Annotated in this window: 195 protein-coding genes, 2 tRNA genes and 2 pseudogenes (2 of these 199 running past the window's edge); 93 read left to right on the top strand and 106 right to left on the bottom strand. The window is 64.3% G+C overall.

Translation table 11 applies throughout. The features are described 5' to 3' along the window. The 3 genes from A5785_RS08655 to A5785_RS08665 form a co-directional block, all read left to right on the top strand. Positions 1-81 carry the 3' portion of a copper resistance CopC/CopD family protein gene (locus tag A5785_RS08655; RefSeq protein ID WP_005203628.1) on the top strand. Its footprint begins 1620 nt before the window's first position, so 81 of the gene's 1701 nt are visible here — the last part of the coding sequence; its start codon lies beyond the left edge, outside the window; it ends in the stop codon at positions 79-81. Between the two features lie 31 nt (positions 82-112). Then, positions 113-937 carry a YcnI family copper-binding membrane protein gene (locus tag A5785_RS08660; RefSeq protein WP_005203632.1) on the top strand — a complete coding sequence of 275 codons (825 nt, stop codon included), beginning with the start codon at positions 113-115 and terminating at the stop codon, positions 935-937. A gap of 141 nt (positions 938-1078) precedes the next feature. Continuing rightward, positions 1079-2644 carry an HNH endonuclease signature motif containing protein gene (locus A5785_RS08665; protein WP_005203634.1) on the top strand — a complete coding sequence of 522 codons (1566 nt, stop codon included), beginning with the start codon at positions 1079-1081 and terminating at the stop codon, positions 2642-2644. 92 nt (positions 2645-2736) lie between these two features. Here A5785_RS08665 and A5785_RS08670 read toward each other — a convergent pair. The 3 genes from A5785_RS08670 to A5785_RS08680 all read right to left on the bottom strand — a co-directional run bounded on the left by A5785_RS08670 (position 2737) and on the right by A5785_RS08680 (position 7395). Then, positions 2737-2810: transfer RNA gene (locus A5785_RS08670), tRNA-Met, on the bottom strand. Between the two features lie 117 nt (positions 2811-2927). Beyond that, on the bottom strand, positions 2928-4175 hold the full coding sequence (locus tag A5785_RS08675; RefSeq protein ID WP_005203636.1) for an MCE family protein: 1248 nt from the start codon (positions 4173-4175) through the stop codon (positions 2928-2930). Between the two features lie 244 nt (positions 4176-4419). Then, positions 4420-7395 (bottom strand): UPF0182 family protein, encoded by a 2976-nt coding sequence (locus tag A5785_RS08680; RefSeq protein WP_064865880.1) that lies wholly within the window; start codon positions 7393-7395, stop codon positions 4420-4422. A 213-nt stretch (positions 7396-7608) separates the two neighbouring features. On the opposite strand from A5785_RS08680, the gene A5785_RS08685 reads away from it, so the two are divergent. Further along, positions 7609-8205 (top strand): PPA1309 family protein, encoded by a 597-nt coding sequence (locus tag A5785_RS08685; protein ID WP_039854808.1) that lies wholly within the window; start codon positions 7609-7611, stop codon positions 8203-8205. Between the two features lie 3 nt (positions 8206-8208). On the opposite strand, the gene A5785_RS08690 is transcribed toward A5785_RS08685, so the two are convergent. Continuing rightward, complete coding sequence (locus tag A5785_RS08690; RefSeq protein ID WP_005203639.1) at positions 8209-9246, bottom strand: YlbL family protein; 1038 nt, start codon at positions 9244-9246, stop codon at positions 8209-8211. 179 nt (positions 9247-9425) lie between these two features. Between A5785_RS08690 and A5785_RS08695 the strand changes: the two genes are divergently transcribed. The 4 genes from A5785_RS08695 to A5785_RS08710 all read left to right on the top strand — a co-directional run bounded on the left by A5785_RS08695 (position 9426) and on the right by A5785_RS08710 (position 15016). Beyond that, positions 9426-10913 carry a zinc-dependent metalloprotease gene (locus tag A5785_RS08695; protein WP_039854809.1) on the top strand — a complete coding sequence of 496 codons (1488 nt, stop codon included), beginning with the start codon at positions 9426-9428 and terminating at the stop codon, positions 10911-10913. Positions 10914-11010: 97 nt separating this feature from the next. Continuing rightward, a complete protein-coding gene (locus A5785_RS08700; protein ID WP_005203641.1) occupies positions 11011-11937 on the top strand; it encodes a hypothetical protein in 927 nt (308 codons plus the stop codon). A gap of 67 nt (positions 11938-12004) precedes the next feature. Next, positions 12005-13321, top strand: a complete 1317-nt coding sequence (locus A5785_RS08705) for an ABC1 kinase family protein (RefSeq protein ID WP_005203642.1) — start codon at positions 12005-12007, stop codon at positions 13319-13321. A gap of 99 nt (positions 13322-13420) precedes the next feature. After that, positions 13421-15016, top strand: coding sequence for an HNH endonuclease signature motif containing protein (locus A5785_RS08710; protein ID WP_064865882.1), 1596 nt, complete (start codon positions 13421-13423; stop codon positions 15014-15016). Positions 15017-15196: 180 nt separating this feature from the next. On the opposite strand, the gene A5785_RS08715 is transcribed toward A5785_RS08710, so the two are convergent. Both A5785_RS08715 and A5785_RS08720 read right to left on the bottom strand, forming a co-directional pair. Next, positions 15197-15559 carry a WhiB family transcriptional regulator gene (locus A5785_RS08715; protein ID WP_269449573.1) on the bottom strand — a complete coding sequence of 121 codons (363 nt, stop codon included), beginning with the start codon at positions 15557-15559 and terminating at the stop codon, positions 15197-15199. A gap of 41 nt (positions 15560-15600) precedes the next feature. Continuing rightward, positions 15601-16200: a DNA-3-methyladenine glycosylase I gene (locus A5785_RS08720; protein WP_049700011.1), complete on the bottom strand. Its 600-nt coding sequence runs from the start codon at positions 16198-16200 to the stop codon at positions 15601-15603. Between the two features lie 92 nt (positions 16201-16292). Here A5785_RS08720 and A5785_RS08725 point away from each other — a divergent pair, with 92 nt between their 5' ends. Further along, entirely contained in the window at positions 16293-17918 is a 1626-nt protein-coding gene (locus tag A5785_RS08725) for a dihydroxyacetone kinase family protein (protein WP_064865884.1), read from the top strand. A gap of 187 nt (positions 17919-18105) precedes the next feature. Then, the gene (sigK, locus tag A5785_RS08730) at positions 18106-18675 is read left to right on the top strand and encodes an ECF RNA polymerase sigma factor SigK (protein WP_049700012.1); all 570 of its coding nucleotides are present in this window, start codon (positions 18106-18108) and stop codon (positions 18673-18675) included. Positions 18676-18807: 132 nt separating this feature from the next. On the opposite strand, the gene clpB is transcribed toward sigK, so the two are convergent. Next, on the bottom strand, positions 18808-21360 hold the full coding sequence (clpB, locus tag A5785_RS08735; protein WP_064865887.1) for an ATP-dependent chaperone ClpB: 2553 nt from the start codon (positions 21358-21360) through the stop codon (positions 18808-18810). A gap of 322 nt (positions 21361-21682) precedes the next feature. Here clpB and A5785_RS08740 point away from each other — a divergent pair, with 322 nt between their 5' ends. After that, a complete protein-coding gene (locus A5785_RS08740; protein WP_064866184.1) occupies positions 21683-22363 on the top strand; it encodes a response regulator transcription factor in 681 nt (226 codons plus the stop codon). 11 nt (positions 22364-22374) lie between these two features. Here the strand turns inward: A5785_RS08740 and A5785_RS08745 are convergent, their stop codons facing one another. Beyond that, on the bottom strand, positions 22375-23718 hold the full coding sequence (locus A5785_RS08745; protein ID WP_064865889.1) for an ATP-binding protein: 1344 nt from the start codon (positions 23716-23718) through the stop codon (positions 22375-22377). 182 nt (positions 23719-23900) lie between these two features. Here A5785_RS08745 and A5785_RS08750 point away from each other — a divergent pair, with 182 nt between their 5' ends. After that, complete coding sequence (locus A5785_RS08750; protein WP_064865891.1) at positions 23901-24656, top strand: ABC transporter permease; 756 nt, start codon at positions 23901-23903, stop codon at positions 24654-24656. A gap of 35 nt (positions 24657-24691) precedes the next feature. Here the strand turns inward: A5785_RS08750 and A5785_RS08755 are convergent, their stop codons facing one another. Further along, on the bottom strand, positions 24692-25501 hold the full coding sequence (locus A5785_RS08755; RefSeq protein WP_064865893.1) for a phosphatase PAP2 family protein: 810 nt from the start codon (positions 25499-25501) through the stop codon (positions 24692-24694). Between the two features lie 269 nt (positions 25502-25770). Between A5785_RS08755 and A5785_RS08760 the strand changes: the two genes are divergently transcribed. From A5785_RS08760 to A5785_RS08770, 3 genes are all read left to right on the top strand, one after another. Then, a complete protein-coding gene (locus A5785_RS08760; protein WP_082937981.1) occupies positions 25771-26631 on the top strand; it encodes a COG4705 family protein in 861 nt (286 codons plus the stop codon). A gap of 26 nt (positions 26632-26657) precedes the next feature. Next, entirely contained in the window at positions 26658-27371 is a 714-nt protein-coding gene (locus A5785_RS08765; RefSeq protein ID WP_064865897.1) for a metal-dependent transcriptional regulator, read from the top strand. Positions 27372-27581: 210 nt separating this feature from the next. Next, positions 27582-28070 (top strand): hypothetical protein, encoded by a 489-nt coding sequence (locus A5785_RS08770; protein ID WP_064865899.1) that lies wholly within the window; start codon positions 27582-27584, stop codon positions 28068-28070. A gap of 80 nt (positions 28071-28150) precedes the next feature. Here A5785_RS08770 and A5785_RS08775 read toward each other — a convergent pair whose 3' ends face one another. Further along, positions 28151-28852, bottom strand: a complete 702-nt coding sequence (locus A5785_RS08775) for an IclR family transcriptional regulator (RefSeq protein WP_064865901.1) — start codon at positions 28850-28852, stop codon at positions 28151-28153. Between the two features lie 64 nt (positions 28853-28916). Here A5785_RS08775 and A5785_RS08780 point away from each other — a divergent pair, with 64 nt between their 5' ends. Further along, positions 28917-30287, top strand: coding sequence for a CoA transferase (locus tag A5785_RS08780; RefSeq protein ID WP_064865904.1), 1371 nt, complete (start codon positions 28917-28919; stop codon positions 30285-30287). A gap of 10 nt (positions 30288-30297) precedes the next feature. On the opposite strand, the gene A5785_RS08785 is transcribed toward A5785_RS08780, so the two are convergent. Further along, positions 30298-30729 carry a MarR family winged helix-turn-helix transcriptional regulator gene (locus tag A5785_RS08785; RefSeq protein WP_064865906.1) on the bottom strand — a complete coding sequence of 144 codons (432 nt, stop codon included), beginning with the start codon at positions 30727-30729 and terminating at the stop codon, positions 30298-30300. Between the two features lie 62 nt (positions 30730-30791). Between A5785_RS08785 and A5785_RS08790 the strand changes: the two genes are divergently transcribed. Both A5785_RS08790 and A5785_RS08795 read left to right on the top strand, forming a co-directional pair. Beyond that, positions 30792-31190, top strand: a complete 399-nt coding sequence (locus tag A5785_RS08790) for a hypothetical protein (RefSeq protein WP_064865908.1) — start codon at positions 30792-30794, stop codon at positions 31188-31190. A gap of 60 nt (positions 31191-31250) precedes the next feature. Continuing rightward, complete coding sequence (locus A5785_RS08795) at positions 31251-31934, top strand: type 1 glutamine amidotransferase domain-containing protein (protein ID WP_064865910.1); 684 nt, start codon at positions 31251-31253, stop codon at positions 31932-31934. A 457-nt stretch (positions 31935-32391) separates the two neighbouring features. Here the strand turns inward: A5785_RS08795 and A5785_RS08800 are convergent, their stop codons facing one another. Continuing rightward, positions 32392-33855: an MFS transporter gene (locus A5785_RS08800; protein ID WP_064865912.1), complete on the bottom strand. Its 1464-nt coding sequence runs from the start codon at positions 33853-33855 to the stop codon at positions 32392-32394. A 173-nt stretch (positions 33856-34028) separates the two neighbouring features. Between A5785_RS08800 and A5785_RS08805 the strand changes: the two genes are divergently transcribed. From A5785_RS08805 to A5785_RS08820, 4 genes are all read left to right on the top strand, one after another. After that, positions 34029-34997 carry a serine hydrolase gene (locus A5785_RS08805; protein ID WP_064865914.1) on the top strand — a complete coding sequence of 323 codons (969 nt, stop codon included), beginning with the start codon at positions 34029-34031 and terminating at the stop codon, positions 34995-34997. Beyond that, positions 34994-35473: an ArsR/SmtB family transcription factor gene (locus A5785_RS08810; RefSeq protein ID WP_064865916.1), complete on the top strand. Its 480-nt coding sequence runs from the start codon at positions 34994-34996 to the stop codon at positions 35471-35473. Before A5785_RS08805 ends, A5785_RS08810 begins: the two co-directional genes overlap by 4 nt. Before the next feature lie 43 nt (positions 35474-35516). Further along, the gene (locus tag A5785_RS08815; protein WP_064865918.1) at positions 35517-36527 is read left to right on the top strand and encodes an acrylyl-CoA reductase family protein; all 1011 of its coding nucleotides are present in this window, start codon (positions 35517-35519) and stop codon (positions 36525-36527) included. 89 nt (positions 36528-36616) lie between these two features. After that, on the top strand, positions 36617-37861 hold the full coding sequence (locus A5785_RS08820) for an APC family permease (RefSeq protein WP_064865920.1): 1245 nt from the start codon (positions 36617-36619) through the stop codon (positions 37859-37861). Here the strand turns inward: A5785_RS08820 and A5785_RS08825 are convergent. After that, positions 37824-39131, bottom strand: a complete 1308-nt coding sequence (locus tag A5785_RS08825; protein ID WP_231894202.1) for a cytochrome P450 — start codon at positions 39129-39131, stop codon at positions 37824-37826. The genes A5785_RS08820 and A5785_RS08825 overlap by 38 nt on opposite strands. A 112-nt stretch (positions 39132-39243) precedes the next feature. On the opposite strand from A5785_RS08825, the gene A5785_RS08830 reads away from it, so the two are divergent. Continuing rightward, on the top strand, positions 39244-39924 hold the full coding sequence (locus tag A5785_RS08830; RefSeq protein ID WP_049700032.1) for a response regulator transcription factor: 681 nt from the start codon (positions 39244-39246) through the stop codon (positions 39922-39924). On the opposite strand, the gene A5785_RS08835 is transcribed toward A5785_RS08830, so the two are convergent. Further along, positions 39841-41346: a sensor histidine kinase gene (locus A5785_RS08835; protein ID WP_064865924.1), complete on the bottom strand. Its 1506-nt coding sequence runs from the start codon at positions 41344-41346 to the stop codon at positions 39841-39843. The genes A5785_RS08830 and A5785_RS08835 overlap by 84 nt on opposite strands. A 154-nt stretch (positions 41347-41500) precedes the next feature. On the opposite strand from A5785_RS08835, the gene A5785_RS08840 reads away from it, so the two are divergent. Genes A5785_RS08840 through A5785_RS08855 form a run of 4 tightly spaced genes read left to right on the top strand, consistent with a single transcriptional unit; the run spans position 41501 to position 45880 of the window. Further along, the gene (locus tag A5785_RS08840; RefSeq protein WP_064865926.1) at positions 41501-43174 is read left to right on the top strand and encodes a thiamine pyrophosphate-binding protein; all 1674 of its coding nucleotides are present in this window, start codon (positions 41501-41503) and stop codon (positions 43172-43174) included. Positions 43175-43176: 2 nt separating this feature from the next. Then, a complete protein-coding gene (locus tag A5785_RS08845; protein WP_064865928.1) occupies positions 43177-43842 on the top strand; it encodes a hypothetical protein in 666 nt (221 codons plus the stop codon). Beyond that, entirely contained in the window at positions 43839-44873 is a 1035-nt protein-coding gene (locus A5785_RS08850) for a 3-oxoacyl-ACP synthase III family protein (protein WP_064865930.1), read from the top strand. Before A5785_RS08845 ends, A5785_RS08850 begins: the two co-directional genes overlap by 4 nt. Positions 44874-44887: 14 nt before the next feature. Continuing rightward, positions 44888-45880, top strand: coding sequence for a pyridoxal phosphate-dependent aminotransferase (locus A5785_RS08855; RefSeq protein WP_064866187.1), 993 nt, complete (start codon positions 44888-44890; stop codon positions 45878-45880). Between the two features lie 22 nt (positions 45881-45902). On the opposite strand, the gene A5785_RS08860 is transcribed toward A5785_RS08855, so the two are convergent. The 3 genes from A5785_RS08860 to A5785_RS08870 form a co-directional block, all read right to left on the bottom strand. Continuing rightward, positions 45903-46427 (bottom strand): DsbA family protein, encoded by a 525-nt coding sequence (locus A5785_RS08860; protein WP_064865932.1) that lies wholly within the window; start codon positions 46425-46427, stop codon positions 45903-45905. A 10-nt stretch (positions 46428-46437) separates the two neighbouring features. After that, on the bottom strand, positions 46438-46935 hold the full coding sequence (locus A5785_RS08865; protein ID WP_064865934.1) for a redoxin domain-containing protein: 498 nt from the start codon (positions 46933-46935) through the stop codon (positions 46438-46440). Between the two features lie 202 nt (positions 46936-47137). Further along, positions 47138-48940, bottom strand: coding sequence for an N-acyl-D-amino-acid deacylase family protein (locus A5785_RS08870; protein ID WP_064866189.1), 1803 nt, complete (start codon positions 48938-48940; stop codon positions 47138-47140). A gap of 80 nt (positions 48941-49020) precedes the next feature. On the opposite strand from A5785_RS08870, the gene A5785_RS08875 reads away from it, so the two are divergent. Beyond that, on the top strand, positions 49021-49908 hold the full coding sequence (locus A5785_RS08875; protein ID WP_064865936.1) for an alpha/beta hydrolase: 888 nt from the start codon (positions 49021-49023) through the stop codon (positions 49906-49908). 2 nt (positions 49909-49910) lie between these two features. On the opposite strand, the gene A5785_RS08880 is transcribed toward A5785_RS08875, so the two are convergent. After that, positions 49911-50684: a glucose 1-dehydrogenase gene (locus tag A5785_RS08880; RefSeq protein WP_064865938.1), complete on the bottom strand. Its 774-nt coding sequence runs from the start codon at positions 50682-50684 to the stop codon at positions 49911-49913. A gap of 132 nt (positions 50685-50816) precedes the next feature. On the opposite strand from A5785_RS08880, the gene A5785_RS08885 reads away from it, so the two are divergent. Then, positions 50817-51119, top strand: a complete 303-nt coding sequence (locus tag A5785_RS08885; protein ID WP_064865940.1) for a DUF2316 family protein — start codon at positions 50817-50819, stop codon at positions 51117-51119. 71 nt (positions 51120-51190) lie between these two features. Then, a complete protein-coding gene (locus A5785_RS08890) occupies positions 51191-51664 on the top strand; it encodes a DUF2231 domain-containing protein (protein WP_064865942.1) in 474 nt (157 codons plus the stop codon). 46 nt (positions 51665-51710) lie between these two features. Here A5785_RS08890 and A5785_RS08895 read toward each other — a convergent pair whose 3' ends face one another. After that, entirely contained in the window at positions 51711-52187 is a 477-nt protein-coding gene (locus A5785_RS08895) for a glutathione peroxidase (protein ID WP_064865944.1), read from the bottom strand. A gap of 68 nt (positions 52188-52255) precedes the next feature. On the opposite strand from A5785_RS08895, the gene A5785_RS08900 reads away from it, so the two are divergent. Beyond that, positions 52256-53299: a DUF3533 domain-containing protein gene (locus tag A5785_RS08900; protein ID WP_064865946.1), complete on the top strand. Its 1044-nt coding sequence runs from the start codon at positions 52256-52258 to the stop codon at positions 53297-53299. Positions 53300-53338: 39 nt separating this feature from the next. Here the strand turns inward: A5785_RS08900 and A5785_RS08905 are convergent, their stop codons facing one another. Both A5785_RS08905 and A5785_RS08910 read right to left on the bottom strand, forming a co-directional pair. Continuing rightward, a complete protein-coding gene (locus A5785_RS08905; protein ID WP_156525516.1) occupies positions 53339-56716 on the bottom strand; it encodes an arabinosyltransferase domain-containing protein in 3378 nt (1125 codons plus the stop codon). After that, positions 56706-60035, bottom strand: a complete 3330-nt coding sequence (locus A5785_RS08910) for an arabinosyltransferase domain-containing protein (RefSeq protein WP_064865948.1) — start codon at positions 60033-60035, stop codon at positions 56706-56708. Before A5785_RS08910 ends, A5785_RS08905 begins: the two co-directional genes overlap by 11 nt. Before the next feature lie 176 nt (positions 60036-60211). On the opposite strand from A5785_RS08910, the gene A5785_RS08915 reads away from it, so the two are divergent. From A5785_RS08915 to A5785_RS08935, 5 genes are all read left to right on the top strand, one after another. Next, positions 60212-61261 carry an NAD(P)-dependent alcohol dehydrogenase gene (locus tag A5785_RS08915; RefSeq protein ID WP_064865950.1) on the top strand — a complete coding sequence of 350 codons (1050 nt, stop codon included), beginning with the start codon at positions 60212-60214 and terminating at the stop codon, positions 61259-61261. 137 nt (positions 61262-61398) lie between these two features. After that, positions 61399-62271, top strand: a complete 873-nt coding sequence (locus A5785_RS08920) for a formate/nitrite transporter family protein (RefSeq protein WP_049700049.1) — start codon at positions 61399-61401, stop codon at positions 62269-62271. Positions 62272-62499: 228 nt separating this feature from the next. Further along, a complete protein-coding gene (locus tag A5785_RS08925) occupies positions 62500-62772 on the top strand; it encodes a GlsB/YeaQ/YmgE family stress response membrane protein (RefSeq protein WP_049700050.1) in 273 nt (90 codons plus the stop codon). Positions 62773-62933: 161 nt separating this feature from the next. Beyond that, positions 62934-63758, top strand: a complete 825-nt coding sequence (locus A5785_RS08930) for a TIGR03619 family F420-dependent LLM class oxidoreductase (RefSeq protein WP_197494525.1) — start codon at positions 62934-62936, stop codon at positions 63756-63758. Between the two features lie 46 nt (positions 63759-63804). Beyond that, entirely contained in the window at positions 63805-64290 is a 486-nt protein-coding gene (locus A5785_RS08935) for a GAF domain-containing protein (RefSeq protein ID WP_064865954.1), read from the top strand. Here A5785_RS08935 and A5785_RS08940 read toward each other — a convergent pair. The 12 genes from A5785_RS08940 to A5785_RS08995 all read right to left on the bottom strand — a co-directional run bounded on the left by A5785_RS08940 (position 64287) and on the right by A5785_RS08995 (position 75401). Further along, positions 64287-64805 (bottom strand): flavin reductase family protein, encoded by a 519-nt coding sequence (locus A5785_RS08940; protein ID WP_064865956.1) that lies wholly within the window; start codon positions 64803-64805, stop codon positions 64287-64289. The two genes, A5785_RS08935 and A5785_RS08940, sit on opposite strands and share 4 nt — an antisense overlap. Next, entirely contained in the window at positions 64802-65299 is a 498-nt protein-coding gene (locus tag A5785_RS08945) for an NAD(P)H-dependent oxidoreductase (RefSeq protein ID WP_064865958.1), read from the bottom strand. Before A5785_RS08945 ends, A5785_RS08940 begins: the two co-directional genes overlap by 4 nt. Next, on the bottom strand, positions 65296-66507 hold the full coding sequence (locus A5785_RS08950) for an LLM class flavin-dependent oxidoreductase (RefSeq protein WP_064866194.1): 1212 nt from the start codon (positions 66505-66507) through the stop codon (positions 65296-65298). The genes A5785_RS08945 and A5785_RS08950 overlap by 4 nt, the downstream gene beginning before the upstream one ends. Before the next feature lie 139 nt (positions 66508-66646). Then, positions 66647-67756: an LLM class flavin-dependent oxidoreductase gene (locus tag A5785_RS08955; protein WP_064865960.1), complete on the bottom strand. Its 1110-nt coding sequence runs from the start codon at positions 67754-67756 to the stop codon at positions 66647-66649. A 19-nt stretch (positions 67757-67775) separates the two neighbouring features. Further along, positions 67776-68804 (bottom strand): ABC transporter substrate-binding protein, encoded by a 1029-nt coding sequence (locus tag A5785_RS08960; RefSeq protein WP_064866196.1) that lies wholly within the window; start codon positions 68802-68804, stop codon positions 67776-67778. Positions 68805-68815: 11 nt separating this feature from the next. Further along, positions 68816-69193 carry a 4Fe-4S dicluster domain-containing protein gene (locus A5785_RS08965; protein WP_064865962.1) on the bottom strand — a complete coding sequence of 126 codons (378 nt, stop codon included), beginning with the start codon at positions 69191-69193 and terminating at the stop codon, positions 68816-68818. After that, the gene (locus tag A5785_RS08970) at positions 69190-70797 is read right to left on the bottom strand and encodes an FAD-dependent oxidoreductase (protein ID WP_064865964.1); all 1608 of its coding nucleotides are present in this window, start codon (positions 70795-70797) and stop codon (positions 69190-69192) included. Before A5785_RS08970 ends, A5785_RS08965 begins: the two co-directional genes overlap by 4 nt. Continuing rightward, positions 70790-71584, bottom strand: coding sequence for an ABC transporter ATP-binding protein (locus A5785_RS08975; RefSeq protein ID WP_064865966.1), 795 nt, complete (start codon positions 71582-71584; stop codon positions 70790-70792). The genes A5785_RS08970 and A5785_RS08975 overlap by 8 nt, the downstream gene beginning before the upstream one ends. Next, entirely contained in the window at positions 71581-72462 is an 882-nt protein-coding gene (locus A5785_RS08980) for an ABC transporter permease (protein WP_005201833.1), read from the bottom strand. The genes A5785_RS08975 and A5785_RS08980 overlap by 4 nt, the downstream gene beginning before the upstream one ends. An 83-nt stretch (positions 72463-72545) precedes the next feature. After that, positions 72546-73346 carry a crotonase/enoyl-CoA hydratase family protein gene (locus A5785_RS08985; protein WP_064865968.1) on the bottom strand — a complete coding sequence of 267 codons (801 nt, stop codon included), beginning with the start codon at positions 73344-73346 and terminating at the stop codon, positions 72546-72548. 2 nt (positions 73347-73348) lie between these two features. Next, entirely contained in the window at positions 73349-74377 is a 1029-nt protein-coding gene (locus A5785_RS08990; RefSeq protein WP_064865970.1) for a zinc-binding metallopeptidase family protein, read from the bottom strand. Between the two features lie 187 nt (positions 74378-74564). Next, positions 74565-75401 (bottom strand): sulfurtransferase, encoded by an 837-nt coding sequence (locus tag A5785_RS08995; RefSeq protein WP_197494524.1) that lies wholly within the window; start codon positions 75399-75401, stop codon positions 74565-74567. 184 nt (positions 75402-75585) lie between these two features. On the opposite strand from A5785_RS08995, the gene A5785_RS09000 reads away from it, so the two are divergent. Continuing rightward, the gene (locus tag A5785_RS09000; RefSeq protein ID WP_049700058.1) at positions 75586-75879 is read left to right on the top strand and encodes a hypothetical protein; all 294 of its coding nucleotides are present in this window, start codon (positions 75586-75588) and stop codon (positions 75877-75879) included. A gap of 22 nt (positions 75880-75901) precedes the next feature. Here the strand turns inward: A5785_RS09000 and A5785_RS09005 are convergent, their stop codons facing one another. From A5785_RS09005 to A5785_RS09015, 3 genes are read right to left on the bottom strand one after another with little or no spacing between them, the layout of a single operon-like run. Continuing rightward, positions 75902-77053: a CaiB/BaiF CoA transferase family protein gene (locus tag A5785_RS09005; protein WP_064865972.1), complete on the bottom strand. Its 1152-nt coding sequence runs from the start codon at positions 77051-77053 to the stop codon at positions 75902-75904. After that, on the bottom strand, positions 77040-77915 hold the full coding sequence (locus tag A5785_RS09010; protein WP_064865973.1) for an SDR family oxidoreductase: 876 nt from the start codon (positions 77913-77915) through the stop codon (positions 77040-77042). The genes A5785_RS09005 and A5785_RS09010 overlap by 14 nt, the downstream gene beginning before the upstream one ends. 8 nt (positions 77916-77923) lie before the next feature. Further along, positions 77924-78430, bottom strand: coding sequence for a MarR family winged helix-turn-helix transcriptional regulator (locus tag A5785_RS09015; protein ID WP_064865975.1), 507 nt, complete (start codon positions 78428-78430; stop codon positions 77924-77926). 105 nt (positions 78431-78535) lie between these two features. On the opposite strand from A5785_RS09015, the gene A5785_RS09020 reads away from it, so the two are divergent. Beyond that, positions 78536-80029 (top strand): MFS transporter, encoded by a 1494-nt coding sequence (locus A5785_RS09020; RefSeq protein ID WP_064866200.1) that lies wholly within the window; start codon positions 78536-78538, stop codon positions 80027-80029. Positions 80030-80104: 75 nt separating this feature from the next. On the opposite strand, the gene thpD is transcribed toward A5785_RS09020, so the two are convergent. From thpD to A5785_RS09050, 6 genes are all read right to left on the bottom strand, one after another. Beyond that, complete coding sequence (thpD, locus tag A5785_RS09025) at positions 80105-80995, bottom strand: ectoine hydroxylase (protein ID WP_231895456.1); 891 nt, start codon at positions 80993-80995, stop codon at positions 80105-80107. 220 nt (positions 80996-81215) lie between these two features. Continuing rightward, a complete protein-coding gene (locus A5785_RS09030) occupies positions 81216-82325 on the bottom strand; it encodes an ABC transporter ATP-binding protein (protein WP_049700063.1) in 1110 nt (369 codons plus the stop codon). Positions 82326-82369: 44 nt separating this feature from the next. Beyond that, positions 82370-83248, bottom strand: a complete 879-nt coding sequence (locus A5785_RS09035) for a carbohydrate ABC transporter permease (RefSeq protein ID WP_064865979.1) — start codon at positions 83246-83248, stop codon at positions 82370-82372. Further along, on the bottom strand, positions 83248-84192 hold the full coding sequence (locus tag A5785_RS09040; protein ID WP_231894201.1) for a carbohydrate ABC transporter permease: 945 nt from the start codon (positions 84190-84192) through the stop codon (positions 83248-83250). The genes A5785_RS09035 and A5785_RS09040 overlap by 1 nt, the downstream gene beginning before the upstream one ends. Positions 84193-84210: 18 nt before the next feature. Continuing rightward, positions 84211-85440, bottom strand: coding sequence for an ABC transporter substrate-binding protein (locus A5785_RS09045; protein WP_431817067.1), 1230 nt, complete (start codon positions 85438-85440; stop codon positions 84211-84213). A 149-nt stretch (positions 85441-85589) separates the two neighbouring features. Continuing rightward, positions 85590-86654, bottom strand: coding sequence for a sugar-binding transcriptional regulator (locus A5785_RS09050; protein WP_156525519.1), 1065 nt, complete (start codon positions 86652-86654; stop codon positions 85590-85592). A gap of 125 nt (positions 86655-86779) precedes the next feature. Between A5785_RS09050 and A5785_RS09055 the strand changes: the two genes are divergently transcribed. Genes A5785_RS09055 through A5785_RS09065 form a run of 3 tightly spaced genes read left to right on the top strand, consistent with a single transcriptional unit; the run spans position 86780 to position 90599 of the window. Next, entirely contained in the window at positions 86780-87820 is a 1041-nt protein-coding gene (locus A5785_RS09055; RefSeq protein ID WP_064865984.1) for an NAD(P)-dependent alcohol dehydrogenase, read from the top strand. After that, positions 87817-89289, top strand: coding sequence for a mannitol dehydrogenase family protein (locus A5785_RS09060; RefSeq protein WP_064865986.1), 1473 nt, complete (start codon positions 87817-87819; stop codon positions 89287-89289). Before A5785_RS09055 ends, A5785_RS09060 begins: the two co-directional genes overlap by 4 nt. Continuing rightward, positions 89286-90599 carry a xylulokinase gene (locus A5785_RS09065; protein WP_082937974.1) on the top strand — a complete coding sequence of 438 codons (1314 nt, stop codon included), beginning with the start codon at positions 89286-89288 and terminating at the stop codon, positions 90597-90599. The genes A5785_RS09060 and A5785_RS09065 overlap by 4 nt, the downstream gene beginning before the upstream one ends. Positions 90600-90628: 29 nt before the next feature. On the opposite strand, the gene A5785_RS09070 is transcribed toward A5785_RS09065, so the two are convergent. Together A5785_RS09070 and A5785_RS09075 are read right to left on the bottom strand one after the other, a co-directional pair. Next, positions 90629-91318 carry a helix-turn-helix domain-containing protein gene (locus A5785_RS09070; protein WP_064865988.1) on the bottom strand — a complete coding sequence of 230 codons (690 nt, stop codon included), beginning with the start codon at positions 91316-91318 and terminating at the stop codon, positions 90629-90631. Beyond that, positions 91315-92811: an APC family permease gene (locus A5785_RS09075; RefSeq protein ID WP_064865990.1), complete on the bottom strand. Its 1497-nt coding sequence runs from the start codon at positions 92809-92811 to the stop codon at positions 91315-91317. Before A5785_RS09075 ends, A5785_RS09070 begins: the two co-directional genes overlap by 4 nt. 245 nt (positions 92812-93056) lie before the next feature. Here A5785_RS09075 and A5785_RS09080 point away from each other — a divergent pair, with 245 nt between their 5' ends. The 3 genes from A5785_RS09080 to solA are packed head-to-tail and all read left to right on the top strand — an operon-like array spanning position 93057 to position 96829. Beyond that, positions 93057-94517: an APC family permease gene (locus A5785_RS09080; RefSeq protein WP_064866206.1), complete on the top strand. Its 1461-nt coding sequence runs from the start codon at positions 93057-93059 to the stop codon at positions 94515-94517. Positions 94518-94550: 33 nt separating this feature from the next. Then, the gene (locus A5785_RS09085) at positions 94551-95678 is read left to right on the top strand and encodes a tyramine oxidase subunit B (protein ID WP_064865992.1); all 1128 of its coding nucleotides are present in this window, start codon (positions 94551-94553) and stop codon (positions 95676-95678) included. Then, the gene (gene solA, locus A5785_RS09090) at positions 95675-96829 is read left to right on the top strand and encodes an N-methyl-L-tryptophan oxidase (RefSeq protein ID WP_064865994.1); all 1155 of its coding nucleotides are present in this window, start codon (positions 95675-95677) and stop codon (positions 96827-96829) included. The genes A5785_RS09085 and solA overlap by 4 nt, the downstream gene beginning before the upstream one ends. A gap of 1281 nt (positions 96830-98110) precedes the next feature. On the opposite strand, the gene A5785_RS09095 is transcribed toward solA, so the two are convergent. Genes A5785_RS09095 through A5785_RS09115 form a run of 5 tightly spaced genes read right to left on the bottom strand, consistent with a single transcriptional unit; the run spans position 98111 to position 101964 of the window. Next, positions 98111-98680, bottom strand: a complete 570-nt coding sequence (locus A5785_RS09095; RefSeq protein ID WP_064865996.1) for a 3,4-dihydroxy-2-butanone-4-phosphate synthase — start codon at positions 98678-98680, stop codon at positions 98111-98113. Continuing rightward, entirely contained in the window at positions 98677-99363 is a 687-nt protein-coding gene (locus A5785_RS09100) for a GntR family transcriptional regulator (RefSeq protein WP_231894199.1), read from the bottom strand. The genes A5785_RS09095 and A5785_RS09100 overlap by 4 nt, the downstream gene beginning before the upstream one ends. 32 nt (positions 99364-99395) lie before the next feature. Continuing rightward, positions 99396-99863 (bottom strand): flavin reductase family protein, encoded by a 468-nt coding sequence (locus A5785_RS09105; RefSeq protein WP_231895457.1) that lies wholly within the window; start codon positions 99861-99863, stop codon positions 99396-99398. A gap of 47 nt (positions 99864-99910) precedes the next feature. Further along, complete coding sequence (locus A5785_RS09110) at positions 99911-100339, bottom strand: ester cyclase (RefSeq protein ID WP_064865998.1); 429 nt, start codon at positions 100337-100339, stop codon at positions 99911-99913. 14 nt (positions 100340-100353) lie between these two features. Beyond that, on the bottom strand, positions 100354-101964 hold the full coding sequence (locus A5785_RS09115) for a BCCT family transporter (protein WP_197494523.1): 1611 nt from the start codon (positions 101962-101964) through the stop codon (positions 100354-100356). A 328-nt stretch (positions 101965-102292) separates the two neighbouring features. On the opposite strand from A5785_RS09115, the gene A5785_RS09120 reads away from it, so the two are divergent. Genes A5785_RS09120 through A5785_RS09145 form a run of 6 tightly spaced genes read left to right on the top strand, consistent with a single transcriptional unit; the run spans position 102293 to position 106981 of the window. After that, positions 102293-102913, top strand: a complete 621-nt coding sequence (locus tag A5785_RS09120; protein WP_064866000.1) for an amino acid synthesis family protein — start codon at positions 102293-102295, stop codon at positions 102911-102913. Then, a complete protein-coding gene (locus A5785_RS09125) occupies positions 102907-103461 on the top strand; it encodes an amino acid synthesis family protein (protein ID WP_231894198.1) in 555 nt (184 codons plus the stop codon). The genes A5785_RS09120 and A5785_RS09125 overlap by 7 nt, the downstream gene beginning before the upstream one ends. 27 nt (positions 103462-103488) lie before the next feature. Then, positions 103489-104220 carry an alpha/beta fold hydrolase gene (locus tag A5785_RS09130; RefSeq protein ID WP_064866002.1) on the top strand — a complete coding sequence of 244 codons (732 nt, stop codon included), beginning with the start codon at positions 103489-103491 and terminating at the stop codon, positions 104218-104220. Next, positions 104213-105709, top strand: coding sequence for an aldehyde dehydrogenase (locus tag A5785_RS09135; RefSeq protein ID WP_064866003.1), 1497 nt, complete (start codon positions 104213-104215; stop codon positions 105707-105709). Before A5785_RS09130 ends, A5785_RS09135 begins: the two co-directional genes overlap by 8 nt. Before the next feature lies 1 nt (position 105710). Continuing rightward, positions 105711-105941, top strand: a complete 231-nt coding sequence (locus A5785_RS09140) for a tautomerase family protein (RefSeq protein ID WP_064866006.1) — start codon at positions 105711-105713, stop codon at positions 105939-105941. Further along, complete coding sequence (locus A5785_RS09145) at positions 105938-106981, top strand: LLM class flavin-dependent oxidoreductase (RefSeq protein ID WP_064866008.1); 1044 nt, start codon at positions 105938-105940, stop codon at positions 106979-106981. Before A5785_RS09140 ends, A5785_RS09145 begins: the two co-directional genes overlap by 4 nt. Positions 106982-107073: 92 nt before the next feature. Here A5785_RS09145 and A5785_RS23680 read toward each other — a convergent pair. Then, positions 107074-107831, bottom strand: a pseudogene (locus tag A5785_RS23680) (acyl-CoA dehydrogenase family protein); the annotation flags it as partial. Positions 107832-108094: 263 nt separating this feature from the next. Here A5785_RS23680 and A5785_RS09155 point away from each other — a divergent pair. Continuing rightward, positions 108095-108718: pseudogene (locus tag A5785_RS09155) on the top strand (TetR/AcrR family transcriptional regulator C-terminal domain-containing protein); the annotation flags it as partial. Between the two features lie 236 nt (positions 108719-108954). Beyond that, complete coding sequence (locus A5785_RS09160; protein WP_064866014.1) at positions 108955-110637, top strand: acyl-CoA dehydrogenase family protein; 1683 nt, start codon at positions 108955-108957, stop codon at positions 110635-110637. Here the strand turns inward: A5785_RS09160 and A5785_RS09165 are convergent. After that, on the bottom strand, positions 110612-111523 hold the full coding sequence (locus A5785_RS09165; protein WP_269449591.1) for a LysR family transcriptional regulator: 912 nt from the start codon (positions 111521-111523) through the stop codon (positions 110612-110614). The two genes, A5785_RS09160 and A5785_RS09165, sit on opposite strands and share 26 nt — an antisense overlap. Positions 111524-111723: 200 nt before the next feature. Then, on the bottom strand, positions 111724-113091 hold the full coding sequence (locus A5785_RS09170; RefSeq protein WP_064866017.1) for an FAD-binding oxidoreductase: 1368 nt from the start codon (positions 113089-113091) through the stop codon (positions 111724-111726). A 126-nt stretch (positions 113092-113217) separates the two neighbouring features. On the opposite strand from A5785_RS09170, the gene A5785_RS09175 reads away from it, so the two are divergent. Both A5785_RS09175 and A5785_RS09180 read left to right on the top strand, forming a co-directional pair. Continuing rightward, positions 113218-114162, top strand: a complete 945-nt coding sequence (locus tag A5785_RS09175; protein ID WP_049700459.1) for a serine/threonine-protein kinase — start codon at positions 113218-113220, stop codon at positions 114160-114162. Between the two features lie 266 nt (positions 114163-114428). Then, the gene (locus tag A5785_RS09180) at positions 114429-115910 is read left to right on the top strand and encodes an amino acid permease (protein WP_064866019.1); all 1482 of its coding nucleotides are present in this window, start codon (positions 114429-114431) and stop codon (positions 115908-115910) included. A gap of 23 nt (positions 115911-115933) precedes the next feature. Here the strand turns inward: A5785_RS09180 and A5785_RS09185 are convergent, their stop codons facing one another. Further along, a complete protein-coding gene (locus A5785_RS09185) occupies positions 115934-117097 on the bottom strand; it encodes an amidohydrolase family protein (RefSeq protein ID WP_082937971.1) in 1164 nt (387 codons plus the stop codon). 142 nt (positions 117098-117239) lie between these two features. Between A5785_RS09185 and A5785_RS09190 the strand changes: the two genes are divergently transcribed. Then, positions 117240-118391, top strand: a complete 1152-nt coding sequence (locus A5785_RS09190; protein WP_064866022.1) for an FAD-binding oxidoreductase — start codon at positions 117240-117242, stop codon at positions 118389-118391. A 16-nt stretch (positions 118392-118407) separates the two neighbouring features. Here the strand turns inward: A5785_RS09190 and A5785_RS09195 are convergent, their stop codons facing one another. From A5785_RS09195 to A5785_RS23480, 6 genes are all read right to left on the bottom strand, one after another. Next, positions 118408-119592, bottom strand: coding sequence for a hypothetical protein (locus A5785_RS09195; protein ID WP_064866025.1), 1185 nt, complete (start codon positions 119590-119592; stop codon positions 118408-118410). A 96-nt stretch (positions 119593-119688) separates the two neighbouring features. After that, the gene (locus A5785_RS09200) at positions 119689-120081 is read right to left on the bottom strand and encodes a heat shock protein transcriptional repressor HspR (RefSeq protein ID WP_049700454.1); all 393 of its coding nucleotides are present in this window, start codon (positions 120079-120081) and stop codon (positions 119689-119691) included. Between the two features lie 3 nt (positions 120082-120084). Then, on the bottom strand, positions 120085-121290 hold the full coding sequence (gene dnaJ / locus A5785_RS09205) for a molecular chaperone DnaJ (protein WP_064866027.1): 1206 nt from the start codon (positions 121288-121290) through the stop codon (positions 120085-120087). Between the two features lie 137 nt (positions 121291-121427). Next, positions 121428-122015, bottom strand: a complete 588-nt coding sequence (gene grpE / locus A5785_RS09210) for a nucleotide exchange factor GrpE (protein WP_049700452.1) — start codon at positions 122013-122015, stop codon at positions 121428-121430. Further along, entirely contained in the window at positions 122012-123865 is a 1854-nt protein-coding gene (dnaK, locus tag A5785_RS09215) for a molecular chaperone DnaK (RefSeq protein ID WP_064866029.1), read from the bottom strand. Before dnaK ends, grpE begins: the two co-directional genes overlap by 4 nt. A gap of 921 nt (positions 123866-124786) precedes the next feature. Beyond that, positions 124787-124930, bottom strand: a complete 144-nt coding sequence (locus tag A5785_RS23480) for a hypothetical protein (protein ID WP_156525520.1) — start codon at positions 124928-124930, stop codon at positions 124787-124789. A 100-nt stretch (positions 124931-125030) separates the two neighbouring features. Between A5785_RS23480 and A5785_RS09220 the strand changes: the two genes are divergently transcribed. Next, on the top strand, positions 125031-128711 hold the full coding sequence (locus A5785_RS09220; protein WP_064870659.1) for a sulfite exporter TauE/SafE family protein: 3681 nt from the start codon (positions 125031-125033) through the stop codon (positions 128709-128711). 535 nt (positions 128712-129246) lie between these two features. Here A5785_RS09220 and A5785_RS09225 read toward each other — a convergent pair. Further along, positions 129247-129624 carry a hypothetical protein gene (locus A5785_RS09225; RefSeq protein WP_064866033.1) on the bottom strand — a complete coding sequence of 126 codons (378 nt, stop codon included), beginning with the start codon at positions 129622-129624 and terminating at the stop codon, positions 129247-129249. A 212-nt stretch (positions 129625-129836) separates the two neighbouring features. Between A5785_RS09225 and A5785_RS09230 the strand changes: the two genes are divergently transcribed. Then, positions 129837-130364, top strand: a complete 528-nt coding sequence (locus tag A5785_RS09230; protein WP_049700450.1) for a DoxX family protein — start codon at positions 129837-129839, stop codon at positions 130362-130364. A 66-nt stretch (positions 130365-130430) separates the two neighbouring features. Here the strand turns inward: A5785_RS09230 and A5785_RS09235 are convergent, their stop codons facing one another. Beyond that, positions 130431-131993, bottom strand: coding sequence for a molybdopterin-dependent oxidoreductase (locus A5785_RS09235; protein WP_064866035.1), 1563 nt, complete (start codon positions 131991-131993; stop codon positions 130431-130433). 218 nt (positions 131994-132211) lie between these two features. On the opposite strand from A5785_RS09235, the gene A5785_RS09240 reads away from it, so the two are divergent. Beyond that, a complete protein-coding gene (locus A5785_RS09240) occupies positions 132212-132880 on the top strand; it encodes a fasciclin domain-containing protein (protein WP_049700497.1) in 669 nt (222 codons plus the stop codon). A gap of 95 nt (positions 132881-132975) precedes the next feature. Here the strand turns inward: A5785_RS09240 and lon are convergent, their stop codons facing one another. Then, positions 132976-135312 carry an endopeptidase La gene (gene lon, locus A5785_RS09245; protein WP_064866038.1) on the bottom strand — a complete coding sequence of 779 codons (2337 nt, stop codon included), beginning with the start codon at positions 135310-135312 and terminating at the stop codon, positions 132976-132978. A 431-nt stretch (positions 135313-135743) separates the two neighbouring features. Here lon and A5785_RS23895 point away from each other — a divergent pair, with 431 nt between their 5' ends. From A5785_RS23895 to A5785_RS09260, 3 genes are all read left to right on the top strand, one after another. Next, positions 135744-137120, top strand: coding sequence for a hypothetical protein (locus A5785_RS23895; RefSeq protein WP_156528024.1), 1377 nt, complete (start codon positions 135744-135746; stop codon positions 137118-137120). Positions 137121-137129: 9 nt separating this feature from the next. Then, positions 137130-137999, top strand: coding sequence for an immunity 49 family protein (locus A5785_RS09255; RefSeq protein WP_082938022.1), 870 nt, complete (start codon positions 137130-137132; stop codon positions 137997-137999). Between the two features lie 221 nt (positions 138000-138220). Further along, the gene (locus A5785_RS09260) at positions 138221-140311 is read left to right on the top strand and encodes an MMPL family transporter (protein ID WP_064866044.1); all 2091 of its coding nucleotides are present in this window, start codon (positions 138221-138223) and stop codon (positions 140309-140311) included. Positions 140312-140327: 16 nt separating this feature from the next. On the opposite strand, the gene A5785_RS09265 is transcribed toward A5785_RS09260, so the two are convergent. Next, on the bottom strand, positions 140328-141158 hold the full coding sequence (locus A5785_RS09265; protein WP_064866046.1) for an SDR family NAD(P)-dependent oxidoreductase: 831 nt from the start codon (positions 141156-141158) through the stop codon (positions 140328-140330). 49 nt (positions 141159-141207) lie between these two features. Beyond that, positions 141208-141693 (bottom strand): MarR family winged helix-turn-helix transcriptional regulator, encoded by a 486-nt coding sequence (locus A5785_RS09270; protein ID WP_231894247.1) that lies wholly within the window; start codon positions 141691-141693, stop codon positions 141208-141210. Between the two features lie 104 nt (positions 141694-141797). Between A5785_RS09270 and A5785_RS09275 the strand changes: the two genes are divergently transcribed. Beyond that, positions 141798-142145: a DoxX family protein gene (locus A5785_RS09275; protein WP_064866050.1), complete on the top strand. Its 348-nt coding sequence runs from the start codon at positions 141798-141800 to the stop codon at positions 142143-142145. Between the two features lie 45 nt (positions 142146-142190). On the opposite strand, the gene A5785_RS09280 is transcribed toward A5785_RS09275, so the two are convergent. Next, positions 142191-143030, bottom strand: coding sequence for a hypothetical protein (locus A5785_RS09280; RefSeq protein WP_064866052.1), 840 nt, complete (start codon positions 143028-143030; stop codon positions 142191-142193). Beyond that, positions 143027-143638, bottom strand: a complete 612-nt coding sequence (locus tag A5785_RS09285; RefSeq protein ID WP_331710820.1) for a TetR/AcrR family transcriptional regulator — start codon at positions 143636-143638, stop codon at positions 143027-143029. The genes A5785_RS09280 and A5785_RS09285 overlap by 4 nt, the downstream gene beginning before the upstream one ends. 89 nt (positions 143639-143727) lie before the next feature. Here A5785_RS09285 and A5785_RS09290 point away from each other — a divergent pair, with 89 nt between their 5' ends. Beyond that, positions 143728-144606, top strand: coding sequence for an alpha/beta fold hydrolase (locus tag A5785_RS09290; RefSeq protein WP_064866054.1), 879 nt, complete (start codon positions 143728-143730; stop codon positions 144604-144606). On the opposite strand, the gene A5785_RS09295 is transcribed toward A5785_RS09290, so the two are convergent. Further along, positions 144564-146048: an MFS transporter gene (locus tag A5785_RS09295; RefSeq protein ID WP_064866056.1), complete on the bottom strand. Its 1485-nt coding sequence runs from the start codon at positions 146046-146048 to the stop codon at positions 144564-144566. The two genes, A5785_RS09290 and A5785_RS09295, sit on opposite strands and share 43 nt — an antisense overlap. A gap of 140 nt (positions 146049-146188) precedes the next feature. Here A5785_RS09295 and A5785_RS09300 point away from each other — a divergent pair, with 140 nt between their 5' ends. Beyond that, complete coding sequence (locus tag A5785_RS09300; protein WP_064866058.1) at positions 146189-146731, top strand: hypothetical protein; 543 nt, start codon at positions 146189-146191, stop codon at positions 146729-146731. Here the strand turns inward: A5785_RS09300 and A5785_RS09305 are convergent. Both A5785_RS09305 and A5785_RS09310 read right to left on the bottom strand, forming a co-directional pair. After that, entirely contained in the window at positions 146719-147207 is a 489-nt protein-coding gene (locus A5785_RS09305; RefSeq protein WP_064866060.1) for an SRPBCC family protein, read from the bottom strand. The genes A5785_RS09300 and A5785_RS09305 overlap by 13 nt on opposite strands. 12 nt (positions 147208-147219) lie before the next feature. Beyond that, positions 147220-148638: a glucose-6-phosphate dehydrogenase gene (locus A5785_RS09310; RefSeq protein ID WP_082938023.1), complete on the bottom strand. Its 1419-nt coding sequence runs from the start codon at positions 148636-148638 to the stop codon at positions 147220-147222. 103 nt (positions 148639-148741) lie between these two features. Between A5785_RS09310 and A5785_RS09315 the strand changes: the two genes are divergently transcribed. Then, positions 148742-150520, top strand: coding sequence for a glycoside hydrolase family 15 protein (locus A5785_RS09315; protein ID WP_064866062.1), 1779 nt, complete (start codon positions 148742-148744; stop codon positions 150518-150520). 22 nt (positions 150521-150542) lie between these two features. On the opposite strand, the gene A5785_RS09320 is transcribed toward A5785_RS09315, so the two are convergent. From A5785_RS09320 to A5785_RS09330, 3 genes are read right to left on the bottom strand one after another with little or no spacing between them, the layout of a single operon-like run. Further along, a complete protein-coding gene (locus tag A5785_RS09320) occupies positions 150543-150977 on the bottom strand; it encodes a nuclear transport factor 2 family protein (protein ID WP_064866064.1) in 435 nt (144 codons plus the stop codon). Positions 150978-150994: 17 nt separating this feature from the next. Beyond that, entirely contained in the window at positions 150995-151375 is a 381-nt protein-coding gene (locus tag A5785_RS09325; RefSeq protein WP_064866066.1) for a DUF427 domain-containing protein, read from the bottom strand. 12 nt (positions 151376-151387) lie between these two features. After that, a complete protein-coding gene (locus A5785_RS09330) occupies positions 151388-152044 on the bottom strand; it encodes a nitroreductase family protein (RefSeq protein WP_064866223.1) in 657 nt (218 codons plus the stop codon). 124 nt (positions 152045-152168) lie between these two features. Here A5785_RS09330 and A5785_RS09335 point away from each other — a divergent pair, with 124 nt between their 5' ends. Next, on the top strand, positions 152169-153275 hold the full coding sequence (locus A5785_RS09335) for an alpha/beta fold hydrolase (RefSeq protein ID WP_231894246.1): 1107 nt from the start codon (positions 152169-152171) through the stop codon (positions 153273-153275). A gap of 271 nt (positions 153276-153546) precedes the next feature. Here A5785_RS09335 and A5785_RS09340 read toward each other — a convergent pair whose 3' ends face one another. The 3 genes from A5785_RS09340 to A5785_RS09350 all read right to left on the bottom strand — a co-directional run bounded on the left by A5785_RS09340 (position 153547) and on the right by A5785_RS09350 (position 157474). Continuing rightward, positions 153547-155067, bottom strand: a complete 1521-nt coding sequence (locus A5785_RS09340; protein WP_064866068.1) for a catalase — start codon at positions 155065-155067, stop codon at positions 153547-153549. A 186-nt stretch (positions 155068-155253) separates the two neighbouring features. Then, positions 155254-155991, bottom strand: coding sequence for an IclR family transcriptional regulator (locus A5785_RS09345; RefSeq protein ID WP_049700435.1), 738 nt, complete (start codon positions 155989-155991; stop codon positions 155254-155256). 13 nt (positions 155992-156004) lie between these two features. Further along, on the bottom strand, positions 156005-157474 hold the full coding sequence (locus tag A5785_RS09350; protein WP_231895458.1) for an APC family permease: 1470 nt from the start codon (positions 157472-157474) through the stop codon (positions 156005-156007). Positions 157475-157960: 486 nt separating this feature from the next. Here A5785_RS09350 and A5785_RS09355 point away from each other — a divergent pair, with 486 nt between their 5' ends. Together A5785_RS09355 and A5785_RS09360 are read left to right on the top strand one after the other, a co-directional pair. Further along, on the top strand, positions 157961-159466 hold the full coding sequence (locus A5785_RS09355) for an amidase (RefSeq protein ID WP_082938021.1): 1506 nt from the start codon (positions 157961-157963) through the stop codon (positions 159464-159466). Positions 159467-159482: 16 nt separating this feature from the next. Next, positions 159483-160508, top strand: coding sequence for an esterase/lipase family protein (locus A5785_RS09360; RefSeq protein ID WP_049700434.1), 1026 nt, complete (start codon positions 159483-159485; stop codon positions 160506-160508). On the opposite strand, the gene A5785_RS09365 is transcribed toward A5785_RS09360, so the two are convergent. Beyond that, positions 160484-161485 (bottom strand): oxidoreductase, encoded by a 1002-nt coding sequence (locus A5785_RS09365; protein WP_064866071.1) that lies wholly within the window; start codon positions 161483-161485, stop codon positions 160484-160486. The two genes, A5785_RS09360 and A5785_RS09365, sit on opposite strands and share 25 nt — an antisense overlap. A gap of 156 nt (positions 161486-161641) precedes the next feature. Here A5785_RS09365 and A5785_RS09370 point away from each other — a divergent pair, with 156 nt between their 5' ends. Continuing rightward, on the top strand, positions 161642-162670 hold the full coding sequence (locus A5785_RS09370; protein ID WP_082938020.1) for an alpha/beta hydrolase family protein: 1029 nt from the start codon (positions 161642-161644) through the stop codon (positions 162668-162670). A gap of 130 nt (positions 162671-162800) precedes the next feature. Here A5785_RS09370 and A5785_RS09375 read toward each other — a convergent pair whose 3' ends face one another. Then, positions 162801-164165 (bottom strand): styrene monooxygenase/indole monooxygenase family protein, encoded by a 1365-nt coding sequence (locus A5785_RS09375; RefSeq protein ID WP_064866075.1) that lies wholly within the window; start codon positions 164163-164165, stop codon positions 162801-162803. Between the two features lie 150 nt (positions 164166-164315). On the opposite strand from A5785_RS09375, the gene A5785_RS09380 reads away from it, so the two are divergent. Beyond that, positions 164316-166484 (top strand): acyltransferase family protein, encoded by a 2169-nt coding sequence (locus tag A5785_RS09380; RefSeq protein ID WP_064866076.1) that lies wholly within the window; start codon positions 164316-164318, stop codon positions 166482-166484. Positions 166485-166704: 220 nt separating this feature from the next. After that, a complete protein-coding gene (locus tag A5785_RS09385; protein WP_064866078.1) occupies positions 166705-167964 on the top strand; it encodes an acyltransferase in 1260 nt (419 codons plus the stop codon). On the opposite strand, the gene A5785_RS09390 is transcribed toward A5785_RS09385, so the two are convergent. From A5785_RS09390 to A5785_RS09400, 3 genes are all read right to left on the bottom strand, one after another. Beyond that, positions 167957-168817, bottom strand: coding sequence for a transporter substrate-binding domain-containing protein (locus A5785_RS09390; RefSeq protein WP_231894245.1), 861 nt, complete (start codon positions 168815-168817; stop codon positions 167957-167959). The two genes, A5785_RS09385 and A5785_RS09390, sit on opposite strands and share 8 nt — an antisense overlap. 94 nt (positions 168818-168911) lie before the next feature. After that, positions 168912-169859, bottom strand: coding sequence for an alpha/beta hydrolase family protein (locus A5785_RS09395; RefSeq protein WP_231894244.1), 948 nt, complete (start codon positions 169857-169859; stop codon positions 168912-168914). Positions 169860-170077: 218 nt separating this feature from the next. Further along, positions 170078-170698, bottom strand: coding sequence for a SanA/YdcF family protein (locus tag A5785_RS09400; RefSeq protein WP_331710819.1), 621 nt, complete (start codon positions 170696-170698; stop codon positions 170078-170080). 119 nt (positions 170699-170817) lie between these two features. Between A5785_RS09400 and A5785_RS09405 the strand changes: the two genes are divergently transcribed. Next, the gene (locus tag A5785_RS09405; protein ID WP_064866084.1) at positions 170818-172212 is read left to right on the top strand and encodes a WS/DGAT/MGAT family O-acyltransferase; all 1395 of its coding nucleotides are present in this window, start codon (positions 170818-170820) and stop codon (positions 172210-172212) included. Positions 172213-172246: 34 nt separating this feature from the next. Here the strand turns inward: A5785_RS09405 and A5785_RS09410 are convergent, their stop codons facing one another. Beyond that, positions 172247-173506, bottom strand: coding sequence for a glycoside hydrolase family 26 protein (locus tag A5785_RS09410; RefSeq protein WP_231894243.1), 1260 nt, complete (start codon positions 173504-173506; stop codon positions 172247-172249). A gap of 49 nt (positions 173507-173555) precedes the next feature. Here A5785_RS09410 and A5785_RS09415 point away from each other — a divergent pair, with 49 nt between their 5' ends. Then, entirely contained in the window at positions 173556-174545 is a 990-nt protein-coding gene (locus A5785_RS09415) for a glycoside hydrolase family 26 protein (protein ID WP_231894242.1), read from the top strand. On the opposite strand, the gene A5785_RS09420 is transcribed toward A5785_RS09415, so the two are convergent. After that, positions 174481-175419 (bottom strand): STAS domain-containing protein, encoded by a 939-nt coding sequence (locus A5785_RS09420; RefSeq protein ID WP_064866088.1) that lies wholly within the window; start codon positions 175417-175419, stop codon positions 174481-174483. The two genes, A5785_RS09415 and A5785_RS09420, sit on opposite strands and share 65 nt — an antisense overlap. A 38-nt stretch (positions 175420-175457) precedes the next feature. Beyond that, positions 175458-177119 carry a glycosyltransferase family 2 protein gene (locus A5785_RS09425; RefSeq protein ID WP_064866090.1) on the bottom strand — a complete coding sequence of 554 codons (1662 nt, stop codon included), beginning with the start codon at positions 177117-177119 and terminating at the stop codon, positions 175458-175460. Between the two features lie 758 nt (positions 177120-177877). Between A5785_RS09425 and A5785_RS09430 the strand changes: the two genes are divergently transcribed. The 5 genes from A5785_RS09430 (at position 177878) to A5785_RS09450 (ending at position 186172) form a co-directional block, all read left to right on the top strand. Then, positions 177878-181450 carry a (Fe-S)-binding protein gene (locus A5785_RS09430; RefSeq protein WP_064866091.1) on the top strand — a complete coding sequence of 1191 codons (3573 nt, stop codon included), beginning with the start codon at positions 177878-177880 and terminating at the stop codon, positions 181448-181450. 151 nt (positions 181451-181601) lie between these two features. Further along, a complete protein-coding gene (locus A5785_RS09435; RefSeq protein ID WP_064866093.1) occupies positions 181602-182855 on the top strand; it encodes a pyridoxal phosphate-dependent aminotransferase in 1254 nt (417 codons plus the stop codon). Between the two features lie 163 nt (positions 182856-183018). Continuing rightward, the gene (locus tag A5785_RS09440) at positions 183019-184020 is read left to right on the top strand and encodes an alpha/beta fold hydrolase (RefSeq protein WP_064866095.1); all 1002 of its coding nucleotides are present in this window, start codon (positions 183019-183021) and stop codon (positions 184018-184020) included. 26 nt (positions 184021-184046) lie between these two features. Next, entirely contained in the window at positions 184047-185009 is a 963-nt protein-coding gene (locus tag A5785_RS09445) for a metal-dependent hydrolase (protein ID WP_064866097.1), read from the top strand. A 23-nt stretch (positions 185010-185032) separates the two neighbouring features. Beyond that, the gene (locus A5785_RS09450; protein ID WP_064866099.1) at positions 185033-186172 is read left to right on the top strand and encodes a PDR/VanB family oxidoreductase; all 1140 of its coding nucleotides are present in this window, start codon (positions 185033-185035) and stop codon (positions 186170-186172) included. On the opposite strand, the gene A5785_RS09455 is transcribed toward A5785_RS09450, so the two are convergent. Beyond that, positions 186134-187699, bottom strand: a complete 1566-nt coding sequence (locus A5785_RS09455; protein WP_064866101.1) for a DHA2 family efflux MFS transporter permease subunit — start codon at positions 187697-187699, stop codon at positions 186134-186136. The two genes, A5785_RS09450 and A5785_RS09455, sit on opposite strands and share 39 nt — an antisense overlap. Before the next feature lie 86 nt (positions 187700-187785). Here A5785_RS09455 and A5785_RS09460 point away from each other — a divergent pair, with 86 nt between their 5' ends. Together A5785_RS09460 and A5785_RS09465 are read left to right on the top strand one after the other, a co-directional pair. Further along, entirely contained in the window at positions 187786-188364 is a 579-nt protein-coding gene (locus tag A5785_RS09460) for a TetR/AcrR family transcriptional regulator (RefSeq protein WP_064866103.1), read from the top strand. Positions 188365-188380: 16 nt separating this feature from the next. Further along, positions 188381-189235, top strand: coding sequence for a MerR family transcriptional regulator (locus tag A5785_RS09465; protein ID WP_049700486.1), 855 nt, complete (start codon positions 188381-188383; stop codon positions 189233-189235). On the opposite strand, the gene A5785_RS09470 is transcribed toward A5785_RS09465, so the two are convergent. Further along, positions 189212-190603 (bottom strand): hypothetical protein, encoded by a 1392-nt coding sequence (locus A5785_RS09470; protein WP_231895459.1) that lies wholly within the window; start codon positions 190601-190603, stop codon positions 189212-189214. The genes A5785_RS09465 and A5785_RS09470 overlap by 24 nt on opposite strands. Positions 190604-190739: 136 nt before the next feature. Then, positions 190740-192161 carry a UDP-glucose dehydrogenase family protein gene (locus A5785_RS09475; protein WP_064866104.1) on the bottom strand — a complete coding sequence of 474 codons (1422 nt, stop codon included), beginning with the start codon at positions 192159-192161 and terminating at the stop codon, positions 190740-190742. 222 nt (positions 192162-192383) lie between these two features. On the opposite strand from A5785_RS09475, the gene A5785_RS09480 reads away from it, so the two are divergent. Then, positions 192384-193670, top strand: a complete 1287-nt coding sequence (locus tag A5785_RS09480) for a M20 metallopeptidase family protein (RefSeq protein WP_064866106.1) — start codon at positions 192384-192386, stop codon at positions 193668-193670. A gap of 3 nt (positions 193671-193673) precedes the next feature. On the opposite strand, the gene dcd is transcribed toward A5785_RS09480, so the two are convergent. From dcd to A5785_RS09495, 3 genes are all read right to left on the bottom strand, one after another. Next, entirely contained in the window at positions 193674-194252 is a 579-nt protein-coding gene (gene dcd / locus A5785_RS09485; RefSeq protein WP_049700414.1) for a dCTP deaminase, read from the bottom strand. A 100-nt stretch (positions 194253-194352) separates the two neighbouring features. Beyond that, on the bottom strand, positions 194353-194922 hold the full coding sequence (locus A5785_RS23255; protein WP_156525501.1) for a hypothetical protein: 570 nt from the start codon (positions 194920-194922) through the stop codon (positions 194353-194355). A gap of 54 nt (positions 194923-194976) precedes the next feature. Beyond that, positions 194977-195747: an SDR family NAD(P)-dependent oxidoreductase gene (locus A5785_RS09495; protein ID WP_064866108.1), complete on the bottom strand. Its 771-nt coding sequence runs from the start codon at positions 195745-195747 to the stop codon at positions 194977-194979. 168 nt (positions 195748-195915) lie between these two features. Between A5785_RS09495 and A5785_RS09500 the strand changes: the two genes are divergently transcribed. The 3 genes from A5785_RS09500 (at position 195916) to A5785_RS09510 (ending at position 198081) form a co-directional block, all read left to right on the top strand. Then, positions 195916-195986 (top strand) — tRNA-Gly (locus tag A5785_RS09500). Between the two features lie 176 nt (positions 195987-196162). Continuing rightward, entirely contained in the window at positions 196163-196921 is a 759-nt protein-coding gene (locus A5785_RS24005) for an FRG domain-containing protein (protein ID WP_442902844.1), read from the top strand. Beyond that, complete coding sequence (locus tag A5785_RS09510) at positions 196912-198081, top strand: DUF262 domain-containing protein (RefSeq protein WP_156525580.1); 1170 nt, start codon at positions 196912-196914, stop codon at positions 198079-198081. Before A5785_RS24005 ends, A5785_RS09510 begins: the two co-directional genes overlap by 10 nt. 644 nt (positions 198082-198725) lie before the next feature. Here the strand turns inward: A5785_RS09510 and A5785_RS09515 are convergent. From A5785_RS09515 to A5785_RS09535, 5 genes are all read right to left on the bottom strand, one after another. Further along, positions 198726-199625 carry a restriction endonuclease gene (locus tag A5785_RS09515; protein WP_064866114.1) on the bottom strand — a complete coding sequence of 300 codons (900 nt, stop codon included), beginning with the start codon at positions 199623-199625 and terminating at the stop codon, positions 198726-198728. A gap of 470 nt (positions 199626-200095) precedes the next feature. Beyond that, positions 200096-200449 (bottom strand): VOC family protein, encoded by a 354-nt coding sequence (locus A5785_RS09520; protein ID WP_064866116.1) that lies wholly within the window; start codon positions 200447-200449, stop codon positions 200096-200098. A 78-nt stretch (positions 200450-200527) separates the two neighbouring features. Then, positions 200528-202669, bottom strand: coding sequence for an FUSC family protein (locus A5785_RS09525; protein ID WP_064866119.1), 2142 nt, complete (start codon positions 202667-202669; stop codon positions 200528-200530). A gap of 160 nt (positions 202670-202829) precedes the next feature. Further along, positions 202830-205454, bottom strand: a complete 2625-nt coding sequence (gene mgtA, locus A5785_RS09530) for a magnesium-translocating P-type ATPase (protein ID WP_064866121.1) — start codon at positions 205452-205454, stop codon at positions 202830-202832. Between the two features lie 120 nt (positions 205455-205574). Then, positions 205575-206969 (bottom strand): carotenoid oxygenase family protein, encoded by a 1395-nt coding sequence (locus A5785_RS09535; protein WP_064866237.1) that lies wholly within the window; start codon positions 206967-206969, stop codon positions 205575-205577. Positions 206970-207206: 237 nt separating this feature from the next. Here A5785_RS09535 and A5785_RS09540 point away from each other — a divergent pair, with 237 nt between their 5' ends. Further along, positions 207207-207887 carry a YoaK family protein gene (locus A5785_RS09540; protein ID WP_049700409.1) on the top strand — a complete coding sequence of 227 codons (681 nt, stop codon included), beginning with the start codon at positions 207207-207209 and terminating at the stop codon, positions 207885-207887. Positions 207888-207917: 30 nt separating this feature from the next. Here the strand turns inward: A5785_RS09540 and A5785_RS09545 are convergent, their stop codons facing one another. After that, on the bottom strand, positions 207918-208583 hold the full coding sequence (locus tag A5785_RS09545; RefSeq protein ID WP_064866122.1) for a phosphoribosyltransferase: 666 nt from the start codon (positions 208581-208583) through the stop codon (positions 207918-207920). A 17-nt stretch (positions 208584-208600) separates the two neighbouring features. Next, on the bottom strand, positions 208601-209062 hold the full coding sequence (locus A5785_RS09550; protein ID WP_064866124.1) for a nuclear transport factor 2 family protein: 462 nt from the start codon (positions 209060-209062) through the stop codon (positions 208601-208603). 100 nt (positions 209063-209162) lie between these two features. Here A5785_RS09550 and A5785_RS09555 point away from each other — a divergent pair, with 100 nt between their 5' ends. Beyond that, positions 209163-210188, top strand: coding sequence for an ABC transporter substrate-binding protein (locus A5785_RS09555; RefSeq protein ID WP_231894091.1), 1026 nt, complete (start codon positions 209163-209165; stop codon positions 210186-210188). Positions 210189-210232: 44 nt separating this feature from the next. Here A5785_RS09555 and A5785_RS09560 read toward each other — a convergent pair whose 3' ends face one another. Next, entirely contained in the window at positions 210233-211354 is a 1122-nt protein-coding gene (locus A5785_RS09560; RefSeq protein ID WP_064866126.1) for an NDMA-dependent alcohol dehydrogenase, read from the bottom strand. Between the two features lie 155 nt (positions 211355-211509). On the opposite strand from A5785_RS09560, the gene A5785_RS09565 reads away from it, so the two are divergent. After that, positions 211510-212130, top strand: a complete 621-nt coding sequence (locus A5785_RS09565; protein WP_064866239.1) for an acyl-CoA-like ligand-binding transcription factor — start codon at positions 211510-211512, stop codon at positions 212128-212130. Positions 212131-212166: 36 nt separating this feature from the next. Here the strand turns inward: A5785_RS09565 and A5785_RS09570 are convergent, their stop codons facing one another. After that, a complete protein-coding gene (locus A5785_RS09570) occupies positions 212167-213048 on the bottom strand; it encodes an SCO6745 family protein (RefSeq protein ID WP_064866128.1) in 882 nt (293 codons plus the stop codon). Between the two features lie 161 nt (positions 213049-213209). Here A5785_RS09570 and A5785_RS09575 point away from each other — a divergent pair, with 161 nt between their 5' ends. The 5 genes from A5785_RS09575 (at position 213210) to A5785_RS09595 (ending at position 220651) form a co-directional block, all read left to right on the top strand. Next, complete coding sequence (locus tag A5785_RS09575) at positions 213210-214835, top strand: DUF222 domain-containing protein (protein WP_064866130.1); 1626 nt, start codon at positions 213210-213212, stop codon at positions 214833-214835. Between the two features lie 135 nt (positions 214836-214970). Beyond that, positions 214971-215630: a TetR/AcrR family transcriptional regulator gene (locus A5785_RS09580; protein ID WP_064866132.1), complete on the top strand. Its 660-nt coding sequence runs from the start codon at positions 214971-214973 to the stop codon at positions 215628-215630. Next, complete coding sequence (locus tag A5785_RS09585) at positions 215627-216907, top strand: MFS transporter (RefSeq protein WP_064866134.1); 1281 nt, start codon at positions 215627-215629, stop codon at positions 216905-216907. The genes A5785_RS09580 and A5785_RS09585 overlap by 4 nt, the downstream gene beginning before the upstream one ends. Before the next feature lie 110 nt (positions 216908-217017). After that, on the top strand, positions 217018-219138 hold the full coding sequence (locus A5785_RS09590; protein ID WP_231894090.1) for a neutral/alkaline ceramidase: 2121 nt from the start codon (positions 217018-217020) through the stop codon (positions 219136-219138). Between the two features lie 115 nt (positions 219139-219253). Continuing rightward, positions 219254-220651 carry an amidohydrolase family protein gene (locus A5785_RS09595; protein WP_269449563.1) on the top strand — a complete coding sequence of 466 codons (1398 nt, stop codon included), beginning with the start codon at positions 219254-219256 and terminating at the stop codon, positions 220649-220651. Positions 220652-220685: 34 nt separating this feature from the next. Here A5785_RS09595 and A5785_RS09600 read toward each other — a convergent pair whose 3' ends face one another. Then, positions 220686-221852 carry a hypothetical protein gene (locus tag A5785_RS09600; RefSeq protein WP_064866136.1) on the bottom strand — a complete coding sequence of 389 codons (1167 nt, stop codon included), beginning with the start codon at positions 221850-221852 and terminating at the stop codon, positions 220686-220688. Between the two features lie 273 nt (positions 221853-222125). On the opposite strand from A5785_RS09600, the gene A5785_RS09605 reads away from it, so the two are divergent. Next, positions 222126-223382 carry a DMT family transporter gene (locus A5785_RS09605; protein WP_064866138.1) on the top strand — a complete coding sequence of 419 codons (1257 nt, stop codon included), beginning with the start codon at positions 222126-222128 and terminating at the stop codon, positions 223380-223382. On the opposite strand, the gene A5785_RS09610 is transcribed toward A5785_RS09605, so the two are convergent. The 7 genes from A5785_RS09610 to A5785_RS09640 all read right to left on the bottom strand — a co-directional run. After that, complete coding sequence (locus tag A5785_RS09610; protein WP_064866140.1) at positions 223370-224335, bottom strand: hypothetical protein; 966 nt, start codon at positions 224333-224335, stop codon at positions 223370-223372. The two genes, A5785_RS09605 and A5785_RS09610, sit on opposite strands and share 13 nt — an antisense overlap. A 10-nt stretch (positions 224336-224345) precedes the next feature. Then, positions 224346-226961 (bottom strand): helix-turn-helix transcriptional regulator, encoded by a 2616-nt coding sequence (locus tag A5785_RS09615; RefSeq protein ID WP_064866142.1) that lies wholly within the window; start codon positions 226959-226961, stop codon positions 224346-224348. A 99-nt stretch (positions 226962-227060) separates the two neighbouring features. Next, the gene (locus A5785_RS09620; RefSeq protein WP_082937844.1) at positions 227061-227849 is read right to left on the bottom strand and encodes an ABC transporter permease subunit; all 789 of its coding nucleotides are present in this window, start codon (positions 227847-227849) and stop codon (positions 227061-227063) included. Then, complete coding sequence (locus tag A5785_RS09625) at positions 227849-228766, bottom strand: ABC transporter ATP-binding protein (RefSeq protein ID WP_064866243.1); 918 nt, start codon at positions 228764-228766, stop codon at positions 227849-227851. Before A5785_RS09625 ends, A5785_RS09620 begins: the two co-directional genes overlap by 1 nt. Positions 228767-228880: 114 nt before the next feature. Beyond that, positions 228881-229687, bottom strand: coding sequence for a thiazole synthase (locus A5785_RS09630; protein WP_064866144.1), 807 nt, complete (start codon positions 229685-229687; stop codon positions 228881-228883). Position 229688: 1 nt separating this feature from the next. Continuing rightward, on the bottom strand, positions 229689-229886 hold the full coding sequence (thiS, locus tag A5785_RS09635) for a sulfur carrier protein ThiS (protein ID WP_005209103.1): 198 nt from the start codon (positions 229884-229886) through the stop codon (positions 229689-229691). Beyond that, positions 229883-230686, bottom strand: partial view of an FAD-dependent oxidoreductase gene (locus A5785_RS09640; RefSeq protein WP_064866244.1) — the 3' portion only. It continues 318 nt past the right edge of the window; the window shows 804 of its 1122 coding nt (coding positions 319-1122); its start codon lies beyond the right edge, outside the window; its stop codon occupies positions 229883-229885. The genes thiS and A5785_RS09640 overlap by 4 nt, the downstream gene beginning before the upstream one ends.

Here is a 230686-nt window from a genome sequence, read left to right on the forward strand (position 1 = left end):
TGGATCGGGACGCTCACCCTCAACCCGGTCACCGGCGACTCGATCGCGCACGTCAAGGACTTCACGTACCGCGTTGTCTAAAACCCGTAGAACTCAGAACCAGGAGAACAGCATGAACCGCTCAGCACGTCGGCTCGCTTTCGGCCTTACCGCACTTGCCTTTTCGTTGACGACGTCGGTCGCCGGTGTGGCCGCAGCGCATGTCACCGTCGACCCGACCTCGCAGCCGAGCTCCGGCGGCTACGGCCAGGTACGACTCGTGGTACCCAGCGAAGAAGACAACACCACGACGACGGCGATCAGCGTCACGCTGCCGACCGGGGTCGATCTCAGTTCCGTTCGTACACTACCGATTCCGGGGTGGACGGCCACGACGGAGAAGACGCAGTCCAACGGCTCCGAGCGCGTCTCGAAGATCACGTGGCAAGCCAGCAACCCCGAGAGTGGGCTCAAGCCAACCGAATACGGTGTCTTCGCGTTCTCCGGAGGCCGTTGGCCCGCAGGCACGACGTCGGTCACGCTCCCCACACAGCAGCGGTATGCCAACGGCACCGTCGTCTCCTGGAACGAACAGGCGGCCGACGCCCAGACGGAACCAGAACACCCCGCACCCGTGGTGACGCTCGGCCCCGCGTCGGGCGATCATGACGCCGCGCACGGCGCGGCGTCGGCCACCGATGCGAACTCGACTGTTGCTCAGCAACAGTCGTCCGACGGGTCGACGTGGTGGAAGGTCATCGCCGTCGTCAGCCTGGTGATCGCCGCCGCCGCGGTATTTGCCGTCGCGGCGCTGTGGCGCCGGTTGGGCGGGAACAACACGCCGAGAAGCGAAAGTTCGACCGCGCCAGAGAGTTCCGGCGACTCAGAGGCTCTAGCGAAGACAGAGACCGCAGAGCACGCGGGCGTCGGGTCGAAGGCCGCCGCCGACCATCGGTGATCGGCGGGCGGGGCGCGAGGTGCGCCGAAAAAAGTTGTCCACAAATTCCTCCAGCCCGGCCGCTGCCGTGCCGGATTTGTCGGTACTCCTTCGTACACTTGTGCCCATAGGTTCGATCGCCGCGGAGGGGAGGTTATTCAGATGTCCAGTGTGTTGACGTTCACCGATCCGGATGCCGACGCCGCCACGATCAGATCCATGTCGCGAGAGGAGCTCACCGAGACGGGCCGGGAGTTGTTGCGCGAGTCCCGCAAGCACGAGGCTCGGACGGTCCTTGCGGGCGCGGCTCTGGCTGAGCGGGTGTATCGCGAGCACCTCGCCGGTCGGTCCGAGACCAGTGTGTGGGGTTCGGTGATCGAGCATGCAGAGAAACTCGGACGAGCCGAAGTCTCTCTGCAATTCGGTGTCTCTCGAAGCAAGGCCGGGAGTTGGGTGACGTTGGCGGATCTCCTCGAGAAATTCCCGCTCATCCGCGCCGGCTATCTGAACGGCGACTACTCCACCAACCGGGCCTCGATCATGGCGCGCGCTGCCCAACGTGGTGGAGACATCGATCCCGACTGCATCGAGGGTGATGACTCGGAGATGTCGTTCGAAGAGATCGTCTTGGACTATGGGGCCCGCGCCACCACCGACCCGGTGCTGTCCCAACAGCTCGACGCCGCGTTGATCTCGATGAGTCCCGACAGTGTCACCGAGGAACGCGACACCATCGCCGAGTTGGTGGGTGACGTCACCATCACCGCGGAGGTTGCGGGCCACTCCAACCTGGATGCGGTCATCCCCGCTCACTATGGGGTGTTCCTCAAATCGCAGATCGACGCGCTGATCGATGAACGCACCTGCCGCAAAGATCCCCGTCGGCTCGGGCCACTGCGAGTGATCGCGCTCGGCGAGATCACCGGCGTACCGGGAGCGCACCTCACCTGCGACTGCGGCCTCGACACCTGCCCAGCACGGAACGCCCTGCTGCCTGAGCCCGCCGACGATGACATTCCTGAAGCCCGGGACGTCGAGACTTCCAGTGCGCCGGAACCTTGCGACGCACACCAACGTGTCGAACCCGCCGACGCGGTGGAGCCCGTCGCCGAACCCGAGGCTCCCGACCCGACCGATCCCCACACCCCAACTGAGGCACCGGTCCCGTTCGGACGAGCCATGGTGATGCCCGATGCACCCGTGCTGACAGTGCTCACGGACCCCGACGGTGTGCTTGTACCCCGGTTACAGGGATACGGGCCGATCGACCCCACCTATGCGATCACCCTCGCCGACGTCGCGAAGACCATTCACTACCCCGAATCCGTACGTGCCGCCGGACCACTCATCCCGCTGATCTCCGACCGACCCCAGGCACCACCGGCCGATCCGACCGGACACGGTTCTCACACCGTGCCACCACCTGGGGCATTGACCTATGCACCCAGCGCCACGTTGCGCGCCGAGGTGCTCGCCAATGACGCCTGGTGCCGATACCCGTTCTGCGGCATGCCCTCTCACCTGTGCGACCTCGACCACTGGCGACCCTTCAACCACACCGACCCCGAGGCCGGCGGCTGGACGGTACTCGACGACCTCATCCCACTGTGCCGGGCCGATCACCAGCGGAAACATCTTGGAGAGTGGGTTCCGACGCTCCACACCGACCGAAGAGTGGAATGGCGAAGCCGGCGCAGCGGCCAGGTGATCGTCACCTACCCGCGGTGACATGGTTTCGCGATGAGCGGGAACCGCACTGGCACCAATGAATCCGGCCCCGCCGGGACGATGTTCCTCGTCCCGGCGGGGCCGGTTCTTAGTAGCGGGGACAGGATTTGAACCTGCGACCTCTGGGTTATGAGCCCAGCGAGCTACCGAGCTGCTCCACCCCGCGTTGGTGAACACCACGTTACAGGTGCGTTCGACGCAGATGCAAATCCATTGCGCCAGCCGGTCTGACCTGCGGCGATGCGTCGAAAAGTGGCTTCGGCGAGCGTCGTGGTGACCGACGTCACGACGACCGCACGCCCATCAGGCCCGCGAGTTGCTGCGCGAGCGGATTGAGGTTGAGCTTGTCGGGGTCCTTCTTCGGCGTCGAGTCCCACGGCTGCGGGATGTCGGGGTTGGCGGTTGAAACTCGTTGTGCGCCACGGACGGCCGTCGGGTTACCGAAGGGCGCTGTGCAGTGCGCCTCTGTGTTGAACGGGAACTCGTCGTAGTTGATGTCGAAGGTCGGCTTCTCACGTCGAACCCGCGCGAGCATCGCGTCGGTCGACTCATAGCCCTGCGTGCACGCCGGCGGGTTATTGGTCTCCAGCACCACACCGAAGTGGATCTGACCGTCACCCGGCGCCGTCGTATGCCCCTGTGCCGACAGCAGACTGAGCATCGCGAAGGTATTGCCGATGTTGTAGCCGGCGGGCTCGATGGTGCGGGCCACCTCAGAGAGTTGACCGACCACCTTGCCGATATCGCCACCGTTGCGCTGGATGAGTGTGGAGATCTGCGTGGCCGAGGTCGTTCCCGTTGTCAGCAGCCTGCGCAGATCGGGATCCGACGACGCGAGCGTCGCGGTGATCAGATCAAGGCTGCGCGACCACGCCAGGATCTGATCCGACTGCGCCTCTTGCGTCGCGAGAACGGAGTCCGCCGAATTGATCAGCGAGATCGCCTGCGGCAGTGAGTCAACCCCGGCGCGTGAGAGCTTCCCCAGCGAGTCGACGAGCCGCGTGAGGTTATCCGCCTGCCCGTTGAACGCCGCGCCGAGCTGGGTGATCACGGTGTGCAGATCGTCGATCGGAATCGACGAGGTGAAGTCGAGCGCCGACGACACGACGTCCTCGATCGGCGGCGGGACAGAGGTCTTCGTGATGACCGATCCGTCGTGCAGGTACGGCCCGGAACCCGACTGCGGCCGTAGATCGATGTACTGCTCACCGATGGCCGACCGATTCGCCACCACGGCAACCGAATTCGCGGGAATGTCGGGTCCGGAAGATTCGAGAATCAACGGGACAGTCACCCCGTCCGACCTGAGCGTCAGTGTGCCGACACGACCGACGGGCACGCCCATGTAGGTGACCTCGGCGTTGGTGAAGATGCCACCGGAATCCGGCAGATGAGCGTCGACCGTGTAGATCCCCACGCCGACAACACGATTGAGATGCACATAGCGGATGCCCGCGAAGATCGACACCACAAGTCCGGCGATGATCAGCACAGCGATCTGGATTCGAGCGAGCCGACTCAGCGGTGGCATCTTCCCCGACCTCCCCAACGAACAATCAGCACCCGGCTAATCGAGCACTCGCGATTGTCACATTAGCCATCGTCATCGAAGATCCTTGCATCGTGAACGATCGATGTGACGGTCCCGTGAACCACGGCTTTCAGTGCGCCAGAGCACATTTCGGCTCCCAATGAGATCGGCGAGACAAGACCCCACAACGACGCTCGGCGCCGGACCGCTATGGTCCGACGCCGAGAGTCACCGTTGCTCGAGGTCAGTTGCCAGAGGGCAGCGCCTCGTAATTCTGCACAGCCTTGTTCAGCCGGTCGAGCGCCTGCCCGTACGCGGTGAAGTCGCCCTTGCTCTGCGCATCCTTGAGCTGGCCGAGTGCAGCACCGATCTCCTTCACCGCGGCGTCACGCTGCGGAGACGACGGCCCCTGCTGGCTCGGTTGTGTCGGCTGCGCGATCGGCTGTTGACCGTTGTCGCCCACGTCGACCGGCCCGTTTTCGGGTGTCGTCGCCTGGGCGGGTGAAATACCCACCTGCTTGAGCGCCTCGGCAACCGTCGCCGCGTAGCCGACACGAGCCTCGTCGCTGGCGGCGTTGTAGTAGACCAGCACGCGGTAGAGCTTCGGTATCGCGGAGTCGTCGGTCTTCGACTGCGTGTACATCGGCTCCATGTAGAGCACGCCGTTCTGCCCCACCGGAAGGGTGAGCAGATTGCCGTAGGTGACCTTGGTGGTGTCCTCGACCTGTTTTCGGTCGGATGCCACGGGTCCTGCGCTCTTCATGTTCTCTTGCGCCTGCTGCGGTCCGACGGTCTGCTTGGTCGTCGGCAGCGTCTTGACGGTGATCTTGCCGTAGTCGTCGGGGTCCGACGACGCCGTCATGTACGCCGAGAGGAATCGGCTGTTGAAGCCGTTCATCACCGTCGTCAACTGGAACTCCGCCTGCGGCCCGCGCGGCGATGCCGCGGTGAAGTAGTACGGCGGCTGACTCAGACCCTGCTGCGTCGCGTCGTCCTTCGTCGGATCATTCGGGATCGACCAGAAATCGTTGCTGCGGAAGAACGTTCCCGGGTCCGACACGTGATAGCGCGACAACAGCGCGCGCTGGATCTTGAACAGATCCTCGGGATAGCGCACGTGCTGTTTGAGGTCTTTCTGCTTGTCGAACTCGCTGCGCGGCTTGACCGTTCCTGGGAAGACCTTCATCCAGGTCTTGAGCACGGGGTCGTTCTGGTCGACCTCGTACAGGGTCACCTTGCCGGTGTAGGCGTCGACAGTCGCCTTCACCGAGTTGCGCACGTACGACACCTGCTTGTTGACCTGCGTCCGGCCCGTCTGTCCGCGGTTGAGCTCCTGGGCGTCGGTCGTCGCATCCTGCAGCGACGTCTTCTGCGCGTACGGATATGTCGCAAGGGTGGTGTAGCCGTCGACGATCCACTTGATCGATCCGTCGGCCATCACCGACGGATAGGTCTTGGAGTCGACGGTCAGCCACGGAGCGACCTTCTTCACGCGGTCCCGCGGATCACGGTTGTAGATGATCTCCGAGTTGGAGTTGATCGCATTCGACAGCAGGATGTTGCGCTCGGTGTACTTGACCGAATACAGCATCCGGTTGAACCAGTTGCCAAGCGAGACACCCGAATCGGCACTGTAGGTGTAGTTCTTGCCGTCGAGGTCGTATTCGCGGTCGCCTTCTGTCGAGCCGACGATCGCATAGTCGGGATCGACCTTGGCGATCAGCTCACCGAAGTAGATACGCGGCTGGCTGACCTTGATCGGAGCGTTGGCCTTGTAGTTCTCGGTCTGGTAGTTCTCCAGGTCGCTCACCGCGAAGACCGGCAGGCCACCGCGATCACTCTCGGCATCCGACGACGCTTCGTCGACGGTGTTCGCCTGCGCAGCAATGAATCCGTTGCCGTGCGTGAACACCGTGTGCTTGTTGATCCAGTTCTGCTGGTTGGCGTCGAACTTGCTGGGATCGAGTTCGCGTGCGGCCACGATGAAATCGCGCTGCTGACCGTCGACGTTGTAACGGTCGACGGCGAGCTGCGTCGGAAATCCGTAGAAGTTCTTGAGCTTCTGACGCTGGGTGAACGCGGGCTCGATCACGTTCGGATCGAGGATGCGGATATTCGACAGCGTGGCGCTGTCGTTGTTGACCGCGACAGGATCTGCCTGTTGCTGTGTCCAATTACGTTGATATTCGACGTTGGTGCCGTCGACAAGGCCATATGCCTGTTTCGTGGCGTCCATGTTGCGTTGGATGTATTCGAGTTCTTTTTGGGCCGCGTTCGGCTTGACCGAGAACTGCTCCATCGCCAGCGGCCACCCGACGCCCATGACGAGCGCGGTGAACAACATCAGCACGGTCGCGAGCGCAGGGACACGCAGATCCCGCATCACCGCGCCCGCAAAGAACGCGACGGCACAGATGATCGCGACGACCATGAGGATCAGTTTCGACGGCAACACCGCGTTGATATCGGTGTAGCTTGCGCCGGTGAAGATCTCCTGTTTGCGCTGACTCGACAACAGCGAATACCGATCGAGCCAGTACGACACCGCCTTGAGCAACAAGAAGGTTCCCGCGAGAACAGCCAACTGAATACGGGCGGCATTGGTGATCGAGTTGCCGCCACTGCCGAGACGAATGCCGCCGAACAGGTAGTGCGTGATCAGGCTCGCGAAGAACGAGATCACCACGACAACGAACAGGATGTTGAGCACGAACCGATAGAACGGGAGGTCGAAGGCGTAGAACCCGACGTCGAGGCCGAATTGCGGGTCGCGTTGCCCGAACTCGGTTCCGTGAAGGAAGGTCTGCACCGTGGCCCACGACCCCTGCGCGACGAGCGCGAAGACCAGCCCGATGAGAATCGGCGGAATGATCGCGTACCAGCGGATGTGGCCCATGATCGACGCCCGGTACCGCGCCAACGGATCATTCGGGCCGCTCGCGGGCACGAAAACCGGGCGCGACCGATAGGCCAGCGCAACGGCACCGAAGATCAGACCACCCGCGACGATCCCGACGATGAAGAACAACGCGATGCGTGTCCAGACGATCGTCGAGAACACCTCGGTGTATCCGACGTCGGACATCCACAGCCAGTCGGTGATGATGCTGACGAGCCGTGGCCCCACCAACAGCACCACGAGGATGGCCACACCCACCCCGATGGCGATCTTGCTCTTGCGCGACAGTGTCGGCATGCCCGCCGGCCCGCGTACGCCCACTAACCCACTCTCCCAGTGCCATCGTTCTCAGTGCGATCGGTGTTCTCAGCACGATCATTGCAGGGCGTACCCGGTTCGGTCATTTCGGACATCTCCGGGGCTGCCGCACCTCTCAGCGCGATCGTGGCATTCACTGTACTGTCCCCGCACGGGTGCCACTGGATCCCGTGGTCCCGGTACGTCGTCGTAGCGCAGCAGGCAGTATTGACAGCCATGACCGACGAGTTCTCCCCCGACGATCTCGGCCGCGCATTGCACGACGTGCTCGATCACGTCGAACTCGGCGGGTGGGGTCAACCGCCGCAGGTGTTCGCGCTCGTGCCGACGAGTCTGATCGCCGCGCAGAATCCTGGGCTCGTCGACGAGGACGACGACTCTGCGCTGAGCCCCGTCGCGCAGGAGCCACTCGAGGTCGCCGCGGGCGACGAACCCTACGCGCAGCTCGAGGAGTTCTTGGCGACGGCGACGTGGAGCCCGCCGGTGGAAGGTGTGGCGCTGGTCCTGGAGATCGTCGTTTTGCCTCCGGATGCCGAAGGTGACCTGGACTCCGCTTTCGAACCACTCCTCGGCGATCCGGCCGCAAGCGAGTCCGCAGCGCGCGCCGCGGCCCGCAGACACCCGTCGGCGCGCACGGCACGCCTGGCGGTCGGCGCACTGCGTGGGGGAAAGACGCTGTCGTTGATGCGGCTGCAGCCCACTCCGGACGACAATCCCGATGCTCCGATGGAACTGCTCACGCATCCAGAACTGGCGTCGACGCTGCAGTCGGCCCTGGCTGCCACGCTCGACGACCGCGGACCACAGGGCTAGAACTCAGCAGTGAGGCGCATCCTTGCCTGCGCGCACGTCGTCGAGTGCAGAGAGCGCGGAGTCGAGTGAGTTCACCTTGACCAGTTGCAGTCCGTCGGGAGCGTCGGACTTGGCCTCGGTGCAGTTGCGTTCCGGCACGAGGAAGACATTTGCTCCGGCTTCACGGGCGGCGCGGGTCTTGTGCGTGATGCCGCCGATGGGGCCGACCTGGCCGTCGTCGGCGATCGTTCCGGTGCCCGCGATGAACTTGCCGCCGGTCAGCTCGCCGGTTGAGAGGCGGTCGATCACCGCGAGTGTCAGCATCAGACCGGCTGACGGGCCGCCGATGTCGCCGACGTTGTAGGTGATCTTCAGGTTGGGGTCGGCGTTGACCACATCCGGCGTGAGTCCGATGTAGGCGACGTCGTTGTCGTCGGGGCGAGCGGCCGCGGTGACCGTGACGGTCTGCTTGGTGCCCGCGCGATCGATCTCGATCGGGATCTGCGCACCCGGCTTCTGTTTACGCACAGCCGACTGCACGTCCTCCGACGTCGACACCGCTGCCCCACCGACCGACAGGATCTGATCGCCCTGACGCAACACCTTCGACGACGGTCCGTCTGCGGCGACCGAGTCGACGATCAGCTTGGTCGGACGGTTGAGGTGGCGCAGCGCGGCGGCCGTCGCGGTGCTCTCCGACCCGGACATCTGCTGCTGGTTCTGTTCCTGAACCTGCTGCGTCGTCTGGTCGGGCGGGAAGATCTGCTCACGGGGCTGCACGGTGTAGCGGCCGGAGACCCACAGGCGGATCGAGTCGAACAGGGTGAGGCCGTCGTTGACCGACACGGTCGTGAGGTTGAGGTTTCCGGTCGTCGGGTCGACGGGGGTACCGGTGATGTCGACGACGGGCTTGTCGTCGAGCTTGCCCAGCGTGTTGACGGTCGGTCCTGGTCCGAGCGCCACGAAGGGCACCTGCACGGTTGTGCCGACGACAATGAGGATGAGAAGGAGCAGCGTCGTCACTGCGATGGTGGCGATTCGGCGGGAATGCTGCCGCACCATCGTTGCGGGACCTGTCATTCCGCCCACCATAATCGACGCCGCGAGGGGCACTTGCACGCAGGCGCGAGCGAGCACGATTGAGTCGACGTCGCGCAGCGTCGAAGATCATGAGCGAACTACGCTCAAGGCGAACGTCGTGCAGGTCACCCATGGTCGACTCGGACGGTACCGTGGAACCCATGAGTGATTTGCCCTTCGGTTTCTCCCCGTCCGGCGACGGTGACGACAACAACCGCGACAAGAACCGCGACGACAAGGGCAGTGGTGCGTCCGGCGGCGCCTCTGGTGGCGGCGATTCCGCACAGAACCCCTTCGGCTTCGCGCTCGGCGGTGAGTCGCTCGACCCCGCGGCGCTCGGCCAGGTATTCAGCCAGCTCGGCAGCATGCTCAGCGGGATGGGTTCTGGAGGCTTCGGATTCGGTGGTCAGGGCAAGGCATCGGGGCCGGTCAACTACGACCTCGCGTCGAACCTCGCCCGCCAACAGATCGGCAACTTCACCCCTGTCCTGGAGCGGGAAACGAACGCCGTCACCGACGCGGTTCGTCTCGCCGACGTCTGGCTCGACGACGCGACCACACTGCCCAGCGGTGTCAGCAAGTCCGTCGCGTGGACTCCGGTGCAGTGGCTGGAAGAGACCATGCCGACGTGGAAGCGCCTCTGCGATCCCGTCGCCCAACAGCTTTCGCGTACCTGGGAGCAGAACCTGCCTCCCGAGGCAGCGCAGTTCGCTGGTCCGATGATGGGCATGTTGACCCAGATGAGCGGCATGGCCTTCGGCACCCAGCTCGGGCAGGGACTCGGCCAACTCGCCAAGGAGGTTCTGACCTCCACAGATATCGGTCTGCCGCTCGCACCCGAGGGTGAGGCAGTGCTGCTGCCCGAGGCGATCGCGGCGTTCGCCGAGGGACTCGAGCAGCCGGCACAGGAGATCGTCGTCTTCCTCGCCGCGCGTGAGGCAGCACATCTGCGCCTCTTCACGCATGTGCCGTGGCTGCGTCAGCGACTGTTCGCGACGGTCGAGGAGTACGCGCGTGGCATCACCGTCGATTTCAGTGGAATCACCGACCTCACCGCGAATATCGATCCGGCGCAGTTGTTCTCCGATCCGTCGAAGCTCGAAGAGCTGATGAGTTCGTCGGCGTCCTTCGAGCCCACAACGACTCCCGAGCAGAAGGCTGCGCTGAGCAGGCTCGAGACGCTACTCGCACTCGTCGAGGGTTGGGTGGAACAGGTTGTGTCACAGGCACTTTCTGATCGCATCCCGAGCACCGCCGCGCTCACCGAGACCATGCGTCGACGTCGCGCGTCCGGCGGTCCTGCCGAGCAGACGTTCGCGACGCTCGTCGGACTCGAGCTGCGTCCCCGCAAGGTCCGCGAGGCGTCGACCCTGTGGCGTCAGCTCGCCGAGGCCAGCGACATCAACAACCGCGACGGCGTCTGGGCGCATCCCGACCTCATGCCCGATGCCGACGACCTCGACAATCCCGCGGGCTTCATCGATCGCGTCATCGGCGGCGACGTGGGTGGCATCGACGAGGCAATCGCCGAGCTCGAGCGCACGCTCGCCGAAGAGGCAGCGAAAGACTCCGACGACAAGCCCGAGTCCGACGGCGAACGCGGTGAGGACAAGAAGGACGACGGCAAGAAGGACGACGGCGACGCCTGACGGCGACATCTGTGCATAAAGGTCGACGCACTGCGGCGGCTGTGGATAACGTCGCGCTCATCGGCGCGAGCCACGATTCTGCTGGCAGAGTTGCCGCATGGCGCGACGTGCACGTGAACTGCTGACATCGACGGCAGTCGCAGTTGAGTTGGATGAGTCTCTGCCGGTTGTCATTCCGGGCACCGTCGTGGTCATCCGGCCTGGCAATCGGCTGCAGATCGGTAGCGGCCCCGACAGCGGCATCGTGGTCGAACTCGACCGCGACGTGTCGGCACGCCAACTCGCGGATCTACTCGTGACGCTCGAGAGCCCTCAGCGAATGTCCGACGTCGCAGGCGAACTCGCGACAACCGGCCTGACTCCTGACGACCTGACCACCCTGCTCGAGCACATGGTCGCGGCCGGCCGTGCGCTGCACGGACTGGCCTCGCCACGTCGTATCGACGAGCGCCTGCGCCGCATCCGCGTCCACGGCTCAGGCCCATTGGGTTCACATCTCGCGACGTCGCTGGCCGACGCCGGGTTCTCCGTGACCCGATCGAGCGGACGGCCATCGCCCGAGCATCCGGTGTCGGGATGGCCGACGGATCTGGTGGTGCTCACCGACTATCTCGTACACGACACGATGCTCGTCTCCGGTCTCATGGACGCGGGAAAGCCTCATCTGCAGGTGCGGATGCGTGATGGGGTCGGGATCGTCGGACCCCTGGTTTTGCCGCGACTCACGAGCTGTCTGTCGTGCATCGATCTGCATCGCGCCGACCGCGATCCCGAGTGGCCGATCGTCTCGGCTCAGTTGGTGCGCGTCGCGGGTCACGGACGGCCGGCCACGGTCCGGGCGACCGCCGCCCTCGCCCACGAACACATCGAGCAACTGTCCGTGGCGATCTGCGCGCCCCAGAGCGCGCGACAACCCGAGCTGTTCGGGCGCACCGTCGAACTCCATTCCGAGCCGACTCGGATCGTCACGAAGACATGGGTTCCACATCCGCTGTGCAGGTGCCGATACGACGCCGCCGGATAACTCCAGGAGTGATGGCTGAGGCCGATCCTCAGGTCGGTCCTCTATCCTGTGATGGGGAAAGGACACCATGACCGACATCACACGCGGGCAGCATCGTCGCAACGCTCGGCTCGCGACGCTACCGATCGGTATGGCAGGTCGGGCGGCCGCGGGCCTCGGCAAACGCATGGTCGGAAAAGACAAGGACGAGGTCAACCAGGAACTCTTGGAGAAGGCCGCCGACCAACTGTTCTCGGTGCTCGGCGAGCTCAAGGGCGGCGCGATGAAAGTCGGCCAGGCCATGTCCATCATGGAGGCCGCGATTCCCGACGAGCTCGGCGAACCCTTCCGTGAAGCGCTCACCAAACTGCAGGCCGAGGCTCCCCCGCTACCCGCGCCGAAGGTCCACAAGGTTCTCGACCAACAACTCGGCACCAAATGGCGTCAGCGCTTCCGCGAGTTCTCCGACGAGCCCGCGGCGTCGGCAAGCATCGGTCAGGTCCACAAGGGCATCTGGTCCGACGGCCGGGAGGTCGCCGTCAAGGTGCAGTACCCCGGCGCCGACCACGCATTGAAAGCCGACCTCAAGACGTTGTCGAGGATGTCGGGGCTGCTGCAGAAGCTCTCGCCCGGTACGGACGTCAAGGCGATGATGGACGAACTCATCGACCGCACCGAGGCCGAGCTCGACTATCTCGGCGAGGCCGATAATCAGCGCGCCTTCGCGAAGGCATTCGACGGCGACTCCGATTTCGTCATCCCCAAGGTCATCGCGAGCGCACCCAAGGTGGTCGTGTCGGAGTGGCTCGACGGCACGCCGCTCTCGAAAATCATCACCTCCGGCGATCAGGCCACCCGTAACGAGGCCGCCGCACGCATGGCGACGTTCGAGGTGAGCTCACCGTTCCGTGTCGGACTTCTGCACGGCGATCCGCATCCGGGCAATTTCTTCATCACCGACGACGGTCGCTTCGGCGTACTCGACTTCGGCGCCGTCGGCCACTACCCCAACGGACTGCCTCCGGAAACCGGTCCCATCCTGCGGCTCGCTCGGGACAAGCAGTACGACGAGCTGACCGAAGAGATGATCAAGGCAGGCTTCATCCTGCGGTCCCGCGCCGACCGGGTCAGCCCCACCGACATCGAGGCCTACCTGAAGCCTTACGTCGACCCGCTCTACACCGAGTCATTCCACTTCACCCGTAAGTGGCTCCAACGCGCCGCGGGTAAGGCAACCGACGTGCGCGGCGATGTGTACAAGACGTCGCGAAACCTCAACGTGCCCAAGCAGTATGTGATGGTGTTCCGTGTCCTCGCGGGCTGCGTCGGCATCGCCTCGCAACTCGACGCCGAGGCCCCCTACCGGGCGATCATGGAGAAGTGGGTGCCGGGGCTCGCCGACTGAGTTCTCCGCTCTCCACGCTGTCCGAATTGTCGTACCCACCCTGTAGCGTTGTTGTCAGATCGAACACACAAGCGATCACCAACAACACGGCAAAAAGGGGTGGCCATTACCGACATCATCGACGACCACGCCCCGACGTCACCGTTCCCGCATTCGCCACTGTCGTTCACCGCCGACGACATCGACACGATCAGTCACCTGTCCGGTGCCGAACTCAACGACGTCGCCCGCACCACCCAACGGCTGGCACGCCAAGCCGAAGCACGCACCGCGCTCATGGCCTTCCGCATCGGCGAATCGATCGCCGACGACATGCTCGTCGTCGCCGCCACCCGACCGCACACTCACCACGCCGTCGACAAAGCAGCGATCGCCGAAATGTCACTCCAACTCGGCATATCCCGCTCACTCGCGCGCCGCTACGCCATCCTCGGCGCCCACCTCACCGACCTCCCCGCGACCGCCCTCGCCTTCCTCGACGGCCACATCCGGTTGTCCCGCATCGAGATCGTCGCCGACCAACTGTCGGTGCTCGACTCGTCGCTGCGGGCGCAGGCCGAACCACTCGCCCTCGAACTCGCCCGACGCACCTCCGCCGACTCCACCCTGCGCGATCAACTCGCCGAACTCGTGATCGCCCTCGACCCCGACGCCGCCGCGGATGCCCGCCGCGACTTCGCCGACCGCAACCAGAACATCCACATCCGACCCGACACACACGGACACGTCACCCTCGACGGCTGCCTACCCGCCGAACAAGGCCTCCACCTCGCCACCCGTATCTCCGCACTCATCGCCGAACGACTCTGTGCCGAGGACCCCCGCACCCCAGGCCGACGCCGCGTCGCCGCCCTCGCCGACATCCAAGGCCTGCCCGGCGCCCACCTCACCTGCCAGTGCGGCAACCCCGACTGCCCCACCACGCTATCCGACGCTGAAACAGACTGCGACACAGCACCATTCGACGATGCAGCACCGTTCGACGAGCCCGACAGCGGCGAGACCGACACAGGTGTGACTGACGCAGACGAGACACCCGCGGAGGATCTGCCCGACGCCGAGGTCGGCGCGACGTGCGATGAACCAGTCGCCGATGAGCCTGTGGTCGAGCCCGCGCAACAGACAGCGCTCGAAGTGCTCATCGACCCCGCCGGCGTCGCGATTCCACGGCTCGTCGGCTTCGGCGCAATCGACCCCGCCCACGCCGCCGAACTCGCGGCAGGCGTCATCGCACGGACCGTCGTGTTTCCCGACCTCACCGCGTCGAACCTCACCTCGCCAGGGCTCAACCTCGCCGCGATGGCATCCAACCTCGCCTCATGGGGGCTGCCCGACAATCCCGCACCTCCCGCCGACCCCACCGGACACGGCGGCTACCCAGCACCACCACCATGGGCGCTGCGATACCGACCACCCGACTGGCTACGCGAACAGGTCATCGCCCTGCACGGAGTATGCCGATACCCCGAATGCGGAAAACCCGCCGAACACACCGAACTCGACCACCTGGTCAAGTTCAACCACGCCGACCCCCACGCCGGTGGCTGGACCGTGCTGTTCAACCTCGTCCCCCTCTGCGGACCCGACCACCAACGCAAACACCTCGGCTTCTGGACACCCACCATGCACACCGACCTCTCCATCACATGGACCAGCACCCGCACAGGCGAAACCATCACCACCTACCCACGGTGACCACCTGGCCGGGGTGACATCGTCTTGTCGCATGGGCCCGATCCGTATGACAGCCAGATCCGTATGACAATCAGGGCCCATTTCCGGGGTCAACGTCATACGGATCGCTCGGCGCCCGCGCGAGCGCCAGCCCCAGACACCGTCTCGGGGGCTACAGCCGGGGGGTCGTGCCCGTCCATGTCAGGCCGCGGACTTGCGCGGGCGGCCGGGAGGACGCTTGCGCGCGATCACCGCACCACGCTCGAAGATCTCGCCGCCCCACACACCCCAGGGCTCGGCACGATCAAGCGCAGCCTGCAGGCACTGCGCCCGCAGCGGGCAGTCGGCGCACATCGCCTTGGCACGCTCGAGGTCACGAGGGTCTTCGGCGAACCACAGGTCGGCGTCGGCTTCCTGACACGGAAGGGTCGATGCGCTCGGTGCCGCACCGACACAGTGCAGGCCGCCGCAGGTCCGCAGCACGCCGGGAGTTGGCGATGACGGCACGTGCGCGCGACGCATGGCGCGTGGGTGGTGCGATGAACATCTGGCATCGGCGGTCATGCTGACGAGGCTAAAAGCTCAACCTCACTCGAAGTCAAGGGTCACTGCAACGCCAGGTAGTCCTCGATGGCCGCGGCAACTGTCGGCCGGGTCACGCAGTCGTAGGCGTGGTCGTTGACCATCCCCGACGCCTGCATCAGCGCGAACATCGTGGTCGGACCGACAAACTTCCAGCCGCGCTTCTTGAGATCTTTCGAGAGCCTCGTCGAATCCTCGGACAGCGTCATCGAACCCGGAATATGTTCTGCCGCAGGCGCATATCGCCAGAAGAAGGATTCCAACGACCCCTCGGCATCGATGAGTTCGCTCGCCCGACGCGCATTGTTGATCGACGCTTCGATCTTGCCTCGATGACGAATGATCCCGGCGTCGCCGAGAAGACGTTCGACGTCACGCTCGGTGAAGCGCGCGACCTTCTCGACGTCGAAACCTGCGAATGCGGCTCGGAAGTTTTCGCGCTTGGTGAGGATCGTTCGCCAGCTCAGGCCGGACTGGAAGCCTTCGAGGCAGACCCGCTCGAACAGCGCGGTGTCGCCGGTGAGCGGAAATCCCCACTCCGTGTCGTGATAGGTCGTCTCGGGCTCGACCGCTGCCCACGTGCAGCGCGACAAGCCATCGTCGCCAACGATCACGTCCACCATGTGTCCTGCCTCCCAGTCCGCCGCCGCCGAGCGTATCGCGGGACTCCGACACGATCGGCACCTCCATCCGCTTTACCGATACGGTGGATTGCGTGAGCGACTACATCCTGAATTCACCGGGCACCTTCATCACCGACTCGCTCCGCGGTTTTGTCGCCGCTCACCCCGACATCGTCTGGCAGTCCGACCCCGGTTTCCTCCACCTGCGCGAGCGCGACGGCGAAAGCAACGTCGCCCTCGTCTCCGGCGGCGGGTCAGGCCACGAACCCATGCACTCCGGAATGATCGGCACCGGCATGCTCGACGCCGGATGCCCCGGACTGGTCTTCACCTCGCCCAATGCCCTGCAGATCGTCGGTGCCACACGGTGGGCGGACCGCGGCGCGGGCGTGCTGCACATCGTGAAGAACTACACCGGCGACGTCATGAACTTCCGCATCGCGCGGCACCTGGTGCGCGACGACATCGAGACCGATCATGTGATCGTCGCCGACGACGTGGCATCCGACTCCGCAACCGGCCCCGGTCGTCGAGGAACCGGAGCGACGATCCTGGTCGAGAAGATCTGTGGAGCCGCAGCATCTCGCGGCGACGATCTCGGCACCGTTGCCGACATCGGCCGGCGAGTAGCGGACAACGCCCGCAGCATCTCGGTGGCCTATCACGCGTGCACCATGCCGTCGAAGTCTGCGCCGACCTTCGAGCTCGACGCCGACGAGATGGAGTTCGGAGTGGGCATCCACGGCGAAGCCGGGCGTGAACGCACCGCCCGCGTCGGTGCCCGTGAACTGGTCAATCGCATGGTCGACCCGCTGGTCGACGCACTCTCACTCACCCACGGCGAAGAAGTGATTTGCCTGGTCAACGGCTTGGGCGCCGCCCACCCACTCGAACTCGACCTCGTGTTCGGTGAGGTCGTCGCAGACCTTGATCGTCGCGGGATCTCCATCGCCAGGCCGATGGTAGGAACATTCGTCACGGCCCTCGACATGCGTGGCGTCTCGATCACCCTGCTGCGAGCCGACGACGAGATCGTGTCGCTCTTCGACGCCCCGACCACCGCGCCGGGATGGGCGGCCAATCCGGCGCGTGGTACCGCCCCGCTGAGCGACACCACGTTCGCCGAACCGTCGGACTCCGCAGACGACGGAGCTGAGAACGAGTGGCTGACACGCTTTGTCCGACACGTCCAGGAGTCGATCGACGATCTGACCGAGCTCGACCAAAAGGCAGGTGACGGCGATTTCGGAACCAACATGGAAGCCGCCCTGTCTCACTTCAGCCTTCCGGTGCGCGGTACCGACAGCCAGGTATTGAACGCCATCAGCACGTCGTATCTCGTCCGCTCCGGCGGGACGTCCGGCGTCATCTTCGGCGTGCTATTCCGCGAGTTGGCCAACGCCTTCTCCGAGACAGACGACGTCGAGGCCGCAATCCGCGAGGGCTCCTCGCATGCGCTCGCAGAGATCCAGGATCTCGGCGGCGCCCAGGTCGGCGACAACACGATGGTCGACGCTCTCAGCCCGGCCGTCGACGCGTTGGAGAATGGCGACTCTCTCGCCGACGTCGCCCAGAAGGCTGCTGATGGCGCCGAATCCACGCGTGACACAACCGCAACGAAGGGGCGCGCGAGCTACGTCGGCGAGAATGCGCGCGGCGTCGTCGATCCGGGTGCGCTCGTCGTTTCCTGGCTCTATCAAGCTCTGACTGACGACTGACGCGTTCATCCATGAAAATCGTTAACCTATAACGTCCCGTCGCGTTATTACTTCGTGACCGCGAGTGCCCTCGGTTTCGAGTTCGTCGCAATCCGCCGTTGCCCCTGACGGTCTTCGCCTCCGAAGACCTAGCGTTTAGCCCACGTCGAGAAGTCGGCGCTGCGCACTACGACAACAGGAGCTCGACATGAGTGATTCAACGGGACGCCTGTCTGCACTGCTCTCCCGCATCGCGGAGGGAGACGCGCACGCCTTCGCCGCCTTCTACGACGAAACCAGTCACCGTGTCTACGGCATGGTTCTGCGGATCGTTCGCGATCGCGGCCTCAGCGAGGAAACCACGCAGGAGGTCTTCCTCACGGTGTGGCGGTCGGCGCACACTTTCGACCCGGAGTCGGGTTCGCCGCTCGGGTGGCTGATGACCCTCGCGCATCGACGGGCCGTCGACCGGGTCCGCTCGGAGACCGCGGCAAAGCGTCGACTTCACGTCTACAGCACGGCCGAACAGTCCACCCGGATCGAACACGACGTCGTCAGCGAATCGGCTGAGCGTCGCGAAACCGTTCGCGAGGTGCGTTCCCTGCTCTCACGGCTGACCGAACTGCAGCGCGAAGCCATCGAGCTCGCCTACTTCCGCGGTATGACCTACCGCGAGGTGGCCGACGAACTCGGCGTCGCGCTGCCGACCGCGAAGTCGCGTATCCGGCAGGCCCTCAAGCGTCTCGAGCCGCACATCGCGGCGGTTCCTGCCGCCTGAGCACCTGAACGCGCACAGAGTCCCCAAACCGCAAGGCCCCCTCACAAAAGAAAGGTCCCGACCCACGAATGGGTCGGGACCTTTCTGGCCTGTCGGCGTGTCAGCCGTATCGGCGTGTCAGTCCTGTAGCGGTCAGCCCAGAACCAACCCGTCGCCGTCGGCGCTCACGTTGACCGGCACGACGTCGCCGTCGCGGACGTCACCGGCGAGCAACGCCTTGGCGAGCTTGTCGCCGATGGCCTGTTGCACCAGGCGACGCAGCGGACGCGCGCCGTAGAGCGGATCGAATCCCCGCTCGGCGAGCCATTCCTTGGCCTTGGGCGTGACCTGCAACTCGAGGCGACGCTGTGCGAGCCGCTTCTGCAGTTGGCCGAGTTGGATGTCGACGATCGACACCAGTTCCTCCGGGCTCAGCGCGTCGAAGATCACGACGTCGTCGAGTCGGTTGATGAACTCCGGCTTGAAGGCCGCGCGCACTGCCGCCATCACCTGGTCCTTGTCGCCGCCGGAACCGAGGTTCGACGTCAGGATGAGGATGGTGTTGCGGAAGTCCACGGTGCGGCCCTGACCGTCGGTCAGGCGTCCTTCGTCGAGAACCTGCAGCAGGATGTCGAAGACGTCGGGGTGAGCCTTCTCGACCTCGTCGAAGAGGACCACCGTGTACGGACGACGCCGCACAGCCTCGGTCAATTGACCGCCCTGCTCGTAGCCGACGTAGCCGGGAGGTGCACCGACAAGCCTTGCGACGGCGTGCTTTTCGCCGTACTCACTCATGTCGATGCGCACCATCGCGCGCTCGTCGTCGAACAAGAACTCCGCCAGCGCCTTGGCCAGCTCGGTCTTGCCGACACCAGTCGGTCCGAGGAACAGGAACGATCCCAGTGGCCGGTTCGGGTCAGCGACACCTGCACGTGCACGCCGCACGGCATCGGAGACCGCGACGACAGCGTCCTTCTGACCGATGACGCGTTGTCCCAGTTCCTCTTCCATGCGCAGCAGCTTGGCGGTCTCACCCTCGAGCATCTTGCCCGCAGGGATGCCCGTCCACGCCGAAACGACCTGTGCGACGTCGTCTGGGCCGACCTCCTCCTGCAGCATCACGTCTTCGTCAGGGTCGGTGCCGGTCTTCTCGATCGCGGCCTCCAACTCCTTCTCCAAGCCCGGAATCTTGCCGTAGCGCAGCTCGGCCGCGCGGCCGAGATCGCCGTCACGCTCAGCGCGATCCGCTTCTCCGCGAAGGCGTTCCAGCTCTTCTTTGGTGTCGCGAACGGCGTCGATGGCGGTCTTCTCCGACTGCCAGCGTGCGGAGAGCTCGTTGAGCTTCTCCTTCTGATCAGCCAGTTCCTGACGCAGCTTTTCCAGACGTTGCTTCGACGCCTCGTCGTGCTCCTTTTCGAGCGCGACCTCTTCGACCTCGAGGCGTCGGACGACACGCTCCACCTCGTCGATCTCGACGGGGCGCGAGTCGATCTCCATCCGCAGGCGCGACGCCGCCTCGTCGACGAGGTCGATGGCCTTGTCGGGAAGGAAGCGCGAGGTGATGTAGCGATCGGAAAGTGTTGCGGCAGCGACCAATGCGGAGTCGGTGATGCGCACACCGTGGTGTACCTCGTACCGTTCCTTCAGGCCACGCAGGATGCCAATCGCGTCTTCGACGCTCGGCTCACCGACGTACACCTGCTGGAAACGACGCTCCAGCGCGGCATCCTTCTCGATGTACTTGCGGTACTCCTCCAGAGTCGTGGCACCCACGAGTCGCAGCTCACCACGAGCAAGCATCGGCTTGATCATGTTGCCCGCGTCCATGGCGGAATCACCTGTGGCACCGGCACCTACGATGGTGTGCAGCTCGTCGATGAAGGTGATGACCTGTCCGGCCGATCCCTTGATCTCGTCGAGCACGGCCTTCAACCGCTCCTCGAACTCACCGCGGTACTTGGCACCCGCGACCATCGATCCGAGGTCCAACGAGACAACGGTCTTGTTGCGCAACGACTCCGGCACATCGCCTTCGACGATGCGCTGAGCGAGCCCCTCGACGATGGCGGTCTTGCCGACACCTGGCTCACCGATCAACACCGGGTTGTTCTTGGTACGACGACTGAGCACCTGCACCACACGACGGATCTCGGAGTCGCGCCCGATGACCGGGTCGAGCTTGCCCTCGCGGGCAGCCGCGGTCAGGTCGGTCGAGTACTTCTCCAGCGCCTGATAGGTGGATTCCGGGTCTTCGGACGTCACTCGCGCGGTGCCACGGACGGCGACGAACGCCTCCTGCAGCGCCTGCGGGGTTGCGCCGTTGTCATGCAACAGCTTGGCGACGTCGGAATCACCGGTCGCCAATCCGACGACGAGGTGCTCGGTGGAGACATACTCGTCGTTCAGTTCGGTCGCGAGTTGCTGGGCGGCCGTGACCGCCGCGATCGACTCGCGGGAGAGTTGCGGCTGGGCGCTGGCACTCGACACCGTCGGCGCCCGATCGACCATCGCCTGCGTTTGTGCGCGAATAGTCGACGGATTCACTCCGACCGCCTTGAGCAGCGGCGAAGCGATCCCATCGGACTGGTCGAGCAAAGCCACCAGGATGTGGGCGGGACGTACGTCGGGGTTACCAGCAGCGGCCGCCGCCTGCACGGCAGCGCTCAACGCCTGCTGTGTCTTGGTGGTCGGGGTGAAGCTGTCCACTTCGTGGTACCTCTTTCTCTACGTGTGCGTTCTTAAGTCTCTGTGGCTCAATTATGGCCACTCGAGTTGTTCAACGCGAGTAGAGTTGAGTCCATTCCGCTCAGGTTTGGTAGTTTTGTGACTTACGTCACTGTCAATGGCTCGCGGCGGCGCCACCGGCCGACCAACGTGTGTCGAATCGAAGGATGTGGGTGCTGCAGCGCCCACATCTTTACGTAAGACACACATTCACCGCACCATGTCGGCCCACCCGGGGCCACTCAGTGTCTCCACAGCGGCGATCGCGCACACTGTGTTCGGAGAAGAGGGCGGTGAATGTGGCGTGCGCATCCTTGTAGTCGACGACGACCGTAACGTCGCGGAGACGGTCCGCAGGATGATGGTGGCCGAGGGCTGGGTGGTCGACGTCGTGCACGACGGTGCGCTCGGCCTGGAGAAGGCCACCTCCGAGCGCTTCGATGTGATCGTGCTCGACATCATGATGCCCGGCCTCAACGGATACGAGGTCGTACGTTCGCTACGGCGTTCCCAGGTGTGGACACCCGTGTTGATGCTGACGGCCAAGGACGGCGAGTACGACCAGGCCGACGCCTTCGATTTCGGCGCCGACGACTATCTGACCAAGCCGTTCTCGTTCATCGTGTTGATCGCGCGCATGCGCGCACTTGCTCGCCGTGGTGCACCCGAGCGACCAGCGGTGCTCACCGCCGGCACCCTGTCTCTCGACCCGGCGGCCCACGTCGCGTCTCGCGGCGAGACGGAACTCACCCTCACGCCAAGGGAATTCAGCATGCTGGAGTTCCTGATGCGCCACAAAGGTGAGGTGGTCACCCGAGCAGAGATCCTCGACTCCGTCTGGGACGTGAACTATCGCGGCGACGAGAATGTCGTCGAGGTCTACGTGAGCTATCTCCGCAAGAGGATCGATACCCCGTTCGGGTGCAAGGCAATTCAGACTGTCCGAGGGGTCGGATATCGCCTGGCGTCCGACGGAGGCGGCTAGGTACGTTCGGGCTAGTCCAGATCTTGCTCGACGCTCAGCCGAAAGCCGACGGCTGCTCCCCCACCATCGGCGTCGGTGATCACCACGGTCCCACCGTGCGCGCGGACGATCTCCGAGACAATAGCCAGTCCGAGACCCGAACCGCCTGATCCGCGCTGCCGCGAGGCGTCGAGGCGCACGAACCGCTCTGTGACACGGGCTTTGTCGTCGTCAGGGATACCGTCACCGTCGTCGGTAACCGTGATCGTGACCGTGGCATCCGCGACGTCTCTCGACATCGTCACCGACAGGCGACTGGAGGCATGACGCGCAGCATTGTCGGCGATGTTGCGTAGCGCGCGTGCGAGCTTGTCTGCGTCGCCGCGAACCCGAGCGGCAACGATTCGAGCGTCGACGACGTGATCGGTCACCGCGTCGAGTCGGGTGACTTCTGCACTGACGATCTCGTCGAGATCGACGTCATCGAGAAGTAGTGGCACTCCGCTTTCATCGGCGCGGGCAAGAAGCAGGAGATCGGCAACCATCTGTTGCAGGCGCAGAGCATCGGGGAGCATCACGGAGTCGACCGTGTCCGGATCGATGGGCTGGCGTTTGACACTCGAAAGATCCAGCAGCCCAACGAGTGTGGTCAGTGGGCTGTTCAGCTCGTGCGACGCATCGTTGACGAACTGCAGCTGCTGCGTTCGTGACACCTCGATACGGGCGAGCATCTCGTTCATGGTGACAGCCAACGCAGACACCTCGTCGCCCGTAGCGGGTACCGGGACCCGTTGGGTGAGGTCACCACCCGAGACCTCCTCGACGCGTGCCCGGATATCGTCGACGGGACGAAGTGCGCGCCCCACGAAAACGTAAGTGAGGAAGGCCATTCCGACAACGACGAATGGAAATACAATGGAGCACAGTATCCCGAGCGCGACAACGGTGGCATTGATGGGCGCCTCTTCCGCGCCGACCTGGATGGTGAAGACTCCTTCGGGTGTCTTGACTCCGTAGGCGCTCGCCTGGAATTCCTGCTCGGTGTCAGTGGCGTGCGCGCCGTGGATCGTCAACCGCTGCCCGGCGGCCAACGGAGGTGACATCGGTCGCGAGTAGACGGGTTTGTTGGCCAACCTCAGAGCACCCGACTCGTCGGTGATCTGTATGACCGCTATGTTCTGGCCGCTCGCGAGCAGCGCCGGGTCGATACCCCCGACACCTTCAGCCGACAACGAGCTCGCTATTTGCTCTGCGCGCGCGAATGTGGCGGCATCAGCACTCCGCAGCAACACGTGATGTAGTGCTTCGACCATGACCACCGCCGCGATTGCCAACGCGCATGCGACGAGACCGGTCGCGAGAAGCGTGAGCCGCATGCGTACGGGACGAGTCCAGGCGACAAGTCGGCCAAGAATCGTCCTTGCACGCTGATACACCTTCCGAAGCCTAGTCGGCCGTATGTATCCATAGTGGCGCTACTCAGCGTCCCCTAAGCTTCTACCAGCAAGGATGCCCCACATGTGTGTCGGTCGTCCCGAGTCGGCAGACGGAGCCGCTCGTGAAAGCTGACCACACCGTCGTCCATCTCGGTCCAGCCCTGGCAGTCTCCATCGCAGTGCTCGCCGTGATCGCGATCGCCGTCAACCGATACAACGATCGCGCACTCGCCGCAGCGACCGCACGGGCCGCGATCCGCGCAGTCTGCCAGTTAGCTGCTCTGGCAGCAGTATTGGCGCTAGTCATCCACGCCCTGTGGGCATCGGCAGTGTTCGTGGTCGTCATGGCGATCACCGCCGCGGCGACCTCGGCAGGTCGCGTGTCAGCAGCACACCGTGCGAGCGTGCGGAAGACAATCCGGTGCCTCGTCCCGGTAGCAGCCAGCACCATCCTGATCGTCGTGACACTGGTTGCTGTGGGCGTACTACCCGCCACTGGCATCGCGATCATCCCGACCGCCGGAATCATGTTCGGAGGTGCGATGAATACGACGTCGATCGCCGGCAAGCGCGCGCACGATGAACTTCGCACTCGGCACGGCGAGGTCGAAGCGGCACTGTCACTGGGGTTCTCGTCGCGCGATGCCCGACTGGAGATCATCAGACCCACTGCGGCAACAGCATTGATTCCCGGACTGGATCAGACCCGCTCAGTTGGCCTCGTCACCATTCCGGGCGCGTTCGTCGGGATGGTTCTCGGTGGAGCCTCGACCACCGCAGCGGCGATCATGCAACTCTTCGTCTTGATCTCGTTGCTGGCGGTGAGTGCAGTGGCCGCGCTCGTCACTGTCGAAATGGTTTCCCGAGACCTTCTCTGACAGAGACGAAGGTGGGATGCCACCGGCCTCTCCGATCAGTGATGGGCAGAGAACCACTCCGCATACTCGGTGGCCCATACACCAGCCAGGTGTCCTGCCTGTCGCGCCGCGGACGCTCCATCGGATATGCCGTCACCGTCGACTGCCAGAATCACCGCGACGGCACTGAGAACCAACAGGATCGCCACGATGAGGACGCTGCGTCTTCGGGACGGCCACTTCGCCACTGCCAATTCAACGATAGGGAGTACGAGTAGCGTTGCAGCGCAGGCGACACCAACAGCTGCGACCACGTCTGAGATCCAATGGACACCGAGGTACAAGCGCGTTGCGCAGACGAACACAACTGCGACGATGGCGCACACCCACAACGCAGTGCGAGCACCACCGCCCGCCGACCGTGCAACGAGGGACGCCACGGCGACCACCAATGCAGCAGTCCCAGCCACGTGGCCAGAGGGAAACGAATAGGTGGTTTCCAATACGCCCACCTGGTCTGCGACCGGCGGGCGCGGGCGCGCAGCCAGCATTTTCAACATCGCACACAGCGCCCCGGCGCTTGCGACTGCGGCAACCAACATGACGGCGCGCAGGACACACGCATCGCGCACCAACAGAATGACCGCCGCCAGAGCAGTCCAGACGACGATCGCCCACGGGCTGAAAGCCTGAGTCGCAACGTCGACGACCAAGGTCCGGTGAGGCGTATGAAATCTTGTCGTCGCAGACATGATCGTTGAGTCAATGGGCAATGGACCGCCGCCCGAGATGCGCAGGGCGACACCCGCAACCACAAGGACAAGGGCCAACGCCAATCCGCCCGACACGCGAATGTAGCTCGACATGATGTCACTATTGATCAGCAGCCCTGTGGAGATGCTGAGTCACACTGAGTACAAGGGTTCGCTCGACGAAGCCGCGGGCCATCTCACCGGGCGCTGAGTTTCTTAACCGGTGCTGAGTCCGATTCGCAGGCGTACCGCGACCTCAATACTGTTGACTGCGTCGGTGATTCGACGCGGACGCGGAGTCCTTCAATCGCCCTTCGTACAAGCGGCTTTCGCGACGACGCGCAAGCGCGTCTCCCTTCCGGATACCTACGATAGGAATCTCTATGTCGGACTCCTCTCACGACGCTTCGGCGTCAGTGGCGCCTACCGAAGCGAAGTCGCCGAGCCGAATTCGTACCGGCCTGAACGAGCAGCTGGCCGTCAAGGTGCCGGCGATCGGCGTCATGTTCTGGGTTGTCAAGATCGTGACAACCGGTATGGGAGAGGCGATGTCGGACTATCTGGCGACATTCGGTCTTGCGGTTCCGGTGGTCGTGGGCGTCGTCTGGATGGGTATGAGCTTGTGGCTGCAGCTCCGGTCGCGTGCCTACCACGCACCCACCTATTGGTTCGCGGTAGCGGGAGTGGCGGTGTTCGGCACGGTCGTCGCCGACGGGCTGCACGTCGTCGGACTGTCCACAACGGAAACAAGTCTTGGCTACGCGATCGCTCTCGGGCTGTGGATGACACTGTGGTACCGAACCGAACACACGCTCAACATCCACGAGATCACCACACGACGCAGAGAGGTCTTCTACTGGGGCACAGTCCTGTTGACCTTCGCACTCGGAACGGCACTGGGCGACTGGAGCGCATTCTTCCTCGGATTGGGATTCGCCGGCTCCATCGTGCTCTACGCATGTCTCATGGTGGTGCCCGGCGTGGGCTGGAAGTACCTCCACCTCAACGCCGTCGCCGCATTCTGGACCGCGTACGTGCTCACCCGCCCTCTTGGTGCGTCGGTGGCTGATTGGCTCGGCAAGCCGCAACCGATCGGACTGGGTCTCGGCGACGATGTTGTCGCCATTGGCTCGCTCGTCCTTGCGACCATCCTCGTCGCATTCCTCTGGCTCACCGGCGCCGATGACCCCAACGATTCCGCACCTCATGCCAGGTCACTCCAGCGCACACTCAGGGTCCCCTAAGCTCACCACCGGCATCATGCTCGCTGATGACAACACAGGTTACGGCGACCGTCGCAAACTACCTTCGCACCATCTTCGACCTTGAGGAAGATCGCGTGGAGGTTCGTCGCGCACGCATCGCCGAACGCACAGGGAACAGCAAAGCATCTGTCGCCCAAATGCTTCGGAGAATGAGAGATCAGGGGTTGCTCGACTTTACCGACGAGCGGCTCGTGGTTCCCACCAAGGCGGGGCGCGATCTCGGCGTCGCGTTGACCAGGCGGCACCGACTTGCCGAGAGGATGCTCGTCGACGTCGTCGGCCTACCTCGCTTACAGGCTCACCGAGTTGCGTCGGGCTGGGAGCTGTCCATGGACAAAGCCACCGAAACTCAACTCATGCACCTGTTGCGGTACCCAACCACCGATGCCTGGGGAAATCCGATACCCGCACTCTGGCAACTAGGCTTTCACGATAGCCCGATCCTGCTACCCGGCCTCCCACTGTCCGAGGCCATACGTGACACAGGCTCCGCCAGGCTATCGGTGCAAGCGTTCTCCGAGCATGTGCTCAACGACGAATCCGCCATCACACGTCTGCTTGAAGCAGGCATCGAACCGGGCGCAACCATCGTCGCCAGAAAGCAGGGCGCTGCCGTGTCCGTGTCCGGCGACGAATCAGTCGATCTTCCACCACAATTGGCGGCCTCGATTCGTGTGACGCTGCTCGGCGCCGCTGACGCGGACGCATACACCCACTGATCGCCGCGGTCGCGCGGACTTCTACCGATCGATAAACGTGTGTCGAATCGAAGGATGTGTATGCTGCAGCGCCCACATCCTCACGTAAGACACACATTTGTCGCACCATGTCGGCCCAGACGCGTCTATGGTCGCGTCCGCTTTATAACGGAAATGCCACGCATCTGCGCAATCGGCTAACACATCCCGGCCCGATCTCGACAGACGAGTATGGGACACCTCAAAAAGCTCGGCGCGGCGGCTGCGGCGACCGCGATCATCAGCTCGGGCATCACCGCAGGCACCGCCTCGGCGTCGATCTTTCACAACGGTCCGGGCGGCGGATTCCAAACCTCCGCGGCCCCCTGTACAGGCATCAGCCCCAACGTGATCGACCTTCCCTACTTCGGAAGAATCTTTGTATCGCAACCCAATCCGCTCCGAAGCGGCTATGCCGACATCCGGATCGACGCGAACATGTCGGTCTGGGGCTATACCAACCTGATCGACGTCCGCTGGCGGAACCTCGGCACCGGCAAGACCGGGCAGTTGCGCGGCCAACTCGGCGTGCGCCTCTCCGACGGTGGCACGATGAAGACGTTCGAGGGCGTGAACACCGGCCCGGGCCGCGTCCGCATCGAATTCCGCCCGACCAACCGGGGCGCACTGCTGACCACACCGGCCACCTCGCAGTGCTCCGACGTATTCACCGTCCGATAGCGCACCCAAATGTGTGTCTTGTTGAAAGAGTTGGATGCTGCAGCACCCACATCCTTACGCAAGACACACATCTATAGACCTCACTTACGGGCGAGCCACTCCCGCACCTGCCGCGCGGCCTTGTCCACGCCCCGCCCGTTGCCGGTTCGAGGACCCACCACCACGACGACGCCGACCAGCAGCCCGCGCTCGAACACCGGAACACCAGCGGCGCGGATCTCGGGATCGGCGAGTCCGTCGCTGATCGCATAGCCGAGACGTCGAATCGCGGCGACCTCACGCTGGAAACCAGCGGCGTCGGCCGGTCCGGCGTGCATCGCCAACAACCGGTCGCGCTCACCGTCGTCGGCGAAAGCCAGGAACGCACGCCCGGCCGCCGTGCGAAGTAATGGTCGCGGGCGGTACTCCCCGACCACGGCTTCTGCATGCTCCGACACCTCGCCGACACTCCCGAGGTACACGACGTCGGAGCCGACGAGCACGGCAAGCGCGACCGGCAGTCCTGTGTACTCCGCCAGCGTCGCGAGCCCATCTGCGTCAATCGGTGGCGCATCGGCGTGGGCCGCGATCAGCCGCAACGTCATCAGCCGCGGACCCAGACGGTACCTGCGGTCGGATCGAACCAGGTATCCACACGACACCAGGTCATCGAGCAAATCCGACGTCGACGACACCGGTGCGTCCACAGAACGAGCAATCGCGCTCAGCGACAACGGTTTCGACGCACGCGCAACCTCTTCCAGTATCCGGTCGGCTCGCATGACGGCGCGTTGTCCACCCACGCCGACATCTTACGTATATTCGGAAGATCACCAGCGTTGCAGCCTCGACGCGAAGACTGAAGCCATGCCAACCACTTCGCCGCGCGTCTCCGACATCGTCGACGGCCTGACCGCGCTCACGGGAACCGACGTCGGCCCGACGCGAATCTCCGGAGCCGACCCGATCACACCATCACCCCACCGAATCGGCGACGCATCGGCAGCCGCGATCGCGGCGTTCGGCGCCCAGATCTCAGCGCTGGGTGACAGCTCGGGAGTGTCCGTCAGTGTCTCCGACGCCGTCGACCAATTGCGTGCCGCATACCTGACGACGATCAACGGTCAATCAACCGGATCGGTCGCAGAAGACCCGACTGCACTGCGCAACAACGACTTCTATCGCACTGCCGACGGCTGGACGTTCTTGATCACCACCTTTCCGCACCAACGCGACGCCGTCTGCTCCGTCCTGGACTGCCCGCCCACAAAGGAGCGAATCGCGCAAGCCGCTCTCGCATGGAATTCCGTTGCCCTCGAAGAGGCCGTGGTTGCAGCGGGCGGCGTTGCGGCCGCAGCACGAACCGCCGAACAGTGGGCCGCGTCGCCGGTGGGTATCGACGTCGCACGACGACCGGTCATCGACCTGGAACGCATCGACGACTCCGACCCCGAATCCCTTACCGCACCACGAGAATGGCCGCCGCTGAATGGCGTTCGAGTTGTGGATATGACTCACGTGATTGCCGGCCCGGTGAGCACCGAACTGCTGGCCGCTTTCGGAGCCGACGTCGTGCACGTCACCCGACCCGACCTCGTCGACCCCCACCCCATGCCTGCGCTCACCGGTGGCGGAAAACGCAACGCCTACTGCGATGTTCGCGACCCAGACCAGTTGGCCGAACTCACCGATCTGATCGCCGACGCCGACGTCTTCGTGAACGCCTACCGCGGCCTACAGCGCCATGGCCTCGATGCCGAGCACCTCGCGCAGCGACGACCGGGCATCGTCGTCGTCGAATACCATTGCTGGGGCTCCGACGGACCATGGGGAGATCGTGGCGGATTCGACCAACTTGCTTGTTCAGCAACCGGTTTCAGCCTGGAAGAGGGGCGCGGCGGTCCGCCGACACTACCCCCGACGCACCTCCTCAATGACTATCTGGCCGCTTACCTCGGCGCGACGGGAATCGTTGCCGCGCTTCGCCGTCGACAAACCGAGGGCGGTTCATGGAGGGTGCGCGTGCGACTCGCGCGCGTGTGCACCTGGGTGCAATCTCTCGGTCCGTCGGACGCCGCCCCCGACATCGATTGGGGCGCCAGGTCAATCGATCTGACGACAGTCGACGGTCCGTTCGGCCGTATCGACGAACCGGTCATCCCCATCATTTTCGACGGCAAGCCGACGCCACGACCGCTAGCCGCGCGCCCGCTCGGCACGTCGCCATTGGCGTGGTGACAACACAGCACTAGCCACCGAGTCGCGATAGATAGCCCAGCAGGGTCAACATCTCGGCGTCGTCCAAGGCGCCGAACACCTCACGCTGAACCGCCGCAATCACTCGTTCCAGGTCAGCCAGCGTGCGTTCGCCCAGGGCGGTCAGCGACACCAGCTTTCGTTGCCGGTGTGCTGGATCGGGTGCTCGCTCGACCATCCCTCTCGACTCGAGGTCGCGGACCGTCACCGCGACGTCTCGACGGTCGAGTTCTGCCGCACGGCCGAGTTCCGTCTGACTCACCGGACCGAGGTCGGCGACGACAGCGAGAACGCGAAACTCGTAGCCCGTGACGCCCTCCGTGCGCAGTCGCTCGTGCAGCACCTGATGCGAACGCGCAGCGACGCGCGAGAGCTGCCACGTCGGCAGGTCGGTTAGTCGACGAGACGTCGAAGAATCGCTCACTGTTGGTACCACCAATGGTCTGTTACTGTTGGTCACACCAACGGTACACGCGGGAGGTTCCCATGACACGCTCACTGCCCCAGATCATCGGCTCTACCGAGAGCGCGCTCGGCGCACTCCTCGATCACGAGCTGGCACCATTCCCAGCCCTCGGTCGAGACGAGTGGATCTACCTGAACATGAGCCTCGCCGGTGCACCACTGCCTGCGATCGCGACAACCCTGCAGCAGTCGGTCGAATCCGTAGAGCGCATACGAATCACGCTCCGAGACAACGGAATCCTCGACGCCGCAGGTGCACTCACCAGCGCCGGCAATGACCAACTCACCGCCGCACGCGAATCCGTCGGCGCAGCAACGGCGCAACTGACCGCCGACATCGACGCATCCGACATCGAGACCACCGCGAGGACTCTCGAACTCGTCCAACAGCGGGCTCGCACGCAGACCACGGCCGGTTGACACTGCTTACATTCGCCCCTAACGTCGGATCAACACACCACCGACGGAAGGCCGCACGCGATGGTCACACGGATACTCAACGTCGTCACAAACGTGAGCCACTACGACGATCCGTCGCACGCCACCGGCCTGTGGTTGTCGGAGTTGACCCACGCGTGGGAGATTTTCGACGACGCCGGTTATGAACAGACTCTCGTCAGTCCGGCGGGTGGACACTCCCCGCTCGAGCCGCGGTCGCTGAAGTTTCCGAACTACGACAAGACCGCGAAGGCCTGGCGCGCCGACCCCGACCGCATGGCGCTCCTCGACACCACCGCCGCCCCCGACGACATCGACTCCGCCGACTTCGACGCCATTTTCTTCACCGGCGGCCACGCGGTGATGTACGACTTCCCCGACAGTGTTGGGCTGCAACGCATCACCCGCGAGATCTTCGAGCGAGGCGGAGTGGTCGCATCGGTCTGCCACGGCTACTGCGGACTACTGAACACCACGTTGTCCGACGGCTCACTGCTCGTTGCCGGCCGTGATGTCACCGGATTCGCCTGGCAGGAAGAGGTTCTCGCGCGGGTCAACAAGCTGGTGCCGTACAACGCCGAAGAGGAGATGCGCAGCCGCGGCGCCAATTACCAGAAGGCGAAACTGCCGTTCGTCTCCTACACCGTCGTCGACGGTCGCCTTGTCACCGGCCAGAACCCCGGATCAGCGAAAGAGACTGCGCAGAAGGTGGTTTCGGTCCTCTGAACACGCCACAGCGACCGGGAGTCCTCCAGAGATAACCGATGCGGCCCGTGGGAGCTCGCAGATTCCCCTTCGTCCCAGGCATTTTCGCCAGCGTCCATCGGCGATCGTTCGCAGGTGCGCGTGTGGACGTGATCCGCCCGAATACGTTCCGGGCCGCTCCCGTTTTCAGTCAGTTTCAGAGCTGCCCGGCGGCAAAAGCCCAGGTCGGCTCGCCGGGACCGTTCAGAAATGACTGAAAACGGGAGAGCCGAGACAGCCAACTGACCCCAGACAGTGAAACACCCCCTCATCTGCGTAGATGAGGGGGTGTTTCTGGCGGCGGCGAGATGGGGTGCTGCTCTATCGTCGTCATCGCCTTGACAATCTGGTGGCTAACCAGAGCTTCTGGATAGTCCTTCGGCTTTCAGTCGCTCGCCAACCCTCTGACTGTTGGCGCTGGCTAACGTCGTCGCGTCCACTAGTGAGCTTCCTCGGCGTTGCGGGAGTTGGTCAGCGTGAGGGCGCCGATGCCCGCGATCACGCCGACGACGATCCCCAGCACGACATACGTGATGCTCTCCCCGTGGAAGAACGTGTCGGTGAAGGCGGCAGTCCACTTCCCCTCCGGTAGGTGCGCCGCAACGAGCGTCGCGAGCATCGTGCCGACGATCGCCGTGCCGACGCTGCTACCGACCTCCTGCGCTGTGTCGTTGAGCGCGGTGCCGATCGAGGTCTGATTCTCGGGCATCGCGTCGACGAGTGCGATCGCACAGATCGTCATGACCGTCCGCAGTCCGAAGGTCATTACGACCATGAAGATCGCGATCGCGAGGTACCCGTGCGTGACACCCCAGCCGAGACCCGCGGTGCCCACTGCGAGCGCCATCGCGCCGATGAAGCAGGTCATCCGGTGACCGAAGCGGGTGATCAGCGCCTCCGACAGCGGTGTTGCGAGGAGCATCGTCGCGATCATCGGCAGGTTGGCCAGTCCGGCCTTCATCGGGCTCCAGCCGTAGGCGTACTGGAAATGCAGGATGAGTCCGAACATCACGCTGGCCATCGCGATTGCGCTACCGACCTGGGCGATCGTCGCACCGCGCACGGTGCCGTTGCGGAACAGCGAGAGGTTCAACATCGGTGCGGCACTTCGCCGTTCATGCCAGACGAATGCCGCACCTGCGACCACCGCGCCGATGATCGACGCCAGCGTCATCGCCGACGCCCAGCCGTGGTCGACGCCACTGGTCAGCGACCAGCACGCGAGGCCGATCGTCGCGATGCTCAGCAGCGCTCCCGGGATGTCGAGTTTGTAGTCGGTGAGGTCTTCACGACGATCCGACGCGACGCCGAACCAGATGCCGATGCCTGCGATGAGCGCGATCGGCGCATTGACGACGAGCAGCCATTCCCACCTCACATGAGCAAGCGCGGAGCCACCCAGTATCGGACCGAGCACGAATCCGGCCATGCCGACGACGATCATCACGGTCATCGCGCGCATGCGCAGCTTCTGGTCGTCGAAGAGACGGAAGACCAGCGAGTTGGTGATCGGGGCCATCATCGCGGCGGCGACGCCGAGAGCGGCTCGCAACGCGATCAGTTCGGTCGTCGAGTTCACGAGCACGACCAGCAAGCTGAGCAGCCCGAACGCGGCCAGACCGATCATCAGGACGCGTCGTCGACCGAATCTGTCCGCGATCGAGCCCGCGGTGAGCAGCAGCCCGCCGAAGGTGAGCGAGTACGCACCGGTGATCCACTGCAGCGCAGTGGTGCTGCTGCCGAGGTCGCGACCGATAGTCGGCAGCGCGATCGAGAGCAGTGTGTTGTCGACCATCTCGACGAAGAAGGCCAGACAGAGCGCAGCAAGCGGTATGGCTGCTGCGGCGAGAGACGTGTAGGTGCGCGACGAACTCTGCGTCGCGGCATCAGTGGTGGTTGCCATGACAGCACCTCCTATCAGTAGTCAGGATTTGTTGACACTGACGTTAGGGAGCTGCGCTTACGCGGCCCTGCCGTCGCCTGTCGTCGGCCTGACAGTCGATAACTCGATGGTTGCGGCGACACAAACTGTTCGATAGTTTCGTAATTACGTACTTACGAACTTGAGGAGTTCCGATGCGCCCCGCTTCCTACCTCGCATTCGTGCTGGCCGTAGCCGTGGGTCTCTTCACCCCCGCGTACGCCCCCGCCGCACCCCCTTCCGCAGCCTCGATGTGTGCTCCACCCGCACAGCCGAACGTCACCACCGTGCCCGGCTGGATCGGGTACCTCGCCGCCCATCGCAGCAACTACGCACTGAGTGTGCGACCACTCGACGGCGACCCGATCACGCACAACGCCGACGTGCAGTTCCCCGCGGCGTCGTCGATCAAACTCATCCATCTCGCGGCGTATTCGCGGGCGGTTGCCGACGGCCGGCTCGACCCGGAAGCGCGTGTCCCCGTCACGGATTGGCAGCGCTGGTACATCCCGCTCGACGGCGGAGCGCACGTTCGAGCGCTCGAGTACCTCCGGATTCCCGCACGCGAGGGCATCCCGCTCGACCTCTCGGCCACGGTGACCTACCGCGAACTCGCCGACGTGATGATCCGCTTCTCCGACTCCGCAGCTCCCGACCTGCTTCGTAACACGCTGGGCGACAACGCGTTACGTGACGTCATGGTGCGCTATGGATTCACCGGACCGGTACCGAGCCTCTTCGACACCTACCTCGCTATCGCCAATCCTCTTCGACCACAGACTGATTCGCATCTCGAGGCGACGTCTAACGCGCTCAACGCACTGATGACGAGCTTTGCCGACAGCTCGTTCGGGCCCGGTGCAGAGCTTGCGCGCCGCCATCTCGAATACCAGGGACCGATGCCCGACGGCTCGGTGCTCGGATTCAAGGGCGGCAGCCTCCCCGGAGTGATCACCGAGGTCTTCGAATACCGCACGCCCGACGGCAGGATCGGGACCGGCACGCTGATGGTCCGCGGAGTCTCCCAGCGCGACGCCGAGGCCGACAAGTTCACCCACCAGAAACTGCTCCTCGCAGCCATCACCGATCGCGACGTCGGACACGCGCTACGGTGCTTGGGGTGAGCAGTGATCCGTCCGACGACCTCGCAGCCCGAGTCGCGCGCCTCGAAGCGGCGGTCTTCGCCGCGGGCGACCGCACGGACAGCGAACCGGACTCGGCCGCTGAGGGCCTGTCGGGCATGCTCGAATACTCCGGCAGCGTCGATTTCACCGGACCTGTCACCTGGAATATCGCCTATTCGGCCGACGCGACGCTCGATCTCGCGCCGGAGACGACCGCGAACGTGTTTGCCGCGCTCGGCCATCCCGCACGCGTCGAGATCGTGCGCATCCTGGCACGCGGCAACGCCTCGGTCGCACATCTGCAGGAGTCAGGCGACTTCGGAACATCGGGTCAGCTTTACCACCACCTGAAGATCCTGACCGCGGCGTCGATCGTCACCAAAGTCGGTCGCAACGACTACGGAATCGCCCCGACGCACCTGGTCCCGGTGCTGATCTGTCTGCTCGCCGCAGGCGACATCGGAGGATTGCTCTGACCTACGCTGGATTTCGACGACCCATGACGATCCGAGGAGCACAATGACGCGCACCCTGCCCGATCAGTTCACCGTCCTGATGGCCCGCGAGTCCGACGGCGAAATCACCTTGGCAAGCGAGCAACTCGACGCCACCCAACTGCCCGACGGCGAGGTGACGATCGCGGTCGACTACTCCGGCGTCAATTACAAGGACGCACTCGCTGTCACACCGCGCGGCGGCGTGGTGCGCGACTACCCCATCGTGCCGGGCATCGACCTCGCCGGCGAGGTGATCGCATCGTCGACACTCGACTTCGCCCCCGGCGATCGCGTTGTGGCACATGGCGGTCCGATCGGAACCGCGCAACACGGCGGTTATGCCGCCTACGCACGGGTCCCCGCCGCGCAGGTCGTACGACTCGACACCCTCTCGACGCGCGAAGCCGCCGCCATCGGCACTGCGGGCTTCACCGCGGCACTCAGCGTTGTCGCACTTCTCGACCGCGGGCTCACCCCGGACGACGGCCCCGTGGTGGTGACCGGAGCCAGTGGCGGAGTCGGCTCGGTGAGTGTCGATCTCCTCAGCGCACTCGGGTTCTCGGTCACGGCATCGAGTGGAAAGTCCGACGCCGCAGCGCTATTGACCGAGCTCGGCGCGACGTCGGTTGTCGGCCGACTCGTCGACGACGACACCAAAATTCGTCCGCTCGGGAAATCGCAGTGGGCGGGCGCCGTCGATTGTGTCGGCGGCAAGACACTCGCCTACGTGTTGTCGACGATGAATCACAGCGGGTCGGTCGCTGCGAGCGGTCTCACCGGTGGCGCCGACCTCCCGACAACAGTCATGCCCTTCATCCTGCGCGGCGTGGCACTCCTCGGAATCGACTCGGTGTCCATCGGACCCGAGCTTCGCCGGTCGGTCTGGGCACGCCTCGAAACCGACTTGCGCCCAGCCCATCTCGATCGACTCATCACCGAGATCGGGGTCGACGACCTCGACGGCTCGCTCGCCGAGATACGGGCAGGCCGAACGACGGGACGAACCGTAGTGCCTATCAGCGCTCAGAGCTGAGCTGCAGCGGCGGCGGCCGTCGAAGAGCACGCCACCTGCCATTCACCTTTCGGTGAGAATCTCGACCATGCTCAGACCACGATCGACCGATGACTGACCCGTCGCTGCACCGCAGGCTCGGCATGTCCGACGCCGTCATCATCGGCCTCGGCTCGATGCTCGGCGCCGGGATCTTCGTTGCGCTGACGCCCGCGGCCGCCGCAGCCGGATCGGCGCTGCTGATCGGGCTGGTCATCGCCGCTGTTGTGGCCTACTGCAATGCGATGTCGTCGGCGCGACTTGCGGCCATCTACCCGGTCTCCGGTGGGACGTACGTCTACGGCCGCGAGCGGCTCGGTGACTTCTGGGGCTATCTCGCCGGGTGGGCGTTCGTTGTCGGCAAGACAGCGTCGTGCGCCGCAATGGCGCTGACCGTCGGACTGTATGCCTGGCCCGCGCACGCACACGTGGTGGCAGTCGCCGCTGTTGTCGCGCTCACCGCGGTGAACTACGTCGGAGTGCAGAAGTCGGCGTGGCTGACACGCGCGATCGTCGCCGTGGTGCTGATGGTGCTCACCGTGGTCGTCGTGACGACGCTCGCGTCCGACGTGGGCAGCGTCGACTCACTCGAGGTCGGCTCGGATGCACGAGTCACCGGAATACTGCAGTCCGCGGGCATCCTGTTCTTCGCCTTCGCCGGCTACGCGCGCATCGCGACCCTCGGCGAGGAGGTGAGGGAGCCGACACGCATCATTCCTCGCGCGATCCTCGTCGCGTTGGGGATCGCACTGGTCGTCTACGCGACCGTCGCGGCAACCGCTCTCTGGGCACTCGGCGCATCCGGACTTGCCACTGCGACAGCGCCACTGGCTGCGATGACGCAGGCCGCAGGCGCGGGCTGGCTGACTCCTGTCGTTCGGATCGGCGCAGCTGTCGCAGCGCTCGGTTCACTGCTCGCGCTGATCCTCGGCGTCTCCAGGACGACGTTGGCCATGTCGCGCGACGGACACCTGCCACGAACGTTGGCGGCGATTCACCCCCGCTTCGGCGTGCCGCATCACGCCGAACTCGCCGTCGGTGCGGTTGTCGCTGTCGTCGCCGCGACCGCAGATGTCCGTGGCGCCATCGGATTCTCGTCGTTCGGAGTCCTGCTGTACTACGCGATCGCGAACGCGTCGGCCATGACACTTTCTCGCGTGGAGCGACGCCCACCTCTCATCGTCTGCGCCGTCGGACTCGTCGGCTGCGTAGTCCTCGCATGCACACTCCCCCGCGCCTCGGTGATCTCGGGCGTCGTGGTCATCGTCATCGGTATCGCTATCTACGCGTGTCGCATCGCTCTCGCGCGTCGGTGACCGCGGCACTGAAACCCACATTGGCTGTCAGTGCGACGTCGCGACGCTCGTAGTCGTCGGAGCCGACCGTCCAGTCGAGCCGTCGAATCATATGGTGAATCATCGTCGCCGCCTCCAGGTACGAGAAGTTCATGCCGATGCACTGGTGCGCACCACCGCCGAACGGCGCCCATGCCAACCGATGCCGACGCTCAACGTTCTCCGGCATGAACCGCTCGGGATCGAAATCATCTGGGCGCGGCCATATTTCGGGTATCCGGTGGTTGCTCGCGCTGACCGCTATGACAAAGGCGCCCTTCGGGATGAAGTGTCCGCCGATCGAAGTGTCCGCAATCGCCGCACGGGGGATCACCGGCACCGGCGGGCGCAACCGCAGCGACTCCTTGAACACCGCCTGATAGACGTCGGACTCCTTCAACTCCGCTGCTGACGGCGCTTCCCCCAGACGCTGCGCCTCGTCGACGACGCGCGCACGCCACCGCGCGTCACGTCCCAACCGATAGGCCATCGATGTCATCGCTATGGTGGCGGTGTCGTGAGCGGCGAACAGCATGAATCGCATGTGGTCGACGACCTGCTGGTCGGAGAGCTGCGAGCCGTCGTCGCCGCGTGCATGGCACAGCGCCGACATCAGGTCCGGGCCGTCGGCGCCGCGCCGCGCAGGCAGAAGATCGCTGAAGAACTCGTCGACGACGCCGCGCGCCCGATGTCCACGCGCCCACATGGTGCCCGGGATTCGAAACCGAACCAGCGCACTGCCCGCCTCGATGAGATCGACGAACGCCGCGTTCATCCGATCGGCGTCGTCGCGCGAAAGCTTCTCTCCGACAAACAGTTCCAACGCGACGTCGAGTGCCATCGCTTTGAGTTCGGTACGCATGTCGACGTCTGGTCCGCGAGTGAATCGCGTCGCGGCCTCAGCGGCAAGGGAATTGAGCTGATCCTGGTAGCCGGCCAGGCGGTCGGCGGTGAAGGCCGCCTGCATTATTCGACGATGCTTGCGATGTTCGTCGGTGTCCATCAGCAGGATTCCGCGTTCGAAGAGGGTGCCGAGGGCAAATCCGTATACCGGCTCGTTGCGAAACGCGCGGTCGGCGTCGCGAACCAACTCGCCGAGTGCCTCGGGGCCCTGCACGATCACGATGTTGCGTCCGAGCACCGTGATGAAGGCGATGTCGCCGTAGTCGGCGCGAAGATTCTCTGCGAACTGTGCCGGGTCGGCCCGCAACCGCAGCGCGGACTGCAGCGGAAGGGTTCGTGGTCCACGCACCGGGAGTAGGGTCGAATTGTTACGTGGTCGGGTCAGTGTGCGGTGACGCATCGGGGTCCTTTCTGATGGCGACGCCGGGAGCCGCGGTGCCTGAGCATCGGGGAGAAGGGCGATGTCCGACGTGCGTGTGTTGGTGGTGGACGACGACGTGCGGGCGGCCGAAACCATTCGTCGAGTGTTGGTGAGCGACGGGTGGAACGTGTCAGTCCTGCACAACGGCGCGCAGGCGCTACAGCGTGCCGTTGACGAGGAATTCGACGCAGTGGTGCTCGACATCATGCTGCCCGGTCTCAACGGCTATGAGGTCGTGCGTGAGTTGCGCAGACGATCGCAGTGGGTGCCGATCGTGATGCTGTCCGCGAAGGACGGCGAGTACGACCAGGCCGAAGCACTCGACTTCGGCGCTGACGACTACCTCGTCAAGCCGTTCTCCGTGGTCGTGCTGAAGGCTCATCTACGGGCGGTCGCCCGGCGCGGTCAGCGCGAGCGACCCGCGATACTCTCGGCGGGATCGCTGTGTCTCGATCCCGCCCAACACGTCGTCACGCGTCACGGGGCGCCCATTGCCCTGACTCCCCGCGAGTACGCGGTACTCGAACTGCTGTTGCGCAACCAGGGGCAGGTGATGTCGAAACATGCCATTCTCCAATCGGTGTGGGACGAGAACTACGACGGCGACCCGAACATCGTCGAGGTTTACATCGCCTATCTACGTAAGCGCATCGACGCCCCATTCGGGATCGCCTCCATCCAGACGATCCGGGGCGCCGGGTACCGTTTGATCGCGCTGTGAACGGCTCCTGGCTTCTTCGGAACCATCGGACGAGTTTCCTAGTGGCAGAACCAGTTCGAACGTAGCGCCGCCGTGACTGCCGTCGACAACTGAGACCGAGCCACCGTGCGCCTGTGCGATCTCGTAAGCGATCGCCAGGCCGAGACCGGCTCCCGACGAGTCACGCTGACGATCGACGTCGAGTCGCGAGAATCTGTCGAATATCACCGACCGCCTGTCGTCGGGAATGCCGGGCCCGTCATCGCTCACCGCGATGACGGCGTTCGATCGATCAGCGCGCAGCGAGACCCAGACCGCCGAGTCACAGTGTCTGCTGGCGTTGTCGACGAGGTTGCGCACCGCGCGTCGAATCATCTCGCGGTCACCGGAAACCCGAACGGGCACAACGTGTGCGGTCACCTTGGCCGCGTCCATCGCGCGTAACCGTGCGACCTCCTCGACGACGACGTCGTCGAGGTCCACATCGCCCGCCACGACGGTCAACCCCTGTTCATCGGCGCGTGCCAGCAAGAGCAGATCTTCTGCCATGGCCTGCATTCGACGCGCCTCGGGCAGGAGGATGGTGCGGACGGTCTCCACATCGATCGGCGTCGATGTGTCGTCGGCAAGGTCGAGCAACCCGACAAGGGTGGTGAGCGGGCTTCGTAACTCGTGCGACGCGTCGCCGATGAAACGGAGTTGCGACTCCCGCCCACGTTGGAGTCGCCCGAGCATGCTGTTGACGGTGACGGCGAGTGTGCGGATCTCGTCGTCTGCGGTCGGCACGGGAACGCGCTGCTCGAGCTCGGTGGAGGTGATCTCATTGGCCTGCTTGGTGATACGCGAGACGGGCCGAAGCGACCGACCGACGAGCAGGTAGACCGCGCCTGCCCCGAGTGCCACGATGATCGGCAGTTCGATCGCCATGAGCGTCGCGGTGGTCCATTCACTGCTCCTTATGCCCGTCGCCTTGTCGAGCGCGAGGATCGTGTACTCACGGTCGGCGTGGTACGCGGTGTTCACCGATGCGCAGAACTCGTCTCCATACCCGGGGACGTTCACGTGGTCGGCGTAGCGCACCTTCGATTCATCAGTATTCGAGTCATCCGCGACCCGGATCGCCGTACGTGGTGCGCCAGGCGACGCGGCCACCACAACTCCCCGATCGTCGACGACCTGCGTGATGTCGATGCCCGCTCCGGGAGTCAGGTCGTCGGGATCGACCGCCGACACGCCACCACGGTTGACCGCGGTAGCGATCTGATACGCCTGACGCCCCGTCGCTCGATACATCTGCGCTGTGTTCTCGCGATGCAGCATGAGGAGCATCACCGCGCCACTGATGGCCAATGCGACGACAAGTACAAAAGCCGACACGATCGTGAGTTGCTTTCGCACGCCGTAGCCGCCTACTCGTCTACGAATACGGGTGCGTACGTTCACGAGCTCATCCAATGGCCAAAGCTGTATCGATACCACGGTCGCCCACCGGAAAGTGACCAATGAGCTGTGGTCGTCGAGTGTATGCCGTTCGCGGCGGGAGCAACAGGTACCCGGTTTCAGCCAACCTTCAGGTGTCTGCGGGCACTCTTGCGACATGTCCAACCGACGGAGCGTCGCTCTGCATCTCCTCGAAAGTGCGCGTCGACGTGGTATCTCCCACGCGTTCGGCGTACACGGGGCCAACATCGAAGACATCTACGACGCCGCATCCCGGCTCGGAATGCCTGCTGTGGTGGCCAAACACGAATTCGCAGCTGGCGCAATGGCAGACGGTCTTGCTCGGATGACGAACGGGCCGGCATTGGTACTCACAACCTCTGGCGGCGGAGCGATGAATGTCGTTCCTGCGCTTGCCGAATCGTACGACAGCAGGGTTCCGGTGCTCGCCGTCGTCGGCGCTGCACCTACCTCGCTGACCACTCGGGGCGCATTCCAAGACATGCTCGACCCGCCTGACACGATCGACGTCGTCGGACTTCTCAAGTCGGTGACCGGCCACGTCGAGTTGGTCGCAGACGCGAGCGAGCTAGAACCCGCGTTGAAGTCTGTGTTCGCCACTCTTGATCGCGGACTGCCTGCTGCACTTGTGATCCCCAAAGACGTTCAATCACAGACGATCTGGGACACAGGAGTAGATGAGAACCACGTACCGGCAACACACTCGACGGCCCAGAGTCCCACCGCGATCACGGAGACTGCCGGCCGACTCGCCGACGCCGTCGGGCGTGGCGAGCGGATCTGCCTCTGGCTCGGAGACGAGGCCTCCCGAACCCGCGCCGGAACGGCGTTACGCCGCATCGCTTCTCGCCTTGGTGCGAGTGTCGTGGCCGCACCGGGAGGTGCCGACGCACTCGAGGACATCGACGGCCATGCCGGCATCACCGGAGTCATGGGGCACCCGTCGGCACACGCCGAACTGGTGGCCGCGTCGATCTGCGTCAGCATCGGATGCCGGATGACAGCGACCGATCGGGGCGGATTCGACGCAGATCTTGCGGACACCGAGATCATTCACATCGGCATCAACGACGCCAGACCGCAACGCGGATCGTCGATCCTTGTCGACTCGCTGCCCAGTGCGCTCCGACTTCTCGATGAGTCACTCGCCGCACTTGGACTGACACAGGGCGCGGTGCCGACCGTCGACATCGATTACCTCGACACACCGGCGCTGCCGCACTCTGAGTTTCCGAGCCTACGCCAGATCATGAACACCGTCTCATCACACCTTCGCAGTGGCACAAGAGTTTTCGCCGACGCAGGCAACGTCGGCGCCGCAGCGATCCACTATCTCACTCCGATCAGTGACGGGAGATTCACCGTGGCCCTCGGTATGGGTGGCATGGGATATGCGATCGCGGCAGGAATCGGAGCAGCGATCGGCTCCGCCGATCAAGGGAGGGTGGTGATCGTCGCGGGAGATGGAGCATTCTTCATGCACGGCATGGAATTTCACACCGCCCTGGAATACGACGCTCCTGTCACCCTCGTCATCCTCAACAACGACGCACACGGCATGTGCGTCACCCGAGAACACCTCTTCTTCCCGGAGGCCGCCAGCGTCAATCGCTTCCGGCCGACGGACATCGCGGGCGGCTTGGCCGCCATGTTCGGCACTCGCACCGAGGTGCGTCATCCTGCTTCTCTCAGCGATCTCGACTCCGCGTGTGCCGACTTGTTCGCGGATACCGGACCGAACGTCATCGTCGTCGACTGCGATCCGGACGAAGTGCCACCATTCCAACCGTTTCTGCCGAAGGGACCATAGTCATGACCATCGAGACCACACCGCTGGCCGACCTGGGCCGGCAAGCCGACGAGCTCGACGGGTTGACCCGCATCGAGACCCACCCGCGACAGACCGCCACGCCGATCATTCTCGACATGCTGCGATCGGTCTATCCGCACGACCAGATCTTCGGCGACTTCTGTCCGGTACAGGGTTACGTCAACGCGCCGGCCCGCGAACTGTACGAATGGCTCTCCGACACAAGGTCTCTCGAAGAGTGGACCTACAGCCTCCGCGGATTCACGCCGACCGACGAGCCGGGATTGTGGTTGGCGTCGGACAGACTGGGCGACGCCACCGACATCTACACGCGTACGGTCGCCAATCCCGACGCGATGACCGTCGACTATCACTGCGCGTGGGATCAGGGCAAACACCTGTGGATGATCTATCTGATGCGCGTCGTCGACGCCCAGATCGTGCTCGATAAGCCGGGGTCGGTGGTGTTGTGGACCAATTGCCGACATCCCTTCTATGAGCGAAATCCGTACCCAGAAACGGCACCCGCCGACCGTCCGGTCTGGGTCGGCGACTTCTGGGACATGTTCGCAGCAGGACACCAGCTCGAACTGAACAACCTCACCGCGATCGCCGAGTATCGCCACGCCAACAATTTGCCCCTTACGCCCGATTGGATGCGCTCATGAACAACCCGACTGCGCCCGCCGTCGTCCTCGCGGACGTTGCGGGGTATCTGCCCGAGAATCGCGTTCCCGCATCCTATTTCAGCCAGTTCGCGGAGAACGACGACCTCGCCGACAACATCATGTTCTCGGCGCCGGCATTCCGGCACCACGCAGCAGAAAACGAGACGTCGGCCGACATGATGGTCTCTGCCGCAAGAACTCTCACCGAAAGACATGGGGACGACTACCTCGACGACGTCACCGTCGTCCTGACGCACAGCCAACTTCCCGAGGTACCGGTTCGTGGATGTGGCGGCGAGCTCGCCGATCGTCTCGGTCTGCGACCCACCACGGTTCTCGACGTCCACAACGGCGGCTGCGCCGCGTTCATCCACATGCTCGATCTCGCGGCTGCGCTGCTCGCAGCGGCAGGCGGCGGCAAGGCGCTATTGGGATTGGCACAGAACAGCGCATCCCAGATCTTCACCCAGGAGCAGGTTCGCGGCAAGGCACAGGCCGCGATCCCCGGCGACGGCGCGGCAGCGGCGGTGGTGAGCCTCGACGGTCCGGCGGGTTCCCCGGTCCTCGGACTGGTCACCCACTCGTACGGCGAGTACTCGGCCGACATGACATCGGTGGCAGAACCCGACCGTCGCTACTGGGAAGCGGGCACCGGAGAAATTCACATCGGCTTCACCGAAGCGAAGATCACCAAGGTTCTCGCGCGCGGCAATCGCATGGTTCCCGCTGCTGCCATCGAGGTGGCCGACTCCATCGACATCCGCCCGTCCGAGCTCGACTGGTTCATCACCAACCAGCCGAACCGCATCTTTCTACGCAACTGGCGCGACGCGCTCGAGTTGCCCGAGCAACGACACCCGGACACCTTCGACGAGTGCGGAAACCTGTTCGGCGTCGGGCTTCCGATCACTCTGGACACGGCGGTGTCCGACGGGCGCATCCAGCCCGGTGACGTTGTCATGATGTCGGCGTTCGCCCACGCCGGAGACTTCGCGGGAGCGGCGGCGATTCGTTGGTCGGATCGTCACTAGTGTTCGCCGACAACATGATTAGACTCAACCTGAACGAGTCAGCCTATCCGCCACTGCCCGCGGTCGCCGAAGTTCTCCATCAACAGGTGCTGTCGGCACACCGCTACCCGGAGTTCACTCCGCACGGTTCCCGTCGCGTCATCGCACACCATCTGGGAGTGTCCGACGACATGGTCACCGTCGGCGCTGGAGCAACCGGGGTCATCCTCCAGGCCCTGCAGGCAGCTCTCGACCAATACCACGGCGTCGCGCCCGAACTGGTGACCGCGACCCCGACCTTCGACGGGTTCCCGATCCTCGCACAGTTGCTGCGCATGGACTTTCGCGGTGTGCCGCTTGATCGCGGCGGAGGGGTCGACCTCGACGCGCTGCGCACCTCCGTCACCGCGTCGACCGTCGCCGTGATCGTCTGCTCCCCACACAACCCGACGGGTACGGTCGTCGACGAACGCGAACTACATGCGTTCCTGACCTCACTACCCGACCACGTGACGGTCATTCTCGATCAGGCCTACATCGAGTTCAGTACTGCCGCACCAGATCTGCACCGGCTGATCGCACGGCATCCCCGATTGGTGGTCGTCCGAACCTTCAGCAAGGCACACGGTCTCGCGGCTCTGCGGGTCGGATACGGCGTCGGTGACGAGCGGCTGATGTCTGAGATCCGTCGATTCGAGATTCCGTTTGCGGTGAGCGCGCCGGCCCAAGCCGCGGTGCCGGTGGCATTGGCCGCGACGACGGCGCTCGCGCACCGGGTCGAGGCCATGCGCGGCGCGCGTGATCGGCTGTCCGCGCAACTGCACGCGATAGGCGCGTCGACCATCGCGGGTGAGGGCAACTTCGTCTATCTGCCCGGCGCGGACGGAGTGGCGCTCGGCTCGCTGCTCGGGACATGCGGCGTTGCGGTGAAGACAGTTCCCGGTCACGGCGTCCGGATCACCGTCGGCGACACCTTCAGCAACGCGCGTGTACTCGCCGCGTTGCGCGCGACGGCAGCAACTGCCTGAGCGAGCAACTGCCTGAGCGGTGTCAGCGTCCCGACGCGAAGATCTGCTCGAGCACCTCGGGGAGTTCGGTGAAGGGTCCCGGAAAGAACTGCTCGTTGATGAAGAAGGCGGGCGTGCCGTTGACGCCGCTGCGGAGCCCACTGTTGATCTGACCCTGGATGCGATCACCGAACTGCTGCGCACTCACTGCGGCCTCCGCTGCGGCAGGGTCCAGTCCGAGACTCGTCGCCAACTCGCGATAGAAGCTCTCGCCGAGCTGATCCTGATTCTCATACAGCGCGTCGTGCGCCTCCCAGAACTTGCCCTGGTCGCCCGCGTATTCGGCGAACTCCGCCGCTGCGAGTGCCTGCGGGTGGATCTCGGGGATCGGGAAGTTGCGAAAGACAAACCGCAGCGAGTCGGGATAGCTGCGCTGGAGTTGCTTCACGATCGGATAGGCCTGCCCGCAATAGGAACACTGATAGTCGCCGTACTCGACGAGTGTGAGAGCGGCGTCGGACGGTCCCTGAATGTAGTCGTCGGATCCCACGGGTTGGGTCAGTGGCATGGTCGGCTCCTCACGCGTTCTTGTTCTTGAGGGCTTCGAGGGCGTCGAGCACCCCGTTCACACCCGGGTTGATGGCCATCGGCGACAGGTAGCTCCACGAGATGACGCCGTCTGCGTCGACGACGAACAGAGCGCGCTTGGAGCAGCCGGCCTGTTCGTCGTACGCGCCGTACTCCTTGGAGACCGCGCCCTTGGGGTTGTAGTCAGCAAGGAGGTCGTAGCCGAGCTTGCGCGACTCCTTGAACGCCTGGTGACTCCACGCGCTGTCGACCGAGATGCCGAGGAGAACCGCGCTGTAATCCTGTAGCAGCGGTAGCGACTGGTTAAAGACGGCGAGTTCGTCGCCGCATACCTGACTCCAGTCGGCGGGATAGAACACGAGGACAACGGGATTGCCCTTGAGTTCAGAGAGGCTCAGCGATTGATCGGGCGTCGCCTTGAGGGTGAAATCGGGCGCGGTGGTACCGGCCTCAAGGATGCTGTCTGGTGCGGTGCTTGTGTCGGCCATACTCCGATCGTTGCACGCAAAAGGGGGTCACCGCACTGAAAGCCCGGCGACTTCTGCGTACTGACGTCTGCCAGTGGAGATGCGACGCAAACCGCTGTCGCACCTATACGTAACAGTGACTTTCGAGGCGTAGTGCCTGTCGGGAAGTCCTGAATGACTCCCCGACCGCACTCAGTTCCGACCGCACTCAGCTCGACCCCACTCAGCTCGTCCGGATGAGTTCACGCTCAGCTGTCGCCGGCGGCGCAATTGTCGGCGGAGTGGTGTGCCCGGCTCGCAGGAAGCTACCCGTGCGCACCGTCCCCACGGACTGCGCGAACTCACCGTCGGCGAACACGATCTGTCCGCTCACCATGACGGCTCTGATTGCGGCGTCGTTTCGGTTCACCATGCGCGACATCTGGCCGAACTGTTCGATCGGCGCCTCGCCGTACGCTTCGAGTTGCTCGTCGAGGTGTTCGGGATCGATCACGACGAGGTCGGCTCGGTCGCCGACGCGCAGGTCTCCCGCGTCGATGTCGTAGAAGTCGGCGACCTCACCGGTGAGGCGATGGACCGCGTATTCGGTACTCATGAAAGGCTTTCCGGCCTGCTCGGCGTCACGGACATGGCGCAGCAACCGCAGCCCGCTGTTGTAGAAGGCCATGTTGCGCAGGTGCGCTCCGGCGTCGGAGAAGCCCATCTGGACTGTTGGCCAGGTGGCGATCTTCTTGAGCATTTCCGGACGATGATTCGAGATGGTTGTGCGCCAACGGATCTCACGGCCGTGTTCGACGACGAGGTCGAGGAAGGCGTCCACCGGGTGGAGTCCGCCACGATCGAGTCCGACCTGACCGAACGACTTTCCGATCACCGACTCGTCGGGACACGCGACGATGTCGGCGTCGAAGAAGTCGCGGTGCCACACCCTGATGCCGAACTTCTGCTCGTAGTCCTTGCGGAACCTGCGCCGGTACTCCTCATCTTGGATGAGCGCATCTCGTTCGATGTCGTCACGCAGGTGCAATGCCGCTGCGCCGGAACCGAATTCCTCGAAGATCACCAGATCGATACCGTCCGCGTACACCTCGAACGGCACCGGCAGGTGCTGCCAGCGGAAGTCGCCGCCCAAGCGATTGATGAGCGCGGTGGGCCGGTCCATCAGGATCAGCGCTTTCTCGTTCGACTTCACGTCGGCCGCAGACAGCAGCGATGTCTTCAGCACAGGGCGCCCGAAGCCGATCGACTGCACCATCTGCGACAGCAGATTGAGCGGGTTCTGAATGTCGGGTCCCGACTGCAGCACCCGGCCGCTGTGTCGCAGCATGCTCTTGAGTCGACGCAGCTCTTTGGGTTTGGCGTATGTCGACGGCAGGGTGCGCGACTGACATGTCACGCCGTCGAGCTTGTCGAACTTGAGCTGCTGCGACGAGAGTCCGACGAATCCCTCGACGAGCGCGTCGCCGAGCATCTCTTCCATCCGTGCCTGCTCAGCGCGTGTGGGTCGAACATCCGAGCGTGTCGCACGATCGAGACCCATCACAGACGTACGCATGTCCGAATGTCCGATGAATGCAGCGAGATTCGCCCCGAGCGGCAGACCTTCCAATCGCTCGACGTACTCCCTCGGCGACGACCAGTCCTTGTGTTCGTCCACCGCGGAGATGACGTGGTCGCGCGGGATCGCTTCGACGCGCCCGAAGAGGTCGCCCGCCTCCTCCCCGTTGACGTAGATCGTCGACAGCGAGCACGACCCGATGAACACTGTGGTCACGCCGTGGCGAAGCGACTCGGTCAGCTCCGGGGTGTCGAGAACCTCGACGTCGTAATGGGTGTGGATATCGATCAGACCCGGCGTCACCCACGCCCCCTCGGCGTCGATGACCTGCGCGCCGTCGGTGTCGAGCGGCTCGGTACTAATCGCGGCCACACGACCGTCGCGAATACCGATGTCACGGATCGCCGACGGCGCCCCCGTGCCGTCGAACCACCGGCCACCTCGAACGACTGTGTCAAATGTGGACATGGCCACTCCCTTCGCCGGGCTCATCGTGGCACAGATCACACTCGATGTAGACACTTTCTTGGAAATGTATAGTCCAGTTGGTGACGACCGCCGACATCGCTCCCGACCTTCGACGCACCGCACGCTGGATTCCTCGCGGAATCGGACTGCGGCACATGCCGCGAGGCGTCCTACGACTCGGCGGTATGCCCCTGGCCCGCGTGCGCGGCGTCCCGACGGTCGCGATCGCGCCAGGGGTATCGATTCGCCTCCACCGGCCAACCGGAGCACAGAACACCGGCACCGCGATGCTGTGGATCCACGGCGGCGGGTACGTGCTCGGTTCTGCCGGACAAGATGACATCTACTGCCGCGACCTCGCCGACGCCACCGGCATCACGGTGGCTGCCGTCAACTACAGACTCGCGCCGCAATACCCGTATCCGACACCGCTCGAGGACTGCTATACCGCGCTCGCATGGCTGGCCGAGCAACCGTGGGTCGACCGCGATCGCATCGCAATCGCCGGCGCCAGCGCGGGCGGCGGCCTGACCGCGGCGCTCGCACTACTGACACGCGATCGTGGCGACATCCCGCTTGCCGCACAGGCTCTCGTGTATCCGATGCTCGACGACCGGACCGCGGCGACACCAACGGGACGTCGATACGTGCTCTGGTCTGAGCGTGACAATCAGCGGGGGTGGGATCTCTACCTCGGCGCTGCGGACAGGCAGCGGGCCGTACCCGCACGCCGCGCAGATCTCGGCGGCTTACCGCCTACCTGGCTCGGCGTCGGAACCTGCGACCTGTTCCACGACGAGACACTCGACTACGCACGACGACTTCGTGAGGCGGGGGTCGACTGCGATGTCGAGATCGCCGACGGCGCCTTCCACGCGTTCGATCAGATTGCGCCGAAAGCACCTACCACGCAACGTTTCAACGAGTCACTGCGCTCGTTCCTGCGTAGAGAGCTCTCCGCCGTGTGAGGTCAGCCGTCAACCTCCGACGCGTCGACGACTCCGAAGTCCTTGTGCGCCAATCCCGCAACCACACCACCGTCGACGACGAACTCCGCCCCCGTTGAGTAGCTCGACTCGTCGGAAGCCAGGTAGACAACGAGTTTCGACACCTCGGACGGCTCCGCAGCCCTACCGAGTGCGGTCTGGAAGATGTCGTCGGGCACCCATTCCGTCATCGGCGTCTTGATCAGGCCGGGGTGCACCGAGTTGACCCGAATGCCGCTCGGCCCCAACTCCAGCGCAGCCGACTTGGTGAGTCCACGCACACCGAACTTCGACGCTGTGTAGCCGTGGGTGGCAATCGTCCCCGCCAACCCCTCGATCGACGAGATGTTGATGATCGAGCCGTGGCCGGCCTGCTTCATCTGCGGCACAACAGATTTGATGCCGAGGAACACTCCGGTCAGGTTCACATCGAGGATCGTGCGCCAGTCGTCGAGTGAATAGTCCTCGAACAGACCGAAGTTCACGATTCCCGCGTTGTTCACCAAGACGTCCAGCCACCCGAAGGTGTCGACCGTGGACGCGACAGCGGCCTGCCAGTCGTCGGGTTCGGTGACGTCGAGATGGACGTAGCGCACCGATTCACCCAGTTCGTCGGCCAGCGCCTTGCCCTCGTCGTCGAGGATGTCACCGGCGACCACGCGCGCGCCCTCCGCGATCATCTCGCGCACGTGCGCTGCACCCATGCCCCGCGCACCGCCGCTCACCAGCGCAACCTTGCCTGCCATCCGCTCGGTCATCGTCTCCCCTTCCAGGCTCCGTCTCGGGCGACCATACGCTTGCCTTGTCGCTGTATGGCGTGAATTTCATAGACTGGTGCGCGGACCAACTAACGACTGCGCAGACCAACTAGAGACAAGGAGACGACGATCATGTCTCTGAACGCACACCAACGCCGCGTCACGAGCGCGGAGCTGCGCGCGAATCTCGACCTCGCCGGTCTCGATACCGCAACTCTCGCAGCACAACTCGGTTTGTCGACGGCCGAAGTGGAGGATGCACTCGACATCGGACCCGCGACCGATCCGGCACTGGTGTGGCGCCTGCGCGATCACCTCGAATCCGCGGCCCGCGCGGCGGGCGCCCAGCCACACGCGTACACGTACCTTCCCGAGCGGATGCGATCGGCCGCGCAGGCCTGGTTCGGCGTCGGCGATCATCGCTTCTCGGACTGAGTCGCTCCACGCGATGGGCTTGCCGACGCATTCTCAGCGGTCCTTCAGCGACTGACCGTCACACTCGTGCGATGGACACGATTGCCGGACTGCCCGCGCACCCCCTGTTTGTTCACCTTGCGGTGGTGGCGATTCCCCTCACGGCCGTCCTGGCGATCCTCGCGAGCATATGGCCGGCAGCACGCCGACGGCTCGGCTGGTTCACACCGGCGGTCGCGGTTGTCGCGATGGCCATCACACCGCTCACCACTTCCGCGGGTGAGGCATTGGAGAAGCAGCTACCGCGATCAGAAGCACTCCACCGCCATACCGAACTCGGCGGCCAGATGCTCTATTGGGTCGCAGCGCTTTTCGTACTGGTCGTACTCTCCTGGGCGATGTACGACGACACCATCGCGCGCCGGATACCTGCTGCGGCTTCGGTACGCGCGCACGGTTGGCTGCGGGTCGCGCTCGCGGTTGCGACCATCGTTGTGGCGCTTGGCGCCGTGGTGATGGTCGTCCGCGTCGGCGATTCCGGCGCGCGATCTGTGTGGCTGGGCTGACGACGGTCACACGGCACACAAACGGCCACAAAGCGCACACCCGTTCTCAGATCACCTTGTCGATGTCTCCGGTCAGCTTCTCGGGCTTCACCGTCGGCGCGAAGCGGTCGACGACCTGACCGTCGCGGTTCACGAGGAACTTGGTGAAGTTCCACTTGATGCGATTGCCGAGCACGCCCGACTTCTGCTCGCGTAGCCACGCGAAAAGCGGATGCGCGTCGGACCCGTTGACGTCGACCTTCGCGAACATCGGGAAGCTGACGTCGTAGGTGAGCGAGCAGAAGTTCTTGATCTCCGCCTCGTCGCCCGGTTCCTGATGAGCGAACTGATCACAGGGGAACCCGAGTACGACGAGTCCGCTCTCGGCGTAGGTCTTGCTGAGCTCTTCGAGTCCCTTGTACTGCGGGGTGAAACCGCACTTCGACGCGGTGTTGACGATCAGCAACGGTTGCCCCCGGTAGTCGTCGAGGTCGACGGTGTTGCCGTCGATGTCCGTCGCCGTGAAGTCGTAGGCACTGGTCATGGACTTACCTCCGGGTCGTTCCGATCAGCTTCTCCGCAGCCTATCCGACGAACGAATAGCCTCGAGGCGTGCGCACCACAGATGACTTCCGCAGGGCATGGCACGCCATCCGCACCTCTCGGTTCGCGCCCGCGCTGGTGATCGTGGTGATCCTCGGCATCGCGGCGGCGTTGTTCGTCGGCTCCTACACGTACTCGACGGCCAACCCGAAACCCGAACGCGTGCCGATCGCCGTCGTCGGTGACCTGCCACCGCCACAGTCAGCCGATGTCGAGGCACGGCTCGCGCGCGAACTCGGCAGTTCGGTCGATGTGCGTCATCTACCAACCCATGCCGAAGCCGTCGAACAGTTGCAGAACCAACAGGTCTTCGCGGTTGTCGACATCGACACCACGGCGCGCACCATCGATGTCGAACTGTCGAGCGCGTCCGGTGCGACGGTCGCCCAACTCCTCGAGCAGAGCATGCCGCGTGCAGCCGCCGGGACCGGCTACCGCGTGAGCATCCGCGACGTCAATCCACTACAACCCCGAGATCCGCACGGGCTCACCATCTTCTACATGATGCTTGCCGCGGTCATCATCGGATTCGTCGGCGCGATCCAGCTCGGCGTGCATGCCAACAAGTTGCGGCCCTGGGAGAGAATCGGATTCACCGCGTTGTACTCGCTACTGGGCGGCTTCACCATCTGCGCCATGATCGACTGGATCATCGGTGCACTGACGCTGCCGGTGTTCGAGGTGTGGCTCATTCTTGCCCTGACGATGTTCACCTGCGGCATGATCTTCACGATGTTCAGCGCGATGTTCGGCCGCTGGGCAATCCTGCCGACGTGGGCGGTCATGGTGCTGCTGGGTAATCCATCGTCGGGCGGCTCCGTCGCGTGGCCGCTGCTACCCCGGGTGATCGCAACCATCGGCGGCTGGCTACCACCCGGCGCGTCGGTCAACGCGCTGCACACCGCAGTGTATTTCCGCGGGCATCAACATGTCTGGCCGTTCCTGGTGCTCACCACGTGGTCCGCGGTGAGTGTCGCCGTCTACCTGTTCGAGCGGCGCGTTCGGGGCCACAAGACCCCGAACGCACCCACCTCCGACATCGGCGCCGCCTGAGATCGCAGAAACAGGCAAGGCGACAGAGCCCGGCAGGACTCAGAACCCAACTGCGCGAATCTGTCCCGGCGACCAGAGTCCGTTGTGGACGTCGGTCGTCACCGTGAGTTCTGCGGGCTTCTGCGGCACGAGCGGTGTGAGCCGCTGCAGCATGCCCCAGTCCTTAGCCCAGTCGTTGCGTAGATACGACGGCAACACCGTTGGGCGCATTTGGTTCTCGACGATGCCGAGCGGACCGCCCGCGGTCCCCGCCATCCAGCGCTGCGAATTGACCCGCTCGCCTTCACGGTCGGGCGAGATCCGCCACTCCGGTGTTTCCAGCACGCCGTTGTGCACCTGTGCGGGACGCTGACACGGGAATGCCAGTGCGGCCTCCCAGTCGATCATCACGGGAGCCTCGCTACCCACGAGGTCGTTGAGCGTGACCATCTTTGAGACACGAGGTGGAGTGACGGCAAGCCACTGATCGGAGTTGGTCGACGTGTCCTGCGCGAGCACGCGCACCACCGTCGCACCCTGCGGAGCACCGTCGAGCGGGAACCGCAGGTTGCGCCACGCAGGTGCACCGCCGATATCCATCGGGGTCATGATCCCCGCAGGTGTCACCGAACCGTCCGGACCCACACGGCCGAACTGGAGGCGAACCTGCTGCCCCGAACGCGTGACGGCGAGATCGTCGACGTATTCGATCTGTCCCGCAACCGACATCGTGATGAGCGGAGTATCGGAACCGCGCGCGGGCAGCTGATACCAATCCGAAGTCAGACTGCCTGTGCCCGAGGGGGATCCGTAGGTACCGAGCACCGGTGTGCGCTGCGGCGACAGCCCGAATGGCAGTTTCACCTGGGAGCCGTTGATGCCGGTGGTCGACGTGGTTCCGCCTGCGGTGTCGCTCGACGGACTACTACCGTCGGTTCCGGTCTGTTCGGTCGCGTCCGATTGTGTCCGGTCGACCTCGGCCGACGATGTCCCCGTTGACGAATCCGATTCCGTGCCGTCATCGGAGAGATCAGATCCGACGCCGTTCGGGTCGAAGCCGGTCGCGTCGGCACCCGCGAGCGCAGCCCCCGGCGACGGGTTGTTCTGTCCCGCAACACGTGCCGGCGCGAGCAGACCGGAATTGACGTCCTTCTCGACGAGCACCGCGTCGGCGAGCGCGCACGGCTCACCGCGTACCGCCGCAACGTTCGAACTCAGCCACGACCACGAATTACGTTGTGTCCAATCCGCCTTCGCGAAGGAGACCAGCGTGAACAGCAGCATGATCACCGACACGACGATGATCGACGGCGAGCGCAGCCAGGCTGTCCACCGGTTCTTCGACACCCGCTCCTCGCCGCGTCGAACGTCGTCGGAGACGTAGTCGTCGCGGAAGTGTTGCCAGAGACCGAGAATGGTGAGCAGCACCGCGACAGTGAGGATGACCGCCCAGACAGGGATGCCCTTCACGTCGGGAACGGCGTCGCGCCAAGGAATTCCGTAGCTACCGACGTACCACCACTGATTGCGCCCCGAGAAGGCCAGCGCCAGCACGTACGCGCACGCGGCCGCGAAAAGGGTGCGGTTGCGTCGTCGACGCATCACCGCGCGGTCGACGCACACGGTTGCGACGGCGGCCAAAGCGCCTGCGATGCAGGCATACACACCCATCTGGTGAGTCCACTTGGTAGGCAGGAACGCCATCATCACGGCAGTGCCCGCGACCGTGGCGACCAACCGCCAGGTGGGAGCCGACGCAATGCCCGCCAACCGTCGACGGTTGAGCAGCATGACCACCACGACGATCAGACACACGAAGGTGATGAGCACACCGAAGCGTCGCGCGATACCGCCGTCTGCGGTGGGATTCATGAGCATGTAGTAACGCATGCCCTCCTCCCACCACTTGTTGGTCGGACCGACGGCAGAGTTGACCCTGATGGCCTCGCGAATCGCAGCGAGTGTCTGGTCGGCGAAGATCTCGTAGAGCACGACGAGTCCCGACGCCAGAATCGGTATGAGGATGGGCCACAACCCGTCTCGTCGTCGTCTGATCATCAGACGCTTCAGCAGGGGTCGGATTCCCGCGATGAGCGGGATGGCAGCGATCACGCCGGTCGGGTGGATCGTCAGGGTGAACGCCGCGACCACGATCGCGAGCGTCAGCGGGAAGAATCTTCCGGTCGCTATCGCCCGCTCCACGAGTACCCACGCCAGCAGCGTGCCGACGGCGATGATCGGTTCCACGCGAAGCCCGTTGTTGAACGGCATCCACACCGCGAGGAACACGAGTGCGGCCGCCCAGATCGCGGACTGCGACGTCCGGACCGCGTAGCCCAGTCGTGGGATGGCTGCGCGGCTGATCAGCCACCAGCCGACCACCGCGTAGAGGAACGGCAATAGCCGCAGCCACGGCGTCGCCGTGCTCACCTCCATCCACAGCGAGAGGTATTGGTAGTGCCAACCGAACGGGTCTTGCGGCACACCGAAATACCGGTAGTAGTTGTCGAGGTATCCGGCGTTGCGGGCGACTCGTGCGACGGTGACCTGATACCCGTCGTCTGCCGTGTTGCCACCGACGAACAACCAGATCAGCAGGACGAGCGTGACGAAGGCGTCGACCCAGCGCGGTCGCCACCAGCCCTGTGGGAAGAGCTTGTGGACACCCCGTCCGTCACGGGCGTCGAGCACGGCCAGCGCGAGCATCGAGGCAATCGTCATGACGACGCCGATGACCAGGAGCCAGAACTTCAGCGTTGTCGGGGTCGACACGAACCGGGTGTCCAGTGTCGCGCGGAACGACAGGCCTTCCGTCGGCGCATCCTGCGGCAACTGCGAGTACACACCGATGATCTGCGGACGTGCCGTCGCGTCTCGCAGGTCGAATGACCCCAGACCGGTGTCGGTTGTCGAGAGGTTCTCGAATTTGCCTGCAGCGCCGTCGGTGTCGGCGTGGAAGACGACGCGACACCCGGGAGAGTTCTCTGCCGCGCTTCGAGGCGCACTGAGCAACACGATGTTTCGCTGCGTCAACTGCAACGAGTCGCGGGTGGCGCGGATGAAGAAGCCGACCTTGTTGGCATCGGCTCCGTTCCACGGCACCGTCGAGACGATCACGCCACCCGAGGCGGGCAGACTCTTGGCGAGCGAGCACGGGACGGACACGTCCATCGAGACCGGCGAGAACGAGACGCTCGGCGCTGCCACGCTGCCGACCGAATTCTGTTGCGGCCAGGTCAGTTCCGTCTTGGTGTAATTGACCGGAAGGAACGGGGTCAGCAACGCGATGACGATGCCGATGAGCCCGGCGACCACCGCGACGATCTTCGCGATCCTGATCCGATCGGCCGATTTCGACGACACCGGTCCGCCCGTGCCCTTGTCGCTCGGCTTCTCGTCGCCGTTCCCCGTTGCGTTCACCGACGTCTCACTCATCATCTTCTGGCACCACCTGCATTGCTCCGGGACGGCTCCAGCCCCACCTGGTCGACGTTCCGGTACTCACCGCTGCGGGCACCGCGTCCGGCACCAACGGCGACAACCGTTGCAGGCTGCCCCAATCGCGATACCAGTCGTTCTTCAGATACGTCGCCATCGTCGACGGCGTCGTCAGCGCTTCCGCCGTGGTGAGCAGTCCGCCGTTGACGGTGGCCATCCACGTCTTCGACTGCGAGTTCGCCACCGACAGCTCCGGCAGGATTCGCCACTGCGGAATCTGGTTGACGCCGTTGGACGCATCCATCGGGTGCTGGCACGGGAATGCCGCGCCGACCGCGAAGTCGACGAGCACCGGGTCCGACGATCCGACGACATCCTGCAGCGTCTTCAACTCTGGCGCGCGCGGCGGCGTCACCGCGAGCCACTGGTCGGGGTCGAGGTTGTTGTCGGTGGCGACGATCCGCATCGCTGTCGCACCGGCGGGTACCGACGACATCGGGATGCGCAGGTTGCGCCACGGCCGATTCGCCTTGCGGTCGGCGTCGATCGGCTGCACGGCGGCACCGACCTGCTGGAACTTTCCGTCCTGCTCGACGCCGAACTCCACCTGCAGCGATTGCCCGTATGTCGTGACACCGTCGGGATCGGTCGAGGCGAGCGCGCCTGCCGCCGTGATGACGATCAGCGGCGAGGAGTCGCGCGCGGGCAGTCGATACCAGTCGGTCGTCAGCGATGCCTGCCCGTCGGCTCCGTAACTGCCCATCACCGGCGTCGTCGCGGGGTCGAGTCCGAAGGGCAATGCCGCGGTGCTGCCGTTGACCCCTTCCGGTCCGCGACCGCCCGTCGTCCCCGGGGCACCACCGGCCACGACGAAGGTCTTCGAGAGATCGGCCGAGGTGTTCTGCGTACCCGGCTTGATCGAATCCGCCTCCGGCGTGAGGTCGTCGGCGACACCCTGGGCCGAGAAGCCCCGTGCAGTGCCCTCCAACGCCTGTGACGGCGAAGCGTTGTCGACCGGAGCGAGGCTCCCCTTGTTCGAATCGGGTTCGACGAGAACGTAATCGGCCATACCGCAGCCTCCGGTGACCGCGTGCACGTTGCCCTTCAGCACCGAGTAGGTGTCGGCGCGAGCCACGGCCGCCTTGGCGAACACGGCCAGCTCTGCGAGCAGGATGATCACCGCGATGACGGCAATGGGCGACGACGCAATGCCGGTTCGCCACCGGTTCGGCGGTTTGCCCGCGTCGTGGTGCAGTCCGGTGTCGGCGACGTAGTCGAGGCGCAGGTGCTGCCACACCGCGACGACGAGTGCAATCACGGCCAGCACCAGGAACATCGACGAGACCTGCAGTCCCGCAACCACTGGCGCCTTGTCGAACCACGAGATGCCGAAGTCGTACGACCACGGCCATGCGTTGTATCCGGCCGCCGCGGCCGCGCAGGCGACGAGCAGACCTGCGATCAGGATCGACAGGTTACGCGTATTACGTTGCGCCACCTGGCCGATCGCAACACAGGCGACCGCTGCCAGTGCCGCTGCGAGGCCCGCGAAGATGCCGAACTGAATGGTCCACTTGGTCGGGGTGAGCGAGAGCAGTCCGATCGTGATCAGTACCGCCCCGGTGATGCGCCAGACCGGTCCGCTGTCGACCCCACGGATCTGCTTGCGCCGCAGCATGATCGCGAGAACCACGAACAGCGAGACCAGTAGCAACAGCACCGGCACCCTTCGCACCAGCGAGCCGTCGCGCGTGTTGACCGCAAGGAAGTAATACCGCAACAGTTCCTGGTACCAGGCCAGCGTCGGCCCGACGGTATAGCGCACCCGTATCGCCTCGAACACCGACGCGAGCGTCTGGTCGCGGAACACGATGATCAGCACGATGGCCGGAGCCGCCAACAGCGGAAGCAGAAGAGAGGCAAGGCCCGACTCGCGGCGTCGTCGAACAAGGATCTTGAGCATCGGCCGCGCACCGGTGATCAGGAGTGCGACCGCGATGACACCCGTCGGCGCGGTCGCAAGGGTCAGAGCGGCGGCGAAGGCCGCTCCCGCGGCAGGCAACATGCGCCGGGTCGCGATGGCCTGCTCGACGCCCCACCAGGTCAGCAGACTGCCGAGCACCACGACGCCCTCGCTGCGCAGGCCGGAGGCCATCGGCAGCCAGAATGCGAGAAAGACCGCGGCGCCGGTCACCATCGCCCACTGCGACGTGCGGATGGCACGTCCCAGACGCGGGAGCAGCACCCGACTCAGGATGAACCAGCTCACCAGCCCGATCACCAACGACGGGATGCGCATCCACACACCCGTCGCCGACACCGCCGACCAGTGTGCGAGGAAGTCGTAGTACCAGTCGAACGGCGCCTCGGGGATGCCGTAGAAGCGGTAGTAGTTGGCCAGGTAGCCCGCGTGCTCCGCGTTCCGGCCCATGTTGAGGATGTAGCCGTCGTCGGACGAGCCTGCTCCGAGGAAGTGCCAGACGAGCAGGATCGCGGTCACGGCGATATCGGTGGCGCGCGGACGAAGCAGCTCCAACCACCGCACCCGACCGACTCGCCGGTGGTAGCCATAGATGCGGTCGAGTTGAGCAAGCGCACCGAGTGCGACGATCGCCGCCAGGACGCCGACGATCATCACGAGCCATTTGATGATCGACGGACTCGAATCGAACCGATCGTCGACGACGATGCGCGCCGACAATCCGGGCGTCGAGGTGATCGTCGAGGTCGGGATGTCGGTGAACAGGCCTGCCACCTGCGGACGGTCGGCTTCCGGCGCCATCTGCACCGGTCCGAGTCCCACAAAGCGTGCGCCCGAACCCGCCGCCGACGAGAAGATGTGGAGCTGCGTGCACCGATCCGACGCGACGTCGGCGCGCGGGGCAGACGCGACCGTGTCGCCACGCATCGTCACCGTCACCGTGTTCGCGTCTGCCGTCACGTTCAGCGCCGATGTCCGCTGGTTCTTCGCAGCGGGCGGCATCGTCGTGAGGATCGTCGACGACGCATCAGCCGGCGCAGAACGCAGGAGCGAACACGGGATGGTGACGTCGAGATCCTGCGCCATCTGGGCGACGAGCGGAGAGGTGATGTCGGCGTTTGCCGAACCGAGCTGCTGACCCTGCGGCCACGTGATGGTTGCCGTCGTCGTGGTGACCGGGAGGAAAGGCGTGAGCACAGCCGCAACAATCGCGATCACACCCGCCACGACGGCAACGATTGACGTCGCCCCAGGTGAGAGGCGTCGTGCGCGGCCATTGGGGTCGTCGGATCGACGGTTGGGCAGCGTTGCTGTCGTCTTCTCCGGCGATTCGGTCACACGCGAATGCTAGTCAGGTTGCCTGTGACAAAACCAAGTCGGTCCCCTTCGGCCTGGCGTGTCACGCGACACAGTCGCATGCGCATCCAGCAATACGTCGGCACGCTGGATGTAGTGAGGTGCCCGCGGCACCGGCAGATCGTCGTGGATTCCGCGGACGCCGGATAGGGAACACAGTGACGACAACCGTCAATGCTTTCTGGGCAACAGCTCCTGATGCGCCACTATCGAAGACCACCATCGAGCGCAGGGACCTCGGCCCGAAGGACGTCCTGATCGACATCGCCTTCGCCGGGATCTGCCACTCCGACATCCATACCGCCCGCAACGAATGGGGCGGCACCACCTACCCCGTCGTGCCAGGACACGAGATCGCCGGAACGGTCGCCGCTGTCGGCGATGAGGTGACCAGGCACAAGGTCGGCGATCGCGTCGGCGTCGGCTGCTTCGTCGACTCGTGCGGTGAATGTGCCGCGTGCAAGAACGGCGACGAGCAGTACTGCACCACGGGTGTCGTGCAGACCTACAACTCCAAGACCTACGAGGGCGAGTTCACCCACGGTGGGTACTCGCAACAGGTCGTCGTGACCGAGGACTTCGTGCTGAAGATCCCCGAGGGCGTCGACCTCGACGTCGCTGCACCGCTGCTCTGTGCGGGCATCACGCTGTATGCACCGCTCAAGCACTGGGGCGCGGGCCCGGGCAAGAAGGTCGCCATCATCGGTCTGGGCGGCCTCGGACACATCGGCGTCAAGATCGCCCACGCGCTGGGCGCAGAGGTGACCGTCTTGAGTCAGACGCTGTCCAAGAAGGAGGACGGCGAACGCTTCGGCGCCGATCACTACTACGCGACGACGGATGCCGAGACCTTCCGGACCCTGCGCGGGGAGTTCGATCTCATCATCAACACCGTGTCGGTCAACCTCGACCTCGACGACTACCTCGGACTGCTGGCCATCGACGGCACCCTTGTCGAGCTGGGGGTTCCGGAGCATCCGCTCGAGATCAAGGCATTCTCGCTACTGGCCAACCGGCGTTCGATCGCCGGATCGATGGTCGGAGGCATTCCCGCCACCCAGGAGATGCTCGACTTCTGCGCCGAACACGGCATCGGAGCAGAGATCGAGAAGATCAGCGCCGACGAGATCAACGCCGCCTACGACCGCGTCGTCGGTAGCGATGTGCGGTATCGCTTCGTGATCGACACCGCTACGCTCGCCGACTGACCCCGAGCATCGACGGGTACGTACACAATTCGGTCGTCAGCGCGAGGCCACGACAATAATTTCGATGGCCTCGCGCTGAGGTCGCAGTTGTGTACGTATAGCGGGCGCCATGGCATGTGCTGTGGAACCGTTGACACATGAGCGACCCCGAGTTCGATGTGAACAAGCTCTTCCCGGGCAAGTTCTTCATCAGCACAACGCTCGACGTGCTCGAGTCCAAGAAGAAAATGACCGGCCATCTGCGGCGCCGTTTCATCCAACGCGCCGCGATGGCCGGCATCATCATCGCGATCTTCTACGTCATCAATTACACGATCGTCGCCGCGTTCGACACGATGACCGATCCGCCCGGACAACTGCACGCGGTCGGCAAACTCATCGGAGCGCTGGCCTTCGGCTGGGCGCTGGTGTTCATCTATTACACCAAGTCCGAGCTACTGACCTCGAACATGATGATCGTCTCGGTCGGCGCCTACTACCGACGGGTGACGCCGGTCCTGATCATGCGCATCCTGCTGTTCTGCTATCTCGGCAATATCCTCGGCGGCCTGCTGATCGCTGTGATGCTGCGCGGCACAACACTTCTCGACGGTCCGGTACTCAACGCGATGGTGCACGCGGTCGACGTCAAGACCGGTTACCTCAGTAACGGATTCAGCGGATGGCTCGACCTGTTCATCCGAGCCGTGCTGTGCAATTTCATGATCAACCTCGCGATGTTGCTCGTCTACAACGGTTACCTGACCGAGGACATTGCGAAATGCATGGCGATGATCACCGCCGTCTTCGTCTTCGCGTTTCTTGATTTCGAACACTCTGTGGCCAACACAGTGCTGTTCATGATCGTCGGCTTCCAACACGACATGCCAATAGGTTTGGTGTTCGGCAATCTCGGCACGGTGCTGCTGGGAAACTTCGTCGGAGGCGGAATTCTCATCGGCTTCTACTACGCGTGGGTCAACGACGAGCGCGACACCCATCTGGTGCACCTCCGACGACACCGGCATTGAGCCGGCGCGTCCCCGCCCGCGGCGCACCAACCGGTGCCCAGCCGAGATGGGTCATTTGTCCGACATTGCGATTGGATCACGACGCGGTCGGCGATGAGCTTTGCCGCTGGTCCCCGGTCGTACGTTGACTCGGGGCCTTGCGGATGCGTCGAAGAATCGACCTTCCTTCCATGAAGCAGTCGTGGAACATCCAAGGGGGATCAGGGCCCGCTATCGGAGGAGTTTCACGTGATCGGAACAATCATCAGCGCCATCATCGTCGGCCTGATCATCGGCGCACTCGCACGGCTTGTCATGCCGGGCCAGCAGAACATCGGCATCATCATGACCATCGTTCTCGGCGTCCTGGGGTCGCTCATCGGATCGTGGCTGACCTACCAGTTCGGGTACAGCAACGCCAACGGCGGCTGGGAGGTCATCCCGTTCATCGTCGGCATCGTCGTGGCGATCGTGTTGATCGCCGCATACCTCTCGCTCCGAGGGCGCACCGTACGCCAGTAGCACCGTCACGACTGTGGCCGGGAAGCACGGGGGCTTCCCGGCCACAGTTGTGTTCGCCCGCCGTAATCACCGCCGCGACAGCGACTTGCAAACGGGTCCACTTGTGATCGCCGTGGGCACAATGATCGTCTGTGGGACGAGTACGTCACACTATGGTGTGCATGGGTTTTCACGTCGCACTGCCCAACGACGGCAGCATCGAGCAGCTCACCGAACTCGCGACCGCGGCTGAGAACCTCGGCTTCGACGGAGTATGGCTGGCCGAGCACGTCCTGCCACCGATCAAGCATCCCGATCCGGCGTATGCCGCCGAGTACGACCCACTGGTGCTGCTCGGGTTCATCGCCGCACACACGACCACCGTGCGTGTGGGCACCTCCATACTCGTTCTCCCCCTGCGGAATCCGTTCGTTGTCGCGAAGCAGGCCGCGACCGTCGACGCGCTGAGCGACGGGCGGCTGGAACTCGGGGTCGGCGTCGGGTGGGACGCAGACGAATTCACTGCCGTGGGAGCGCAATTCCACGATCGTGGGCGTCGAACCGACGAGGCGATCGGCGTGCTGCGCCACCTGTGGGCAGGCAACACCGACGGACTGTTGGGCGAGCACTACAGCTTCGGCGGCGGGTATCCCACTCCGGTACGCCCACAGGGCATTCCGATCACGATCGGCGGGCACTCCACTGCTGCGGTGAATCGTGCTGTACGCCTTGGTGATCGTTGGCAGTCGATCTACTTCAACAACTCGGGCACCGACCCTGCAACGTTCCGGGTGATAGCAGCAGATCTCAAACGTCGTACCGAGGGTCGCGTCACGACGGCGATCAAACGCTTCGTCCGCACCGCCGACCAGGTCGACGCATTGGTCGACGAACTCGACACGTGGCGTCGCGCCGGGGCCGACGACGTCGTCGTCTGGTTCGGCGAACCGGCGGTATTCGGCCCTCTCCAAGAACGTTTCGCACGCAAGGCACAGGTCAATACGTGAAGACCCACGCTGGCGCAGCGACCACCGATGCGGGCACAGTGGTGACATGAGCACCGAGTCCCTCCCGCCCACCGACCACCCCGCGATCGACTATGCCGAGCTCGCCGGCGCGGCGCGCGCACTCATCGAGGGCGAATCGGATCGCGTAGCCAATGCGGCCAACCTGTCAGCACTCGTCTATCAAGCTCTGCCACAGGTCAATTGGGTTGGCTTCTACTTCTTCGACGGCCGCGAGCTGGTGGTCGGCCCGTTCCAGGGAAAACCTGCCTGCGTACGCATCCCGTTGGATCGCGGCGTCTGCGGGGCGGCGGCAAGAACCCGCACCACGAAACGCGTCGCCGACGTGCACGCCGTCCCCGACCACATCGCCTGCGACGCGGACAGTCGGTCGGAAATCGTTGTGCCACTGGTGCACCACGGCGAGCTGATCGGGGTGTTCGACCTCGACAGTCCAGTACCCGACCGCTTCGGAGCCGACGATCAAGCGGGCCTCGAAGCAATCGCCGAGGCGTTCATCGCGACTCTGGACTAGACCGCCTGCGCGAGTTTGCCGAATCCACTGCGGTGGAAGATCAACGGGTTTCCGGTCTCCGGATGGTCGACGCCATGCAGCTCGAGCAGCACGATGATGTGATCGCCCGCCTCGACCTCGCGGTAGATGGTGCAATCGAAATGCGCGAGTCCCTCATCGAGAGTCACCGCGCCCTCGTCGGATGCCTTCACCGCGATGCCGTCGAATCGGTGCTCGACCGCTCCGGCGAGTTGTCGACAAGCGGCACCCTGGTGGTCAGCGAGGATTGTGACGCCGAGGTGTGCTGCGCGTCGAAGATCCGGCCAGGTCTTGGACCCCGACGCCACCGAGACCGACACGAGCGGCGGGTCGAGACTGACGCTGGTGAACGAGCTGGCGGCGAGGCCGGTCAACTGGCCGTCGACCTCTGCGGCAACCGCGACGACGCCGGTCGGAAAAATGCCGAACGCTTTACGTAGACGCGCGGGATCGAGATCCTGATTGGTCTGTAGCTGGTCGGTGCGCGGTTCGCTCATGAGCCTGCCTTCAGCAATGTGGTGACGATCGGCTTTGTCGCAGTGAGCCATTCGGCGTATGCGGCAGGGTCGTCGTATGCGGAATCGATGACGTACAGACCACGTCCCGGCACCGTGCCTCCGATCTCGGTGAGAACTGGACGCAAGGTGAGTTCCGGCGCGAGCGAATGTGCGGGGCTACCGCCGAGCATCAACGGAATCGCGATCCCGGAGAGCCCGGTCCCGCCCGCGAAGCGGTCGAGGAAGAGTTTCAGCAGGCCGGTATATGCGGCTTTGTATGTGGGACTGGCGAATACGACGAGATCAGCCTGGCCGACCTGTGTCACGAGATCGTTGACGTGCTCGTCGCCCCAGTCGAGGATCGTCGAGCCGAGTGTTGCAAGGTCGACGATCAGCTCGGGTTCAGAGCCCGACAGCTCCGCGGCCACATACGTTGCGGCGCCGAGAGTTCTGCTGCCTGGTTTCGGGTTGCCGACGACGACAGCGGTCGTCACGATGCCGACACCCGCTTGAGCGGTGCCTGCGCTCCGAACGGAACCGAGGCACTGACCGCGACAGGGGCGGGGTGCTCCCATAGTCCGCGACGGGTGAGTTCGGGAAGTACACCCTCGCCGAACCAGTACGACTCCTCGAGATGCGGGTAGCCCGACAGCACGAACTCGTCGATCCCGACCTCGTGATACGCCTCGATCAGCTCGGCGATCTCGGTGAAGGAACCGACCATCGCGGTTCCGGCACCGCCGCGCACCAGGCCGACGCCCGCCCAGAGATTCGGGTAGATCTCCAGTCCGTCCTTGGACCCCTTGTTCAGCGCGAGCATGCGCTGCTGCCCTTCTGACGCCGAGCGCCTCAGCCCCGCCTGGATGCGCGCGATGTCGTCTTCGGAGATGTTGGCCAGCAGGCGATCGGCTTCGGCCCACGCGGCTTCGGAGGTGTCGCGCGCAATGGTGTGCAACCGGATTCCGTACTTCAGTTCGCGACCCTGCTCCTCTGCGGCGGCACGGACGCGAGAGATCTTCTCCGCCACTGCCTCTGGCGGCTCGCCCCAGGTGAGATAGACGTCGGCATGCTTCGCCGACACCGCGATTCCTTCGGGCGACGAGCCGCCGAAGTAGATCTGCGGCAACGGATCCGGGATCTGGTGCAACACCGCGTTCTCGACGGAGAGGTACTGGCCGTCGAAGTTCACCGTGTCGCCGGTCCAGAGCCGTCGCACGATCTCCAGGAACTCGTCGGCCCTGGCGTAGCGCTGCTTCTTGTCGAGGAAGTCGCCGAACATCCGCTGCTCGGCGTCCTCGCCACCGGTGACCACGTTGAGCAGGGGCCGACCACCGGAGAGGTTCTGAAACGTCCCGGCCATCTGCGCGGCCAGGAACGGGGCGGTCATGCCCGGGCGGAATGCGACGAGGAACTTCAGACGCTCGGAGAGGCTGCTGATCATGGCCGTGCTGACCCACGCGTCCTCGCACCAGGCACCCGTCGGAGTGAGCGCGGCCTCGAAGCCGAGCTGCTCGGCGCTGCGCGCGATCTGTCCCAGATACTGCACCGACGCCGGTCGACCAGCGGCTTCGGCAGCGACGCCGTGACCACCTCCGACGACGTTGCGGCTGTCACCGCCGTTGGTGGGCAGGAACCAGTGGAACTTCAGGGAGCTCACGTAAAGCCTCTCTCCTCGATCGACGCATCTCGTCGCTCGACGCATCCAGGCGTCGAGCGACATCAGGTGGCGCGCCGTAGGCGCAACTACACCAGTTCAGTCGAGGTCGGACCGATTTCCAAGGGTTGCGTTCGCACTGATTACTAGATTTGCCACCCGCTGACTGCCGTCTGCTGGCGCTGGATCACGACGCACTGACTTGGAGTTCGGCGCTCCCGATGCGCTCCCTGACCCGCGGAATGACTTCGCCGGCAAAGCGCTCCATGTCCGCTTCGAACGGTTGGAACTGAAGCATGAAAGTCTCAATGCCAGCATTGTGAAAGTCGACGATCCGGGCGGCCACCTCGTCGTAGCTGCCGACGAGTCCCGCTGCGGTTCCGCCGTTCGTCCCGATTGCCGGGTACTTCGCAAATGTCTGGAACATCACCGCCTTCTCGTCGGCGCCGGCGATGATCGACGCCGTGTACTCCTGGTCGAGTCGGTTGAGTTCCCAGTGGCGGTCGAGTTCGGCCTGCGCCTCGGCGGCAGTCGGACGCGCCACGACGAACGCTGCGAGCCCGTACCGCACCGGATTGCCGTGGCGTGGTCGTGCGGCGACTGATCCGATGAGCTCGCGCACGCTGTCGATTGGTTGCCCGTTGATGAACCACACGTCGCCCTGGTGGGCGACCAGGTCACGCGCCTGATCGCTCTCGCCACCGACGTAGATCTGCGGCCGTTCGCGGTAGAGTCCGGTCGGACTGAGTTGATAGCCGTCGATGTCGAAGAACTTTCCGTGATGTTCGACGACCTCGCCCGCCAGCAACCTGCGTACGACCGAGAGCCATTCGGCACCATAGGCGTATCGGTCGTCATGCTCGGGGAAGGCGATGCCCGCCCGCTCGATCTCGGGTTTGTACCAGGCATTGACCACGTTCAACGACAGCCGACCGCGAGAGATCTCTTCGATCGTCGCTGCCTGCTTGGCCAGTACGACGGGATGAAACAGCAATGGCTTGATCGCGGCGATCAACTCGATCTTCGTCGTCGCCGCCGCGAGCGCCGCGACCGCTGTCCAGGTCTCCAACTGTTCCCAGTCGTGTGAGAACGGATTGATCAGGTGCTGGGCCACCAAAGTGCTGTCGTATCCGAGGTTCTCGGCCTGCTGGATCAGGTTCAGGTTGCGTCGCCACGATGCGTCGACCGGGTCATCGGGGTGGTGGGCCGACGCCCACGTGCCGTACACATTGGCCCACACACCGAACTTGGGTCCCGCCCGTCCCTCTGCATCAACGTTGATCACGTTGTCGGTCATAGGTTTTCGCTTTCGTTACTCAGGAGTTTGACGACGCTGGTGCGCGATAGAACCAGTCCTCGAGTGAGAAGTCCTTCTTGATGCTCTTCTTCGCGACGAGGAATTCTTTTGTGCCGCGCAGCAATGTGACGCCTGCGTCGGGGAATGGCTCGGTCGAGTAGCCGTCGGGGTTCGCGGCTTGACGGATCGCCTCAGCGGGCGACTTGGAGTTCTTGACCTCGAAGTCCACGTACTCGTTCCAATGCGCCTTGGCGTACGTCACTGCGCTCGCGTGCAGTTGCTGCCAGGTCGCGGCGAACGTCGGATGCTTGTCGAGGAAGCCGCTCTCGGCGACGGTCGACGATGTTCCGGCGAGATGCGGATGGTCCCGGTAAACGGAGTCGACGAGGTGGAATCCCTTGAGTTCAAACGTCTGCAGCGATACCGATGGCACGACGCCCGGCAGTGCGGCACCGTCGATCTCGCCCGCTCCCAGAGGAGCCTCCTGATCCGCCGGGTACAGGTGCACGAGTTCAGCGGTGACGCCCTCCTCCTGCAGAGCTCCCTGGAGGTACCGATCAATGTATGACCCCTTGGGCACACCGATCTTCTTGCCCTGCAGATCTTTCAGGGTCTTGATCGTCGGGTCTTTCGCGACGACACCGGCGTTGAGGTTGAACTGCTCGATGTTGATGAGTCGGGTGTCGAGACCGCTGCCGCGCGCCACCAGCGCGGGAGTATCGCCATACTGTGCGACGTCGAGCCGTCCTCCGACGAGCGCCTGGTTCAGATCTGGGCCGTTGGGAAAGCTGACGACCTCGATGTTCTTCACCCCGAGAGAGGAGAGCGCAGGCAGCAATTGGCCTCGACTGTGTGCATACCCGATAGGCCCGGTCAGGGTGTTCGCCGAACCGATCACGCCTACGCGCAACGTGTCGATGACGTCTCGCTGCGCACTCGAGTTCTGTTGGCCGCCGCAGGCAGTGAGCGCCAGTCCCGCGAGAAGCGAGGCGCCGATGAGCGCGAAGAAGCGGACCGCGACAATGCGGATCCTCAGTGTGCGGTTCATGGTGTTCCGTTTCATGATGTCTCGTGTGATGACGTGGTTGCTGCGGCGACACGTGCCGCGTTCCTCGGTGGTGGGTCGCCGTGTGGGATCTCGGGTCCTACCGCGGTTCGACTGCCGGGTTCGCGTCCCTTACCCCAGCCGATGTGCTCGCGATAGGTGCCGATGAGGTCGGTGCGCAGCAGGTCCACGTTTTCGACCGGCGTCGACTCGGGGCTTACATAGAGCGCATCGGTCGGGCAGTATGCCTCGCACATGAAGCACGTCTGACAGTCCGCCTGGCGTGCGATGACGGGGATACCTGACTCTGTCGAGTCGAACACGTTTGTCGGGCAGACACTTACACACTTGTCGCATGCGATGCACGCGTCGGCGAGAACCAGTTCGATCATGCGACTCGCACCTGATGAGGCCGCAGCGAACCCGGAAGCGCAGGCGTGCACCGGATCTCGACGTCGTCGAGTCCCTTGATGAGGATGTGACCGTGTTGCGCCGGGTCGAGAGCGGGATAGTCGTCGCGCGAGCTCATCCCACGCGATTCCGTTCGCGCGAGGGCCGACGTGTAGATCCACCGTCCGACGGCGGTGATCGCCGCGGCCTGCCTGGTGAGGACTCGCCCACGAGCCGTCGACGCGCCGAAGTCACTGTGCGACAGTGCCTCCCAAATACTGTTCAATTCACCCAGCGCGGGCGTCAACCGGCTCCCGTCACGTAGATAGTTCTTCTCGAACGGCAGGAGCTGTGACTGCGCGGAGACGACGACGGCGTCGGGGTTCAGCATCGTATCGCCGACACCGAGTCCGACTCGTCCCGCACCTCTCAGTGACACGACCGCTCGACGCCCGTGCGCCAACGCATCTCGCGCCGCACCCGCGCCCGCAAAGGTGCCCGACGACATCGCCCAGGCGGCGTTGTGACTGCCTCCCCCTGTGAAGCCGCCGCAGATGCGCTCACGCGTTGCGGCGTCTCCCGCGGCGTAGAGGCCTTCGACGCCGGTCCAGCAGTCGTCGTCGATCACGTTCACCCCACCGGTGCCGCGCACCGTCCCCTCCGCGAGGAGATCGACCTCGAACCGCTGGGTGAACGGGTCGATTCCGCGTCGATCGAATTGCAGGAAGAAGTTGGGTTGGCCCAGCCTCATCTGGGCGGCGGTCGTCTCGTCTGCACGGTCGAGCTGCGCGAAGACCTTCTCCGTCAACAGGGTTCGCGCGATCACTGAGCGTCCCCTCATCGAGCCCGCGCCTTCGACGATCCTGCCGTCCTCGTGATAGAAGCTCGCGTACCCGTAGTAGGCCGTCTTGGTGATCGTCGAACCCTTCGGGACGATCCCGTATGCGTTGCCGAACTCCATCCCGGAAAACTCCGCACCGACTTCGGCCGCCATCAGCGCGCCGTCGCCGGTGTCGACGTTCGTGCCCAGCGCGCGTGAGAGGAACGCACACCCTCCGGTCGCCAGCACCACCGCACCAGCGCTGATCCGGTACTCGTCGCCGGTCTGGCGCTGTACACCCGCCGCGCCCGACACCCGGCCGGCGTCGTCGACCAGCAGCTCGAGCGCTGGCGAGTGATCGAGAATACGAACCCCTCTGCGTTGCAGCCATGCTCGCATTCGCCTCATGTATTCGGGGCCTTGAAGGCCGGTGCGGATCGGTTCGCCGGTCTTCTCATCGATCGGGTACGGGTAGCGGCCCTCGTCGCCGAGACGTCGCATGTTCGCGTACGTCTGGTCGAGTACCCGGTCCATCCAGTTGTGGTCGGCCAGGTATCCACCGAGTTGCTCCCGATCAGCCTTGGCCTTCGCCCGCCGCTCGGGATCCGGGACGACGTACCAGACTCCCGTTCCCGCAGGCGCAGTGGTTCCCGACGTACCGCAGTAGCCCTTGTCGACGAGGACCACTTCGGCACCTCGGTCTCGGGCATTCAACGCAGCCCACGCCGCGGCCGGTCCACCGCCAAGAACGAGCACGTCCGTCTGCAGGGTGAGTTGCTCAGTCATCAGGGTTCTCCGGTTCTCGAGTGTGTGTGCCATCTGGGCCCCGTCCGACGCCGAGCGCGGACAGCAGTGTTCTGCGTAGTTCGACGAACCTCGGTTCCGTGACGTCTCGCGGACGGTCGAGATCGACGGGAATGTCCTCGGCGATCCGTCCGTCGCGGAGCACAAGTGCGCGATCCGCAAGCAGCACAGCCTCTTCAACATCGTGGGTCACAAGCAGCGTGGCGGGGCGATGCCGCTGCCAGAGCTTTTCGACGAGCGATTGGGCGTTCAGTCGTGTCAGCGCATCGAGCGCACCGAACGGTTCGTCGAGGAGTAGCAGGTCGGGTTCACGTACGAGCGCCCGCGCCAAAGCAACTCGTTGCGCCTCACCCCCGGAGAGCGTGGTCGGCCACGCATTCTCCTTCGACGCGAGACCGACCTCGGCCAACGCCTGCACCGATCGGTCACGGGGCCGCGCACCCCGCAGGCCGAGTGCGACGTTCCGCCACACCGGAAGCCAGGGAACCAATCGATGTTCCTGGAAGACAATCGCTTTGGCAGTCGGGGCTTCGATAGTTCCGGTGAATCCGTCGTCGAGACCGCCGATTCCGCGCAGCAGCGTGCTCTTGCCAGAACCGCTCGCACCCAACAGCGCGACGAACTCTCCAGCTCCGATGCGAAGGTCGACGTTGCGCAGCACGTCGCGATCGCCGAACGTTCTGCCTGCGTTCTCGACGACAACACCGCTGTCCCTGGTCGTCTCGATGCCGGACGATGATGCGGCTTGGGCCGCTACGGTGTCGGTCATCGTCCCGCAAACCCGTTGCGCCAGGACAAGAAACGCTTCTCGAGAAGTCGCACCGCGAGGTCGGTGAGCAGACCGAGAATTGCGTAGATCACCAGAACGAGGAAGATCTGATCAGTGCGCAGATACTCCTTGGCGTCGTTCATCAGATAGCCGAGACCCACCGGCGTCGTCTGCATCTCGGCGACGACGAGCACGAGCCACCCGATGCCCAGCGCCTGCCGTAGACCGACGAACGCCTGAGGCAGCGCGCCGGGCAGCAGGATGAAGCGCATCAGCTCGAATCGGTTCAGGTTCAACGACTCTGCTGCTTCGATCAGCTTCTGGTCGACGCTTCGGATACCTGCGAACACGTTGACGTACATCGGGAAGATCGGTGCCACGATGATGAGCGCGATCTTGAAGACGTCGTCGATCCCGAACCAGATGATGAACACCGGAACCAGCGCAACTGCTGGCATCATGCGCAAGACCTGCACCGGGGCGTTGATGAAGTCCTCGGCGACGCGAGCCAGCCCTGCGGCGACACCCAGCAGGGTTCCGATGGTGATGCCGATGGCCAGACCGATGGCGACTCGTCGCGTCGACGCTGCCAGGTGTTGCCAGATCTCACCGGTTCGCGTCAGTTCCCAACCGGCGGACAGCACCTCGGTCGGCGCGGGTGTCGTGGCACCCAACCATGCGCGGGCACCGAGTTGCCACACGAAGACCACGACGATCAAACCCGACGACTGACGTAGCAGACGGATAACGCGCGCCGACGGCCGTGGAACACGGACGCCGCCACGAGACGTGGCTCCGGAACCTGCTTGTACGACAGCGGTTCTCGACGGGCTGCGCTCGTGGCGCGGCCACGCCTCACTTCGCACATGCAGGGTCACGGGTGGCATCTCCGTCGTCAAGGAAGTCGGGCTGAACTTCAGTGGACGGTAGTGCCGACGCTCACTCGATCACAGAGTTGAATTCACTGCGATCCTGACCGTGGTCCGCTCGAGAAGCTGCCGTGACGTCCCGCGCCGCCCGCGAAGCGCGCTGCACCGGCGACGCCTTCGCGTTCGACGATGGGTACGCCCGCCTCCCCCTCGGCGCGGAGCGCGTCGCCGAGGGGGAGGTCGAGTCCCGCGTAGACCGATGCGCGGTCGGTGAGCACGCATTCGAACGGGAACTGCGCGATCTGCTGCGCGAGTTCACGAGCAGCGTCCAATGACTCACCATGCGGCACAACCCGATTGGCCAACCCAATCGCCAAGGCTTCCTCGGCGTCGACCGGCCTTCCGGTGAGGATGAGGTCGAGCGCCCGGCCCAGGCCGACGATGCGCGGTAGGCGGACCGTGCCGCCATCGATAAGCGGCACGCCCCACCGTCTGCAGAACACGCCGAGCGTCGCGTCCTCTTCGACCACACGGAGATCGGCGAACAGCGCCAACTCCAACCCGCCGGCCACCGCGTATCCGCTGACCGCCGCAATCACCGGCTTGGACAACGCGATTCGGGTCGGCCCCATCGGACCGTCTCCCCCGCCGTCGGCGTCGAGGTCGTTGCGGCGTGACGGATCGCCGACCGACGTGAGATCAGCTCCAGCGCAGAATGTTCCGCCCGCACCGGCGAGGACCGCAACCTTGACGTCCGGATCGTCGTCGAATCGGTGAAAGGCAGCTCGCAGCGCACCCGCCGTCGGCCCGTCGACGCTGTTGCGTACTTCGGGCCGGTTGAGCGTGATGGTGACGACCGGCCCGTCGACCTCGTAGAGCACCGGCCCGGGCATGACTACTGCGCGACCACCGCACGGTCGTCGGAGGTGATGAGTTCGTGGATGAACTCCATTTTTTCGAGCACCTTCGGCGGCAGCACGAACGGGTACAGGTCCTGATGTCCCATCGAACGATTGATCTGGTTGAGCGCCCAGGTCAACGGCAGCCACCAGTCGATGATCCGCTCGAAACCGACCTTGCCCGGCAGATCTGCCTCCAGCGTCGCGCCCGCGGGTGCCAGCGCGAAAGCGGCTGCGGTGTCGAGGGTATCGCGGATGTGCAGGTAGTGAGCGAACGTCTCCGCCCAGTCCTCGAACGGATGCATCGTCGCGTACGACGAGACGTAGTCCTGTTCCCAGTTCTCCGGCGGGCCGTCGTTGTAGTGACGATCGATCGCGTCCTGGTAGCTCGTATTGGGGTCACCGAAAAGCTCGGTGTAGCGCACGAGGTTCGGGCCATCGCCAACCAGAACCATCTGATAGAAATGCCCGATCTCGTGACGGAAGTGCCCGATCAACGTGCGGTACGGCTCGTCCATCGAGACGCGCAGGCGCTCGCGGTGCACGTCATCGCCCTCGGCGAGGTCGAGCGTGATCACGCCGTCAGCGTGGCCGGTGGTGACCGGCTGATCGCGGCTCGACAGCAGGTCGAATGCGAGCCCGGTCTCCGGGTCGGTGTCTTTGCCGAAGATCGGGAGCTTGAGCTCGTCGAGCTCGTAGATCACCCGACGCTTCGCGCCTTCGGACTCGGCGAAGGCGGCCATCGCCTGCTCGTCGGAATCCGACGGCCTGGTGCGCGTCAAGCGGCACGATTCACAGAGCGCCGGCAGCTCCGGACCCTCCTCGACCATCCAGTTGCACGCGGCGGTCAGGTTGTCGGCACAGCGCACGATGGTCGCGCCCTCGACGGAGCCCTTCTCGTCGTCGTCGAGTACCTGGATCGTGTGGCTGGGCAGGTGGAACCCCAGGTTGCGCCCGCAATTGAGACAGACAGTGTTCTCGAAGGACAGCTGCTGTCCACAGTTGGAACAATGGAAGTCGCGCATCTACTCACTCTTTTCGTTCGTCAGTCCGGACGTAACCCGGTGGTGAACTCTGAGCCGTTTACGTCTCAGAGCTGTGCATCGTGATGGAGGTCGGAGCCGCGCAGCCTTCTGCACGCGTTCGTGACCAGTGTCACCCTGTTCTCGCAGTACATTCGTCGAATTCGATGGTGTTCAGGTTCCAGTTCGGTCATATCTCCGCTGGACGCGCAGGGTCGGCCGACCATTGCGACCACGAGCCGGGAAACAGAGTCCCCGACAATCCGGCGATCTCCAGCGCGGCGATCTCGTGTGCGGCATTCACGCCCGAACCGCAGTAGGCGACGACCGCCGATCCATCCGTGACGCCGGCCTGCGCAAACCGCTCACGCAGTTCCGACGCGGCGCGGAAGCGTCCGGACTCGTCGACGTTCTCACTGGTGGGGACGCTGATCGCGCCTGGAATGTGCCCCGCTCTTGGGTCGATGGGTTCGACCTCACCGCGATAGCGTTCGGCTGCCCGCGCGTCGACGAGGACTGTCTTTGAGTGATCGGAACCGAGCGCCGCGACGTCGTCGATAGTGGCGGTCGGCAGTGATCCCGCCCGCAGTGTGACGCTTCCTGGCCGGACGGGGGTGTCGCCGGTCGACAAACGCATGCCGGAATCGCGCCATGCCGTGAGACCGCCGTCGAGAAGGCGAACGTCGCGGTGGCCGCCCCACCGGAGGAGCCACCACGCGCGGGCGGCGGCGAGGTTGCCGTTGTCGTCGTAGACCACGACGGGTGAGGTGTCGTCGATGCCCCACGACCGCGCGGCCTCGGTCAGCGCATCGATCTCGGGTAGCGGATGCCGCCCGGCCTCGGGCGAAGGCGGTCCGGCGAGTTGGGAGTCGAGGTCCACATACACCGCTCCCGGAATGTGTCCAGTGCGGTAGCGCGCATGACCGTCGTCGTCGCCGAGTTGCCACCGGACGTCGAGCACGACCGGCGGGGTGTCGGAGAGCATGGCGTCGGCAAGCTGCGCGACGTCGATCAGCACGGATGACACACGGCACCTCTCTGGGAACAACGATCTGGGCACACAACAACAGGGACTGTCATGGCGGAGGTGGACTCATGGCGACCCGCGCATACCAATCGTGCCCTGTCGACGCCCGTACTCGCCACCACCGCCCACCACCCGTGTGTCGAGTACGGCCCGCAGGCCCGCCCGACTCCGTAGGATCGTCGCCATGAGGCAGGCAGACGGCACATACTTCGTGACGGCCGAAGAACTGGCCGCGTTCTACGACTCAGGCCAGAAGTACTGGTACATGCGTGACGACGGGTCGACGGACCTGTACTCCGACGAACTGATCATCACGCACGGCTGGCCGATCTATCTGATGGATCGCGACGAGAAGTGGTTCGCCAAGTGGGACGGCAATTACGAGAAGGCCGTCGAGGACGAGCTCAATCCGCATCTCCTCAAGAACTTCGAAGAGCTGATCACCGAGGGCGACTGGCCCAAGGATCACAACGAGTGACCTCAGTCCTCGTTGTCGGCGCCTAGTTGTTGTCGGCGCCTAGTTCCGGCGGTCCGCTGCGATAGGTGACCGGCGTACCCGACATTCGTATCGGGTTCGCGGTCGTCACGATCGCGCTGTCCGGGGTGGAGGCGCGCACGTCGATGCCGAGTTCGTCAGCGAAGTCAAAGGCCTCGGCTACCGAGTTGATCGGTCCCGCAGGCACTCCCGCCGCCGTGAATTCGGCATACCAGTGATCGGCGTCCTTGGTGACGAGCACGGCGGTGATCTCGTCAATCAACTCGTCGCGATGGGCGACCCGCGCCGAGTTCGACGTAAAGCGTTCGTCCGCAGCCAGTTCCGGGCGACCCAGCACCGCGACAGCCTTCTCGAACTGGCCGTTGTTGCCGACCGCCAACGCGATTGGACGGGTTGCCGTCGAGAACACCTGGTAGGGAGTGATACTGGGATGGCGGTTGCCCATTGGCGCAGGGACCACACCTGCGTTGAGAAACCCAGACGCCTGGTTGACCAACGACGACAACGACGCCGAGAACAGGTCGACGTCGACGCGCTGCCCCTGGCCGGTCCGGTCGCGATGGCGGAGTGCGGCAAGGATTCCCAAGCCCGCGTGCAGACCCGCGAGTACGTCGACGACGGCGACTCCTACCTTCACCGGCTCGTCGGGTCCCGATCCGGTGACACTCATCAATCCGCCGACCGCCTGAACCAGCAGGTCGTATCCGGGCAACGCTGCGCCCCCGTCACGACCGAATCCGGTGATCGAGCAGTACACGAGATCCGGTCTTTCCGAGCGTAATTGGTCGTATCCGAGACCGAGTCGCTCCATCGTCCCGGCCCGGAAGTTCTCGATCACGACGTCGGCCTGCAGCGCGATCTCGCGCGCACGGGCCAGATCGTCCGGATCGCGTAGGTCGAGCGTCACCGACTTCTTGTTGCGGTTGACGGACGCGAAATAGGTTGCGGTGCCGTCAGCGGTGAATGGCGGCCCCCACGTTCTGGTGTCGTCGCCCGCCCCCGGACGCTCGATCTTGACGACGTCGGCGCCGAGATCTGCGAGCATCATCGTCGCGTATGGCCCGGCAAGCACGCGGGTGAAGTCGGCGACAACGAGACCGTCGAGAGCTCCTGGCACCCAATCGTTCTCGGGTGATGAGCCTTCAGTAATTGACAACGCGACCCTCCTTGGGAGCCCGGTACATACGCCACAAAGTGCGAGGGATCTCGTGCAACGGCAGCCGGACCGGCCAATCGCGCGACCGGAGATACGCCTCCGTGCCGCCGTCGACCGTGACCACCGATCCCGACATGAAGTCGGCACCCGACGACAGCATGAGCATGACCCACGCAGCGAGCTGCTCCGACGTGCCGTACTCGCGCAACGGAACCGGGAACGACCGGACGTTCTTACCCGACGCCCCTTCGAGCTGCGCCTGCAGCAGCGGGGTCATCACGGGCCCAGGAGCGATGACATTGAGCCGGATACCCGCACCTGCCCAGTCGAGATCGGTACCGTGCACACGACACCATTGGGTCACAGCGAGTTTCGACGCCGCGTAAGCGACCGGTCCTGATAGCGCCCTACCGCGGCGTCGAATGATCGTGGCCGCGGCTGCGGCGTCGCCCTTCAGTAGTTTCCGCACCGCGGACTTCGGCACGAACGGTGTCGAGGTCGTCGAATTGGAACCGAAGACAACCACTTTCGCCTTGTTCGACGCCGCGAGCGCGTCGCGGAGCCCGGTGAGCAGTTCTGTGACACCGAGGGTGTTGACCTCGACAATCGCGCGTTCTGCACCCGCCCTGGGGCCGACTCCCGCGGCTAGCACGGCGCCGTCGAGTACACCGTCACAGAGCGCGAGAATGGCCGCTATTGCGGCGCGTCGACCGTCGGGCGTCGCGAGGTCGGCGATGATGTCGGCATCTCGTTGGTCGACGCCGATGACGGTGTGACCTTGTGTCCGAAGGGATTCCGCCACTGCCGAACCCATTCCGGAGGCGGCTCCGGTGACCACGTAGCGACGCGGAGCGTCGGCCATCGTGCCTCCTATCCGTGTCGCCGCCTGTCGCGGTCGTCGTCGGCCAGCGTACGGTCATACGCGTTGTTGAACGCGTGGAGTTGGCGAAACAGCGCCTCGGGAGATCCGGGACCCATGTCGGAGAGCACACGCTCGAGGCGTCGCGCGCGCAGCAGGCCGTCGTGCTCGAAAGCGTCGAGACCCGCTCTGGTCGGCCTGACCTGCTTGCTGATCGATCCCGCGACGTCGAAGCGCTCGAGGTGGCCGTGCTTGATCGCCGCGTTCACCTGCCGGTTGACGGTCGACTGCTCCAGTTGCATCGCGTCGGTCAACTGTCGGAGCGTGCGAGGTTTGCCGTCGGACAGTATCCACAGCAGGTTGAAAGCGGAGACCTCGAGGATCGAGTCGGGATCGACGTGCGAGCGACGACGGGTCATGCGGAGGAATTCCTCGGCGAGATCGCGATAAAGCGGCGACGGCCAGGGTGCGTAATCATCGCTCGAGTCGTCGGCGCCGCTCACGCGTTCCCTTGTCACACGAATTCCCTTCGCCCTCAACGCTGTCCAGTATGTCCGAAATATCCTAAGGGATTAGGCATATGTAGTTTACATATGTAGTGTGCATATCCCAAGGAGGTGTTCATGTCCGACACTCAATCATCCCCTGCTGCGGAGAATTCGCTGCCGCACGTGGAGAACAAGACCGCGACCGGCGCGGTCGCCACCGTGATCGTCCTCTGCCTCGGCGGACTCGTCGCCGCGTTGATGCAGACGCTCGTGATCCCGATCCAGCCTGAACTGCCACAGTTGCTCGGCACGTCGCGCTCGAACGCCTCGTGGGTCATCACCGCAACGCTGCTCGCCGCGGCCGTGGCCATGCCCATCGCGGGCCGACTCGGTGACATGTTCGGCAAGCAGCGCGTACTGGTCGGCTCGGGCGTCCTACTTGTCGTCGGCTCTGTTGTGTGTGCGCTCAGCGACTCGGTCATTCCGATGATCGTGGGACGCGCCATCCAGGGTCTCGCGATGGGCTTCATCCCCGTCGGTATCAGCTTGATGCGTGAGGTGACCCCACCGAAGATCACGTCGATGGCCATCGCCGCGATGAGTGCCACCCTCGGCGTTGGCGGCGCAATCGGTCTGCCGCTCTCGGCATGGATCGCGCAGACGTGGAACTGGCACGCCCTGTTCTGGGTTGCTGCGGCACTCGGCGCAGTCGTGCTGCTGCTGGTCATCTTCGTCGTGCCACATGTTCCCGACGCCGCGGGCGGTCGGCTCGACATCATCGGCGCGATCGGCCTGGCCATCGGTCTGTGTGCTGCGTTGATCGCAGTCTCGAAGGGAAATGACTGGGGTTGGGCATCGGGTACGACGCTCGGCCTTCTCGCGGCAGGCATCGTCGTCTTGATCGCCTGGGGCTTCTATCAGTTGCGCGCGTCCGACCCACTCGTCGACCTGCGCACCACCGCGCAGCCTGCGGTGCTGCTGACCAACATCGCCGCGATCGCGATCGGTTTCGGCATGATGGCGCAATCGGTCGTCATCCCAGCTCTGCTCGAGATGCCGAAGGAAACCGGGATCGGACTCGGCCAAACGATGCTGGCAGCGGGACTCTGGATGGCTCCCGGTGGCCTGATGATGCTGGTCTTCTCGCCGGTGTCGGGCATCCTGATCAACAAGATCGGCGCCAAGTACACCCTGGTGATCGGCGCTACCGTTCTCGGCGTCGGCTACCTGATCGCACTGTTCCTGATGAACTCGCCGTGGCAGCTGATGGTCGCGTCGATCATCGCGGCCTCCGGCGTCGGAATCGGGTACGCGGCCATGCCGACACTGATCATGGGTTCAGTTCCGATGACCAAAGCCGGTGCGGCAGTTGGCCTCAATGGCTTGATGCGATCGATCGGCACCACGGTGTCATCGGCCGTCATGGCGGTCCTGCTCACCACTGCAACGGTGTCGCTCGGCGGCCAGGACATGCCGTCGCACACGTCGTTCCGTCTGTGCTTCCTCGTCGGAGCGATCGCGGCGTTCGTCGGCGCCGCGATCACGCTCACGATTCCCAAGCGCGGCCCGCAGCCGGTACCGACTGCGGTGTCGTCGGACGACGCTCCGGCGGTGCCCGCCGCCAACTGACGGTCGGCAGATACGCGCACGAGCATCTCACCGAGAGTGGGGGACGAGTTCTCGTCCCCCACTTTTCGCGTTCACTCAGCGATGAGCCAGATAGTCCGGGCGTGGCGCGCCGGACGCGAAAGGTGCTTGCAGCGCATTCGATTTCGCATTGAACACGACGAAGAGGTTGCTGCGCGGATAGGGCGTGATGTTGCCCGACGACGCGTGCATGCAGTTCGAATCGAAATACAGCGCCGTACCCGCAGGGCCGGTGATCATGTCGATGCCATGCTCGTCCGCCAACGCCGTCACGTCGGATTCCTCGGGCGTCCCGAACGGCGGGCGGTACGACACCAGTGACTGATTGTGGTAGCCGTCTGGAGTCTGTCCGACGCACCCGACGAACTGCTCGTGGGAACCCGGGATGATCATCAACGCGCCGTTGGTGACGAGATTCGGGGTCAGAGCAAGCGAAACGCTGAGTGCACGCGGTGTCGGCATGCCGTCCTCGGCGTGCCACGTCTCGAAATCGGAGTGCCAGTAGAACGGGCCACCCGCAAATCCTGGTTTGAGGTTGATGCGACTCTGGTGGATGTAGACGTCGTCGCCAAGTATTTGCCTTGCGATACCGGCGATTTCGGTGCGATCACACATCTCGGCGATCGCGTCGCTGAGCTGGTGGACCGCGAAAAGTGAACGCACGTCGCCGCTCGACGACTCGCGAACCACGCGTTCATCGACGCCCAGCCTGTCGGTGATGGCCGCGACCTCTGTAAGGCACGTGTCGATGTCGCTGTCGGACAACACATTTTCGGCGACGTGGTAGCCACGGTCGCGGTAGCCGTCAACCTCGGCAACCGACAGCGGCCCTCGTGCGTCGTGCTCCCAGACGACAGGGTGTGGGCGGGGTTCTATCTCTCCGTGATCGGCAAGACGTGTTCGGTACACATCCACCGGGCGGCTGGCCGTTCGAGTTTCTGTGATCAACGCTGATCCTTCCCTCAATCTGCATTTCGCCATGTTCGAGTGCTCATGCAGCGGGGCCGCAGGGAAACTCGTACCGGCCTGCAGATGGCGGGTTGGCACGAAACCACGCCGCGGCCCATGCACTCGCGGAGTCTACGTACCCAAACCAGGCGCGTAAACCATCGAAGTGGTTCTCAGACCACCGAAAGGGCAGTGCCACCTGCACAGATGGCAAGAGGAATCAGTTCAGCCGCTCCCCCGTCTCGGGATGAAAGAGGTGTACCGCGCGATCGGCTTGGCGCAGTCGGATACCGTCGCCCCGCTTGGCCGGCGCGCGATCGGCCGAGCGGATCACCACGGTCATCGGATCGCCGTCGAGATTCCTGATCGAGTCGTCCACCAGGGACGCGTACACGTAGGTCTCACTACCGAGTTCCTCGAGAAGAGCGACGTCGGCGTCGATACCCGAATCTCCGTCGTCTGCCAGGGCGAGGTGCTCCGGCCGAATACCAACAGTCACTGATGACACGCCAGACTTACGCAGCGCCGCTTGAGATTCCGCGTCAAGATCCACACTTGCGTTACCGATCCCCACAGCGCCGTCGGTGACCGGAGCGGTGAACAGGTTCATCGACGGCGATCCGATGAAGCCGGCCACGAAGGCGTTACGAGGTCGGTCATACAGTTCGGTCGGAGTGGAGAACTGTTGCAGCACTCCGTTCTTCAGTACCGCAACCCGATCGCCCATCGTCATGGCCTCGACCTGGTCGTGGGTGACATACACCGTCGTGGTGCCGAGCCGACGCTGCAGTGCCGCGATCTGAGTTCTGGTTTGCACCCGCAGCTTGGCGTCGAGGTTCGACAACGGCTCATCCATGCAGAACACCTGCGGTTCACGCACGATCGCACGGCCCATCGCCACTCGTTGCCGTTGCCCGCCCGAGAGCTTTGCGGGTTTGCGATCGAGGAAGTCGGTGAGGTCGAGTAGCTTTGCCGCTTCGGCGACCTTGGCCTTACGCTCGTCTGCGGGTACTCCCCGCATCTTGAGCGCGAATCCCATGTTCTCCCCGACCGTCTTGTTGGGGTACAGCGCGTAGTTCTGGAACACCATCGCGATGTCCCGGTCCTTGGGTGCAACACCCACCATGCTGTTCCCGCCGATATGGATTGCGCCGGAGTCGATCTCTTCGAGCCCTGCGAGCATTCGAAGGGCAGTCGACTTGCCTGATCCCGACGGACCGACCAGAACGATGAACTCGCCGTCCTCGATATCGAGGTCGAGTGAGTCGACAGCCAGTTTCTCGGCGCCGGGATAGACGCAGCAGGCCTTGTCGTAGGTGATGGAAGCCATTGTGAACTCCTGTGTGTGCTGAAAGATGTTGGATTGTCTAGTGACTACTTGATGGCGCCGAAGGACAGGCCGCGGACGAGCTTGTTCTGCGCGATCCACCCGCAGACGACGACGGGAAGTGCGGTCAACACCGACGCCGCGGACAGTTGCGCCCAGTACAGTCCCTGCCCGGACATGAACCCGGTGAGGAAGACCGGCATGGTTTGCGCGTTGACCGCGGTCATGTTGACGGCGAAAAAGAACTCGTTCCACGAGAAGATGACGCATATCAGTGCAGTGGCGGCGATACCGGGTGAGATGAGCGGCAAGATCACCTCGCGCACGGCGGTCCACATACTCGCGCCGTCGATACTGGCCGCCTCCAAGAGTTCTCCGGGCACTTCGAGGAAGAACGACCGCATCATCCACACGGCAATCGGCAGGTTCATCGCCGTGTACAGAATGATCAACGTCCAGACGTTGTCGAGCATCCCCAGTTTTCCGACGATCACGTACAGCGGGATGATCGCCGCGACGATGGGCAACATCTTCGTACTGATGAAGAAGAACAACGCGTCCTTGGTCTTACGCACCGGGCGCAGCGACAGCGCGAAAGCTGCTGGTACACCGAGAAGCAACACCAGGATCGTCGAGACCACGGTGGCGCACAACGAATTCAGCAGCGGGGTGCCGATCCCGGCGTCGAACACATTGCGGAACTGCTGCAGGGTGGGCGTGAAGAAGAAGGTGGGCGGGTTGGTAGCCGCGTCACTCTCTTGCTTGAACGCCGTCAGCACCATCCACAACACCGGGAAGAAGAACCCGATGGCGAGTATCCAGGTGATCGCGGTCAGCACACCGCCGCGCGGATCGCGTCGACGTCGGATGGTCGGGGTCGGCGTCGAGGGAGACGTCGACGTTGTCGGGGTGGCGGTGGCGGTCATCAGGCTGCCTCCTCGGTTCCGGTGAATGATTTGAAGATCAGTCGAAGTGCCAGCGAGGCAACGACTATCGTCCCGATGACGGTGACGACACCCATCGCGGCGGCCTGGCCGATGTCGAATCCGAGGAACGCCCGCTGGTAGATGTAGAACGACAGGTTGGAACTGGCCACACCCGGCCCGCCCGCCGTCATCATGTAGACCGCATCGAAGGTGTTCACCAGATAGATCGCACCGAGTACTGTGCCCAGTTCGATGAAGCGACGCAGGTGCGGGAGCGTCAACTCGCGGAACAGCCGGAAGCTGGTCGCACCGTCGACTCGCGCTGCCTCCTGGATGTCGCGCGGCATCGACTGCAGCCCAGCGAGAATGAGAAGCATCATGAACGGCGTCCACTGCCAGATCAATTCGGCCATCACGCTCATGAGTGGGAACTGCGACAGCCAGTCGACGTGAATTCCCAAGGGGCTCAACGCCCAGTTCACCAAACCATTGGTCGGCGAGAGAAGGCTGGTCTTCCACAGAAGTGCCGCCGCAACGGGTGTCACCAGGAATGGGGTGATGAGCAGGGTGCGTACGATCCCTCGCCCCAAGAACTTTCGGTCGAGCAGCAGCGCGAAGAGCAGACCCAATGCGACCGAGATCAGCACCGTTCCCACAATCAGCACGATGGTGTTGAGCGTGACCTTCCAGAACTGACTATCGGAGAAGACGGCGCCGTAGTTGTCGAGTCCGACGAATCGACGCGAACCGGGGCGCACCAGATTCCAGGACTGTGTCGAGTAGTAGAGGGTGAACACGAACGGAATCTGTGTCACCACGATCATGAAGATCAGCGCGGGTAGCAGCGGTCCCCGCCTGCGCCAACCCTCGGCGCGCGTGATCTGGTCGCGCTTGGACGTTACCGCCTTACCCGAACCGGCATCGGGTTGCGCCGGCGGTGTCATGACTGCAGTCGCCATGGTCTACCTCTCCCTCTGATAGGACTTACCGACGACCTGCGCGTACTGCTGCGCCTGCTCCAGTGCGTCATGAACACTGATCTGACCTGCGATCGCGGCCGAGATCTGTTGGCTGACACGGGTACCGAGGTCCTGGAACTCTGGGATCGCGAGGAACTGGATTCCGGTGTAGGGCACCGGCTTGAGCGTCGGCTTGAGCTGATCTGCCGCCTGCATCGCCGACAGCGTCTGCTCGGCGAACGGCTGCGAGATCTTCTGATAAGCGGGCAACTGGTAGGTCGACATTCTGCTACCCGGCGGCACGTGCGTCGCACCGAGTGTTGTTGCGACGTGCTGGATGTAGCTCTTGTTGGTCATCCAGTCGATGAACTTCCAGGCGTCGTCCTTGTTGTCGCTGCTCGACGGGATACCGAGTGACCAGGTGTAGAGCCACCCGTTGTCATTCTTGGCCATGGTCGGCGCGGGTAGGTAGCCGACGTCGCCGGCGATCGTGGAGTCGTCTGGACTCTCGAGAACCGAGACCGCTGACGTGGCGTCGTACCACATCGCAACCTGCCCCTGCGACATCAGGTTTCCGCATTCTTGGAAACCGGAAGACGATGCGCCGGCCTCGCCGTACCTGCGAACGGTGTCGACATACATCTGCACCGCCGCCTCGACCTCCGGGCTGGTCAGTTGAGCGTTCCAGTCCTCGTCGAACCAACGTCCGCCGTACGCGTTGATCACCGTGTTGAGCGGCGCAAGCACCTCGCCCCATCCGGGCTTGCCACGTAGGCAGATTCCCGCTGTCTGGTCGTTGGTGAGACGGCGTGCTGCGTCGGCGACCTGTGGCCACGTCGGGGTGGCAGGTAGATTCACACCCGCCTTTGCGAAGAGCTTCTTGTTGTACATCAGAAACGACGACTCACCGTAGAAGGGCGCCGAGTACATCTGCCCGTTGTAGGAAAGTGCTGATTTGAGCGACGGTATGAAATCGTCTGCGTCGTAGGACGAATCGGCATTCATGTAGGGCGTCAGGTTGACCAGCCAGCCATATTTGGCCCACATGGGTGTCTCGTAGTTGCTGATCATCACCACGTCGAACTCGCCACCGCCGGTCGAGACCGACGCGGTGATCTTCGCTCGTGCCTCGTTCTCCGACAACGTCACGAACTTGACGTGCACACCCGGATTCTGTTGTTCGAACTGCTCGGAGAGCTTGACGGCGTCTTGCATCTGCGAGTTCGACACCATGGCGACGGTGACCTCTCGGCTGCCTCCGCCAAGCGAACCCGCGCCCGAACACCCGGTGACGAAAGCGAGTGATGCAGCGGCACACACCGCGGCAAGTATGTATGTCGTCCGTCGTCGCACAGCGCGATGGCTCCGGAGTCTCAGTGACCTCACTGTCGGCCTTTCTCTTGCGTGACAAGCCATTCGGCGGTTTCGGTATCGGTCACCAGAATGGTGGCGAAACCTCCGCGCAGGGCTCCGAGTATCGATTCACGGCGGTGAACTCCACCGGATACGAGAATGGATGTGGGACAAGCGCGCACGGCGTCGAGCGGCACAGAGACCGTCCGTTCCACGAGGCTCGATGAAACGGGCTCGCCCGCCGCGTCGTAGAAGCGTCCACCGATCTCTCCCACCGCGCCCAGCTCGATGAGCTCGTCGAGCACGATGGCGTCGATGTACGCACCCTCGAACAGCGTCGTCGAGGTGGACACGGAGCCCACTCCGAAGAGCATGATGTGAGCACCTCGCGCTGCGGAAAGCGATTGGGACAGAATCGAATCGCGGTTGAGGGCGGTAACGGTCTCTGCATCGACGTAGAGCGGGGCGACCAGCCGCAGTGGTTGCGCATGCAGTCGTTCGGAGAATCTCGCGAGCGCGTGATCGACGCCGGTGTGGTACTCGACGGATGTCATCGAACCATCCATCTGGACCACCCGTTGACACGACCCCGAGGCGCTCATCGCATCGGCGACCGCGACTTGTTCAGGGCCCCAGGTGAATCCGAATGTGTCCGTGGACTGGATGCGGCGTGCGAGGACCGAAGCCCCGGCCCGACCGAGTGCTGCGTTACCGGACGTGGTCCCGTCGGCGACCTCATCGATGACCAGCGCCTCGTCGAGTCCGAAAGCCCGCTCGACACTCCGCTCGAGATCGGTGTGAATCGACGCGGAGAGGTGCGGCGGAGCCGAGACCGTCACCTGAACGAGGCCCTGCGCCCGAGCACGTGCCACCAGCCGCCCGGCGGTCGGGCGTGAGACGCCGAGACGCGCGGCGATCTCGGCTTGGGTCAGGCCCTCGAGGTGGTACATCGTTGCCGCCCGGACCAGCAACCTCAGATCCGATCCACTATCCGACGTCGCGCGGGACGTCGAACGTGAAGAGGTACCGGCATCGGAATGCGTCGCCTCGGCTCGGGTCTGTGCCGGTGTCTTGTTGCGTGTCGCCATGAGCATCGCCTGTTCGCGTGATGTCGACCGGTGAGCATTTGCTCACTAGCGGTGAATATGCTCAATACGCTAACATTCGTAATGTGAGCCACGCAACATCCTCGACGACGAGTGATCAGGGACTCCACGCAATGCGGGCTTCGGTTCTCTCGCCTGGCCGACAGCTGACCGTGGAGACCAGACCCGTACCCCGACCCGGCCCCGGAGATGTCCTTGTGCAGGTCAGCGCGGTCGGAATATGCGGTTCGGACACGCACTACCTGCGCCACGGACGCATTGGTGAGCACGTGGTGCGCGAGCCGCTGATCCTCGGACACGAGGCCGCCGGGGTGATCGTCGACGTCGGAGCGGGTGTCCAATCCTCACGCATCGGCCAGCGCGTGTCGATAGAGCCACAGCGACCCGACCCGACGAGCACGGAGACGATGCGTGGTGACTACCACCTGTGCCCGGCCATGCGCTTCTACGGAACGCCCCCGGTCGACGGCGCACTGACCGAGTTCGTGACGATCGGTTCCGCATTCGCGCATGCCGTACCCGACGACGTGAGCGACGAGGCTGCCGCACTTTTCGAACCCCTGTCGGTCGGTCTCGCGTCGATCGCGAAAGCATCGGTTCGACTTGGTGATTCACTTCTGATCAGCGGAGCGGGGCCGATCGGGCTGATGTGCGCGCAGGTAGCCCGTGCAGCCGGGCTCTCGCGAATCGTCGTGAGCGAGCCCGACGAACAGCGCCGGTCGCAGGCACTCCGATTCGGGGCAACCGATGTCGCCGTTCCCGGCACGGCCATCGCACCCGTGGACGCATTCGTCGACGCGAGCGGCGCGCCGGCAGCGGTTACCGCGGGCATCTCCGCTCTTCGACCCGGAGGCCGTGCTGTGCTCGTCGGCATGGGTGCCGACACCATGGAACTGCCCATATCGTTGATACAGAACCGCGAGATCGTCCTGACGGGCGTCTTCCGCTATGCAAACACCTGGCCAACGGCGACCCGACTTGCCACCACCGGCGCCGTCGACCTCGACTCCATGGTCACCGCCCGTTTCGGACTCGACGAGCTGTCTGAGGCGCTCAACGCCGATCACATCACGGGGCATATCAAAGCTGTTGTGTATCCGGCACTCTCGCGCTACACCGAACCCCGACCCGACACCCGAAAGGCGCACTCGTGAGTATCCGGCTCAGCAACGATGCTCTTCCAGCAATCACCGACACCTCGACGCCCGGCTACGACCGCGCACACGTCACCGTCGGAATCGTCCATTTCGGTGTCGGCGGCTTTCACCGTGCGCACCAAGCAATGTATGTCGATCGCCTTCTCGCCGAACCCGAGGCACGATCGTGGGGTATCTGCGGTGTCGGTGTCCGGCCTGCCGATCAGGCGATGCGCGACGCCCTCGTGCCCCAGGACGGGCTCTACACATTGACCCTCAAGAGTCCTGATGGCGCTGTCGAGACCTCGGTGATCGGTTCGATCGTCGAGTATCTCTACGCCCCAGACGATCCCGAGACCGTCCTTGATCGGCTCGCCGATCCCGAAACCCGCATCGTGTCACTCACCGTCACCGAGGGCGGCTACAACTTCTCCCCTGCGACAGGTGAATTCGACGTCGAGAATCCCGCCATAGTCGCAGATCTGAGCGGAACTCAGTCTCTGACAACGGTTTTCGGGCTGGTGACTGAAGCTCTCGCACGCCGACGTGCACGCGGACTTCCGTCGTTCACCGTGATGTCGTGCGACAACATCCAGGGCAACGGGCACATCGCCCGCTCGACGTTCCTCGCCTACGCGCATCTGCGTGATCCTGAGCTCGCCCGGTGGATCGACACCCGCACGTCGTTTCCCAATTCGATGGTCGACAGGATAACGCCGGTCACCCCACCTGAACTGGCGGCGGAGGTCGAGGCACGCACCGGCATCGTCGACAACTGGCCCGTCGTCGCCGAGCCATTCACCCAATGGGTCCTCGAGGACTCGTTCAGCAACGGACGACCCGCGCTGGAAAACGTCGGTGTACAGATCGTCGACGACGTCACGCCGTACGAGCTCATGAAGTTACGTCTGCTCAATGCGAGCCACCAAGCGTTGTGCTACTTCGGTTACCTACTCGGCTACCGCTACGTTCACGACGCCGCAATCGATTCCGACATCCGTGAACTGTTGCGCCGCTACATGCTCGACGAGGCAGAACCGGCACTTGCACCATTGCCCGGTGTCGACGTCAACGCATATATAGACACACTTCTCGAGCGCTTCGCCAATCCCGCCATCGCCGACACGATCGCACGCCTGTGCCAGGATTCCTCAGACCGAATTCCCAAGTGGCTCGTACCCGTGATTCGCGAGCGGCTCGGCGCGGGTGGCAACGTCGATCTTGCCGCTGCCGTGGTGGCGAGTTGGACTCGATATGCCGAAGGCATCGACGAGAACGGCGATGCGATTGATGTCGTCGATCCGAAGGCCGACGAGCTCGTGCCACTGGCACAGAAGTCGCGGACCGAACCGCTCGCCTTCGTGTCGGAACGAGGGCTCTTCGGCGAACTCGCTGACCATGACGGCTTCACCACGCCCTACCTGTGGGCGCTGGAAACTCTGCGTACCAAGGGTTCCCGCGAGACCCTGAAGGACTTGCTCTCATGACACTCGTGGCGGGGATCGACTCGTCGACGCAATCCTGCAAGGTCGTGATCTGTGATGCCGAGACCGGCACCGTCGTTCGCTCAGCGCGCGCGCCACACCCGCCGGGTACCGAAGTAGATCCCGAGCTCTGGTGGACTGCGTTGCGCGAGGCCGTCTCCGCCGCAGGCGGCCTCGACGACGTCGCGGCCGTGTCCGTGGCCGGACAGCAACACGGCATGATCTGCCTGGACGAGTCGGGCAGGGTGATTCGAAATGCATTGTTGTGGAACGACACCCGGTCAGCGACGAGCGCCGCCGACCTGATCGACGAGCTCGGCGGACCCGAGAAGTGGGCGGAAGCGGTCGGCGTCGTCCCGGTTGCCTCGATCACTGCGGCAAAGCTACGTTGGCTCGCCGACAATGAGCCTCAGAACGCCGACATAACTGCCGCTGTGTGTCTTCCCCACGATTGGCTGACGTGGAGACTGTCCGGGTCGAACGACATCGCCACACTGACCACCGACCGCAGCGATGCTTCGGGAACGGGATACTTCAGCGCGGCCCGAGGCGAATACCGCCTCGACCTTCTTGAACTTGCACTGCGCGGACGAACTCCGTTGTTGCCCGAAGTGATCGGGCCTGAACAGGCCGCCGCAGGAATCCCTGGTGGCGCGCTACTCGGCGCGGGACTCGGCGACAACGCCGCCGCTGCACTCGGACTACAGGCCGGTCCGGGCGACGCGATTGTCTCGCTGGGTACCTCCGGAGTCATCAGTGCTGTCACCGATGTCGCGCCGTGCGATCCATCCGGCATTGTCGCGGGGTTCGCCGATGGCACCGGCCGCCATCTGCCGTTGGTGTGCACGCTGAACGGTGCACCGGTTCTCGCCGCAACCGCGAGAATGCTCGGCGTCGACCTCGATGAGTTTGCACGACTGGCGATCTCGGCCCCCGCAGGCGCACACGGATTGCGTCTCGTGCCCTACTTCGCCGGAGAGCGATCACCGAACCTGCCCGATGCGACTGGATCGCTGACGGGGATCACGACCGAGAACTTCACGGCGCCATCGGTCGCACGTGCTGCCGTTGAAGGACTACTCGGCTCGCTGGTGTGGTGCCGGGAGCAGATCGAGGCGCAGGGTGTCGACGTCGAGAGAGTCCTTCTCATCGGAGGTGGAGCGAAGTCGCCGGCGATACGTGCCGTCGCACCATCAGTCTTCGAAGGCACCGTCATTTTTCCCGCCGAAAGTGAATGGGTCGCACTCGGGGCGGCCCGACAGGCTGCCTGGACACTGACCGGGCATCTGCCGGGGTGGTCGGTGGCGACGTAGCGGATATGAGCTATTCCCCGTCCTTCAGCTCACTCCTGGCCGGAGTCCATGATCTCGGCGACCCGTCGTGCAGGGTCGGCAAGTAATCGGACCAGCGTCTCCGGGTTCTCGATGTGCTTGGCGGGCGCGGCGATGGTGAGCGCGGCGACCAGCGTCGAATCTGCTCCCCACACCGGCACCGAGACACAGCCGAAATTGGGGATGAACGAACCGATTTGGCTCGCGTGCGTCGGTGCCGCGGCCGGATGCCCGGAACCGATGGCGGTCATCAGCCTGCCCGCGGCGGAAGCAGTCAGATCGTGGAGAAGCCTGCCGGGATCACTGAGCGGGTAGTCCGGATCAATGTCCAGCAGGCTCAGCCTGGCCCGCGACGTCCCCGCGCGGTGGCAACCGAACAGGTGCACACCGAACCGCAGACCCGCGCGCACCTCGTCGAGAGCGGTGCGGAGCTGGTCGGAGACCGGCGGCCCGGCAGCGGCGCCGATCATGCGATCAATTCTGGCGCCGAGCGCGAAGCCGCCCAAGTCGGGCGTGCGGACCAAATACTCCTCCTGCGCAAGCAAATTCACGAGACGGTACGTCGCCGACTTCGACAATCCGAGATGCCTGGACAACTCGACTGCGGTCACACCCGGCCCCATCGTCGCGACCTCTTCAAGGATCTGCAGTGCGTTGATCACCGATTTCGACGACGAGTCGCCCCCGAAGGCAGGACTCATCGCGACGGTCCGCCACTGACTGCGGCGTCGGCCTCGAGGTGTCCACTGAACACCTCTGAGCGCATTGGTGTTTCGTGAATTCCTATGCGAGCTGTGACCAGTGGCCGAATGCGACGCAGCGTCACGTAGCCGACTGCCGCCAGCGCCAGCCAGACCAATGCACCGATGATTCCCGGTGCCCAGGTGCCGCCGATGTTCGTCGCGACGAACACCACGAGGATGCCGCCGAATCCGACCGCGGCGAGCCCGGCGATCACCGTCGTCCGACGTTGTAGTTCACCGGTTTTGCGCAGAAAGGCAGGCGCCGCAACGCAGACCAGAACGTAGGCGACCATGAATCCGATGGCAGGTGCTGCCGCCATCGAGCCGCGCATGGAACTCTCCGACGCACCCGCAGCCAGGGATATGACAATGACCGCGACCATCACGAGCAGGCTCACAACCACGCCGACGACCGGCGTTTTGAAACGCGGATGTGTGTAACCGAGTCGGCTGGGGAGCACGCTCTCTCGGGCCAGCGACAGCAGAGTTCGGGTCAGCGCCGTCGTACTTGCAAGCGCACACGCAAGAAACGATGCACACACGCCGAGATTCACCAGTGGGGCAACCCACGACGCCCCGATGCTCTCGGTGAGCACGTCGACGTTTCCCTCGCCGAGCGCGGAGATGCCGTCGAGCACGGTCGCTCCGCCCGCCTGTGCCAGTGTCGCGATGAGAACCACGACGGCTCCGACGAACAGCGAGGCGTTGATCGCCCGTGGGATGGTGCGCAGCGGACGCTTCGCTTCGACCGACAGTGTTGCGGCGCTTTCGAATCCGATGATTCCGCACGTCGCGACGGCTACGCCCGCGAGGTAGTGCGACCATCCGGTCGGCACCGCAACCGCTGAACGCACCGACATGTGGTCCCAGTTGCGTGCGACCAACACTCCGACAAGGGTCAACAATCCTGCGACCGCAACGGCCTCGATGATCAGCCCGACCCGCGCCGAGACTCGGACCCCGCGAATCAAGAGAACAGCCATGGCCGCCGCGATCCCCGCGACGGCAAGACACATCGTCAGCGTCGACGGTGCCGTGACCCCGAATATCCGCAACCCATAGGCTGCGGTCTGCGACAGCGTGAACATCGCCAGCGACCCGTAGCCGAGCGTCATCGCGGCCGCGGTGGCAGCGCCTGCGGAGGGGCCGAGGCCCTTGGCCGCATAGGTGTAGAGAGCGCCCGGAGCAACCACGCGCGACGCGAAGATGCCGAGCGTCGATGCGACCAACGCACAGAGCACGGTAGCCGTGACGACGCACCACACCAGCGGCGCATTCGCCTGGCCGAGCAGCATGGGTATCGTTGCGGCTGCAGCGCATGGCGCCATGACGGCGACCGACTGCGCTACCACATCGGTGAATCCGAGACTTCGACGATCAAGCCCGACCAACTGGGTGCGAGCGCCCAGACGTAGTCGCGCACGAACGCGATCTCTGGCTGGTCCCGGCATAGCGCGGACGCTAACCACAGCGTGTTTCCGCCGTGTTACTCGATGGTGTTGTGGGCGTGACACGCAACGGGTCTCGGCGTCGAGCGTCGTCCCACGAAGGTGTCCAGACGTGTTACCGCGGGGCAACGACGCCGCGACGGGGCGGTCAGAACATATATGCACGGGCATCGACGCCCAGTCCTCACGACATCTCCTTGCACGATTCCTTGCACGATGTCGCCCGTCTGATCGCAGAAGAGAATCACATGACATCTATCGATAGCGGCGCTGCCACCGCCAGTTCACCAGGCTCGTCTCGATCCCTGCAGGGGTCGCTCGGCGTCGGAGCCATCGTCTTCATGGTGGTCGCCGCGGCCGCTCCCCTGACCGTCGTCGGCGGTGGTGTGCCCGTCGCGTTCCTGCTCGGCAATGGCGCAGGCGTGCCGTCGATGTTCGTCATCGCCGCCGTCGTCCTGCTGCTCTTCTCGGTGGGGCTGAGCACGATGGCCCGCTACATCCCGCGTCCGGGCGCCTTCTTCACCTATGTCGGTTACGGACTCGGCAGGCCTCTCGGACTCGGCACCGCGCATCTGGCGCTACTGACCTACACGATGATCCAGGCAGCGGTGTACGGCCTGATCGGCGTGCTGATCTCCTCCGGCGTCTCCGACCTCGGCGGACCGTCGATCGCCTGGTGGGTGTGGGCACTGGTGATCACTGCGTTCACCGGCATCCTCGGATACCGGCACATCGAGTTGAGTTCCAAGGTCCTCGGTCTGCTGCTCATCGCAGAGATCGGGATCGTGCTGATCCTCGATATCGCCATCATGGCCAAGGGTGGCAACCAGGGACTCTCGATGGCTTCGTTCAAGCCGTCCGAGGTGATGTCGGGTGCACCCGGCATCGGCCTGATGTTCGCCGTCGCCGGATTCATCGGCTTCGAGGCAACCGCGATCTTCCGCAACGAGGCCCGTGACCCCGACCGCACCATCCCGCGCGCCACCTACGTCTCCGTCCTGCTCATCGGTGTCTTCTACGCCTTCTCGTCCTGGGCACTCGTGATGGCGTGGGGACCGGACAACGTGGTCGCCGCTGCCGCCAAGGACCCGTCAGGCATGATCATGGCGACGGCGCAGACCTACCTGGGCACCTGGGCGTCGACGACGGTCAACGTCCTGCTGATCACGAGCCTCTTTGCGTGCATCCTCAGCTTCCACAACGTGATCTCGCGCTACCAGCATTCGATGGCCTCGGCGACGGCCATGCCGTCGAAGCTGGGCACGGTGCACCCGAATCACCTGTCGCCCCACGTCAGTTCGTTCGTGCAGACCATCACCGCGGCACTGCTCATCGTCGTCTTCGCCGCCTTGTCTCTCGACCCCGAACTCGAGGTCTTCGCCTGGTTCTCCGGCGTCGCAACTCTGGGCATCGTCGTGCTGATGGCACTGACCTGCCTCGCGGTGCTGGTGTACTTCCGCCGCAACAACATTCAGGCCGGCCTCTGGCGAGCGGTAATCGCGCCGACGCTCGGGTTCATCGGACTCATCACCATCCTCGTGGCGGTCATCTGGAACTTCCCGACGCTGATCGGCGGTTCGCAGTCGCTTGCCGACTTCTTCATTGCTCTTGTTGTCGCGGCACTCGTGCTGGGCGTAGTCCAGGCACTGATCATGCGACGCCGCAACGTCGTTGCGTACGACTCCCTGACCTCGGCCATCGCGGTCTGACCCCCTTTCCCTAAGCACAGAACAGGAAAACCCATGACCTCCATCGACTTTCGCTATCTCTCCGAACCCGACATGATCGCCGCAGGCGTCACCGACATGGCCGCGTGCGTCGACGCCATGCAGGAGACCTTCGTACTGCTGCATTCCGGCGACTACCGCATGGCGGGCACCAACAGTGACTCCCACGGCGCAATGGTCACCTTCCCCGACGAGTCCCCGTTCGAGACCATGCCCAAGAACACGGCGGATCGTCGTTTCATGGCAATGCCCGCCTACCTCGGCGGCAGCTTCGGCACGAGCGGTATGAAGTGGTACGGCTCCAACATCGCCAACCGCGAGAAGGGCCTGCCACGGTCGATTCTGATGTTCATGCTCAACGACACCGACACCGGTGCTCCGCTGGCATTGATGTCGGCAAACCTGTTGTCGGCGTACCGAACCGGCGCTGTGCCCGGTGTCGGCGCGCGATTCCTGGCACGCGAGGACGCACAGGTCGTCGGCATCGTCGGCCCCGGCGTCATGGCGCGGACATCGCTGGCCGCGTTCATGGCGACCTGCCCCAAGATCGACACCGTCAAGGTGAAGGGCCGCAGCCGCAGCAGCCTCGACAACTTCGCCGGTTGGGTTGCGCAGGAGTACCCGCAATTGACGGTCATCGAAGTCGACGACATCGAGGATGCCGTGCGCGACAGCGACATCGTCACCTACTGCACCTCGGGCGAGATCGGCGACCCGTCGACCTATCCCCTCGTCCGCCGCGACTGGCTCAAGCCGGGAGCGTTCTTGAGCATGCCCGCCAGCTGCGAGATCGACGAGGGACTCAAGGCATCCGACGTCCGCAAGGTCGTCGACAACATCGGCCTCTACGACGCATGGTTCGACGAGACCGAATACCCCTCGCACAACTCGATTCCCATCATCGGCTGCAAGTTCATGGACATGATCCACGACGGCTCCATGCCGCGTGAGGAGCTCGTCGATCTGGGCGCGGTTGCAGCGGGCGCCGTCGAGGGGCGACGCAACGACGACGAGATCGTGATCCTGTCCGTTGGCGGCATGCCCGTCGAAGACGTCGCCTGGGGCACCGTCGTGTACCGCAACGCGGTGGAGCGCGGCATCGGAACCCCGCTGAACCTGTGGGAAAGCCCGGCCCTGTCATGAGCGATGTTTCTGTGGCCGCACACCATTCGGTCATCGTCGTCGGGCTCGGTTCCATCGGTTCGATGACGTTGTGGCAGTTGGCAAAGCAAGGTGTTGACGTCCTCGGTATCGAGCAGTTCGGCCGCGTGCACACCGAGGGTGCGTACGCGGGTGAGTCGCGATTGTTCCGCGTCGCAGCGAAAGAGGGTGAGCTGTTCACTCCCGCGCTGCTACGGTCGCGCGAACTGTGGCAGGAACTCGGGGCCGAATACGGACGCGACATCCTGCTCCCCGCAGGCGCACTCAGCGTCGCACCGTCGGATCATCCCGATCTGCAGCCGACACTCGCATCGATCGAGCACTTCGACCTGCCGCACGAGATTCTCGACGCTACGCAGATGCGACATCGCCTCCCGCAGTTCCACATCGAGGACGACGACATCGGCGTACTCGACCTCCTCGGCGGCGCCATGCGTCCGGAGATGGCCGTTGCGGCCGCCACCGACCAGGCGTTCTCACACGGGGCGTCGGCAATCTACGACACCGAAGTGCTCGACATCGTGGAGACATCGAACGGCGTTCTCGTGCGCACAAGTCGCGGTGAGTTCACCGCCGACCGCGTCGTCGTGACCGCTGGTCCGTGGACTGCTCGACTGCTCCCCGATCTGCGAGACGTGGTGCAGACGAAGACCTTTGCGTTGACGTGGCTCATGCCGCGCCACGTAGAGCGGTTCACGCCCGACGTCTTCCCCGGATTCATGCGTGACCTCGACGACGTGCACGCCTTCGGAGTACCGACACTCGACGGCTACAGCATCAAGATCTGCCCGCACATTGACTTCGACGCATTCGACGACTGGGCCGACCGACCGACGACGCTGAGCCGCGAACAACTCCGGTGGATCGGTGAGCAGGCGGCACGCATGATCCCCGACCTGATCCCCGACGTCGTGCGATGGTCGTTGCATTCGGATTCGTGGACGCCGACCAAGATGCCGATCATCGACAGCGTCGGCGACGGCGTAATCGTGGGAACAGCGTTCAGCGGCAATGGATTCAAGTTCGCGCCGGTGTGGGGTGAATGCCTGGCCGCGCTTGCGACGGGCGGGCCGAACCCATTCGGCGACGACGCGTTCAGCGTCGCGGGGCACCGGGAGGTGGCGTTGGCTTGAGCACGCCGGGGCCGAGCGCCCACGGTAGTCACGCTCCTCTCTCTCGATTGGTGAGAGCCACACGCGGCTCGTAGCCAGGGACCGCTCGCATTGCTGTTGATTTATGATTACTCGCACGACGAAGCAGCTCTGCCAATTGATGTCAAGCCGTCCCCGTTGAAGGACACTGAAGTATCTGACACGAAGCCGACCCGAGACGCCCGGGAGCACTTTCATCAAGGCCGCGCGAAACTTGCCAGCCAGCGAGGTCCACGACTCACCAGCGTCGGCGTCGTCGCAGTGGTCGCGGATCACTTTGACGTCGTTGATTCAAGTCTCCAATGTGGGTCCATCGGCGCTGAGTCGATCGATCCTTGTTTCGTCATCGATGTGGACGTACAACGGGTGGTCGAGGCCTAGGAAACCAGCGGCCGATCTCCAGGTAGCGACAAAATGTCTCGACACGTTCCGGGCGTTCTCCGTCAATCCACTCGGCCTCATTTGTGAGCAGTTCGACGCATCGGACAAGTTCGTTGGATCTCACAAGTGATATCCGAGCCTATTTGAGATACTCCTCGCTTATCTCGACGTTGTCAGGATTCTGTCCACAGTTTTTCGGCTTTGGAGACGAGCGTGCGCGTAGACAGGCGAGCAGAGACAGTATATGAGCGAGTGGCCGACGAGGTGCCCTGATGCCGTTAGTACTGTCCTGAGTTGCGTCGAGGTCGGCGGACGCAGGTTCGATTGCCGGGACTACCCACCAGCAAGGCCGGAATGGCGGATGGCCGCGAAGGTCTGGACTAGGGCGTGTCAGCGAGTGGCGCTAAGTCGCAACGCCCGTATCCACGCGCTCGGGGTTAGTGCCCAGCCTTCTGCTCAAGGACGGCTCATCAACGATGACAGGTGCCACGATCGACTTCTTGTCGGCTCCGGCAGTGCTCGAAATCGATCCGGTGGAATCCTTACGTACTCCCAGGTCGGACCCACCGGACCGCGACGCCGGGTGGGTATAGACGCCGGGTGGGTATAGTGGTGGCGCCTCCAGTACGGGTGATTCTGGCGAGCGAGCATTTAATCATGACGGTCACTGAGCGACGAAGCTGATCATGTCGCCTGTTAATTACCGGCACGCAGTATTGATTGCACGTTTCACCTTGAATTCCGCAACCAGCTTAGTTGATTTCGTCTAGTGGACACGTTGTGATTGCCAGCCCGGCTAAGACTCAGCGGGGCTGGCGAGCCGAATTGTCACGCAGATCAGGAATTGATCCGCTTCGAGGAGTCGGTGCATGCATTCATTCGTTACGTGTGTACCTGCAGGCCGTGGTCGACCGCGAAAGCCAGTGCGGCGTCGGCATCGAGTACATCGCCGATGTCATCGACGAGACGCGCTACGACCGCCACGGGTGGGAACCCTTCGGCTACGACCAGGTCGACGGCAAGTTCCCAGCACCTGCGACGAGCGCGGAAGCCACCGTCATCGCAACGCACCGGCAAGACGTGGCCGGGGCGGACGAGGTCGTCGGCGACGGTCGCCTGGTCGGCGAGCACCTGGAGAGTCCGCGCCCGATCGTGCGCCGAGATTCCCGTCCCGATCCCCGATGCCGCGTCCACTGCAACGGTGAACGTGGCGTCGGACCGTTCGGAAGCGAGTACCGGCTGATCCGGCACACGCAGCCGATCCAGCAGAAACGACGGCATCGCTGCGTGAATCAGGCCGGACGACAGACGAATTGCGTGATGCAGCTCGACGGCGGTCGCCGCGGCTGCTGGAAATGAGAGCACCGCGCCATCGTCATCGACGATGACGGTCGCCCCTCCGGAGAAGATCTCTGCGGCGGGGTCGACCGCGCGGGTCAGCATGGTGGTCATAGGTCCTCGGTCCTGTGGTGTTCGGCCTCGAGCCCGATGAGCAGCGCCTGCCGGCTGGCGCGAACATGTTCGCGCATAACACGTTCGGCACTGTCGCCGTCCTTGGCGACGATCAGTTCGAGCACGCGATGATGTTCGCGGTCGGATTGCAGGGCTCGGCCGGGCTGGCTGAGTGAGGTGTGCACCAGTCGCGCATAGGCGAGCTGATTCATCAGGGTTCGGTAGTGAGCCTCGACCTTTTTGTTGTCAGCGCCGACGACGAGCAGGTTGTGGAAATCCTCGACCAGCTCGGCGTACCGGGCCCGGTCGTTGCGTGCGACGGCGGCGTCGGCCTCACGCAGATTCTCCTCCATCTGATCGACCTCAGGTACGCGTCCGCGCTGCGCCAGGAGTCGAGCGGCCGCACCTTCGAGCAGTTCCTTCATCTCGAATAGCTCGGTGACCTCACGCCGCGACGGAGCAGTGACAAACGTGCCTACACGCGGTCGGATCTCGATGAGTCCCTCAGTCTGCAATTGCTTGAAAGCCTCACGGACCGGTGTGCGACTGACTCCGAACTCCTCGGCCAGTGCCAGTTCGGAGATATTCACACCGGGCAAAATCTTGCCGTCGATGATCCGACGTCGGATCTCGGTGACCAGTCGGGCCTGGATCGATCCGTTACCTGCCCCGTTGACACCCACCGTGGTCCTCCTTCGGTTCGCCGTGCGATGCATCAGCTCAGAGGCGACAGCGCGTCGCTGTCGAAGAATTTACCTGCGCTGTAGATCATTGGTGCGCGGTCGTTGACGTCGGCGTGCAGGACGCGGCACACGAACAGCGTGTGCGTACTGGCTTGCAGACGCTCCCAGATCTCCACCTCCATCCGAGCGCTGCTCCGCGCGATTAGTGGACTACCGAACGGCCCGTGCTCCCAATGCAATCCGGCAAACTTGTCATCGGACTTTGTGGCAAACACTGAAACAACGTCGAGTTGGTCGACCGAGAGGATGTTGATGGCGAGATTGGTAGCGCGGAACAGGCAATCATGCGTCGACGACGTGCGCTGCACGGCAACCATCACCGTCGGCGGGTCCAGCGAGATGCTGGAGAAGGCGTTGACCGCGAGGCCACGAGGCCGGTCGTCATCCATCGCCGTCACCACGGTGACGCCGGTGACGAACTGCCGGTTCACCTGCTTCATGACGTCTACATCTGGCTGTGCTGTCGAGCCCTGAGGGGTCATCGTGATCACTGATCCTGTCCGACACTGATGATGCCGAGCGCGGTGAGCAACGCACGCGGATCCCAGGTCACGTACTCGTCGACGATCCGGTCGCCGGCGAAATGGGCAAAGGTGACGCCGCTGACCGTGACATCACGCCGGGTCGCGGGCACGCCGAGGAACGAGTGCTGGTGAGTACCACTGCTATGCCAGCGGATGGCTGCGGTGTCCCCCTCGACGACGATCTCGTCGATCGAGGTGACGAGTTCGGGAAACGCCAGCCGGGTCGCGCTGATGGAATCCTTGAAAGCCTGACGATCCTGTAGTTCACCAGAACTGCTGATCCGACGGTAGTCGGGGCTGAGTAGGTCGTCGAGCGCCTCGACCTTTCCCTTGTCCCAGGCGGCATCCCAGACCTGGCGAATACGTGCGGCTCGATCGATGGTCACGGACATGTCGGCGAACCCTCTCACTTCTCGGTCTGCAGGTCGCGGACTGCCGCGCGCGCAGCGACGGCCCCCGCGCGCAGGGCGCGATTATCGGTCAGGAACTCTTTCCAGAAGGCGATGGTGATGCCGGCGATGATTACCAGGAACGGCAGGGACGCAATGATGACCGAGTTCTGCAGGGCATTCAGGCCGCCAGCGAGCATCAGGACGATCGAGACAGCACCAGTGAGCACGCCCCACAGAATCAACACCCAGCGACGCGGGGTGAGCGATCCGCCCGACGTCATCATCGACAGCACGTAGGTGTTCGCGTCCGCACCGGAGATGAAGAACAACACGACAAGCGCGATCGCGACGATCGAGGTCACCGTGCTGAGCGGGAAGTGCTCCAACGTCGCAAAGAATGCACTGTTGATGTCCTCGGCGGTGCGTGTCGCTATGTCGCCGCCCTCGAACATGTCGACATGGATCGCGGCGCCACCGAAGACGGTGAACCAGGTGAAGAACACGACGCTCGGGACGGCCAGGACACCGACGATGAATCCACGAATGGTGCGGCCCTTGGAGATCCGGGCGAGGAAGACCCCCACAAAGGCACCCCAGGAGACCCACCAGGCCATCATGAAGTATGTCCAACCCTGCATCCAGCCGAGGTCTCCAAACGCGCTGCCCTGCAGACTCATCCGGAAGAAGTCAGTCGCCCAAGTGCCGATCGACTCGATGTAGAGATTCGCGATGAACACCGCGGGGCCGACGATGAGCACGAACACGAACAGTGCGATCGCTAGGCCGGTGCTCGCCTGGCTGAGGTACTTGATCCCCTTGTGGACGCCAGTGACGGCGGACATCGTGAAGACGGCGGTGACCGCGGCGATGATGAGGACCTGCGTCACATTGTTAACCGGGATGCCGAAGAGGCTCGATAGCCCGTTGTTGACCTGCAGCGCACCGAGTCCGAGTGAGGTGGTGGTACCGAACAGCGTCGCGAACACGGCGAGGACGTCGATTCCCTTCCCAATGGGACCGTTCACCCGCTCACCGAGCAGCGGATAGAACAGTTGGCTGACCAGCGTTCGACGCCCCTTGCAGTAGGTCGAATAGGCGATAGCCAGGCCGACAATAGCGAAGATGGCCCAGGCGTGCAGGCCCCAGTCGAAGTAGGAGTACTGCATGGCGCGTACCGCTGCCTCCGGCGACCCGGGGGCGGCGAGGCCACGCGGCGGCGTCGCGAGGTGCGAGATCGGCTCGGCCACTCCGTAGCTGATCAGTCCGATGCCCATCACGGCGCTCAAGATCATCGCCAGCCATGACAGCGTGCTGAACTCTGGACGATCGGTGGGCTTGCCGAACCGGCGGTCCCCAGCCGGGCTGAACGCCAGGAAGACGAGGAAGACCAGGATCGCGAGGGTGGTGACCAGATAGAGCCAGCCGAAGGTCCCGGTCACCCAATTCAGCGACGCGTCGGTCACGGTGTTGAGGTTGTCGGTGAACAGCGTGGCCCACGCGATGAAGATCATGGATACGCCGGCCGCGGTCCAGAACACCGAACCCAGCCGCCGCGACGACGGGCGTCCACGACCCGCGGGCTCTGTCTCGGCCACATCTCCGATCACCTCCGTGTCCTCGGCCACGGGGGGGTCAGCAGTCTCTGTGAGGAGACCGCCAGCGGGCTCCTCCGATGAATGCTTCGTCATGACATACCTCTCTGCGACGGGTGTTCACCAAAGGCGCTACACGCTCTCTGGTATGCAACAGCAATGTAAGAGCGATCACATCGACTGTCAACAGGTACAGCAGTCACGACTTTAGAAATCGGCAATTCGGAACCCCGATCGAAACACCAGGCACACCATTTTCACTGTTCAGAAGGCGTTTCCCAGCAAGATTGCAATATCTCCGGCCGCTCGAGCGAGCGCGAACCCTTGACCATGCGTACATCAGGGTCTAGCGTCCTGTGGCATGCAAGAGAACGAACCTGACGTCACCTGTGGAATACGCAAAGTGGTCGTCTATCGCGAGCAGATCGTGACCGAATCCGGCGTCGCACCCAGACATCCGGCTCAGCAGGCGACGGTCGCTATCGTGATGCGCAACCCATGGGTTGGCACCGGACCCACGCAGGACCTGACCGCCGAGACACAGCGCATTGCGCCGGTGCTCGCCCGGGTCGTCACCGACGAACTGATCGGCGCGATCGGTGACGTCGGTGGGATCGAGGCGTTCGGCAAGGCTGCAATCGTGGGTACCGCAGGTGAGATCGAGCACGGCGGCGCCCTGATCCACACGCCCTACTTCGGCAATCTGGTGCGCGAGATCCTCCAGGGCGAATCGATCATCTGCTTCGCCGACACCCGGGCCGACGCCGGCGAGGCACTCGTCGTACCGCTGTGGCACAAGACCGCCGCCGCCACCCGCAGCCACTACCAAACGGTGACCACTCGGGTCTCCGATGCCCCGCGCTCCGACGAGCTGGTCATCGTCGCGGCCGCGTCCACCGGCCCCCGCCCGCATCCGCGGATCGGAGACCGCTCGACCGACCCTGCTGTTTCCCTCGCGACCCTGGAAGGTGCATTGTGCTGAAGATCCGCAAGATCGTAACCGTCGTCGAAGAGATCCGGACGGAGGGCGGCCGCGAGGTCAGCCCCGCCGCCCGCGTCGCCATCGCCGCGGCCGTCATCGAGAACCCATGGACAGGTGCCGGTTTCGTCGACGACCTCGAACCCGGTATCGACGCCCACGCGTCCGACCTCGGTGCTCTGCTCGCACCCTCGGTCCTCGAGGCGCTCGGAGCGGCGGCCGAGGCATATGGCAAGGCGGCCATCGTCGGACTCGACGGCGAGATCGAACACGGCTCCGGACTTATCCACACCTTGAAGTTCGGCGATCACTTCCGCAAGGCGGCGAACGCGACCACACTGCTGCCCGCCGTCGAGAAGCGCGGTCCCACAGGCGTTGTCTTCGACATCCCGCTCAAGCACATCACCGACGCCACGATCCGTTCGCATCACCAGACGGTCGAGGTGCGCATTGCCGACGCTCCACATCCCGACGAGATCGTGATCGCGCTAGCAGCTGCCGCGCAGGGCCGTCCGCAGCAGCGACTCGCCGCGCTATCGACCGAGCAGTGATGGCCCGTCATCGGTAGGAGTTCATTCATGACCACGCCGACGATCGTCCTGCTCCACGGAGTGGGCCTCGACCACACCATGTGGGAACCGGTTGCGCGACTACTCGAGGGCGAATTCGACATCGTCACGCCGGATCTCCCCGGTCACGGGGTCCATCCGCCAGCCGCCCCCGGCACGAAACTGGCCGACCTCGCCGACGGTGTGCTTCACGCCATCCCCGCTGGGTCACACCTCGTCGGCTTCTCGCTGGGAGCTCTGGTGGCGCAACACATCGCACGCTTCCACCCCGATACAGTGTCGTCGCTGACGTCCGTGAGTTCGGTCTACCGACGCACCGACGACGAGCGCGCGGCTGTCCTCGCCCGGTTGCACACCGCCGAGGAGGACTTCGCCGCGGCGACCGACGCATCGCTGAAAAGGTGGTATCAGGATACCGAGGTACCGGCCGATCACATCTTGCGCACCAGATCGGTGCTGGAATCCACCGACCACGCCAGTTTCCTCAACTGCTATCGGGTGTTCGCCACCGGCGACGCCGACATCGGTCCGGAACTGGGTGAGATCACCGTCCCGGCGCTGGCCATCACCGGGCAGAACGATCCGGGCTCGACGCCCGAGATGACGCATCGGCTGGCGCAGGCCATCCCCGATTGCCGGGAGGTCATCGTCGCCAGGGCCCGCCACATGATGCCGGTCGAACGACCTCAGGAGTTCGTTAATCACCTGACCGCCTTCATCGGAGAACACACACATGTCTGAACACACGAAGCTGGACCATTTCATAGGCGGCGAACTGTTCGCCCCGAAGTCCGGTGAGTACTTCGCGAGTACCAATCCCGCCACCGGCGAGACACTCTATGAGGCCGCCCGTGGCAACTCGGCCGACGTCGAGGCCGCAATGCATTCGGCACGCGCGGCATTCGACGATCCCCGCTGGCGTGACCTCACTCAGACCCGGCGCGGACATCTGCTCCGCAAGCTGGGCGACCTGATCGGCGAGAACGCCGAGGAGCTGGCTCGTTCGGAGTCCCGCGACAACGGAAAACTGTTGCGCGAGATGCATGGTCAGCTCACGAATCTCCCCGAGTACTACTACTACTACTACTACTACGCGGGCCTCGCCGATAAGATCCACGGCGACGTGATCCCGACGTCGGACCGCGCAGTCATCAACTACACCGCACGCGAACCGCTCGGAGTCGTCGGCGCGATCACGCCGTGGAACTCCCCGCTGACGCTGACGACGAGCAAGCTCGCGCCGGCACTGTGCGTGGGAAACACGATCGTCATCAAGCCCTCGGAATACACGTCGGCTACCGTGCTGCGTCTGGCCGAACTCGCCGTCGAGGCGGGGTTCCCGCCCGGCGCGGTCAATGTGGTCACCGGGTACGGCGCCGAGGCCGGACAGGCCCTCGTCGATCATCCCGGTCTCGCCAAGATCTCGTTCACCGGCAGCACCGCGACCGGATCACGGATAGCCGCGGCCACCGCATCCCGATTCGTAGGCTCCACACTGGAGTTGGGCGGCAAGTCACCCAACATCGTCTTCGACGACGCCAACGTCGCCAATGCCGCGATGGGTGTGGTCGCGGGTATCTTCGCGGCGGCAGGACAGACCTGCATCGCTGGCAGCCGAGTGTTCGCGCAGCGCGCCGTCTACGACGAGTTGCTCCAACGCGTAACCGAGCGGGCACGGTCGATCCGGATGGGCGATCCCCTCGACGACGCCACCGAACTCGGGCCGCTAGCCTTCGAGGCGCAGCGGGACAAGGTCGCATCCTATGTCGACATCGGGCGCGACGAGGGCGCCCGCGTGCTCACCGGCGGGAACCCGAGCGACGGTGGTCTCGGCGGCTACTTCTACGAGCCGACCGTGCTCGTCGACGTCGACAACAACATGCGGGTGGTGCGTGAGGAGATCTTCGGACCGGTCGCCGCAATCATGCCGTTCGACAGCGAGGACGAGGTTGTCGGTCTGGCCAACGACACCGACTACGGGCTGGCAGCGGGCGTTTGGACATCCAATCTGTCACGCGCGCATCGGATGGCGTCACGACTCGAAGCCGGCACCGTGTGGGTCAACACGTATCGCGCGATGTCGCCGATGTCGCCTCGACAGGGCTTCAAGACCAGCGGCGTCGGCATCGAACACGGCACCGAGACCATCAAGGAGTACACGCGGCTCAAGAGTATCTGGATCAACACCAGCGAGGACGCCGTCACTGACCCGTTCGTACTGAGGAGCTGACATGCCGTTAATCGAGATCAGTATTGCGGAGGGGCGAACACCCGACCAGCTCCGGAGGTTAATGCACGAGGTACATGACGCGGCCATCCGCACCGTGGACGCTCTTCCGCAGAACATCCACGTGATCGTGCGGCAGGTGCCGCGGGACACGTGGACATCAAACGACACGACCATCGCCGAGCGCGACGACGCATCTGCCGCGTCAGCACGCCGAGAGAGGAGAACACGATGAGGTTTTCACTGTTTGTACACATGGAGCGCTGGGACGACAGCGTCAGCCACCGAGAGCTGTTCCAGAATCTCGCCGAGCTCACCCAGATCGCGGAGGCCGGTGGATTCAGCACCGTCTGGATCGGCGAACACCACACGATGGAATACGTGATCGCACCGAGTCCGATGCCGCTGCTGGCCTACCTTGCCGGACAGACATCGACGATCCGTCTGGGCGCCGGAACCATCATCGCACCGTTCTGGAACCCCATCCGCGTCGCCGGGGAGACCGCGCTGCTCGACGTCATCAGCAACGGCCGGATGGAGGTCGGCCTCGCCCGCGGCGCTTACCAGTACGAATTCGACCGGATGACACCGGGTTTGGCTGCTTCCGATGGCGGAAAACACCTGCGTGAGCTGGTCCCTGCAGTCCGCAAGTTGTGGCAGGGAGATTACGCCCACGACGGGGAGATCTGGCAGTTCCCGAAGTCGACGAGCGTGCCCAAGCCGGTCCAGCAACCGACGCCACCAATGTGGGTGGCCGCCCGCGACCCCGACTCGCACGACTTCGCCGTCCGCGAGGGCTGCAACGTGATGGTGACGCCGCTGATGAAGGGTGATGACGAGGTCATTGACCTCAAGCGCAAGTTCGACACCGCCGTCGCCAACCATCCCGAGGTGCCACGCCCCGACCTGATGGTGTTGCGCCACACCCATGTCCATTCTCCCGACGACCCCGACGGGTGGCGGCCCGCCGCCCAGGGTGTGTCCAAGTATTACCGCACGTTCGATGCCTGGTTCGGTAACAAGACCACGCCGGTCGACGGATTCCTCAAGCCGAGTCCGACGTCGAAATTCGCCGAACGTCCCGAGTTCGAGCTGGAGTCTCTGCATCGCACAGCCATGATCGGTACCCCCGACGAGGTCATCAACCGTCTGCACGAGTACAAGGACCTCGGCGTCGACGAATACAGCTTTTGGATCGACAACGGACTCTCCCACGACGAGAAGCGGACCTCGCTGGAGATGTTCGTCAAGGAGGTCATGCCGGAATTCCAGTAGACCGAACAATGTGCAGGCCGACCGCTCGGCTGTGCACTGCCACGTGAGCCACCCCGCATTCGAGGGTCGCAGTCCCGGGTGATCTCCGAACGGTACTCGAGAGTTATTCCATTGGCACCCAAAACGGTTCGGAACTCTCGGGCGACCTTGCTCGCCTCGCGGGTGTTGTTGAGTTTCGCCGGTTCTGACCTTCTCTCCAGTGACTCGCCGCGGTCTTTCAGGCGGCCGAGATGGAAAGCAAGCAGGTGTCCCTTGCCGATCTCCAGCGCCATGTCGGCGACCTTTGGATTGGGTGATCTGGTGTGCGGCGAGCGGCTTGTCGAAGACCTCGCGTGACTGCGGATAGTCGATGGCGGTCTCAAGGCAGTCGCGCGCCGCGCTGATGAACCGAAGGCTTCGGAAGCAGCGCAGATTGGGTAACGAGCGTTGTCGAGCACGACTTCGGAGGTCAGCGATGCGCGTAGCGAGACCTTCCTGTGGATATTCGGTGTGGTGAATCCGGGTGTATCTGTGGGAACCACGAAATGCGGATGCCCGCCGGTCCGACTGCGAGGTCGGTCTGGGGCTACACGATGGCGACGTCAGAGATCCTGCCATTGATGATCCACATCTTGGTGCTGTTGACCCACCGAGTCACCGCCGTCGCATTTAGCGTTGGTGCGCATGCCGGCCGGATTCGAGCCGAAGTCTGGTTCAGCCAGACTGAAGCAGCCGATCGATTCGCGCGAGGCCGTCCGAGGTAACCACTTCGTTCTTCTGTTCCTCGGGACCCCATCGCAAGCGATCCCTGCACCGACACCAGGCTGCGATTCCCGGAATCGCCTGCCTCGAGTTCGGGACAGGCGAGCCCGCAGGGCCATTGCGCTCGTGTATGGGCACTCCGGGGTGACGAGCCGGGACGATGTGTTGAGACGGGGCATGTTGCCTCCTTGATTTGGGCATTTGCCAGCACACACTGACAAGTAGCAGTGCAATTCGGACATCCTCAAACGGATGTCACATCATTCGACCGCCTCGACGTTCTCGACGCCGGGGCCGCTCCATTGACCTCGGCGTCGGGTGCGCTTATTGTGTGGCATACAAACTTGTCGGTCATACAAACAGCGAGGTGGCGTGGCTTCTTCTACATCGCAGCGCGCGACGCGTAGCGCGGGGAAGCAGACTCGCCAGACACTGCTGCACGCCGCCGACCACGTGTTCCGCACGGAGGGTGAGACCGCGTCGGTCGCGCAGATCTGCGAACGGGCGGGCACTTTTCCCAACCAGGTCACGTACTACTTCGGCTCGAAGGAGCAACTATTCGTCGAGGTAGCCTGCGCCGCGGTTCTCCGCGCAGGACGCCATGCCGAGGAAGCGGCCGAGGCCACTCCGACTGTCCGCGACTACGCGCAAACTCTGGTGACCACATTGCTGGGACCAGAGCTCCGGGGCGTCGAGATGTTCACCACGGCAATGCTTCTCGTCTCGCGAAGGCCTGACCTGCGCGAGTTCATCACCGCGACGTTGCACACTCTGCACGAGCGTGGGGAGGAAGCGCTCATGCAGAAGCTGGTGCGCACCGGCTGGCAGTTGCGCGCCTCTATCGGCGTCGAGGCCAAGGCGTTCTGGTCGGCGATTTTCGGTCTGGCAGTGCAGAAGTCGGCGACGGACGACAGCTTGGGGCCTTCGCTCACCGACGCGGTCACGGTGATCTTCACGAACCTCGGCATCTCCGAAGAGGTTCTCAACGCGCCGCTGGGTGGTCTCGACAAGCTCGACCAGCGGAAAGGGAAGCTCGACCAGCGTGGGGAGCTCGACCAGGCTGGGCCGGGTGGTCTCGACCAGCGTGGGGAACTCGACCAGCGGGCAGGGCTCGACCAGCCCCCGCCGGGTGGTCTCGACAGGCTCGACCAGCGGAGAAGGCAGCCCGACCAGCGGGGGCAGCGGGGAGAGCCCGACCAACCCGCGCGCGGCGATCGACGAAAGGCATCACGATGACTTCCACCACCCCGACCACGCAGCCGCGGCCGCACGTGACGCACACGGTGTTCAACCAGTCGGCCCCGCGTGTCGACATCAATGAGTACGAGCTCAACACCGTGCTCGTCGAGGCCGTCAACCGGCACGACGCCGCTTGGGCCACAGGCGAACTCACCGAGGTGGGCACACTCGTCGGCAGCGCGCAGTTCCAGCACGACGCCAAGCTGGCAAACACCATCACGCCCGAACTGCACACCTTTGACCGCTGGGGCAACCGGATCGACGAGGTGGAGTACCACCCGAGTTATCACCGCATCATCGCCGCAGCGGTCGAGCACGGCGCGCACACCCGCTGCTGGGCCGACCCGCAGCCGGGTTCGCACGTCGCCCGTGCGGCGATCTTCATGCTCTTCGGACAGATCGAGCCGGGACACGCATGCCCGGTGTCGATGACGCACGCGGTGATCCCGTCGCTGGAGCTGCAGCCAGACGTCGCGGCCCAGTGGGTGCCAAAGGCGCTGTCGCGCAGCTATTCTCCCGAGCTGTCCGCCGACAAGCCCTCGGCGATCTTCGGTATGTCGATGTTGGAGAAGCAGGGCGGTTCCGACGTCCGCGCCAACACCACCGTCGCCCGGCCGGTCGGCGCTGGCGGTCCGGGTGCGGAGTACCTACTGACCGGTCACAAGTGGTTCTGCTCGGCACCGATGTCCGACGCGTTTCTCGTCCTCGCCCAGGCGGAAGGTGCTGGCGGAGACGGACTCTCGTGCTTCCTGCTCCCCCGAATCCTGCCCGACGGCACCCGCAACTCGTTCCGCATCCAGCGGCTGAAGAACAAGCTCGGCAACAAGTCCAACGCGTCGAGCGAGATCGAACTCGACGGCACCGTCGCGTTGATGGTCGGCGAGCCTGGCCGCGGCGTACGCACAATCATCGAGATGGTCGCCCAGACACGACTCGACTGCGTGCTCGGCAGCGCCGCCGGTATGCGGCAATCGGTCGCCGAGGCCACCTGGCACGCCCGTCATCGCGCGGCATTCGGAGCAACGCTCGCCGACCAACCGGCCATGGCTGCGGTGCTCGCCGATCTGGCGATCGAGTCCGAAGCCGCAACCGTCACGGCGATGCGCCTCGCACGGGCACACGACGAGGACGCCGACGACACCGAGCGCGCCTTCCGCCGTCTCGGCACCGCCGTCGCCAAGTACTGGATCTGCAAGCGCGGTCCGCACCACGCCTACGAGGCACTGGAATGCCTTGGCGGAAACGGATATACCGAGGATTTCCCCTTGGCCATGCGCTACCGCGAGCAGCCGGTGATGGCCGTCTGGGAGGGCTCGGGCAACGTCATCGCACTCGACGTGCTGCGCGCGATGACACGCGAACCCGAATCGATCGCCGCATTCGATGCAGAGGTCAACCTCGCTCGCGGCGCGAGCACAATCCTCGACACTCACCTCGACAACGTCCGAGCGCAGCTCTCCGAGTTGGCAACGCTCGACGCGTCGTCGGCTCAGCGTCGAGCGCGGCGCGTCGTCGAATCCATGGCTCTGGCTCTCGAAGCCTCACTGCTGGTTCGGTTTTCGCCGACGCCCGTCTCGGATGCTTTCATCGAGGCTCGACTGGGCGACGATCGTGGAGCCGAGTACGGCACGCTCCCCGTCGGTGCAGATCTCACTGCGATTCTGCAACGGCACTGACGCCCACAGCGTCGAGGATGCGGTTACGCATGCGCGGTGCGGTGTTGGGCAGCCACATCGCCATGACGGGGGTCAGCGGTGGATTCTCGAACGAGATCACGCGGATCTGGTCGTCGTAGAGCCAGCCGGGCTGGTTGGTGACAAACGCGACCGCTTGCGGGTGTGCGATCACCGACGTGTGCGGCGGGGTGCCACGGAGGTTGGAGACGATGATCTCGGGTTCGAAGCCGGCGCGACGGCAGTACGACACGATCATGTTGGTGTAGTCGGGTTCGAGCTCGGAGATCACGATCTGACACGACGCGACATCCTTCATCGCGCAGGTCTCGTTCTGCGCGAGCGGGTGGCGCGCATTGACGGCAAGACGCAGTTCGTGACTTGTCGCGATCGCGCCCGCGAGGTCTGGCGGAGCCTCGACCGTGCGCGCGAGCGCGAGGTCGATGCTCCCGGCGAGCAACTCCTCGCGAATGAACTCCGCGGCAACCGGACGGACGGTGATCGGCATCGTCGAGTCCTGCTGCACGGCCCCCTCGATCACCTGGAAGACCTCCGACGGCGCCAGGCCCTGGGTGTATCCGATCACGTAGGGATCGGGATTCTGTGCGTCGACCATCCGCACTTCCGACGCAAGGTGCGAGCCGCCTGCGAGCAGTGGGACCGAACCCTCGTACAGCGCTGTCCCAGCAGCAGTCGGCGTGAGCGATCGACGCGACCGCGAGAACAACTGCACACCGAGCTGCCGCTCGAGATCCCTGATCGCCGACGACAGCGCCTGCTGCGAGATGAACAGACGCTCGGCAGCAACACGTAATGACGGCGCTTCGATTACTTCGACGAACATTCTGAGACGGCGAAGGTCCAGGTCACGATCAGATGAACTCGTCATAGCTCCCATTATCAACCTGAGATTGACAATTGTCCGGATATTCTCGATGGATGGTTGTGCAAAAGGTGATTACAGTGTCCTCAGCGGTACAAACTTGGAGTCAGCGCCTTCAACTTGAAGACGATAGCTGTGCTCGATCCCGGTCCGCATGTCGCAGCACAGAGGGGGCGTTGCGACATGCGGACCGGTGTTGTTTCACCCTAGAGAAGCACACCGGGGTTGAGTAGCCCCTCCGGATCCAGGGCAGCTTTGATCCTCGCTGTGAGTTCCATGACATCAGGTCCGAGCTGATCAGGCAGCCATCCCTTCTTCAATCGCCCGACGCCGTGCTCGCCGGTGATCGTCCCGCCGAGACCGATCGCAAGATCCATGACCTGGCCGAAGGCCGTCTGCGCACGCGCGCTCTCGTCGGCGTCCGCAGGATCGAACACGATCAACGGATGTGTGTTGCCGTCGCCCGCGTGCGCGATGACCGAGATCATCACCTTGTTCTGCGCGGCAATGGCCTCGACCCCGTCAATCAGCTCCGGCAGGGCGGGCAGCGGGACCCCGACGTCCTCGAGCAGCAACGATCCGAGCCGTTCGACGGCCGGAATCGCCGCGCGGCGCGCAGCGGTGAACGCCTCACCCTCGGCGGGGTCGGATGTCGCGAACACCTCGGTCGCTCCGCACCCGGAGAACGCCTTCTCGATCAGTTCCACCTCAGCGATGCCCGCTGGTCCCGGAGCGTCGGATTGGGCGACCAACAGGGCTCCGGCCTCCCGATCGAGACCCATCTTGAGCATGTCCTCGACGGCGTTGATCGACACAGAGTCCATGAATTCGAGCATGGCCGGTCGGATCTTGGCGGTGATCGCGAGTACCGCTTCACTCGCGTGGTGCACCGACGCGAACGTTCCGACCACCGTGCACGCCGACGCCTGCGGCGGCAGCAGCCGCAGCGTCACCTCGGTGACAATGCCCAGCAGACCCTCACTGCCGACGAACAGCTTCGTCAGCGGCAGCCCCGCCGAATCCTTGAGCTGTTTGCCGCCGATCCTGATCGCGCGGCCGTCGGCGAGGACTACCTCGAGTCCGAGCACATAGTCAGTGGTGACGCCGTACTTCACGCAGCAGAGTCCACCCGCGTTGGTGGCGACATTTCCTCCGATGGAACAGATCTCGAACGACGACGGATCGGGCGGATACCAGAGGCCGTGTGCCGCGGCGGCGGCTTTGACCTCGGCGTTCAACAAGCCCGGCTGCGACACCGCCGTGCGGGTCGCGGTATCGATCGTCAGATTCCGCATCTTCTCGGTCGAGAGCATCACTGCACCGTCGACCGCCGTGGCCCCGCCGGACAGGCTCGTTCCGGCGCCGCGGGTGATCACCGGAATCCCGTGGGCGGCACACCATCGCACGACGACCTGGACGTCGGCCGTCGTCACGGGGCGGATGAGTGCCATCGGCGTGCCGGCGTCGGGATCGTTGGCACGATCGTGGCGGTAGCCGGCAAGGATGTCGGGGTCGGTGACGACCATCTGATCGCCGAGCGAGGCGATCAGTTCGTCGAGTGGCGCACTGCTCATAATCCCCAAGCCTAGGCTTCGTGACCATCATCGATGAGCGTGTTGGACGGACCGCTCATTCGGTGCAAACGATGCCCATCGGACCGCAGCTCCACCCGATGGTCACCGCGCGGATACCCTGACGAGGTGTACCAGCCGGGAAGCGACGTGGCCGGCTACACCATCGATGCGCTGGTGGGTAGCGGCAGTAGTGCTGATGTTTACCGCGTTCACCGTGGCGACGAGCGCACCCCTGAGGCGCTCAAGGTGCTGCATTCCGATGAAACCGGCAATACCCGCGCTGCCGAACGTTTCGAGCGTGAGTTCACCATCGCATCCCGACTCCACCACCCGAACATCGTCGAGATGTACACGCGCGGGAAGATCCAACCCGACGCACAGACGAACCGCCGAGCACAGGCTCTCGGCGTCCCCGCAGACCGTGTTCCGCCGACGCTGTGGATCGCCATGCAATACGTCGACGGCCCCGCCGCGGTCGCCCTGATCCCCTCGCCGACAACCGAACCGGCAGTACCGACCATTGTCCATGTGGCCAAACAGATCGCGGCGGCAATCGATTTCGCGCACTCCCGCGACGTCTTGCATCGCGACGTCAAGCCCGCCAACATCCTGCTGACCTCATCGCGCCCCGACACCGACGCGTTGCTCTCCGACTTCGGCATCGCGCAGCTCGTCGACGACAATCGGCCACTCGCGCGCAACGGCCGAGTCCAGGGATCGATCGCCTACGCGTCTCCGGAACTCCTTCAGGCCAAGCAACTCTCACCGGCAACCGACGAATACGCCTTCGCCTGCACGCTCACCGAACTCCTCACCGGCGCTCCGCCTTACCCACGTGCGACGGCGTTCGGCATCACCAACGCACATCTGCGCGACGACCCGCCGTTGCTGACCCGACGTCGACCATGGCTTCCATCGGCGCTCAATTCGGTATTCGCCAAGGCCCTCGCCAAGAAGCCGGCCGATCGCTACTCGACGTGCAGCGAGTTTGCCGACATCGTCGCCCGCAACCTCCGCGACGTCCCGGTCCCTCAGCCCGCCGCGGGGCGCCGGCCGTGGCGTCGCCCCTGAGAGCGGCGCCCGAGCGACATTCTGAGACGCCCGACCCGCTTTCGATCTGTGACACACGACACAGTTCTTCGATTGTTAAATCGGACATCGAATCGGCATTCGGCCCGCGTCTCAACACAATTGGGCCGGCGCGCCGTCAAATCGACGGCCATTGGGTGTCGAGATCGTTAACATTCTGCGTCATCTCGACGTAGCGAAGAGCCGATAGCGTCAGGGGCCGTCCACGTTGTCCACACGGTCTATCGTCCACAAGCGCACGGGGAGCCATGACAGCCGAACCAACGACGCAGTACGACAATTCAGCACTCGCCCACGAGGACGAGGGCTATCAGAAGGCACTCAAACCGCGGCAGATCCAGATGATCGCCATCGGTGGCGCGATCGGAACCGGCCTGTTCATGGGTGCGGGCTCCCGCCTCCACGACGCAGGCCCCGGCCTGTTCATCACCTACGCCGTGTGCGGCGTCTTCGTCTTCTTCATCCTCCGCGCACTCGGCGAACTCGTCCTCCACCGACCCTCATCGGGATCGTTCGTCTCCTACGCGCGCGAATTCTTCGGTGAGAAAACAGCATTCGTCACCGGCTGGCTCTACTTCTTCAACTGGGCCGCCACCGCGATCGTCGACGTCACGGCCGTGGCACTCTACGTGCACTACTGGGGAATGTTCGGGGCGATCCCGCAATGGCTGATCGCGCTCATCGCCCTCTGCATCGTGCTGACCATGAACATCATCTCGGTCAAACTCTTCGGTGAGATGGAATTCTGGGCGTCGATCATCAAGGTCACCGCACTCGTGACGTTCCTCGTCGTCGGAATCGTCTTCCTCGCAGGACGTTTCGACATCGAGGGCGCCTCGACCGGGTTCAGCGTCATCTCCGACAACGGCGGAATGTTCCCCACGGGATTGTTCTCGTTGGTGATCGTGACGTCGGGCGTCATCTTTGCCTATGCCGCAGTCGAATTGGTCGGCACCGCTGCGGGTGAGACCGCCGAGCCGGCGAAAGTGATGCCGCGAGCGATCAACTCGGTGATCCTGCGTATCGCCGTGTTCTACGTGGGGTCCCTGATCGTTCTCGCCCTGCTACTTCCCTACACCACCTACAAGGCCGACGAGAGTCCGTTCGTCACCTTCTTCTCGAAGATCGGCGTACCGGCGGCGGGCGGGATCATGAACCTCGTCGTGCTCACTGCGGCGATGTCGAGTCTCAACGCAGGCCTGTACTCGACGGGCCGCACCCTGCGCTCCATGGCGCTCAACGGAACTGCACCGTCATTCACCGGCAAGATGAACAGGAACGGCGTTCCGTTCGGTGGCATCGCGCTGACAGGAGCGCTGACCTTCCTCGGTGTCATCCTCAACCTGTTCGTTCCCGAAGACGCCTTCAACATCGCGCTCGACCTCTCCGCACTCGGAATCATCTCCACGTGGGCGATGATCGTCGCCTGTCAGATCCAGCTGTACCGGTGGGAGAAGAAGGGCATACTCACACGGCCTTCATTCCGACTCCCGGGCACGCCGTACACCAGCTACGCCACCCTGATCTTCCTCGCGGCGGTGGTCGTCCTGATGTGTTACGACGACATCTGGAATCTCATCGCGATCATCGTCGGAGCGCCACTGCTGGTCGCGGGCTGGTATGCCTGCCGGTCGAAGGTGCTGGCACTCGCGGCGCAGCGCCAGGGCTACACCGGCGAATACCCCGTCATGCCCGAGCCTCCGGTTCCGGAAGGCCCCGAGGACAAATAGCAGTTCTTTTCGTACGACGCCCCTCACGCCTGGCCGTGGGGGGCGTCGTCGACGTTGTACACACGTAGAGCGTTGTCGCGGAGGACCTTTCGCAAGAGATCGTCTCCCCACGGACTGAGTACGTCGAGGAGTGCGCCGACGACCATCGACATGGTCGCATTGGGCCGGTCGAGGGGAAAGTTGGACCCGAAGAGAAGTCGTTCCGATCCGAAATGGCTCACCATGTGCCCGATGAGGGGACCGATCATCTCGGCGAGGGTCTTCCGGCTCCCGATGTTGCCATGGGGGTCGTGTCCGTAACCGAGAATCGGCATCGCCAATCCGGACAGCTTCATCACGATATTCGGTTGCGCGGCAAGGCTCACCACCCGCTCATGCCACAGGCGCATGATGTCTGCACGCGCCGCGGCAGTGTTGCCGGTCCGCACACCCATCGGTCCGAAAACACCCACCGGCGCTCCGATGTGGTCGACGACGACCGTGGCCTCGGGATACTCGCGCGCCAAACTGATCACGTCGTAGAGCTGATGTGAATAGACAAACGCCTCCAACACCAGGCCCCGACGCACCGCCTCACCGAAGCCGCGTAGTGCGGACGTCGACGCCAGCAGACCATCATCCGGCGTCGAATCACGGACGCGTGGATCGGGATGGCGTGCTGCAAGCACTCGGACTGCGCGCACGAGAGGCGTGATGTCGAGTTGTGCGTCGAGTTGCGTCGCAAAGTTGGGCGAACTCGGATCGCCGTGCACGATGATCGCTCCCAGCCGCGGGGCACCGTCGCGACCGAAGGGAAGCCCGATTGTGTAGCGGGTTTCCGATAGTTCCTCGGCCTCGACGTCGGAAATCATGTCGATGTCGCCCGCGTATGCCCGCCAGTGGGAATCGGCGACGATGACGGTGTCGATCGCGGCGCCTGCGACCGTGGGCACTCCCGCGATGTCTTTGACATAGTGTTCGGTCTCGTAGGGGCGCGCGATGACCGACGGCGTCAGAACGTATTCTCTGTCGGCCTGCGAGACCAGCAGGGTGAATGCGCGTTCGCCGAGCCACGGCGTGAGTCGTCGTACCCGCGCGAGGCCCTTTGCCCGCCAAGGAGTCTGACGCGGATTCCATTGCAACATATGCGCGTCGACGATTCCCGGAAGCACGTTTTCCAGGGAGACCACAAGTACAGGATCCCACATCCTGCATATTTTTGGATCAATTGGCTGTCTGGAAGGTGCGGATTCTTTCCACTGACACACCTTTCGCCGCCTCGGGCACCCCGCGCCGACGAGGGGGCAGAATAAGGAGGTTGTCGACGAGGCCACACGATCGGAGGTGAGCATGGGCGGGCACTCGCGCCACGCGCTGCACCACGTGCGTCAGGTCATCGGACGCGACCCCGACGCGTTCACGCGCGGCGTCTTCACGCGCCTTTTTGCTCTCGATCCCGACCTTCGCGACCTTTTTCCCGCGCAGATGTCGCATCTGCGTGAGGCGTTCTTCGGAGTGATCGACCACGCCCTCGAAGTGATTCCGGCCGACGACGGCCACACCGACCTCGTCGAACTGCTCGCACAGCTCGGGCGCGATCACCGCAAGTTCGGCGTGCTGCCTGCGCACTACCCCCTGATGTGCACCGCGCTCATCGGTGAGTTCCGCGCGCTGCTCGACGGCTACTGGGACGGCGACACCGAGGAGACAGTCACCCAGGCGATGATGTTGACCACCGGCGTGATGCGAGGTGCGGCCGAGATGGCGTCCGGGCCGCCGACCTGGACCGCGCAGGTGGTCGAGAAGTATCGGATCACCCGCGACCTCGCCGTCGTGCGGCTCGTCAGCGCCGATCCGCTGCGCTTTTCGGTCGGGCAGTACCTCGAGGTGGCAATTCCGCAATGGCCGCACGAGTGGCGGCATCTCTCGCCTGCGATTCCACCCAATGACGATGGCGAGATCGAATTCCACGTCCGCGCCGTTCCCGGTGGCGTCGTGAGTTCTGCGATCGTGTCGACGACGCGCGTCGGCGATGTCTGGAAGCTGGCGCAGCACCACGGAACACTGCACATCGAACGGGACCACGACGTCCTCATGGTCGCGGGCGGTACCGGACTCGCTCCGCTGCGCGCGCTGCTGATCGAGATGTCGAAGCGGGCCGACTCGCCGTCGACGCACATCTTCTACGGCATGCGCTACCCCGGCGAACTCTACGATCTGGCGGTGCTGGCGCGCATCGCGTCGACCAATCCCTGGCTGCGCGTTACTGCGGTGTCGCAGGAGACCGACGACCCGTGGTGGTTGAACTCGATCGCATCACCCGAGGAACTCGGCGTCGATCACCGGATCGGTGTGCTGCCAGATGTTGTTGCGGCAGAGACAGATTGGAGCGGCCATCAGGCGCTCGTCGTCGGCTCTCCGCAGATGGTGACGGCCACGCGTCGTCGACTCATCATCGCCGGCGTGCGGGCGAGCAGAATCCAATCCGATCCCGTGTTCTGACGGCGCCACAGCGACCTCAGTTCTCGCCTGTCCCCTGCCCTTGCTCGCCGCCGCCTTCGGACTGCCCGGGCACGGTGACAGTGACCGTGGAGGTCTCGGTGACCGTCGCGGTCTCTGTCTCGGTACCCGCCGGGGCTTCCACCGTCCTGGTGACCGTCGGCGGTCGGACCGTCGTCGTGCGGACCTCGCTCCTGGTCTCGGTCTGCGTTTCGGTGACGGCGTCGCCCTCGCGCGTGACGGTTGCCTGTTGCGGGGTGTCGGTGACCGTCACCGTGGACGGCGTGGTGTTCGGTGTGGCGCTCTCGTTGTCGTTGCTGGCGTGCAGTGCGGTCAGCCCGATTGCGCCGAGTAGCACGGCGACCCCGATCGCCGCGCCCAGCGCCCACCAGCGCAGCCCTGTCGCATCGCGAGGAGCGCGCGTGGGTGCTGCGGCGGCATACGCGACCTGTTCCGAGTCGCCTGCCGGCAACACCGTCGTCTTCGCCGGGGTGGCGGCAGCGCCCGCGGCAAGAGCGAGAGCAGGCATCTCGGCAATCGACACCGGGCGTGTGACCGCATATTCGAGCGCAGGCGCAACGCCGGGCAATTCCGCGCCCGACCCGGTGCAGACGACGGAGCTCAACCGGGAGCCGCCATCGGCGTCGAGGATCAGTCGGGCGACATCGTCGGCGCCCTGTGCATCGGTGACCGGAATCCCCTCGAGCGTCGAGTTGTCGCGGGTGTCGAGCAGCTGGCCGGTGGTGTTGTCGACGAGCGCCACGCACACGCCGTCGGCGGGCTCGCCTGTGCGTGCAAGGTTCACCACAGCCGTCACGCCTGCCCCGCCCGGAGACGAGCGCGCGACGGCGAGCATGGCGCCCGCGATGTCGTCGACGCTGGTGATCCGGTACCAGGGCGGCGTCGACGGTCCGGGCGTGAAGGCCTGCGCGAGATAGTTGCGGGTGCTCGGACGCGAGCAGGAAACGATGAGGTGATCGACCTCGAACGGGACCGACTCGACCAGTTCCGTGATGGCCGCGGCCGCCGATTCGGGGAGGTAATCGGGCAGATCGACGAGATTGCTGGCCGCGATCTCGTCTGCACCGCCGGCGCCGGAGCGAATGACGACCGACGCGATCTCGTCGCCGACAACAGACACGCCCAGGGACACCGGCCCTGTCGGCCCTGCGCCTGATGCCTGCGTCCCGGTCGGCTGTGTCACCGTTGACTCCCCACGTTGCTGTGAGAAGTCAGCCTAACGTGTGCTCCCCGGCGGCCAACCGGCCGTCGGGGAGCATGGGTAGAAAACAGCGTCTGATCAGTCTTTGCGCTTGGTGCGTCGTGGTTGCCAGACGACCAACGCGCTCGTGCGTGGGACCGGCACCAACTCGCCACCGCGGCGACCGGACTGCTCGACTTGGCTCTGCAGTTCACCGACTCGCTGTTGGAGCGCGTCGACCTGATTGGTGAGGTCGATGATGCGCTTGATGCCCGCGAGGTTGACGCCTTCCTCCTGCGAGAGACGTTGGATCTCTCTCAGGAGTTCGACGTCGCGCGGCGAGTAGCGGCGTCCGCCTCCCGTCGTGCGTTGCGGCGTGACGAGTCCGAGCCGGTCATACGTGCGCAGTGTCTGCGCATGCATCCCTGCCAGTTCGGCGGCGACCGAGATCATGAACGTCGCGCTCGAATCCTCGAAGTCTCGACTCGCCATGGCTCATCGCCCCCATCCTGCACGGGGGTCGAATCCGCTCGCCTTCTCTGCCTCGGCGTACTTCTTGAGTGCCTCGGTCGCGGAGTCGTCGAGTGTGCCCGGCACCTCGACCTTCACGGTGACCAACAGGTCGCCCGCGCCTCCGGAACGCTTCGGCACACCACGTCCACGGACACGCAAAGTGCGTCCGTCTGTGGTGTTCGGCGGGATCTTGACTCCCACCGACCCCTCGAGCGTCGGCACGGAAACCGTTGCACCGAGCACCAATTCGGAGAAGCTGACCGGCAGCTGAACCTTGAGGTCGTTGCCGCTGCGGGTGAAGATCTTGTCGGCGGTCACGTGGACGACCACATAAAGGTCGCCCGACGGTGCACCGCGTCGGCCCGCTTCGCCCTGGCCTGCCAACCGAATTCGTTGTCCGTCTTCGACGCCTGCCGGGATACGCACGTTGATGGTGCGCGCCCTGACCTTCACGCCGGAGCCGTCGCAGTCGCTACACGGATCGTCGATCCGCGATCCCGTGCCCTGGCAATCCTGGCACGGCTCACTGAAACCGAACGCGCCCTGATTGCGGCTCACCAGCCCGGATCCGTTGCAGGTCGGGCAGACTCGCGGACTAGTACCCGGCTTGGCGCCACTTCCGTGGCATGTCGTACAGGGGGCCGGGCTTGTTACGCGGAGCGGTACGGTCGTACCGACCGCAGCATCCTTGAACGACAGCGTCGTCTCGGTCTCGAGATCGTTGCCGCGACGCGGCCGCGTTGCCGTCGATGAGCGCGACGAACCTCCGCGGTTGAACAGATCGCCGAACAAGTCGCCGAAGCCGCCGCTCGATTCACCTCCGCCACCGAACAGGTCGCCGAGGTCGCCGATGTTGAAATCGGCACCGTTGCTCGTCGAATAACGAGTCCCGCCGCCGCCGGGGAACCCTCCCGGGAAACCGTTTCCGCCGCCGCGGAATTGACCGCCGGCGAACATGGCACGGGTCTCGTCGTACTCCTTACGCTTGTCGGCGTCGGAGAGCACGCTGTGGGCTTCAGACACCCGCTTGAATCGTTCTTCGGCTTCCTTGTCTCCCGGATTGGCATCGGGATGCAGCTCGCGAGCGAGCTTGCGGTAAGCCTTCTTGATCTCTTCAGCCGAAGCGTCAGAAGCAACGCCCAGGTCCTTGTAGAAGTCGTGTTCGAGCCATTCTCGTTGTGGAGCCACCAGACGTCACCTCCTTCGTAGTTGTGTGAAGTTGTCTGGTCTTGAGTTGTGAAAAAGTCGTGGGTTGTGGCGTCCTGTTGCGCCGACGGCGCGCCGCGTCATCTCACGCGACGCGCCGTCGGAGCATATGCAGGTGATTATTGTGCACCACTGTGACCGGTCGTACTCGGCTGTGCCGAAGGATCGGTCTGCGGGTCCGGGTCGGTCACGGTGACCATCGCCGTGCGGATCACCTTGTCGCCGAGCCGATAACCGCCGCGGTAGACCGCGCCGATGACGGGTTCCGTTCCGCTGCCGTCATTTTGGACGGCCTCGTGCAGTTCCGGATCAAACGGATCGCCCGGCGCACCGAACTTCGCCAATCCCTCTGCGTCGAGTGTGGCGATCAGCTTGTCGGCCACACCCTTGAGCGGTCCGCTCTCGAGATCGCCGTGCTCGCGGGCACGGTCGAGGTCGTCGAGAACCGGTAGCAGCTTGTCGATCAGGATCTGCTTGCCGTAGGCGACGCGTCCCTGCTTCTCTTCTTCGGTTCGCCGCTTGTAGTTGGCGAACTGTGCGCGTTCACGCTGCAGGGCGGCGGTCAGTTCGGCCACCTCGGCCGAGTTTCCGCCGGTCGCCTCTTCCGAACCCGACGCGGGGTCGGCGGTCGGTTCGACCGTCGACTCCACGTCGACTGCTGCGGTGTCTGCCGCAGTCGTGTCGAGCTCGGGCTCCGGTGAGGTCACTTGGTGTCCCCGGAGTTCGGCTCGTCGACAACCTCTGCGTCGACGACGTCGCTGTCGGCGTCTGCGGTGGCACCCTCGGCGGATGCGCCGTTCTGCGACTCAGCAGCAGATGCTGCATAGATCGCCTGGCCCATCTCCTGGGACTCCGCGGACAGCTTCTCGATCGCGCTCTTGATCGCCGAGATATCGGTGCCCTTCAGGGCATCGTTGGCCTCGGAGATCGCGGCGTTGACCTTGTCCTTGACCTCGCCGGGAACCTTGTCCTCGTTGTCCTTGAGGAACTTCTCGGTCTGGTTGACCAGCGACTCGGCCTGGTTGCGGGTCTCGGCCTCCTCGCGACGCTTGCGGTCCTCTTCTGCGTGGGCCTCTGCGTCCTTGATCATCCGGTCGATCTCGTCCTTGCTCAGGCCCGAGCCCTCCTGGATGCGGATGGAGTTCTCCTTGCCGGTGCCCTTGTCCTTCGCGGTGACGTGCACGATGCCGTTGGCGTCGATGTCGAAGGTCACCTCGATCTGCGGAACACCCTGCGGCGCAGGAGCAATACCGCCGAGCTCGAACGAGCCGAGCAGCTTGTTGTGCGAGGCGATCTCGCGCTCACCCTGATAGACCTGGATCTGCACCGACGGCTGGTTGTCTTCGGCCGTGGTGTAGGTCTCCGACCGCTTGGTCGGGATCGTGGTGTTGCGCTCGATCAGCTTGTGCATCACGCCGCCCTTGGTCTCGATGCCGAGCGACAGCGGGGTGACATCAAGCAGCAGAACGTCTTTCACCTCACCGCGGAGCACGCCGGCCTGCAGAGCAGCACCGACCGCGACGACCTCGTCGGGGTTGACGCCCTTGTTGGGCTCCTGGCCTCCGGTGAGTTCCTTCACCAGATCGGTGACGGCGGGCATACGAGTCGAACCACCAACGAGCACAACGTGATCGATGTCGCCGACGGAGATGCCTGCGTCCTTGATGACGGCCTGGAACGGAGCGCGGGTGCGCTCGAGCAGATCAGAGGTGATCTTCTGGAACTCGCTGCGGCTCAACTGCTCGTCGAGGAAGAGCGGGTTCTTGTCGGCGTCGACGGTGATGTAGGGCAGGTTGATCGAGGTGCTCTGCGAGGCAGACAGTTCGATCTTGGCCTTCTCGGCAGCCTCACGCAGACGCTGCATGGCCATCTTGTCCTTGGTCAGGTCGATGCCGGAGCTGCTCTTGAACTTCTCCACGAGCCAGTCGACGATGCGCTGATCCCAGTCGTCACCACCGAGGTTGTTGTCGCCGGAGGTCGCACGGACCTCGACGACGCCGTCGCCGATCTCGAGCAGCGAGACGTCGAAGGTACCGCCACCGAGGTCGAAGACCAGGATGGTCTGTTCCTTCTCGCCCTTGTCGAGTCCGTATGCCAGTGCGGCAGCGGTGGGCTCGTTGACGATACGCAGGACGTTGAGGCCCGCGATCTGGCCGGCCTCTTTGGTGGCCTGCCGCTGCGAGTCGTTGAAGTATGCGGGCACGGTGATGACCGCGTCGCTGACGTCTTCACCCAGGTAGGACTCGGCGTCGCGCTTGAGCTTCATGAGCGTGCGCGCGCTGATCTCCTGCGGGGTGTACTTCTTGTCGTCGATCTCGACGTTCCAGTCGCCCTCGCCCATGTGGCGCTTGACGGACCGGATGGTGCGGTCGACGTTGGTGACGGCCTGGTTCTTGGCGGGCTGCCCGACGAGTACCTCACCGTTACGCGCGAATGCGACGACGGACGGAGTGGTCCGCGAGCCTTCGGCGTTGGCGATGACAGTCGGTTCGCCGCCCTCGAGCACGGACACCACGGAGTTGGTGGTGCCGAGGTCGATTCCAACAGCACGAGACATCTGTTATTTCCTCCTAGTTTGTGGGTGTGCACCCAAGTTCTCGGTCCCCTGGTCGAGCTGACGGCACGACCGAGGGGGTTGGTCGATGCAAACCTGCGTCTGGTCGGGGACCAGAGACTTCAGCGCGTCCGACTCAAGTCCTACTGGTTGAGCCTCACCGCGTCAAGTCTACTTGAGTCTGACCGACTCAGGTTTCTCGATAGGTCCAACTGTGCACAGATCCGGGTTGTTCCCGATTCGGAGAAAAAAGTTGAGCGCAGTTCGCGCAACTATGGGAAGGTCGATGTCTCGGCTCTCACGGGGCAGGTGCCGCGCGCGGTCAGTTTCTGGACTGGAGGCCGACTCTTCCGGACTGCAACGCCACATCAGTCAGAAAGTCTGGACTGGCAGCCACTTCACGAGCCGCCTCTGTGGGCTTGTCTGGCTCGACCAGCCGTCGTAGCGCGATCGGCGGCCAAGCGCGACGGCGTCACCCTCTTGTGTATTACTGTCTGTCACTGGAATACGTTCACTTGCGGACACTCTCGGGGTGTCCGTCAGCGAGGTGGCTGGCCAGCGGGCCTTCCGGACCAAGAACTGGGGAGGACCGATCGCAAAGCTGCGCGACAACGCTGACCTCTTAGAGGCGCTCGCGTGAAAGTGAAACCTTGCGGAGGGACGCCCACGTCTATCGGACAATCTAATCCGTCACACGGCGACGACTACTCAGCAATGTTAGAGATAACACCAACGCTGGAGTCACCCAACGATGAACCACAATGACTGGAGCATATTACGGTCAGGTTTGTTCGTCGGGTCCGTGGACTCGGAGAGTACAGACCGGCCCAAACCGCGTGAATCGGCCGACAACAAATGTCCACCATTGACCCGATGCGATGCAGGAGAATAGCCCGCTATGGGAGGTTGGCTGAGCCGGAACCGTCACTTGATGATGGGCGTCGTCGCAGGGGTTCCGGTTGTGATCACCATTGTCCTGGCGGCGGTGGTTGGGTGGAATACGACGTCGATCGCGGTTGGAGTGATCAGTGGCGTCCTGGCGCTGAGTATGGCACTGGTCGCAGGCATCGAACGTATGACGGGACCACGCGCCCGAGTTAACCCGAGTGTTGCCCTCAACGAATTGTGCAGTTCTGCTCTGCGGGATCGGAGGCTTGAGGAACGCCAAGTGATCGACGACGATCACGCGATTCCCTTGACGTTCAGGAAGTGGTCTTTGGATACGCCGAGGCGAGGCCGTGAGACCGGGCGATCGAGGATTCTCGCACAGTGGTACTCAACGGCGAAGGGCAGGCTGGTGATCCTCGGTGAGCCGGGTTCGGGGAAGAGCGATCTGGCCCGGAGGTTCGCCATCGACCAACTGTCGAGCAGAGCCCCTGACGGCCAACTGGCCATCCTATTCAAGCTGGCTGAGTGGGATGGACGAACTGACCTGGGTCACTGGATTAGCGAAATGCTGATGGCGCGATATGCAGAGACCAAGGCGCTGACGCTCGACGGTTCGCGCAGTATCGCCGACTGGCTGCTCGCGCACAACAAAGTCATACCGGTATTTGACGGCCTTGACGAAATCGATGGCGTTGCGCGCAAGCGGCTGCTGGAAATACTTGTCGAGCCAAGCTTCGTCGACTTGCCCTTCGTGATGACGTGTCGAACTGAAGCCTACCGGGAAACTGTGACTTCAGAGGCGCACGTCGAGTTCCGAAAGACGTTGCAAGAGGTCGTGATTGATCCTGTTCCCCTCAGAGAAGCTGGCAGATACCTCAATCATCGCGGCGGGACTACAAACCTCGGGACTATTGAGGAAATGACGGTGAGCGACCGGCGGAGTTGGGCGCCGGTGATCACCGCTGCGGAGGAAACTCCCGACGCACCTTTGGCGCAAGTGCTCGCCAATCCACTGATGCTAACGCTGGCGCGTAGGGTGTACAGCTCAGGCTCAACACGCCCCCGTGATCTCTTGCGCACGAACTACCAGAAGCGCACCAGACTCGAAGATCATTTGCTTGATGGTTACATCGACGCCGCCTACCGGTTCTCGACAATAACCATCAATCGTCGAGGTCATGCGACGACGGTCGACGAGGCGCGAAAATGGCTTTACCACTTGACCGATGCCGGCCCAACGCGTGGGCCATCGAGAACCAACACCGTTAGCTGGTGGAGGCTCGCTCGTAACGTCAGGTTCTTTCGAATGTTGTCCACTACCGTCGTTGCGTTGATCGCGGTAGTCGCCACAACCTTAGCGCTGATTGCATCGGGCATCGAGTGGAATAGCGCGATGTTACTTGCGCTGTGCGTTGCGATACCTGCCGTCGCGATAACCGCATTGAGTTCAGTTCCCGAGCAAGACTTCAGAAAGGCCAGCGCGGCAGCCAGGTTCCTGTACGTGGGAATCTGGGTCCAATTGCCGCTCGGCCTGGTGGCTACGACCCGTTCAGCTTTGGCGTCGTCTCGACCCTACGACATTCGCGGAGCGTTATTGGAAACGCTTCCAATCATCGTGATGGTTGGCCTCTCGTTCGCGATGATTGCCGCCTTCAGAGTCCTCGAATACCGTCCACGCGAGCGGATCACCGGCCGATGGTCGACAGCCGTGCGGATCGGCGGCGCCGGTGGCATCACTTTCGGGCCGTTCAGTGCCACCATCGTGATGGTTGGGCTCTTCGGCGTTGGTTTCGGTTCGCTGGTCGGCACGCTGCTCGCTTGGTCGGCAGCGATTGTCGCAACCTCCGTGGTAATCACGGTGTCAATCTCGTCATCTGTGGCGGCCGCAGATGCGATCCTCTTAGGCGCATTCACGGCGCCGGGAGGAGCCAGGAGACCGATCGGGCCCGCACGCCGACTCGCTGCCATTGCTGTAGCTTGCAGTCTGTCTGCGCTTCCACTCCTACTCGCCGCCGCGGTCGCGTTTGCAGTCAAGACAGACACGTGGTCAGGGCGGATCGTGTGGCTGAATTACGTCCTCGGAGTGTTGCTGATCGGACTCGCCTTCGGTGTCGTCTTCGCGTTCTTTCCGCACAGTTCGCAGCCTGCGCGTCTTCGTCCCGCCCAACGTTCCAAAATAGGCCTGGCCATCCTCGCGGGGGTTCTGGTGGGACTTGGCGCAGGATGGGCGGCAACGACGTACGGCACATCGAACAGACCGGTTACCCTCGCCACCTACGTCGTGCTTTGCACGCTTGTCTCCGTGATGGCTTTTGTCGTGGGACCACCGCGAGGGATAACTCAGCCACTTGGGCCTGTAGCGTCGTTCCGAACCGACCTCAAAGCATCTACGATCTTCAGTGCGGCTTTCGCGATATTTGCTGCGGTCGCTTTCTGGCCGGTTTTCTTCAACGTGACGCAATCAAATAGTTTAGCAATCATAGTCGGCTCTGGAATAGCTTTTGGCGTTGCGGCATGGGTTTCGACACCATCGGGGGCGTTTGTGGTCGCTCAGCTGTTTCTGTGGTGGTGCGACAAAACGCCATTCGGCGTGATGGCTTTCACCCAGGATGCGCACGAACGCGGGGTGTTACGCCGCGACGACAATCGCTACGAGTTCAGGCATGCGCGACTCCAGGAGCGGATGTTCAGGCGGCTTCCGAACCGCGAGACCCAAGTTGGCCGCAAGTCGGTCGAATTCAGTTCGACGAGATCACTCACAGCTGCCATCGCCTGTCTCGTGATAGTGAGTGTCACGTTGGTGTCGTGGGGAGTCTGGACGTACCGAACAATTCCCGACAGCGGCGCCTATTACACGACTGCCGCAAACCTTAAGGACAAAGAAGCGGGCACGGAGTACGCGACGATGCTAGAGTCGGCGCGGTTGGCTGACACCTTGGTGAATCCGTACTATGTCGACGAACATTTTCGGACCACCCAGCTATCACTGACGGATGACTTTGTGCGCGGAATATGGGGAAAAGACTCGTCAGCGGTATCGCCCTACCTCGCGCCGTCGGTCCTGACAAGCGCGGCAGCGACATTCGGCATGTATCAGTCGACCGTAGGTACTATGAGTATCTGGTTGAACATACTCGGATTCAGATCCGACGACTCTGCGGCTACCTTCTCACGGGTGCTCCGCGCGACACTCGAGGCCACGACAGAAAAGGCTGGCCGCGTTCCGCGTCCAGCGCAGATCGTTCCACAGTCGAGTCTGTATTTCTATCAACTTCCAGCCGCAAAGGCAGACGAAGCGCCGGCGATGGTCGGTGCGCAGCTAACAGGCAAGAGGCTGGTAGTCGCATCGAGTACACAACCCTCTGATTCGGTGAACGCCAGGCTCATCGAGCGCGCTTTGTCTCTGCAGACGGAGGCTGTGGAGCGATTCGTTGGGACGGATCCTGCTGAAGGGAAGAACCTGCCACGCGACGCAGACGGTCTCCTTGCCCATACTCTGAACTCTGTACGCAGGCCCGGTCAACAATCGATCGCCGTTCCCAACAAGTCGGCGGTGGGCACGGTTCTGGGACCGAATGCAACGCAACTATTGCTTCTCACTGATCAGCAGGCCAGCGTTCCACTCTTCCGTGATCTTGGTCTAGAGCTTTCCGCGAGCCAGGACGTCGGCACGGTGCTCCGCTTCAAGAGTTTGGCATCTGCGACAAAATTCATCGAGCGCGACATGGGAATAGCGAGTCAACTGCTCGACTCAATATCTGGTCCCGATCACGTGCCCAACGCGAGATGTTGGCATACGCCTCGAGGTGGATTAAGCAACTTTCTCAGCAACGAGTACACCTATCTTTGTGCAGTCCCTTGGCGAAGATACGTCGGAACGGTGTTTGCTAAGAGCGAGTCGGATGCGCGGACCCGAGCTAGTGCGCAGTATCTGTTGCTGCAAGATGCGAGACTTCCGTGAGCATTTGTCAATAGACATCTGGAATCTGTCAAGGAACCTCTGAAGGTCCTCACTCGATAACGATTCGGGCGCACGGCGAATCAACAACCGCTGGCACGCCCGCAACGTGGCACGACAACACTTGTGTCCGGGTTTGTACACTCAGCGACTCACACTGGTCAAGAACCCAATTGTCACGGACGCGATACCCCGTCCGCAGCCTCGCTTATTATCCGACGCTACGTCCACACATCCCGCGATCAGGCCGTCCCAACCGTCAACGAGAGCGCGGCGACGTGGGTACGGACGCCGCAGCAGCTCGTTAGCCGCGTGCTGAACCGTTCTGGGTCTGGTGGAGACCGTGATCTCACCGGGAGAATACGGAAGCACCCGCACCAGATAGACTGTCGCATACGCGAAGACCCATCCTGGCTTTTCAATCGAGTTAGCGATTCACTGCGGACCGCTCCTCACATAAGCTCCAGGTCAGAGCCATATCGCAAGCGAGTCCAGACATTCCGTCAAATCCCAATCCAGAAATTCACTGTTTCCCAAGTCACCAATCCAGACTTTCACCGCGCGCGGCAGCGGGCGGCAGCGCGTCGCCCGGTAGACCTTCGGCCTGATAGACCTCGAAGGTGAAGACGCCCGCCTGCACGGCCGGGTCGTCGTTCATGATCTTGGTGACCGTGTCGACGTCGCGGTCGAAGATGCCGACGCCGTGGATGTCGGCGTTGCCGCGGATGGGCAAGACGACGGCCAGCTCGCCCGCCTTGCGCAGCGCGAGTGTGCGACGGCCGTGCTCCTTGAGGAACTGTCCGGCATCGGGCGAGCTGAAGTTCGGTCCCGAACGGAGGATTGACACCGTGTACGGCTGGGCGTACTCGAGAATCGTCTGCATCTCGGCGTCGGTGATCTCGGGCAGGTCGGGCATCTCGGCTCCTCGCGATCGCAATGGCAACTTCACAATCAAAACTTCTCAATGGCCAGCCTACGACCGCCCGCATGCGCACGGAACCTACTCGCATGAACCTTGCGCGACGCCCGCCGACGCCCGCGATGGCTGCGTGACCAGCGACACGTGGCCGCTCGACGCTAAGCGGACTACAGTCCTCTTAGGACATATCTGTAGGAAGGTTAAGAACAATGTCGAAGAAGACAACCAACTCCCGCGCGCTCGATGCCGGTCTGCTGACCCTGCGCGTCGCCGTGGGCGCCACCCTGTTCGCGCACGGAGCCCAGAAGCTGCTCGGCTGGTTCGGCGGCCCCGGAATCGACGGGACGACCGCGGGCATGCAGCACATGGGCTTCGAGCCCGCCAAGACGTCGGCCGTAGCCGCGGGCGTCAGCGAGGCCGCCGGTGGACTCGTCGCGCTCGGCGTCGGCACCCGCGTGGCAGCAGCGGCAGGCGCCGCGGCGATGATCGCCGCCGCCGACGTGCACCGTCCCAGCGGATTCTTCGCCCAGGAGGGCGGCTTCGAGTACCCGGCCGTGCTCGGACTCGCCTCTGCCGCACTGGCTCTGACCGGGCCGGGACGCTACTCCGTCGACGCCGTCGTGAAGCATCCCCTCTCACGTGAGGGTGCAGGCATTGCCGCGCTGGTCGCGTCCGCGGCAGGCGCAGCGGGCGTGCTCACTCGTCGCAAGAAGGCACTGGCACTGAAGGTCGGCTGAGCCGAACAGCAAAAGCACAGCCGCGTCGTTCGTGTTTGTGCAGGACGTCTCGCAAGTGACCCTGCGCTAGGCAACACGGACGACGCGGCTGTGCCATCCGGTGGCACCGTCGGGTATCGGCGCCACCCGCTGGTCGGTCTGCGTCTTGCCGTCGGCGTCGGTCGCGCGGCAGTACAACGTGTGGTTTCCGGGCGTTGCACCCCAGGTCCAGCTCCACTGTCGCCAGGTGTCGGTCGAGTATTCGGTCGCGAGCGTCGCCGTGTTCCATTCACCGTCGTCGACGCGCACCTCGACCTTGCGCACGCCCCGGTGCTGCGCCCAGGCAGTCCCTGCGACGACGACCGGCCCGGCGGCGATATTCGACAGCGGCGCCGGGGTATCGATGCGCGAGGCCGTCTTGATGGGCGCTTTCACGCCCCAGCCACGCTTCGCCCAGTACGACTGGGCTTGGTCGAATCGTGTTATCTCCCAATCGATCACCCATTTGCAGGCAGAGACGAAGCCGTAGAGTCCCGGAATGACCTGCCGAGCGGGATACCCGTGCTCGAGTGGCAGTGGCGTTCCGTTCATACCTACCGCCAACATCGCGTCACGTCCGTCGGTGATCGCGTCGAGCGGCGTGCCAGACGTCCAGCCGTCGACGCTCGTCGAGAGCAGCATGTCCGCGTCGGCGTGCGGTTTCGCCATCGCGAGAAGGTCACGCATCGGATAGCCGATCCACCTCGCGTTGCTCGCAAGATCGCCGCCGACCTCATTGGAAACGCACGTCAGGGTGATGATCCGCTCCTGCGCCGACATCGCCATGAGATCGTTCCAGTCGAGCGTGATCTCGCGATCGACCATGCCGTGGATTCGCAGCCGCCAATCCGACGTCGACAACTGCGGGACCTGCAGGGCCGTGTCGATGCGATAGAAGTTCGCATTGCTGGTGAGAAACGAGGTTGCTCCGTTGACGTCCACGCCCGACGGAATCGGTGGCGCAGCAGACTTTGCGCGGGGCAACACGAGTCGGGCTCGCTCCGCGATCACTCCGCCCGCGTCGGCGACCCGTCGGGCAATCACCAGCGAGACCGCGGATGCCCCTGCCACGACCGCTGCCGCGACAAGGAAGGCACGTCGCGATGTTCCGGGACTCGTTGTGTCGTCGGCGTTTTCGAGTACTTCATCGGGACCTGAACTAACCTTTTGCGGCACATGCGATCTACGACTGAGCACGATGAGTATCGCGACAGCGACCACACCCGCGACGATCGCCGGTATCACGTAGCTCGCGTCTGCGGTGGGACGTGTGGCCGCCGCGAATGCGCCGAACGCCGCCACGAGGATGACGAGAACGACGCCCGCCGGGGGCCGCGCCACCTGCAGAATGCCCGCCAGCATCGAGAGTAGGGCGAGAGCGATTACGACACCGATCATCAGCGCCGGTTTGTCGTTGGTTCCGAACGTCGTGATGGCCCACTCCCGAGCAGGAGCGGGTGAGTTGTCGACGAGAAATGCGGTTACCGCCTGGAAAGGTGAGGCCATGCGAGACAAGGGAATAGCCGCCAACTCGCCTGCCGCTATACCGCCGAACACGGCAAGCATGCCGGAAACCACAGCACGAAGCCACGTTTCGAACGGCCGACGCATTTCGGATCGCTGACGCGTTTTTGATCGCTGACCCATGGCCACACTCCTCACCGAAGTCAGCTCGTCGATCGTCGACTTCTGCAGTACTTCGTTCGAGTGCCCTGTGCGGATGGGTCGTGAGATTTCTTTTCTTTTCACCCATCCGGGGTCTGGTCTCCTGCGAATGCCCTCCGAGACTCACAGCACGGTGGGTTTGTTCCTCAATGATGGGATCGATCATGGTAGCCAACAGATTTCAACGCCTGACTCTCGCAGCAGCAGGCGCCGTACTGACCGTGGGAGTGATCGCGGGATGCTCTGACGACAGCAGTTCGTCGTCGGATTCGGCCACGTCGTCGATGGCCCCGATGTCGTCGTCGGCAATGCCGATGAGCAGCGGTACCGCCGAACCGGCGTCGCTCGTGGGGCCGGGATGTGCCGACTACGCGAAGGCCAATCCGTCGGGTAGTGGCTCGGTCGAGGGTATGGCGATGGACCCGGTTGCCACTGCGGCATCCCACAACCCGATGCTCAAGACGCTGACGCAGGCGGTGTCGGGGCAGCTCAATCCGCAGGTGAACCTGGTGGATACGCTCAACAACGGCCAGTACACCGTCTTCGCGCCCACCGACGACGCCTTCGCGAAGCTCGACGCCGCGACGATCGACAAGCTGAAGACCGATAAGGATCTGCTCACCAAAATCCTTACCTACCACGTCGTTTCGGGACAGATCGCACCCGACATGATCGACGGGACACACAAGACCCTCGAGGGTCAGGATGTCACGGTCACCGGATCGGGCAACGATCTCAAGGTCAACAACGCAGGCGTCGTCTGCGGTGGCGTCAAGACCGCAAACGCCACGGTGTACATGATCGACACGGTGCTCATGCCGCCGACCATGTGATCGTTTCACCGATGAGGTTCTCTGGATAAAACGATGGGGCGCACCGTAATCGGTGCGCCCCATCTCCGATCAGAGGTCGGGTTGATCGACCAGGATCAAGCGGCCGTCCGCGCGGCGTCGGCGACCGGCTCGAGAGCCTGTGCGACGACGTCGGCAACGTCGGCCACCGGAGTGACCGTGACGGCGTCGAGGATCTCTGCCGGGACGTCATCGAGGTCGGCCTCGTTGCGCGGTGAGATGAACACCTGCGTCAGCCCGTTGCGTTGTGCCGCAAGCAGTTTCTGCTTGAGCCCACCGATCGGGAGCACGCGACCGTTGAGTGTGACCTCGCCGGTCATGCCCACCTCGGCACGGACCTTGCGACCCGTTGCCATCGACACCAGGGCTGTCACCATGGTGATGCCGGCACTCGGACCGTCCTTGGGCACCGCGCCCGCCGGAACGTGCACGTGGATCGTGCCCTCCAGGTTCTTCGGATCGACACCGAGTTCGCGTGCGTGTGCACGGACGTACGACAGTGCGATCTGCGCGGACTCCTTCATGACGTCGCCGAGCTGGCCGGTCAGTTGCAGACCTCCCTTACCCTCGCCCGTGTCGGTGCGATTGGCCTCGATGAACAGCACGTCGCCGCCCATTCCGGTCACGGCAAGTCCGGTGGCAACACCGGGCACAGCCGTACGCTCTTCGGACTCCGGCGTGAACCGGGCACGGCCGAGGTACTCCTTGAGATCGGACTCCTCGATCGTGACAGGCGTTGTGGCCTTGCCGCTTTCGACGTTGGTCGCAACCTTGCGGAACAGCTTGGCGAGCAGTCGCTCGTACTGCCGCACACCCGGCTCGCGGGTGTAGTTGGCAGCGATCTCCCGCAGCGCATCCTCGGTCACCGAAACCTCATCCTTGGTGAGCGCAGCACGCTCCTCCTGCCGCGGGAGCAGGAAGTCGCGGGCGATGGCAACCTTGTCGTCCTCGGTGTAGCCGTCGATCGTGACGAGCTCCATACGGTCGAGCAGGGCCGACGGGATGTTCTCGATGACGTTGGCTGTCGCGAGGAACACGACGTCGGACAGGTCGAGGTCGAGATCGAGGTAGTGATCGCGGAACGTGTGGTTCTGCGCGGGGTCGAGGACCTCGAGCAGCGCGGCCGCGGGATCGCCCCGGAAGTCGGAGCCAACCTTGTCGATCTCGTCCAGCAGCACAACGGGATTCATCGATCCCGCTTCGCCGATGGCACGCACGATGCGTCCGGGCAGTGCGCCGACATAGGTACGACGGTGACCGCGGATCTCAGCCTCGTCGCGCACACCGCCGAGAGCGACGCGCACGAACTTGCGCCCCAGCGCACGGGCAACCGACTCACCCAGCGACGTCTTGCCGACACCGGGAGGACCGGCCAGCACCATCACGGCACCGGAACCACGTCCGCCGACGACCTGCAGCTTGCGCTCGGCACGTCGGGCACGCACCGCCAGATATTCGACGATGCGATCTTTCACGTCGTCGAGACCGTGGTGATCGGCGTCGAGGATCTCGCGGGCACCCTTGATGTCTGTCGAATCCTCGGTGGTGACGCTCCACGGCAGATCGAGCACGGTGTCCAACCATGTTCTGATCCAACCGGTTTCGGGTGACTGGTCGCTGGCGCGCTCGAGTTTGCCGACCTCACGCAGTGCGGCTTCGCGCACGTTGTCGGGAAGATCGGCCGTTTCGACGCGACCGCGATAGTCGTCGGCACCGTCGGGCTCGTCCTCACCGAGTTCCTTTCGGATTGCGGCGAGTTGCTGGCGAAGCAGGAATTCCTTCTGCTGCTTCTCCATCCCGTTGCGGACGTCGTCGGCGATCTTGTCGGAGACCTCGGTCTCGGCGATGTGCTCGCTGGTCCAGTCGATCAGCAGTTGCAGTCGTTCACCGACATCCGGCGTCTCGAGGAGCTGTCGCTTCTGGACGTCGTCGAGCCACGACGAGTAGCCCGACGTGTCGGCGAGATCCGACGGGTCGGTCATCTTGTTGACCGCGTCGATGATCTGCCACGCCTCACGACGTTGCAGCATGGCCAGTACGAGCTTCTTGTACTCGGCGGCCAGCGCCTTGGTCTCGGGCGTCGCCTCGACGTCGTCGACCTCGGTTACCTCGACCCACAGTGCGTTGCCGTGGCCGGTGGTTCCGGTGCCGATGTGGGCGCGCGTTTCGCCCTTGACGACGGCAGCTTGCACACCGCCGGGCATACGCCCGACCTGCACGATCGACGCCAGAACGCCATAGGTGGGATACCGGTCGTCCAGGCGGGGAGCGACCAGCAGTTTTCCGGACTCACTGGCCCGGGCCGCGTCCACTGTCGCCTGAGCAGCGTCGTCGAGAGGCACCGGCACAACCATGCCGGGCAGGACGACCAGATCAGGAACGAAGAGGACGGGCACTGAATACGTGTCAGACATTTAACCTCCAAAGTTCAGTCTGATGGACTCAACCTGGGTGGCAGGATGTTTGTTCCCGGGCAGATTTCGCCTGAGGCGGAATTTGGGGGGCGTTGAGATCTGCCTCCGGGCCCGCGCCGGCCGAACGTGGCGGCTCCAGGGCTAAATGTGTGTCTTATCGAAGGATGTGGGTGCTGCAACGCCCACATCCTTCGATTGGACACACATTGAGGGGCGCGGGGGCCGGTCACTGCCCCAACGCTGACGGAACGGACCACTTTCACAGCTGCCGGAACATTTCGGGTGGCCGGACGAATCGAACCGACACATACCGATTCGACGTCACGGAAGGTCCGACAATGTCTCGAAGCACGAGTGCTCGCCCACCATCGACAGCGGGGAGCCTGCTCAGATCTGGTCGACGAGCAGTGGTCGGCGTGATTCTCGCCGTAATGGCGTCGATCGCCCTGATCGTGGCGACGCCGTCACAGGCGTTTGCCGCGCCCGCACCGGACTGCTCGACGCTCCACTCGCGAGTCCAGGCACTCCAGTCGCAGGCGAACACGCTCAAGGGCCAGATCGACGCGCACAACTCCCGCGCCGGCGGCGTCGACAGGACGAACGCCGGGGCCGTCGGCGCCTACAACGCCGAAGCTCAGCAACTCAACGGCCAGCGCGATGCCCTGCAGGCACAGGCCAACGGGCTGCAGTCGGAGCTTTCAGCGTGCGGTTCGAAGGAGACAGCGCCAGCGATCCCGAACACCGACGGCAGCACGCCGACGCCACCTGCACCGCCCGCGCCGGCGAAGCCAGAGGTGCCTGCGAAGCCCGCGCCCCCGAAGTCGGACGCCAAGCCCGCGCCGCAGAAGTCCGCACCCGCACAGCCAAAACCCACCGCACCGAAATCCGCGCAGCCGGCGCCCGCGAAACCGCAGCCCGCGGAACCCGCACCGAAGCAGTCCGCACCGAAGCAAACCACGACCGCGAAGCCGACCGGCGTCGAGCAGCGCAACGCTCCGATGCAGAGCAAGGTCAACGATCCGGAGTACCGCGCGAAGTACTACCAGAAGCAGGGATCCGACGGTGTCATCAAGCGTAAGCCGGGCAGCGGCGTCGACGCGAATGGCGATCTGGTTCCGGCCATCCGCGAGAATCCGAAGAAGCCGGGGAGCTTCGTCGAATCCCACTCGTCGCCGACAGTCCGTGCCAAATTCGACGGCCCGGCTCAGCAACGCGCGCCGACCAGTGCCGAATCGTCGCAGATGCGCGAGAGTGTTGCTGCTCGGAACCGGGCCGTCGGTGATGTGAAGCGACTCAAGGCCGAAAGAGCGACCCAGCAGAAGACGGACGGCAAGGTCGATCCACGGACCGAGTCCGAGCTGAAGGATGCCTACCGTCGGCAAACCACGCAGGGCGAGCAGCTCGGCGAGGCGGCGGGACGACAGGCCATCGCGCGTGACTACCCGTCGTCGAAGTACGACGTTCGTGAGCTGACAAGCGCCCGTGGACAATCGGGTGCCGGCAGCCCGGACCAGGTGTTCGTGGTGCGACCCAAAGCGGGAGGCTCCGAGAGGATGGTCGTCCAGGAGGTCAAGGGGCCGTCGTCCAAGGCGGGATCTCGGATCGGCCTCGATGGCCAACGGTACGAACAGGGAACCCGCGGCTACTTGGATGCACTGATCGACGAGATGGCCCGAAACGGCGACCCACGCGCATTGAGCATGCGGAGCGCGCTCAACCGCGGTGCACTCAGCTACCGTCTCGTGAAGGCGCGCGTGTCGGGTGACGAGTGGGCAGGCTACAGCGTTCGCAACTTCGACATCGGATAGGACGACACGATGCAATCAGTGACAAGGCACGCACTTGGCCGATCGATCGACGAACTGCGTGAATCGGCAACCGAATCAGACGACGCCCTGGTATCGCACTTCGAGGACATCAGCCTCTACCCGGAGTCGACGATGCCGACCGCGGCACTCGCGGCCACCGGCGCCGCAGCACTCCACTTCGGATCAGACCCTTCCGGGGCACGCGTCGAGACCCGCGTCGCTGCCCGACGGGCCGAGCAGATCTACCTCGGGATGTACCAACTCGCAGCGCTCCCGCCGGGCGAACCATTCGTCCTCGAGATGGACTCTGCGGGTCTGCGCAGTCACGGCACCGGGCACAATCCCCGCGCGGTGAACGCACAGATCTGGCTCGACGCGTACTGGTGGGCGCGCGCCACACGCAACGGGACTGCACGCGAGACGCTCGACGCCGTCGACCCCGCACTGTTGACGCAGGGCAGCCGCAACGACGCGGCGATGCTCGGACTCGTCGAGGCGCTACAGGCACGCGACCGCAAAGACCCACAGTGGGCTGAGATGCTCAGCGCCTGTGTCTCACAAGTCAATTCGCCAACGATTTCGACGAAGGAAGAGGCCAGGCTGCTGCAGCTGGACCTGTTCGGGGTACTGGCCACCATCGGCAATGAACCCGACGACCAGGGCAACTTCACCGAGCAACTGACCGACGCCCTGACCGACCACCGGGCGTACTGGGGTGCCAGCGAAGAACGCAGCGGCACACCCCGCGGCTTCTTCTCGCTCCCGCTGTTCGGCCTGTGCGCCATGGCGTTCGACGAGGGTATGACGATCGACGTCGAATCCGACTATCTGCCCGTCGAACTCATTCAGAACCCGCCCTGGATGTTCGAGCTGGACTAGAGCGCTCCGAATCACCGACTTCCGCGCCAACCCGCCAGCTAAATATGTGTCGTATTGAAGGATGTGGGTGCTGCAGCACCCACATCCTTCGATTGCACACACATTCAGGGCGCGGCGCGTCGACTGTGACCCCGCGCGAACCAATCCGATGTGCCAGCGTCCACGAACAGTGAGTGAGGAACACCCCGCCGGAGGCAACGGACGAATATGGAGACGGCCACGTGACAACGCTTGCACGGCTGGTGGTTCGTCATCGGTGGTGGGTTATCGCGGCGTGGATCGTCGTCGCGCTCTGTGGTGCGTTCGGGGCGTCCCGCGCGACGAGTGCGCTGAGCTACGACTTCAGCCTCCCCGGCCAGTCCGGGTATGAGACCAACGCCGACATCACACGAGAATTCGGCTCCGGTGGCGACAATGCGCCGGTGTTGCTGGTCAGCAAGGCCGCGGCCGGCGGCAGCGTCGACGTCGAGTCCGGTAGCCGGATCGCGGCAGCGGCGGCGTCGGCGGCACCGGGCGCCCGAATCGCTTCCTACACAACCCATCCCGAACTGATCTCCCGCGACCGGTCGACGGCGGTCACGGTCGTCTATCCGCAGGTGGTTCCGGGCGCCGACCCCTATGTCACGACCCTGCCCGCCTTGCAGCAGGTGGCCGAGGAGTCGACGTCGGCAACCACAACGGTCGCGGTCACCGGCGTCGACGCCCTGAACGCGGGAGGCGGGGGCGGCGTCAACGTTCTCGTGGAGACCATCGTCGGTGGCGTCGGAGCTCTGGTGGTGCTGGCGCTCGTCTTCGGATCGTTCTTGGCCATCACACCGCTGCTCACCGCGGCGGCGTCGATCCTCACGACGTTCCTCATTCTCTGGGGACTGACGTCGATCACCGAGGTGTCGTTCATCGTGCAGTATCTCCTCGCGCTGATCGGTTTGGGAGTGGCGATCGACTACGCGCTCCTGATCGTCACCCGATGGCGAGAGGCCCGCGGCAATGGGTACGACGGCGAGCAAGCGGTCGAGCAGACTCTGGCGACCGCTGGACGCGCCGTGCTGTTCTCGGGCATCACCGTCGCGGTGAGTCTGGCGGCGCTGATCGCTCTCCCCGTGCCGTTTCTGCGGAGTATCGGATTCACCGGGCTGCTCATCCCGCTGATCAGTGTGGTCGCCGCGCTCACGTTGGTGCCCGCGCTGCTGTCCGTCGCGGGAACCAAGCTCGAATGGCCCCACCGCAGATCGACATCGCCGGACAGCCGATTGTGGCGACGCGTCGGGACGGTAGTTGTCAGACACCGCTGGGCGTCGACCGCGATCGCCATCATCGTTCTGGCCGTCCTCGCGATACCTGTTGCCTCACTGAATCTCTCGTCCCCGACAAACGCCTCGCTCGCGTCCGTCGGAGGCCCGGCCGGGCAGGCAGTCGACGCCGTCGCCGACGCCGGTCTCGGGTCCGGACTCACCACGCCCGTCGAGATCGTCACGGACTCACCGCAGAGCATCGTCGAAGCACTTCGCGGCCAACCGGGAGTTGCAGGAGTTGTGGCGCCGACCGAGTGGCAGCGCGGCTCGACGCACATCGTCGACGCCTGGACGACGGTGGACTCGTCCACTCCGGAGGGAGGTCGCGCCGCCGCCGACATCCGCACGGTTGCCGAACAGCACGGCGGGAGAGTCGGCGGGATAACCGCCCAGAACGCGGACTTCATCGACGCCGTGTACGGAAACATCTGGTGGGTACTACTTCTCATCGTGGTCGTGACATTCGCCCTGCTCGCAACGGCACTACGTTCGATCGTGCTGCCGCTGAAAGCGCTTGTGCTCAACGCATTCTCGCTGGCGGCGGCATTCGGGGTCACGGTGTTCATCTGGCAGGAGGGCCACGGAACGTCGCTGCTGTTCGGTCAGGACGGTGCAGGTGCCATCACCATCTGGATTCCGGTGGCCGTCTTTGCCTTCCTGTTCGGACTCTCCATGGATTACGAGGTCTTCCTACTGAGCCGCATCAAGGAAGAACACGACGCCGGCGCCAGTACCGACACCGCCACCATCGACGGCGTCGCGCGGACCGGACGTCTGGTGACCTCGGCTGCGCTCATCCTGTTCCTGGCATTCATCTCACTCGCGCAGGTGCCCGTGACCGATGTCAAGATACTCGCGACAGCGCTGGCACTCGGAATCATCTTGGACGCCACCATTGTTCGCGGCGTTCTGGCTCCAGCTCTCGTTGCAGCGCTGGGTCCCGCCAACTGGTGGGTGCCGAAGTGGTGGCCCGGACGTCGCTCTCGTCAGCTCCAGACTGAAAGACGCACTGCCAGTTGAGACTCGGAGCCTTGCCTCACGTGATCGCAGCGATGGTCCTATCCGACATCCGTGGTGACACGAAGTCGATGGCGGGCAGCAGGTAGCGCACGACGGCCGGCGACACCTCCTCGGGTCGGTGGGTGATTGCACGAACGATCCAACTCGCCGCCTCGTCGACCTCCAGCGCGCCGACGTCGTCGTATTCGGCTGTGGGAGCGATCATCTCGGTACGCACCAGCGGGAAGTAGACGTTGGTCGCCGTAACTCCCTCTGGCCGTTCGGCGTTCAGGCTGCGACCGAAGATCGCCAGTGCGCTTTTCGACCCCGCGTAGGCCGAGAACCTCGGAAACGTGTTGGCGTGCAGCGCCCAGGTGCACACGTTGACGAGCTGCCCCTCGCCACGTTCGACCATGCCAGGCAACAGCCCGAGTGAGAGCTGCACGGCGGCAAGGTAGTTGAGTCGTGTTGTGCGCTGATAGTCGTGGAACCGTTCGGTCGAGTCGACGATGGTGCGTCGAATCGAGTGGCCTGCATTGTTCACCAGAACGTCTACGGATTCTTCGGCGAGGTCGGCGATGAGTCGGTCGGTGGACGCCTCGTCGGAGAGATCGCACACCCGGTACTCGCAGCCGGTCTCGGTGGCCAGCTCGCGCAGCTTCTCCTCACCGCGCGCCACACCGATCACACGCGCTCCACTCGCAACGAGTTGGCGCGCCGACTCCCGACCGATCCCCGCCGACGCCCCGGTGATCACGACGGTCAGACCTGCGACGTCGCGGCCGCGCCCCGCCAGCGCGGCGTCGACGAATCCCGGTACAAAGCTTCGTCGCTGGACAAGAGCCTGGACCCTGCGCTGAATCGACATCGATCTCCCTTGATCCGCGTGCTCACCCGTGAAGCACTAACCCCCGAACCTAGCCCTCCCGATCGAGAACGTCGGCGACATCCGGGGCGATCTCGCGAAGGATGCAGCGCGCAGACCTCCCGAGCGCGGCGAGATCCGCGGGACTGAGCGGGTCGACCACCGCCCGACGGACCTCCACCGCATGTCCGGGCGCGCACTCGGTCAGCTTGCGCACGCCGTCATCGGTGATCTGCGCCAGCGTGTGCCTCCCGCCGCCAGGGTTGACAACGCGCGCCACCCAGCCCGAACGTTCGAGTCGCGTCATCGCATGCGACAGCCGCGACAGTGAACTCTGCGTCAGTAGAGCGAGGTCGGACAGCGGGCGGGTGCGGTCGGGCGACGACTCCAAACGGACCAGAACGTGGTACTCGAACATGTTCAGCCCGGCGTCGCGTTTGAGTTGCGAGTCGAGCGCGGCGGGCAGCGTCGTCAGTAGTGCCATCACCGATTTCCACTCCCTGAGCTGCGCGTCGTCGAGCCATGGTGCATCAGACATGGTGCCCAGCATACGCTGACTTGAACATTCAAGTCAGTGCGTGTAGCTTTAGTTGAACATTCAACAACCCGTCTGTCACAGCAGCGGTCTACCCAGGAGCTGTCATGTTCATCGCAACCGTCGTCATCGCCATCGTGTTCGCACTGATGCTCGTCTTCTCGGGAGTGGGCAAACTGCGCCACGACCCCAAGCAGATGGGCGTGATGACCGAGGTCGGATTCCCCCAGGACAAGGTGGGCCTCCTCGCGCTCGCCGAGTTCGCGGGAGCGATCGGCCTCATCGTCGGCTTGTTCTGGTGGCCGATCGGCGTCGCAGCAGCGATCGGAACCTTCCTCTACTTCCTCGGCGCAGCGATCTTCCACCTGCGCGCAGGCGACAAGAACATCGCGCCCGTCGTCGTGCTGATGCTCGTCTCGATCGCTTACATCGTCCTGCGTCTGCTGAGCATCTGACAGCTGTATCCAAAGCGGGCGCCTGACCGCAGCGAACGGGCCGCCTCAGCCGCCCGCGAAGAACAAGCTGAGCGCCCGCGCGGGTTCCAGCGCGCTCGATATGTTGGCGACGCACAGCACCAGCACCGCCGCGGCCACCGTCAACGTGGTCGCGGCGGTTGCGGTTGCCGGAAGCGTCGAGTAGCTCAGTGCACCAATACCATTCGATGCAGCACGTCGGCCGCGCCACAGTCGAACCGCGAGTACGCCGAGTATCGCCACGAATACCGCGGACAGCACCGCCACCACGACGTGGTAGCGCGCGAAGTCGGCCACGAGGTGATCGGCAACCGGCGACGCACCCGGCGTGGCGATCCCGTGACGCACAGCGTCGATCGCCCCCGCCAGTGACGAATCACGTTGCGCGGGAAGCAATGACACCGCAGAAGACAGCGGCGCAATCGCACCCTGGATGTTGGCCATGAGCAACGCAGCGGCACTGACCGTTCCGAGTGAAGCGGCCACGCCGGCGACCACATAGCCCACCGTCCGCCCGCGGCCCTCAGCCAGGTGCCCCTGAGACGACCTACCCTGATACGACACCCAGAGTCGTCGGCACGCCGAGCACAACACCAGCAGCGCCAGCGCGGCGATCACCGCTTTCGCGACGTGATAGCGCGCCCAGTAGTCGACGACGGTCCTGAGGCTATCCGGGAGCACCGCGCTTCCCGAGCCCGAATAGTCGATGAATGCGTTGCGCATCGACTGCACAAGTCGCGTGTTGTCGCCGTATCCCCCGTAATGGCCGCCCGCGAGATAAGCGGGCGCGAACACGAAGGCGATGCCGAGCACCGCGAGTATGCCCGCGTACGTTCCGGCCCACTTACCCGATGATGTCGACGTCACCCGACCGACAGTAGCGCCGCGTACGCGGCCATGGCCTTGCCCGATGAGATGAGCGGATCGCGGGACCTCAACGTACGCGCCATCACGAATGCGCCCTCGAGAGCCGCCAGTACCGCGACGACGAGATCGCGTGCGGCTGGTGTTGTCATTCCTCGCGCAGACAACAGCTTCGTGCCCGCGGTGATCCACTCGTCGAAGATCTCTCCAGTCGTCGCGCGCAGATCGGGTTCCACATCGGCCACCTCGCCCGCAATGGTCCCCACCGGGCACATATTGGCCCAGCCCGTCGCTTCGGCGGCATCTGCTGCCTCGCGAAAGGCAGACTCGATCGCCGTCGGAATGTCGTCACCCGCCATCATCAATCCGCCGACCAACTGGGCGTATGCCTGACCCATCGAGCGGAGGGCCGCGCCTGCGACTTGTCGCTTGCCCCCTGGAAAGTGGTGGTACAGGGAGCCGTTGGGCACTCCCGCGGCGTCGAGAACCTGCTTGATGCCCGTGGCCGAGTAACCACGACGACGCAACGACTCACCCATCGCGACGACGATCCGCTCCGCAGTCTGGCCGTCCTCGGCTGTGACTTTTTCCGACCGTGCTCCCGTTGACACCTTCACAGCTTAGAGCAAGTGCTCTAGAGTGGTTGCTCTAGATCACCTGCTCCAGATCGGTCGGTAGATCCAATAACAGTGGAGGTCCGATGAACCACAAGCTCAGCTCCGTCGACATACCCGCAGGGAGCCTCGACTACGTCGACGAGGGCAGCGGTCCCCCCGTGGTGTTGCTGCACGGTTTGTTCATGGACCACACCCTCTGGGATCAGGTCATGCCGTTGCTCCCGTCCGGCTTCCGCTACCTGAGACCAGTCCTCCCACTTGGCGCGCATCGTCGCGCAATGAACTCCGACGCCGACCTGCGGATGCCGGGAATGGTGAACCTCGTCGCAGACTTCCTCGACGCCCTCGACCTCGACGACGTGACACTCGTTCACTCCGATTGGGGCGGCGGACTGTTCCTGACCGCAGCGAAACGCGACCAGCGGGTGGGACGACTCGTGATCCTGCCGTGCGAGGCGTTCGAGAACTTCCCTCCAGGATTGCCCGGCAAAATGGCCACCGTGTCGGCACATCTTCCTGGCGGCCTGACTCTCGCGGCACGGCTACTCCGAATTCGGTGGCTGCGCAACACGCCGTTGCTCTTCGGCTGGATGACAGCTCGCCCGATTCCCGACGCTGTTGTCGAGGGGTGGACGAAATCCGTACTCTCCGACCGCAACGTTGCGCGCGACCTGGCCTCCTACGCCTCCACGCGATTCGACGCGTCGAGCCTCATCCGTGATACCGAGGCGCTTCGCGAATTCAGGGGAGATGCGTTGATTCTCTGGCCTGTTCGCAATCACGTGATGCCGCCCGAGCATGGCCGCCGCCTCGCCGACCTGATTCCCTCCGCCCGCTTACGGACGATCGAAGGCTCGGTCCTCCTCTCGCTCGACGATCCCGCCGCGGTCGCCCGCGAGATCAGCGCTTTCCTGACCCGTCAGCCCGACGTCGACGAACGCACCCGTGTCGCGGGGTCCTGACACGCGGCGTTCACTGCCGGTGTCACCTGTGGTCGGAAGCCGGTACCGGACCGGATCGTGAAAGCCGCGACCACTCCGCCCAGTGCACAGAAGACCGCAGAGATGAGCATCGCCGTGGTGAATCCGGGACCGAGCGGCTGGCCAGGTCCAGCGCTGATCCCCGCAACAGCAGGAAGAACCGCGACGGCGAGCAGACCCGCGATCCTCGACACAGCGTTGTTGACGCCCGACGCCGCGCCGGCGTGCGCATCGTCGACCGCAGCGAGCGCCGCGGCAGTCAGGGGCGCGACCGTGATGGTCATCCCCACACCGAACAGGATCACCGCGGGGAACACCGCGCCGAGATAGCTTGCCCCAGGGACGATCCGCGCCATCAATGCCAACCCGATGCCCGCGATGATCGGGCCCACGGTCATCGGAATGCGAGGACCCGTCTTCTGCGCAATCCGCCCCGACAGGGACGACCCGAAGAGCATCACGACGGTGCTCGGCACCATCGCAGCGCCGGCTTCCAATGCCGAGTACCCGAGGCTCTGCTGTAGTTGCAGCGCAACAAGAAACAGCGCCCCTCCGAGCGCCGCATAGACGAGCAGGGTCGTCGCATTTGCTCCGGTGAACTGCGCCGAGCGGAACATCGACAACTCGAGAAGTGGTGCAGGCGTATGTAGTTCGATCAGCACGAACACCACCAGAAGCACAACCCCTGCGACTCCTATCGCGATGATCCACGGCGTCCACCCGCGCGACGGCCCCTCGATCAGCGCAACGATCACACCCGCGAGTCCCAGCGTGATGGTGACGGCACCAGGTATGTCGGGCCGCCCGACCACGTCCGGCTCCTTCGATTCGTCTATGTGCCGCAACGTGATCGCCACCGCAACAAGCGCGATCGGGACGCTGAGGAAGAAGACCCACCGCCACGACGCGGCGTCGACGAGCCATCCGCCCACGAACGGCCCGAGCGCACTCGTCGCCCCCGACATCCCCGCCCACAGGCCGACTGCCTGCCCTCGTTCCTCTTCGCGGATACCGGCATTGACCAGTGCAAGGCTGCCCGGCACGAGAGCCGCCGCCGCGACGCCCTGCACGAGACGTGCCACCACCAACCACTCGATGGTCGGGGCAAGACCGCACGCGATCGAGGCAATAGCGAACACGATCAAACCACCCACGAATACGGCGCTGCGGCCGTACCGATCTCCCGCGACACCGCCGGTCAGCAGGAGCGCACTCAGCGTGAGCATGTACCCGTCGACGACCCACTGCTGCCCGGCGAGCCCGGTGTCGAGGTCGCGCGCGATGGTCGGCAATGCGACGTTCACGACGGTGCCGTCGAGGAAGGCGACACCCGAACCGAGGACAGCCGACGCGATGAGCCAGCGCCCCTTCGCCGACGATGCGCTGACCCCCGGAGAGCCATTGTTCGGCGCAGGCGTGTGCATATCGTTGCCCGTCTCTCACAGTCGTGGTGCAGTGGTGTCGGCGGCACGCGGAGCCGTAGGTAGTTCCCACGATGCTCCGATCGTGCACGACTTGCCAATGAACGCAGACCAGCCAGTGTTGACCACCAGAGGAGCCGACGATGACCACCGCAGCTAGACGCCTACTGACCGCGTTCGTTCTCGTCGCGTTGACCCTGGTCAGCGGGCCGGCCTTGGCGAATGCCGCGCCATCGGCTCCCACCCGATCAGATGTGCTGACGTTCTCGATCCCCGCGATCGGCGGCGTCGAGACCGGTCCGGCCGGCGTGCCCGGCGGATCGCTGCGTCCGGTCACCGTCGTCGCGCAACCTGCGCCGCGCACCCTGCAGTTCCCGCCACCGCCCGCCGCCGTCACCTTCTCTGTGCCCTCGCCGGCGTCGTATCACTACCAGTACTCGTATCGGTTCCTGTCGATCTCGTGGAACAACCTGCGGACCGGCAAGCACGGCGTGGTGTCTCTGCGGCACTGGCAGCTACCGAGCTATCCGGTGAGCGGCTACCCGTCGACGCTGAAGACGTCCGCGGTCGCGGTGACCGGGTCGGGTCCCGTCGTCGCGACGGTCAGCGTGTTGCGTGAGCAGCCGAATGCAGCGCCGCAGGTGATCAGCGTGATCCCAGGCGTGAACGCGATTCAACTGCCCTGATCGGCACGCTCCCGCCTCGCCGTGATCGCCGACGCCGCACTCCGTAGGTCGAGGCGAACGGCGGGCGGGACGACCACTGCCAGAGGGATGAAGACCGGCGCGAGCACGATCGGCAGCGTGAACACGGCTCGTGCCCCGACGGTCGTCGACCCGTCGGACGCGCGGTCGACGGTGAGCACCAGCGCGGCGTCGACAAATCTCCACTGCCCGATCTCTACCCAACGCTGTGGTCGAGCGCTCCGAACGACGTCCATGCGTGGGCGGACACCCGGGACGACAGTGACGTCTGTCCACGACGTTCCGACGTCGCCGGGGTGATCGCCGAGTGGCATCAGGTCGGCGATCGCACGCAGGCTGGCTTGCCACTGCGGCCGGTTCTCCGGGTCGACGAGGTAGTCGAAGACCTCGTCGGGCGGGGCGTCGAAGGAGACCGACACGTCGGCGACGGCACGTCGGACGGTCGACGGAATGCGCATGAAAGTCACCGTCTAGAGCGGCAGCGTCGGCCAGGCGTCGGGTCCGGCACTGCCCGCGGCGTAGTCGTCGATCGGTACCTTGTTGGCGCGCCATGCGTCGACGATGGGATCGACGATGCGCCAACACTCTTCGGCGGCGTCGCCTCGAACGGCAAGTGTCTCATCACCTTTGATGATTCCCGACAGCACCTCAGCGTACGCGCGCATCGACGCGTTGCCGAAGTCGGCGTCGAGGTCAACGGTCTTGAGCGCGAACGGATGTGAGCCACGATGGACGTTGAGCCGCACCGACATCGCGTCGTGTCCGAAGGTGAAACGCAGGACGTTGGGCTCGACCTGGTCCTCGAACTGCTCGGGGACGTGCCGCAGCGGACGGAAGGTCAGCACGATCTCCTTCGCCTCCGGATCGAGCGCCTTGCCCGAGCGCAGCGTGAACGGCACACCCTGCCACCTGTTGGTGCGAACCTCGAACGTGGCTTCCGCCAGGGTCTCGGTGTTGTTCGATGCGTCGACACCGTCCTCGTCGACGTAACTGGGCAACTGCTCGCCGCCCGCCTCGCCCGCCGTGTAGCGGGCTCGACGCGACGATGCCACGGCGTCGTCGTCCCAGATGTGCACGGCACGCAGCGCAGCGCCGATCGCGTCACGCAGATCGCGCTCGCCGAGTGTCGCAGGCGGTTCCATCGCGACGACGGCAACCAGTTGCAGCAGGTGGCTCTGGATCATGTCCTGCAGCGCGCCGACCCCGTCGTAATAGCCTGCGCGACCCTCTAATCCGAGGCTCTCGTCGTACCGGATGACGACCGACTCGATATGCGTTCCCGACCACACCGGCTCGAACACGCGGTTGGCCAAACGCACCCCGAGCAGGTCGAGCAACACCGACTGACCGAGGAAGTGATCCACGCGGTAGATCTGGTTCTCGGGTACCAGCTCCAGCAGGAGCTCGTTGAGTTCGCGGGCCGACTTCTGGTCGCTTCCGAACGGCTTCTCCGGGGCGAGCGTGGTGCCGGGCGGAAGGTCGACGTCGCGCAGCGCCTCGCACGCCTTGCGGGTCACCGACGGCGGCACCGCGAAGTACAGCACAGGACGGCCGTCGATATCGCTGAGAACACTTCTGAGATCGTCGGCGTCTGTCGGGTCGCCCCGGCGGTACACGGTCTGTTCCGCCACCCGGTCCCCCGCGTCCGACCGCTCGTCGGCGAAGGCCTCGCGAACCTTATCCCGCCACTGATCGTCGGTCAGGTCATGTCTGCCGACGCCGATCAAACGCACGTTGAGATCGGGTTCGAGACCGAGCAACTGGCCGAGTGCGGGGAGCAGCAGCCGCTTGGTCAGGTCGCCCGTGGCGCCGAAAATGATCAGCGTCGTCACCTGCGGTGACGTCTGGTCATCAGCGCTCGAGGTGTTGTCCGACGCCGGTCCGGTCACGTAGTCCTCCTCGACGATGAGCCCGTCCGTGCGGACTCTATTGGCATGTGCCCGACTCGCGAAGTTTCGTCGGACAACTGCGATCACAGGCAGAATCGAGAGCATGGCCGCCTATATCGAAGACTACGCACTCGTCGGGGATTGCCGCACCGGAGCGCTGATCTCACGCAACGGTGACGTCGACTGGTTGTGCGTTCCACGCTTCGACAGCGCCTCGATCTTCGGGAGCCTCCTCGGCAAACCCGACCACGGATCGTGGCACCTTGCGCCAACCGACCTCGACGCGACGGTGAGCCGACGCTACGACGGTGAGACGTTGATCCTGGTGACGCGGTGGGAGACGTCGACCGGTGTCGCCGAGGTCCACGAGTTCATGCCGATCGACGGCGGGCGCGTCGATCTCGTGCGGCGAGTGGTCGGGATCAGCGGCAAGGTCGAGATCGACACGGAACTCCGCATGCGCTTCGACTATTCGCGGGTCGTCCCCTGGGTGCTGCAGCACGGCGACGACGAGCGCCCGGCGCTGAGGGCGGTCGCGGGACCAGACGCCGTGATCGTCCGAGGCATCGCACTGAAGGCCACCGACCACGTCCACCGCGCGACGAAGACGATCCACGCGGGCCAGACCCTTGATTTGGTGTTGACCTGGTACCACTCATATCGCGAAGAGCCAGAACCACTCGACGTCGATCAGGCGCTGCGCGAAACACACGACTGGTGGACGGAGTGGGCAGGCCGTATCGACCACACCGGATCACGCGACGCGGCGATCGTCCGATCGCTGATCACGTTGCGCGCGTTGAGTAACCTCGACACCGGGGGCATCGTCGCCGCTGCAACCACGTCGCTACCCGAATCCATTGGCGGATCACGTAATTGGGACTACCGCTATGTGTGGCTACGTGACGCAGCCCTGACGCTCGACGTCCTCGTCTGCCACGGATTCATCCGCGTCGCCGAGCACTGGCGGATGTGGTTGCTGCGCGCCATCGCCGGCGATCCCAGTCAGTTGCAGATCATGTACGGCATCGCGGGAGAGCGAGAATTACCCGAGATCGAGATGCCCCAGTTCCCCGGTTATGAGGGCTCCGCCCCGGTACGGGTCGGCAACGGCGCCGTCGACCAGTTCCAGGCCGACACCATCGGCGAGGTGCTCGTCGCACTCGACGCCGCCCGTGCCGCAGGCCTGCCGGAGAACAAGATCTCGTGGTCGCTGCAGCGCGAACTACTCAAACGGGCCGAGGAGAACATCGACAAACCCGACAACGGCATCTGGGAGATCCGCGGGCCGCTGCGCAAGTTCACGCACTCGCGGGCGATGGTGTGGGCAGCGTTCGATCGAGGCGTACGCGCCGTCGAAGAGCACGGACTCAAGGGGCCCGCGAACCACTGGAAAGCGCTGCGCGACAAGATTCGAGCCGAGATCGAGGAGACCATGGTCGACCCGCACACCGGCCGGTTCGTCCAGTATCCGGGCACGACGGAGGTCGACGCCTCACTACTGCAACTCCCACAGGTCGGCTTCTGCGACTTCGACGATCCGCGCATGCTCGCCACCGTCGAGGGCATTGAGCAAACGCTGATGCAGGGCGGGTTGGTGCTGCGCTACCGGACGTCGTCGCACGTCGACGGCCTCGACGGCACCGAACACCCCTTCATGGCGTGTACGTTCTGGCTCGCAGAGCAGTACGCCCGCAGCGGCAGGCGTGGCGACGCCGAAAAGGTGATGGCTCAGGGTATGGCGACGGCCAACGACGTCGGACTGTTCTCCGAGGAGTACGACGTCGACGCACGCAGGCAGGTCGGCAACACGCCACAGGCGTTGTCACACTTGGCATTTGTGCGCGCTGCGGATGCGCTCGCCGACTACCCGGACAACTGACCTCGACGCGGGGCGAGCCGCGTCAGCGGGGAGATCCCAACGGGGAGTTGACAAACCACACGATCTCCTCGCGCATCGACCTGCTCCGCCAGCCGTCCTGTGTGCGTATGAGGGTGTGGTGGTAGTAGCCGCCACACGAACTCTGCTCGCCGAGTCCCGGGATCTGCATGGGATTGAAGAACTGCGCGCGAACCGTCGCCGTGTCGCCGCTGATCTCGACGTCGATGTTCAGCACGTAGTGCATCGTCATCTCCAGCGACGACAGCCCGCGCTCGAGCCAGTCCACGACGTCGTCGACGCTGCCGATGATTCCGAACGGCGATGCCGTGTAGTCGATTTCGGCATCCTCGGTGAAGACCGTGCGGTACAGCGGCCAATCCCGGGCGTCGACCGCGGTTGCGTAACGAGTCAGCAATTGCCGGATCTCCACCGTATCCCCGATGGTCTGGGCATCCACTTCGATTCTCCCCCTGCTCAATTCGGTGTGATATCGATGGTCACCGCGTCGGGATAGAACGCGACATGACCCGCGATCTCGGCGACCGCGGGGTACGGCTCGTCGTAGAACCACACCTTGTCGGCGAGCGTCGCACCGTCGGCACCGACTATCCCGTGGTATCCGGCCTCGCCCTTGTAGGGGCAGTAGGTCTGATGCGTACTCGGAGTGAAGACGTCGGCGTCGAGGTCGTGGCGCGGAATGTAGTAGACCGGCGGATACGACGCTTCCCGCAGGATGAGCGCGTCGTCGGTCTCGGCGATGACGCGATCTGCCACGCGGATGCGCACGTGCTCGGTGGCAGGTTCGACGGTGATCGGATGGTCGTCGGTCGGTAGTAGCACCTGGCGTTCGCTCATGGGTCTCCTGTGTCACTCCTGTGCGGCCCGCAGCGGCGGACCGTCGAATCTTTCGATCGTCACGAACTCGTCGACGGGTTGCCTGCGCAGCTTCGTGAGTTGTTTGACGGGTCTGCCGATGGGCAGCACCGCGGCGACGGCGTGCGTCGTCGGCAACCCGATCAGTTCTTGGACGGCGGACTCGCTCGCAGCTGCCATCGTCGTGACCGTGCCACCGAATCCGTGGGCGCGAGCCTGCAGCAGGATGTTCCACACCAGCGGATAGATCGACGCTCCGCTGATGACACCGATGCGGTCGAGGTCCTGGTCGGTCGCCGCGACGACGGCGAGGTCGACCGACACGACGAGCACCACCGGGGCGTTGATGAGCGGCGAGACGAATGCGTCGACGCCGTCGACGGATTCGAGGTCGCTCTCGGTGACCGACGTCGGATTGACCGGATTCCACGGACTCTCGCCTGCCGCCTTTTGCGCGAGGTAGCGTCGGGCCGCAGGTTTGCTGAGGTCGGCGATCCGACGTTTCGTCTCGGCGTCGCGCACCACGGTCACGTGCGCGCCCTGACGGTTGCCGCCGCTCGGAGCGAAGCGCGCGACGTCGAGGATGTCGAAGAGCACGTCGTCGGGAAGCGGATCGTCGGTGTACGACCGCGCCGCGAACGTCGTGCGCATCGCCTCGCTCAGGTCGAACCCGCTCGTGCTTGTGTCGGAGTCCACCTCTTCACTATGCCAACCCGGTCAGGCGGCGGGAGCCGTACTCGACGATCCGGCGCACCAACGCGCCCGTGCTGATTGAATGGCTGTCGACACGCGATTGCCGACCGGCGGTCGACTCGGACAGATCACGGGGGTGACGATGAGCCGACGTTCGACGCTGCAGCGACTCGACCCGATTGGTTCGTGGGGCGGGCTGCACGCCGTGAGTCGGCTCGTGTACACCACTCCGGGTCCGGACGGAACGTCGGTCACCGCAACGGGATTGGTGTGTCTCCCGGACGGTCCCGCCCCCGCGGAGGGTTGGCGGGTGGTTGCGTGGACCCATGGGACATCTGGACTGTCGGAGCATTGTGGGTTGACCGGCTCGCCCGATCTCGAGGCTGGGACCGGCGAGGTGATCGGTCGGCTCAACGCTGCTGGATACGCCGTCGTGGCCCCCGACTATCTCGGCCTGGGCCCGGGCACCATCGGTCCGCATCCGTACCTGCACACCGACACCGAATCGACCGCGACGATCGACGCTGTCTGCGCGGCGCGCATGGGCATCGGCGAGTTGTCGCAGCACTGGGCCGTCGCCGGTCAGTCGCAGGGCGGTCACGCCGCCCTCGCGGCCGGGCATCGCGCCGCGACGTATGCACCCGACCTGATCTTCCACGGCACCGCGGCCCTGGCCCCGGCGTCGAACATCGAGCACGTCTTCGCCATGGCCAGGCCGCAGATGCCGTCGATTCCCGGCTTTCCGGTCGGCAGCCTGCTCGCGGTGCTGACCGGGATGACGGCGACGCCGACCAAGGTGGACGTCCGCTCCTACCTCACCCCGGTCGGCCAGCGAATCTCCAACGAGATGACCGGTGTGTGCAGCGGCGCGAGGCCACAACTCGTAGCGGGGGTATCGACGGGTTCGGTAGTGGCGAAACCTCTGGGCGACAGCGATTTTCGACGCTCCCTGGCCGAGTACATGGCCGTGCCCACCGGCGGCTACGGCGCTCCGGTGTTGATAGTGCACGGCTGGAAGGACTCTCGCGTACCGCTGCCGCTGACGCTGCGCCTGCTCCGACAGTTCCGGCGAGCGGGCACGCGCTTCGAGTTCCACGCCGTCAACGCGGGCCACGACGACGTCCGCGACGGCGCCGGCCTCATGTACCTGCTGGCATTCCTCCACCGCATCCTGCCCGCGCAGGGGTGACGCACGCCCACTCGGCGGGATAGCGCGCCCACTCGGCGGGATAGAGCACCCACTCGGCGGGACAGTGCACCCACTCGGCACGACGGAGCACCCACTCGGCGGGATGACGCGCCCACTCGGCGGGATATCGCGCACATTCGACGAAATACAGCGCCCACTCGACGAAGTTCGGCGCACAGCCGGCGAGAGTTCCCGTCGACTGTGCGCCGTATTCAGCCCACTGTGCGCTGTATTCAGCCCACTGGGCGCTCGAGGTAGGCGACTGTGCGCGTCAGACCTTCTGCTGCATCGACGACCGGGCAGGGTTGCCCTGGTCGGCAGCCTTGGGGTCGGGCTCGTCGGCCTTCTCCGTGACGCCCTTCTTGATCTTGGCGCCGAGGTCTGTGTCGACGCGGCTCCAGTAGTCGAACGCTCGGGCCAACACCGGTTCGGACACTCCGTTGAGCAGGTGGCCGACGACGTTGTCCGCCAGTCGATCCCGCGCGGCGTCGTCGAGTACCTCACGGACCAGGGTTCCCGCCTGGCTCCAGTCGTCGTCCTCGGGATGGTCGACGTAGGCGCTGCGGATGATCTCGCCGTCGGCGGCCCACTGCGGCTCCGGCTGACCCGAGAACGTCGCGGCGGGACCACCTTTCGAGTTCGGCGCATAGACCGGGTCGGTCACCGGATTGATACGCATCGCACCGTCTTTGGAGTACGTGTGGACATCGTTGCGAGGCGCGTTGACCGGGATCTGCTTGTAGTTCACGCCGAGCCGGGCACGATGCGCGTCGGCGTAGGCGAACACGCGGCCGAGCAGCATGCGGTCGGGGCTGAATCCGATACCGGGTACGACGTTGTTCGGCTCGAACGCCGCCTGCTCGATCTGGGCATGATTGTCGGTCGGGTTGGTGTGCAACGTCATCTTCCCGACCTCGTGCAGCGGATAGTCGCCGTGCGGCCACACCTTGGTCAGGTCGAAGGGATTGAACCGATACGAGACCGCGTCGTCGTACGGCATCAGTTGCACCTTGAGAGTCCAGCTCGGTCGACCTCCGCCCGCGATGTTCTCGAAGAGGTCGCGGGTGTGGAAATCGGTGTCGGCAGAAGCCATTTGGTCGGCTTCGTCCTGGGTGAAGAACTCGACGCCCTGATCGGAGATGAAGTGGTACCTCACCCAGTGCTTGACGCCCTGGGTGTTTACCCACAGATAGGTGTGCGAGCTGTACCCGTTCATGTGGCGCCAGGTCTTCGGGATACCGCGGTCGCCCATCAGCCAGGTGACCTGATGCGCCGACTCCGGAGACAGCGTCCAGAAGTCCCACTGCATGTCGTGGTCGCGAAGGTTGTTGTCGGCGCGGCGTTTCTGCGACCGGATGAAGTGCTGAAACTTCAGCGGATCCTTGATGAAAAAGACCGGCGTGTTGTTGCCGACCATGTCGTAGATGCCCTCTGAGGTATAGAACTTCAACGCGAAGCCGCGTGGGTCGCGCCACGTGTCCGGGCTACCCCGCTCACCGGCGACGGTCGAGAATCTCGCGACCATCTCCGTCTTCACGCCTGGTTGGAAGAGCGCCGCGCAGGTGTAGGCCGAGACGTCTTCGGTTGTCTCGAACGTGCCGAACGCACCGCTCCCCTTGGCGTGGGGCTGACGCTCGGGGATGCGCTCGCGGTTGAACTGCGCCATCTGCTCGATCAGATAGTGATCGTGCAGGACGATGGGACCGCCCGCTCCGACGGTGAGCGAATGCTCATCGCTTCCGGCAGGCGCTCCGGAGTCTCTGGTTGTGTAGAAATCGTTCTGATCCGACATATCGCCTCCAAGGGGCTGGGGTCGGCGAAAAGTTGTCAACGGGGCGTCGGGCTGTTTCAACGCCGTGCTCTCGACACTAGACGTCGGACCGATATGCCGCAGAAACTTCGACTGCCCAGCCCAAAGGGCCTGAACCAGCAGGGTCGGTACAGCAGGGCCTGAACCAGCAGGGTCGGTACAGCAGGGTCAGTACAGCAGGGGGCCGAGTTCGGCGGCGAGTTCACGACAGCGGGGCACCAGCGAGGTGATGGCATCGAGACGCGCAGAGAATCCTGTCACCGTGACCGCACCGCGGACCACACCCTCCACGTCGAGTATCGGTATGGCGATCGACGCCTCTCCGTCGAGCATTTCGTCGACCGACACGGCGTAGCCGCGTTGGCGCGTCTCCTCGACTTGCGCTGCGAGTTCACGCATCTCGGTGACAGTCGACGGCGTCAGCGCGGGAAGTGTTGGTGGCAAGAGCTCGCGCCACTGCGAGTCCGCCGCGAGCAACAACTTTCCCGCGGCCGACGCGTGCAGGGATCGGATCATTTCGTGCTCGGCGACCAACGGATGGTCGGGATCCATGTCGACGATCCGAAGGGTCGCGGGACGAAAGTGCATGACGTACACGCCGAAACGCACCGATGCGCGGAACTTCTCGCAGAGTTCCTGTGCGCGGCTGGACATGTACGGGGTCACCGCGGAGTGCACCATGGTGTTCAACCTGTTTCCCAGCGCGAAACCGCGCAGATCCGCTGTCCGCACGAGGTACTCCTCGACGGCCAACGTATTCAACAGGCGATAGATGTTGGCAGGCGGCACATCCAAACGGTCGGCGATCTCGCGGCTCGTTGCTCCCGGCCCGAGATCACCGACGGCCTCGATGATCTGCATCGCCCGCGCTATCGACTCACCCGCGCCGGGACGTCCCATCCCCATCAGCCCACCCCCATCAGCGCAGCCCCGGTAACGCCAGCACGTCGTCACGGTTCGTCTCGTCGAACACACCGACCCGCGCGAACCGCGCGGGCCACCGTGCATAGATCACCACCACCGCGATCGCAACGACGGCCACCGAACCGAAGAAGCACAGGAACGTCACCCGGTCACCGGAGTCCGACATCGTGGCGCCCAACCCGAGAAGAATCACCAGGCCCGACGCGGTCCCCCAACTCGCGACCAGCAGGGGCCGCGTCAATTCCCCCATGCGTCGCAACAACCGCGGCGCCGCGAGACATGCCGCGACGTAGCTGCCCATGTAACCCAGGGCGCTCAGGGTGAGGAAGTCACGGACACCCTCCTCGGGATCGCCGCCGAACCACAGGAACACCAGCGGCCCGAGCGCCACCACCGATGTCGCGATCGCGGTGGCGAACGCCGGCGTGTGTAGTCGACGATGCGTGGCGCCGAACTGCTTCGGAATGATGTGCTCACGCCCGAGCGTGAACAGCACGCGCACAAGCGCATTCACCGATGCCATAGCGCATGCCAGGAATGAGGTAGCGATACCGACGTCGAGAATCATTGCGGCGACGGGGCTTCCGTCCGAGAGGAACAGTGCCGCGAGCGGTGTGCTGCTCTCCCGTACCGACTCCGACGCTCCCGCCATTGCCGCCGACTGACTCGACACGGCAAGCAGATAGATCACACCCGCCAACAACGGTGTCCACAGCAACGCACGTGGCACCGACCGGAAGGGTCGACGCGCCTCGGCAGACAGCGTCGTCGAACTCTCGAATCCGACGAATGCACTCACTGCGACAACCACACTCAGTGCCAGTGAGCCGTCGGGATTCGGGTGCGCCTCGGACAGCCGCCATGGTTGGTCGCGATGGGTGTAGCCGAGCCACAGCATCAGCGCGACCATCACGACAACCGCGAGCAGCTCGATGCAGAGGATCACCACCGCCGAGACCTTCACTCCCCTGATCATCACGAAAGCCATGACGACGGCGGCGAGTACGACGATCACGCTCATCGCCACCTGTGATACCCGTTGTGTCACACCGGCACTGATCGCAACGTGATTCGTGTACAGACCGACAGCCATGAGACCGGCGACGCTCACGGCGGTATAGCCGACGACCGCCGACCATGCCGTCACCATCGCCGTCCTCGCGCCATACGCCTGCGCCACATAGGAATAGAGACCACCGACGACTGCGACGCGTTGCGCCATCGGCCGGATGCAGAGTGCGACGAACATGATCACCACGAGCGCGGTCAGGAATGCCGCGATGCTCCTCGCCCCACCCGCCGCGACGATGACGAAGAGTGGCGTCACGGCGGAGGTGCCCGCAGGCGCGATCGCCGCGACAGACTGCGCGACAACCGCTACGAACGGGAGCTGCCTGCGCGTGAGTCCGCGGACCGGCGACTCGTCGGCAATCAGTGGCACCGACGGCACGGGCGGCGAGGGCACAGGCGGCGAGGGAACCGGTGAAGAGGAAGTCGAGGTCATGATCGCGTTCACAGTGGACCCCCCACGTTGCGCCTCGGCTAATTGAGGTCACGGTCGCGTTAACCGGGGTGAGAGACGTACTACGCCGGCCGTGCGCAATTGATCCAGGTCACCCGGGCTGCGCCGGGTCGGGCGTCGGTCACGGATCCTTGTGTGACAGACAGGTAAATCCGCTCGCGAGTGACGGACGCAGATCTTCGCAGTCAGTGCAACGCCGAGGCGATCGCCAGGTCACACCTGACTCCTAGAGTCATGCCATCGCCACCGGAACGCGCTGGCGATGATGACTCACGACGGCCGGGGCAAAGGGGAACCATGTCGGCATCACAGGCGGTAAGGGGCGCGGAGAGTGCGTCTCATTCACACGAAAACTCAACGGGGACAGCATCACAGGACCAGAGCGCGCAGCGTTCGGGATTCCGCAGACGTTCCGTCCTCGTCGGGGGTATGGCTGCAGCGGCAGCGGGTGCGGTTGCGCTGCAAGGCGTGACGGGGGCCGCACCCGCTGCCGCTGCGGGCCGTGACCTCGACCCGAACGACAAAAGCATCGCGTTCGCGGGCGTCGTCGAGATCGCCAAACGCATTGCGGCAGGCGAGTTCACCGCTCGACAGATCACCGACTTCTTCCTCGCTCGGATCGACATGCTCAACCCGACGTTGCGCGCGTGGACGATTCCGCTTCACGAACGTGCCCGCGCCGAGGCGGACGCTCTCGACGCCAAGAAGGCGAGCGGCGCACGCCTTGGTCCACTGCACGGCGTGCCGATCGGGATCAAAGCCGAGAATCACGTCAAAGGTGTCCCGACAACCTATGGCGGCGCGGCATTCACCACTCCCGCGACCGACGACGCCGAAGTCGTGAAACGCCTGCGTGCCGCGGGTGCAGTCATCCTCGGGATCACGGCTATGCCGGAGTTCGGCATCTGGCCGTTCACGGAGACGTCGGCACACGGATACACCCGAAACCCGTGGAACATCCTGCACTCCACCGCGGGGTCGTCGGGAGGGACCGCGTCGGCGGTGGCATCGGGCATGGTGCCCGCCGCGATCGGTGGCGATGGTGGCGGATCGATTCGGCTGCCGTCGTCGTGGTGCGGCTTGTACGGACTGAAGCTCCAGCGCGGCCGAGTGTCGGCTGCACCCAATGTCGACCTGTGGAAGTCCCTCGGCGTGATCGGCCCGCTGTGTCGGAAGGTCGAAGACACCGCGCTGATTCTCGACTGCATCCACGGCAGCGTCGCCGGAGTGGACCTCTACAAGGCTGATCCGTGGCCGTACTCCCTTACCGAGGCGTTGACGAAACGTGTTCGGCCACTACGGATTGCGATCTCTACGGCGCAGCCCGCCGGCACTCACCTCGACGAGGACACCCGTCGCGCCGTGCTGCAGACCGGCGCCATACTCGGCAAGCTGGGCCACCGCGTCGTCGCACACGATCCGGTCTACCCTGCGACGCTCACCGCTGCATTCCAGCCGCAGGTTCTCGGTGGTTTCAGTACCGAAGCCCGCCGCGCCGACCACTACGAACTGCTCGAGCGGCGAACTCGTGAGGGTGTCGACGTCGGACGGAGCACGGGCTTGTCGTCGGATCTCGCGGTGACCAAGGCCATCGAGCTCAGCAAGACCGTCGGAAAACAGATCCTGGCGTCGGTGTTTCCCGCCTACGATCTGCTGATCTGTCCGACGACGCCCGGAAAGGCCTATCCCATAGGGCAACTCGACGGCGCGGGCTTCGTCGAGGCATCAGCCAAGGCGTCGCCGGTGGCTGCGTACACATCCGTGTGGAACGTCGTGGGTAATCCGGCAGCGGCGGTCCCTGCCGGCTTCTCCGGCGGCCTGCCGTTGAGCGTGCAGCTCGTCGGCCCCAACAACAGCGAACCCCTGATCTGCCAGGTCGCGGCACAACTACAAAAGGCTCGACGCTGGCCCGACCAGACGCCGCCGAACAGCTGAGGCCCGGACACACATCATGAACCGTTATCTCACAACGCTATTCACCGTCGCTGCCGCGACCATCGCCGCGCTCACCGCGACGATCGTTGCGACACCCACCGCAGCGGCCGCAACCAGTTACGCCTCCGACACCCGCGGCGTCGGACCGGAAATCAAAGGGTTCCAAGCCGCTTTCGCCTACCCGTTCCCGGAGGCCGCCCCGGCGGGCGCCAACGACTGGACGTGCCGTCCGACGGCCGCGCATCCTCGACCGGTTGTCCTGGTCCACGGCACCTGGGAGGGCGCATTCAGCACGTTCGCCCGACTCTCGCCCGCCCTCAAGCGCGCCGGATTCTGCGTCTTCACACAGAATTACGGCCGTGGCGGCGTCGCAGAAGGTGGCGCACTGTCGGTGATCCCCGGGCTATACGGGACGGGTCCCGTCGAAGACTCCACTGAGCAGCTCGCGCAGTTCGTGCAACGCGTGCGGAAGGCAACGGGAGCAAGCCAGATCGATGCCATCGGTCATTCTCAGGGCGGCGTGCTCATCCGTCGTTACCTCAAGTACAAGGGCGGCGCAGATCCATCCGACCCCACGCACAACGTCGTCGCGAACGTGGTGACGCTCGGCGCCACCAATCACGGGACGACACTGAGTGGCTCGGGCGCGCTCGCCGTGGTGCTGCGGGACGCCGGTGTCAACGTCGAACCAGGCGTCACGGCCATTGCGGGAAGCGCGGGATACGAACAGCTCGTCGGATCGTCGATGATCACCGACCTCAACCGCGGCGGCGAGACATTCGCCGGCGTCGACTACACCGTGATCGCGACCCGCTTCGACCAGTTCTCGACGCCGTATGCCGCCACGTTCCTGACTGCTGGTCCCGGCGCGAGGGTCAACAACGTCCTGCTTCAGGATGGCTGTCCGGTCGACATCTCGGGGCACTCCGTGATGACCTACTCCCCGCGGGCGATCTCCGTGACGCTACGTGCACTCGGCGTTTCGACGCCGCTCGTGTGCACCTTCCATCCGTGGAATCAGGACTGGGGATTGACCGGGTAGTCCGGCAGGTCGAAACCGACGCCCGTCGCCTTCTCCGCAGCCTCCCACAATGCGCGAGCCAGGCGAAGGTCGTCGGTTTCCTCCGGCGGAGCAACCAGGACCGGCGCGCCGGACAGTTCCAGGAACCCTCCCGGCCCGATGTACTGGCCGCCGAGCAAACCGGGATCGGTCGCCGCACGCACAGACGACAGCGATCCCTCAGCCGGGTCCATGATGAAAGTCCGTCGCACCCACCGCAGGCTCGGCGTGCTGAACAGCCAGCTCAGCACTCCTTGATCGCGCATCACCCCGCTGTGGGTCGCACCCGGATGCGCCAGGACCGACGACGGCGCACCGTCGCCGAGCAACGCAAGCCGACGCTGCAGCGCCACGGCGAAGATCGCCTGGGCCAGCTTGGACCGCGAGTACGCGGCCGCGGCGCTGTAGCCGGTAGTCATCGCGAGGTCGTCGGGGTCGAGTCGACCAACCGTCGACAGCTTCGAGCACACCGAGACGATGCGGGCGCCACGCGCGGCACGCAGCGGACCGAGCAGCAGCCCTGTCAGCGCGAAATGTCCGAGGAAGTTGGTGGCGAAATCCATCTCGACGCCGTCTTTCGTGACTTCACGCTCCGCGCGCATCACCCCGGCGTTGTTGACGAGGATGTCGATCGTCGGAAAGCGCTCGACCAACTCGTCGGCGGCGCGCCGCACGGAATCCAGCTCACTCAGATCGACCTGCACGATCTCGATGTCGGGAGAGATCTGGCTGTCGGGAGAGATCCGGCTGCCGTGGCCACCCGGCCCGCTGTCCGCGACGATCACGTCCCGCGCGCGTGCTGCGGCCTCGACGTTGCGGCACGCGAGCACGACCCGCGCTCCGAGATGTGCCAGGTGACCCGCCGTCGCCAACCCGACGCCCGAATTCGCACCGGTGACCACGGCGGTACGTCCGGACAGATCCGGCGCATCGGACACCGACCACCGCGATTTACCCATCGCTGCATCCTCCCACGTCGGATATTCGTACGATCTCACACGTTCTGACAAGGATCGGGCGGCGTCCCGCGGGCACAATGGCATACGCGAACTCTTCGCCGCACTTTGCCAACCCGCACCCGACACCCGTCACCAATGCCGAGGACCTTGTCTCACGTGGCCACCCCCCGCGACCTGCCGTCACCCGTCCGTGCCCTGACGGTCTCTGCGCTTGCTCTCGTGTGCGCGGTGACCGCATCGTGCTCGACGCCGACACATGAGTCGGTAGGCGCATCGATTCCCGCACCGTCGGGGGCCGTACCAGCGACCGCCAAGGTGTCGGCCGCTGTTCCCCGGGGCGCCGCAGCCAAGGACATCAACAATCAGGCGACCGAGTCGAGGATCACTCTGCATCGCTACTTCTACGCGGTGTCGACGGGGCAGGCCGATCCGCGACAGAACTGGATGGACCTCTACCTTCCGCCTCGGGCGGGCAAGGTCCCTCTGGTCGTCCTCATCCATGGCGGAGGGTGGCAGGCCAAGATCGGGGCCGGCACGTTCGCCACGTTCGCGCGACGCCTGGCTCAACGCGGACTCGCTGTGGTCAACGTCGAGTATCGCCGGCTCGGCAACGGCGGCGGCTGGCCGACGACCTTCGTCGACGTCGCGTCGGCGATGGACGCCATCCCCGACCTCGCGAAGGCCTATCCCCAGCTCAACCTCAACAATGCGGTCACCGTCGGACATTCTGCGGGTGCCCAACTCGCTGTCTGGGCAAGTACGCGACAGGATCTACGTCCCGGCGAGGTCGGTGCATCCCCGACGTTCCGCCCGACGACCGTCATCTCGCTCGCGGGTCCGCTCGACATGCGCAGGGCCGTCGCGATGGGCGACACGCGCATCGTGCGCGTACTCGGCGGCACACCGGACGAGGTTCCCGACCGTTACGCGTCGGTCGACCCGATCCAGAATCTCGATCCGCAGACGCCGGTCATCGCAGTCGCCGGTACGTCGGATCATGTGGTGCCGCACGTGCTTTCGCAGGATTACGTCGCCGCCGACGCCAAGGCGGGCGGCCGTGCACGGGCGATCATCATGCCGGGACAAACACATTCGTCGCTGGTCGATCCGAAGTCGAGGGCGTTCGAGCAGGTCCTCGAGCTGATCACCCGCGTCACCAACGACGTGCATGCCAACGGTTCATGACGCACCGCGCCGCGTGACACGAACCGCATGACACGAAACGGCTGGCACGAACCGGCTGACAGAACAACGGGTTCCGGCCACAGGAGTGTGGCCGGAACCCGTTGAGTCAGAGATTTTTGCTGCCAATCAATCAGGCGGGAACTGCGCGCGAATTGAAGCTTCCCAGCGGCTCGAACCGTCCGAGCACGTCGTCGGCCGGCTCGCCCGACACCGCCGAGATGAAGCCGAGCACGTCGTCGCGATCACCAAGCGTGAGAAGCGGATTGGGGTCGGACAGCAAGCCGAACAGCGCCGAGGCGACGTCGACGTTGACAGCCGCGGCCGGGAAGGCCAGTTCGAGGTGCGTCGCGTAATCGGGGTCGCCGAGGTAGAGCCTCGTCACCTCGACAGACGCGTGTCCTCTTCTCTCCCAATGCTCCTCGAACTCGTCGGTCAGCCACTGCGCGGAGAACTCCGCCGACGGGTCGTCGTCGAGGCGCGCCTTGGCGGCCTGCACCAATTCGGCGACCTGGATCAGCGAGTTCTGCGCGCCCTGGCCGGCAACCGGGTCGACGGCGATTACGGTGTCGCCGATCGCCGCGACGACGTGCCCGCTCTTCGTCGTGCCGACGGGCTTGCGGACGGTCGGGGTGACCGCACCCTTCAACCACGAGTAGGGATCAGAGTCGATGACGGCGAGCTCGCGGATCGCCGGAGCGTCGGCGGGAAACCACTCGTCGAAGATGTCGACGATTGCCTGACGCGCCGACGAGGCGTCGGTGACCTCGTCGATCTTCGGCGCCCACGCGCCGTCAGGCTTGGCGAAGACGATGAACGACCATGTCGCGCCCGCGTCCTTGTGCAGGAAGGGTCCGACGAAGATCTCGCCGTTGTCGCTGTCGAGGTTGAACAGCGACTGACGTCCGCCGTCGGCAGCACGGTAGGCGAACGTGTCGGGACCGTGGTCGAGTCCGGTCAGGGTGACCTGCAGGAGTCGACGCTGCGGCTCGCGATAGTGCGTGCGCTCGTCGTCGACCGGGAAGAACGACGCCAGGCCGCCCTTGCCGGTGGCGACGAGGGTCAGGTCGTTGTCGGCAGCGATCTCGTCCAGGCGGTCTGGATCCACGGCTTCGACCTCGAAGCGGCCGCCGCGCTCGAGGAATCGACCGAGGCGGTCATCGGCACGTAGACGCAGGTCGACGGCCTGCGCGACGTAGCCGTAGTCGGGGTTGAACTCGAGAACGTCGACGCGCTCGGTGCCCTCCCCTGACGACAGTCGAACGCTGATGCCGGTGGTGTTGCCCACCTCGTAGAGGTCGTCGATGATCTGCGCATCCCAGTCGCGCGAGCTACCGAACAGCACGCCGACGCCGGTCGGTGGGACCCTGTCTCGCAACGACTCTCGATCGCGGTCAGAGTAGAGAGTGACGTCGAATCCCGCGTCGAGGAAGCCGAGCGCAGCGCTCGTACCCGTTACTCCCGCGCCGACGACTGCAACGCGCTTCTGGTCTGCCATCTGTGCTCCTTGTGGTCTGAACTTTTCGACAATGGACACAGCGTGCGCGATGCACTCTGGTGGGAAAAGATTTAGAAGCACGAAGGCGCAAACCTCCCGCGCCGATGGGGTCCGCGGACTGGGTCATTCGCCGCGCTACCATCGCTGCCTGTGAGTTCCACGCTTTCCGACGCCGGGATCGCTCCCGGCACCCCCAACGAGGACGCCGCCACCGGCAACACCTCGGGGTACCGCCTCGACCTCGACGGCCTGCGGGGTATCGCGATCGCACTCGTCGCGATTTTCCACGTCTGGTTCGGTCGGGTGTCCGGTGGCGTCGACGTGTTCCTCACGCTGTCCGGCTACTTCTTCATTGCGTCGTTGCTCAAGCACGTCATCGCAACCAACCCGCCGAACGTGTCGTGGCGACGGGCGGTCGATCCGTGGCCTCGCTTCTGGCGACTGGCACGGCGCCTGCTGCCCGCTCTGCTCGTCGTCCTGGCTGTCATCACCGCCTTGATAGCGCTGATCATGCCCACAACTCGTTGGGGCCCTTTGGGTTCGGAGATCCAAGCGAGTGCGCTCTACTACCAGAACTGGCACCTGGCCTTCGACTCACAGGACTACGCTGCCGCCGATTCGGCGAACAGTCCGATGCAGCATCTCTGGTCGATGTCGATGCAGGGCCAGTTCTTCGTCCTCACGCTCGTGTGCATGCTCGCGCTCGGCGGCGTCCTGAAGCTGCTCGCACGTCGCATCTCGGTGTTCGGCGAGGCCCGCGTCATACGTGCCATCGTCGGCGTCGCCCTGCTTGCCGTCGCAGTCGTCGCGTTCGCCTGGGCGGTCTACCGGCACGACGTGAACCAGCCGTTCAACTACTACGACACTGTCGCGAGGCTGTGGGAGCCGCTCGCGGGCGGGCTGTTGGCCGTCGCCATTCCCCAAAGGCTTACGCGGGTCCACCGCAACCGCCTCGCGATGCCCGGTTGGCTGCGCGACGTCGTCGGTGTTGGTGCGCTTGCGCTGATCGTGAGCTGCGGCTGGTGGATCAGCGGGGTGTCGGAGTATCCGGGCGTCTGGGCGTGGATACCGGTCGGCGCGACGCTCGCGCTGATCTGGACCGGTTCACCCGCTGCCCGCGACGCGGCGTCGAACGACACCGGGCTGGTCAGCCGGGCACTCGCGCACCCGCGGCTGGTGTGGCTCGGTTCGGTGGCCTACGCGCTCTACCTGTGGCACTGGCCGCTGCTCATCTTCTACCTCGCGTGGCGCTTCCAGGACGACGTGAGCTGGTACGAGGGCACAGCGATCCTCGCGGTGTCGCTGCTGCTGGCGTGGCTGACGACCCGGTACATCGAAGCTCCGCTGCGATCCGGACGGGACACGGGTTTCGGCCGCTCGTATCGGGTCGCGCTCACCGCTGTGCTCGTGATCGCGACGATCGTCGCGGGCACCACGGCCGTCGTCTGGCAGCGCAACGCCGCGAACGCGACGGTCAACACCGACAACCTCGATCCCCGGCTCTACCCCGGTGCTCGCGCGTACCTCGACGGCGCGCCGACGCCCCGCGTCGACCCCCAACCGAGCCCGGAGGTCGTCGATAAGGACTGGCCGGTCACCTCGTACGACTCGATGATCAGCGGCTGGAAGGACCCGTCGATCAAGGTCGGCGTCTACGGCGATCCTGGGGCCACGCGCACCGTCGCGCTGGTCGGCGGATCGCACGCCGAGCAGTGGATCACCGCGCTCGACGCCGTCGGCAAGCAGCGCGGATTCAGGGTCACCACCTACCTCAAGGTCGGCTGCGCGTTGACCACCTCGCACGTCTTCACCTGGTTCGGGCAGAAGTACTACCAGTGCAACGACTGGTCACGGCGCGTGATGGACAGGTTGGCCGTCGACAAACCCGACGTCGTGTTCACCAACAGCACCCGCCCGGTCGAGAACGGGCCCGGTGACACCGTTCCGAAGGACTACACCGACATCTTCACGCAGTTCCGTGAGCGCGGACAGCGGGTCGTCGCGGTGCGCGACAACCCCTGGGCACATGGCAAGCTCAAGCCGCCGGAATGCCTGGCACAGGGCAAGAAACCGCAGGTCTGCGGCGTCGACCGGGATGCGGCGATGGCGGAGACGGACCCTACGGGGGCCATCGCGTCGCAGTATCCGAACATGTCGTTTCTCGACTACACCGACGCGATGTGCGGTTCGGCCTACTGCCCGGCTGTCGTCGGCAACATCCTCGTCTGGCACGACTACCACCACCTGTCCGCGACGTTTGTCCGCAGCCTGATCCCTGCGGTCGACGCCGATCTGGGCCGTGCGCTGCGGTGGTGGTGAGTCTGAGCGCCGGTGAGACTCGCTGACAGCCACGTCTCAGGGAGCGTCCAGACTCCACTGATAAGCTCAGACGCGATAACGGGAGGATCACGGCCTATCAACGCGATGGGGCCGCAACGTTGACGCACGGGGCGAGCGTCGAGGCTCGAGCACCCCGTCAACGTGAAGAGATCCGGCCCCGCACACCGTCCACGAGAACTGTCAGGGGCTGAGTCTGAGTATGTCGACGACGTTGGTTTCGCGTGCAAACGAGTCGACGGCAGGTGCCGACGCCTCGACCACGCGACCGACGCGCCGCCCCTACCTGCACCAGGTCGACCTGATCCGCAGTGTGACGTTCTCGCTGGTCATCTTCGTGCACTGCCTCACGCAGACCACCAACGAGTTCACCAGCATGCCGGTGAACACCACGTCGCTGCTGCTGCATTTCACGCGCAACACCTTCTTCGCCCTCACCGGCTTCGTGCTGATGTACCAGAACTTCGACAAGCAGGATTTCAGTGCGCCGACGTTCTGGAAGCGTCGAATCAAGCTGGTGATCTATCCGTACGTGATCTGGTCGGCCATCTATTGGGTGGTCAACATGTGGCTGGCGGGCAGGCTCACCGAGGTCCCGACGAGTCTGACCAACTTCTTCTACCAGCTCAGCTGGGGCCTCTCCGGGTTCCAGATGTACTTCCTGTTCGTCATGCTGCAGGTCTACCTGATCTTCCCGCTGGTGGTCTGGTTGCTGCGCGCAACCGCCGGGCACCACGTCGCGCTCCTTGGTGTCAGCTTGGTGCTGCAGTTCGCCGTCGCCGCGACCATCACGCATTGGAATCCGCCCGCAGCCGTCGCGGCCCACTGGTGGCACAACTACGCGACGTTCATCCCGTATCAGTTCTTCATCCTGTACGGCGCCGTCGCCGCGGTGCACCGCAAGCAGATCGGCGCATGGCTGCAGGGCAAGGGCTGGTGGTTGTTCGGCGCACTGCTGGTGACCGCAGCGATCGCCGTCGGCTCGTACGTCGGGGGCGTCTGGTTCGCGGGCAAACCGGTGCACGACAACAACTCGGCGTTCTACCCCACGTTGCTCCCGTTCCTGGTCGTCGCGATGACCTGCCTGTACGCGGTTGCCCTGCACTGGGCCGAGAACCGACGCGAGTTCACCCCGCGATTCGCCCGGGCCGTGAAGTACGCGTCCAATCGCTCGTTCCCGGTGTTCCTTGTCCACGTACTGGTGCTGACGATGATCATGTACCCGCAGCGCAACGGCACGTCGTGGGTGCTCGACGCCATCGGACAGCCGTGGGCGACCATCGTCGTCTACGTGGGCACGCTGGCCGGGTCGCTCCTCCTCGTCGAGATTCTGCGGCGACTCCCCGGCGCGCTGTACCTGACGGGGCGCCCGCGAGTTCCGTTCCGTTCGCCGCGCGCGGACTCCGCGCCGACCCTCGCCGACGATGCGCCGAGCCGTCGCGAAGGCGCTGCCGTCAGCTGATCGCGGTGTTGATCGTCGACTGCTTGATCAAGCCGTCTTCGAGACCCCACTTGCGTGCGATACGACGCATCTCGCCGCTGTCGATGAGCCGCTGAACCGCGTCACGCAACGTGGGTCCGAGCGGCGAGTTCTTGGCGACCGGAAGCGCATAGGGCTCGGTGTCGAAGATGTCTCCTGCCAGCGCCAGGGCGTCGTGAGACTTGTGCACCGCGAACGCGATAGCAGGCGAATCGGCCGAGATCGCATCGGCCTTGCCCGCCTCGAGCCCAGCGACGGCGGCATCGATACTGTCGAAAGGCACTGCAGTGATTGCCTTTTCACCGACAGTTGTACACGCCTGACTCTTCGCCGGAATCTCGACGGTTGCCTGCACGGTGCCTGCCGACACCGCCACCCGCAGTCCGCACGCATTGTTGGGGTCGACGTGCTTTCCTGTCGGTTGGGCCCATTGAGTGCCCGCCGAGAAGTAGCTGACCAGGTCGACCCGACGCTCGCGGGCAAGGGTGTCGAAGATGCCGCGTAACCCTGTGTCGTAGGTACCGTCCTGCACCCCCGCGATGATCGTCGAGAACGCCGTGGTGCGGAAAACCGGTGTGACGCCGAGCAATTGACCCAGCGCGGTCGCGACGTCCGCGTCGAATCCCACGTACTTCCCGCCTTGCGACGCGATGATCGGCTCGTAGGGTACGTCGGTCGCGATGAGGAGTTGCCCACTCTCGCGGATGCGCGCGGGCAGTTGAGCCGCGAGTGCGGAGTCGACGCTCAGCGACGCAGGCGCCGTCGACGTCGAACCGCTGTTCGCCGAGTCCGATTCGCATGCCCCGAGGGCGACCGCACCCACTGCGACGATCACGGCGACGCTCGTCGAGCGTAGACATTTTCTCAAGCGCCACATGGGTTCTGGCCTGCTTTCACGTGCGGTGAGCTCGTCATGACCTGCAAGCCCGTCATGACCGGGAAGCATTGTGCGCGGCCCTGCTGATCGTCTCGACGACGAGCGGGAAGGTCGGGGCGGAGGGAGTCACGATCGACACGTGGTCGGCGCCGTCGAGCAGAACCACCGTGCCCGTTCCGCCCTCACGTTTGACTGCCTTGACGTAGTTCTGCGAAAGGATCGGCGGGACAACGTGATCGTTGGTCCCGACCATCGCGATGATGGGCGCTTTCGGGTCGATGTTCTGTATCGGATCGACCGACGTGTAACGGTCGGGAACCTGCTCTGGCCGACCGCCGAGCGCCGTGACGATCCGATCGTCACCGAGTTTCACGGCTGTTCGCATGTCGAGCGGCCCGGCCAGCGAGACCACGCTCGTCGGCCAAAAGGCGGGCGATGCACCGACTTCGCGCGGCTCGAGGTTGTGTCGGGTTCCGGCCCACATCGCCAACTGTCCTCCAGCAGAATGTCCGACGACGACGGCATTCGTCGTGTTGATCTCCGGGTTGCTGCTACGGACCTGCGGCACGAAATCGAGCGCGGCGGCAACGTCTTTGAAGGTCGTCGGCCAGCCACCGCCCGACCCGACTCGCCGATACTCGACGTTGTAGACGGCCAGGCCCCGCTCCGCGAGACGCCTCGAAAAGGTGACGAAACTGTCGGCGCCGACCTGCGCCTGCCACGACCCTCCGTGAATCAGAATCACCAGCGGCACTGATCCGTCTTTGTGATCGCCGGGAGGGAGGTAGAGGTCAGCCCAGTTCTGCCGATCGTCGCGTGTGCCCGTCGTGGTCGGATACAGATACCGCCTGGCTTCGACATCCGACGACGAGTTGACCTTGGCGAGTTGACCGTCGGCCGCGCCCGCATTGACCGGGGTCGCGGCAGGAGCAGACGATCCCCCGCCCACCGACGTGTCGGTCGCCGAGCAGCCCACAGCGAGCATGACGGCAGAACACACGACGGCCAACATGCCGGATGGTCCGATTGATAACCGCCGTCGAGTCACGAGAGCACGCCCACTTCCCGCGCGCCCACGTCCCGCACGACTGCGTCCACCGATGTTCCTATCGACGATCCTTTACCAGCGCCTTACCGCGCGAAGTTTAACAACACGAATGCGATGTTCGGGTACTTTACTCACGGTTCCACAGCGCTCGCACGTGATCGAAAAGGTCGCTATCTCGATGCGGACAGCATGGACAGCAGCGCCCGTGGATTGGCGAACAGGCTCTCGCGCACGTGGTTTCGTACCACTGTCGGCCACTCGCACTCACACGAGGCGACCACCGCGCTTGCGTCGATTCCGGCCGCCCGGCACAGCGTGACGGCACGGTCGGCATGGAAGTCCTGGGTGATCAGAAGTGCCGCCCGCAGGCCGAAAGCATCGCGGGCGCGAACGCAACTCTGTTCGGTGCTCATGCCCGCAGCGTCGTCGACGATGGCGTGTGGCGGAACCCCGCGCTCTTCGAGATACGCGCGCATCACCGCCGGTTCATCACCCGCGTCGGCAGAACCGTTGCCGGAATTGATGATTCGCGTGACGATTCGGCGGTGATAGAGGTCGAGTACCGTGTCGAGGCGACCCCGAACATAGGTGCCGGGTTCGCCGTCAGAAACCAGCGAACCCAAGACGATGGCCGTCGCGGGGACCGAGCCGGGCCGCAGCGCGGCATCGTCGATGGCATAGACCCGACCGTGCGCGCCGACGAAGACCACGGTGGCCGCGACAGTGACGATCAGTTCCACAAGTACCGCCACCCACATCAGCGACAAGCCGATACGACGACGGTTGAGCACGTCTCACGGTAACCGCACCCTCGACGTGTGCCGGGACACAGTCCCGATATCGCCGTTCGACGTATCTGACGCGCGGTCACGACGATACTGAGGTTATTCCGAACCGTGAGGGGGACAGCATGCCGTACATGCCGGTTACCGCGTCGATGTTCCTGCTCGCCGAGACCCGCGATCAACCGATCCACGTCGGCGGGTTACAACTCTTCATTCCTCGTGAGGGCCAGTCGTCGACCGAACTTGCCGAGGAGATCTTCGATACCTTCTACTCCTGCACCGACGTGCATCCCCTGTTCCGCAAGAGGCCTGCCCAGCCGGTCAGCCTCATCGGTTCGTTGATGTGGTCGTTCGACGACGAGATCGACTTCGACTATCACGTCCGTCGTGCCGTCTTGCCCCGTCCCGGGCGCATCCGCGAACTGTTCCGCTACGTCTCACTCCATCACGGCACACTCCTCGACCGGAACCGTCCGATGTGGGAGGTCCACATCATCGACGGTCTCGACGACGGTCGTGTAGCGCTGTACACGAGGATTCATCACTCGATCGTCGACGGCGTATCGGCGCTGCGGCTACTGGAACGCACATTGAGCGAGGACCCCGACGACCGGTCGGGTACCGCGCCGTGGGATCCGTCATTGAAGCGACGGCACCCCAAGCCGGCGGCGCCCGCGAAGGGGCTGCTGTCGCGCATCGGCGACATCGCGGGAACGGCAACGGGACTCGCGGGTGAGGTCGCCGGACTGGGCATGGCCGCAGCGAAGGTCGCCTACACCGGACTCACCGACGACGCCTTCGTCCCGCCGCTACATGCCGCACCGAAGACGATCCTCGACGTCCCCATCGGCAGTGCCCGACGTTTCGCCGCGCAACGGTGGGAGCTCACACGCCTACGTGCGATCGCCGACGAAATGCAGATCACCATCAATGACGTCATGGTCGCGATGTGCTCGGGCGCGATGCGCGCCTACCTGATCGACCAGGACGCTCTTCCCGACGCACCGCTCATCGCGGCGATGCCGGTCTCGCTACACACCGACAACGATGCCGACGGCAACAACATCACCGCGATCATGGTGAATCTGGCCACGGACCAGCCGGATCCGGAACGACGGCTGGCCACGATCATCGCGTCGACCCGCAAGACCAAAGAACTGGTGCGGAGCCTGTCTCCGGTGCAGTCGATGGCGTTGGGCGCGGCCAATTTTGCACCACTCGCCCTCGCGACGGTCCCGGGATTCGTGCGATACACGCCTCCGCAGTTCAATCTGATCATCAGCAATGTTCCCGGCCCGAAGACCGACTTGTATTGGAACGGAGCCAAACTCGACGGTGTCTATCCGGCATCGATCCCGCTGGGCGGGCAGGCGATCAACATCACCGTCGCCACCACTGCCGACCACATCAACTTCGGTCTGACCGGCGCCCGCAAGGAAGTGCCGAGCCTGCAGCGGCTGCTCACCCACCTCGACACCTCGCTGGAGGAGTTGGAGAAGGTCGCGGACGTAGGGGCATGATCTGAACTTGAAACAGATTGCAGAGCAATGTGTTTCAGCACGGGTGTACCGCGTCGGCGTAGTCGAGCCACTTCGGCAGGCTGCTGACGAATGCATCCCTTGTTTCCGGTGAACCGGCAGCACGCCAGTCGACGACATCTTTGATCTCGATCTCGTACTTGCGCCACTCGAACCAGTTGATCATCTTGAGCATCGGGTAACGCGACGGTATGTCGGCGGCGAAGACCTGCCGCCACCACGTCGACTTCACCGCAAGCTCCGAGGCACCCTGAGCCGCACGCGCCGGGGTATAGATCGCGGCGGTCTCGACAATCGCCACCGGCTTGTTGTGCTCCGCGCCATAGATCTGATAGAAGTTCGGCACGGTGAGGTCGTGACCCGCGCTTCCGTTGTAGCGACCCTCCAGCATCGCGGTGAACTTTCCGGGTTCGCTTACGTCGTTGTTGCCCCACGGACGGCGATTTCCCCAGTGATACAACGAAATCCCCACCCAGTCGACCGCGTCGTCGCCCGGATAGTACGGCGCATACGCATCGTCGTCCGCGGTGAGTTTTCCGTCACCATTGGTGTCGGTCAACTGGTAGTCCTCTGTTCCGCTACGCGCCATGTACTTTCCGCCTTCAAACGGATACCCGCCGCCGTAATTCGGCGCCCACATCATCGCCGTCCCAGGCGCTTTGCGATGGACCATCGCGGCCACCCGACGGAATGTCTCGACGTAGGCCCTGGGTTGCTGACCCCACGCGTACCAGGAACCGTTCATCTCGTGCGCGAATCGAAGGATAACGGGCACACCCGAATCGTTCAGTTTGCGCAGGTCGTCACCCAGACGACCGACGACGCCCTCGGTGATCGCCGCCAATCCAGCGTGAGGCTCCAGGGTCAGCACCATGATGCCGCGTTCGTTACGCACCTGATCGGCGGCGGCGACAGTATGTGCCCAGGTCTCGTTGTTGTACGGGATGTCGGAGAACTGCACAGCAACCGCGGGAGCGTGCCCGAGGTTGTCGTGATGTTCTCGCAGGCTCTCGGACTGCCAGTCGAGATTGACGCCGAACAGAACTCCCGACGCCGGGACTGCCCGATGGTAGTCGGTGACCGCGCAGGGCGGTGTCGGCTCGGGCAGGTAGTGCTGAAACAGGGTGGCCGCGGCGCCGATTCCGACCACCATGGCGATGATCGGGATCAGTGCGGAGGGGCGACGCCGACGACGCCGCGACCACCGCTCCGCGAAGCCCTGCTCCGCCAGGTCATCTGGACGCGTCGTCTCGCTATCGATTGGCGGGCTGGTCATGTCATGCCACACTTTCCTCACCAGTGCTACCGAACGGAACGGAACTGTTGTGAGACCACGTACACAGACAGAGAATGTCGACGTCGCGCGTATCGCCTTGCCGCTCGTCGCACTGATCCTGGTGCTCACGCTCGGCGCGTGCAGCAACGGCGGCGACTCCGACGCTCCGCACCACATTCGTTGGGGCGCTTATCTTCCCGATCTGAAGGGGAGCGACGTCGACTCCGACGCCGGGGTGGTCGGGGTCACCACCCTTGCCGATCGCCCGTTGGATCTGATCCTCACCTTCAGCGGACTCCGCGAGCCGGTACCGAACGCGGATCTGGCCAGAATCGCCGAGACGGGTGCTGTTCCGATCGTGAGCATCGAACCATGGAACCCGTCCGGCGGTGTCAACCAACCGGACTACCGACTGTCGCGAATTGCCGACGGCGCGTTCGATAGCGATCTCCGACGATGGGCGACCGGACTGAAGGAGTTCGGCAAGCCGGTGATCGTCCGGTTCGCCCACGAAATGAACGGCGACTGGTACCCGTGGGGAATGCACGTGAACGGCAACACGCCGCAGTCCTACATTGACGCCTGGCGCCACGTCCGATCGATCTTGACTTCGATTGACCCGCACAACATCTCGATGGTTTGGGCGCCGATGGCGGCGATTTCGGGCATCCCTGGATTCGACGCCGCCTACCCCGGCGACGACGAGGTCGACTACCTGGGGATCGATGGCTACAACTGGGGCAACGATGGCAAACACGGTTGGGCCTCACCGGAATTCATCTTCTCGGACGCGTTCGTCAGCCTCCGCCGACTCGGCGACAAACCCATCCTGGTCACCGAAGTGGCATCCGCCGACGACCCGGATCCGACACGAAAAGCTACGTGGATCCATGACTTTGTCTCGCTCGTCAGTCGCGAGCCGGACGTCGACGGGTTCGTGTGGTTCCAGGCGAACAAGGAGCGAGACTGGCGCTTCAATTCGAACCCACAGAGCGAGAAGGCATTCCGGTCCGCATTGGACGCCGTCCCCGCGACCTAGCGTCGGGTACGCGTCGATCACAGGTCAGCGCCGCACTCCTATCCGGATAGAGCACAAGAATTTTTCCCGACCCGAGGGCGTCGAGGGCGTCGGCAACAGCGGGCGAGTGCCCGAAGATCCGCAGTTCTGCACGGAGCTTCCGCGCCGACCGAACCGCATGCATGAGATCGGCCATGCCCGAAGGCGTCACACGGGAGACACCGCCAACGTCTACGAGCACCAGCCTCGCACCGGCGGTGCACAGCTGGTGCACATCGATGTGGACAGTCGAGGACACGTCCCACAGGCCACTCACGGCGACATCGGCGATGCCCGATGAACCCTCCATAGCCTTGCCACCATCAACCTCGGCCGGCTTATCGACGTGAATCGCGTCATTGGCGCCAAGCTGTGTGACCACCTCTAGCTCCTCGGGGAGCGTTGCGTCCAGAGCATTACTAGCAGGACCCGACGCATCCGTGGCCCCGCGGGCAACCGAGAAGAGACGCCTGCGTCGTGCGAATCGTGCTGTGCGCGTGACTTGTTCGATCCTTGTCTGATCGCGGTCAGCAGCTGCGGCGCGGTCGGTGTAGAGAACCATGACCCTACCGAGATCGAGGGCGTCAAGCGCGTCGAGCATTGCCACCGATGTTCCATAGATACGCAGATCGGCGCGGCGCGACCTTGCCCAGCGCACAGCGTGCATGAGTTCGGCCATACCGGATGGTGTCACCGTGGTGACCTCGCCGACGTCGACCAGCACGAGACGCGCGCCGCCCGAACATGCGCGGGCAACGTCGTCGCACAGACGCGACTTCACTTCTAGCCGTCCGGATACCCGGACGTCGGCTGTCTCATCGTCGAACTCTGCGAATGCTTCGTGGGCCAGTGACATGTTCTTCTCCAGGATTCAGGGGGCTGGGAGGTCGTCAATTAGGTGGAACGTTGTGGCGCAGGGCTATTGGTCAACACACAACCATTGATGTACTGGTCGACCGGGTCGATGGGTGTCGGGCGGTAGTGGGCGGCGCGGACGACGGACGAAAGCAGGAGGAGATCGAGACCGACCCACCCGAGTGACAGGAAGGTCGGGAAAGTCTCGGCATCGCCGTGACTCCAGCGCAGGATGCCGACAGCCGACGATGCGACAAGTGCCACCATCGCGACTATCTGCGGGATGATCGGCCGGTAGTCGACCCGCGCGTCGACCTGCTCCTTGGAGGTCACCGAGAAGGAGATGTGGCGTCGGAAGAAGACCGCCGCGGCAGCCGAGAGGGTGGCCGATATCCAGATCGGGAACAGTGCGAACGACATCTGCTGCCCACGCCACAGACCGCCGGACCGGTACCCGGCCACCTGGAACAGCAACTGACAGCAAACGAAGAAGGGGATGAACCTGGCGAAGAAGTCCAGGGGGTAGGCGTTCATGGGGAACACACCGAGCGTGAAGTAGATGATCGGCGCGGCGATGTAGACCACCGCTGCAAAACCGTTGAGGTACGAGGTCATGGTGGCCAGGTACATCAACCGCTGCGCAAACGTCAGCCCGGACTGGAAGAGCGGGTTGTCGGCGAAGAAGACCTGCATCGACCCCGTGGCCCATCGCTGGCGTTGGCCGAGCATTGTCGCGAGATCGTCGGGTGCGAGGCCTTCCACCAACACCTCGTGGTGGTAGACGCTCTCCCAACCCATGGCGTGCAGATGCATGGCGGTCGCCATGTCCTCGGTCACCGTGGCGGTGTTGATCGGCTGGATCGCCAATGCCTGGTCGATCCGAGACACTTCAACCGAGTCCATTGTCTTGTGCAGCTCGTCGACGACCTCGTCCGGTAGCCACGGGTGCGAGTCGAGGACGTCGTGAATACCGGCACGCAGTTCGAAGGCGACCTCGCCGACTGGCGCGCCACGCCGCAACCTGCGTCGCGCGCCACGCACCACGTCGAGCGCATCCTCGAGTGGGATGCGCAGTCCCGATCCATGCCCCGCTTCGTTGATGAGACCCTCGAGGCGCGCCCATTCGTCGCGAATAGCCCTTCTGACCTGCGGGTCAGCGCCGCGCGAGTATGTCCGTAGGCCCAGCGCCATCAGAGCCTCGCGCCGCAGGACAGCGTTCGAGCCGCAAAAGAATGCAGCACCCCAGCCGTCCTTACCCTGCTGGATGGGGCCATAGAACAGTTCGGCCTGACTGCCCAGCGGATCGGAGTCAGGCACATTCCAGAAGTACTGCGGCGTCTGCACGAAGGCCACGGCGTCGTCGTCGAAGTAGCCGAGGACGGCGTCGAGGAACTCCGGCTTGGGGACCTGGTCGGCGTCGAGGATCGCCACGAACTCCGCGTCGGTGAGAAACAGTGCGTTGTTGATGTTGCCGGCCTTGGCATGCCGCTGGCGCCCGTTCCACTCCTCGCCTCGCGTGAGGTACCCGACGCCCAGCGCGGCCGCCGCGATCCGGAACTCCTCGCGATCACCGTCGTCGAGGATCCAGGTGTTGTGGGGGTATCTCACGTCGCGCGCGCCGATCGCGGTGCGGACCACGAGCTCGAGGGGCTCGTTGTATGTGGTGATGAATACATCCACGGTCAGGCCGGGTCGCGCCATGGGTGGAGCCGGCCGCTCGCGCGCATTCCACATCATAAATGCGAAAAGAATGGACTCAGAAAGCGAATATGTTTCCGCAATAACTAATGGAATAGCAATCCACCAAGCGGACCAGGCGATAGTGTCGCTCCATCGCCAAAAGATATAGGCACAGCCGAAAGAAACCACAAGAATGGAAATGATTCTGACGGCAAACAGCCGCGCTGGCCCCACGATCCCCACCTCCGAGTTGACATCGATCCCACAACATCGACCCGCCTCGTCGCAGCTCATCCACGATTCTTGCCCAGTTCAGGGGCACCCGCAACCCGCCGTACTCCGTCTGGTGTACATATTTGAATTGTTTACCTGAATACAAAATTTGTGCGCCACACGAAACGGTTTTTGTCCCCAATTCCGTGGACGGATAAACTCCTTTCTACTGAGACGCGCGACGCTTTATCCAACATATGTGGCATGGGTCACTCTATTTCCTTCGGCGAGCGCGACCGCAGCACACAGCGAGCCCCTTCATCAAGCAAAATGGCACCGGCGGGGCAGCGAGAGAGGTTTACGTCACTCGGAACTGACTGGATAGTCAGTTACTCGTGAGTATCATTCCTATATCGCAACGCCTAGTACCAGCTCCAGGTAAGGGCAGCCTTGGCAGCGCGAGGTACCGAGGAAGAATTACGGTTACCTGTAGTAGACGTCCGACCCCGCGCACGTCAGCCCTGCGCGACTAGGTCGATGATCAATATGAGAGGGGCCGGGACGCCGTGAATGCCACGACGATCACCATCGGCACTATTGCCGCGGTCATCAGCTTGTTCTGTTGGGCCAGTTTCCTGCGCGGCGTGTGGACGATGGTGCGCGCGATCGCCCAGGGCCAGAAGGTCGACAGCACCCGTTACTGGCCCGTCGGCCCGCGACTGTGGACGATGCTCAAGGAGTTCGTCGGCCACACGCGAATGGTGAAGTTCCGGACCGTCGGCTGGGCGCACTGGCTGGTGATGTTCGGCTTCATGATCGGTGCGATCTTCTGGTTCGAGGCATACGGCCAGATCTTCGACCCCGAGTTCCATTGGCCCGTGATCGGCTCGTGGAACATCTACATCTTCGCCGACGAGGTGCTGGGCCTCGGCACCGTCATCGGCATCATGGCGCTGATCATCATCCGCCAGCTCAACCACCCGCGGATGCCCAAGCGCCTGTCCCGCTTCTCGGGTTCACGCTTCGGCGCCGCGTACTTCGTCGAACTCGTGGTCCTGATCGAGGGCCTCGGCATGATCTTCGTGAAGACGTTCAAGATCTCGTCTGGCATCGAGGACCCGCCGATCTGGACGTCGTTCTTCACCCACTACTTCGCGCAGCTCTTCGAGGGGTCGTCGGTCTACTGGGTCACCGCCGCCGCTGTCGTCAAGCTGATGAGCGGCATGATCTGGCTGGCGGTCGTCGGCGCGAACATCGACTGGGGTGTCGCGTGGCACCGCTTCGCCGCGTTCTTCAACATCTATCTGAAGCGTGAGCAGGACGGCGGCGTCGCGCTCGGTGCCGCCAAGCCGATGATGAGCCAGGGCAAGGTCCTCGACATGGAGACCGCCGACCCCGACGTCGACGCGTTCGGCGCAGGCAAGGTCGAGGACTTCTCGTGGAAGGGCTGGCTCGACTTCACGACATGTACCGAGTGTGGCCGCTGCCAGAGTCAGTGCCCTGCCTGGAACACCGGAAAGCCGTTGAGCCCGAAGCTGCTCATCATGTCGCTGCGCGACCACGCACAGGCCAAGGCGCCGTATCTGATCGCCGGCGGCCGCAAGGACATGGGCGGCGACGAGGTCGGTCTCGTCGACGCAGAGGGCAACGTCGACGAGGCGAAGCTCGCCAAGATCCCCGAGGCCGCGCGGGCCGAGGCGTCGCGCAAGTTGGTCGGTGAGTCGAAGGGCGCGATGGGCGGCGGCGAGGGCATTGTCGACGAAGACGGCGCATTCGACCCCGAGCAGCTCGGTGCGGTCATCGACACCGAGACCCTGTGGAGCTGCACCACCTGCGGTGCGTGCGTCGAGCAGTGCCCCGTCGACATCGAGCACGTCGACCACATCATCGACATGCGGCGCTACCAGGTGCTCATCGAGTCCGACTTCCCGACCGAGCTCGCGGGCATGTTCAAGAACCTCGAGAACAAGGGCAACCCCTGGGGTCAGAACGCGTCGGCACGCACCAACTGGATCGACGAGATGGACATCGAGATCCCGGTCTTCGGTGCCGACGTCGAATCGTTCGAAGGCTTTGAGTACCTCTTCTGGGTCGGTTGCGCTGGCGCGTACGAGGATCGCGCGAAGAAGACCACCAAGGCTGTCGCAGAACTCCTCGACATCGCCGCGGTGAACTTCATGGTCCTCGGCGAGGGCGAGACCTGTACCGGCGATTCGGCACGACGTGCCGGCAACGAATTCCTGTTCCAGATGCTGGCGCAGCAGAACATCGAGACCATCAACGGGGTCTTCGAGACGGCGCCGACGCAGCGCAAGAAGGTCGTCGTGACCTGTGCGCACTGCTTCAACACGCTGTCCAACGAGTACCCGCAGCTCGGCGCGAAGTACGAGGTGGTCCACCACACGCAGCTCCTCAACCGCCTCGTGCGGGAGAAGCGCCTGGTGCCCGTGGCACCGATGGGCGAGGGCGTCACCTACCACGACCCCTGCTACCTGGGACGTCACAACAAGGTCTACGACGCTCCTCGTGAGCTGATGGAAGCATCCGGTTCGACGCTGCGCGAGATGCCTCGCCACGGCGAGCGTTCCATGTGCTGTGGCGCCGGTGGTGCGCGTATGTGGATGGAAGAGCAGATCGGCAAGCGCATCAACATCGACCGCGTCGACGAGGCTCTCGACACCCTGGCTTCGGCGAACGGAGCCGGAGGTAGCAACGGCGAGGCACCGCAGAAGATCGCGACGGGCTGCCCGTTCTGCCGCGTCATGCTGACCGACGGTGTGACCGCACGGACGTCCGGCACCGAGAACGAGGGCAAGATCGAGGTCGTCGACGTCTCGCAGATGCTGCTCGATTCGGTCAAGCGTGGTCTGCCGGAGGTCAAGCGGGGCGGTCGTTTCCTCGGACCGGTCGCCAAGCCCGCACCCGAGCCGGAACCCGAGCCCGAGAAGGTGGCAGCCGCCGCTCCGGCCGCGGCCGCGGCAGGCGCTGCAACCGACGCCAAGCCCAAGCCCAAGGTCGGGTTGGGGATGAAGGGCGGCAAGAAGCCCGGCGCCGGGAGCGCAGCGACCAAGGCGCCGGCAGCATCGGCACCTGCGGCTTCGGCGGACACAGCGTCGACCGACGCAGCCGAGAAGAAGCCCGCCGCAAAGGGCTTCGGCATGAAGGGCGGCATGAAGAAGCCGGGCGGGGCGGCCAAGCCTGCGTCGGCGTCCGCGCAGCCCGCACCTGCTCAGGCCGAGTCGTCGGCGGCAGTCGAGAACGCGGCGAGTGATACAGCAGCAAGTACCACAGCCGATGCGCCGAAGCCGGCCAAGGCCAAGGGCTTCGGCATGGCTGCCGGCAAGCGTCCCGGCGCCAAGAAGCCGGGCGCAGCGAGTACCGCAAATGCGGCCGCGTCCGACGCGGGCGTCACAGCCGCCGCGGAGAACAAGGTTGCAGAGACCGAATCCGCACCCGACGCCGCCCCGACCGCCGACACCGAATCGGCAACGGCCGCAAGCACTTCCGCTGCCACGGTGACCGAGGAGAAGCCTGCCAAGGCCAAGGGCTTCGGCATGGCCGCGGGCAAGAAGCGCCCGGGAGGCACCGGGTCGGGGGCTGCCAAGCCTGCCGCCCCAGCTGCAGAGGCTTCGGCACCTGCTGAAACGTCGGCGGCTGAGTCCGCTCCGGCAGAATCCGCTCCGGCACAGCCCGAGACCGGTGGCGAGGCCAGCGCGACGGAGGAGACGCCCGCTGCAACGGCGTCTACTGCAACGGCGTCGGCCGCTGCGGTGACCGAAGAGAAGCCTGCCAAGGCCAAGGGCTTCGGCATGGCCGCGGGCAAGAAGCGCCCGGGCGGGGCGTCGGCTCCCAAGGCTGCAGCTCCGGCAGCGTCGACGGCTCCCGCAGCGTCGACTCCGGAACCAGAAGCCGCTGCACCAGAGGCCGAAGCGCCCGAAGCCGAGTCAGCCCAAGCAGCACCGGCAGAAACCCCGGCAGAGGCGTCCACGGACACAGCGGCCGAGGGCGCGGCAGCGTCGTCGAACGGCAGTGCCCCAGAAGGCGCAGCTGATGACGGCCGCACGATCGCCGAGACCGGAGCGTCGAAGGCCAAGGGCTTCGGCATGGCCGCAGGCAAGAAGCGGCCCGGCCAGCGCTGATCGGCTGACGGTAAGAATCCGCCGCCCGTCAGAAACACGCGTTTCTGACACCTGCGAGTGAAGTATCGCTCGCAGGTGTCAGAGGCGCGTGTTTCTGCATTTCCGACAGCCCGAAAAAATCGATTTGCCTGCGGCTGAGACAATTGAACCCGTGAGTAGGCCGTATGTATCGCACCTGAACCAGAACCTCAAGCCGTTGGAGCAGTCCGAGAAGCTGCAGAACGTCTGCTATGAGATCCGTGGGCCGGTGCACGCGCATGCGGCGCGACTCGAGGCCGAGGGCCATCGGATCATGAAGCTGAACATCGGCAACCCGGCGCTGTTCGGCTTCGAGGCCCCAGACGTGATCATGCGCGACATGATCCACGCGCTGCCGTACTCGCAGGGGTACTCGGAGTCGGCGGGTGTGCTCTCGGCACGACGCGCCGTGGTCACCCGCTACGAGCTCCTCCCCGACTTCCCGTACTTCGACGTCGACGACGTGATCCTCGGCAACGGTGTCTCCGAGCTCATCACGATGACGATGCAGGCGCTGCTCAACAACGGCGACGAGGTGCTGATCCCCGCGCCCGACTATCCCCTCTGGACGGCCATGACGGCCCTCTCCGGCGGCACAGCCGTGCACTATCGCTGCGACGAGGACAACGACTGGAACCCCGACATCGCCGATATCGAGTCGAAGATCACCGACCGCACCAAGGCGATCGTCGTCATCAACCCCAACAACCCCACGGGCGCCGTCTACTCGCGGGAGGTGCTCGAGCAACTCGTCGACGTCGCCCGACGCAACTCACTGCTCATCCTCGCCGACGAGATCTACGACAAGATCCTCTACGACGACGCTGAGCACATCAACATCGCGTCGCTCGCCCCCGACCTGTTCTGCCTGACGTTCAACGGGCTCTCGAAGGCGTACCGCGTCTGTGGCTACCGGGCTGGCTGGGTTGTGCTCACCGGCCCCAAGGACCACGCCAAGGGCTTCATCGAGGGCCTTGGCATCCTGGCGTCGACGCGCCTGTGCGCGAACGTTCCGGGCCAGCACGCGATTCAGGTGGCCCTTGGCGGCTACCAGAGCATCGAGGCGCTCGTCGCGCCCGGTGGACGCCTCTACGAGCAGCGCAACGTCACGTGGGAGAAGCTCAACGAGATCCCCGGCGTCAGTTGCGTCAAGCCCAAGGGCGCGCTCTACGCGTTCCCGCGTCTCGATCCCGAGGTCTACGAGATCCACAACGACGAGCTCTTCGTCCAGGACCTGCTGCTGCAGGAGAAGATCCTGGTCGTGCAGGGCAGCGGGTTCAACCTCGACGATCAGAACCACTTCCGCATCGTCACACTCCCCTGGTCGCGCGATCTCAAGGACGCCGTCGAACGGATCGGCAACTTCCTGTCGTCGTATCGCCAGTAGTTCACCGGCCGAATTACCCCCGATGACCTGCGGCGCAGCACCTTCTGCGCGATTCGCTGATCCCCGCCTGCACGTTATGTGACACTCTTCGTTGTCACCATCTCTGGACATAGCTGTGACGCTCGGTTACGTTAACCAGATCACGGTACCGAAGGGGTGACGTATGAAGCAGTGGGTCAAACGACTCATCGACGTCGACGGCGTACGGCTCGCGACTTTCGAGTTCGACGATCCTGCCGGTGACACATCCGCCGTCTCGGGAGCCGGCAACCCCGCCGGCCCAGTTACTCCCGAAAACGCCGAGCGTCCGACGGTGCTGTTCGTGCACGGATGGCCGGATACGCATGAGGTGTGGACCGAGGTTGCGGAACGTCTTTCCGACGACGTCCGGGTCGTCGCGTACGACACCCGCGGACTCGGAGTCAGCGACAACCCGCGTGGGGTGTCGGCGTATCGCATCGAAACGCTCGCGGACGACCTGTACGCCGTCGCCAATGCCGTGAGCCCCGACGCGCCCGTCCATGTTGTCGCGCATGACTGGGGTTCCATTCAGTCGTGGGAGGCTATGTCCCGCCCGGACGCCGCCGATCACTTCGCGTCGTACACCAGCATCTCCGGCCCGTGCCTGGACCACGTGGGAGTGCTCCTGCGCGAGAACATCTCTCATCCGACGCCGCGTCGAGCGCTCGACACCCTCCTGCAGTCCTTCTTCTCGACGTACATCGTGCTGCTGCACCTGCCATTTGGTCCGACGCTGATCTCCGCGACGCTCGGCTCGCCCGGCGCATGGCGACGTTTCCTGCGACTCATGGACGGTACGCCCCCCGAGCAGATCGTCGTCGCGCCGTCGCTGCGGCGCGACATGCGTTCCGGCGCGCGCTATTACCGAGCCAACATGGTGCGCAAGGTCGGCAAACCCAACCCGCGAACGACCAACGTTCCCGTGCTGGAGATGGTCAACACCCGCGACTTCGCGGTGCGAACACACCTGCTGCGCAACACGAACCGATTCGCCCCCGATCTCACCCGTCTCGAGTCACCGACCACCCACTGGGCCCCGACGACCAATCCCGGCTACGTCGCCGACTCGATCCGCGACTTCGTACGACGCATCGCCGCCCGAACATCCACCGCGACCACCCCCGACCGCGCCGCTATCCGCTGACCTGCCATCGCGAAGGAGTTTCTACCGTGCACGCACACGCCGAGAAGGTGGACACCACCTCAGCGCACACATTCGCACCACACGCATCCACACCACATGCAGTCCCACCTCAGGACAACGACACCGATCCCGGCGACGTCGAGCTTCACGCGCGCAACGTGACGTTCGACTGGAGCGACGTTCCGCTGCACTGGATTCCGGGTCATCCGATCGCGTCCGACTTCATCAGCGTGCTCAATCTGCTTCTCCCCGAGGGAGAGCGCTGGTTTGTCCAGACCTACAACGAAGCACTCCCCCTGGTTCGTGACGAGGAGCTGGCCGCAACGATGCGCGGCTTCATCGGCCAGGAAGCCATGCACGCCGAGGCGCACGACCACGTGCTCTGGGAGTTCCTCGACCATCACGGAATCGACCCTCGGCCGTACTGCCGCCAGATGGAGTGGGTGTTCCGAAAGGTGTTGGGCCCCCTGGAGAAGGGCAGCGTGGAGGCCAAGCAGAAGCACCTCATCGAACGACTGTGGCTGATCGCCGCGATCGAGCACTACACCGCGATCCTCGGCGATTTCGCGCTCAACAACACCTGGACCGAAGTCGGGGCCGATCCGACGATGTCGGACCTGTTCACCTGGCACGGAGCCGAGGAGGTCGAGCACCGAGCCGTCGCACACGACGTCGCGGTCTACTTCGGTGACAGCTACCTTCGGCGCGGCCGGGCGATGCTGATCGCACTGCCCACCCTGCTGCTCCTACTCTTTCGCGGTTTCCGCTTCATCACCCATCAGGATCCGGCGATCAAGCACAACAACTACTTCTACCGCCAGTATCACTACGCGCGCGGCGTGCGGGCAGGCGTTCTCCCGACGATCCGCAGTGTGCTCTTCGCGACGGCGAGCTACTTCAGGCCAGGTTTTCATCCAACCGAAATCGGTTCGACCGCACAGGCTGTCGCCTACCTGGCGTCCTCGCCCGCAGCACGAAACGCCTCCTGAGTACACACGGAACCGAACAGACCATGAATCAACGGGCACACCCGCACACCACCGAAATGACCTCGGTGCCGCCACATCTCTACGGACGATGGCGCCATGATCCCCTGATGACCTTCGGCACCGTGCTGTCCAAGACGTGGCTGCCGTTCTGGCGTCCGTTCTCGCCACTGCGGTCGACCGCTGAGTACGACGGTGTCACGACGCTGCGCATCGTGGGACGAGAGGTCGTCGCGCAGGACGAGAACGTCGTCGCACTGACCTTCGCAGGACTCGACGATCAGCTTCTCGAAAGGTGGCACGCCGGAGCGCATCTCGACCTCCTGCTGCCGTCGGGCAGGATGCGCGAGTACTCCCTCTGCGGCGATCCCGCCGATAGGAAGACCTACCGAATCGCCGTGCGGCGCATCCCCGATGGCGGAGGCGGTTCGGTCGAGGTGCACGACACCCTGCACGTCGGCGACACCGTTCAGATCAAGGGTCCGCGCAACGCCTTTCCGATCGCATTGCCCGGCTACGGATCGCAAGCCCGCTCACTCCGGTTCGTCGCTGCGGGCATCGGCATCACGCCGATCCTGCCCATGCTGGCGGCCGCCGAGCGCCTCGGTCTCGACTGGTCGATGATCTACACCGGTCGCAGTATGGACTCGATCCCGTTCCGCGACGAGGTCGCGCGATTCGGCGACAAGATCACCATCCGCACCGACGACGAGCACGGCCTGCCGAGCATGGAGGAATTGCTCGGACCGATCGACCCGCAGACCGGAAGGGCCCCATCGGGTCTCGCAGTCTATTGCTGCGGCCCGGTACCGATGTTGGAGTCGTTGCGGCGCCATCTACACGACCGCCCCGACATCGAACTGCACTACGAGCGTTTCAGTCCGCCGCCGGTGGAGAACGGTCGTCCGTTCACCGTGACAATCGACTCGACCGGACAGCAGATCGACGTCGCGGCAGACGAGACCTTGCTGAGCGCGCTCCGCAAAGAGGTTCCGTCGGTCCCGTATTCATGCCGCCAGGGATTCTGTGGCACATGCAAGATCAGGACGTTGTCGGGGGCAATCGACCACCGCGACAACATCCTGACCGAGCCGGAGCGTGCAGCGGGCTCCATCCTCACCTGCGTCTCACGCGCCGGTGGCGATCACCTGACCGTCGACCTCTGAGTGCGCATCCGACGTGAGTTCGGCGCCACGCGAGTGACTTTCACCGCGCAGTAGAACCGCAGCGGCAACGGCAGCCACGGCGGTCACCGCAACCGCCACCCAGACCGCGCTGTGCAGCCCGTCGACGAAGACCTCCTGCACGGCGATGGTCATAGGGCTGGAGATCGACTCAGGGGCGCGGGCGGCGACCTCCGCTCCGCCCATCACCGACTGTTCGGCTATCGCGGCAATCTCGCGCGGAAGTCCCAGTGCGCCAATCCTTTCCGATACGGAAGAGGCATACACCGAGGTGAGCACCGAGCCGAGCACGGCCACGCCCAGTGTTCCACCGATCTCACGCGTCGTGTCGTTGACGGCGCTACCGGCACCCGCCTGCTCCGGTCGCAGCGAGCTCATGATCACGTGCGTACACGGACCCGTGATCGCGGCGAGGCCCGCCGCCATCAGCGCCATCGACCAGATGATGAGTTCCCAGTAACCAGACATCCGTGACGAGATCTCCACCAGCGCAAAGCCTGCCGACATCAGGACAGCTCCCGAGGTCACCACCCAGCGGGGCCCGAACCGATGCGCCAGCGCCATGGCAACCGGCGAGCACACCGCGGTCACGATCGCGAAAGGCAGTGTGCGCAGGCCTGCTTCGAACGGTCCATATCCCTTCACAGCCTGGAAGAACTGGGTGATCAGGAAGATGAATCCGAACAGCGAGAAGAACGCGACCGCCACCATTCCCGCTGCGGTCGCAAACCTGCGATTGGCGAACAGCGCGACGTCGAGGATCGGGTGCGCCACCACGAGTTCACGCCAGACGAAGAGTCCGATAACCGCAATCGCCACAACGATTCCCACGATGGTTCGTGCATCGGTCCACCCGTGATGAGGACCTTCGATCACCGAGTAGGTCAGCAGGCCGAGTCCGATGACCGACAGCACCAGTCCGACGACGTCGAACCGCGACACCGATTCCGGTCGCGTGCCCGGTACCACCGCGAGCACAGCGATCGCGGTCACCGCCGCAATGGGTAGTCCGACCCAGAACACCGATGCCCACGAGTAGTGCTCGAGCAGCCACCCTCCGAGCACCGGCCCGATCGCCACGGCGATTCCCGACGTCGCACCCCAGATGCCGACCGCCGTGGCACGTTGCTTCCCTTCCGGGAAGATCGCGACGATCAGTCCGAGGGTCGCGGGAAACACCAGCGCCGCGAACACTCCCAGGCCGGCACGCGCAGCAATCAGTTGACCCAACGTGTTCGCCGAGGCGGCGAGGGCCGACACCCCTGCAAAGCCCGCGATACCCACCAGGAGCATCCGACGGTGCCCGAACCGGTCGCCGAGGTAACCACCGGTGAGAAGCAGCCCGGCGAAGACCAGCGTGTAGGCGTCGACGATCCACTGCAATCCCGAGATTCCAGCCCCGAGATCACGCGACATGGTCGGCAACGCGACGTTGACGATCGTGTTGTCGACCATCACCAAGAGCTCAGCCAAACACAGCGCACACAGCGCCAACCAGCGAGAACGCATGCGAAAACCCTCCGAGTAGATTGTCGTTCTACTGTTATAGAACGTCGTTCTTTTCTAGAAGAACACTGTTCTAGTAGGTTGTCAATATGGCTCCCACACGAAGTACGCGTCGTACCCCGGCGACCGAGGTACGCACGAACCTCATCGCGTCGGGGCGTCGAATTCTGGAACGAGACGGTGTCGCCGGCCTCACCGTGCGCGTGGTCGCGACCGACGCCGGCGTAGCACCCATGGGGGTCTACAACCACTTCGACGGCAAGGAGGGGTTACTCGACGCGTTGGTCAACGACGCCTTCGTCGAGTTCGCGCGCATGATCGACGTGACAGACGACGACGCCCGAGAGAGGTTGGCGCACAGCGGCAGGGCGTACCGGGAGTTCGCGCTGCGCTACCCGGTCGCGTACTCGCTGATGTTCTCGCGCGAGCACCACCCCGACTCCGACGTCGCCGAACACGCCTTCTCGGTGCTGACCGAACACATCAGGTACGGCCAGAACGCGGGACTACTCGTGAAGGACGATCCCCATCAGGCGACGATGCAGGTGTGGAGCTGCGTTCACGGTGCGGTGGCCTTGGAACTCGCAGGTACCCATCCCCCGACGATCGATCCCGTCGTGAACTACGAGCACGTCTTGGCCGTGGTGCTCCGCGGCCTGAGCGCGTGATGCGAGAATGAGCGCGATGAGCAGCGATGACAAGGCCACCAACGAGTACCGGATCGATGATCTGGCGCGGGTGGCCGGGACCACCACACGCAACGTCCGCGGATATCAGGATCGTGGACTGTTGCCGAGGCCCCTGCGCCGCGGGCGCATTGCGATCTACACCGACCTTCACCTCGATCGCCTCAGGGTGATCAACGATCTGCTCCGCCGTGGATTCACCATCCGCCATATCGGCGAATTCCTCACCGGAATCCAGCGCGGCGACGACCTCGCCGACGTCCTCGGGCTGCGCGAAGTGGTCGCCGCCCCGTGGGGGAACACGACGAAGACCTCGGTGAGCGCCGACGAACTGCGCGAGTTACTCAACAACAGCAACCCCGCGTACTTCACGCGATTGACCGACCTCGGATTGATCAAGCCGGAGGGGACAGCAGATCCCCCAACGTCATTCACGGTGCTCGACCAAGACACGATCGATGCATATGCCCGCCTCGTGCGGCGTGGCCTGACACTGAATTCGATTCTCTCCGTACATGAGAACCTCAGTACACAGATGGATTCGGTTGCGGAGGCACTCATCTCGGCCGGACGCGGGACGATCGCCGAAGAATACAAGGACGGTTGGATACCGCAGACCGCTGCCGAGGCAGATTGGGTGCGTGACCTTCTCGTCGAATTCAGACGAGCGGGGTCGACGATCGCGCACAATGCTCTCGACCGCGCGCTCGATCGCGACATGGCTCGTCAGCTCGACGACTATCTCGCCATCGCCGACGACTCCGTCGACCAGGATCCGCTCGACATACGGGGCGAACGCCAGAGCTCGACCGCCAAGGGACGAAAGCGGTCAGGGAACGACGATCGGGGGTAACCCTCCGGGTAGCGGAATGACCGCTCGCGGTTTGGGTTTCGGCCGAGGATTGCTGCGCGGGCGCGGTTGTTCGGCGCGCTGCGACTCCTCGGTTCGCGGCGGCGGCGGGGGTGGAGGCACGTAGGCAGCAGCGGGTGCGCGAGCCTCGTTGAGGTCGGCGAGATCTGCGTACAGTTGCGTTGTCGTCGAACTGTGCGTCGTGGTGACCGGGTTCGACGCCGATGGCGATGCGGAACCACCACTGAGCCCAAGTGCGGTGGCAGCCAAGGCAACTCCGACTACGCCGACTGCGCCGGCACCGATCAGGATCTTCTTTCGACCGCGCGACGGTGTCTTGTCAACCGCTGCCGCATCAACCGCTGCGGCTTCTTGCTCGCGAGGTTCGATTCTGGGGGATATCGGAACGAAGTCGTCTGCCGGAAAGTAGTTTTCGGTGTTTCGCCCAACACCCACGGAGTGCAGATACGCGGGCGTCGACGGATCTGAGTACGCGAGCCTGACGGGCTCGATCCGATCCGTCACATCGAACTCGTTGTCGACGGACCGCAGCGGCGGAGCGAGTGGCGGGTCGAGTGGCAGCTGTGCATGGCCGGCTTCTACAACGGAGTCGCCACGGATTCCCGCGACGGGGGCACCCTCGGGCTCCGCGACGGGGTCTGCACCCACGTGCGCGACCGGCTCGCGGTGGACCTCGACGTGATCGGTGGTCTCGGCCACTGGTTCTGGCCCCCGTACCGCGGCTGGCCCCTGCACGGCGGCAACGTCGGGCATCGCCAGTGTCACGTCGTCGAGAACGACGATCGGGACGTCGGCGACCGGAGCGAGCAATTCCGGGAGTCCTGGCCACACGGTGTGCGTCGAATCGAAGACCATCGCGCTGACCTGACGACCCGTCGATTCCGCGCACTGCGCGACAGCGTCGGGCACGTTCTCGGCGCGGGCGAGTGTCGACTGTGCGACGTCGCGTCGTGTGACACGGAACAGTCGGACGTGCTTCTCGCCCATGATGAACGTGCCGTCGGACTCGGCGAGGCGGTATCGGCCCTTGTGACTCAGGAGGTGCAGTTCCGCTGTCCACTCGTCGGAGTCGGGGGCGTCGACGCGGCCCGCGCGCACGAGGTGGTCGGAGATGAGGGCGTCGAGTTCGGCTCCACTTGTGCCTGCGGCGCGTCTGCGTACGACGGCCGCACCGGATTCGACGTCGACGAGCGTCACATCGACACCGTCCTCGGCGACGCTCACCACAGCGAAAGAGTCGACGAGCGTCGAGTGGCGGCGTCGGAGGTGGTCGGAGACACGACTGATCACGGACGCGTCGATAACCCGCCCGTCTTCGATCACCCCGTTCGGGATCGCCCCGTTGTCCATAGTTCGGTAGTCCCCGTCATCGAGAAACCCCACGCGCATTCTCGTGAGTCGGGCCCGGTAAACCTGTGTTCGTTCACCCGTGCCGCGCTCGTTCGACCACTCCCCCGCACTTCTGAGTGTTCAACCTAGCATGACGTCAGCGGTGCGCCACTTGTGTCGCACCTTCGAAGGACCCGCGGCCGAGACCGGCCGAAGCACGCTGATCTGCGTCGAACGCGTTCTCCGGAGTCGCAACCGCGCCACCGAGCGCGGCGTACGACCAGCCTGCTCGCCGCCACGACTGTGGGTCCAAACAGCGACGACCGTCGACGATAACGCGTGAACGCACGACTGGATCGAGTTCCGATGGCGCCATGTGCACGAACTGCGCCCATTCGGTGGCGATTGCGACGACGTCGGCGTCCTGGGCGGCCTCTGCGGCCGAATCGGCATAGCCGAGCATCGGATACATCCGTTGAGAGTTGGCGTTGGCCTTCGGGTCGAATACCGTGACCGACGCCCCGCGTAGTGCCAATTGTCCTGCGACACTCAGCGCGGGGGAATCGCGCACGTCGTCGCTTTCTGGCTTGAAGGCCGCGCCGAGCACCGCGATGTTGGCGCCCAACAACTCTCGCGGACATACCTGTGCGATGAGGTCGACCATGGCGGAGCGTCGTCGCATGTTGATCGTGTCAACCTCGCGCAGGAATCGGAGAGCTCCATGCGCCCCTAGTTCTTCGGCGCGTGCCTCGAAAGCCCGAATGTCCTTGGGGAGACATCCGCCGCCGAATCCCAGGCCCGCGTTGAGGAATCGGCGCCCGATCCGCTTGTCGTGACCGATCGCGTCGGCGAGCGTCGAGACATCAGCGCCGACGATCTCGCAGAGTTCGCTGATCGCGTTTATGAACGAGATCTTCGTCGCGAGAAAGGCATTGGCCGATACCTTCACCAACTCCGCTGTGGACCAGTCGGTTTCGATGACCGGAAGTCCGGTGTCGATGATCTCGCGGTACACGTCACGCAGCACCGCACGCGCGACCCGCGCGTCGGAATCCGGATCGGTGCCGATAACCAGCCGATCGGGACGAAGCGTGTCCTCAACGGCGTAGCCTTCGCGTAAGAACTCGGGGTTCCACGCGAGGTCAACAGTGGCGTCTGGTGCCGCCAACGTGCTGATCCGTCGAGCCAGCGACGCTGCGGTGCCCACTGGGACAGTCGATTTGCCGACGATCAGGTGGTCACCACGCAGATGTGGCACCAGTGCGTCCACCGCACCTTCGACATACGACGTGTCGGCCGCATGCCCACGCGCCCGCTGCGGTGTACCCACCCCGATGAAGTGCACCGCACCGTGTGCGGCAGCGGCGTCAGCCTCCGTGGTGAACGAGAGCCTCCCCGCAGAGATGTTGCGGCGCAGAATGTCTCCGAGTCCTGGTTCGAAGAACGGCACCTCGCCCGACGACAGGCGAGCCACCTTCTCCGGATTGACGTCGACGCCGAGCACGTCGTGCCCGAGTTCGGCCATACACGCTGCGTGTGTCGCCCCCAGGTATCCACACCCGATCACTGTCAGCTTCATACCTGAAGTGACTACGTGGGCCGATCTGCCAACTTGCTACGAGCACATGACCAGTCGCAGGCGCGCGTGTGAACGTCGTGTTCAGGTGTTTAACGGCAGTCGAATCGAGGTGACCCGGCAGGCGAATCACAGGACAACGCCTCGTCGGATTCGGCAAGAGAATACCGACATCACCGGCGAATTCGGCACCGCCGGACCGGGTTCGCGGGCACACTCGATTATGTGACCTCCTCGACGATCGCTTCCGCCCTCGATTCCGCAGCACGCGATGTCTTCGACGACCTCGTCGCCTGGCGACACCACCTGCATTCTCATCCCGAGCTCTCCAATCGCGAGCATCACACCGCGGAGTTCATCGTCGAACGTCTACGCGACGCGGGCATCGACGAAATCCGCAGCGGTATCGCGGGCACCGGCGTGGTGGCCATCCTGCGCGGCGGGGGCGACAGTGGAAGCGGCGGCAAGCGCTTGGCAGCGTTGCGTGCAGACATCGATGCACTGCCCGTCAAGGAGACGTCAGGGGTCGACTTCGCGTCGACCGTCGTCGACAAGGACTATCCGGGCGGCCCGTTCCCCGTTGCGCATGCGTGCGGCCACGATTGCCATACGGCAACGGTTCTCGCTGCCGCGCATGTGTTGGCCTCGGTACGCGATCGGTTGCCCGGCGACGTCATGTTCATCTTTCAGCCGGCCGAAGAAGGAGCGCCCGTCGGCGAGAGCGGTGGCGCGCAGGCGATGGTCGACGACAATGCCTTCACCGACCACACCCCAACCATGGTCTTCGGAATGCACGTCGTGCCACTGCCGATCGGGATGGTCGGGGTGCACGTGGGAAATCAGTACGCGGCGTCGTGCATGATCAAGATATCCGTCGAGGGCAAACAGGTCCACGGGTCGACACCGTGGATGGGAATCGACCCGTATCCCGTTGCAGCCGAGATCATTTCCGGAAGCGCGCAGATCTACCGGCAGGTGCCCGCGAACGACGCAATCACGGTGTCGTTCGGACACGTCGACGACGTCGGACGCTTCAACATCATCGGCCAGACAGTGACGCTCTGGGGCACCATCCGCTGCCTCGATGGCGCCGATATGACTGCGGTACAAGACAAACTCCGACGTCTCGCCGAGAACACCGCTGCGGCGTACGGCGCGAGCGCGACCGTCGAGTATCTGCAGGATGTTCCGCCCGTGGTCAATACACCGGAGTGGGTCAACAGGATTCGACCTGTGATCGACGACGTCATCGGCAAGGAGCGTGTGGTCGACGTGCCCGGAGCGCTCGGATACGACGACGTCTCGGTGTTCGTGCGCGACTTCGGCGGCGCCTACTTCACCTACGGTGTCCAGGACGCTCAGGTCAGCGGCAAGGGATTGACTCCGACGCCCGGCGGCCGCGGCTTGGCATCGAATCACTCACCGGATTTCTACGCCGACGACGACTCGCTGCTCGACTATCTGCGCATCTTCGTGCACGTCGCCTACGCACACCTGGCGGAGTCGAGCTGACGGTTACTTGTCGGCGTCGCGGATGAAGTTCAGATACGCCTTCGACGGCGTCGGGCCGCGTTGGCCCTGGTACTTCGACCCGACCGCGGCGCTGCCGTAGGGGTTTTCCGACGGGCTGCTGAGCCTGAACAGGCAGAGCTGCCCGATCTTCATGCCGGGCCAGAGCGTGATCGGCAGGTTGGCGACGTTTGACAGTTCGAGCGTGATGTGGCCGGAGAAACCCGGATCGATGAAGCCCGCCGTCGAATGTGTCAGCAGTCCGAGCCTGCCGAGCGACGACTTGCCCTCCAGCCTGCCTGCCAGGTAGTCGGGCAGGCTGCAGATCTCCAGCGTCGAGCCGAGGACGAACTCGCCCGGATGCAGCACGAACGGCTCTCCGTCTGCGGGTTCGACGAGCGTCGTCAGCTCGTCCTGCCGCTGTGCGGGGTCGATGTGCGTGTAGCGGGTGTTGTTGAAGACCCGGAACAGGTTGTCGAGCCGGACGTCGACGCTCGACGGCTGCACGAGAGCAGGATCGAACGGGTCGATCGACAGGTTGCCGTCGGAGACCTCGGAGCGGATGTCGCGATCGGAGAGCAGCACGCCTGCGAGCGTATCGGACGGTGTCTGGTGCAGGTACGACGACGGCGTTCTGCGGTCTCACACCGGGTTATCGGGACGGAACCGTGCGACGCAGGGCGCCTCAACCCCCGGAATTGAGCTCTGCGCGGCACTCCTCGGTTGTCCTGGTCTGGATGCAGTCCGACCACGCCCGCTGGTCGTCGGCCCACTTGTGCTCGGGAGTCTGACCTGTGTTGAGTTGCCACTGATAGTCGGTGCAGATGATGGCGTTGCCGTTCACGTCAATGGCTGTCCGGCCGATGTCCGCGCCGATGCAGTTGTCGCCAAGCGACGGCCCCGCGGTGGTGGTCTCAGGCAGATTCGGATTGGGTGCGACACCCTGAACGCTGGACCACACCGCGTTATCGGTACCCGCGAGACGAGAACAGTAGGCCGTCGAGCCGTCCGCGAATACTGCGGTGGCCCCGATCGGGCCGCACTGGGCACCCTCGTTGACCGGGGCGACCGTGGGTGTCTCCGGCGGTGCGGTGGTCGTGACCGTGGGCGTCTGCGTCGACGCGGTAACCGTCACCGTGACCGCCGAGGCACTCGATTTGTGCTGACTGGTGGTCGTTGCGGTGCCCGAGTCCGTGGCGCAGCCCGCGAGGACGAGAACCGACGCCGCTGCCAGCATTACCCATCTCGATCGCATGGCAATCGGTTTACTCCGTCCGCCGCTGGTTGGCGCCGGTAACGGATTACTTGCTCAGCTCACGGCACGCTCGGCGATAGCCAGCACGAGCCGACGCGGAGCAAACCGTGCACCGTACGCACCGATGCGATTGACGAGACCGTCGACGACGCTCGGCTTGCCGGCCTCGAGCGCCTTGAACGCGGTGTCGACGACCTGCTCGGTCGTGCGCCGCGACTTCATCGCCGAGCCGTCGCCAGCAACGTCGAAGAACTCGGTGTCAGTGGCTCCGGGGCAGACGGCGAGGACGTGGACACCCTTGCGCTTGCCCTCCGACCAGAGCGCCTCGCTCAGCGACAGCACGTACGCCTTGGTGGCCGCGTAGACCGCCATGCTCGGAACCGGTTGGAACGCAGCATTACTGGCGATATTCACGATCGCCCCTGTACCCGCTTCGGCCATGCGCTTGATGTAGACCGTGGTGAAGTCGGTGAGTGCGCCGACGTTGAGCTGTACCTCGTCGCGGATGCGCGACGGGTCGGCGTCGGCGAGGTATCCGAACGTGCCGAAGCCCGCGTTGTTGATCAAGACGTCGACGCGCAGCCCGCGGCCATCTGCGTCGGCGACAACCTTGTCGACTGCGCCCGGTATCGAAAGGTCGGCGGGGATGACCTCGGCGCGGACGCCGTGGCGCGACGCCAACTCGTCGGCGAGCGCGACCAGCTTGTCTTCGCTGCGAGCGACCAGGATCAGGTCTGCACCACGCGCCGCGAGGGCGCGGGCAAACTGTTCGCCGATGCCTCCGCTGGCCCCGGTGATGAGTGCTGTGCGGTTGCGGTACTCCATGAGTGGTCTCCCCGTCGTCGTTTCTCTGTCGCAGCTGTGTGTCGCAGGCGGTGTGTCGCACCGGGCGCCTACGCGAGCCTGGTCGCGAGGATAGCCGCGACGTCGCGGCCGGTCACCGTCATCGGGGCCTGGGTTTGCTAGGCTGTCGTTCGCGAGCAGACCTCGCACGCCGATGTAGTTCAATGGCAGAACATCAGCTTCCCAAGCTGAATACGCGGGTTCGATTCCCGTCATCGGCTCCGACAAAAGCCCTGCTCAGAGCGATTTGATTGGGGCTTCGGTGGTGTTCGGACGCATTTGGGGCCGCGTATGGGCCGCGTGTCGAAGACCACGCCGACAGGCCGGGACCATAAACTAACCAGCCGTGGTAGTCGAGGTGGTTCAATTCCAATCCGTCAATCAGCTAATAGAGCTCGTGCTCGCTGAGCGGGCTGACGGCAAGAGCCTCTGGTTCAGGGGGCACAGCAGCCACGAGTACCATCTGGTGCCGAAACTGATGCGAGATGGCCCACGTACCGACAAGGAAATCTATCGTCGCGAGTCTCGGCTCCTTGCCCGATTCAGGGAAAGAAGCCTTCCATTCTGGGCTGCAGGCTACCCGCAGGGGCCGTGGGAGCATCTCTTCTCTATGCAGCACCATGGCGTGCCCACTCGACTCCTTGATTGGTCTGAGAACCTTTTGGTTGCCGCCTACTTCGCCAGTTTGGCCCCCGGCCCCCTGTCGGACGTGCAGAACGCTCCGTCTCTGCCTCGCCCCACAATCTGGACCCTCGACCCCGTTGGTTGGAATCAACAAGTACCGCAACTCCAAGAAACTGGGATCAACATCTTGACAATCGCAGACGAAATCGGTGAACGCTGGCAGCCTGTCACGTCAGAGAACCACCTAGGTTGGCGAGCCAAGCATCCTGTCGCCATATACGGGGTTCACAATAGTCCGCGCATCGTTGCGCAACGGGGCACGTTCACGATGGCTGGCGAGCTTCAAGATAGTATGGAAGCGATCGCAGACACTGAGGACAAGTGGGCAGGACTCCTTAGGAAGTACGAATACACCGGAGAGCATGAGACCCTTCGGACCGAACTCAAATTCATCGGATTCACTGAGTCAATGGTCTTCCCCGACTTATCGAGTCTGTCCGCAGAACTTACAGAACTCGAAGGGTGGCAATAGCCGTGTCGGAGCCAACCAAAGATACGCCCAATAATCTTGCTGAGCAGATTGAGAGCCGAAGACGAGAGATTTCCTCGGAAAGACTCGCAATGTCCGTTCGGGAGTTGACATCAATGTTTGAGAATAAAGAGCTTATAATTCGACCTGAGTTTCAGAGGTTCTTCCGCTGGGATGATGATCAGAAGTCCAAGCTGATTGAAAGCATGCTCCTTGGCATACCGATCCCATCAATTTTTGTGGCCACCACGGAGAAGGGTTGGGAAATTGTCGACGGTTTGCAGAGGATGAGCACACTCTTGCAGTTGCAGGGTTTGTTGAATAAGGAAGACGGCTCGCCTCTGGACCCACTGCGCCTGCGAGGAACAAAATATCTTCCAGACCTGGAAGGCCGGGTCTGGCCACCCTTCCAGAATCATCCACGCGAGGATGGTGAAGAATGCCGGGAGCTGCCGAGCACCCAGGTCTTCGATATCAAGTCCTCGCGCATCGACGTCCAGATTATCAAGAGGGAGTCCTCACCGGACGCCAAGTACGATCTCTTTCAGCGGCTGAACAGCTACGGTTCAATGCTGACGCCTCAAGAGCTAAGGAGCGCAATGCTCGTGGCCGTCGATCCAGACTTCTTGAAATGGACAGAAAAGCTAGCAAAGAACACCGATTTTGTTAATACGGTGCAGCCATCCGAACGCTTACTAAAAGAACAGTACGACATCGAACTAGTTCTTAGGTTCTTGGTCCTACATAACAGATCCCCCCTGCGCCAAAATGACCTGCGCAATTTTTCTCAATTTCTGGATGACCAGTCTCTAGCTCTTGCGTCAGACCCATTACTAAATAGAGACGAGATCGAGAATGTATTTTCAACGGTGTTTCAGACAATAAATGAGAAACTCGGCGAAGATGCATTCCGGCGATGGATTCCTGATCGCCAGATTTTCAGCGGACAGTTTCTCAACACTTCCTTCGAAGTCTTTGCAATCGGGATGGGATACTATGTCCGGCGCGACATGCCATTTCGCGATGATGTCGAGGCTGTAGTGAAGGAATTCTGGATGCGGCCCGAAATGACACGAAAGTTCGCTACCGGAGTTAGTACCGAGCGCAGGTTGACCCAGTTCATTCAGGTCGGACGTGATCTGTTTAAGCCACGAGAAGACTAACCCTGCAGCCGCAACACGTTCCCCCGGTCGTCGCCGTGCCTATCGCAGCGAGCGCTGACATCGCGTCGGCGTGGTCGTCTTCGAATAGGTGCGCGTACACCGTCAGCGTCATCGTGACCTTCGAATGCCCCATGAACCGAGCACGTCGCCTTGGCTGCTGATGCCGCGACCGATGCGCGGTTCCGCACCATAAATCGGCGCCAGGCGAAGCTGCGGGGGGTTCGTAGGTGCCTGTTTTGGCGGTGCGGGGTGCGCCTGAATGAGTGGTCATGATGGTTCTCCCTGGTTGGGTGGCATGAAAGGGTTATGTGCTCCCACCCCTGCCACCTCCCACCCCTGCCACCAGCCAACGGAGTTCACGGCGCTTACGTCGCCGCCCTGGCGTTACACCCTGGCCTGTACGTCGCTGTCCTGGCGTTACATAACGTTTCCCGGCGTCACTCCACCAGGCTCATGACGAACGCCGCTGTGTGCGCCCTGCGCAACACTTTGGCACAAACTTTGGGGGTTGCCGCGTCGCCTCCGACGACCGGACTACGCCCTACCCTACCTGATCGGCGGTAAGAAACTGCGTTGAAGCACAACAGGTTTAGCCACGGCACGTACCTGTGTCGCAGCAACTTGCAATGTTCGTCCTCAATGGCCTAGCGAGGTTCGAGTGCCCCGAAGAAGTCGGGGTCAACGATGACATCCTCAACTATTCTCTCGCGCGTCTCGACGCCCAGAGCGTTCGCCTTCAGCAACTGGCATAGGCGGTCGCCGTCGATAAGGTCGATGGGCGGGGCACCATCCCGCTTGGACTCATCCTGAGCGTCTTTGGTGAATGTACCGGTCGTGATGAGCAATCCCTTCTCACCGCGCCCTGCCATGGCGCCTCGGAAGTCGCGGACCGCCGACGAGCCGACGCTTCCCTTGTACCGCTTGCACTGGAAGTAGACGGGGAAGCTGAGCAGCGACAGTTGGAGCACGCCCATCCCGTCGATACCACCGTCGCCGCTCTTGCCCGTCACGACGACGCTTGAGAAGCCTTCCTCCCGAAGCAGTCGCTTCGCCAAGTTCTCGAAGCCTGCCGGAGTCATTTCGAGTAGCACGTCCAGCAGCTGTTCCTGCCACTCGCCACCATCGTTGTCGTGGTCATCTGCGGGCGTAGCTTCGCGACCCTGCGCTGGCGTCGTGACCGTTTGCTGCTTCTTTGTGCGGTTGTCCCGCACCTTTTGGATGTACTCCGCGCGCAGGGGCTCGATACTCCTCTCTGGTGTGGCCCTCCCGAGTTCCGTCACGCTCCACACGGCACGTTTGCTGTTCGTGAGCAGGCCCATCCCCTTGAGGTACGTCCGCGCCCACGCAAGCCGGTACTTGACCTCGGTGGTGGGTCCATCGCCGTGTAGTACATCCTGCATCTCACGCGGGTAAGCCTCACGCTCGATGACCGCCGCGTCCAATTCTTCGATGGACGCCGATCCTCCCAGCGCAATCACGGCCTGCAACGTCGGCCAAAGCATGTCTTGGTATACCGGCACCTTCACGGACATGCCGACCAGCATCTCATCTGGCACCGTCGTAGTCGCTCCTGCGCAACACCACATCAGTCCATTCGGGGCCGCGCAGGGGCCGCGTCCGACAGCGTTTCTGAACCCTCCGACGCCGTATCGGAAGCGTTGAGAACCGTTCCGGAACCGGCCGAGAAATGCAGTCTGAGCTGCGGTGATTCGCAATCCACCAGGGCGTCTGCCTGCGGCGATGTGAAATCACGTTCGAACGCCGAAAATACTTCCCAAGCTGAATACGCGGGTTCGATTCCCGTCATCGGCTCTGTACCGGTTCACCGATATAATCGCTGGTCACACCGCGTATCGATGTGATGCCTTTACGGGTAGCGGCACCTTTGCACACGCGCTAACGCGCCGTCCGTGCGACTACATGCAATAGCGCACCCGTGTTGTATGCCTGACAAGCGTTGTCCGCTCGCAATCCTGCTCTGCGACCTCGCCACCCGGCTCGGCACGCACGTGCGTCAGTAGTCGACGCGGAAGCCGCCGATGAGCCGGATGGTGTTGCCGTCAGGGTCGGAGATCTCCGACAGTCGCACACCCTTGTTTGCCTCGACAACGTCGCCGGTGGCCAGGCCGCGGTCGGCCAGTTCGACCCGATGTGCTTCGAGGTCGTCGACCGCAAAGTTGAGCAGCGCGCTGCCCGCTCGAACGGCGTCGAGGTGGACCTGCACCCAACCGCCGTCGACCACCTGCCATTCGACTAGCGAGGGCATGGGGTTGTTGGTGAAAGTCGTCCCGAAAAGCCGCGTGTACCAGTCGCCTGCGCGATCGATGTCGCTGACGGGAACGACGGCGAGTAGATGGGCGATGCTCATGGACTGCGTCCCTTCGTCGGTTGTGTCTGACGCATGGATAGACCGTGTGGGGCCGCAGAAGTCATCGGTGTGTGGGTGTCATTGTCGGCTCGGGGCGGTAGACGCGACGGGAGCGGCGACGGTATCCGGAAGCGTGCGGAGGAGATGGTCCAGGCGCACGGACGCAGCGACACCTGCGCCGCGGGCGGTATCCGGTCGGGCGTCGACGCCAGTGAGCAACTGCGCCAACGATTCACCTCGTTCGGCGTGTGCCACGGGCTGTTCCAGAAAGATCTGATGGAGGTCCTCGGCGTCGGCTCGCAGTCGAGTGACGGCAGCTCTCACCACCTCGGCGTCGTGCCCGGTGTACACCAGCGATGGGTCGGCAGACAGTGCACTCGAAGTCTGCGCCAGCACGTGTGCACTTCGAGTGAGGCGGCCGAGTTGTAGTGAACGAGCGCGGCGACGTGCACCGAGACCGACGAGCATCGCCGCCGCCATGTTCGACAGGGTCGACCGAACCCCCTGATGCGCGTTGTCGAGTGCTATCGCCGCGTCGACGACGGGCTTCGACTGATGCGCGGCCGTCTGCGCCTCACCGCACGACACGATCAGATGATCAAGTGCCGCAAAGTATTTGTCGACGCTGGCGGCCACAGCACCGTCGGATCGCTGCGACGTGACGATGTAAGCGCACACCACGCCGACGATCGCACCCGCGATGGTTTCGTCGAGTCGAACAAAGGCGAGCGTCCAGTTGTGGAAGCCCAGGAGGGCGTAGATAACCGCGAACTGGATCGTGAAAAAGATGGTGGGCATGCCATTGTTGGCGCCCTGGTAGTAGTAGCCGAAGAAGACACAGACCAAGAAGAGGATGGACAGCGGGAGCGGGTGCCCGACGAGCAGGATTGCCACCACCGCACCGAACGCCACTCCCACCAGAGTCCCGACAACGCGCCACGACGATTTGGTCAGCACGTCGGCACGGGTGGCGGCGGTCATGAAGACAATGAACGTCGTCATCACCGCCCAGTACCAGCGCCCCGCCGCGATCGCCTGTCCCACACCCGCTGCGATGGCGGTCGCCACCATCACCTGAATCGCCATCCGCGAGGTTGGCCGCAGGTTGTCCCACCAACGCACCACGGCCGCAGTGTTATTGGTGACGTGGTCGTCGGTGGCGGCCCCATCGGTAGTGGAGACATCGGCACCAGACACATCGGCATCAGACACGACGGGTTCGGGCGGGCTGGGGTTATCGACGTCGGCATCGCCGCGCGCGGCGTCGTCGAGGTCGAGTTGGGCGAGCAGCGCACGGGAGACGAAAAGCGTTGCCAGGCCATGTGGAGTCGACGGGTCGACCGTGGTGATCGCCGAGCGTGCCGCGAGTTCCGCGGCCGCGACGTCGTGGCTCGACGGCTTGCCGCGAACGACGGTCATCAGCGCATCAAGGACCCCGGAGAGCGTGGGATCCGAATGTGGATCGACACCCGATTTCGTCAGAGACTGCAACTGTTCGCATGCCAGCTCGGTTGCACTCTGCGCGTCGAACATTCTGCGGCGCAGTGTGTTCGGGTCCACTCCGAGCGACGCGACGTCGAACTGTTGTAGCCACCCGGCCATGGCAAGGGTGAGGTCGGGCAGGTGATTCACCGGCACCAGGATCTCGGCGTCGGTTCCGGGTCGTTGGGACCGCTCGAGCGCTTCGGCGCACGACGCCCGAAACTGCCGCAGGTGCAACCTGAGTCGGCGTGCCGGGAACTCGATCAGCATCACCGTCCGCAGCAGCACACCGCAGAGGAGTGCGCCTCCGACGACCAGAAGAATCTGCCGCAGGTTCGCCCCGGGCTCTCGCATGGCCAAGATCGCCATCAGGTAGGCAAAGAAAGTCACACCGCCCACCGCCAGGCCGCGCCAACCGAATCGTCGTACCCAGATACAGAATCCGGCCATTGGTATCGACACGACGATCTCGGCAGGAGAATGATGCGTCAGCACGACACCCAGCGCCGCTGCGGCCAGTCCCGGGACAACGACGGTCACCGACGTCAGCCAGCGGGCTTTCGCCGTGACGTCACCGGTCGCTCCGAACGCGACCATGCCGATGATTCCGCCTGTCACCAGCAGAATGTCGGGTCCGTGGGTGGCCACGATGACGAAGTGGGCAACCAGAATCCCCAACGCCGTCGCGATCGTCGTCGACGTGGCATAGATCAGCCAGGTGTGGCCCGGGTCGTACACCCGGAGTGATCTGATTATCGAAGATTGTGAGTTGTGCACATCCACTCCGAGGTCCTGTTTTTGCTCTCGGATTCTATGTTGCGGGAACCGGGGGCCGCGCCGAATGGCATTCTTTCGCAGGTGCTTTCGAGGTGCCACTCCCGGTCACACCCACTCTCGGTCACGCCACAGCGGTGAAGCGTGAGGAACGGCGTTCCAGGCGGTGCTGAAGCCCACGCCAGCGCGGCGGTAGCTGTGGCCGGAACGTCGCGGTCGAGTAATACACGTGTTTCGCGAGTTCCACGACGACCAGATAACCGATCACCATCACGAGCAGAAACACGTAGAACGACACTGGCAGCGCGACGAAGCCAAGTGGCCCGGCCAACGGAGTGAACGGCAGCACCACCCCGATCACCAGCACTATTCCGACCGCCGCGATCAACAGCGCCGACGGTCGGCTGCGGAAGAAAGGGATACGACGAGTGCGGATCGCGAACACGATCAGTATCTGAGTCGCCAACGATTCCACGAACCATGCGGTGTGGAACTCGGTGGCCTGAGCATGGAAGATCTTGATCAGCGCGGCAAAGGTCAGAAAGTCGAACAGCGAACTGATCGGACCGAAGAACACCATGAACCGCCGGATCGCGGCGATATCCCAGTGCGACGGCGACCGCAGGGCTTCGGCGTCGACCCGGTCGCTCGGGATCGCGAGCTGGCTCGAGTCGTAGAGCAGATTGTTCAGCAGGATCTGGCTGGGCAGCATCGGCAGGAACGGCAGCACCGCGGAGGCACCCGCCGCGCTGAACATGTTGCCGAAGTTGCTCGACGCGCTCATTTGCACGTACTTGATCGTGTTGGCGAAGGTGCGTCGTCCCTCGGCAACACCCCGCGCGAGCACCCCGAGGTCCTTCTCCAGCAGAACCACATCCGCGGAATCCTTCGCGACGTCGGTGGCGCTGTCGACCGAGATGCCGACGTCGGCGCGGTGCAGGGCGAGGGCGTCGTTGACCCCGTCGCCGAGGAAGGCGACGGACTGTCCGTGCGTCTGCAGCGCGCTGACGATCCGTGCCTTCTGTTCCGGTGTGACCCGAGCGAATACTGTGCGCTCCCGGGCCGCCCGGGTGAACTCCTCGTCGTCGAGGCGGTCGAGTTCGGTCCCGGTGATGCTGCCACCCGACGTCATACCGAGGTCGGCGACGACTTTGTCGGCCACCACCACGTTGTCACCGGTGGCCACCTTGACCGTGATGTGCAGGTTGTCGAGATCGCGGAGTGATTGTGCCGCCGATTGTTTCGGCTGGTCCAGGAACACGAGGAAACCGACAAGGGTCAACTCGCGCTCGTCGTCGTCGCCGATCGTGGTCTGAGTGGCGGGCATCTCCCGAGTGGCCAGCGCCACCACTCGCGAGCCCTGCGCGAACAGCCGGTCGAGCGTCTCCTCGGCCTCCGGCCCGGTTCCAGTGCAGCGCTCGAGGATTCGCTCCGGCGCGCCCTTGACGGCCAGGGTGTGCCGGCCGTCGGGTCCTGCGGAGATCGCCGACGCCATCTGCCTGACGTGATCGAATGGCCGTGTGGCGATCCGGTGGTAGGCAGCCACCCGGTCCTCGACCGGCCCGGCGCCGCGCCATAGCGCCGTATCGAGTTCGTTGCCGCTCGACGACTGCGTGTCGGCGGCGTCGGTGGCCAGCAGTCCGGTGAGCAGCACGTCGTCGTCGGGTCGGCCGTCGGGTGCCTGTGCGCCGATCAGCGATATCTGTCCCTCGGTGAGGGTGCCTGTCTTGTCGGTCAGCAGGATGTCGATGTCGCCGAGGTCCTCGATCGCCACCAGACGTTTGACCAGCACCTTTGCCGCGGCAAGTCGTCGGGAGCCGGCGGCAAGGGCGGTGGTGACGACGGCGGGCAGCAGTTGCGGGGTGATTCCGACCGCGATCGCGAGGGCGAAGAGCAACGACTCGACGAGTGGCCGGCCCAGGATGAGGTTCGCAGCGATGATGAACACCGTCAGGACGATCGCCACCTGCAGCAGCAGCACCGAGAACCGGGACAGGCCCTTCTGGAACGCGGTCTGCGGAGGATCGTCACCGAGACCTGCTGCGACGGCACCGAATTCCGCGTGTGCTCCGGTCGCGACGACGATCCCGGTAGCGGTGCCCGACTGCACCACCGTCCCCATGTATGCGCAATTGGTGCGGTCGGCCAATGGCGTATCGGCGGGCAGTGGGTCGATCTGTTTGGCGGCGGCCGTGGATTCGCCGGTGAGCACGCCCTCGTTGCAATCCAGATCGGTGACCTCGGTCAGCCGGATGTCGGCGGGCACGAGTTGCCCGAGCACCAGACGGACGACGTCACCGACCACGAGTCCGGTGACGTCTATTGTCTGCGCGGTGCCGTCACGGATCACGGTTGTGCTGTGGTGCACCCGGTCGTGCAGCGCTTCGGTGGCCTTCGCGGCCCGGTATTCGTTGACGAATCCACCGAGAACGCTCGCCGCGAGGATGATGCCGATCACCACAGCGTCGTTGCGGTCGCCGAGCGCAAAGGCGAGGACGGCCGTCGCGATCAGTAGCACCATCAGGGCGCTGCGGAACTGGTTGACCAGGATGTGCAGCGGCCGGACATGCACGGTGTGCAGAGCGTTCGGACCGTCTTTCATGAGTCGGGTCGCGGCTTCCGCCGAGGTCAGGCCACCCGGGCCGGTCTCGAGCGCGCTCGTGACATCGCTGGTCGTCGCCGCCCAGGCGTGCGTGACGATGTCCGACGATGCTCCGCTGCGGGGGCTGTCGGTCGACGGACCACTCATGCCGCTGATTCTGCTATTTCATCGCCGCCTCCGATACCGGGGACAGCTAATCGGGGTCCAAGGTCGCAGTGGTCGCGGATATGCGGCAGATCGCACTTTGCCCGCCGACCGGCACGATGCTCACCCAGCCAGCCACGCCCCATGCAGGCCCGCCGGTACGCGCTGCGGCAGGTCGATGGTTGCGATCGGACCGGACGCCGGATCGTCGGCCGAAAGCAGATAGAACCGCGAGCTCATGTCCGCTGGGTCGGTGCCGATCGCGCCCCAGAAATCGCCCTCGGCGCCGGGGATGAAGATCGGCTCGCCGATGGCAACGCCGGGGGTCCAGCAGGTTTCGGTATCCGCGGACAGGTCGTGGAACCACAGGCTGTCCTGATCGCCGACGTCACCTGGTCCCTTGGCCACGGTGGCGACGCGGCGATGATCGTGGGTCAGCAGTCGGTCATCGACACGTGGGAACTCCATATTGGTGTCTTTTCGACTGAGCGCTGTGCGCGAGAGTCGTCCGTCCGGGGACACCACGACCCTGTTCAAGGTCGACGACGACGGGTTCGGCTCCGTCGCGAAACCGCCGGGATAGCTCCACTCGACGTAGTCGACGGTCACCGAGCCGTCGGGGTTGTCGAAGGCGTTGGCGAAGTGCCACACCCAGAACGGGTCGGTCGTGATCCACCGCACCGCACCACCGTCGCGGGGAATCAGCGCGATGCGAGTGCCATCATCCGGACGCCACGACAGCAACGAGCCACCGGTCATCGCCGCTTCCAGGTCAAAGATCAAGGGGCACAGGAACAATACGATGTAAGTGCTCGTGAGGGCCATGTCATGAATCATCACCGCGTCGGTGAGACCGTCGACGGGCGTCGGCTCCACCTTCGTGGTGCCATCGGCGTTGATGACCGACCACGTGAGGTATGGAGCCTCGAGCGTGTAGTTGAACAACACGAGCTCGCCGTTCGACGGGTCCAGCTTCGGATGTGCGGTGCTACCGACCCGCATTGCGCCGGAGCAGTCGGTGCGTCCCAGTGTCGCAAGGTCTTTGGCGTTGAGCAGATACGGCTGATCGGCCTCGGCCATCGCCATCAGCTTGCCGGCATGCGAGACGATGTTGATGTCCGGGAGCTCACGGACGGTCCCGGCAAGCTTGTCTCCCACTTCGTCCGCCGGTGGCGTGTACCCGTCGGTGATACCCGACCAGATCGTATGTCCGGCAGCCTCTTCCGCTACCACCATGGGTGTCCGGACGAAGCGATTCATGTACGACGCCCGCCCGTTCTCGATGCTGACGCGGTGCACCATGGCATCGCCGTCGAGGGGGTAGACGTAGGACCCGATCGGATCGAACCGCGGGTTGGGTCCATTGCGCAGGTAGCTGCCGGTCAGCGACTCGGGCAGTTCGCCTGTCACCGGCAGGTCGGCGACGTCGACCTCGGTTCGCTGTGGCGCAAAGATCCCGGCGAGATGATTGTGGTGGGTGAGTTCCACAGGCGCTGGTCGGGTCGGTGTGACGGTCATGGTGTCCACTCTCTGTCGAGCCACCTACAGGATAAGTCGCGAGTCCGCTCGCCGAGCGTCATACGCGACTTCTCCCGCCACTGTCTGGCGGTGCCGATTCACACAATGACGTTCACCGCCAACACCGATAAGGGCCAGCGCGGCTACTGTGTCACCACACACGGTCACCACACACGTCCCTGTGCGAGGTTTCGGTGACCCGCCACGAGTACGCAAGACATTTGGAAGGTTTCGGCGATGGCAGCAACACGGGCGTTCCTTCCGCCGACTCGGGGCGAAGTCGGACTCATCAGTGCCGTGCTGATGACCGTCGTCGGCGGGTACGTCGACGCGTTCCTCTATCTGCGACACCAGGTGTTCGGATTCGCACAGACCGGCAACGTCGTGTTCTTGGCGGTCGGGTTGGTCAAGGGTGACGAATGGGCAAAGTTCGCCTGGCCGTTGCTGGCCTACCTTGCGGGTCTCGTTGCCGCCCAGGTGCTTCGCACACTGGTCCCGACGCTCCCGGCGCGCGCTCTCGGCTCGGTGCTCGTCTTCCAACTCGTCGTCTTCACCGTGCTGGCATGTCTGCCGTCGAGCGCTCCTGCCGCACTGTTCGTGATCCCCTTGTCGTTCGTGGGCGGGGTACGGCTCGAACTGTTCCGCACCGCGGGCGGAATCTCGTTCGTGAGTATCGCGACAACGGGCAACCTGATGCGGTTCGTCGCCGCGGCAGCAGACCTCGTACGCGGAAGGTCGTCGGCGCAGGTCCGCGCCGCTGTCGCCACCGCTATCGTGGTGCTCGCTTTCCTCGTTGGCGCACTGTGCGGTGCAGGCGTTGCGCAGACGATCGGCCCGGCGCTGTGGGGAGCGGTGCTTCTCGAGGCAATCGGCCTCGCCGTCTTCATCGCGCAGGTGCGGACCCGGCCAGCCGCCTGACCCTGGAGCACCCCTAGCTGCAGCCCCGCATCATCGATCACGTAGACAACTCACCACGTCATCATCGGGGACCTGACCGAAATCGCGGTACGAAAACCCAACGGCACTAAAGGGTTCTGGAACGTCGACGGCCACCACCCGGTCGATGTCGGGATCGTCTGCGAATCTACGCAGGGCATCGCGCGGAGCGGTCGGCACGGCGATCATGATCCCAGCGGCGCCCGCCGCACGAACGGCGCGCGCCGCCACTGCCATCGTGGCACCCGTCGCGATACCGTCATCGACCAGGACGACGAATCTTCCGTCAAACGAATACGGTTGCCGCTCTTGGCGATATTTCGTTTCTCGCTCGATACGCAGCGCGTCTTCGCGCATCACGATCTCATGCAATTGCCGATCCGACACCCCTAGTCGCCGCGGCACGTCGTCGGCCACGAACACCTGCCCCGCCGCAATAGCACCCATCGCGTACTCCGGCTGACCGGGAGCGCCGAGCTTGCGCACAACCAGCACGTCGAGCGGAGCGTCGAAAGCCTCGGCGACCTCACGAGCGACAGGCACACCACCTCGTGCGAGGCCGACGATCAGCGGAAGTGGTTGTTCTGCAGACGAACCCGGCAAGAGACCTCCGGTGGCCCTGATGCGCTCGGCCAATAGTTGCCCGGCATCGGCTCGATCTGCGAACAGGTACGACATAACCGGCCCCCCCGGACTCACGAGGAAGTGGCGAGAGTGATCGCCCGGCCAACCGTGACGGAGAAGCTCGGTACGTCCTTCAGATCGACGGTCGCCTCGTACGTCCGGTCGTAGCCCGTCGCGCAGATGCGCCAGCCGTCGTCGGTTCGGCGGTAAGTATCCGCGTAGAACGCCGCTCCGATCATCATGAAGGAGAACTCCGGCACGATGACGCGATCCTGTAGATACCACCGACCGGTAGCGGAATCGCCGTCGACGATGATCTCGGGATGGTCGACGCGATGCTCGGTGATGACACCCGGTCCGACGGAGCTGCGCATGTACCCGACGAGTTCATCTCTGTCACCGAAGGACAGCTTCTCTCCGTAATCGCCGGTGACGTCCTCGGTGAGCGTCGCGGCGAACACATCCCAGTCCTTGGTGTCGAGTGCCCGCAGGTAGCGGTACTTGAGCGCCTTCACTTGCTCGAGATCGTCCATGCCCAACGTCTACTCCGCGCCGCCGGTCGGCGGGGGCGTTTGGGCACAACCGCTCGCGTCAGGCCTATCGCACAAACCGGACATCAGTTAGGTTTGCCTAATGAGATTCAAGTTCGGCCATCTCGCGGTGGTGCTCGCGGCAGTGTCACTGGTAGTTGGAGCCTGTTCGAGCGCCGATTCCGATTCCGATTCGTCATCGTCGTCGTCGGCCGGGCCGGTGACGATCACACACCAGTACGGCACCACCGAGATCCCCAGCACGCCCAAGCGTCCTGTCACGTTGAACTGGACCTGGGCAGACTCTCTGATCAAGCTCGACGTTCCGATCACCGCAGAGTTCGTCCTGGAGGGCTACTCGGGCGAGAACAACCGGTTCGAGTGGACGCCCGAGCATTCGTCGACCGTCGTGCCCTACACCGCGACCCCCGATATCGCGACCCTCGCGAAGTACAAGCCGGACGTGATCCTGGCCGGCTTCCTTCCCGACAAGGCGTCGTGGGAACGCCTGCAGCAGATCGCGCCCACGATCCCCGTGCTCGAGCAGGGCACCCAGGTGGACAGCTGGGAGGACGTGACCACCACGGCAGGCGAGATCTTTGACAAGCGCACGCAAGCCGCCGATGCTGTCGCAGAGGTCAATGATCAACTGGCGCAAGTCAAGTCGACGTATCCGAAGGCCCAGGGCAAGACATTCTCGTTCGCACAGTTCACTCAGGAGAATCAGCTCGGCGTGACCACCTCCGACAGTGATGCGGCGTCGAAGCTGATGGATCAGATGGGTCTGGTCCTCGACCCAGCGGTGAAGTCGTTGTCCCCCAACGGCGATCGCACTCTCGTTTCCCCTGAGCGAATCGACGTGCTCCGCTCGGACCTGCTGATTCTCTGGCCACTGACGGGAGGACCCGAGGTCTTCGAGAAGGTTCCGGGCTTCACGTCGCTACCCGCAGTACAGCGCGGCAGCACTGTGTACCTGGACAACAACAACGCGGCAGCCTTCAGCAGCCCGTCGATCTACTCCGTGCCGTGGGCGATCAAGAAGGTCGACCCGCACTGGCCAAGATTCAGTGACATGCAAGATTCAGTGACATCTAAGCCAGAGACTCTGCCGCACAGACGATTCGCGTGAGCCTGTCCGTCGGCGCCGCCCGATGCGGCGCCGACGGGATCATGTCAGGAGAATCGGATCACGCCACGGATGTTGCGGCCCTCGCGCATGTCGTCGTATGCGCTGTTGATCTGGTCGAGCGTGTACGTGCGCGTGATCAACTCGTCGAGTTTGAGGTTTCCCGCGCGATACATGTTGAGCAGGTTGGGCATTGCCTCACGCGGTGACTTCATGCCGTAGAGCGCACCCTGAATCCGCTTCTGCATCATCGCGAGATTGTTCGCGTTCAGTCCGGGGACCGAACCTTCCTCGCTCTCCGAACTGATGCCGGTCACGACGACGGTTCCGGCCTTGCGTGTGGCGGCAAGGCCCTGACCGATCAACTCGTTGGTCACGATGCTGGCGGTCAGGACGACCACATCCGCACCCTGGCCGTTGGTCAACTCGGCCACACGCGGCATCGCCTCGTCGATCGAGCCGAAGGCGTCGGTGGCGCCGAAATCCGTTGCCCACTTCTGCTTGTCGGCCACCGGATCGACCGCGATGATGTGCGACGCACCGCTCTCGCGCGCACCCTGTACGGCGTTCATCCCGACGCCGCCTACACCAGCGATCACCACCGTGTCGCCGCGCTGCACGTTTCCTGCCGTTGCCGCAGAACCGAATCCGGTCTGCACGCCACAGGCAACCAGGCACGCGACCTCAAGCGGCACGTCCTTGTCGATCTTGACCAGCGACATCTGGTCGTAGACCTGCCACTCGGAGAACGTTCCGAGAAGGCCCATCGTCGCGACGTCGTGGCCGTCGTCGGAGTGCATCCGGTAGGTGCCGTCCATCTGGTGCCCGATCATGATCAGCGCACCGTTGTCACAGAGGTTCTGCATGCCGGCCGCGCACCAGCGGCATCGGCCGCACGAGGGGATGAACGACGTGAGAACGTGGTCCCCCACCTCGAATCCCGTGACGCTCGGACCCACCTTGCGAACGATTCCCGAACCCTCGTGCCCGCCGACGACGGGTAGGTGCCCAGCGGTGATATCGCCGTGCGAAATGTGATCGTCGCTGTGGCACAAGCCCGTTGCGACCATTTCGACGAGCAGTTCGCCTTCTTTCGGTTCGTCGAGTTCGAGCTCCTCGACCGACCATTCACCCGGCGCCTCACGCAGGACAGCGGCTCGTGTTCTCATTTCTTCCTCCTTCATCCACACCGTTCGACGATGTGATCTGCCTCTCATTGGGGAGGATATGACACAGGGTGACAAAACCGGTTCGATTTCGCCGAAATCGGCAAGCGAGCGCCGCCGACAAGGCCGAACGACGCCCATGCGCCATGATGGTGGTCATGGGTTCCGACGAACGGCACGCGCTCGACCCCGTCGATTCACCCGTCGATCGCGGCGGTCGCCCCGCCATGACCAGCCCGCACGAACTCGCGGCCCAGGCACAACGTCTGTTCATCGAGAACGGCTTCGACCAGACGAGCGTGGAGGAGATCGCCGCGACCGTCGGCGTCAGCCGTCGAACCTTCTTTCGCTACTTCCCCACCAAAGCCGACGTGATCTGGGTGGAGTCGGAGAATGAACACGCCCTGTTCGAGCAACTACTCGACGACGCTTCGCCCGACATATCACCGTGGGCCGCCGTCACCGCGGCGTACATCGCCACACTCGACCACGGACGCGCAGAAGACGACTGGGCCAGACACCGCGCCCGGTTGATTCTGTACGAGCCCGCGGTGCAGGCGCAGGCCAACCAGGTCTTCCGACGGTGGCGCGTCACTGTCACACGGTTCGTCGCCACGCGCACCGACAAGAGCGACGAGAGCGCCTACGCGCGTGCTGCCGGCCATGCGGCGGTTGCCGCTTCGATTGCGGCACATGAGCATTGGCTCACCCACACCGAGCTGTCGATCAGCGAGTGCATGCGAATACTGTTCGACGCCCTCGAACCCCACGACCGATAGGACGCTCACGAGACAGGTTCGAGCGCCTGCGGGGTGCTACTTCTTCTTTGTTCCGGGAAGCACGCCCGCGTCGATCACGGCCTTCACGAACGGCCGGGAACGCTCGAGTAGCTCGTCGACATCCTCACTCGCCCATGCCGATCCGGTGATGGCATCCGTCTCGGCTTCGATCGCGCGGTAGAGATCGAGACCGGCAGCAGTCAACTCGTGCTCATCGTCGTCGATTCTGGTGGCAAGCCCGCGCTCGACGAGCCTGGCAACCGAAGCCTCCCACGCCTCGTCCGACCATCCGCGGGTCAACTGAGCGAGTCGTCGACCCAATGCTCGACGTCGAATTGTCGGGTCCGGCAGCGTTGCTTCGTGGAAGGTTGCCGCGTCGATTCCGTCGAGACCGTTCTGGACGAGGACCGCAATGTGGTTGTCTCCCCGCCACTCTCGCAGTACGGACAGCGCGTGCCAGAGCGCGAGGTGCGGAGAATCCGGCGGTGTCAGCGCCGCCCACGCCGAGGCCAATGGCCTACCTCCCATCGGGAGACTCGATGCGATCTCTTGGTAACGCTCTGCGAGAGAAGCCAGTTCAGGTTCGACGACCCGCTCGCCCAGTATTTCGCGGAACTGGGCGTCGAGCATCTGCTCTCGACGCGCGGCAACCTTGTCGAGACCGACCTTGCGCGCGGACTCCCACGCGTTGGTGATGAGTTCGGGCGCGAAGTTGTAGAACGACGAGACGACGACCGGGGCGGCGCAATCGCCGAGTGGAGCCCCTCGCGCTCCTACGTAGAAGGCGTGCGGGTCGAGGCTCAGATCACTCTGTGCCTCAGCGAGTCTCGGGTTGAAGTAGGCGAGGACGTGGAACGGTTCGAGTGTTTCGTACGCCAGCCTGGCGCGGGCAGCTGCGGTGTCGTCGACTGTGACCATGTGCTCCACCCTCGCGGTCGGGAAGGCGTCGAGTCAAGAATGAAGTCTACGGGGCCGGCCCGGGCAGTACCCAACAGGCGGAAAGATTCTCCTTGACATGTCCGATTTGACGGGTACGTTGGAAATAGAACGTCAGTTCGACACCGGAGGCGGGGGCGGGCATGGGGACCGAGAGTTCAGACATCCACGAGGGACACCTGGCCGGCGAGGCTGCTGCGCCGAATCCCGTTGCGCTGTATGAGCAATTGCACGCATTGCTCGATCAGATCGACGACGTCGACACCAGCGGTGCAACGGAAGCCGAGGTGGCGGCCATGGCGATCGAACACGAGCGTGCGGCGCGCAGGATGATCTCGATCGGCAACAGTCGAATCATGGATGTGTCCAATCGTGCGGCGTATCGCGCTGTCGGCACACACTCGTTGTCGGACTTCATGATGGGCGCGTTGCGCCTGCACGACGCAACCAAGCGCAGGCGGCAGATCCTGGCACTCAACGAGACCTTCACGATCACCGGCGACACGATGCCCCCGCTCTACCCGCTGCTCGCCGACGCACTGCGCAGCGGCACGCTCGGTGCCGATCACCTCACCGCAGCACTCACCGTGCTGAACAAGATTCCGGAGGGCATCGATGCGGAGCAACTGACCCGCGCCGAAGCCGAAGTCGCCGAGTTCGCACAGAAGCTAGCGCCACGCCAGATTCTCGCCGCCGGTAATCGTCTGCTCGCCTACCTCGACCCGGACGGCACGATCACCGACGACAACGACCGCAAGCGTCAGCGCCGACTCACCGTCGACAATCAAGACACACAGTCGATGTCACGAATCCTCGGCACCCTCGATCCCACGACCCGCGCGATGCTCGATACAGCACTCGCAGCGTGGGCAGCACCCGGAATGAACAATCCCGACGACGAGGCCTCGCCCACCGGCAGCAACGAGTTCGCCGATGTGGACGCGCTCAAGGAGGCAGCGGCCCGCGACACTCGCACCCAGTCGCAACGCAACCACGACGCGCTCTCCGCGATTCTCAGGGCGGTCCTCGACGGCGGGCTGCTCGGCGCCAGCCATCGCGGACTTCCGCCACACCTCGTCGTACGCATCTCCGACACTCAGCTCCGCGAGTACGCGGGATTCGGACAGACCACCACCGGCGCCGACATCCCGATGCCCGACCTGATCCGTTTGGCCGCACAATCGGTCATGCACCTGGCGGTGTTCTCCGAGCACACCGGTGCGCCCCTCTACTTCGGCACGGCCAACCGCCTCGCGAACGAGTCTCAGCGGTTCATGCTGTTCGCGAACTACGGTGGATGCTCAATGCCCGACTGCCCCCGCCCCTTCAGCCACTGCGAAATCCACCACGCCGAACAGGATTGGGCGAAGGGCGGACGCACCGACATCGACGAGCTCGCACCGGCCTGCGGACCCCACAACCGCGCGGTCGGCGACGGTCCCGGGCAGTTCACCACAGAGAAGATCCCCGACGGCACCGACCGCGGGAGATACGGTTGGCGCTCCAACCCGGACCCGGCATTCCCCGGGAAGCCTACTGCGCTGCGCACCAACAACATTCACGATCTCGACGCGATCATCGACGACAAGCTCGAGCGGTGGCGAGCCGAGCTGACGCCAGCAGCCGCGGTAGATGAATCCCCAACTCCACCGCCTGCAAATCCGCAACCCATCGACGGCTACACCTACCCCGAGGACGTCGCCGACGAGATCGTGCGCATGCTGCACGACGGCACCCTGATCGCCATCGGCGAACTCGAACCCGCCTGACGGCGGCGCCGATTGCGGCGCGGTTAAATCGCCGCGCTCCTGTTGCGGATTTCGAGCGAATCCCGCACATTTGTCGACAGTTGATCGTATGGTCAACTCGCCACGACAGATGACCAGGGGGATTCGTTGCGTCGAATGACTTTCGAGGACCGGCGGCAAGCGCTGGTCGATGCCGCAGTCCGCGTCATCGCACGAGATGGGCTGGCCGCTGCGACGACCAGGGCGATCGTCGGCGAGGCAGGGATGCCTCAGGGCGCGCTCTTCTACATCTTCTCGTCCCGCGATGCGCTGATCACCGAGGTCATCACACACATCACCGAGCAGGAACGCCTCACCGCGGTGTTGTCTGCCGACATGGTCGCCGACGACGCGAGCCTCCACGAGGTGCTCAGCGAGGCCATGCTCGGCTACCTGCGCATGCTCGAGGAAGACCCAGCGCGTGAGCTCGCACTCCTTGAGGTGGCAACACACGCGATCCGCCACGACCGCGCGGCCGTGAACAAGCAGTGGCAGACCTACCGCAGCGCTGTCGCCGACGCGCTGAGTTATCTGGCCGAACGCATGTCGATCACGTGGGAGCTACCGCTGACGCAGGTCGCACACCTGGTGACCTCTGCGATAGACGGTCTCACGCTGTCGTGGTTGACCGACCGGGACACCGAGGCTGCGCGTCGAAACATCGACGTACTCGCGACCGCAATCGTCACACTCGCCGCTCCGACGGCGGACCCGACATCATCACCGACCCCGGCACCGGCAACAACACCGACGTCGCCGGAAACCGACGCACGGTGACCCTCGACCACGACGCCCACCACAGTTCGACGACGCCGTGGCAACGCGTTTCGTCGAAGTGGATCGGCCTCTTCGGACTCTCGTGGCTCGGCATCTGGCTCGCGCAACTCGCACCGTTCCAGCTCACCCTTCCCAACCAGATCAACGACTGGCTGGATATCGGCACCAATGTCGACGAAAGCAATTGGAAGCAAAGCGTTCTCACGTTCGGCGTGGTATCGGGAATCTCTGCGGTGTTCGCGCTCGTGGCATTTCCCCTCACCGGTTCGCTGTCGGATCGCACGACGAGCCGATACGGACGGCGTCGACCATGGATCGTCGGCGGTACGGCGTTGTTCGCGGCGGGACTCATCGCACTTGGTTTCTCCGACAACATCATTGCGATCACCATCGGGTGGTGTGCCACGCTGACAGGCTTCAGTGCCGTGTCGGCGGCGCTGACCGCTTTGATCAGCGATCAGGTTCCGGTTTTCCAACGCGGCGTCGTATCGAGTTGGGTGTCGGCCCCGCAAGCGATCGGCGTGATCATCGGTATCGCACTGGTGTCGGCGTTCGGCCTCGGATTTCTCCCGTCGTACGCACTCTTCGCGGTCTTGCTGATCGCCTGTGTCGCACCGTTCGTGCTGTACCTGAACGATCCGCCCAACCCGCGACACGACAAGGGTCGGATCAGTGTCCGGGCCGTCGTATCCGAGTTGTGGATCTCGCCGCGTGAGCATCCCGATTTCGGATGGACACTACTCGGCCGCGTGTTGGTGAATCTTGGTAACGCCCTTGGTACTTCGCTGCTCTTCTTCTTCCTGAAGTTCGGCATCCACTCCACCGACGCCGACAATGACATCTTGCTGGTGACAGCGGTCTACATGGTGTTCGTCGTCATCAGTGCACTGGTGTCGGGCAAGCTGAGCGACGTCGTCGGGAGACGAAAGCCATTCGTCCTCGCCGCAGGTGTCTCGCAGGGCGCGGCGGCGGTCTGCATCGCTGTGGTCGCCAACCTCCCCATGACGATGGTCGCGGCAGCGCTGCTCGGCGCCGGCTTCGGCGCCTTCCTCGGTGTCGACCAGGCACTGGCGACCCAGGTCCTCCCCGACGCCGAGCACAACGGCCAGGACCTGGGAATCATGAACATCGCGATGGCCGTCCCGCAGGCACTCGGACCTCTGGTCGGCGCCGCGATCGTCGAAGCAACCGGCGGTTTCACCGGATTGTTCGTCGCCTCAGCGATTTTCGGAATCCTCGGCGGCGTGTCGGTTCTACTGGTGCGCAGCGTGCGTTGAGCCGAAGAGACCTGCCGTCATACCCGTTCACCCGAAACATATTTCACTGACCCACAACGCATCCCATTCATCCATGCATTCGAATGTCCACATTTCACCAGGGGGTTGAGATGAGCACCAACGCATCCCGCGGAACACCGCATCACACGTCACACGACGACGCAGCTCCGAACGGAGTGACCCGACGGGGGTTCCTCGGTGCCTCCGCGGGAGCCGTCGGAGCGGGCGTGGTCGGGATCGCCATGACAGGCGCACTCGGAGCCGGAACTGCAACGGCCGCACCGTCGTCGGGCTACCTGGTGGGGGCGGGCAAGGGTGATCTCACCGGCGCCATCGCGGGCCAGGGAATGATGGGATACTCCGACCTGAGCCAGGTGGCCACCGGTCTGTTGCAACGCGTGTGGGCGCGCGCCTACATCATCGCCGACGTCGCGTCGGGTAAGCGAATCGTATTCGTCAACGCCGATCTTGCCTGCCTGTTCGAGTCCCACCACGTCGGCGTGATGAACGAATTGCGCCAGCGATTCGGCAACCTCTACACCGAAGAGAACGTCAATCTCAACGCCACCCACAATCACAACTCGTGCGGCGGAACGGCCTGGGACTACGCGTATGTCCTTGCAGCACTCGGACATCGGGAGAACTCGTATCGCGCAGAGGTGGCCGGCCTCGTCGACGCAATCGTGGCGGCCCACCACTCACTGGCGCCGGGAACCCTCGAACTCGGGCATTCCGAGTTGCACGACGCCAGCGCCAACCGGTCACTGCAGGCGTTCGTCAACAATCCAACCCCCGATCGTCGACACTTCCCCGAGCACATCGATCCACAGGTCACCTCGCTGCGACTTCGACAGGGCGGCAACGTGATCGGCGAGATCACCTGGTTCGCCACACACGGAACGTCGCTGACCGACGCCAACACATTGATCTCGATCGACAACAAGGGCTACGCGTCGTACCTCGCCGAGCAGAACAACCCCGACGTCGTCGCATCGTTCCCGCAGACCAACGCCGGCGACATGACACCGAATCTCGCTGTGCGCAAACTACATCCGTCCGGACCCACCGAAGATCACCGCGCCAACTGCACGATCATCGGTCAGCGGCAGTTCAAAGCCGGCCAGCGGGCATTCGCCTCTGCGCGTTCGCTGTCCGGCGGACTGTCTTATGCGTACCGGTTCCTGAACCTCTCCGACATCGCGATCGACGGCGCATACACGCCAGATGGCCGTCCCGCGCGCACGAGTCCCGCGATCATGGGTGCGGCCGCCGCGGCGACGAGCACCGAGGACAACACACGCAGCCAGCTCTCGTTCCTCAAGGAGGGCACCGTACTCCCCTTCGCGGCAGCACTCGGAGCGACGTCGAAAGTCACTCCGCCGGAATGGGTTCAGCAGGTCCAGGCGCCGAAGCTACCGCTGTTCCCCCTCGGCTACATGCCGCCGCACCCGTGGATTCAGCAGGTTCTGCCGATCCAACTGATCCGCATCGGCGATCTTGTACTCGCGGCAGCACCGGCCGAGTTCACCATCACCGCGGGACTGCGCGTGCGTCGGATCGTGGCAGCCGCATTCTCATTGCCACTGGAAAACGTTCTGCTACAAGGATACTCGAACGGCTACAGCCAGTACGTCACCACTCCCGAGGAGTACCTGTCGCAGCAGTACGAGGGCGGCGAAACTCTCTTCGGGCGATACACACTGTGCGCGTACATGCAGGAGTTCGACAAGCTCGCACGCGAAATGGCAGCCGGGAAATCATCGTCACGCGGCCCCAAGCCACCGGATCAGCGCGGCCCCCAACCCGATCTGCTGACCCCGGTACCCGCCGACACCCCCATCAGCGGTCGACGCTTCGGCGACGTCGTGCGTGGACCGAAGACCTCGTATCGGTCCGGTGACACCGTGTCGGTCGAGTTCTGCGGCGCGCACCCCTCGAACAAGGTGCACAGGGTGCGGCCGGGAAGCAGCGCAGCCAAGGATGGCTACTTCGTCGTCGAACGGTATGAGTCGGGTCGCTGGGTCGCGGCCGCCGACGACAACACCTGGGGCACCGAGCTCGCCTGGAAGCGGCCGTCGGGCAGTTCGACGGCGTCGAGCGTGACCATCAGTTGGACGACCGGCCCGGGAGTCTCGGGGCGTCACCGCATCCGGTACTTCGGCGACGTCAAGCACACCAACGGCGCGCTGTCGTCGTTCGTCGGGACGAGTCCCGCATTCGACGTGAAGTGATGCCGGTCCCGACAGGCCGAACCGTCGAACCTGTGGTTGGGTTGTGCGCGTGAATGCCCCCGACGTGACAAGCCCCGGCACCGCAGCGAATCCTGGCACCTCAGCACAGCGTCGTATCCATCGGGGACGCATCATGCACATCGCAGGCTCGCCGACGGTCTCGGACGCCGACTCAGCGCTCGTCGACATCGGAGACGGTGCGCTGGCCATCACGGCCGATGGGCTGATCGACTTCTGCGGCCCCTTCGACGAACTGCCCGCGCGGCCCGGCGATGTCGTCGTCGACCATGGCGATGCCTTCCTGCTGCCGGGCTTCGTCGACGCCCATGTGCACTTTCCGCAGACCTACGAGCTCAACGCGTACGGCGGCGGCCAGCTGCTGGAATGGCTGAACAACTGCATCTTTCCCGCGGAGTCGCGACTGGCCGACCCGGTGTTCGCCCGCACGATCGCGCGCGACTTCACCCGCGCCAGAATCGCCGCGGGCACCACAGCCGCGATGGTGTTCGGTTCGGCCTTCCCCGTGGCACAGGACGAACTATTCGAGGCGACACAGCGCGCGGGGCTGCGCATCGTCAGCGGTCGCGGCATCCAGACCCAGGGTCCGGATTCGGCTGCCCCGCTGATGACCTCGGAGGCCGACGCGATCGCTCTGACGACCGCCGAGATCGATCGGTGGCACGCGGCCGACACCGGAAACCCCGACACCGCTCGATTGCTCACCGCGATCGTGCCCCGCTTCACACTGTCGGTGACAACGCAGACCCTCGCGGCGCTCGGTGAGCTCTACGCGCAGGTGCGCGACCGCGGCGTCTACGTCCACACACACCTCAACGAGAACAACCGGCCCGGCACCGGCGAGGTCGACCTGGTCAAGCAACTCTTCGACGTGGAGTGCTATCTCGACACCTACGACGGCAAGTTTCTGCCGGGTTCGGCCGTCGGCGGCGAAAGCCTGCTCGGCAGACGCACCATTCTTGCCCACTGCGTCCACTGCACCGACGCCGAACTGGCCCGGATGGCGGAGACCGGCACGTCGATCGCACACTGCCCGACGTCCCAGTTGTTCCTCGGCTCGGGCACCATGCCGTGGAACCGCACTGTCGACGCGGGTGTGACCATCGCGCTGGGCAGCGACTGCGGGGGTGGCGACGAGTGGCTGATCTCGAAGGTTGCCGGTGACGCCTACAAGGTGCACATCTCCGAACCGGGCGAGGCGAGCGTCGCCATGCATCCGGCCCAGATGCTGTTCAGCGGAACCCTCGCGGGCGCACGAGCTCTCGACGCCGAATCACGCTTCGGCAACTTCGACGTCGGCAAGGAAGCCGACTTCCTGGTGATCGACCCGCAGCGATGGCCGCCGATGGAACGGATGCTGCGCAACGGAGTTCGCGACGACGACCCGCAAAGAGCGCGCGACCAAACACTTTTCGCGCTCCTGATGGGCATGCGCGAACCGGCGATCGCTGAAGTCTACGTCGGCGGCGACAAGGTCGACGTCGACGCCGTGTGAGGGCTTTCGCGGCCCGACACAGTAGCTCAGTGGCTCAGATCGGGTGGCCGTCCCATTCGTGGTCGTGCATGAAGCCCTCGGCCAGGCCGACGTGGTAGCGACGGCAGTCGCGCAGAATCGACGCGTAGGCGACCGGCAGCATGACCCCGGGCTTTATGTCGCCGCGCTCGAAGATCACGTCCTCGTACGAGCGGAAGTCCTTCCAGAACTGGCGCATCGACCGTCCCTGGCGTGATGCCTTCGTCCAGCCGTAGAGCAGCATGCCGAGTCCGATCATGCGGTCGACGTCGGAGTCGGGAACGATGAGGTCGTCGTTGTGGCCGAAGAACGCCGCGGGTACGTCGTTGTGGGGGCGGAACATCATGATCCCGCTCGTCGATCGGGGGTTGCACTCGATGCAGTAGAGGCTGCCGTCGGCGCCCTCGATGAAGTCGAAACCGGCCTGGCCGGTAAACCTCTGCGCCGCAACAAATTCGGTGATCCAGTCGAGGATCGGTTGATGTTCGATCGAACTGAACGACAGGCATGAGCTGCCGCCGATCGCGTAGCTGACGGGGTAGGTCGCGTGTGCGTTGACCTTGCCGTCGCGGCAGACCGAGTAGGTGCAGTACCGCTTGCCTTCCAACCACTCCTGGGCAAGCCACGGATTCGTCGGATCGTATTCGACCCAGTCGAGGTTCTCGCCGGGAGTGATCTTGTGTACTTTCTGCGACCCGCGCGAATAACACTGCTTGAGCGCGAACGGGACGTCGAAGTCGAGCGCTGCGGCGTCGTCGGGTCCTTCGACGACGGCGAATTTCAGCGTGGGAATGCCCAGTGAGACCAATTCGCGCTGGAAGTCGTACTTGTTGTGCAGCTTGTTCTCGGTGTCGAAATCGGACAAAAACACCTCGCACTCCGCGGGGAACAGTCCGACCATCATCGACAGGATGTCGGTTTCCTCGTGGATGGGAATGACCATGTCGACTTTTTCGTCGACGACGATGCGCGCGAGTTCGCGGCAGTAGTCGCGCGGTTCGAACTTCGGTGGAGGCACCTTGTGAAATGCGTCGACCGAGTTGGAGAAGCGGCTGACACCGATCGGGATGCTGTCGACGACGGTCACCCGATGACCTGCCGCCGACATCAGCCTCGCCAGGTTCAGCGTGAGGAAAGAGCGGCCGAAGGTGATCAGTACGTGCTTCTTCGGGGATGTCGCCACATCGCGAGTCTAGTCAGTGGTCCGCGTCCGCCCGAGGCGGGCGGGGACGGCCTGAGACGGGCGGCGACGGGATTGTCAGTACCTCGGTGAATACTGAGAGTGGAATAATAACTCGCTTGCCGACCGTTGACCGATGAGTTGTGGTTGTAGGGGGAGTCTTCACTACACGACCACTCGGGCCGGACGATTCCTCGGCTCCCGTCCACCGGGGCCGACTCCGGTGGACCGGGTGGATAACACGAATAGACGACGAATAGCAGAGAGGCGGGTCGCATGTTCCTCATAGGCGTCATCGCGGCGAGCCTCGCCGCGGTGGCTTACGGGATGTCGACGGTGCTGCGCGCCCTCGGGGCTCGTCGTGCCGCGCAGATCGACCGTGATGAGGGCATCGAGACCACCAATGCCGCCGGGGGCCCCACGCTCCGCTCGACGGCATCGACCTTCGTCGACCCGGCGTTCATCCTGGGAACGGTGCTGGTGACCGTCGGATTCGCCGGCGGCGCTGTCGCGGCGCGCTACCTGCCGCTGTTCTTGTCGCAGACGATCGTCTCGGCCAACCTGGTGATCACCGCACTGCTCGGCACCATCATGCTCAACATCGCGCTGCATACACGCGACTGGATCGCCATCTGGCTCGTGGTGTTCTCGCTGTGCCTTCTCGGCATGTCGTCGTCGCATCAGACAGGTGATTCCGGCGACCACTCATTCCACTGGCTGCTGTTCTTCGCCACCATCGTCTTGAGCGGGCTGGCGTTGCTGTCGGTGTACCGACTCGGCCGACACGGAGCGATCGCGGGCGGTGCTGCCGCAGGCCTGCTGTTCGGTGTCATCGCCATCGCGGTGCGCATCCTCGACGGCATCCACCCGTTCGACCCCGTCCGACTGCTCCTCGATCCCGCGGCATGGACCATCGCGATCGCGGGTGCCGTCGGATTCTTCGTGCAGACCGTCGCGCTGCAGCTCGGCGCTGTCAACGGCGTCACCGCGGTGCTCGTTGTCGGCGAAACGGCAGGTCCGAGCCTCATCGGCGTCATGTTCCTCGGCGATCAAGCCAAGCCGGGCCTCGGATGGCTCGCTCTGGTCGGCTTCCTCGGAGCCGTGGTCGGCGCCGTACTGGTCGCCTGGTACGGCTCCGGAGATCCCGACCACTTCGGTGAGGCACCCCCGATGAAGGGCGGGTGGCGTCGCGGACGTGAAGACGATGAGTTCGACGACTACGACGACAGCGAATTCGAGAGCGGGCAATTCGAGAGCGGGGAGCTGCGCTCCGATATGACCGCTTCCGACGAGATCGACTCCTTCGGATTCGCGCCCGCCGACTTCGACGACGATGACGACGACGAGGGCCGCAGCAGTAATGCGAGTCGCAGCGGTAATGAGAGTCGCAGCGGTAATGAGAGTCGCAGCGTTGGTGAGGAGCACAGCCGCGCCGAGGACCACGGTGTTGTCGACTCGTCGTCGAGGTCGGACATCGACTTCACCGACGCCGACCTCGACGACCGGCAGCCCTCCCGCCGCTACTCGTGCTGATCGGTGCTCTCGACCTCTAGTCCGTCGTCTCCTTGACCTTCTCCTTGACCCGCAGCGGCTCGGACGGCGGCGCGGAGGTTGCGGATGGCGCCGAGTCGCCACGCGGTGGCGAACCACATGATGATCACGAACGGCGCGATGATCAGCATCGACCACAGGTAGCTGTTGTTGGGCATGACGTCAGAGATCACCTGTGCTCGTGGCACGCCGTCGATGTCGGCGGGCAGCCACGCCTCGAGGATGTTGCGCGTGAGCTTGACCGGCGCGAACGGACCGGCGCTCGATGCGAGATAGAACGAGATCAGCACGATCACCAATGACCCGAGCCACCCGATGACTTTGACCTGGGAGCCCAGGATCTCCGCAGATGTCCTGATCGACTCGGCGGCGAAGCCCAACATCAGCACCAGGAGCAGACACGCGACCTGCGCGGAGAGCAGCTCCTCTATCACCGAGGATTCGTCGTCGCTCGACGCCATATTCGGCAATCCGATCGCCAACGAGATCAATCCCGAAATCAACGCGACCAGCGTCACCGAGCTGGCCGCACCCTCGATCCGGCCGAATGAGCCGCGCAGCGCACCCTCGGTCGCTGCGCTCGCCACCTTCGGACTGACGTCGTAGACGACCAGCACGACGAGTCCGGAGATCAGCGCGCTCAACAGCCACGCAACCGTCGTAGTGCACACGGCTGCGAGCGCGAAGGAGCCGATCAGCGGTCCGAACAAGCTGTCGGCGTTCTCTGACAAACGTGTCCCGACGAGCGGCAGGACTCCGACGATCGCGATGACGAGTCCACCGGCGAGAAGTGGACCGGAGAACTCCGTTATCTCGACGGCGTCGAGGTCGGGGTCGCGACCACGGATGACCTGCCATTCGGCGGTCGTCAGTTGTCGCAGGCCGCTTCCCCACCGCGTGCGGTCGCTCTCGGCGCCGGGCCGTGTGTTGCCCACGTCCAACAGGTTAAGGACTGACGGCCCGTTGTTGCGTGAGGATCGCCGCGATGTCGGCGCGGTCGGTCACGTCGAGCTTCACGCAGGCACGGTAAATGTGCCCCTCGACTGTGCGCACGGAGACCACGAGGCGCTCGGCGATCTGCTTGTTCGAGAGTCCTGCGGCCACCAGGTTGGCGATCTCGCGTTCGCGCGTGGTGAGCGGCAACGGTTGTGCCGCACGCACCAAAGCGGGTGTCCGCAGACCGCCGCACGACGCCGAGATGCGGTCGGCCATCGCCGCCGACGCGACCGTCGCCGAACGGTGTGAAGCGTTGTCGTGCAGCACACTTGCCTGCGCGGCCGAGTCGGCCGCCGAGAGCAGGTAGCCCAGCTTCTCGAAATCGGCGGCACACAGATCCAGTTCGACGCCGTCACCGTCGGCGCTGGCCCGCGCGTGGCGTGCATAGAGGCCAACGAGCGGCCCGTCGACGACGCCGCTGAGTTCGGCGAGCCTGTCCGCCACCGTTGTATCGCCGAAACGTGCAGCGGTGTGCAGTGATTCGGCTTCGACGGCGAACTGCCCTGCCTCACGCGCCTGCTGCGCCGCGTCATTCGCGAGGGCGATCGCGGTGGTGATCATCCCCGTGGACGCGGCCTGCCAGGCGGCAGCAACACCGAGCATCGGCCCGAACACTGCGACCTGCCTGCCGTAGTGCTCGCGTGCTCGGGCGAGCGCGACGTCGGCGTCGTCCGCCAATCCCATTGCCGACAGCGACTCGATGAGGAACAGGTAGGCCGGGAAGTTCCAGGTTGCCGAGTATTCGTCGGTGTCGAGCGTCGCGAGGGTCTGTTCGATGCGTCGTGTGACGGCGGTGCACCTACCGCGCGCGAGGTCGACAGCGGCAACGAGTTCTCCCGCCATCGCCCAACCGAGGTACTGCGCGGTGTCGGCGAAGGTGGCGTACCGCTGTGCCGCGACCTGCGCCTCGTCGAGATGGCCGGTGAGCGTGAGTGACAGTACCTCGCCGATGCCTGCCGGAAAGCGCAGCATCCCATCGGTTTTCGCCTCGGCGTCACGTGCCTGGGCGGCAAGGGGCGCGACGTCGTCGCCATGTCCCTGTAGCGCGCGGGCGAGCATGCCGCCGAACGCCGCCCACTCGACTGCCCAGGGCAGCGGAGACGACGCCGCGAGCACATCGTCGGAAAGCTCGACCGCGCGTGCGAGATCGTTCTCGAAGAGTGCACACGCCGACCCGATCGCGTCGACGATCGGCGTGAGCAAGGGTTCGGTGACGCACGCACGCACTTCATCGAGCAACTCGTCGGCGCGTTTCGAATCGCCCATGGCCCAGAACATGTTTCCGACGCGCAGGACGCCGATGCGGGTGGCTCTGACCTCGTCGAGATCGGCGAGCCGGTACTGCGCGAGTAGCTGCTCCGCCTGATCCGGCCGGGCCTGCCACATCAACGCGCGGGCCAGCAGCTCCGCCTCATCCGGGCCACCCCCGTCGGCAATTGCCGCGCGCGCGAACCGCTCACCCATCGGAACCTGCGCAAGGTTGAGTGCGTCGCGGGCCGCCGAACCGAGCAGCGACGGGTCGATGGCGCCGACGTCGCTTTCAAGTGCCAGGTCGGCGAGTCGAATTCGCGCCGCGGGAGTGTCTTTCGGACGCGAGTCGAGTGCCCTGACGAGCGCACCGCGGAGTCGACGCGACGACGCGAGCCCGAGACCGTGCCGGATGACCTCTCCGAACAGGGGATGGTGAAAGGAGACGTTGAGGCTGCGGCCATCTCGGGCAATGCGGACGAGGCCGTCGATCTCGGCTTGTTCGACGGCCTCCTCGCTGGTGAGATCCGACAGCACATCGATGTCGAGAGGTTCGCACAGGCTCAGGTACTTCAGAGCGGCAAGGACATCGGGCTGCAGTTGTTCGACGCGGCCGGCGAGAAGCGAGGCGAGCTCGGAGGTGATCGCAGCGCGTCCGCGGAGCTGCCACACACCGTTGACCTGCCGCAGGGTGCGCGCTGCCCGTGCGCCCTCGACGAGATGTCGCAGAAACAGGGCGTTGCCGCCGGAGGCTTCCCACATCCGGTCTGCTGAATGCTCTTCGAGTTGGCCGCCGAGGACGGACTCGATGAGGTCGACGCTTTGCTCTTTGGTGAACGGCGACAACGTGATTCGGATGAGGTGGTTGTCTTTCCAGAGCGAGGTGACGGCGTCGGGCACGGCCTCACCGCTGCGCACGGTTGCGACGATCTGCACCGCTCGATCAATTGCGAGCTGATGGAGCAACGTCGCCGACAACTCGTCGAGGAGATGCGCGTCGTCGACGCCGATGATCGTATCGCCCTGTGCCAGAAGGCTTTCACGCGCCGCTGACAGATAGGTCACCGGGTCGCTCGACACCGCGGGACCGACGAGATGCGCGAATACTCCGAGCGGTATCGATCGAGCCGACTCGGTACCCGCGACCCAGCGAACCCCCGTCTCGGTACCCGATGTGACCAGCCGCGCCAACGTCGTCTTACCGACGCCCGAATCGCCTGTCAGCACCACCCCGCACACCGAACCGCCCGGATTCAGCGCAGACTGGATCGTGCGGAATTCCTGCTCCCGCTCGATCAGTGGCCACGTGCCCTGCATGGGTTTCGAGTCTAATCCTCGACCCGCAGCTCTCCGACTCCCACGAGAAAGGGCCGTCCTCTGAACGGACTACTCAACACGTCTGGCTCCGGGGTCCGGCTACCCGGCGTCGCGTCGATTCACCAGGAGCACACCGACAGCGAAGACGATCGCGGCGAAGATCCCGAAGTAGACCAGCGAGACCCACGAATTCCAGTGGTAGCCATCGCCGGGAAAGTCGCCGTCGAGGAACCGAGAGCCGTTGCGGAACGGGAGAAATGGCCCGATTCGACGTCCGACGACCGGAAGCGCCGCGGCAACGTTCTCGAGGACCAGCATCCACACCAGAACCACCGAGACCGCACCAGCGGTCTGTCGCACAATGGCACCGACACCGATCCCGACGACGACGCACAGTGCCGCCCAGACCGCGGTACCCCAGATCTGCCTGATCACGTGTTCGCTGCCGAGGTCGAGACCAGCCGAACCGTTCACCGCCTTCACGAGCAGAACACTGCACAACGACAACGGCACGACGACGACAAACGTCAACGCGATGTACACCAATGCCTTCGCGCACAACACATTCTGGCGACGAGGGGTCGCCAGGAACGACGTACGGATGGTGCCGAAGCGGAACTCGGTGGTCACGCCGAGTACCGCCATGATCATCAAGATGACGACTCCGAAGAAATTCACCCCGATCAGATAGACCGACGCCGCGCTGCTCTGGTCGACCGATCCGTCGGTCCCGGCACCATCGGGTTGGTCGGCGATCGCCCCTGCACCGCGAGTCACGAGCGCGATCAGTCCCGCGATACCGAGACCGAGTACGACGACCGCCGCAATGCACCACCACGGCGCACGGGTACTGGTCAGCTTGATCCGTTCGGACCGGACCACGCCCATCAGTGCTGCCCTCCCCGGTAGTCGATCGACTCGGCTGTGGCTGCCATGAAGACCTCTTCGAGCGACGGGGTGTCGGACACCAACTCGTGTAACCCGATTCCCGCGGCCGCCGCGACATCGCCGACCTGGTCGGTGGTGGCGTCTGGGACGGTGAGATACACGCGGCCGTCCTGTCCGGCGACCGGGGTCACCGCCAGCCCAGCGGCCTCGAGCGCCCGGTGGAGTTCCGCCGGTTGCGGCGTACGTACCCGGGCCACCGGGCGCGCCCGCGCGGTGAACTCCGAGATCGAGCAGTCGGCGATCAGCCTGCCCCGCCCGATGACGACCACGTGGTCGGCCGTCAACGACATCTCGGTGAGCAGATGGCTCGACACGAACACCGTCCTGCCCTCTGCTGCCAGCGCCCGCATGAAGTTGCGGACCCAGACGATGCCTTCCGGGTCGAGTCCGTTGACCGGTTCGTCGAAGACGAGAGTGTGCGGATCGCCGAGCAGTGCGCCCGCGAGCCCGAGTCGCTGCGACATACCGAGCGAGAATCCGCCTGCCCGTTGGTCTGCGACGGACGTCAGGCCGACCATCTCGAGCACTTCGTCGACTCTGCCGACCGGGATGTCGTTGGTCGCGGCCATCCACCGCAGATGATTGCGCGCGCTCCGGTTGGGGTGCACCCACTTGGCGTCGAGCAGGGCGCCCACCTGACGCAGTGGATGGTCGAGTTCGCGATAGAGGCGGCCCCCGACGGTCGCTGTTCCCGACGTCGGCCGGTCGAGGCCGAGGATCATGCGCATAGTCGTGGATTTCCCCGCCCCGTTGGGCCCGAGGAATCCGGTCACGCGCCCCGGCGCGACGGTGAAACTCAGGTGGTCGACGGCGGTCACGCCCCCGAAGGTCTTGGTCAGATCGGCCGCGGCAAGCATTGATTCGACCATAGCAATCGAGTTCTGCGCGCTGGTGATTTCGACTCGGCTGCTCGCTTCGCTCGCGGCCGGCTCAATCAGCGGGAAAGGGCTGCTCGCTCCGCTCGCGGCGGCTCAATCAGCGGGAAGGACCACCCGCCCTGGCGACGACGCCTGCGCCCAGAAGCGCGTCGGGATGCGGCCGGCCCCGGCGGCGAGGCGGCCTGCGATCACCGCGTGGCGCATCGCATTCGCCATGCGTTCCGGGTCGTCGGCGCGGGTCACGGCCGACGCGAGCAGCACCCCGTCGCAACCGAGTTCCATTGCTCGCGCGGCGTCGCTCGCGGTCCCGATGCCCGCGTCGAGAATGATCGGCACCTGCGCCGATTCGACGATCATCTCGATGTTGTGCGGATTGGAGATCCCGAGACCGGTTCCTATCGGCGACCCGAGCGGCATCACCGCTGCGACGCCGAGGTCGGCGAGTCGTGCCGCGAGAACCGGGTCGTCGTTGGTGTAGACGAGCACCGTGAAGCCGTCGTCGACGAGTCGTCGTGCGGCGTCGACGAGTTCGATGGGGTCGGGCAGCAGCGTGCGGTCGTCGGCGACCACTTCGAGTTTCACCCACGACGTCTCGACGGCCTCACGCGCGAGTTGCGCCGTCAACACCGCCTCCGCGGCGGTATGGCTCCCCGCGGTATTGGGTAACACGTCGATCTTCAAGCGCCGCAACAGATCCAGCACCCCGGTCGTCGATCCCGCATCGATCCGACGCATCGCCACGGTGGTCAGTTCGGTACCCGAGGCGACCAGCGCGCGCTCGAGCACCGCGAGGTTCGCCGCGCCGCCGGTGCCCATGATGAGTCGGGAACCGAAGTGGCGGTCGGCAATTCGCAGTCCGCCCCGATCCTGTGTCGGCGTTTCGGTTTCCGCTGAGCCCATCTCAACCACCCTGCACAGCCGTGACGACCTCGACGACGGCGTCGGACGGAACAACCGTGTCCCATCGTCCACGCGGCACGACGGCCCCGTCGACGGCGACCGCGACGCCGCGGTCGGGCAATCCGAGACGTCGGACAAGCGCGTCGACGGTCGGCTGTGCGTCCCACTCGTGACGCTCTCCGTTCACAGTGAAGCTCACCGTGCCTCCTCGTATCCGTACACGTCGTCTTCGCGACCGACTTCTTGCTGAACATCGTTGTGCTGCAGTATTTCCAGAACTCGCTGTGCGGTGTACGGCGCGAGGACGATCCCGTTGCGGCCATGGCCCGCCGCAACGACCACCCGCTCGTCGATACGACGGATCAGCGGTAGTCCGTCTGCCGAGCACGGCCGGTACCCCACACCGACCTCGGCGAGTGTGTAGCTCGCGAGTCCGGGCATCACCGTGAGCGCGTCGTCGAGCAGGTCGCGAACGCCCGAAACCTCTGCGCCCGGCTCGTCGGATTCGTATTGTGTTGCGCCGACGACGATTCCGTCCGCCCGCGGAACCAGATACACCATGCGGCCGTCGACCCTGGCACGCACGACGTGACTCGGCGGCGGTACCGACCAGCGTGTGCGAGTCAGCCGCAGGATCTCGCCCTTCGCACGATGAATGCGCGCACCGGACCAGAGCTGCGGCACGCCGGCCCCCGCGGCGAGAAGTACCTGTCGACCCGCCACAGCATCGAGATCGGTGATCGTGTCGTTCCGCAGGTGCGCGCCGGCATCCCGCAACGCACCGCGCAGCCGGGCGAGCAGCAAGCGGTTGTCGACTGCACCCTCGCCCATCGCGAGAAACCCGCCGCGCAGTCTCGAGGTCAGCGCGCCCTCCAACTCGCGGATGTCCGCGGGGCCGATCGCTCGGATCTCACGCCCGGCACCGAGCGCAGGCGCCCACACCTTGTCGGCCAGGCGCGTGAGGTGTTCGAGATCGGTGGCGGTCGTCGCGACGAACAG

Source organism: Gordonia sp. 852002-50395_SCH5434458, assembly GCF_001665905.1.
Classification (GTDB): Bacteria; Actinomycetota; Actinomycetes; order Mycobacteriales; family Mycobacteriaceae; genus Gordonia; species Gordonia jacobaea.

Excerpts from the sequence above, each read along its gene's own strand:
- A5785_RS08660 (WP_005203632.1), top strand. The coding sequence starts at position 113 with ATGAACCGCTCAGCACGTCGGCTCGCTTTCGGCCTTACCGCACTTGCC.
- A5785_RS08665 (WP_005203634.1), top strand. The coding sequence starts at position 1,079 with ATGTCCAGTGTGTTGACGTTCACCGATCCGGATGCCGACGCCGCCACG.
- A5785_RS08675 (WP_005203636.1), bottom strand. The coding sequence starts at position 4,175 with ATGCCACCGCTGAGTCGGCTCGCTCGAATCCAGATCGCTGTGCTGATC.
- A5785_RS08685 (WP_039854808.1), top strand. The coding sequence starts at position 7,609 with ATGACCGACGAGTTCTCCCCCGACGATCTCGGCCGCGCATTGCACGAC.
- A5785_RS08690 (WP_005203639.1), bottom strand. The coding sequence starts at position 9,246 with ATGGTGCGGCAGCATTCCCGCCGAATCGCCACCATCGCAGTGACGACG.
- A5785_RS08695 (WP_039854809.1), top strand. The coding sequence starts at position 9,426 with ATGAGTGATTTGCCCTTCGGTTTCTCCCCGTCCGGCGACGGTGACGAC.
- A5785_RS08700 (WP_005203641.1), top strand. The coding sequence starts at position 11,011 with ATGGCGCGACGTGCACGTGAACTGCTGACATCGACGGCAGTCGCAGTT.
- A5785_RS08705 (WP_005203642.1), top strand. The coding sequence starts at position 12,005 with ATGACCGACATCACACGCGGGCAGCATCGTCGCAACGCTCGGCTCGCG.
- A5785_RS08715 (WP_269449573.1), bottom strand. The coding sequence starts at position 15,559 with ATGACCGCCGATGCCAGATGTTCATCGCACCACCCACGCGCCATGCGT.
- A5785_RS08720 (WP_049700011.1), bottom strand. The coding sequence starts at position 16,200 with ATGGTGGACGTGATCGTTGGCGACGATGGCTTGTCGCGCTGCACGTGG.
- sigK (WP_049700012.1), top strand. The coding sequence starts at position 18,106 with ATGAGTGATTCAACGGGACGCCTGTCTGCACTGCTCTCCCGCATCGCG.
- A5785_RS08745 (WP_064865889.1), bottom strand. The coding sequence starts at position 23,718 with ATGCGGCTCACGCTTCTCGCGACCGGTCTCGTCGCATGCGCGTTGGCA.
- A5785_RS08755 (WP_064865893.1), bottom strand. The coding sequence starts at position 25,501 with ATGTCGAGCTACATTCGCGTGTCGGGCGGATTGGCGTTGGCCCTTGTC.
- A5785_RS08760 (WP_082937981.1), top strand. The coding sequence starts at position 25,771 with ATGTCGGACTCCTCTCACGACGCTTCGGCGTCAGTGGCGCCTACCGAA.
- A5785_RS08765 (WP_064865897.1), top strand. The coding sequence starts at position 26,658 with ATGACAACACAGGTTACGGCGACCGTCGCAAACTACCTTCGCACCATC.
- A5785_RS08770 (WP_064865899.1), top strand. The coding sequence starts at position 27,582 with ATGGGACACCTCAAAAAGCTCGGCGCGGCGGCTGCGGCGACCGCGATC.
- A5785_RS08780 (WP_064865904.1), top strand. The coding sequence starts at position 28,917 with ATGCCAACCACTTCGCCGCGCGTCTCCGACATCGTCGACGGCCTGACC.
- A5785_RS08790 (WP_064865908.1), top strand. The coding sequence starts at position 30,792 with ATGACACGCTCACTGCCCCAGATCATCGGCTCTACCGAGAGCGCGCTC.
- A5785_RS08795 (WP_064865910.1), top strand. The coding sequence starts at position 31,251 with ATGGTCACACGGATACTCAACGTCGTCACAAACGTGAGCCACTACGAC.
- A5785_RS08800 (WP_064865912.1), bottom strand. The coding sequence starts at position 33,855 with ATGGCAACCACCACTGATGCCGCGACGCAGAGTTCGTCGCGCACCTAC.
- A5785_RS08805 (WP_064865914.1), top strand. The coding sequence starts at position 34,029 with ATGCGCCCCGCTTCCTACCTCGCATTCGTGCTGGCCGTAGCCGTGGGT.
- A5785_RS08815 (WP_064865918.1), top strand. The coding sequence starts at position 35,517 with ATGACGCGCACCCTGCCCGATCAGTTCACCGTCCTGATGGCCCGCGAG.
- A5785_RS08820 (WP_064865920.1), top strand. The coding sequence starts at position 36,617 with ATGACTGACCCGTCGCTGCACCGCAGGCTCGGCATGTCCGACGCCGTC.
- A5785_RS08830 (WP_049700032.1), top strand. The coding sequence starts at position 39,244 with ATGTCCGACGTGCGTGTGTTGGTGGTGGACGACGACGTGCGGGCGGCC.
- A5785_RS08840 (WP_064865926.1), top strand. The coding sequence starts at position 41,501 with ATGTCCAACCGACGGAGCGTCGCTCTGCATCTCCTCGAAAGTGCGCGT.
- A5785_RS08845 (WP_064865928.1), top strand. The coding sequence starts at position 43,177 with ATGACCATCGAGACCACACCGCTGGCCGACCTGGGCCGGCAAGCCGAC.
- A5785_RS08850 (WP_064865930.1), top strand. The coding sequence starts at position 43,839 with ATGAACAACCCGACTGCGCCCGCCGTCGTCCTCGCGGACGTTGCGGGG.
- A5785_RS08855 (WP_064866187.1), top strand. The coding sequence starts at position 44,888 with ATGATTAGACTCAACCTGAACGAGTCAGCCTATCCGCCACTGCCCGCG.
- A5785_RS08860 (WP_064865932.1), bottom strand. The coding sequence starts at position 46,427 with ATGCCACTGACCCAACCCGTGGGATCCGACGACTACATTCAGGGACCG.
- A5785_RS08865 (WP_064865934.1), bottom strand. The coding sequence starts at position 46,935 with ATGGCCGACACAAGCACCGCACCAGACAGCATCCTTGAGGCCGGTACC.
- A5785_RS08870 (WP_064866189.1), bottom strand. The coding sequence starts at position 48,940 with ATGTCCACATTTGACACAGTCGTTCGAGGTGGCCGGTGGTTCGACGGC.
- A5785_RS08880 (WP_064865938.1), bottom strand. The coding sequence starts at position 50,684 with ATGACCGAGCGGATGGCAGGCAAGGTTGCGCTGGTGAGCGGCGGTGCG.
- A5785_RS08885 (WP_064865940.1), top strand. The coding sequence starts at position 50,817 with ATGTCTCTGAACGCACACCAACGCCGCGTCACGAGCGCGGAGCTGCGC.
- A5785_RS08890 (WP_064865942.1), top strand. The coding sequence starts at position 51,191 with ATGGACACGATTGCCGGACTGCCCGCGCACCCCCTGTTTGTTCACCTT.
- A5785_RS08895 (WP_064865944.1), bottom strand. The coding sequence starts at position 52,187 with ATGACCAGTGCCTACGACTTCACGGCGACGGACATCGACGGCAACACC.
- A5785_RS08905 (WP_156525516.1), bottom strand. The coding sequence starts at position 56,716 with ATGATGAGTGAGACGTCGGTGAACGCAACGGGGAACGGCGACGAGAAG.
- A5785_RS08920 (WP_049700049.1), top strand. The coding sequence starts at position 61,399 with ATGAGCGACCCCGAGTTCGATGTGAACAAGCTCTTCCCGGGCAAGTTC.
- A5785_RS08930 (WP_197494525.1), top strand. The coding sequence starts at position 62,934 with ATGGGTTTTCACGTCGCACTGCCCAACGACGGCAGCATCGAGCAGCTC.
- A5785_RS08935 (WP_064865954.1), top strand. The coding sequence starts at position 63,805 with ATGAGCACCGAGTCCCTCCCGCCCACCGACCACCCCGCGATCGACTAT.
- A5785_RS08940 (WP_064865956.1), bottom strand. The coding sequence starts at position 64,805 with ATGAGCGAACCGCGCACCGACCAGCTACAGACCAATCAGGATCTCGAT.
- A5785_RS08950 (WP_064866194.1), bottom strand. The coding sequence starts at position 66,507 with ATGCGTCGAGCGACGAGATGCGTCGATCGAGGAGAGAGGCTTTACGTG.
- A5785_RS08955 (WP_064865960.1), bottom strand. The coding sequence starts at position 67,756 with ATGACCGACAACGTGATCAACGTTGATGCAGAGGGACGGGCGGGACCC.
- A5785_RS08960 (WP_064866196.1), bottom strand. The coding sequence starts at position 68,804 with ATGAACCGCACACTGAGGATCCGCATTGTCGCGGTCCGCTTCTTCGCG.
- A5785_RS08965 (WP_064865962.1), bottom strand. The coding sequence starts at position 69,193 with ATGATCGAACTGGTTCTCGCCGACGCGTGCATCGCATGCGACAAGTGT.
- A5785_RS08970 (WP_064865964.1), bottom strand. The coding sequence starts at position 70,797 with ATGACTGAGCAACTCACCCTGCAGACGGACGTGCTCGTTCTTGGCGGT.
- A5785_RS08975 (WP_064865966.1), bottom strand. The coding sequence starts at position 71,584 with ATGACCGACACCGTAGCGGCCCAAGCCGCATCATCGTCCGGCATCGAG.
- A5785_RS08985 (WP_064865968.1), bottom strand. The coding sequence starts at position 73,346 with ATGCCCGGGCCGGTGCTCTACGAGGTCGACGGGCCGGTCGTCACCATC.
- A5785_RS08990 (WP_064865970.1), bottom strand. The coding sequence starts at position 74,377 with ATGCGCGACTTCCATTGTTCCAACTGTGGACAGCAGCTGTCCTTCGAG.
- A5785_RS09000 (WP_049700058.1), top strand. The coding sequence starts at position 75,586 with ATGAGGCAGGCAGACGGCACATACTTCGTGACGGCCGAAGAACTGGCC.
- A5785_RS09010 (WP_064865973.1), bottom strand. The coding sequence starts at position 77,915 with ATGGCCGACGCTCCGCGTCGCTACGTGGTCACCGGAGCCGCCTCCGGA.
- A5785_RS09020 (WP_064866200.1), top strand. The coding sequence starts at position 78,536 with ATGTCCGACACTCAATCATCCCCTGCTGCGGAGAATTCGCTGCCGCAC.
- A5785_RS09030 (WP_049700063.1), bottom strand. The coding sequence starts at position 82,325 with ATGGCTTCCATCACCTACGACAAGGCCTGCTGCGTCTATCCCGGCGCC.
- A5785_RS09035 (WP_064865979.1), bottom strand. The coding sequence starts at position 83,248 with ATGACCGCCACCGCCACCCCGACAACGTCGACGTCTCCCTCGACGCCG.
- A5785_RS09040 (WP_231894201.1), bottom strand. The coding sequence starts at position 84,192 with ATGACACCGCCGGCGCAACCCGATGCCGGTTCGGGTAAGGCGGTAACG.
- A5785_RS09045 (WP_431817067.1), bottom strand. The coding sequence starts at position 85,440 with ATGGTGTCGAACTCGCAGATGCAAGACGCCGTCAAGCTCTCCGAGCAG.
- A5785_RS09050 (WP_156525519.1), bottom strand. The coding sequence starts at position 86,654 with ATGCTCATGGCGACACGCAACAAGACACCGGCACAGACCCGAGCCGAG.
- A5785_RS09055 (WP_064865984.1), top strand. The coding sequence starts at position 86,780 with ATGCGGGCTTCGGTTCTCTCGCCTGGCCGACAGCTGACCGTGGAGACC.
- A5785_RS09065 (WP_082937974.1), top strand. The coding sequence starts at position 89,286 with ATGACACTCGTGGCGGGGATCGACTCGTCGACGCAATCCTGCAAGGTC.
- A5785_RS09070 (WP_064865988.1), bottom strand. The coding sequence starts at position 91,318 with ATGAGTCCTGCCTTCGGGGGCGACTCGTCGTCGAAATCGGTGATCAAC.
- A5785_RS09075 (WP_064865990.1), bottom strand. The coding sequence starts at position 92,811 with ATGCCGGGACCAGCCAGAGATCGCGTTCGTGCGCGACTACGTCTGGGC.
- A5785_RS09080 (WP_064866206.1), top strand. The coding sequence starts at position 93,057 with ATGACATCTATCGATAGCGGCGCTGCCACCGCCAGTTCACCAGGCTCG.
- A5785_RS09085 (WP_064865992.1), top strand. The coding sequence starts at position 94,551 with ATGACCTCCATCGACTTTCGCTATCTCTCCGAACCCGACATGATCGCC.
- solA (WP_064865994.1), top strand. The coding sequence starts at position 95,675 with ATGAGCGATGTTTCTGTGGCCGCACACCATTCGGTCATCGTCGTCGGG.
- A5785_RS09095 (WP_064865996.1), bottom strand. The coding sequence starts at position 98,680 with ATGACCACCATGCTGACCCGCGCGGTCGACCCCGCCGCAGAGATCTTC.
- A5785_RS09105 (WP_231895457.1), bottom strand. The coding sequence starts at position 99,863 with ATGAAGCAGGTGAACCGGCAGTTCGTCACCGGCGTCACCGTGGTGACG.
- A5785_RS09110 (WP_064865998.1), bottom strand. The coding sequence starts at position 100,339 with ATGTCCGTGACCATCGATCGAGCCGCACGTATTCGCCAGGTCTGGGAT.
- A5785_RS09120 (WP_064866000.1), top strand. The coding sequence starts at position 102,293 with ATGCAAGAGAACGAACCTGACGTCACCTGTGGAATACGCAAAGTGGTC.
- A5785_RS09130 (WP_064866002.1), top strand. The coding sequence starts at position 103,489 with ATGACCACGCCGACGATCGTCCTGCTCCACGGAGTGGGCCTCGACCAC.
- A5785_RS09135 (WP_064866003.1), top strand. The coding sequence starts at position 104,213 with ATGTCTGAACACACGAAGCTGGACCATTTCATAGGCGGCGAACTGTTC.
- A5785_RS09140 (WP_064866006.1), top strand. The coding sequence starts at position 105,711 with ATGCCGTTAATCGAGATCAGTATTGCGGAGGGGCGAACACCCGACCAG.
- A5785_RS09145 (WP_064866008.1), top strand. The coding sequence starts at position 105,938 with ATGAGGTTTTCACTGTTTGTACACATGGAGCGCTGGGACGACAGCGTC.
- A5785_RS09160 (WP_064866014.1), top strand. The coding sequence starts at position 108,955 with ATGACTTCCACCACCCCGACCACGCAGCCGCGGCCGCACGTGACGCAC.
- A5785_RS09165 (WP_269449591.1), bottom strand. The coding sequence starts at position 111,523 with ATGACGAGTTCATCTGATCGTGACCTGGACCTTCGCCGTCTCAGAATG.
- A5785_RS09170 (WP_064866017.1), bottom strand. The coding sequence starts at position 113,091 with ATGAGCAGTGCGCCACTCGACGAACTGATCGCCTCGCTCGGCGATCAG.
- A5785_RS09180 (WP_064866019.1), top strand. The coding sequence starts at position 114,429 with ATGACAGCCGAACCAACGACGCAGTACGACAATTCAGCACTCGCCCAC.
- A5785_RS09185 (WP_082937971.1), bottom strand. The coding sequence starts at position 117,097 with ATGTGGGATCCTGTACTTGTGGTCTCCCTGGAAAACGTGCTTCCGGGA.
- A5785_RS09190 (WP_064866022.1), top strand. The coding sequence starts at position 117,240 with ATGGGCGGGCACTCGCGCCACGCGCTGCACCACGTGCGTCAGGTCATC.
- A5785_RS09200 (WP_049700454.1), bottom strand. The coding sequence starts at position 120,081 with ATGGCGAGTCGAGACTTCGAGGATTCGAGCGCGACGTTCATGATCTCG.
- dnaK (WP_064866029.1), bottom strand. The coding sequence starts at position 123,865 with ATGTCTCGTGCTGTTGGAATCGACCTCGGCACCACCAACTCCGTGGTG.
- A5785_RS23480 (WP_156525520.1), bottom strand. The coding sequence starts at position 124,930 with ATGCCTGCGACCAGTGCCATACTCAGCGCCAGGACGCCACTGATCACT.
- A5785_RS09225 (WP_064866033.1), bottom strand. The coding sequence starts at position 129,624 with ATGCCCGACCTGCCCGAGATCACCGACGCCGAGATGCAGACGATTCTC.
- A5785_RS09230 (WP_049700450.1), top strand. The coding sequence starts at position 129,837 with ATGTCGAAGAAGACAACCAACTCCCGCGCGCTCGATGCCGGTCTGCTG.
- A5785_RS09235 (WP_064866035.1), bottom strand. The coding sequence starts at position 131,993 with ATGCGTCGGCCGTTCGAAACGTGGCTTCGTGCTGTGGTTTCCGGCATG.
- A5785_RS09240 (WP_049700497.1), top strand. The coding sequence starts at position 132,212 with ATGGTAGCCAACAGATTTCAACGCCTGACTCTCGCAGCAGCAGGCGCC.
- lon (WP_064866038.1), bottom strand. The coding sequence starts at position 135,312 with ATGTCTGACACGTATTCAGTGCCCGTCCTCTTCGTTCCTGATCTGGTC.
- A5785_RS23895 (WP_156528024.1), top strand. The coding sequence starts at position 135,744 with ATGGCGTCGATCGCCCTGATCGTGGCGACGCCGTCACAGGCGTTTGCC.
- A5785_RS09255 (WP_082938022.1), top strand. The coding sequence starts at position 137,130 with ATGCAATCAGTGACAAGGCACGCACTTGGCCGATCGATCGACGAACTG.
- A5785_RS09265 (WP_064866046.1), bottom strand. The coding sequence starts at position 141,158 with ATGTCGATTCAGCGCAGGGTCCAGGCTCTTGTCCAGCGACGAAGCTTT.
- A5785_RS09270 (WP_231894247.1), bottom strand. The coding sequence starts at position 141,693 with ATGTCTGATGCACCATGGCTCGACGACGCGCAGCTCAGGGAGTGGAAA.
- A5785_RS09275 (WP_064866050.1), top strand. The coding sequence starts at position 141,798 with ATGTTCATCGCAACCGTCGTCATCGCCATCGTGTTCGCACTGATGCTC.
- A5785_RS09290 (WP_064866054.1), top strand. The coding sequence starts at position 143,728 with ATGAACCACAAGCTCAGCTCCGTCGACATACCCGCAGGGAGCCTCGAC.
- A5785_RS09295 (WP_064866056.1), bottom strand. The coding sequence starts at position 146,048 with ATGCACACGCCTGCGCCGAACAATGGCTCTCCGGGGGTCAGCGCATCG.
- A5785_RS09300 (WP_064866058.1), top strand. The coding sequence starts at position 146,189 with ATGACCACCGCAGCTAGACGCCTACTGACCGCGTTCGTTCTCGTCGCG.
- A5785_RS09305 (WP_064866060.1), bottom strand. The coding sequence starts at position 147,207 with ATGCGCATTCCGTCGACCGTCCGACGTGCCGTCGCCGACGTGTCGGTC.
- A5785_RS09315 (WP_064866062.1), top strand. The coding sequence starts at position 148,742 with ATGGCCGCCTATATCGAAGACTACGCACTCGTCGGGGATTGCCGCACC.
- A5785_RS09325 (WP_064866066.1), bottom strand. The coding sequence starts at position 151,375 with ATGAGCGAACGCCAGGTGCTACTACCGACCGACGACCATCCGATCACC.
- A5785_RS09330 (WP_064866223.1), bottom strand. The coding sequence starts at position 152,044 with ATGCGCACGACGTTCGCGGCGCGGTCGTACACCGACGATCCGCTTCCC.
- A5785_RS09335 (WP_231894246.1), top strand. The coding sequence starts at position 152,169 with ATGGCTGTCGACACGCGATTGCCGACCGGCGGTCGACTCGGACAGATC.
- A5785_RS09340 (WP_064866068.1), bottom strand. The coding sequence starts at position 155,067 with ATGTCGGATCAGAACGATTTCTACACAACCAGAGACTCCGGAGCGCCT.
- A5785_RS09345 (WP_049700435.1), bottom strand. The coding sequence starts at position 155,991 with ATGGGGATGGGACGTCCCGGCGCGGGTGAGTCGATAGCGCGGGCGATG.
- A5785_RS09355 (WP_082938021.1), top strand. The coding sequence starts at position 157,961 with ATGGCTGCAGCGGCAGCGGGTGCGGTTGCGCTGCAAGGCGTGACGGGG.
- A5785_RS09360 (WP_049700434.1), top strand. The coding sequence starts at position 159,483 with ATGAACCGTTATCTCACAACGCTATTCACCGTCGCTGCCGCGACCATC.
- A5785_RS09365 (WP_064866071.1), bottom strand. The coding sequence starts at position 161,485 with ATGGGTAAATCGCGGTGGTCGGTGTCCGATGCGCCGGATCTGTCCGGA.
- A5785_RS09375 (WP_064866075.1), bottom strand. The coding sequence starts at position 164,165 with ATGGCAGACCAGAAGCGCGTTGCAGTCGTCGGCGCGGGAGTAACGGGT.
- A5785_RS09385 (WP_064866078.1), top strand. The coding sequence starts at position 166,705 with ATGTCGACGACGTTGGTTTCGCGTGCAAACGAGTCGACGGCAGGTGCC.
- A5785_RS09405 (WP_064866084.1), top strand. The coding sequence starts at position 170,818 with ATGCCGTACATGCCGGTTACCGCGTCGATGTTCCTGCTCGCCGAGACC.
- A5785_RS09410 (WP_231894243.1), bottom strand. The coding sequence starts at position 173,506 with ATGACCAGCCCGCCAATCGATAGCGAGACGACGCGTCCAGATGACCTG.
- A5785_RS09420 (WP_064866088.1), bottom strand. The coding sequence starts at position 175,419 with ATGTCACTGGCCCACGAAGCATTCGCAGAGTTCGACGATGAGACAGCC.
- A5785_RS09425 (WP_064866090.1), bottom strand. The coding sequence starts at position 177,119 with ATGGCGCGACCCGGCCTGACCGTGGATGTATTCATCACCACATACAAC.
- A5785_RS09440 (WP_064866095.1), top strand. The coding sequence starts at position 183,019 with ATGAAGCAGTGGGTCAAACGACTCATCGACGTCGACGGCGTACGGCTC.
- A5785_RS09450 (WP_064866099.1), top strand. The coding sequence starts at position 185,033 with ATGAATCAACGGGCACACCCGCACACCACCGAAATGACCTCGGTGCCG.
- A5785_RS09455 (WP_064866101.1), bottom strand. The coding sequence starts at position 187,699 with ATGCGTTCTCGCTGGTTGGCGCTGTGTGCGCTGTGTTTGGCTGAGCTC.
- A5785_RS09460 (WP_064866103.1), top strand. The coding sequence starts at position 187,786 with ATGGCTCCCACACGAAGTACGCGTCGTACCCCGGCGACCGAGGTACGC.
- A5785_RS09465 (WP_049700486.1), top strand. The coding sequence starts at position 188,381 with ATGAGCAGCGATGACAAGGCCACCAACGAGTACCGGATCGATGATCTG.
- A5785_RS09470 (WP_231895459.1), bottom strand. The coding sequence starts at position 190,603 with ATGGACAACGGGGCGATCCCGAACGGGGTGATCGAAGACGGGCGGGTT.
- A5785_RS09475 (WP_064866104.1), bottom strand. The coding sequence starts at position 192,161 with ATGAAGCTGACAGTGATCGGGTGTGGATACCTGGGGGCGACACACGCA.
- A5785_RS23255 (WP_156525501.1), bottom strand. The coding sequence starts at position 194,922 with ATGCGATCGAGATGGGTAATGCTGGCAGCGGCGTCGGTTCTCGTCCTC.
- A5785_RS09495 (WP_064866108.1), bottom strand. The coding sequence starts at position 195,747 with ATGGAGTACCGCAACCGCACAGCACTCATCACCGGGGCCAGCGGAGGC.
- A5785_RS09515 (WP_064866114.1), bottom strand. The coding sequence starts at position 199,625 with ATGCTGGTCGGCATGTCCGTGAAGGTGCCGGTATACCAAGACATGCTT.
- A5785_RS09520 (WP_064866116.1), bottom strand. The coding sequence starts at position 200,449 with ATGAGCATCGCCCATCTACTCGCCGTCGTTCCCGTCAGCGACATCGAT.
- mgtA (WP_064866121.1), bottom strand. The coding sequence starts at position 205,454 with ATGAGTGGTCCGTCGACCGACAGCCCCCGCAGCGGAGCATCGTCGGAC.
- A5785_RS09535 (WP_064866237.1), bottom strand. The coding sequence starts at position 206,969 with ATGACCGTCACACCGACCCGACCAGCGCCTGTGGAACTCACCCACCAC.
- A5785_RS09540 (WP_049700409.1), top strand. The coding sequence starts at position 207,207 with ATGGCAGCAACACGGGCGTTCCTTCCGCCGACTCGGGGCGAAGTCGGA.
- A5785_RS09545 (WP_064866122.1), bottom strand. The coding sequence starts at position 208,583 with ATGTCGTACCTGTTCGCAGATCGAGCCGATGCCGGGCAACTATTGGCC.
- A5785_RS09550 (WP_064866124.1), bottom strand. The coding sequence starts at position 209,062 with ATGGACGATCTCGAGCAAGTGAAGGCGCTCAAGTACCGCTACCTGCGG.
- A5785_RS09555 (WP_231894091.1), top strand. The coding sequence starts at position 209,163 with ATGAGATTCAAGTTCGGCCATCTCGCGGTGGTGCTCGCGGCAGTGTCA.
- A5785_RS09560 (WP_064866126.1), bottom strand. The coding sequence starts at position 211,354 with ATGAGAACACGAGCCGCTGTCCTGCGTGAGGCGCCGGGTGAATGGTCG.
- A5785_RS09565 (WP_064866239.1), top strand. The coding sequence starts at position 211,510 with ATGGGTTCCGACGAACGGCACGCGCTCGACCCCGTCGATTCACCCGTC.
- A5785_RS09570 (WP_064866128.1), bottom strand. The coding sequence starts at position 213,048 with ATGGTCACAGTCGACGACACCGCAGCTGCCCGCGCCAGGCTGGCGTAC.
- A5785_RS09575 (WP_064866130.1), top strand. The coding sequence starts at position 213,210 with ATGGGGACCGAGAGTTCAGACATCCACGAGGGACACCTGGCCGGCGAG.
- A5785_RS09580 (WP_064866132.1), top strand. The coding sequence starts at position 214,971 with ATGACTTTCGAGGACCGGCGGCAAGCGCTGGTCGATGCCGCAGTCCGC.
- A5785_RS09590 (WP_231894090.1), top strand. The coding sequence starts at position 217,018 with ATGAGCACCAACGCATCCCGCGGAACACCGCATCACACGTCACACGAC.
- A5785_RS09605 (WP_064866138.1), top strand. The coding sequence starts at position 222,126 with ATGTTCCTCATAGGCGTCATCGCGGCGAGCCTCGCCGCGGTGGCTTAC.
- A5785_RS09615 (WP_064866142.1), bottom strand. The coding sequence starts at position 226,961 with ATGCAGGGCACGTGGCCACTGATCGAGCGGGAGCAGGAATTCCGCACG.
- A5785_RS09620 (WP_082937844.1), bottom strand. The coding sequence starts at position 227,849 with ATGGGCGTGGTCCGGTCCGAACGGATCAAGCTGACCAGTACCCGTGCG.
- A5785_RS09625 (WP_064866243.1), bottom strand. The coding sequence starts at position 228,766 with ATGCTTGCCGCGGCCGATCTGACCAAGACCTTCGGGGGCGTGACCGCC.
- A5785_RS09630 (WP_064866144.1), bottom strand. The coding sequence starts at position 229,687 with ATGGGCTCAGCGGAAACCGAAACGCCGACACAGGATCGGGGCGGACTG.